Source organism: Bacillus sp. FSL R9-9492, from assembly GCF_038007365.1.
Lineage (GTDB): Bacteria > Bacillota > Bacilli > Bacillales > Bacillaceae_G > Bacillus_A > Bacillus_A mycoides.
Genome location: NZ_JBBOXC010000001.1, coordinates 655,344 through 886,029, shown reverse-complemented (window position 1 = coordinate 886,029; position 230,686 = coordinate 655,344). Strand labels below are relative to the sequence as shown.

General features: G+C 36.2%; 216 protein-coding genes, 20 tRNA genes, 3 rRNA genes, 5 pseudogenes and 4 riboswitches (2 of these 248 only partly in view). Of the genes and pseudogenes, 74 read left to right on the top strand and 170 right to left on the bottom strand.

Annotation, left to right across the window (positions count from 1 at the left end; translation table 11 throughout):
- Positions 1-165, bottom strand: the beginning of a protein-coding gene (locus MKY70_RS04440) for an Lrp/AsnC family transcriptional regulator (RefSeq protein ID WP_000446110.1). It extends 330 nt beyond the left edge of the window; the window shows 165 of its 495 coding nt (coding positions 1-165); the start codon lies at positions 163-165; the stop codon falls past the left edge of the window.
- A gap of 205 nt (positions 166-370) precedes the next feature.
- On the opposite strand from MKY70_RS04440, the gene MKY70_RS04435 reads away from it, so the two are divergent.
- Positions 371-1,282 carry a DMT family transporter gene (locus MKY70_RS04435; RefSeq protein ID WP_088035224.1) on the top strand — a complete coding sequence of 304 codons (912 nt, stop codon included), beginning with the start codon at positions 371-373 and terminating at the stop codon, positions 1,280-1,282.
- Between the two features lie 33 nt (positions 1,283-1,315).
- On the opposite strand, the gene MKY70_RS04430 is transcribed toward MKY70_RS04435, so the two are convergent.
- The 10 genes from MKY70_RS04430 to MKY70_RS04385 all read right to left on the bottom strand — a co-directional run bounded on the left by MKY70_RS04430 (position 1,316) and on the right by MKY70_RS04385 (position 9,846).
- Positions 1,316-1,798, bottom strand: coding sequence for a PRK06770 family protein (locus tag MKY70_RS04430; RefSeq protein WP_088035222.1), 483 nt, complete (start codon positions 1,796-1,798; stop codon positions 1,316-1,318).
- Between the two features lie 88 nt (positions 1,799-1,886).
- Positions 1,887-2,291 carry a nuclear transport factor 2 family protein gene (locus tag MKY70_RS04425; protein ID WP_016094712.1) on the bottom strand — a complete coding sequence of 135 codons (405 nt, stop codon included), beginning with the start codon at positions 2,289-2,291 and terminating at the stop codon, positions 1,887-1,889.
- The gene (locus MKY70_RS04420; protein ID WP_002125460.1) at positions 2,291-3,091 is read right to left on the bottom strand and encodes an MBL fold metallo-hydrolase; all 801 of its coding nucleotides are present in this window, start codon (positions 3,089-3,091) and stop codon (positions 2,291-2,293) included. Before MKY70_RS04420 ends, MKY70_RS04425 begins: the two co-directional genes overlap by 1 nt.
- A gap of 182 nt (positions 3,092-3,273) precedes the next feature.
- Positions 3,274-3,678: a DoxX family protein gene (locus MKY70_RS04415; protein WP_001077751.1), complete on the bottom strand. Its 405-nt coding sequence runs from the start codon at positions 3,676-3,678 to the stop codon at positions 3,274-3,276.
- A 168-nt stretch (positions 3,679-3,846) separates the two neighbouring features.
- Positions 3,847-4,905: a DUF871 domain-containing protein gene (locus MKY70_RS04410; RefSeq protein ID WP_341023394.1), complete on the bottom strand. Its 1,059-nt coding sequence runs from the start codon at positions 4,903-4,905 to the stop codon at positions 3,847-3,849.
- Positions 4,906-4,955: 50 nt separating this feature from the next.
- Positions 4,956-6,320, bottom strand: coding sequence for a PTS transporter subunit EIIC (locus MKY70_RS04405; RefSeq protein WP_002029962.1), 1,365 nt, complete (start codon positions 6,318-6,320; stop codon positions 4,956-4,958).
- 23 nt (positions 6,321-6,343) lie between these two features.
- Positions 6,344-7,228, bottom strand: a complete 885-nt coding sequence (murQ, locus tag MKY70_RS04400) for an N-acetylmuramic acid 6-phosphate etherase (protein ID WP_341023393.1) — start codon at positions 7,226-7,228, stop codon at positions 6,344-6,346.
- Between the two features lie 155 nt (positions 7,229-7,383).
- Positions 7,384-8,247 carry a MurR/RpiR family transcriptional regulator gene (locus MKY70_RS04395; protein WP_002029960.1) on the bottom strand — a complete coding sequence of 288 codons (864 nt, stop codon included), beginning with the start codon at positions 8,245-8,247 and terminating at the stop codon, positions 7,384-7,386.
- A 17-nt stretch (positions 8,248-8,264) separates the two neighbouring features.
- The gene (locus tag MKY70_RS04390; protein WP_000704964.1) at positions 8,265-8,594 is read right to left on the bottom strand and encodes a hypothetical protein; all 330 of its coding nucleotides are present in this window, start codon (positions 8,592-8,594) and stop codon (positions 8,265-8,267) included.
- Between the two features lie 124 nt (positions 8,595-8,718).
- Entirely contained in the window at positions 8,719-9,846 is a 1,128-nt protein-coding gene (locus MKY70_RS04385) for a cation:proton antiporter (protein ID WP_002010790.1), read from the bottom strand.
- Between the two features lie 363 nt (positions 9,847-10,209).
- Here MKY70_RS04385 and MKY70_RS04380 point away from each other — a divergent pair, with 363 nt between their 5' ends.
- The gene (locus tag MKY70_RS04380; RefSeq protein ID WP_341023391.1) at positions 10,210-11,613 is read left to right on the top strand and encodes an amino acid permease; all 1,404 of its coding nucleotides are present in this window, start codon (positions 10,210-10,212) and stop codon (positions 11,611-11,613) included.
- A 34-nt stretch (positions 11,614-11,647) separates the two neighbouring features.
- Here the strand turns inward: MKY70_RS04380 and MKY70_RS04375 are convergent, their stop codons facing one another.
- The gene (locus tag MKY70_RS04375; protein WP_341074464.1) at positions 11,648-11,776 is read right to left on the bottom strand and encodes a hypothetical protein; all 129 of its coding nucleotides are present in this window, start codon (positions 11,774-11,776) and stop codon (positions 11,648-11,650) included.
- Positions 11,746-11,949, bottom strand: a complete 204-nt coding sequence (locus MKY70_RS04370; protein ID WP_000391506.1) for a hypothetical protein — start codon at positions 11,947-11,949, stop codon at positions 11,746-11,748. Before MKY70_RS04370 ends, MKY70_RS04375 begins: the two co-directional genes overlap by 31 nt.
- 142 nt (positions 11,950-12,091) lie before the next feature.
- Between MKY70_RS04370 and MKY70_RS04365 the strand changes: the two genes are divergently transcribed.
- A protein-coding gene (locus MKY70_RS04365; RefSeq protein WP_340780769.1) for an IS3 family transposase occupies positions 12,092-13,287 on the top strand; the annotation gives its coding sequence in 2 pieces (ribosomal slippage) (positions 12,092-12,398 and positions 12,398-13,287; 1,197 coding nt in all).
- 63 nt (positions 13,288-13,350) lie between these two features.
- Here the strand turns inward: MKY70_RS04365 and MKY70_RS04360 are convergent.
- Positions 13,351-15,813 (bottom strand): FN3 and LamG domain-containing metallophosphoesterase family protein, encoded by a 2,463-nt coding sequence (locus MKY70_RS04360; RefSeq protein ID WP_341074463.1) that lies wholly within the window; start codon positions 15,811-15,813, stop codon positions 13,351-13,353.
- Between the two features lie 353 nt (positions 15,814-16,166).
- On the opposite strand from MKY70_RS04360, the gene MKY70_RS04355 reads away from it, so the two are divergent.
- The gene (locus MKY70_RS04355) at positions 16,167-16,592 is read left to right on the top strand and encodes an S-Ena type endospore appendage (RefSeq protein WP_341023388.1); all 426 of its coding nucleotides are present in this window, start codon (positions 16,167-16,169) and stop codon (positions 16,590-16,592) included.
- Positions 16,593-16,652: 60 nt separating this feature from the next.
- Here MKY70_RS04355 and MKY70_RS04350 read toward each other — a convergent pair whose 3' ends face one another.
- From MKY70_RS04350 to MKY70_RS04325, 6 genes are all read right to left on the bottom strand, one after another.
- A complete protein-coding gene (locus tag MKY70_RS04350; protein WP_000525803.1) occupies positions 16,653-16,997 on the bottom strand; it encodes a DUF3992 domain-containing protein in 345 nt (114 codons plus the stop codon).
- A 20-nt stretch (positions 16,998-17,017) separates the two neighbouring features.
- Positions 17,018-17,386, bottom strand: coding sequence for a DUF3992 domain-containing protein (locus tag MKY70_RS04345; protein ID WP_131247345.1), 369 nt, complete (start codon positions 17,384-17,386; stop codon positions 17,018-17,020).
- 110 nt (positions 17,387-17,496) lie between these two features.
- Positions 17,497-18,102 (bottom strand): DedA family protein, encoded by a 606-nt coding sequence (locus MKY70_RS04340; RefSeq protein WP_131247342.1) that lies wholly within the window; start codon positions 18,100-18,102, stop codon positions 17,497-17,499.
- Between the two features lie 11 nt (positions 18,103-18,113).
- Positions 18,114-18,395, bottom strand: coding sequence for a YkvA family protein (locus MKY70_RS04335; protein ID WP_000733844.1), 282 nt, complete (start codon positions 18,393-18,395; stop codon positions 18,114-18,116).
- A 312-nt stretch (positions 18,396-18,707) separates the two neighbouring features.
- On the bottom strand, positions 18,708-19,487 hold the full coding sequence (locus MKY70_RS04330; RefSeq protein ID WP_043331297.1) for a DUF2935 domain-containing protein: 780 nt from the start codon (positions 19,485-19,487) through the stop codon (positions 18,708-18,710).
- Positions 19,488-19,507: 20 nt separating this feature from the next.
- Positions 19,508-19,873: a VOC family protein gene (locus MKY70_RS04325; RefSeq protein ID WP_341023381.1), complete on the bottom strand. Its 366-nt coding sequence runs from the start codon at positions 19,871-19,873 to the stop codon at positions 19,508-19,510.
- Between the two features lie 109 nt (positions 19,874-19,982).
- On the opposite strand from MKY70_RS04325, the gene MKY70_RS04320 reads away from it, so the two are divergent.
- The 4 genes from MKY70_RS04320 (at position 19,983) to brnQ2 (ending at position 22,589) form a co-directional block, all read left to right on the top strand.
- Entirely contained in the window at positions 19,983-20,198 is a 216-nt protein-coding gene (locus tag MKY70_RS04320) for a spore coat associated protein CotJA (protein ID WP_002140483.1), read from the top strand.
- Between the two features lie 8 nt (positions 20,199-20,206).
- On the top strand, positions 20,207-20,470 hold the full coding sequence (locus MKY70_RS04315) for a spore coat protein CotJB (protein WP_002140482.1): 264 nt from the start codon (positions 20,207-20,209) through the stop codon (positions 20,468-20,470).
- Between the two features lie 12 nt (positions 20,471-20,482).
- Entirely contained in the window at positions 20,483-21,052 is a 570-nt protein-coding gene (gene cotJC, locus MKY70_RS04310) for a spore coat protein CotJC (RefSeq protein WP_002140479.1), read from the top strand.
- Positions 21,053-21,272: 220 nt separating this feature from the next.
- Positions 21,273-22,589 (top strand): branched-chain amino acid transport system II carrier protein BrnQ2, encoded by a 1,317-nt coding sequence (brnQ2, locus tag MKY70_RS04305; protein ID WP_060750014.1) that lies wholly within the window; start codon positions 21,273-21,275, stop codon positions 22,587-22,589.
- A 42-nt stretch (positions 22,590-22,631) separates the two neighbouring features.
- Here the strand turns inward: brnQ2 and MKY70_RS04300 are convergent, their stop codons facing one another.
- The 3 genes from MKY70_RS04300 to MKY70_RS04290 form a co-directional block, all read right to left on the bottom strand.
- On the bottom strand, positions 22,632-23,636 hold the full coding sequence (locus MKY70_RS04300) for an ABC transporter permease (protein WP_341023375.1): 1,005 nt from the start codon (positions 23,634-23,636) through the stop codon (positions 22,632-22,634).
- A gap of 1 nt (position 23,637) precedes the next feature.
- Positions 23,638-24,504 carry an ABC transporter permease subunit gene (locus MKY70_RS04295; RefSeq protein WP_341074462.1) on the bottom strand — a complete coding sequence of 289 codons (867 nt, stop codon included), beginning with the start codon at positions 24,502-24,504 and terminating at the stop codon, positions 23,638-23,640.
- An 88-nt stretch (positions 24,505-24,592) separates the two neighbouring features.
- The gene (locus tag MKY70_RS04290; protein WP_341023372.1) at positions 24,593-25,327 is read right to left on the bottom strand and encodes a YwaF family protein; all 735 of its coding nucleotides are present in this window, start codon (positions 25,325-25,327) and stop codon (positions 24,593-24,595) included.
- Positions 25,328-25,538: 211 nt separating this feature from the next.
- Here MKY70_RS04290 and MKY70_RS04285 point away from each other — a divergent pair, with 211 nt between their 5' ends.
- From MKY70_RS04285 to entC, 4 genes are all read left to right on the top strand, one after another.
- Positions 25,539-26,642 carry an efflux RND transporter periplasmic adaptor subunit gene (locus MKY70_RS04285; RefSeq protein WP_341023369.1) on the top strand — a complete coding sequence of 368 codons (1,104 nt, stop codon included), beginning with the start codon at positions 25,539-25,541 and terminating at the stop codon, positions 26,640-26,642.
- Positions 26,639-27,313 carry an ABC transporter ATP-binding protein gene (locus tag MKY70_RS04280; protein WP_002188403.1) on the top strand — a complete coding sequence of 225 codons (675 nt, stop codon included), beginning with the start codon at positions 26,639-26,641 and terminating at the stop codon, positions 27,311-27,313. The genes MKY70_RS04285 and MKY70_RS04280 overlap by 4 nt, the downstream gene beginning before the upstream one ends.
- Positions 27,314-27,339: 26 nt before the next feature.
- Positions 27,340-28,491 (top strand): ABC transporter permease, encoded by a 1,152-nt coding sequence (locus MKY70_RS04275; RefSeq protein ID WP_002029935.1) that lies wholly within the window; start codon positions 27,340-27,342, stop codon positions 28,489-28,491.
- A 717-nt stretch (positions 28,492-29,208) separates the two neighbouring features.
- A complete protein-coding gene (gene entC, locus MKY70_RS04270) occupies positions 29,209-30,681 on the top strand; it encodes a cell wall-binding protein EntC (RefSeq protein ID WP_341023364.1) in 1,473 nt (490 codons plus the stop codon).
- A 175-nt stretch (positions 30,682-30,856) separates the two neighbouring features.
- Here the strand turns inward: entC and MKY70_RS04265 are convergent, their stop codons facing one another.
- The 7 genes from MKY70_RS04265 to MKY70_RS04235 form a co-directional block, all read right to left on the bottom strand.
- Positions 30,857-31,942, bottom strand: a complete 1,086-nt coding sequence (locus MKY70_RS04265) for a DUF871 domain-containing protein (RefSeq protein WP_060750007.1) — start codon at positions 31,940-31,942, stop codon at positions 30,857-30,859.
- The gene (locus MKY70_RS04260; RefSeq protein ID WP_002087437.1) at positions 31,932-32,210 is read right to left on the bottom strand and encodes a hypothetical protein; all 279 of its coding nucleotides are present in this window, start codon (positions 32,208-32,210) and stop codon (positions 31,932-31,934) included. Before MKY70_RS04260 ends, MKY70_RS04265 begins: the two co-directional genes overlap by 11 nt.
- The gene (locus MKY70_RS04255; RefSeq protein ID WP_341023356.1) at positions 32,186-33,496 is read right to left on the bottom strand and encodes a PTS sugar transporter subunit IIC; all 1,311 of its coding nucleotides are present in this window, start codon (positions 33,494-33,496) and stop codon (positions 32,186-32,188) included. Before MKY70_RS04255 ends, MKY70_RS04260 begins: the two co-directional genes overlap by 25 nt.
- A gap of 76 nt (positions 33,497-33,572) precedes the next feature.
- Positions 33,573-33,878 carry a PTS sugar transporter subunit IIB gene (locus MKY70_RS04250; RefSeq protein ID WP_002134545.1) on the bottom strand — a complete coding sequence of 102 codons (306 nt, stop codon included), beginning with the start codon at positions 33,876-33,878 and terminating at the stop codon, positions 33,573-33,575.
- A 1-nt stretch (position 33,879) separates the two neighbouring features.
- Positions 33,880-34,200: a PTS lactose/cellobiose transporter subunit IIA gene (locus MKY70_RS04245; RefSeq protein WP_341023352.1), complete on the bottom strand. Its 321-nt coding sequence runs from the start codon at positions 34,198-34,200 to the stop codon at positions 33,880-33,882.
- A gap of 110 nt (positions 34,201-34,310) precedes the next feature.
- The gene (locus MKY70_RS04240) at positions 34,311-36,251 is read right to left on the bottom strand and encodes a BglG family transcription antiterminator (RefSeq protein ID WP_341074461.1); all 1,941 of its coding nucleotides are present in this window, start codon (positions 36,249-36,251) and stop codon (positions 34,311-34,313) included.
- 78 nt (positions 36,252-36,329) lie between these two features.
- The gene (locus tag MKY70_RS04235; protein WP_002029923.1) at positions 36,330-37,418 is read right to left on the bottom strand and encodes a DUF871 domain-containing protein; all 1,089 of its coding nucleotides are present in this window, start codon (positions 37,416-37,418) and stop codon (positions 36,330-36,332) included.
- Between the two features lie 320 nt (positions 37,419-37,738).
- Here MKY70_RS04235 and MKY70_RS04230 point away from each other — a divergent pair, with 320 nt between their 5' ends.
- The 3 genes from MKY70_RS04230 to MKY70_RS04220 all read left to right on the top strand — a co-directional run bounded on the left by MKY70_RS04230 (position 37,739) and on the right by MKY70_RS04220 (position 42,281).
- Positions 37,739-38,941 carry an MFS transporter gene (locus MKY70_RS04230; RefSeq protein ID WP_002029919.1) on the top strand — a complete coding sequence of 401 codons (1,203 nt, stop codon included), beginning with the start codon at positions 37,739-37,741 and terminating at the stop codon, positions 38,939-38,941.
- 183 nt (positions 38,942-39,124) lie between these two features.
- The gene (locus tag MKY70_RS04225; RefSeq protein ID WP_289403114.1) at positions 39,125-40,114 is read left to right on the top strand and encodes an NAD(P)-dependent alcohol dehydrogenase; all 990 of its coding nucleotides are present in this window, start codon (positions 39,125-39,127) and stop codon (positions 40,112-40,114) included.
- Positions 40,115-40,625: 511 nt separating this feature from the next.
- Positions 40,626-42,281 (top strand): Na/Pi cotransporter family protein, encoded by a 1,656-nt coding sequence (locus tag MKY70_RS04220; protein WP_002010739.1) that lies wholly within the window; start codon positions 40,626-40,628, stop codon positions 42,279-42,281.
- 34 nt (positions 42,282-42,315) lie between these two features.
- On the opposite strand, the gene MKY70_RS04215 is transcribed toward MKY70_RS04220, so the two are convergent.
- The gene (locus MKY70_RS04215) at positions 42,316-43,314 is read right to left on the bottom strand and encodes a YhdH/YhfP family quinone oxidoreductase (protein ID WP_341023343.1); all 999 of its coding nucleotides are present in this window, start codon (positions 43,312-43,314) and stop codon (positions 42,316-42,318) included.
- A gap of 314 nt (positions 43,315-43,628) precedes the next feature.
- On the opposite strand from MKY70_RS04215, the gene MKY70_RS04210 reads away from it, so the two are divergent.
- Both MKY70_RS04210 and MKY70_RS04205 read left to right on the top strand, forming a co-directional pair.
- A complete protein-coding gene (locus MKY70_RS04210) occupies positions 43,629-44,831 on the top strand; it encodes an LCP family protein (protein WP_341023338.1) in 1,203 nt (400 codons plus the stop codon).
- Positions 44,832-44,979: 148 nt separating this feature from the next.
- On the top strand, positions 44,980-45,420 hold the full coding sequence (locus MKY70_RS04205) for a hypothetical protein (RefSeq protein WP_002029912.1): 441 nt from the start codon (positions 44,980-44,982) through the stop codon (positions 45,418-45,420).
- Positions 45,421-45,453: 33 nt separating this feature from the next.
- On the opposite strand, the gene MKY70_RS04200 is transcribed toward MKY70_RS04205, so the two are convergent.
- The 9 genes from MKY70_RS04200 to MKY70_RS04160 form a co-directional block, all read right to left on the bottom strand.
- The gene (locus MKY70_RS04200; RefSeq protein ID WP_341023335.1) at positions 45,454-46,227 is read right to left on the bottom strand and encodes a sulfite exporter TauE/SafE family protein; all 774 of its coding nucleotides are present in this window, start codon (positions 46,225-46,227) and stop codon (positions 45,454-45,456) included.
- Positions 46,228-46,260: 33 nt separating this feature from the next.
- Positions 46,261-46,740: a DsrE/DsrF/DrsH-like family protein gene (locus tag MKY70_RS04195; protein ID WP_002029908.1), complete on the bottom strand. Its 480-nt coding sequence runs from the start codon at positions 46,738-46,740 to the stop codon at positions 46,261-46,263.
- An 88-nt stretch (positions 46,741-46,828) separates the two neighbouring features.
- Positions 46,829-47,188 carry a rhodanese-like domain-containing protein gene (locus tag MKY70_RS04190; RefSeq protein WP_088035178.1) on the bottom strand — a complete coding sequence of 120 codons (360 nt, stop codon included), beginning with the start codon at positions 47,186-47,188 and terminating at the stop codon, positions 46,829-46,831.
- Between the two features lie 11 nt (positions 47,189-47,199).
- On the bottom strand, positions 47,200-47,430 hold the full coding sequence (locus tag MKY70_RS04185) for a sulfurtransferase TusA family protein (protein ID WP_002125390.1): 231 nt from the start codon (positions 47,428-47,430) through the stop codon (positions 47,200-47,202).
- A 21-nt stretch (positions 47,431-47,451) separates the two neighbouring features.
- Positions 47,452-48,588 carry an MBL fold metallo-hydrolase gene (locus MKY70_RS04180; RefSeq protein WP_088035176.1) on the bottom strand — a complete coding sequence of 379 codons (1,137 nt, stop codon included), beginning with the start codon at positions 48,586-48,588 and terminating at the stop codon, positions 47,452-47,454.
- 38 nt (positions 48,589-48,626) lie between these two features.
- The gene (locus MKY70_RS04175) at positions 48,627-49,187 is read right to left on the bottom strand and encodes a sulfurtransferase TusA family protein (protein WP_088035174.1); all 561 of its coding nucleotides are present in this window, start codon (positions 49,185-49,187) and stop codon (positions 48,627-48,629) included.
- Between the two features lie 88 nt (positions 49,188-49,275).
- Positions 49,276-49,539 carry a metal-sensitive transcriptional regulator gene (locus tag MKY70_RS04170; protein ID WP_000456201.1) on the bottom strand — a complete coding sequence of 88 codons (264 nt, stop codon included), beginning with the start codon at positions 49,537-49,539 and terminating at the stop codon, positions 49,276-49,278.
- Positions 49,540-49,780: 241 nt separating this feature from the next.
- Positions 49,781-50,365: a DUF3238 domain-containing protein gene (locus MKY70_RS04165; protein WP_131247298.1), complete on the bottom strand. Its 585-nt coding sequence runs from the start codon at positions 50,363-50,365 to the stop codon at positions 49,781-49,783.
- Positions 50,366-50,501: 136 nt separating this feature from the next.
- Complete coding sequence (locus tag MKY70_RS04160) at positions 50,502-51,086, bottom strand: DUF3238 domain-containing protein (RefSeq protein WP_341023322.1); 585 nt, start codon at positions 51,084-51,086, stop codon at positions 50,502-50,504.
- A gap of 150 nt (positions 51,087-51,236) precedes the next feature.
- Here MKY70_RS04160 and MKY70_RS04155 point away from each other — a divergent pair, with 150 nt between their 5' ends.
- Entirely contained in the window at positions 51,237-51,710 is a 474-nt protein-coding gene (locus MKY70_RS04155) for a MarR family winged helix-turn-helix transcriptional regulator (RefSeq protein ID WP_012260356.1), read from the top strand.
- Positions 51,711-51,838: 128 nt separating this feature from the next.
- Here MKY70_RS04155 and MKY70_RS04150 read toward each other — a convergent pair whose 3' ends face one another.
- From MKY70_RS04150 to MKY70_RS04140, 3 genes are all read right to left on the bottom strand, one after another.
- Entirely contained in the window at positions 51,839-53,101 is a 1,263-nt protein-coding gene (locus MKY70_RS04150; RefSeq protein ID WP_341023319.1) for a neutral/alkaline non-lysosomal ceramidase N-terminal domain-containing protein, read from the bottom strand.
- A 106-nt stretch (positions 53,102-53,207) separates the two neighbouring features.
- A complete protein-coding gene (gene spoVR, locus MKY70_RS04145; protein WP_088033962.1) occupies positions 53,208-54,623 on the bottom strand; it encodes a stage V sporulation protein SpoVR in 1,416 nt (471 codons plus the stop codon).
- Between the two features lie 117 nt (positions 54,624-54,740).
- Positions 54,741-55,301: a nitroreductase family protein gene (locus tag MKY70_RS04140; protein WP_341023315.1), complete on the bottom strand. Its 561-nt coding sequence runs from the start codon at positions 55,299-55,301 to the stop codon at positions 54,741-54,743.
- A 231-nt stretch (positions 55,302-55,532) separates the two neighbouring features.
- On the opposite strand from MKY70_RS04140, the gene MKY70_RS04135 reads away from it, so the two are divergent.
- The 9 genes from MKY70_RS04135 to MKY70_RS04095 all read left to right on the top strand — a co-directional run bounded on the left by MKY70_RS04135 (position 55,533) and on the right by MKY70_RS04095 (position 62,330).
- Complete coding sequence (locus tag MKY70_RS04135; RefSeq protein ID WP_341023313.1) at positions 55,533-56,129, top strand: hypothetical protein; 597 nt, start codon at positions 55,533-55,535, stop codon at positions 56,127-56,129.
- Positions 56,130-56,363: 234 nt separating this feature from the next.
- Positions 56,364-57,869 (top strand): spore germination protein, encoded by a 1,506-nt coding sequence (locus MKY70_RS04130; protein WP_088033964.1) that lies wholly within the window; start codon positions 56,364-56,366, stop codon positions 57,867-57,869.
- Positions 57,866-58,948: a spore germination protein GerYC gene (gerYC, locus tag MKY70_RS04125; protein ID WP_088033967.1), complete on the top strand. Its 1,083-nt coding sequence runs from the start codon at positions 57,866-57,868 to the stop codon at positions 58,946-58,948. Before MKY70_RS04130 ends, gerYC begins: the two co-directional genes overlap by 4 nt.
- A 12-nt stretch (positions 58,949-58,960) precedes the next feature.
- On the top strand, positions 58,961-60,070 hold the full coding sequence (locus MKY70_RS04120) for a GerAB/ArcD/ProY family transporter (RefSeq protein WP_088033970.1): 1,110 nt from the start codon (positions 58,961-58,963) through the stop codon (positions 60,068-60,070).
- Positions 60,071-60,115: 45 nt separating this feature from the next.
- The gene (locus MKY70_RS04115; protein ID WP_131247290.1) at positions 60,116-60,625 is read left to right on the top strand and encodes a PCYCGC motif-containing (lipo)protein; all 510 of its coding nucleotides are present in this window, start codon (positions 60,116-60,118) and stop codon (positions 60,623-60,625) included.
- A 116-nt stretch (positions 60,626-60,741) separates the two neighbouring features.
- Positions 60,742-60,990, top strand: a complete 249-nt coding sequence (locus MKY70_RS04110; RefSeq protein WP_001195459.1) for a YhdB family protein — start codon at positions 60,742-60,744, stop codon at positions 60,988-60,990.
- A gap of 164 nt (positions 60,991-61,154) precedes the next feature.
- The gene (locus MKY70_RS04105) at positions 61,155-61,574 is read left to right on the top strand and encodes a disulfide formation protein C (protein WP_099684388.1); all 420 of its coding nucleotides are present in this window, start codon (positions 61,155-61,157) and stop codon (positions 61,572-61,574) included.
- Between the two features lie 12 nt (positions 61,575-61,586).
- On the top strand, positions 61,587-62,042 hold the full coding sequence (locus tag MKY70_RS04100; protein ID WP_341023300.1) for a thioredoxin family protein: 456 nt from the start codon (positions 61,587-61,589) through the stop codon (positions 62,040-62,042).
- A 72-nt stretch (positions 62,043-62,114) separates the two neighbouring features.
- Positions 62,115-62,330: a DUF1540 domain-containing protein gene (locus MKY70_RS04095; protein ID WP_097837991.1), complete on the top strand. Its 216-nt coding sequence runs from the start codon at positions 62,115-62,117 to the stop codon at positions 62,328-62,330.
- Between the two features lie 31 nt (positions 62,331-62,361).
- Here MKY70_RS04095 and MKY70_RS04090 read toward each other — a convergent pair whose 3' ends face one another.
- The 3 genes from MKY70_RS04090 to MKY70_RS04080 form a co-directional block, all read right to left on the bottom strand.
- Positions 62,362-62,613 carry a hypothetical protein gene (locus tag MKY70_RS04090; protein ID WP_002029881.1) on the bottom strand — a complete coding sequence of 84 codons (252 nt, stop codon included), beginning with the start codon at positions 62,611-62,613 and terminating at the stop codon, positions 62,362-62,364.
- A 163-nt stretch (positions 62,614-62,776) separates the two neighbouring features.
- Positions 62,777-63,538, bottom strand: coding sequence for a L,D-transpeptidase (locus MKY70_RS04085; RefSeq protein ID WP_002029880.1), 762 nt, complete (start codon positions 63,536-63,538; stop codon positions 62,777-62,779).
- Between the two features lie 221 nt (positions 63,539-63,759).
- Positions 63,760-64,626 (bottom strand): SDR family oxidoreductase, encoded by an 867-nt coding sequence (locus MKY70_RS04080; protein ID WP_044444677.1) that lies wholly within the window; start codon positions 64,624-64,626, stop codon positions 63,760-63,762.
- A 224-nt stretch (positions 64,627-64,850) separates the two neighbouring features.
- Between MKY70_RS04080 and MKY70_RS04075 the strand changes: the two genes are divergently transcribed.
- Entirely contained in the window at positions 64,851-66,152 is a 1,302-nt protein-coding gene (locus tag MKY70_RS04075) for an NCS2 family permease (RefSeq protein ID WP_002029878.1), read from the top strand.
- Positions 66,153-66,223: 71 nt separating this feature from the next.
- Here the strand turns inward: MKY70_RS04075 and MKY70_RS04070 are convergent, their stop codons facing one another.
- The 3 genes from MKY70_RS04070 to MKY70_RS04060 all read right to left on the bottom strand — a co-directional run bounded on the left by MKY70_RS04070 (position 66,224) and on the right by MKY70_RS04060 (position 67,941).
- A complete protein-coding gene (locus MKY70_RS04070) occupies positions 66,224-66,427 on the bottom strand; it encodes a hypothetical protein (protein ID WP_140152410.1) in 204 nt (67 codons plus the stop codon).
- Between the two features lie 69 nt (positions 66,428-66,496).
- Positions 66,497-67,351: a patatin-like phospholipase family protein gene (locus tag MKY70_RS04065; RefSeq protein WP_088033980.1), complete on the bottom strand. Its 855-nt coding sequence runs from the start codon at positions 67,349-67,351 to the stop codon at positions 66,497-66,499.
- A gap of 128 nt (positions 67,352-67,479) precedes the next feature.
- Complete coding sequence (locus MKY70_RS04060; protein ID WP_088033982.1) at positions 67,480-67,941, bottom strand: MarR family transcriptional regulator; 462 nt, start codon at positions 67,939-67,941, stop codon at positions 67,480-67,482.
- Between the two features lie 140 nt (positions 67,942-68,081).
- Between MKY70_RS04060 and MKY70_RS04055 the strand changes: the two genes are divergently transcribed.
- Entirely contained in the window at positions 68,082-69,263 is a 1,182-nt protein-coding gene (locus MKY70_RS04055) for an MFS transporter (protein WP_088033984.1), read from the top strand.
- 22 nt (positions 69,264-69,285) lie between these two features.
- On the opposite strand, the gene kdpDN is transcribed toward MKY70_RS04055, so the two are convergent.
- The 18 genes from kdpDN to tenA all read right to left on the bottom strand — a co-directional run bounded on the left by kdpDN (position 69,286) and on the right by tenA (position 84,262).
- Positions 69,286-70,440, bottom strand: a complete 1,155-nt coding sequence (kdpDN, locus tag MKY70_RS04050; protein ID WP_341023292.1) for a KdpD-like non-kinase potassium sensor — start codon at positions 70,438-70,440, stop codon at positions 69,286-69,288.
- A gap of 56 nt (positions 70,441-70,496) precedes the next feature.
- A complete protein-coding gene (gene kdpC / locus MKY70_RS04045; protein WP_088033989.1) occupies positions 70,497-71,078 on the bottom strand; it encodes a K(+)-transporting ATPase subunit C in 582 nt (193 codons plus the stop codon).
- Positions 71,079-71,095: 17 nt separating this feature from the next.
- Positions 71,096-73,186 carry a potassium-transporting ATPase subunit KdpB gene (gene kdpB / locus MKY70_RS04040; RefSeq protein ID WP_341023289.1) on the bottom strand — a complete coding sequence of 697 codons (2,091 nt, stop codon included), beginning with the start codon at positions 73,184-73,186 and terminating at the stop codon, positions 71,096-71,098.
- 13 nt (positions 73,187-73,199) lie between these two features.
- The gene (kdpA, locus tag MKY70_RS04035) at positions 73,200-74,867 is read right to left on the bottom strand and encodes a potassium-transporting ATPase subunit KdpA (RefSeq protein ID WP_002029869.1); all 1,668 of its coding nucleotides are present in this window, start codon (positions 74,865-74,867) and stop codon (positions 73,200-73,202) included.
- A 19-nt stretch (positions 74,868-74,886) separates the two neighbouring features.
- Entirely contained in the window at positions 74,887-74,967 is an 81-nt protein-coding gene (kdpF, locus tag MKY70_RS04030) for a K(+)-transporting ATPase subunit F (protein WP_000972378.1), read from the bottom strand.
- Positions 74,964-75,068: a SipW-dependent-type signal peptide-containing protein gene (locus MKY70_RS04025; protein ID WP_000887888.1), complete on the bottom strand. Its 105-nt coding sequence runs from the start codon at positions 75,066-75,068 to the stop codon at positions 74,964-74,966. Before MKY70_RS04025 ends, kdpF begins: the two co-directional genes overlap by 4 nt.
- Before the next feature lie 94 nt (positions 75,069-75,162).
- A riboswitch (cyclic di-AMP (ydaO/yuaA leader) is annotated at positions 75,163-75,308 on the bottom strand.
- Positions 75,309-75,570: 262 nt separating this feature from the next.
- Complete coding sequence (locus tag MKY70_RS04020; RefSeq protein WP_016101779.1) at positions 75,571-75,801, bottom strand: hypothetical protein; 231 nt, start codon at positions 75,799-75,801, stop codon at positions 75,571-75,573.
- Between the two features lie 16 nt (positions 75,802-75,817).
- Positions 75,818-76,204, bottom strand: a complete 387-nt coding sequence (locus MKY70_RS04015; protein ID WP_140152412.1) for a hypothetical protein — start codon at positions 76,202-76,204, stop codon at positions 75,818-75,820.
- 93 nt (positions 76,205-76,297) lie between these two features.
- Positions 76,298-76,445, bottom strand: a riboswitch (cyclic di-AMP (ydaO/yuaA leader).
- A gap of 85 nt (positions 76,446-76,530) precedes the next feature.
- Positions 76,531-77,343 (bottom strand): bifunctional hydroxymethylpyrimidine kinase/phosphomethylpyrimidine kinase, encoded by an 813-nt coding sequence (gene thiD / locus MKY70_RS04010; protein WP_002125335.1) that lies wholly within the window; start codon positions 77,341-77,343, stop codon positions 76,531-76,533.
- Positions 77,344-77,358: 15 nt separating this feature from the next.
- Positions 77,359-78,378, bottom strand: coding sequence for a thiazole biosynthesis adenylyltransferase ThiF (locus tag MKY70_RS04005; RefSeq protein WP_033708802.1), 1,020 nt, complete (start codon positions 78,376-78,378; stop codon positions 77,359-77,361).
- The gene (gene thiG / locus MKY70_RS04000; protein ID WP_002087526.1) at positions 78,371-79,141 is read right to left on the bottom strand and encodes a thiazole synthase; all 771 of its coding nucleotides are present in this window, start codon (positions 79,139-79,141) and stop codon (positions 78,371-78,373) included. Before thiG ends, MKY70_RS04005 begins: the two co-directional genes overlap by 8 nt.
- Positions 79,142-79,143: 2 nt before the next feature.
- Positions 79,144-79,347, bottom strand: a complete 204-nt coding sequence (gene thiS / locus MKY70_RS03995; RefSeq protein ID WP_044738334.1) for a sulfur carrier protein ThiS — start codon at positions 79,345-79,347, stop codon at positions 79,144-79,146.
- 15 nt (positions 79,348-79,362) lie between these two features.
- Positions 79,363-80,472, bottom strand: a complete 1,110-nt coding sequence (thiO, locus tag MKY70_RS03990; protein WP_341023279.1) for a glycine oxidase ThiO — start codon at positions 80,470-80,472, stop codon at positions 79,363-79,365.
- Complete coding sequence (gene tenI / locus MKY70_RS03985; protein ID WP_061675217.1) at positions 80,465-81,085, bottom strand: thiazole tautomerase TenI; 621 nt, start codon at positions 81,083-81,085, stop codon at positions 80,465-80,467. The genes thiO and tenI overlap by 8 nt, the downstream gene beginning before the upstream one ends.
- A 10-nt stretch (positions 81,086-81,095) precedes the next feature.
- Positions 81,096-82,097 carry an ABC transporter substrate-binding protein gene (locus MKY70_RS03980; RefSeq protein WP_088033998.1) on the bottom strand — a complete coding sequence of 334 codons (1,002 nt, stop codon included), beginning with the start codon at positions 82,095-82,097 and terminating at the stop codon, positions 81,096-81,098.
- Positions 82,094-82,846 carry an ABC transporter permease gene (locus MKY70_RS03975; RefSeq protein WP_002029858.1) on the bottom strand — a complete coding sequence of 251 codons (753 nt, stop codon included), beginning with the start codon at positions 82,844-82,846 and terminating at the stop codon, positions 82,094-82,096. The genes MKY70_RS03980 and MKY70_RS03975 overlap by 4 nt, the downstream gene beginning before the upstream one ends.
- A complete protein-coding gene (locus MKY70_RS03970) occupies positions 82,846-83,598 on the bottom strand; it encodes an ABC transporter ATP-binding protein (RefSeq protein WP_061689269.1) in 753 nt (250 codons plus the stop codon). Before MKY70_RS03970 ends, MKY70_RS03975 begins: the two co-directional genes overlap by 1 nt.
- The gene (gene tenA, locus MKY70_RS03965; RefSeq protein ID WP_341023275.1) at positions 83,567-84,262 is read right to left on the bottom strand and encodes a thiaminase II; all 696 of its coding nucleotides are present in this window, start codon (positions 84,260-84,262) and stop codon (positions 83,567-83,569) included. The genes MKY70_RS03970 and tenA overlap by 32 nt, the downstream gene beginning before the upstream one ends.
- A gap of 89 nt (positions 84,263-84,351) precedes the next feature.
- Positions 84,352-84,455: riboswitch (TPP riboswitch) on the bottom strand.
- Between the two features lie 60 nt (positions 84,456-84,515).
- Positions 84,516-84,628, bottom strand: a riboswitch (TPP riboswitch).
- 259 nt (positions 84,629-84,887) lie between these two features.
- On the opposite strand from tenA, the gene MKY70_RS03960 reads away from it, so the two are divergent.
- Together MKY70_RS03960 and MKY70_RS03955 are read left to right on the top strand one after the other, a co-directional pair.
- A complete protein-coding gene (locus MKY70_RS03960) occupies positions 84,888-86,048 on the top strand; it encodes an SH3 domain-containing protein (protein WP_002029853.1) in 1,161 nt (386 codons plus the stop codon).
- Positions 86,049-86,053: 5 nt separating this feature from the next.
- Entirely contained in the window at positions 86,054-86,386 is a 333-nt protein-coding gene (locus tag MKY70_RS03955) for a hypothetical protein (RefSeq protein ID WP_002010638.1), read from the top strand.
- A gap of 241 nt (positions 86,387-86,627) precedes the next feature.
- Here MKY70_RS03955 and MKY70_RS03950 read toward each other — a convergent pair whose 3' ends face one another.
- The 25 genes from MKY70_RS03950 to MKY70_RS03830 form a co-directional block, all read right to left on the bottom strand.
- A complete protein-coding gene (locus MKY70_RS03950) occupies positions 86,628-87,779 on the bottom strand; it encodes a DUF3965 domain-containing protein (RefSeq protein WP_088034001.1) in 1,152 nt (383 codons plus the stop codon).
- A gap of 423 nt (positions 87,780-88,202) precedes the next feature.
- Positions 88,203-88,622 carry a CBS domain-containing protein gene (locus MKY70_RS03945; protein ID WP_002010634.1) on the bottom strand — a complete coding sequence of 140 codons (420 nt, stop codon included), beginning with the start codon at positions 88,620-88,622 and terminating at the stop codon, positions 88,203-88,205.
- 131 nt (positions 88,623-88,753) lie between these two features.
- A tRNA-Glu gene (locus MKY70_RS03940) sits at positions 88,754-88,825 on the bottom strand.
- Position 88,826: 1 nt separating this feature from the next.
- Positions 88,827-88,901, bottom strand: a tRNA-Asn gene (locus tag MKY70_RS03935).
- A gap of 7 nt (positions 88,902-88,908) precedes the next feature.
- Positions 88,909-88,985 (bottom strand) — tRNA-Ile (locus MKY70_RS03930).
- A 10-nt stretch (positions 88,986-88,995) separates the two neighbouring features.
- Positions 88,996-89,066 (bottom strand) — tRNA-Trp (locus MKY70_RS03925).
- 3 nt (positions 89,067-89,069) lie between these two features.
- Positions 89,070-89,145: transfer RNA gene (locus MKY70_RS03920), tRNA-Thr, on the bottom strand.
- Between the two features lie 20 nt (positions 89,146-89,165).
- Positions 89,166-89,241: transfer RNA gene (locus MKY70_RS03915), tRNA-Phe, on the bottom strand.
- 9 nt (positions 89,242-89,250) lie between these two features.
- Positions 89,251-89,326: transfer RNA gene (locus MKY70_RS03910), tRNA-Asp, on the bottom strand.
- Between the two features lie 2 nt (positions 89,327-89,328).
- Positions 89,329-89,405, bottom strand: a tRNA-Met gene (locus tag MKY70_RS03905).
- Positions 89,406-89,429: 24 nt separating this feature from the next.
- Positions 89,430-89,522: transfer RNA gene (locus MKY70_RS03900), tRNA-Ser, on the bottom strand.
- A gap of 60 nt (positions 89,523-89,582) precedes the next feature.
- Positions 89,583-89,675: transfer RNA gene (locus tag MKY70_RS03895), tRNA-Ser, on the bottom strand.
- An 18-nt stretch (positions 89,676-89,693) separates the two neighbouring features.
- Positions 89,694-89,766 (bottom strand) — tRNA-Ala (locus MKY70_RS03890).
- A 15-nt stretch (positions 89,767-89,781) separates the two neighbouring features.
- A tRNA-Pro gene (locus tag MKY70_RS03885) sits at positions 89,782-89,855 on the bottom strand.
- Positions 89,856-89,865: 10 nt separating this feature from the next.
- Positions 89,866-89,939 (bottom strand) — tRNA-Arg (locus MKY70_RS03880).
- 3 nt (positions 89,940-89,942) lie between these two features.
- A tRNA-Leu gene (locus tag MKY70_RS03875) sits at positions 89,943-90,031 on the bottom strand.
- 16 nt (positions 90,032-90,047) lie between these two features.
- Positions 90,048-90,122, bottom strand: a tRNA-Gly gene (locus tag MKY70_RS03870).
- 29 nt (positions 90,123-90,151) lie between these two features.
- Positions 90,152-90,232: transfer RNA gene (locus tag MKY70_RS03865), tRNA-Leu, on the bottom strand.
- A gap of 16 nt (positions 90,233-90,248) precedes the next feature.
- Positions 90,249-90,324: transfer RNA gene (locus MKY70_RS03860), tRNA-Lys, on the bottom strand.
- A 4-nt stretch (positions 90,325-90,328) separates the two neighbouring features.
- Positions 90,329-90,403 (bottom strand) — tRNA-Gln (locus MKY70_RS03855).
- A 12-nt stretch (positions 90,404-90,415) separates the two neighbouring features.
- A tRNA-Tyr gene (locus tag MKY70_RS03850) sits at positions 90,416-90,499 on the bottom strand.
- A 7-nt stretch (positions 90,500-90,506) separates the two neighbouring features.
- Positions 90,507-90,582: transfer RNA gene (locus MKY70_RS03845), tRNA-Val, on the bottom strand.
- A gap of 5 nt (positions 90,583-90,587) precedes the next feature.
- Positions 90,588-90,703 (bottom strand): 5S ribosomal RNA (gene rrf / locus MKY70_RS03840).
- 100 nt (positions 90,704-90,803) lie between these two features.
- Positions 90,804-93,725, bottom strand: a 23S ribosomal RNA gene (locus MKY70_RS03835).
- 146 nt (positions 93,726-93,871) lie between these two features.
- A 16S ribosomal RNA gene (locus tag MKY70_RS03830) occupies positions 93,872-95,423 on the bottom strand.
- The 16S, 23S and 5S rRNA genes sit together here with 20 tRNA genes alongside, the layout of an rRNA operon.
- A 672-nt stretch (positions 95,424-96,095) precedes the next feature.
- Here MKY70_RS03830 and MKY70_RS03825 point away from each other — a divergent pair.
- Positions 96,096-99,140 (top strand): efflux RND transporter permease subunit, encoded by a 3,045-nt coding sequence (locus MKY70_RS03825; protein WP_341023271.1) that lies wholly within the window; start codon positions 96,096-96,098, stop codon positions 99,138-99,140.
- Positions 99,141-99,184: 44 nt separating this feature from the next.
- On the opposite strand, the gene MKY70_RS03820 is transcribed toward MKY70_RS03825, so the two are convergent.
- From MKY70_RS03820 to MKY70_RS03805, 4 genes are all read right to left on the bottom strand, one after another.
- Complete coding sequence (locus tag MKY70_RS03820; protein WP_088031267.1) at positions 99,185-99,709, bottom strand: AAA family ATPase; 525 nt, start codon at positions 99,707-99,709, stop codon at positions 99,185-99,187.
- A 133-nt stretch (positions 99,710-99,842) separates the two neighbouring features.
- Positions 99,843-100,763 carry a phosphate ABC transporter permease PstA gene (pstA, locus tag MKY70_RS03815; RefSeq protein ID WP_002010630.1) on the bottom strand — a complete coding sequence of 307 codons (921 nt, stop codon included), beginning with the start codon at positions 100,761-100,763 and terminating at the stop codon, positions 99,843-99,845.
- 2 nt (positions 100,764-100,765) lie between these two features.
- Positions 100,766-101,656 (bottom strand): phosphate ABC transporter permease subunit PstC, encoded by an 891-nt coding sequence (gene pstC, locus MKY70_RS03810; RefSeq protein WP_002090872.1) that lies wholly within the window; start codon positions 101,654-101,656, stop codon positions 100,766-100,768.
- A gap of 71 nt (positions 101,657-101,727) precedes the next feature.
- Positions 101,728-102,627: a phosphate ABC transporter substrate-binding protein PstS family protein gene (locus MKY70_RS03805; RefSeq protein WP_000245113.1), complete on the bottom strand. Its 900-nt coding sequence runs from the start codon at positions 102,625-102,627 to the stop codon at positions 101,728-101,730.
- Between the two features lie 500 nt (positions 102,628-103,127).
- Between MKY70_RS03805 and MKY70_RS03800 the strand changes: the two genes are divergently transcribed.
- Genes MKY70_RS03800 through MKY70_RS03790 form a run of 3 tightly spaced genes read left to right on the top strand, consistent with a single transcriptional unit; the run spans position 103,128 to position 105,482 of the window.
- Complete coding sequence (locus MKY70_RS03800) at positions 103,128-103,385, top strand: FeoA family protein (RefSeq protein WP_060750876.1); 258 nt, start codon at positions 103,128-103,130, stop codon at positions 103,383-103,385.
- Entirely contained in the window at positions 103,382-104,104 is a 723-nt protein-coding gene (locus MKY70_RS03795) for a FeoB small GTPase domain-containing protein (RefSeq protein ID WP_002090874.1), read from the top strand. The genes MKY70_RS03800 and MKY70_RS03795 overlap by 4 nt, the downstream gene beginning before the upstream one ends.
- Positions 104,082-105,482 (top strand): nucleoside recognition domain-containing protein, encoded by a 1,401-nt coding sequence (locus MKY70_RS03790; RefSeq protein ID WP_131247887.1) that lies wholly within the window; start codon positions 104,082-104,084, stop codon positions 105,480-105,482. The genes MKY70_RS03795 and MKY70_RS03790 overlap by 23 nt, the downstream gene beginning before the upstream one ends.
- A gap of 203 nt (positions 105,483-105,685) precedes the next feature.
- On the opposite strand, the gene MKY70_RS03785 is transcribed toward MKY70_RS03790, so the two are convergent.
- From MKY70_RS03785 to MKY70_RS03755, 7 genes are all read right to left on the bottom strand, one after another.
- The gene (locus MKY70_RS03785; RefSeq protein WP_283749394.1) at positions 105,686-106,852 is read right to left on the bottom strand and encodes a Ger(x)C family spore germination protein; all 1,167 of its coding nucleotides are present in this window, start codon (positions 106,850-106,852) and stop codon (positions 105,686-105,688) included.
- On the bottom strand, positions 106,836-107,960 hold the full coding sequence (gene gerLB / locus MKY70_RS03780) for a spore germination protein GerLB (RefSeq protein ID WP_341023259.1): 1,125 nt from the start codon (positions 107,958-107,960) through the stop codon (positions 106,836-106,838). Before gerLB ends, MKY70_RS03785 begins: the two co-directional genes overlap by 17 nt.
- Positions 107,961-109,439: a spore germination protein GerLA gene (gene gerLA, locus MKY70_RS03775; protein ID WP_341023257.1), complete on the bottom strand. Its 1,479-nt coding sequence runs from the start codon at positions 109,437-109,439 to the stop codon at positions 107,961-107,963.
- Positions 109,440-109,540: 101 nt separating this feature from the next.
- The gene (locus MKY70_RS03770; protein WP_341023254.1) at positions 109,541-111,013 is read right to left on the bottom strand and encodes a sodium:solute symporter family protein; all 1,473 of its coding nucleotides are present in this window, start codon (positions 111,011-111,013) and stop codon (positions 109,541-109,543) included.
- Positions 111,010-111,207, bottom strand: a complete 198-nt coding sequence (locus tag MKY70_RS03765; RefSeq protein ID WP_002029838.1) for a DUF3311 domain-containing protein — start codon at positions 111,205-111,207, stop codon at positions 111,010-111,012. Before MKY70_RS03765 ends, MKY70_RS03770 begins: the two co-directional genes overlap by 4 nt.
- A 1-nt stretch (position 111,208) precedes the next feature.
- Complete coding sequence (locus MKY70_RS03760; protein WP_341023251.1) at positions 111,209-112,384, bottom strand: amidohydrolase; 1,176 nt, start codon at positions 112,382-112,384, stop codon at positions 111,209-111,211.
- A 129-nt stretch (positions 112,385-112,513) separates the two neighbouring features.
- Positions 112,514-113,224: a C39 family peptidase gene (locus tag MKY70_RS03755; RefSeq protein ID WP_088031328.1), complete on the bottom strand. Its 711-nt coding sequence runs from the start codon at positions 113,222-113,224 to the stop codon at positions 112,514-112,516.
- Positions 113,225-113,614: 390 nt separating this feature from the next.
- Here MKY70_RS03755 and MKY70_RS03750 point away from each other — a divergent pair.
- The 8 genes and pseudogenes from MKY70_RS03750 to MKY70_RS03715 all read left to right on the top strand — a co-directional run.
- Positions 113,615-113,822, top strand: a pseudogene (locus MKY70_RS03750) (amino acid permease); the annotation flags it as partial.
- 294 nt (positions 113,823-114,116) lie between these two features.
- Positions 114,117-114,992, top strand: a complete 876-nt coding sequence (locus MKY70_RS03745; protein ID WP_002010605.1) for a cytochrome aa3 quinol oxidase subunit II — start codon at positions 114,117-114,119, stop codon at positions 114,990-114,992.
- A 33-nt stretch (positions 114,993-115,025) separates the two neighbouring features.
- Positions 115,026-116,960, top strand: coding sequence for a cytochrome aa3 quinol oxidase subunit I (gene qoxB, locus MKY70_RS03740; RefSeq protein WP_002063826.1), 1,935 nt, complete (start codon positions 115,026-115,028; stop codon positions 116,958-116,960).
- A 13-nt stretch (positions 116,961-116,973) separates the two neighbouring features.
- Positions 116,974-117,576 carry a cytochrome aa3 quinol oxidase subunit III gene (qoxC, locus tag MKY70_RS03735; RefSeq protein ID WP_002029841.1) on the top strand — a complete coding sequence of 201 codons (603 nt, stop codon included), beginning with the start codon at positions 116,974-116,976 and terminating at the stop codon, positions 117,574-117,576.
- Positions 117,577-117,888: a cytochrome aa3 quinol oxidase subunit IV gene (qoxD, locus tag MKY70_RS03730; protein ID WP_002029843.1), complete on the top strand. Its 312-nt coding sequence runs from the start codon at positions 117,577-117,579 to the stop codon at positions 117,886-117,888.
- 269 nt (positions 117,889-118,157) lie between these two features.
- Positions 118,158-119,987 carry a monovalent cation:proton antiporter family protein gene (locus tag MKY70_RS03725; protein WP_088031275.1) on the top strand — a complete coding sequence of 610 codons (1,830 nt, stop codon included), beginning with the start codon at positions 118,158-118,160 and terminating at the stop codon, positions 119,985-119,987.
- An 18-nt stretch (positions 119,988-120,005) separates the two neighbouring features.
- Positions 120,006-120,296, top strand: coding sequence for a DUF4022 family protein (locus MKY70_RS03720; RefSeq protein WP_002090894.1), 291 nt, complete (start codon positions 120,006-120,008; stop codon positions 120,294-120,296).
- A gap of 14 nt (positions 120,297-120,310) precedes the next feature.
- Entirely contained in the window at positions 120,311-120,748 is a 438-nt protein-coding gene (locus MKY70_RS03715; protein ID WP_088031276.1) for a GNAT family N-acetyltransferase, read from the top strand.
- 33 nt (positions 120,749-120,781) lie between these two features.
- Here MKY70_RS03715 and MKY70_RS03710 read toward each other — a convergent pair whose 3' ends face one another.
- From MKY70_RS03710 to MKY70_RS03700, 3 genes are all read right to left on the bottom strand, one after another.
- Positions 120,782-121,216 carry a hypothetical protein gene (locus tag MKY70_RS03710; RefSeq protein WP_061675082.1) on the bottom strand — a complete coding sequence of 145 codons (435 nt, stop codon included), beginning with the start codon at positions 121,214-121,216 and terminating at the stop codon, positions 120,782-120,784.
- 4 nt (positions 121,217-121,220) lie between these two features.
- Positions 121,221-121,421, bottom strand: coding sequence for a helix-turn-helix transcriptional regulator (locus MKY70_RS03705; RefSeq protein WP_000301182.1), 201 nt, complete (start codon positions 121,419-121,421; stop codon positions 121,221-121,223).
- Positions 121,422-121,560: 139 nt separating this feature from the next.
- Positions 121,561-122,853 carry an NCS2 family permease gene (locus tag MKY70_RS03700; RefSeq protein ID WP_341023243.1) on the bottom strand — a complete coding sequence of 431 codons (1,293 nt, stop codon included), beginning with the start codon at positions 122,851-122,853 and terminating at the stop codon, positions 121,561-121,563.
- Positions 122,854-123,118: 265 nt separating this feature from the next.
- On the opposite strand from MKY70_RS03700, the gene MKY70_RS03695 reads away from it, so the two are divergent.
- Positions 123,119-124,510 carry an amino acid permease gene (locus tag MKY70_RS03695; RefSeq protein ID WP_002090901.1) on the top strand — a complete coding sequence of 464 codons (1,392 nt, stop codon included), beginning with the start codon at positions 123,119-123,121 and terminating at the stop codon, positions 124,508-124,510.
- A gap of 181 nt (positions 124,511-124,691) precedes the next feature.
- Positions 124,692-126,239 (top strand): DNA-binding protein, encoded by a 1,548-nt coding sequence (locus MKY70_RS03690; protein WP_088031277.1) that lies wholly within the window; start codon positions 124,692-124,694, stop codon positions 126,237-126,239.
- Between the two features lie 35 nt (positions 126,240-126,274).
- Here MKY70_RS03690 and MKY70_RS03685 read toward each other — a convergent pair whose 3' ends face one another.
- Both MKY70_RS03685 and brnQ1 read right to left on the bottom strand, forming a co-directional pair.
- The gene (locus tag MKY70_RS03685; protein ID WP_341023239.1) at positions 126,275-127,996 is read right to left on the bottom strand and encodes a DUF2339 domain-containing protein; all 1,722 of its coding nucleotides are present in this window, start codon (positions 127,994-127,996) and stop codon (positions 126,275-126,277) included.
- 138 nt (positions 127,997-128,134) lie between these two features.
- On the bottom strand, positions 128,135-129,436 hold the full coding sequence (brnQ1, locus tag MKY70_RS03680) for a branched-chain amino acid transport system II carrier protein BrnQ1 (protein ID WP_430538056.1): 1,302 nt from the start codon (positions 129,434-129,436) through the stop codon (positions 128,135-128,137).
- A gap of 253 nt (positions 129,437-129,689) precedes the next feature.
- Here brnQ1 and MKY70_RS03675 point away from each other — a divergent pair, with 253 nt between their 5' ends.
- A complete protein-coding gene (locus MKY70_RS03675) occupies positions 129,690-131,075 on the top strand; it encodes a peptide MFS transporter (protein WP_002167113.1) in 1,386 nt (461 codons plus the stop codon).
- Between the two features lie 30 nt (positions 131,076-131,105).
- Here MKY70_RS03675 and MKY70_RS03670 read toward each other — a convergent pair whose 3' ends face one another.
- The 5 genes from MKY70_RS03670 to MKY70_RS03650 all read right to left on the bottom strand — a co-directional run bounded on the left by MKY70_RS03670 (position 131,106) and on the right by MKY70_RS03650 (position 135,156).
- Positions 131,106-132,209 (bottom strand): YHYH domain-containing protein, encoded by a 1,104-nt coding sequence (locus MKY70_RS03670; protein WP_283749386.1) that lies wholly within the window; start codon positions 132,207-132,209, stop codon positions 131,106-131,108.
- A 145-nt stretch (positions 132,210-132,354) separates the two neighbouring features.
- On the bottom strand, positions 132,355-132,987 hold the full coding sequence (locus MKY70_RS03665) for a class A sortase (RefSeq protein WP_002125281.1): 633 nt from the start codon (positions 132,985-132,987) through the stop codon (positions 132,355-132,357).
- Between the two features lie 115 nt (positions 132,988-133,102).
- A complete protein-coding gene (locus MKY70_RS03660) occupies positions 133,103-133,576 on the bottom strand; it encodes a hypothetical protein (protein ID WP_002125279.1) in 474 nt (157 codons plus the stop codon).
- Entirely contained in the window at positions 133,569-133,796 is a 228-nt protein-coding gene (locus tag MKY70_RS03655) for a helix-turn-helix transcriptional regulator (RefSeq protein WP_078185072.1), read from the bottom strand. Before MKY70_RS03655 ends, MKY70_RS03660 begins: the two co-directional genes overlap by 8 nt.
- A 103-nt stretch (positions 133,797-133,899) precedes the next feature.
- Positions 133,900-135,156 (bottom strand): 3D domain-containing protein, encoded by a 1,257-nt coding sequence (locus MKY70_RS03650; RefSeq protein ID WP_063225712.1) that lies wholly within the window; start codon positions 135,154-135,156, stop codon positions 133,900-133,902.
- 645 nt (positions 135,157-135,801) lie between these two features.
- On the opposite strand from MKY70_RS03650, the pseudogene MKY70_RS30755 reads away from it, so the two are divergent.
- Positions 135,802-136,320: pseudogene (locus tag MKY70_RS30755) on the top strand (methyl-accepting chemotaxis protein); the annotation flags it as partial.
- Positions 136,321-136,452: 132 nt separating this feature from the next.
- Entirely contained in the window at positions 136,453-137,265 is an 813-nt protein-coding gene (locus MKY70_RS03640) for an undecaprenyl-diphosphate phosphatase (RefSeq protein WP_063225710.1), read from the top strand.
- Positions 137,266-137,457: 192 nt separating this feature from the next.
- On the opposite strand, the gene MKY70_RS03635 is transcribed toward MKY70_RS03640, so the two are convergent.
- Positions 137,458-137,661, bottom strand: a complete 204-nt coding sequence (locus MKY70_RS03635) for a hypothetical protein (RefSeq protein ID WP_002010557.1) — start codon at positions 137,659-137,661, stop codon at positions 137,458-137,460.
- 171 nt (positions 137,662-137,832) lie between these two features.
- Between MKY70_RS03635 and MKY70_RS03630 the strand changes: the two genes are divergently transcribed.
- Positions 137,833-138,987, top strand: a complete 1,155-nt coding sequence (locus tag MKY70_RS03630) for a VanZ family protein (protein WP_341074460.1) — start codon at positions 137,833-137,835, stop codon at positions 138,985-138,987.
- 4 nt (positions 138,988-138,991) lie between these two features.
- On the opposite strand, the gene MKY70_RS03625 is transcribed toward MKY70_RS03630, so the two are convergent.
- The 6 genes from MKY70_RS03625 to bdhA form a co-directional block, all read right to left on the bottom strand.
- Positions 138,992-140,305 (bottom strand): D-arabinono-1,4-lactone oxidase, encoded by a 1,314-nt coding sequence (locus MKY70_RS03625; protein WP_341023225.1) that lies wholly within the window; start codon positions 140,303-140,305, stop codon positions 138,992-138,994.
- On the bottom strand, positions 140,293-141,465 hold the full coding sequence (locus MKY70_RS03620; protein ID WP_063225707.1) for an amino acid deaminase/aldolase: 1,173 nt from the start codon (positions 141,463-141,465) through the stop codon (positions 140,293-140,295). Before MKY70_RS03620 ends, MKY70_RS03625 begins: the two co-directional genes overlap by 13 nt.
- Positions 141,466-141,578: 113 nt before the next feature.
- Entirely contained in the window at positions 141,579-142,580 is a 1,002-nt protein-coding gene (gene sph / locus MKY70_RS03615; RefSeq protein WP_063225706.1) for a sphingomyelin phosphodiesterase, read from the bottom strand.
- Between the two features lie 76 nt (positions 142,581-142,656).
- Positions 142,657-143,508 (bottom strand): phospholipase CerA, encoded by an 852-nt coding sequence (cerA, locus tag MKY70_RS03610; RefSeq protein ID WP_002029789.1) that lies wholly within the window; start codon positions 143,506-143,508, stop codon positions 142,657-142,659.
- Between the two features lie 264 nt (positions 143,509-143,772).
- Complete coding sequence (locus MKY70_RS03605; RefSeq protein ID WP_063225705.1) at positions 143,773-144,117, bottom strand: potassium channel family protein; 345 nt, start codon at positions 144,115-144,117, stop codon at positions 143,773-143,775.
- A 118-nt stretch (positions 144,118-144,235) separates the two neighbouring features.
- Complete coding sequence (bdhA, locus tag MKY70_RS03600) at positions 144,236-145,288, bottom strand: (R,R)-butanediol dehydrogenase (RefSeq protein WP_000645834.1); 1,053 nt, start codon at positions 145,286-145,288, stop codon at positions 144,236-144,238.
- A 226-nt stretch (positions 145,289-145,514) separates the two neighbouring features.
- On the opposite strand from bdhA, the gene MKY70_RS03595 reads away from it, so the two are divergent.
- A complete protein-coding gene (locus MKY70_RS03595) occupies positions 145,515-146,669 on the top strand; it encodes an MFS transporter (RefSeq protein WP_063225704.1) in 1,155 nt (384 codons plus the stop codon).
- Between the two features lie 21 nt (positions 146,670-146,690).
- Here the strand turns inward: MKY70_RS03595 and MKY70_RS03590 are convergent.
- The 12 genes and pseudogenes from MKY70_RS03590 to MKY70_RS03535 all read right to left on the bottom strand — a co-directional run.
- Positions 146,691-147,017 (bottom strand): annotated as a pseudogene (locus MKY70_RS03590) (hypothetical protein); the annotation flags it as partial.
- Positions 147,018-147,052: 35 nt separating this feature from the next.
- Positions 147,053-147,394, bottom strand: a complete 342-nt coding sequence (locus MKY70_RS03585; protein ID WP_002029794.1) for a hypothetical protein — start codon at positions 147,392-147,394, stop codon at positions 147,053-147,055.
- A 322-nt stretch (positions 147,395-147,716) separates the two neighbouring features.
- Positions 147,717-150,107 (bottom strand): M6 family metalloprotease immune inhibitor InhA2, encoded by a 2,391-nt coding sequence (gene inhA2 / locus MKY70_RS03580; protein WP_341074459.1) that lies wholly within the window; start codon positions 150,105-150,107, stop codon positions 147,717-147,719.
- A gap of 298 nt (positions 150,108-150,405) precedes the next feature.
- Positions 150,406-151,053 (bottom strand): fructose-6-phosphate aldolase, encoded by a 648-nt coding sequence (gene fsa, locus MKY70_RS03575; RefSeq protein ID WP_000667669.1) that lies wholly within the window; start codon positions 151,051-151,053, stop codon positions 150,406-150,408.
- Positions 151,054-151,091: 38 nt separating this feature from the next.
- Positions 151,092-152,015 (bottom strand): ribose ABC transporter substrate-binding protein RbsB, encoded by a 924-nt coding sequence (gene rbsB, locus MKY70_RS03570; RefSeq protein ID WP_002090926.1) that lies wholly within the window; start codon positions 152,013-152,015, stop codon positions 151,092-151,094.
- 14 nt (positions 152,016-152,029) lie between these two features.
- The gene (locus MKY70_RS03565) at positions 152,030-152,965 is read right to left on the bottom strand and encodes an ABC transporter permease subunit (protein WP_001074640.1); all 936 of its coding nucleotides are present in this window, start codon (positions 152,963-152,965) and stop codon (positions 152,030-152,032) included.
- A 3-nt stretch (positions 152,966-152,968) separates the two neighbouring features.
- Positions 152,969-154,453 carry a ribose ABC transporter ATP-binding protein RbsA gene (rbsA, locus tag MKY70_RS03560; protein WP_341074458.1) on the bottom strand — a complete coding sequence of 495 codons (1,485 nt, stop codon included), beginning with the start codon at positions 154,451-154,453 and terminating at the stop codon, positions 152,969-152,971.
- A gap of 18 nt (positions 154,454-154,471) precedes the next feature.
- Positions 154,472-154,867, bottom strand: a complete 396-nt coding sequence (rbsD, locus tag MKY70_RS03555; RefSeq protein ID WP_002125248.1) for a D-ribose pyranase — start codon at positions 154,865-154,867, stop codon at positions 154,472-154,474.
- On the bottom strand, positions 154,864-155,760 hold the full coding sequence (gene rbsK, locus MKY70_RS03550) for a ribokinase (protein WP_002140386.1): 897 nt from the start codon (positions 155,758-155,760) through the stop codon (positions 154,864-154,866). Before rbsK ends, rbsD begins: the two co-directional genes overlap by 4 nt.
- Before the next feature lie 13 nt (positions 155,761-155,773).
- Positions 155,774-156,745 carry a ribose operon transcriptional repressor RbsR gene (gene rbsR / locus MKY70_RS03545; protein ID WP_002029805.1) on the bottom strand — a complete coding sequence of 324 codons (972 nt, stop codon included), beginning with the start codon at positions 156,743-156,745 and terminating at the stop codon, positions 155,774-155,776.
- A gap of 138 nt (positions 156,746-156,883) precedes the next feature.
- Positions 156,884-158,497 (bottom strand): MDR family MFS transporter, encoded by a 1,614-nt coding sequence (locus tag MKY70_RS03540; protein WP_044444494.1) that lies wholly within the window; start codon positions 158,495-158,497, stop codon positions 156,884-156,886.
- A gap of 19 nt (positions 158,498-158,516) precedes the next feature.
- The gene (locus MKY70_RS03535; RefSeq protein WP_061673982.1) at positions 158,517-158,975 is read right to left on the bottom strand and encodes a MarR family winged helix-turn-helix transcriptional regulator; all 459 of its coding nucleotides are present in this window, start codon (positions 158,973-158,975) and stop codon (positions 158,517-158,519) included.
- 271 nt (positions 158,976-159,246) lie between these two features.
- Here MKY70_RS03535 and glpT point away from each other — a divergent pair, with 271 nt between their 5' ends.
- The 6 genes from glpT to opp4A all read left to right on the top strand — a co-directional run bounded on the left by glpT (position 159,247) and on the right by opp4A (position 166,494).
- Complete coding sequence (glpT, locus tag MKY70_RS03530) at positions 159,247-160,596, top strand: glycerol-3-phosphate transporter (RefSeq protein ID WP_215588724.1); 1,350 nt, start codon at positions 159,247-159,249, stop codon at positions 160,594-160,596.
- Between the two features lie 274 nt (positions 160,597-160,870).
- Positions 160,871-161,890: an ABC transporter ATP-binding protein gene (locus tag MKY70_RS03525; RefSeq protein ID WP_002029810.1), complete on the top strand. Its 1,020-nt coding sequence runs from the start codon at positions 160,871-160,873 to the stop codon at positions 161,888-161,890.
- On the top strand, positions 161,877-162,803 hold the full coding sequence (locus tag MKY70_RS03520) for an ABC transporter ATP-binding protein (RefSeq protein ID WP_033708790.1): 927 nt from the start codon (positions 161,877-161,879) through the stop codon (positions 162,801-162,803). Before MKY70_RS03525 ends, MKY70_RS03520 begins: the two co-directional genes overlap by 14 nt.
- A gap of 14 nt (positions 162,804-162,817) precedes the next feature.
- Positions 162,818-163,783 (top strand): oligopeptide ABC transporter permease, encoded by a 966-nt coding sequence (opp4B, locus tag MKY70_RS03515; protein ID WP_033655978.1) that lies wholly within the window; start codon positions 162,818-162,820, stop codon positions 163,781-163,783.
- A 17-nt stretch (positions 163,784-163,800) separates the two neighbouring features.
- A complete protein-coding gene (locus MKY70_RS03510; RefSeq protein WP_078176720.1) occupies positions 163,801-164,706 on the top strand; it encodes an ABC transporter permease in 906 nt (301 codons plus the stop codon).
- 12 nt (positions 164,707-164,718) lie between these two features.
- Positions 164,719-166,494, top strand: a complete 1,776-nt coding sequence (gene opp4A, locus MKY70_RS03505; protein WP_033708792.1) for an oligopeptide ABC transporter substrate-binding protein — start codon at positions 164,719-164,721, stop codon at positions 166,492-166,494.
- 100 nt (positions 166,495-166,594) lie between these two features.
- Here the strand turns inward: opp4A and MKY70_RS03500 are convergent, their stop codons facing one another.
- The 4 genes from MKY70_RS03500 to MKY70_RS03485 all read right to left on the bottom strand — a co-directional run bounded on the left by MKY70_RS03500 (position 166,595) and on the right by MKY70_RS03485 (position 170,379).
- On the bottom strand, positions 166,595-166,720 hold the full coding sequence (locus tag MKY70_RS03500) for a DUF4027 family protein (protein WP_341023211.1): 126 nt from the start codon (positions 166,718-166,720) through the stop codon (positions 166,595-166,597).
- A gap of 316 nt (positions 166,721-167,036) precedes the next feature.
- Positions 167,037-167,459, bottom strand: coding sequence for a universal stress protein (locus MKY70_RS03495; RefSeq protein ID WP_002010593.1), 423 nt, complete (start codon positions 167,457-167,459; stop codon positions 167,037-167,039).
- A 65-nt stretch (positions 167,460-167,524) separates the two neighbouring features.
- Positions 167,525-168,976, bottom strand: a complete 1,452-nt coding sequence (locus MKY70_RS03490) for a SulP family inorganic anion transporter (protein ID WP_341023206.1) — start codon at positions 168,974-168,976, stop codon at positions 167,525-167,527.
- Between the two features lie 155 nt (positions 168,977-169,131).
- Positions 169,132-170,379, bottom strand: a complete 1,248-nt coding sequence (locus MKY70_RS03485; protein WP_044444491.1) for a cell wall-binding repeat-containing protein — start codon at positions 170,377-170,379, stop codon at positions 169,132-169,134.
- Between the two features lie 174 nt (positions 170,380-170,553).
- Between MKY70_RS03485 and MKY70_RS03480 the strand changes: the two genes are divergently transcribed.
- Together MKY70_RS03480 and MKY70_RS03475 are read left to right on the top strand one after the other, a co-directional pair.
- On the top strand, positions 170,554-171,231 hold the full coding sequence (locus tag MKY70_RS03480; RefSeq protein ID WP_131247602.1) for a response regulator transcription factor: 678 nt from the start codon (positions 170,554-170,556) through the stop codon (positions 171,229-171,231).
- An 11-nt stretch (positions 171,232-171,242) separates the two neighbouring features.
- Positions 171,243-172,613 (top strand): sensor histidine kinase, encoded by a 1,371-nt coding sequence (locus tag MKY70_RS03475; protein WP_341023199.1) that lies wholly within the window; start codon positions 171,243-171,245, stop codon positions 172,611-172,613.
- 38 nt (positions 172,614-172,651) lie between these two features.
- On the opposite strand, the gene MKY70_RS03470 is transcribed toward MKY70_RS03475, so the two are convergent.
- Positions 172,652-173,176, bottom strand: coding sequence for a dihydrofolate reductase family protein (locus MKY70_RS03470; RefSeq protein ID WP_341023196.1), 525 nt, complete (start codon positions 173,174-173,176; stop codon positions 172,652-172,654).
- A gap of 65 nt (positions 173,177-173,241) precedes the next feature.
- Here MKY70_RS03470 and MKY70_RS03465 point away from each other — a divergent pair, with 65 nt between their 5' ends.
- Complete coding sequence (locus MKY70_RS03465; RefSeq protein ID WP_341023193.1) at positions 173,242-174,237, top strand: helix-turn-helix transcriptional regulator; 996 nt, start codon at positions 173,242-173,244, stop codon at positions 174,235-174,237.
- A gap of 42 nt (positions 174,238-174,279) precedes the next feature.
- Here MKY70_RS03465 and MKY70_RS03460 read toward each other — a convergent pair whose 3' ends face one another.
- The 17 genes and pseudogenes from MKY70_RS03460 to MKY70_RS03380 all read right to left on the bottom strand — a co-directional run bounded on the left by MKY70_RS03460 (position 174,280) and on the right by MKY70_RS03380 (position 193,656).
- A complete protein-coding gene (locus MKY70_RS03460) occupies positions 174,280-175,704 on the bottom strand; it encodes an anti-sigma factor (RefSeq protein ID WP_341074457.1) in 1,425 nt (474 codons plus the stop codon).
- Complete coding sequence (locus MKY70_RS03455) at positions 175,670-176,227, bottom strand: RNA polymerase sigma factor (RefSeq protein WP_341023188.1); 558 nt, start codon at positions 176,225-176,227, stop codon at positions 175,670-175,672. Before MKY70_RS03455 ends, MKY70_RS03460 begins: the two co-directional genes overlap by 35 nt.
- Positions 176,228-176,406: 179 nt before the next feature.
- Positions 176,407-176,592 (bottom strand): annotated as a pseudogene (locus MKY70_RS03450) (HIT family protein); the annotation flags it as partial.
- Between the two features lie 153 nt (positions 176,593-176,745).
- A pseudogene (locus tag MKY70_RS03445) lies at positions 176,746-176,994 on the bottom strand (HIT family protein); the annotation flags it as partial.
- 62 nt (positions 176,995-177,056) lie between these two features.
- The gene (locus MKY70_RS03440) at positions 177,057-177,434 is read right to left on the bottom strand and encodes an OsmC family protein (RefSeq protein WP_088031297.1); all 378 of its coding nucleotides are present in this window, start codon (positions 177,432-177,434) and stop codon (positions 177,057-177,059) included.
- Positions 177,409-178,836 carry an amino acid permease gene (locus tag MKY70_RS03435; RefSeq protein ID WP_088031298.1) on the bottom strand — a complete coding sequence of 476 codons (1,428 nt, stop codon included), beginning with the start codon at positions 178,834-178,836 and terminating at the stop codon, positions 177,409-177,411. Before MKY70_RS03435 ends, MKY70_RS03440 begins: the two co-directional genes overlap by 26 nt.
- 205 nt (positions 178,837-179,041) lie before the next feature.
- A complete protein-coding gene (locus MKY70_RS03430; protein WP_341023186.1) occupies positions 179,042-179,686 on the bottom strand; it encodes an amino acid ABC transporter permease in 645 nt (214 codons plus the stop codon).
- Positions 179,687-180,343 carry an amino acid ABC transporter permease gene (locus tag MKY70_RS03425; protein ID WP_341023183.1) on the bottom strand — a complete coding sequence of 219 codons (657 nt, stop codon included), beginning with the start codon at positions 180,341-180,343 and terminating at the stop codon, positions 179,687-179,689.
- Between the two features lie 133 nt (positions 180,344-180,476).
- Positions 180,477-181,307, bottom strand: coding sequence for a glutamine ABC transporter substrate-binding protein GlnH (gene glnH / locus MKY70_RS03420; protein WP_341074456.1), 831 nt, complete (start codon positions 181,305-181,307; stop codon positions 180,477-180,479).
- A 12-nt stretch (positions 181,308-181,319) separates the two neighbouring features.
- A complete protein-coding gene (locus MKY70_RS03415) occupies positions 181,320-182,048 on the bottom strand; it encodes an amino acid ABC transporter ATP-binding protein (RefSeq protein WP_070140869.1) in 729 nt (242 codons plus the stop codon).
- Positions 182,049-182,185: 137 nt separating this feature from the next.
- Positions 182,186-183,646, bottom strand: a complete 1,461-nt coding sequence (locus MKY70_RS03410) for an alanine/glycine:cation symporter family protein (protein ID WP_193656196.1) — start codon at positions 183,644-183,646, stop codon at positions 182,186-182,188.
- Positions 183,647-183,804: 158 nt separating this feature from the next.
- Positions 183,805-184,776, bottom strand: a complete 972-nt coding sequence (locus tag MKY70_RS03405; protein ID WP_341023177.1) for a phosphotransferase enzyme family protein — start codon at positions 184,774-184,776, stop codon at positions 183,805-183,807.
- A gap of 29 nt (positions 184,777-184,805) precedes the next feature.
- Positions 184,806-185,492 carry a CPBP family intramembrane glutamic endopeptidase gene (locus MKY70_RS03400; protein WP_341023175.1) on the bottom strand — a complete coding sequence of 229 codons (687 nt, stop codon included), beginning with the start codon at positions 185,490-185,492 and terminating at the stop codon, positions 184,806-184,808.
- Positions 185,493-185,690: 198 nt separating this feature from the next.
- Positions 185,691-186,290: a TasA family protein gene (locus MKY70_RS03395; RefSeq protein WP_113734761.1), complete on the bottom strand. Its 600-nt coding sequence runs from the start codon at positions 186,288-186,290 to the stop codon at positions 185,691-185,693.
- A 258-nt stretch (positions 186,291-186,548) separates the two neighbouring features.
- Positions 186,549-190,790: a S8 family serine peptidase gene (locus tag MKY70_RS03390; RefSeq protein WP_341023168.1), complete on the bottom strand. Its 4,242-nt coding sequence runs from the start codon at positions 190,788-190,790 to the stop codon at positions 186,549-186,551.
- Between the two features lie 390 nt (positions 190,791-191,180).
- Entirely contained in the window at positions 191,181-191,822 is a 642-nt protein-coding gene (locus MKY70_RS03385) for a response regulator (RefSeq protein WP_044444480.1), read from the bottom strand.
- Between the two features lies 1 nt (position 191,823).
- Complete coding sequence (locus MKY70_RS03380) at positions 191,824-193,656, bottom strand: GAF domain-containing sensor histidine kinase (protein ID WP_107887591.1); 1,833 nt, start codon at positions 193,654-193,656, stop codon at positions 191,824-191,826.
- A 408-nt stretch (positions 193,657-194,064) separates the two neighbouring features.
- Between MKY70_RS03380 and gerKA the strand changes: the two genes are divergently transcribed.
- Genes gerKA through gerKC form a run of 3 tightly spaced genes read left to right on the top strand, consistent with a single transcriptional unit; the run spans position 194,065 to position 197,759 of the window.
- Positions 194,065-195,567, top strand: coding sequence for a spore germination protein GerKA (gerKA, locus tag MKY70_RS03375; RefSeq protein WP_341023164.1), 1,503 nt, complete (start codon positions 194,065-194,067; stop codon positions 195,565-195,567).
- On the top strand, positions 195,548-196,654 hold the full coding sequence (locus MKY70_RS03370) for a GerAB/ArcD/ProY family transporter (protein ID WP_341023161.1): 1,107 nt from the start codon (positions 195,548-195,550) through the stop codon (positions 196,652-196,654). Before gerKA ends, MKY70_RS03370 begins: the two co-directional genes overlap by 20 nt.
- Entirely contained in the window at positions 196,635-197,759 is a 1,125-nt protein-coding gene (gene gerKC, locus MKY70_RS03365) for a spore germination protein GerKC (protein WP_113770317.1), read from the top strand. Before MKY70_RS03370 ends, gerKC begins: the two co-directional genes overlap by 20 nt.
- A gap of 32 nt (positions 197,760-197,791) precedes the next feature.
- On the opposite strand, the gene treC is transcribed toward gerKC, so the two are convergent.
- The 3 genes from treC to treR form a co-directional block, all read right to left on the bottom strand.
- Positions 197,792-199,453, bottom strand: a complete 1,662-nt coding sequence (gene treC / locus MKY70_RS03360) for an alpha,alpha-phosphotrehalase (protein WP_341023158.1) — start codon at positions 199,451-199,453, stop codon at positions 197,792-197,794.
- 13 nt (positions 199,454-199,466) lie between these two features.
- The gene (treP, locus tag MKY70_RS03355) at positions 199,467-200,894 is read right to left on the bottom strand and encodes a PTS system trehalose-specific EIIBC component (RefSeq protein ID WP_341023156.1); all 1,428 of its coding nucleotides are present in this window, start codon (positions 200,892-200,894) and stop codon (positions 199,467-199,469) included.
- 139 nt (positions 200,895-201,033) lie between these two features.
- Positions 201,034-201,744: a trehalose operon repressor gene (gene treR / locus MKY70_RS03350; protein WP_088294036.1), complete on the bottom strand. Its 711-nt coding sequence runs from the start codon at positions 201,742-201,744 to the stop codon at positions 201,034-201,036.
- Between the two features lie 450 nt (positions 201,745-202,194).
- Between treR and MKY70_RS03345 the strand changes: the two genes are divergently transcribed.
- Positions 202,195-203,592: an amino acid permease gene (locus MKY70_RS03345; protein WP_341023152.1), complete on the top strand. Its 1,398-nt coding sequence runs from the start codon at positions 202,195-202,197 to the stop codon at positions 203,590-203,592.
- A gap of 31 nt (positions 203,593-203,623) precedes the next feature.
- On the opposite strand, the gene MKY70_RS03340 is transcribed toward MKY70_RS03345, so the two are convergent.
- On the bottom strand, positions 203,624-205,327 hold the full coding sequence (locus MKY70_RS03340; RefSeq protein WP_002010499.1) for a putative bifunctional diguanylate cyclase/phosphodiesterase: 1,704 nt from the start codon (positions 205,325-205,327) through the stop codon (positions 203,624-203,626).
- Positions 205,328-206,057: 730 nt separating this feature from the next.
- Positions 206,058-206,387 (bottom strand): cobalt transporter, encoded by a 330-nt coding sequence (locus MKY70_RS03335; protein ID WP_088031309.1) that lies wholly within the window; start codon positions 206,385-206,387, stop codon positions 206,058-206,060.
- 344 nt (positions 206,388-206,731) lie between these two features.
- Here MKY70_RS03335 and MKY70_RS03330 point away from each other — a divergent pair, with 344 nt between their 5' ends.
- The 3 genes from MKY70_RS03330 (at position 206,732) to MKY70_RS03320 (ending at position 211,169) form a co-directional block, all read left to right on the top strand.
- Complete coding sequence (locus MKY70_RS03330; RefSeq protein ID WP_088031310.1) at positions 206,732-208,261, top strand: cardiolipin synthase; 1,530 nt, start codon at positions 206,732-206,734, stop codon at positions 208,259-208,261.
- Between the two features lie 127 nt (positions 208,262-208,388).
- On the top strand, positions 208,389-209,282 hold the full coding sequence (locus MKY70_RS03325) for an ATP-binding protein (RefSeq protein WP_000892986.1): 894 nt from the start codon (positions 208,389-208,391) through the stop codon (positions 209,280-209,282).
- 3 nt (positions 209,283-209,285) lie between these two features.
- Positions 209,286-211,169: a vWA domain-containing protein gene (locus MKY70_RS03320; protein WP_002029726.1), complete on the top strand. Its 1,884-nt coding sequence runs from the start codon at positions 209,286-209,288 to the stop codon at positions 211,167-211,169.
- A 40-nt stretch (positions 211,170-211,209) separates the two neighbouring features.
- Here the strand turns inward: MKY70_RS03320 and MKY70_RS03315 are convergent, their stop codons facing one another.
- Genes MKY70_RS03315 through MKY70_RS03305 form a run of 3 tightly spaced genes read right to left on the bottom strand, consistent with a single transcriptional unit; the run spans position 211,210 to position 213,893 of the window.
- On the bottom strand, positions 211,210-211,632 hold the full coding sequence (locus MKY70_RS03315; RefSeq protein ID WP_113734769.1) for an NUDIX hydrolase: 423 nt from the start codon (positions 211,630-211,632) through the stop codon (positions 211,210-211,212).
- Between the two features lie 60 nt (positions 211,633-211,692).
- Positions 211,693-212,658 (bottom strand): L-threonine 3-dehydrogenase, encoded by a 966-nt coding sequence (locus MKY70_RS03310; RefSeq protein WP_002125175.1) that lies wholly within the window; start codon positions 212,656-212,658, stop codon positions 211,693-211,695.
- 44 nt (positions 212,659-212,702) lie between these two features.
- Positions 212,703-213,893, bottom strand: a complete 1,191-nt coding sequence (locus tag MKY70_RS03305) for a glycine C-acetyltransferase (protein ID WP_000095918.1) — start codon at positions 213,891-213,893, stop codon at positions 212,703-212,705.
- A 212-nt stretch (positions 213,894-214,105) separates the two neighbouring features.
- Here MKY70_RS03305 and MKY70_RS03300 point away from each other — a divergent pair, with 212 nt between their 5' ends.
- A complete protein-coding gene (locus tag MKY70_RS03300) occupies positions 214,106-214,837 on the top strand; it encodes a class I SAM-dependent methyltransferase (protein WP_341023148.1) in 732 nt (243 codons plus the stop codon).
- 184 nt (positions 214,838-215,021) lie between these two features.
- Here MKY70_RS03300 and MKY70_RS03295 read toward each other — a convergent pair whose 3' ends face one another.
- Genes MKY70_RS03295 through MKY70_RS03285 form a run of 3 tightly spaced genes read right to left on the bottom strand, consistent with a single transcriptional unit; the run spans position 215,022 to position 217,915 of the window.
- The gene (locus MKY70_RS03295; RefSeq protein ID WP_002167083.1) at positions 215,022-215,843 is read right to left on the bottom strand and encodes an ABC transporter ATP-binding protein; all 822 of its coding nucleotides are present in this window, start codon (positions 215,841-215,843) and stop codon (positions 215,022-215,024) included.
- A 12-nt stretch (positions 215,844-215,855) separates the two neighbouring features.
- Entirely contained in the window at positions 215,856-216,914 is a 1,059-nt protein-coding gene (locus MKY70_RS03290; RefSeq protein WP_113770579.1) for a FecCD family ABC transporter permease, read from the bottom strand.
- The gene (locus MKY70_RS03285) at positions 216,911-217,915 is read right to left on the bottom strand and encodes a FecCD family ABC transporter permease (protein ID WP_002010489.1); all 1,005 of its coding nucleotides are present in this window, start codon (positions 217,913-217,915) and stop codon (positions 216,911-216,913) included. Before MKY70_RS03285 ends, MKY70_RS03290 begins: the two co-directional genes overlap by 4 nt.
- Positions 217,916-218,087: 172 nt before the next feature.
- Here MKY70_RS03285 and MKY70_RS03280 point away from each other — a divergent pair, with 172 nt between their 5' ends.
- Positions 218,088-219,056 (top strand): ABC transporter substrate-binding protein, encoded by a 969-nt coding sequence (locus tag MKY70_RS03280; RefSeq protein WP_341023144.1) that lies wholly within the window; start codon positions 218,088-218,090, stop codon positions 219,054-219,056.
- Positions 219,057-219,434: 378 nt separating this feature from the next.
- Positions 219,435-220,781: a peptide MFS transporter gene (locus MKY70_RS03275; RefSeq protein WP_341074455.1), complete on the top strand. Its 1,347-nt coding sequence runs from the start codon at positions 219,435-219,437 to the stop codon at positions 220,779-220,781.
- A gap of 38 nt (positions 220,782-220,819) precedes the next feature.
- On the opposite strand, the gene MKY70_RS03270 is transcribed toward MKY70_RS03275, so the two are convergent.
- Positions 220,820-220,999: an acid-soluble spore protein H gene (locus tag MKY70_RS03270; RefSeq protein WP_002010492.1), complete on the bottom strand. Its 180-nt coding sequence runs from the start codon at positions 220,997-220,999 to the stop codon at positions 220,820-220,822.
- Between the two features lie 207 nt (positions 221,000-221,206).
- A complete protein-coding gene (locus MKY70_RS03265; RefSeq protein WP_001075217.1) occupies positions 221,207-221,494 on the bottom strand; it encodes an ArsR/SmtB family transcription factor in 288 nt (95 codons plus the stop codon).
- A 387-nt stretch (positions 221,495-221,881) separates the two neighbouring features.
- Here MKY70_RS03265 and MKY70_RS03260 point away from each other — a divergent pair, with 387 nt between their 5' ends.
- On the top strand, positions 221,882-222,421 hold the full coding sequence (locus MKY70_RS03260) for a redoxin domain-containing protein (RefSeq protein WP_320610212.1): 540 nt from the start codon (positions 221,882-221,884) through the stop codon (positions 222,419-222,421).
- A gap of 203 nt (positions 222,422-222,624) precedes the next feature.
- Positions 222,625-224,244: a lactate permease LctP family transporter gene (locus MKY70_RS03255; protein ID WP_002029741.1), complete on the top strand. Its 1,620-nt coding sequence runs from the start codon at positions 222,625-222,627 to the stop codon at positions 224,242-224,244.
- Between the two features lie 182 nt (positions 224,245-224,426).
- On the opposite strand, the gene aspA is transcribed toward MKY70_RS03255, so the two are convergent.
- From aspA to gloA2, 3 genes are all read right to left on the bottom strand, one after another.
- A complete protein-coding gene (aspA, locus tag MKY70_RS03250; RefSeq protein ID WP_131247551.1) occupies positions 224,427-225,863 on the bottom strand; it encodes an aspartate ammonia-lyase in 1,437 nt (478 codons plus the stop codon).
- Between the two features lie 181 nt (positions 225,864-226,044).
- Positions 226,045-227,343, bottom strand: coding sequence for a hemolysin family protein (locus tag MKY70_RS03245; RefSeq protein ID WP_002140341.1), 1,299 nt, complete (start codon positions 227,341-227,343; stop codon positions 226,045-226,047).
- Between the two features lie 107 nt (positions 227,344-227,450).
- Complete coding sequence (gene gloA2 / locus MKY70_RS03240) at positions 227,451-227,837, bottom strand: SMU1112c/YaeR family gloxylase I-like metalloprotein (RefSeq protein WP_001017670.1); 387 nt, start codon at positions 227,835-227,837, stop codon at positions 227,451-227,453.
- Between the two features lie 91 nt (positions 227,838-227,928).
- Between gloA2 and MKY70_RS03235 the strand changes: the two genes are divergently transcribed.
- From MKY70_RS03235 to MKY70_RS03225, 3 genes are all read left to right on the top strand, one after another.
- A complete protein-coding gene (locus MKY70_RS03235; protein WP_000668860.1) occupies positions 227,929-229,107 on the top strand; it encodes a NupC/NupG family nucleoside CNT transporter in 1,179 nt (392 codons plus the stop codon).
- Between the two features lie 186 nt (positions 229,108-229,293).
- Positions 229,294-230,310, top strand: a complete 1,017-nt coding sequence (locus tag MKY70_RS03230) for an LCP family glycopolymer transferase (protein WP_002029713.1) — start codon at positions 229,294-229,296, stop codon at positions 230,308-230,310.
- A gap of 234 nt (positions 230,311-230,544) precedes the next feature.
- On the top strand, positions 230,545-230,686 hold the 5' end (the start) of the coding sequence (locus MKY70_RS03225) for a VanW family protein (RefSeq protein ID WP_341074454.1). 1,121 nt of this gene lie beyond the right edge of the window; 142 of the gene's 1,263 nt are visible here — the first part of the coding sequence; it begins with the start codon at positions 230,545-230,547; its stop codon lies beyond the right edge, outside the window.

The window sequence follows — 230,686 nt, the reverse complement described above, 5'->3', positions numbered from 1 at the left end:
AATGAATCCTTCCCCGTCTAATCTTTTTATTCTTGCATGCATAGCAGCTGGTGATAAATTAACGCGGCGTGCTAGTTCTGCATTACTTACTTGTGACTCCTTCTGCAATATATCTAAAATTTGTACATCTAAATCATCTAACACTTTAATAACAGATGACTCCATCAAAATTCCTCCTTTTTTCTTACCGATGATTATTCGAAAAAACATCTCATAACTTATATAAAACTGAATGTTTTTCTGCAAAATAGATTTCTAACGAAACATTTTATCGAGTTTTTACCATTATACAAAAGAATATATTAGACAATAAAGAAAAATGCTAAAATTATTTACAGTTCATTCTTATTTCAACAAAGGGGTTTTTAGCATGCCTTATTTTTACGTCTTTTTACTATTATTAACAAGCTTATTATGGGGAGGAAATTTCGTCGTTGGGAAATCACTCGTCGATCATGCATCTCCGATGACACTGACAAGTTTAAGATGGCTAATTGCGATCATTTGTTTATTACCAATGGTATGGTTTAAAGAGAAGAAAATCATTCCACCACGCTCTGCAATACTTCCGTTAATACTTATGGGAATTTCAGGAGTCGTTCTTTTTAACATTTTTCAATTTTTAGCACTAGAAAAAACATCCGCAACGAATGTAGGTCTTATTTCTACATTGAACGCTATTTCAATTGCATTATTTTCTGTGCTATTTCTAAAAGAAAAAGTAAATACACTTCAAATTCTTTCTATGATTCTTTCATTTTTCGGGGTTATGCTCGTCCTTTTAAAAGGAAATTTCGCTCTTTTATTTTCACTACATTTTAATAGCGGAGATTTATGGATGATTGCGGCTGTTTGTATTTGGGGAATCTATTCTGTTTGTAGTAAATGGGCTACAAAAACAACTACACCACTCATGGCAACATTATATTCTGGTATTTTCGGCGTTATTTTATTACTACCATTTAACATAGGAAGCTTCACTGTTTCCAATATTAATTCCTCTTTCATTACATCACTTTTATATACAGGACTCATTTCAACGGTACTTTGTATGGTGTTTTGGAATATTGGTGTACAGAAATTAGGCGCTACTACATCGGGGATTTTTCTAAATTTCAATCCAATTTTCACAGCTATTTTAGCATTTATTTTCCTTGGAGAAGAACTAACATGGATTCAAATTTTCGGGACAATTATCGTCGTTACAGGGTGCTATTTATTCTCTCATTTTAAAACTGTTTCTCCTCAGACGACTAGAGCTTTAGTACGAAAGCATTCTTAATGAAAAAGCATCGCCACCAGAGTGGCGATGTTTTTATTTACCTTTCATTTCTTTCACATACTGCTTTTCTTCTTCTGGCGATAAACGTTCTGTTGCCTTTCCGGTATCACCACCTTGAATTTCCCACAAAAAGTTATGATCCTCAACCGTTTGTGAAAAGTCTCCTTTCTCCCAACGCTCCAAAGTAGAAAGTAGCTTTGCTTTATATTTAAAATTTGTACTGCTTTCTACTGCGTTCTTCGCACTACGAATTTCCTTATTTGTCATTTCGATAAATCCCCATTTATCAGATGATTTCACTTTTTGATGTACCATCCTATGCATTGTAGAAATAATTTCATCCTCACTAAATTGTGGCTTCTCTTCCGCAACTTTCTTGTCCCGTTGGCTCATCACTTTTTGTGTTTTAAGACTCTTCTCCTCCTCCTCTATATAATTAAGAAGTTTAGTAACACCGAATACAGCTCCTACCGCAATTACAATCATTGTAATTGTCCCTATTATCCATTTTTTCATATTATGTACTCCCCATTCCCCCTAATAATTACATAAACAAATGGAATCGCCTGCACATAGTCGATTCCATTTGTTTCCTTATTTTATTTTAAGCCTTCATCGCTTCTCGTACAATGTAACTGTCCACATATTGCTTAAATTTCACGATTTTTCCATTTTCAAGTTGCCATACATGAACAAATTCCGCCTCAAATGATTTTCCCGTCTCTTTATAAACTCCTGAATAAACACCTTCAGCAATAATCACATCTTTTCCGTTTACTTCATGGTACGTATTTACACTCGCTTTATAATCATCCCATTCTGATCCTAAACGACTAAATACATTTTCCATTATAGCTTCTGTACCTATATACGTTCCGCCGTACGGAAAACCTGCTGCTTCTGTCCACTCTACTTTTTCAGAGAGAGCTTCCGCTAAATGTTTTGCATTTGAAGAAGATGGTCCTTCATATGTGCTTCGAACAATTTCTAAATTTGTTTTTTGCTTCATTATTTTTTCACCCCAAACGCGTTTGCCGCTAAAACAAGTCCAATTTCTAACGCTTTAACGTGCGGGAATCGTTCCTTTATTGCCGTTTGAATTTCTTCACTTGAAGGATTTCCTGCAAGAACTTCATCAAATGCAACTAAATATTTACGAGTATGTTTAATCGCGTCTGCTGTATTTGGTACGTCATAATCACGATGACCCGCTACAACAATTTCAGGATGAAGATTTTCAAGTTCACTTAATGTTTCTAACCATTTATGACGAGCTTCAGCATCTGTTTCTAACGTCCATACGAATGTATTGTTATAAACGATATCGCCTGTAACAACGGCTTTTAATGATGGAATCCATACATAACTATTATTCGGTGTATCACCTTGCAAACCACCTTTAATGATTAAATCATTTCCCTCTAAAATCAATTTCTCTTCTGTTAATTCCTCTGGAACAATTGGTTGATGAGGAACATTATGCCCAATAGATGGTTTCCACTGTTCCACTTTCTTCTCAAATGTGTTACGAATATCTTCAACAGTATTCCGTAATGCAACAATCTTCGCTTCTGGAAATGCTTCATGTAATACATTTAATCCAAAATAGTGATCTGGATGGAAATGAGTCACATAAATATGAGTTAAATTCTTTCCTGTTTCAATAATTTGAGCTGCTAAACGGTGCGCATCACTTAATAAAAATTGTGCATCGATAAGAATTGCATCTTTTTCTCCGTATACAATTGTGGATGTAACTTGAAATGCTTGCTCAGATCCTGTAAAAACCTCTAAATGTAATTTTGACATGTTATTTCCTCCACTTTTTATTTACTCTTTTATATTCCTTTATTCTTTAAGCTTTATTCTAGTTGTAACTATTTTAGTTACAACTAGAATAAAAAAATATATGAATCATTTTATTATTAATCGACTTGATGTAATCATTATAGTTACACCAAGTCGTCAAGTCAACACTTAAAAAATGAAATTTACTTCGTTTTCATTACTTTCTCTTTTAAGAAACGATCTACATATCCTTCTGCTTTTACAACGAATAAATACGCACCCATTGATAATAATGCAAGATCTAATTCATATCCCGGATTCTTTCCATCTCCTAATAAGCCTGCTGCTCCATTTACCTTTACGATAGCTCCAGCCAAAATAAGAGCGAATAACAATCCTACATACCTCACGCCTAAACCGATAATCAATAATATACCACCAACTAATTCAACTGTTGCTACGCCGTATGCAAGACCACCTGGTAAACCGATGCTTGTAAACCATCCTGCTACGTTATCTATACCTGATTGAAACTTTGCTAAACCGTGTGCAAAAAAAGTAACTCCTAATACGATACGAATAATTAAATTCCCAATATATTGATTCATTCTGAACTCCCCTTTTTTGTTTTGTTATGGTGAACATTTATTCACAAGACAAAACAATACGGTATTTCTTTTCATTCGTCAAATACTTTTTTAAAGAAACCAAAAAACATTATCCTTTTTGCAGATAATGTTTTTTATAAAATAGTGCTAATTCAAGCTTTCGCTCTATTACTTAGAAAAAAGTTGAAAATTTTTCCCAGCACCTATATAAGACAATAAAGACACATCTTCTTCCATCACCATTCCAACAACATTCACTTTCCTATCTTCAGGTAAATCATTTATAACTATTTGCATTTCACCAGCATATCTACCGTACAATTCATTATCAATTGTAATACTGCCTCGTTTTCTTGAAATTGTATTCATCGGTTGTAATGCAACTTTATTTTCTTCGCGCGATTCTACAGAACGAATTACATCACGAGCCGGATCTAACCTATTTGTATGCACTTGCGCTACCACTTTTAATACTTCACTTGCATTTATAAATGACTCATATCGCACTGGAATAATCCCACCACTCGCACTCGAGATTTCTTGTACACTCTCTAGGCTCCCGCTTATATCTCCAATTAGCACTTTATCAACATCGTACTCTTGCACAAGCTCTAAATATGCTTCAAGCGGGCGCATATAGCGGTGCTTTTCTAAAGTTGGTAAACCCTCAAATAAAGGACCTCGTTTTTCACCATCTCCTGAAATAAATGCCATCGTTTTTATTCCGCACTCATGTAAATATTTATTTTGTTTTTGCAAGAATGATTTGGCTAGTCCTGTTTCTGGACGCGGATAAAAATTATGCCACGCTTCTACTCGATCTACTCGTATATTTTCCGCAAGTAACTCTTTCCAAAATGATTCTGTAATCGTACTCGCGTTTAACGCTACCTTCATCTTATGAGATACACGTGCGATTTCTTTTGGCGTAATACCGTAATCCATTCGTAAACCAGTAATGCCAAATTCTAATAACTCTTCCACATTTTCATACGTCATCCCTAAATGGTTTAACGATTTTGGAGAGACATCAACCATTAATTCCATTTCATTTTCGAGAGCTTGCTTCCCAAGTATTTGAATTAACTCCTTATACGTATTCGGATCATCTTCTGGAATGTGAAGAGATGTAAAAATAGATGAAAATCCGTTTTCTTTCGCTAGTTTTAACCATGCTTCTTGTTTCTCTACGCGCTCTTTTGAAAGATAAATTGAAACTCCTATCATATGAATCTCTCCTTCTATTAATATAAAAAAAGAGAAAGGAATCCCTTTCTCTATATGTTTTCTGCCATTTCTTCTTTAAAGCCGAAGAAGTACGTAAAGATGAATCCGAACGTATATGCCACTACTAATCCAAGGAAATATAATAAATATTTATTATCAGCAATTAACGGAATTAATGATAATCCTGATACACCTATTCCGAGTGAAGCCGTTTTCATAACAGCTTGGAATGCTCCACCGACAGCCGCTCCTAAACAAGCAGTAATAAACGGTTTCCCAAGTGGCAATGTAACCCCGTATAATAGCGGTTCGCCAATTCCTAAAAATCCTACTGGTAATCCACCTTTAATCACATTACGAAGGCGTTTATTTTTTGTTTTCACATAAATCGCAATTGCTGCTCCTACTTGCCCAGCGCCAGCCATTGCGAGTACTGGTAATAAAGGCGTTACGTGCGTTTGATTAATAAATTCCATATGAATCGGTGTTAAACCGTGATGTAATCCGACCATTACGAGAGGTAAAAATGTTCCGGCAAGCACAGCTCCAGCAAATGCTCCGCCAACATTTAAAATTGCATTAATACCGCTTGTAATACCATCAGATAAGAATCCTGCTACTGGCTGAATCGCTAACATCGTTACTATACTTACAGCTAATACAGTAATGAGTGGTGTTACGATAATATCAACTGCATTTGGCACAGCTTTTCGCACTCGTCTCTCAACTACAACCATAAGCCATGCTGCAAAAATAACTGCAAATAATCCGCCCCGTCCGGGTACGAGCGCTTCACCAAATAATTTTACATTCGCCATCGCTGGGTTGAAAATTAAAATACCTGCAATTGCCCCAAGAACTGGTGTCCCGCCAAATTCTTTCGCTGTATTCCAACCGACTAAAATTCCTAAGAATGTAAAGATACCGCCGCCAATAAGTAGTAGCATTTGTAGCCACGTTGCATTCGGATCAGCACCTGCGTTTTTCGCAAAGTTAGCAACCCCATTTATAATTCCTGACGCAACAAGCCCCGGAATTAGCGGAATGAAAATACTTCCTATTTTTCTTAAAAAGTTTTTCACTGGTGTATTATTTTTCTTCTTAATCTCTGACTTCATCTCTTGCCCAAGATCTTCAAGGTGGTGATCTGCCACCTCACCAATTCGCAGTCCCGTTAAACCTTCCATCTCAGCTGCTACTTTATTTACTGTCCCTGGTCCAACAACAACTTGAAGCGTTTCATCTTCAATCACTCCCATAACACCTTCAACCTTTTTTAAAAGGTCCATATTCACTTTACTTTCATCATGAAGCGTTAATCGTAACCTCGTCATACAATGAGCAATGCCACGAATATTTTTTACTCCCCCAAGCTGCTCTGAAATTTCTTTGGCCATTCTCTCTTCTTTCTTCATAATAGAATCCCCCTCCCCAAAGTTTAAAGTGCTTTCTTCACAAATCCTTTCGCACCTTTTAATTTTTCTAGTGCTTCCCCATATTCACACTGTAGTAATATCATAACGATTGCAGCTTTCACATTTCGATCTGCTTTCTCATAACACTCTGTAGCTACTTCATAACTAGCGCCTGTCGCTTCAACAATAATTCGTTTTGAGCGTTCTACCAATTTTTCATTTGTAGATTGAACATCTACCATTAAGTTTTTATATACTTTCCCTACACCAATCATAGACGCTGTAGAAATCATATTGAGTACTAACTTTTGCGCTGTGCCAGCCTTCAACCGTGTTGAGCCTGTTAATATTTCTGCGCCTGTTTCCACTTCCACATTTAGTTTTGCATATTTACTTATTTCAGCATTTTTATTACAGGAAATACTAGCTGTACTTGCTCCCACGCTACTTGCATATTTCAATCCGCCAATTACATAGGGTGTTCTACCACTTGCTGCAATTCCAATAACCGTATCTTTCTCGTTTAATCCAATACTTTTTAAATCTTCTTTTGCTAACTCTTCACGATCTTCGGCACCTTCCACCGCCTTAGTAAACGCTTTCAATCCACCTGCTATAAGTCCTTGAACCATTTTATCATCTGTTCCAAATGTCGGGGGACATTCTACTGCGTCTAAAATGCCTAAACGGCCACTCGTACCAGCCCCAATATAAATTAAACGGCCTTCTTCTTCAAAAGACTTAGTAACAATTTGTACAACCTTTTCAATTTCTTCTATTTCATTTTCAACTGCTAACGCAACAGTTCGATCTTCTTCATTCATACTTTGTAACACTTCTTTTATACTCATCTCATCTAAATTCATCGTCTTCTCATTGCGATGTTCTGTAGATAAATTTTCTAACATATTGTCACCCTCTTTGAAATTATATTTCACACTTTTATTATAACTTCAAGAAACTAAAAATCAATAACTCTTTCTTATTTTATGAAATAAAATTTCACAACATGACATATTTGTGTCAAAGATAATAAAAAAGATGAGTCTCCCCATCTTTTCTTCTACTTCAATTTCCGTAACCGTAATGCTTCTTCTCTCGTCTCCATAAATTGATCTAATACTTTATTACCAATTCGATTGAAAGTAATCACATATAAAGCATCAATCATATTCAGTTGCGTCATTCTCGAAGCAATACTCGCAATGCGATGGTCTTGCTCTACATCTGGCATACAAAGGCGAATGTCTGCCGCTTTATATAACGGAGATGATTGGTCTAGCTTCGTTATCGCAATAACTGTAGCCCCTCGCTTCTTCGCATATTGCGCCATTTCAAGTACATCTTTCGTACGACCAGAAGTTGAAATCGCAACAAATATATCTCCCTCTTTTAAATTCGTGACGAGTGGCAACATCATATGAAAATCAGATAGCATCATTGCAGTAAATCCAAGCCTTGTAAATTTATAAGCCCCGTCCATCGCCGGAGTAGCTGAACCACCTACTCCGTAAAATATAATTTTATCCGCATTTACAATACGATCTGCAGCTTTCTCAAGTTCCTTTTTATCTATCGCAGTAACGCTCGCCTCAATTGCAGCTTTATTCACATATGTAACTTTATTAAACAAGTCGTACGGTCCATCTTCCGTATTCATCACTGAAAAATCATTAATATTATAATCAGCAATCGTTAATTCACGAACGAGCGCTATCTTAAATGCTTTAAAGCTTCCGATTCCAATCGATTTACAAAAGCGAACAACACTCGCCTCACTTGCACCTGCATTCGTTGACACTTCTTTCGTCGTTAAATTCGGAACAATCTCTGCATTCTCCATTATGTACATGGCAACCTTCTTTTCAGCTGGTGAAAATTGATCCATATTACTTTCAATTTTAAATAGTAGTGTTGAAGCTTTCACTATTTAACCTCCACTTCTTACGGTTGCGTATATTCTCTAATATCATTTGTATCATATAGATAAAAACCATCATTGCCAGGTGGATGGTGAACAATTACAGTTCGATCCCCTTTTTTATATGACGTTATTTCACCTTCAGATCGCTGTTTTTCCCATCCATGTATCCAAATTGCAAAGTCAGGTACAAAAGCAGTGTACTTATAGTCTTTCGGATTTTCGTCTTCTACATAGGAAGAAAAAATAGAAACTGGAAAATTTTTTACTTTTGACTCTTTCCATGCAGTAAATGGTATACATAGTGCAATAAGTATGATTACACCTATAACTTTCCCCTTTGTAATCTTCACACTTCCCTCTCCTTGTCATATCACATACATAGATTTTATCATAATTACAATCCATTCATGCTACATGACCACTGCATTTTGCAATAAAAAAAGAGCTTACCTACATCAGATAAGCCCTTCCTCTCTATACAAAATACTTCTTCAAAAGCGGCGGCGTAATAATTGTCGTCAATATAACAACAATGACAATCGCTGTGAAATTTTCTTTCGCTAACAAATTCGCCGCAAGTCCATTTGCTGCAATGATAAGCGCTACTTCCCCGCGCGACACCATTCCCGCACCAATACTAATAGAAGATTGTAAGTTAAACCCTGTTAATCTTGCTCCTAAACCTGATCCGATTAACTTTGTGAAAATTGCGATGAGCGTCATAATGATAATGAACCAAAGTTGGCTTCCGATACCTTGAAATGTAATTTCCATTCCAATACTTACGAAGAAAACCGGTACGAATATCGCGTAAGCAATCGGTTCAATTTTATGTTCCACTTCATGCTTATACTCTGTTTGCGAAATCGCAATTCCTGCTGCAAATGCCCCAATAATACCTGCGATTCCCATCATTTCACTGTAATACGAAAAAGAGAAACAAATAATAAGTGCAGCACTAATTAACGCTTCTGTTACGCGAAGTGGTACGAGCATTTTCATAATCCACGGAACAACTTTCCAAGCGATGAAAACAATACTTACAAAAAAGATGATTTTCTTTGCAATGACTAGCGTTACATTTACATCTTGTGTGCCTAAAAAACTCATGACAAACGCTAATAAAATAACGACAATTACATCATCAAATACAGCTGCACCTAAAATCGTCGTACTTTCTCTCGTATTCATTTTCCCTAAATCTCTTAGCGTTTGAACAGAAATACTAACCGATGTGGCACAAAGTAATAACCCTAAAAAGATCGCATGCGACTGTAACATTCCAAAAGCAAGCCCTGCTAAATACCCACCAAGGAATGGGAAAATAATTCCTCCCATCGCTACTGCGAATGCAGATTTTAAATTACGATTTAACTCTTCTAAATCAGTTTCGAGTCCTGCCATAAACATAAGTAGCAAAACACCGATTTCGCTAAGCTCATCAATAAGTTCTGAACTATTAATAATACCTAGCACAGCAGGACCGATAATAATACCAACGATTAATTTACCAAGTACAGAGGGCTGGCCGAGTCTTACGCTAATATCACCAGCTAATTTCGTACAAAGTAAAATGACGACAAGTTCAAAATAAAATAACATAACATCTTCTCCTACTTTATAAAGTGAAACTTTAATCAGTGGGGAATTTCCCCATCCTCACTGATTATTAGTTAAACCAATCGGGCATTTACGGGCAGTTAATGCGGGATAAAGTGAAACTTTAATGAGTGTTTTTGTCACTCTGTTAACCCTCGTCCATTCCTGCAAGTAGTTTCCCCTATTCATTCGAATATTATTTGTCACATTTTTATTTGACAAAATATTCTGAATTATAATAAAATTAATCCAGAAATTTCAAAAAACTACATACCATAACTGTACCTTTATTCACTTACGTACTCTTTTCCAATGGATTCACACTATTCGCAGTTATGGAGATGAAAAACGGGAGGAGAGTCCAAAGTGAAGTCATTATTACGAAAAAAAGCGCTTAGTACTGAATCACCACGACAGCTAGATAGAACATTAACGGCACTCGATTTAACATTTTTAGGAATCGGCGCCGTAATTGGGACAGGGATTTTTGTATTAACAGGTATCGTAGCGGCAAAACATTCTGGCCCTGGTATTATGTTATCATTCCTTATTGCTGCATTTACTTGTGCTTGTGTAGCCTTTTGTTATGCTGAATTCGCGTCTTCTATACCAGTCTCAGGCAGTGTTTACACTTATGCATACATGACTGTCGGAGAAGTTGTCGCCTTTATCGTTGGTTGGTGTTTAATGCTCGAATATTTACTTGCCGTCGCCGCAGTAGCTGTCGGTTGGTCTGGTTATTTACAATCTTTACTACAAGGATTTAACATCCATCTGCCCGCCATAATAGCCTCGGCCCCTGGTACAGGAAAAGGTGGTCTCATTGATTTACCAGCTGTTTGTATTTTACTTCTCATTACTGGGCTTTTAAGTTTTGGTATACGCGAAAGCGCACGCATTAATAATATTATGGTCCTTATAAAATTAGCAGTTATTATCGCCTTTATCGTAGCAGGTGCAAAATATGTAAAGCCTGAAAATTGGACACCGTTCATTCCATTCGGGTACGACGGTATTATTACCGGAGCTGCCACTGTCTTCTTCGCCTTTTTAGGTTTTGATGCAATCGCAACCGCGGCAGAAGAAACGAAAAAACCGCAGCGTGATTTACCAATTGGTATTATCGGTTCCCTTCTTATTTGTACAGTTTTATACATGATCGTATCTTTCGTTTTAACAGGCATGGTTCCTTATACGCAATTAGACGTTTCTGATCCAGTTGCATTTGCACTACATTTCGTTGGTGAAGATACTATTGCGGGGCTACTTGCAGTTGGTGCGATGACAGGAATGACAACCGTTCTTTTAGTCGTTATGTATGGACAAGTTCGTGTTTCTTATGCAATGAGCCGAGACGGCTTACTCCCAAAAGCTTTATCACGCGTAAATAAAAAAGTAAAAATCCCTTTATTAAACACATGGATTACTGGAGTATTTGCAGCTTTATTAGCAGGACTTTTAGACCTACATTTACTAGCGAATTTAGTAAACATCGGTACGTTAACAGCCTTCACATTCGTTTGCTTTGCTGTACTTATTTTACGGAAAACTCATCCTGATTTAAAACGAGGCTTCCGCACACCACTCGTACCTGTACTACCGGTTGTCGCTATTCTTTGTTGTTTATATTTAATGACTAATTTGTCCAAAACGACATGGATCAGCTTTTCATTTTGGCTTATAGTCGGTTTATGCGTATACTTCTTCTACTCTAGAAAACATAGTCATCTAGCTAATGAAAAAACAAATGATGAGACGAAAGAAGCATAACAAAATAGCTCGCCGGTAAAACGGCGAGCTATTTTCATGTTCTATTATGTTTTTTCGTTAACGTTTGTAAAATGATAAATATACCGATGCAAGTGAGTACATAACCTGCAACTTTTGCATACTTATCTCCCCTTACTTCGTCTCTTTCTTTTTCTTTCTCCACGCGTTTACACTATCAAAGAAAAAGTTAATAAATAGCGTTCCTAATCCCGCTAATAAAAATGTCATTAAAAATAGAATCCATATACTTTTATCTTTTAATAAATAATATCCTACAAGGAGCACAACGGCGATCCATACATATTCAAGAATTCTTTTTAGCTTTTTCTCTTCCAAATTATTCGCTCCCTTTTTCTATACTACTTTTAGTATAACAAAAAAAAAGCCTATCATGTGATATTATCCCCTTTAGGTAGACAGTGTGAAAAAGACCATGTAAACACATGGATGTTACACTATTACTTGGAGGGGATTTTTCATGGCAAAAAAAGGCACAACATTTCATACATACTCAGAAGAAGTAAAGTTATCAGCTGTTCAAAGTTATTTAAACGGAGAAGGAAGCTACGATATGATAACGGAGAAATATCAGATTAAAAGCTCTACACAACTTAAAAATTGGGTGAAAAAATATAAAGAATGTGGTGAAATTACAGATACTCGTGGGAAAAATAGTGGAATGAAAGGTATACCAAATCCTTTAAAAGGAAAACGCGTTCATTTTAACACCGTTGAAGAGGAACGTGACTACTATAAGGCTCAGGTTGAATATTTAAAAAAGCAGTATCCAAATCTGTAAATGGGGGCGTACTAAAATATAAAGAAAGATATCATATCATTGAATCACTAAAGAGAAAATATCCCGTTATATGGCTTACTAATTTTGCGAATGTACATCGCTCAAGTTACTATAAGTGGATTCATACAAAAAGTATGAAAAACATGCGACTAGAATCCGATAAACAATTAAAAAAGGTAATTCAATCTATTCACGTAAAGCACAAAGAATATGGTTATCCACGTATGAAAATCGCCTTACAAGAGGAGGGTTATTTTATAAATCACAAAAAGGTATATCGCTTAATGAGCGAGCTTAACATTCAGTCTATTATTCGGAAGAAGCGTCGCTTCTTTAAAGGGAATTACTCCAATACTTTTCCAAATGTTTTAAACCGTGAATTCAAAGATCGCCAACAAAATGAAGCGCTTGTTACAGACATTACCTACCTACGATTTCAAGAGGGATTCCGCTATCTTTCTGTCGTACAAGATATTTATAATAACGAAGTTGTTTCTTGGAAAATTTCCAAGCGTAATGATAATGAACTTGTATTAGATACAATTGAAATGTTGGCACAAAAAAGAGATGTGCGTGGAACCATTCTCCATTCAGATCAGGGATTCCAGTACACATCTCATGCCTACAACAAACGACTTTTAGATTTAGGTATCATTGGCAGCCACTCTCGCAAAGGAAACTGCCATGATAATGCCTGTATCGAGTCATTTTTCTCCCATTTTAAATCGGAGATGTTGTATTTGAATCATTTTAAAACAGAAGAAGATTTAATACAAGCAATTGAAGAATATATTTACTTTTATAACTATAAACGGTTCCAAAAACGACTCAACCATCGAGCTCCGATAGAATATCGAATCTCGATGGCTGCTTAGTCTTTTTAATACTGTCTACTTGACAGGGATAAGACCACATGATAAGCTTCTTTTTCTTATACCTTATTTGTTGATGCTTTTTTCAACCAGTGAAATAGCGTACTCTAACGTACGATTCATCGTTTCTACCTGTGCATCTTTTACTTTCACATCTTTTAATACAGCTTCTGCAACTGTAATTTTTTGACTCAATGATCTCACTGAACCGTCCGTTACATTTGCAGCTTGTGCTTTTTTCACTACTGCTTTTGCAGATTCAATATTCACTTGTAATTTTTCTTTCGGTGTTTTTGGCTGTTCTTCTGCTACCTTTGATTGGACAAATGTTTGGTTTGCTGTTTTTAATTCATTATACGTTTGAACAATTTGTTCTCCTGTACTCGCTATATTCTCAAACACTTTCTTTGCATTGTCATAGCTTCTTTGTAATTCGTTAAAAGCTGCTTGTGAATACTGACCTGGCTTTTCACCAAATTCATAAGTACCTGCCAATACTTCTTTCACTTTTCCGATTTCTTCATATAACGTATTTACTTGCTCTAATTTTGTACGAGTAGAAAACTCGTTATATGCCGCTACTACTTCTGAAGAACTTAATGCTTTACTATATAATTTTGCTAATGCAATTTGTCCATTTAACGGAATACCGCCATTTCCGTTGCTATCAGGATCTGCACCAAGTGCGAATGGTACGTTCGGGTGATATACTTTCCCTTGAGCCGGCTGACTATTTACTTTTTTACCATCTACATAAATTGCTACTTCACTGCCGTTATATGTTCCTGTTAAATGATACGTTTTGTTCGCTTCTAATTGAACACCCACACGTTTATAGCTTCCACCAATATGAGCCCATAATTCTACATAGCCACTTCCTGTAGACTCAAAACCAATTCCACCGCTCTCTGTATTTTGCAAAATACCTTGTCCACGAATTTCATTCATTGAAAATACAGTTTCTAACGTAAATGAATTTGCTACTTTTTCTTTTTGTGCTGCTGAAAATGGAAGGTATCCAAATGTATTTGCTTTTCCGTTTAACTTCATAACATTCTTTTTCAATGCTTTATCATATTCAATAGTCACATTGCCCTTAACATCACCTTTTGTACCAAATGATGAACTGTCTTTAAATGTACCATCTGCAAAGTTTACATCAAAAACATCTGCCTTTGGTACTTTCACATTCGGGTCAATATTATCTTTTTTCGTAGTAATTTCTGCCGTTAATGGTTGTACACTTTCATTGCCGAATGAATCAATCGCAACAACTTCAAGTGTATATGTTTTCCCGCCATCTAGTCCTGCAAGTGTAAATGTCAGTTCTTTCGGCACTGGATCTCGATAAAACTCTGAGAATGCTAATAGCTTATTTTTAATCTCACCTGTTTGTTTATCCTTTGCTTGCAAGCGATAAGAATGAACAAGAAGGTTGTCCAATGCTTGCGGGAATGTTACTGTTGCCGCATTTTCCGTTACATTTGATACAGCAAGCTTTGCATCCTTCGCAAAGTATGGCTTTTCTTTATCACGATCTTCTACATGCGTAAATGTTTCTTTCTTTGATGGCAACTGAATTTTCCATGGCTCGCCTGTCCAAGAATTTGTATGGAAATCACGGCGATTAATTGTTACCTCTTTGTCATCTACCTCTACCAATAAACCTTGGCTTAATGTACTAGCTCCTGGCGGGATATTCCCTTGTACTTTACCGCCTTCAACTTCCATATAGCTTACAGAAGATGTACCAACTGATGTAAAGTCTTTTTGATGAATCGATCTTGGATCATCTAATGGATAATGTGAATGACCTGAAAACGTAATGACTTGTGGATACTCTTTTAATACTGCATTAATTTTTGCACTATCTTTCGTTCCCCATTCTTGGCTACCGTATACTGTATCTTTTATATGTTGATGTAAAAATACGAAAATTGGTTTTTCCGGATCATCCTTTTGTGCTTTTGCCATTTCTTCTTTTAACCAATTGATTTGCTTGTCCGAATAATAGCCATGCGTTGTTCCATCCTCTGGTGACATAACAAGGAAGTGATACCCTTTTACCACATTATGATAATAAATAGATTTCATTCCTGTTTTTTCTAAGAAACGCTTCTGTGCTCCCTCTACAGATAAATTGTTCCAATAATCATGATTACCGAGAGAATTCATTCGTACTGCATCTTTATTTGCATTTTCATTATATACTTGCATGAAACGATCATATTGCTTTACTGAACCCGAATCAGTAAAATCACCTACAATGACAAACGCATCTTGCTTTGGTGCAAGCGTATTAAATTGCTCAATCGCTCTTTTCCAGCGGAACGTATCATCTGTTCCACTATCTTTAATATGCACATCACTTACAACTGGGAAAACGATTTTCTTCTCACTTGGTGCCTTTTCTTGCTTTTTCTCTTCCGCTTTAACCGACGTACTCCACGGTAATGATACAAATGCCAATACAAACACCATTAATAATCCAATAAGACCTTTTACTTTTCGTAAAGCAGTTCTTTCCACGTGAATCCTCCTCATAATAATTGATTCATTACAAGGGCTATTTTATCTTAAACATATTAATATCGTTTAAATAACAAATGAATTTTATTAGATTTTTGTAAATATACAGTTAATTAGGTGTTAAGTCCAACATTACTCGTACTATTGTATACAACCACCTTTTGTCTAAAAGAGTCTGATCATTCTTTTCCCATGTCTATTCACATATAATCTTTTCTATAACATTAATGATAAGTTAAGCTGTAAGCCTATTAGACAATCTTAATTTTAAAAATTTTCTTCTTTTCTTAACACATCGGCCATGCTTCTACATTTAATAGTAGTAAAAGACAACTTAAAAAGGAGGGGTTGTATTGAAGAACAAAAAAAATATTGGCTGTTTCGCTCCTTTATCTATCATTTGTCCAGACCCTTGTCCACCGCCCCCTCCTCCAAATCCAAGTTGTGAGCGAGTAACAAATGAATTTGCAGGGAATTTCCTCATAACTAACAACACCACTCCCTCTACCAAAGATGCACTACAATCAATGATACTGTGGCAAAGTGATGGGATACTGCTTATATCAGGTACTGTCTCGGTTTACAATAGTACTAGCAGCACTGAAGCAATTACAATTCAAATCATTGGAGCAGTAACCAATATTTTCACTGTGTTTCCTGGCAATACAATATCTTACACAGGTAAAGATTTAAAATCCGTTAGTATTATTAATATACAAAATAATCCTTCACTATATTTAGAAGGCAAGTACTGTTGCCAATTTACATGTTGCTTATAGAATACCAATTTTATTACTTCCTCAATTTAAAAAAAGCATACCATTTACGGTATGCTTTTTTTATGAAATTGGATAACGTACTGTAATACAAAACTCGCCTTGATTAACAGTTGTTCCTGTCGTAGTAATTCGGACAGTAGTAAAATATCGTACAGTGAAAGTACCACTACTTTGTGGTTGTACAGTAATTGTATCAACTACTGTAGCACCGACTAAAAAATCAACTGTAATGGGATTCGCGCCTACATCATATTTCACATAACCTGAACCATATACTTCTTGTGTAATATTATTCGTATATACAATTTGAGTACCAGCACCTGTAATAGACCAGTCTGTACATACTTGATCTTGCACAAGTGTTTTATTAGAACAACAAGACAAACCGGAACTTCTCATTCCCATTTCGATCCTCTCCTATTCTACTATGAAAGTGGATAACGTGTTGTAATACAAAATTCTCCCTGATACGTTCCACCAGGTGTTGCAGGTAACACAACTTGTATACTAGCAAAGCGGCGATACGTAAAAGCGATACTCGTTCCTGGGTTTAATGTTTGTGTATCAATTGTAGCCCCAGCAGAATCAAGCACTTCTACAGTAATTGGACCTGGACCAACATCATATTTAACAAAACCAGTACCAACTACATTTTGGTTAATATTATTTGTATAAAGAACATTATCAATTGCTGTTGCAACTACAGTAGCAGACCACGGACTACACACTTTATCTTGCACATAATTTTTATCTGGACAGCAAGTTAATGCTGACCCTGAGCACTCACAAGACATAGTTGTTTCCCCTCTCTCTTTTATATTCCCTATATGTGTATGTCCCTCAGAGTCTTTTGCCTGTACTATTCATCTATTTTCAAAAAATATGCAAATTCCATTACCAATGACTAGATAGATTCCGATCTGTTTCGTTTTTTCATAAATTTATAGATTAAAATACCACCTACAATAATAAGAACGACGGCTAATATCGGTAGCATATATTGTCCAACAACACCCGCTGCTTTTTCCCAATGCGGACCTAATTTCATTCCAAAATAAATATACAAAGTCGTTAACGGGAACATTGCTACAAATGTATATATGCTAAATTTCCATATGTTCATTTTCGCCATACCACATGGAACGGAAATAAGCGTTCGAACTCCCGGGATGAAGCGTCCTAAAAATGCTACAACCGGCCCATATTTCTCAAAGAAATCATCTGCTTTTTGAATTTGTTCTTCTTTAATAAAGAAGTATTTCCCGTATTTTATTAATAGAGGACGACCACCGTAATAACCTAGTGCGTATAACGTTAATGGTCCTGTCGTTCCCCCTAGTGTTCCAGCTAATACAGCTAGCCAAAAATTCATATCCCCCTCGTATACCCAATACCCAACAAGAGGTAAAACTACCTCTGCTGGAATAAATTCAAAAGTTAAAGCTAACACAACTCCAAAATAAGAAAACTGCTTTAAATACTCAATTATATCTAAAATAATTTGCTCCATACTTTTAGCCCCTATCCTACATTTACATTATGCTTTTCTTGCAATTGTACTGGCGCCATCTTTACAATTCGGTTCAAAATGAATAAAACAATTCCAATATCATCTAAAATACCGATAAACGGTAAGAAGTCTGGAATTAAATCGAGCGGCATCGCTACATAACCAACTAAAAAAGCAATAGATAAGATTTTCTTCTTTATGGAAACCTCTTTTGAAGTAAAAAAGTCAAATAGAAATGGAACAAAACGGCGGACATGAAATACAACTCTTAATCTACTAATAAGTTTTTTCATTTTCTAGCTCCTCTCTTTGTATACAAAAAGGACCCTACCAAATATGGTAAGGGTCCTAAAAAGACAATAAGGGGCCTTTACCATTGCTGGTAAAGGTCTCACTAACAACGAAACGTTGCCAATAAAGCCGAGGGTTTCTCCCTGTAATGACGACTTTACTGTAATAAGTTACTCCCCTTTAGATACACAATTTTATACAATCACATTAAGATATTTGGAGGGGCTTGTCAATATTTTTTTCATAATGAAACCTGTTCACATACTTCTATCACTGTTACAATTTGTCTGCTTAATCTTCCCTACAATCTATTTTTAAAGCGGATTACATTTAGGTATCTCTAACCCTGAGGATTGTGCTAACTTCAATAAATAGTAACACTCCTCCCTCGCCATATGATCCGCCATCCTGGCTGATAATGAACTTAATATTTGCTCAGACAACTCTAATTCTTCTACTTCTCGAAGGAAATGCGAGAATAACTTTAGCTCTAGTGAAACGTCTTTTGTAAACTTCTTCAAAGCTGGAAAATGTTTCAGTTCTGACCGTAAATAACCTGTCATTTCAACTGCTTTTAAATAAAATTGTTCAAAATGTTTAGCAAACAAATCACTTTTCTCCTTCAATCTTTTTTCCACAACATCTAATCCGCCTGAAATAGAACCAGCATGCCCTGCTGCATCCGTTAACCACGCGAGATGATAGTGTAGTTCATGAAAAACGGGCGGGACTTCTCCCCTCCCTAAGTATTCTAATACTGTTATATATTCCTCCACTTCATTTACCATATGATTAATAAAAGTCGGAGTAAAATGAATCACAATTTTACCTTCCAATTGCTTTTGTATAATATTTAATTTAAATGCTCGAATCTCCTCTGCAGCTTGTTCTGCATCTTTTGAAAATGCAATAAAATTTACAGTATGAATTTCATTTAAAAAGTTCGTGAATTTTTCTACAAAATAGGTGGCTTTCTGTATATCTTCTTTCTCCTGTGGAGCTAAAGCATCTAGTAAAAACTGAGCATGATCCCCAAGAACTTTGAGCCAAAATTTATGTTCAAACAGTGCGCTTTCTTCATACATTCTATCCACACTATCCCCCCTATTGTTACTCATGCCTCTGATGAAATTTGAAGCTTATAGCAATCTGGATCATAAAGAGTAATTACCACCCCATCCGCATGCTGTTCTTCCGCAAAAGATATTTTGTAAAACTGTAATTTTCTCTTTACTTTTTCCATATCAGAAATTGAAAAGGTTATTAATTCACACGAAGAATTAGCAACCTTCTCTCGCTCTCGTAAATTCCGATTTACCACAAAACAAATTCTCGTTAAACCAACGTCATACCAAACACCTGTTACATGTAGTTGAGGTCTCTCCTTGCTTGGTTTAAAGCCTAAAATCCCTTCATAAAAATACAATGTTTCCTTTAAATTTTTTGATTCTAATACGATGCATGTTGTAATGCCTTCCATCCTCAACTCCCCCTGTCTCTATTAGTTTTTTATATGAGTCATAAATGACAATTATGTACGAATACAATACATAGTAATGGATATTTCATTTATAAAGGAGGCGTGTAACATGGATAAATTCATGAAATCCTTCATACCTTATCATGGTCCAAACGATCCTTGTCCTCCAATTGGAAAGAAATATTACTCAACTCCCCCGCACTTATATATGGGTTTTCAACCAACTAATTTACCCCAATTCACACCAAAAGAAGCTTTAAGAAAAGGGACTTTATGGCCTGCCTTTTATGATTATTATGAAAATCCTTACAAAAAAGGACGGTGAATAAAGACGTGACACAAACATTGCCTGATGAATATTACAAATGGATTGAAGAACTTCAAGAATTAGACTTTGTATTAGTTGAACTTACTCTCTATTTAGATACGCATCCCGACGATACTGCAGCTATAAATCAATTCAACGATTTTTCTTATAAACGAAGAGTATTAAAACAAAAAATTGAAGAAAAATACGGACCACTTCAGCAGTTTGGAAATAGTTATTCTAACGCTCCCTGGGAATGGAGCAAAGGACCGTGGCCATGGCAAATATGAAGGAGAGAAACTATGTGGATTTATGAAAAAAAATTACAGTATCCTGTTAAGGTGAGTACTTGTAATCCAGCACTCGCAAGATTATTAGTTGAACAGTACGGTGGTGCGGACGGCGAACTAGCTGCTGCTCTGCGCTACTTAAATCAGCGTTATACTATTCCTGATAAAGTCGTTGGCTTACTAACCGATATTGGTACAGAAGAGTTCGCACATTTAGAAATGATTGCTACAATGATTTATAAATTAACAAAAGATGCAACACCTGAACAAATGAAAGCTGCCGGATTAGACGCGCATTATGCGAATCATGATAGCGCCTTGTTTTACCATAATGCAGGTGGTGTTCCTTTTACTGCCACTTACATTCAAGCGAAAGGAGATCCTATCGCAGATTTATACGAGGATATTGCAGCTGAAGAAAAAGCACGAGCGACTTATCAATGGCTAATTGATTTATCAGACGATCCCGATATAAATGATAGCTTACGCTTTTTACGCGAACGAGAAATTGTCCATTCTCAACGTTTCCGAGAGGCTGTAGAAATTTTAAAAGAAGAACGTGATAGGCAAATTTATTTTTAATACACATATCCTAGCGATATGTGTTTTTTTACGTTAAAAGTGAAATTCTTCCTGCATTAACATATAAATAGTATATTTATTCAATTTTACGCATTATTTTAAAATATTTTTAAAATTCCCTCTTGCTTTCTAGTCATCAGACCTTTAAAATAATAACAGTTAATCGACAAATTATTTGAATTTTCGACAAAAAAACGCTCATTAGGAGGCTTTTCTTTATATGCGTACAACTTTAAAACCAGCGCAAATACTTTCGATTAGTTTATTACTATTCGCAGTTTTCTTCGGTGCTGGTAATATGATTTTCCCGCCTCTTCTCGGTCTTTCTTCCGGAGAAAATATGTGGGTTTCCATTACAGGATTTATTATTACAGATGTCGGTTTATCTTTACTAGCTATCGTCGCTGTTGCCCTTGCTGGTGGTAGTTTTAATACTTTAGCGAGCCGTGTTCACCCAAAATTCGCAGCAGTATTCGCTATCATTATTTATCTTTCCATCGGCCCACTATTTGTTATTCCACGAACTGGAACTGTATCTTATGAAATTGGGATTGCACCACTTTTCCCAGATCAATGGTACTCTATGTTAGTTTTTAGTGCGATTTTCTTTATAGTCGTCTACTTCTTATCGTTAAATCCATCCAAATTAGTAGATCATATCGGAAAAATATTAACGCCAATTTTGCTTGGAATTATTGCAATTATGGCAACAAAGGCGATTCTTTCACCAGTATCGTTCGCAGAACCTGTTGGTGACTATAAAGAAATCCCATTTTTCAAAGGATTTCTCGAAGGCTTTTTAACATTAGATGCAATCGGAGCTCTCGTATTATCAACAATTGTTGTAAATGCAATTCGCCAAAACGGTATACAAGATAAGAAATCCATTGCGAAATATACAATTATTTGCGGAAGCATTGCGGCTCTTTTCTTAACAATTGTTTACTTCTTACTAGGTTATATCGGCGCTTCAAACGGAAACTTAGGACAATTTGAAAATGGCGGTCAACTATTAGCAACTGTTATGTATCAATTCTTTGGGACAAGCGGTAACATTTTATTAAGCATAGCGATTATAGCTGCTTGTTTAACGACTGCAATCGGTGTTGTAAGTGCATTCGCCAACTATTTCACAACAGTATTAACAAATGTTTCATATAAGAAGCTTGTACTATACGTTTGTATTTTTAGCTTCGTTATTTCAAACTTAGGATTAAGTTTATTAATCAAAATTACATTACCCGTATTAATTATTTTATACCCAATTACAATCATTTTAATTTTCGTATCATTTATCGATAAATATACGAAACGTAAACCTTCTGTCTATATCGGAGCGATGATCGCGGCATTCCTTATTAGCTGTATTCATGCACTTGATAATGTGGGAATGATTCCAAGTTTTATCGCTAATATCGTACACACAATTCCTTTTTATAACTTAGGAATCGGCTGGATCGTTCCAGCAATAATCGGTGGTATAATCGGATACTTTATTCCGCAAACAGAAGCTGAAGGTGAAGTTTCTACAAAATAAAAAAAGAAGCAAGCATTGATTATGCTTGCTTCTTCTTTATTTTCACATCGTATGTTTAAACGTAAACAACTCTTCTTTTGACTGCACAGCAGATTGTTCTTCTTCTACAACTTCCTTCTTCCTCTCTCCCCCTAATCGAACTTTCATCATCGCCTCTTCTATACTTTTTACAATCATATTTCCCGAAAAGATAGTAAGTCCAAAAAATGTAATTGGAACGAGAGGAATCCATGGATGCACTGTTAATGATCTAAAATAGACTCCTATTAAACCTGACCATTCATGTGTGTAAGAGTCTATTTCTTCTACCGGCCCTAAAAACTTAACAGTTCCTCCAAAAAACACTTCCAGTAACCCTAAGTGCAGTAGAATAGTAAGAGTCTGCGTAAACTGTTGAAGAAATACGAGTATAAACGTCATATAGAGATGTGGAAAAAGATGTTTTATAACAATATGTCTTCTCGATCCACCTAATATGCGCGCGGCATCAATAAATTCTTCCGTTTGTAATTTACGAACTTCCTTCGCAACATACAGTGCAATAACTGGCATCACAAGCATTACGAGTAATACCACTTGAAATGAAGCTCTTTCAAAAAAAGTTGTTGTCTCCTCTCCACTTCCAAATGTATTTGCAAAGTGAAGAAAAAAATACGCAATCATAACTGTTGGAATAACTGTGAAACTATCAAAAAAAGCCTCAATCTTTGAAAAGCCTCTTTTTACATACGTTCCGATTACAACACCGAAAAAAACACCTATTACCATTCTAAGTGCCGCAATTAAAATAGATATACCAATCGTCCATTTCGCCCCTTCAATGACTAAATGTAAAAGGTCGTATCCTTTCCGGTCTGTCCCAAGTAAAAATTGTAATGAAGGTGAAAACGGTGGTACTTCTGGATTTTCATCCGCATCATATTGCAACGTAACTTGTCTAATATGTCCATCATTCCATATCGTATTTCCGATGCTCAAAAGAACTAATATGAGAAGAAACCCAATGCTTATCCAAAATCTTTTATCGCGTTTTATATACGTCCACATATTATATTCTCTCCTTCATCGCAGCTGGAATGAGGTAATGAAACAATTTAAACAAAATAAAAATCGGAATATAAATAAGTAGCACACTAACGATGAAAACCTCCACCCTAATACCCTCGTACGATTTTAAAAACATGAAAATACCACCCGTATTAAAAATCCATTCTATAATATATAAATTAGATAACATAAAAAAGATATTTGTTTTCGCAAAGAAAAGTGTACTAAGCAACACATTTCGTAAAACATGACGATTTAAAATATGAATACGATTTAGCCCTTTCGCCTTAGCAAATAGTACATAATCTTTTTCTAGTTCATTTTCAAAACGAAGCACCAACATTTTTACGAACAGAATCGTAGTCGGTATACTCAAACAAAATATCGGTAATCCTCTAATCGACTCGCCTCCAATTGACGCAATTTGAAAAGGTAAAAAACCTGTTTGTTTAAAAAACCATACAACTAAAATTTGCGATACTAAAATAAGAAGAATGTCTGGAATAGATTCTAGAAAGATGAGAAATGATTTAATACGATGTTGTATACGCGGTGAACTACTCATAATTACATAAACAATACAAAATGCTACAAATAATGAAATGAAAAAAGCAGCCAAAAAAATAACAATCGTTTCTTTATAATGGACGAACAACTGCGGAAATAAAAATTCACCTCTCACATATTGCAAATTGGAAATATCCATTAAGTTCACAAACACTTCTTTTAAACTCTGTATGTACTTTGATGCATGCAGCTCAAATCCATAAAATAATTTCGGCAGTGCTCCTATACAAATAATGCCCAAAATCGAAATAATAAATTGAATTGTCACTTCCATCCCATTCAGAAAAACTTTTTTGACCACGTTTTCCCTTCTCTCTATATATAATTTACCCTCTAATTTTATTCTTAATTTTCTGAATTGTAAATATTTATAAAGAAAAATCACTAGGTTATGACCCTAGTGATTCTTTATGCGCATGCCCTTCTCTTTTCGCAAACGGTATATACAAAATGAAACACCCAATAAGCGCTGCGATTTCTAATGAAATAATATAGTAAGGATGCGGCCCTAACATATCGAGTAATGAAGCAGTTTCTGGCTTATGAGCTAAAAACATATAATTGCCACCCGTTTTATAATTAACAAATGAAACGATTGGAATTACTATGTTTAAAAATATCATCGTACGCTTAATCGATTGCAAGGTAGGTCTATATCCTTCCACCCACGTCATAAAGAGCGGTGCCCAAATGAGTAATACATGTGCAATGAAGAATTCTATAAAGCGAAAATGCGGAAAAGCGTATTGCACGTTCGGCGTTAAAATGGCTTGCGATGCACCGATAATTCCTGTAAAAAACACAATCTCATATATTCGATAGCTTTTCGTTACAATCATAATCGATGCTAACAATAAACTAATCGTACATAACTCAAATGGTAATGAAGTGCCTAGCTCAAAAATACCGGCTTTCCATTCCCACATATGAAGTCCAATCTCACTTCCTATAAATAGAAATGCAATCGCATATCGAACCGTTATATTCCACTCACTTTGACGCAATAAATCTTGGTATTGATACAGAAAAAATATCCCCACCAACATAATAAATAATATAATGACATGTTGCCTCGAGTACGGAATAAATGGTTTTAATGGATGCGCACTAAAATAAGCTTCCATCTTCCTTCCTCCTCTCCTTCATACAATATTATTATTAGAAAGAAACAACGAGTCAATTCATTTGCTTAAACTAGGACAACCTCCACCTTACATTTACATATTTATACCTTACAAAACTGTAAGGTTATTGTAAGCTAAAACGATTTGTCAGATTCTTCATCTCTTCTATACTTAATGTAGATACTAAAACGAACGAAAAGGTGATAAATAGATGAAGAAGAAAAATAAAGTGTTAATTACTAGTATAGTAGCGATCGGAATTGCAGCTGGATCATATTTTGCTTTAGCTGGCGGTAGTTCAGAAGTAGCAATGGCATATAGCGGTTATAAAATTACGGAAAAACAAATTGAAAATGCACAAAAATTTGGCGGCGAAGTTATTCCAAATGGTATTGAAACAATTTCATTCGATCCAACAAAAGGTACGTATGAATTAGCTGTTAAAAAAGGTGATGAAGTGAAAAAAGGTCAGCTTCTATTTAAATATAATGACCCTACTGCTAAACAAGGTGTAACAGAAGCAGAAATGCAAAAGAAAATTGCACAAAAAGAAGTGACATTATATCAAAAACAAATTGATGCAGCGAAACAAAAATTACAAAAAGATAAAAATGCAGGTCTTCCTCAGGAAGCATTAAAGGCATCGGAAGTCGAAGTGCAACAATTAGAATCACAACTTGAAATGAAAAAGTTTGAAGTAGAAAAAGCTGATGAAATGATTAAAGCAGCAAAAGAGAAAGTAAACACACTTTCTGTAACGAGTCCAACCGACGGTGTAATTGATGATATCGTAAAAACTGCTGATGAAAAAACAGGTATGAGTGGCATTACACTTCGTCACGCTGGTCAATTTAAAGTAAAAGGTCAACTTTCTGAATATGAACTTGCTAGTATGAAAGTTGGGCAAGAAGTAACTGTTTCATCAAAAACTGTCGCTGGTAAGACTTGGACAGGAAAAGTAACAGAAATCGGTTCTACACCATTAAAGAGCATGGACGAAAATAAAACTGTTTCTAATTATCAATTCACTGTCACATTAGATAATAGTGAAGAATTACAAAACGGCTTCCACGTTTACGTAACAAGTAAATCTGGCGAAGCAACTGGTACGATTGTTCCGAAAAGCAGCATTGTGAAAAAAGGTGACAAAAATGTTGTCTTCGTTGTAAAAGACGGTAAAGCGAAAGAACAAGCAGTTACTGTTGAATTCGAGACAGATAGCGAAGCAAAAGTTTCTGGAGTGAAAAAAGGAGAGGAAATTATCTCTAAACCTGAAAAAGACTTAAAAGACGGTATGGAGGTTGTCACTCAATGATTAACTTAAAAGGCATCACGAAATCTTTCCAAAATGGTGCAGAGTCCGTTCAAATATTACACGGAATTGATGTAAAACTAAACCAAGGAGAATTCACTTCTATTATGGGACCATCTGGTTCTGGTAAATCAACATTAATGAACATTATCGGTTGCTTAGATAAACCAACGACAGGTGCGTACGAACTAGCTGGTCAAAACATTTCAAACATGTCTGAAACAGAACTTGCACATGTTCGTAATAAAGAGATCGGATTCATATTCCAAAACTTTATGTTATTACCGAGACTTACAGCACTTCAAAATGTAGAACTACCTCTTATTTACGCTGGAGTCGATAAAAAAGAAAGACGTGAGCGCTCATTAGCAGCTTTAACAAAAGTCAGTTTAGCTGATCGTGCTACTCACTTACCAAATGAATTGTCAGGTGGACAAAAGCAGCGTGTCGCAGTCGCACGTGCAATCGTAAATAACCCGAAATTTCTCTTAGCAGATGAACCGACGGGTGCACTTGATACGAAAACAAGTACACAAATTATGGATCTCTTTTACGAATTAAACAAACAAGGCTCAACAATCATTATGATTACCCACGATCGTGAAATTGGGGAAGCGGCAGCACGTCAAATTGTAATTCGTGACGGAAATATCGTCCAAGATTGGAGAGGTTAATTTTGAACACGAGTGAAAATATACGCATGGCCCTTTCCTCTATCTTTGCTCATAAAATGCGTTCTATATTAACAATGCTAGGTATTATTATCGGTATTAGCGCCATTATTACTATCATTTCAATGGGTGATGGTACAAATGCAAAGTTTAAAAAAGAGTTAGGCCAAGGAAAAGATACTGAAGTAACGATTTACTACAACAACCCTGATTATGGAACTGATAGTGCCAAAATCACACCTGATATGCTAAAACGTCTTCAAACTGTACCAGGCGTTAAAGATGTTTATCCAGATGTAAGTATGAAAGTAAAAGCATCTTCTGGTTCAAAAGATGTCTCTCTTGATTTAAAAGGTGGAACAGGCGCCTTTATGACAGATTCGAAAATAAAATTAGTTCACGGTCGTGAATTAAACGACAGCGAATTAAACCAAGCAATTCCTGCTGTTATATTAAATGAAGAAGCTTTCAACAAATTATTTAGTGGTTGGGAATCAAATCTATACACAGATGTAAAAGGAAAGCCGTATAAAATAGTCGGTGTATACGAAACGAAAAACGAATTTGGAATGGCTATGCCTGAAGGTTATACATCTCTTGAAAACGCGCCTGTCATTTCAGGAGTAAATGAGTATGACTCTGTAAAATTAACAATGACCTCTCCAACAGAACGTAAAAGTGTAGAAAAACAAGCTGTTTCTGTTTTAAACGACATGAAAGCTCCTAAATTCGAGCACAAATTCGAAGCACAGGACTTAGGTGAATTTACGAAGCAATTAGACGAATCCATCGGTATGATGAAAATGGTATTCGGTGGCATTGCCGCTATCTCCTTACTTGTTGGTGGTATCGGTGTAATGAACATCATGCTTGTATCTGTAACAGAACGTACACGTGAGATCGGTATTCGTAAAGCACTTGGTGCAACGCGCGGTAAAGTATTAACACAATTCTTAATTGAATCTTGTATTTTAACAGGTCTCGGTGGTTTCATCGGATTCATGCTTGGTATTTTCTTCGCTTGGATCGTCTCAATCTTTGCCGGATGGCCACTCGTTATCTCAAAAGAACTTGGACTTCTTTCAGTAGGTATCTCAATGCTAATCGGTATTGCATTCGGTTTACTACCAGCAAACAAAGCTGCTAAACTTGATCCAATTGAATGTTTACGATATGAGTAAATAAAAAACGTAGGAGTTTACACTCCTACGTTTTTTATTTTGTTGAAGGCAAATGTAATTTCATCGACGTTTTGACAAAAATAAGAACCTCTAACTTCTATTATATAAAGTGAAACTATAATCAGTGGGGGTTTTGTTCATCCCCCACTGATTATTAGCCTTCACCAATCGGGCTTTTACGGGCAGTTAATCTCCAACCTAACTTCTTTGCTTCAGCCGAATTTTGAGGTGAGGGTTTTACTGCCCACAAATAGCGGGATAATTCTACTGCAACTCACGAACCAATTCATAACGATATCATCCCTTTAATTCATGTTTCTTCTATTATATATGTTTCATGTTGCGATTATCTTTTTATCATTTAAACTTTCATTTCTCACGAAAGCTATCAAGCAATCCTATTATTGCAAAAATAATATGTAAAAGAACAAATTCAAGGCGTAATTTTTTCCATTCTACAACTTATTTTGTAACAATTATATCTCTATTTCATTAAAATCACCCCTATATATACGACTTCACACACAAGAAGATTATATTTTCATAACTACATTACGATTCAAATAGTTAAATACCCCTTTTTTGTAACGTTACAGAAACATTCGAGTAACACTACTGATACATTATTAATCTATTAGTAATTAAAAAAGTATTGATTTTATGAATCGTATGTTCTAATCCCCTAAAAAACGCAAAGAAAACGCTATCAGGATATTAATGGGATTATTACAGAATATTAATGCCTCGTTACGAATGCTTTGTAGTTTTGTGTTTTCCGCAAATAAGAAAATAATGGTTGCTATAATGAGGTCAACGAAAACAAATGCAATGGAGGCTATTATGAAAAAATTTATGGGTATAGCAACAGCAGCGGTTTTTGGTCTTGGGATTTTCACAACATCTGCTAAAGCAGAAACAATCGTAACGACTGATGTACTAAATGTACGAGAAAACCCAACTACTGAATCACAAGTTGTCGGAAAGTTATTAGATGGATATAAAGTTAACGTTTTACATACAGAAAACGGATGGTCAAAAGTTAAATTAAATAGTGGTAAAGAGGCTTTCATAAGCGCTGACTACACAAAAGATACTTACTACGTAACAGCAAACGTATTAAACGTACGTGCTGGAGCGAATACAGATTCAGCGATTCTTGGTAAATTGAAAAAAGATGATGTAATCGAAACAACACACCAAGTACAAAATGATTGGATCCAATTTGAATATAACGGTCAAACAGCTTATGTACACATTCCTTACTTAACAGGAAAAGCACCAGTTAAAGTTCAGCCAGTAGTTAAAGCTGAAAAAGTAACTAACGTTCAAGATACAGCTAAAGTTCGTGAAGCAGTTAAAGCCGGGGAAGTAGCTGAAACTCAAGCAAAAGCTAAGGCTCAAGAAGCAACTAAAGCTCGTGAAGTAGCTGAAACTCAAGCAAAAGCTAAAGCTCAAGAAGCAACTAAAGCTCGTGAAGCAGCTGAAACTCAAGCAGAAGCTAAGGCTCAAGAAGCGGCTAAAGCTCGTGAAGCAGCTAAAGCTCAAGAAGCAACTGAAGCAGCTAAAGCTCAAGCAGAAGCTAAGGCTCAAGAAGCAGCTAAAGCTCGTGAAGCGGCTAAAGCTCAGGCAGAAGCTGAAGCTCAAGCAGAAGCTAAGGCTCAAGAAGCAGCTAAGGCTCGTGAAGCGGCTAAAGCTCAAGAAGCAGCTAAGGCTCAGGAAGCAGCTGAAGCTCGTGAAGCGGCTAAAGCTCAAGAGGCAGCTGAAGCTCGTGAAGCAGCTAAGGCTCAAGAGGCAGCTAAAGCTCGTGAAGCGGCTAAAGCTCAAAAACCAGCTACACAACAACCTGTTGCGAAAGAAACTGAAACAAGTGCACCATCTTCTTCTCGTGAATTAAGAGTTGTAGCAACAGCTTACACAGCAGATCCACTTGAAAATGGTTACAAAGCAGGAGACCAAGTAAAATCAGCTATGGGTCATAACTTAACAGCTAATCCAAACATGAAACTAATTGCAGTTGATCCAAGTGTCATTCCATTAGGTTCAAAAGTATGGGTTGAAGGTTACGGAGTAGCAATCGCTGGTGATACTGGTGGAGCTATTAAAGGAAATAAAATCGATGTTTTAATGCCAGATAAAGGTACATCAAGTAACTGGGGACGTAAAACAGTTACAGTGAAAATTTTAAACTAATTACTATATAAAAAAGAGTCAGTCTCAACGTTGAGACTGACTCTTTTTTTATGATTCTTACATTCTTTCTCCTTCTCCCCCGTCCGAGTTAAATCTATCCCTTTGAATTCTATATACGATAGACTACTATTTCAACAGAAAAAAGAGTATGCTATAGCATACTCTCTTACCTTCCCTATTCCACACAAGTAAACTGTGTCCAAGCTCCTACATAATCTAGTAAGAATAACTCTTCTTCTGCAATTGTACCGACAATATTTTTCCGTTCATCTATTGGCATTTCTTTCAGAATGATTTGTAGTTCACCTTTATACTTTCCGAATAGGTTATTACCAATTACAACTTGCCCTCTTTCCTGTCGTACACTTTCGCGCACTGGGAAGTCATAGTCTTTGTACTTTTTACGTACTTCTGTAGAACGTACCATATACTCTGTTATGTCACCGCGTCTTACGTGTAATTCTTGCAGTGTCGCTCTCTTCTCTACTTCAGTCGCTTCGTCTACAAATTGTACCTTTAGCTGTAACATGTAACGATTTAAGTTTCCTAGTTTCTCTAACTCTTCTTCACTCGCATAAGCATTTCCGATAATGACATCATCAATAAGCCCTGTTGCCCATAAATGTTTCGCTTGTACTTCAATTGGTAAGTTACGATGTTGTTCTAACGTACATAATCCGTCATTAATATCCCATGGACCGATGTCAGCTGCATGCGATGTAATAAAGGCTGCACTGCGAATACCATGCTTTTTGAAGCGTTCACTACAGCGAATGAAATAATCATACGGAAGACCAGTGAATTTTTGCGGATAAAAATTGTGACAACCAATTAAAGCTGATTTATTCGCTTGATGCGAAAGGATATTTTCTAAATAGGCAATATCATTACTTACATTCAGCTCAATTTTTAAACCATATGGATTATTCGTCATTTTCGCTTCTGTTAACCCGTCAAACCCTACATCTAAACGAATTCCATCCGCGCCTAGCTCTGCAAAGAACGATAGATCACTATAACTAACACCAAGTTGATCGAATACAGCTGGAGCTACATCTAAAATAACTTCCATATTGTTATCTTTTGCATGATTAATAATTTCTTTAAATTCAGCTACAATTTCTTCTTTCGGACGATTAACAGACAGTAAACAAGTGAATATTCTTGAAAAACCGTGGCGTGCCGCTGCCGAAATGTATGCCATATCTTGTTCTTTCGTTGAATGCTCTGGATAAAGTGAAATTCCTAATTTACGCTCCATGCTTTTGCATCTCCTTCACACGTTGTATTAATGCCATGCTCGTAAATCTATATTTTGCAGATAAACATGTTGCACATAAAATCGTTGGTACGATTATAAAGTACGGTGATTCTAAACTAAATGCCACATAAGCTCCCATTGAACATCCAATAAATAATATCGACACAAGTAGTAAAACTAATAGCGATTTACTTTGTACCCACTTTGAATAATGTGCAATACACTGCCCCGCCACGAATGTAATTAAGATGATAATTGCTCCGAGCATTCTGTTTTCTCCTCTCCTGCTAATTGTTGCTTCTCATACATTTTGAAGAATGGATAGTAAATAACGAATGAGATAACAAAGTTAACAAGTACAAGTACACCGGCCATAATTGTCCAGTCCGTACTAATAATCGCTGCAATTGGCGCTAACATCGTAAATGGCAGCTTCGCCATCATGAGCGGAATCACACCTGAAACAACTGCGAAATATGATACTGTCGTTGTAACTAGCGGTGTAATAACGAATGGAATAATTAAGATCGGGTTCATTACAATTGGTGCCCCGAAAATAATTGGCTCGTTAATATTGAATAATCCTGGTACGAATGATAATCTACCTAACTCTTTTAAGAACTTAGATTTAGAGAACATAAACATAATTACTAAAGCTAACGTTGAGCCTGATCCACCGATCCATACGAACCATTGAATAAATTGCTCTGTAAATAAGTTTGGTAACTGATGTGCATTTCCTGTAGCCGTGAACACTTCCATATTTTCAAGAATTGCTGAATCCCACATCGGACGGATGATTGGTCCTAAAATCGCTGGGCCATGTATACCGAACGACCAGAAGAACACGATTAAGAATACTGTTAATAAACCGCCGATTAAATTATTTCCTACTAATACTGATTTTAATGGTGCGATTAAATATGTGATTGTTGTGTTTACATCAAATTTCAAACCGTAACGAATACCCCAGAATAAAAGAATAACTACTAGAGTTGGAATTAATGCTGCAAACGAGTTTGCAACTGCTGGTGGTACACTATCTGGTAATTTAATCGAGATATTATGCTTAATCATAAAGTGATAAATTTCTACTGCAATTAATGCTGTAACAATTGCTCCAAATAAAGAAGTTGCACTTAATGTTCCTACTGAAATATATCTACCTGCATCAATAACACCTGGTACAGCTTTTGTTATTTGAATTGGTTCAACTGATGCTAGTAAAAAGGCGAGTACAGATAATAATCCTGCACTTAATTGATTGAGCTGATAAAAGTTCGCGAGTGAGGCCCCTACCCCAAATGCTGCGTATAAAGCCATTAAGCCTACTGTAAATCGGAATGGAATATCTAAAATATGACGAAACGGTGCAATCCACTCCATATATGCATCAATTGGTAAGTTTAAAAAGATAACGAAAAATGACCCGACAATCGTTAACGGTAATGTAGAAATAACTCCATTTCGAATTGCTAATAAATGTCGTTGCCCCGCAATCTTTTGCGTTGTTGGCATAATCTTCTGTTCCATAAAACTCATAAAACCATTCATCGATAACCCTCCCTATGTTCAATCTGACAAAAGTAAAAGTTATAACATTATAATGTTTATATTTAAAAAAATATAATTACGCTAAAACTAATTGTTCAGCTTGCTTAAGTACTTTCAAACCATCACACATACCATAATCTCGCTGCTCTATAATTGCAACTGGTATATCGTATGACTTTGCAAGAAACTCTACCGCTGGAAACAAATACTTCACCTGTGGTCCAATTAAAACAACATCAGCATTTTTCATTTCCAGTTTCACAAGTTCCGAATCAACTGCTTTAATTTTATAATCCTTCCCTTGTTTCTTTGCCTCTTCTTGCATTTTTCTTACAACCATACTCGTTGACATGCCTGCTGCACAACATAATAAAATGTACATATTACACTGTCACTTTCTCTTCCACTCGTTTATGAAGAGTAATAAATTCCTCAGCAAGTTCTTTCACTGTAATGGCATTCATTAAATGATCTTGTGCATGCACTAATAATAAACTTATCTCTGCATGATTGCCTCTTGCTTCTTCTTGAATTAAATCGGTTTGAATACGATGAGCGGATGATATTTCCTCACTAGCAAGTTCCATCTTTTCACTCGCATTCTGAAAATCTCCTTGTCTTGCAAAAGCAATTGCTTCAAGTGCCGCGCTTCTCGCGTTACCACCATGTAAAATTAACGCAAATGGAGTTTCCATATCAGTCATTTTAAATTCCTCCAAGCTATGTCTTTTCTATATTTTCATCTTATTATGAAAACGCATACAATTAAACATAAAAAACTTCCGTTATGTAACGGAAGTTTTAATATACTTTTTCATAATGATAGTAAGATTTCTTGAAAATCATCAACAGCTTGAGCCTGATGCAATTTTTCTATTATAGTTTGATTAGACATAATATCATATAAAAAATCATAAAGCTTTTGTAAGTCTTCATTATTATTGCGCTTCACACTAAATAAAATAATAACTTGTACTTTTTTATCTCCCCAGTCAATCGCCTTATCGAGTGTACAAAACATCAAAAATGTCGTATCGCTTAATAATTGCATCGGATGCGGAATTGCCACTAAGTTTCCAACCTCTGTAGGAGATGTGTTCTCTCTCTCCATAACAGAAGCATAAAAGTTTGCGGGTACATAGTTTTTCTCAGCAGCTTTCTCACATAAAAACTGAATAACCTCTTCTTTCGTAGAAGCACTACGATTTAAGAAGATCAAATCTTCCTTAATATATTGCTGCATACTATCATTCACATGTGTAAATAACTGCTTACCAATTGATTTAATCTCTTTATCATCAAATATTGAGTTTACCTTTATAACCGGAACAGGCAAACCACTCGGTATATGAATCGTACTAATAATACAATCTATTTTATCTTTATAAAGATCTTCCACTTTCAATTGATAGTATCCTGTAATACCTACAATCTCTAGTTTATCTCGGAAATGTGATAGAATTTTATATTTCAGTAGTTGTGCACTCCCTTGACCAGTTGCACAAACTAATAAACATCTTTTCTTTTGATTATTTTCCTGCAAGCGGCTCATCGCCCCGCCAAAGTGAATGGCAATATAACCAATCTCACTCTCTGGAATGGATTCACCCGTATATTCACCAATTATATCTCCAACGAGAACTGCAATTTCAAAAGCATATGGATAATTTTTTTTCACTTCTGCCAAAAGAGGATTCCTCGTATTTAACTTATATCTCAAACGATTTAATAACGTTTTTAAATGAACACCAAAACCAAATAATAATTCTTCATCATAATAAAAAGTAAGATTCCGTTCTTCCGCTACTTTGAAAAGAATATGCTGCATGAATGCATATACGTCTTTCCCTAATAACTCTTCCACATTTTCATAGCGATCTCTCGCTGTAACAGCAGTACTTAATAAATGCATCGTCACATATAAAATTTCTTCTTCTGGAAATTGAAGTTTTAGCTCTTCCCCTAAATTCCCTAAAATTTGTTTCGCAATTTTATATTCTTTCTTTATTATAAGTTCAGATTCCTCTACATGCAGTGCTTGAATGTAATGATCATCCCTGCATCTCTTTAAAGCAATCGCAATATGAATTGATAAATTATCAATTTCTATATCTGATAAATATATCGTTCCTCCCTCGATATACTTTAGTATAACTGAGCGGATGAGAGAAATATGGGGTAACGATAAATATGTGTCCGTCTGCTCATAGTTCTCATGAAACCGAGTATGGTCATAACGTGGCAAACCATATTGTGATAAACAAGAACGAATATTAAATTCTTCTCCTACAATACGTATACCATAATATGGTCTTTTTTCAATTTGTAACTCATAGCGACTACAAATATCCGTAACATCTTTCATAATTAAGTTTACAGTAGATTTACTCACATAAATCTCTTCCGCTAGCTGTGAAAGCTTCACATACCCATCTGTCGTTAAAATACGGTGTAAAATATAAGCTACTCTTTCTTCATAAGAAGTTGGAATCTTTTCTGTCTGTTTTTGAAATACATTTACGCAAAAATCTTCAAACTTCTTAGTTTGTATAATTTCTAGTTCGTACCCATTCCCTCTTTGTGATTCAATTTTCGCTCCGTGTTCTTCCAATATATCATTTAATAATTTTATATCCTTTTGAATCGTCTTCGTTGATACGTGTAAACGGCTCGCTAAAAAAGCTCGATTTAACATCGATTTCTCTTCTAAAAACTCCTCTAAAATGGAAATTAATCGCTGATGCACTTTTGTCATAGCTCTTCCTCTCGCTCTTTATATAAAAGGGAAAAAGCCACTGAAATCAGTAGTTTTTTCCCTTTTATCCCGCGTTCATTATTTCTTTAGCGTAAATCCAAACTTATCCCAAGCTTGTAAATAATCTAATAAGAAGATTTCTTCCTCTATAATTCGGCCAACTACATTTGTTTTTCCTGTATTCACCATATCTTTTAAAGCAATTTGCAATTCACCTTTATATTGGCCATATTGCTCATTATCAATTAAAAGATCGCCACGCTTAATTTCACGCGTATTATGCGGTTTAAACTCTTCTTTTTTATATTTCACACGACTTTGTGTAGAACGAATCATATATTCAGATACATCCCCGCGATAAAAATGAGGTTCTTCTAATACGATAATTCTTTCTAAATCTGTTGTTGTATCGTATAGTTCTATATCAAATGTTTGTTTCTCTTTATTTAACGCACCTAGTGCTTGTAATTCTTCTTCTGAAGCATAAGCATTCGCAATAATAACATCATCAATTAATTCTGTTGCAAACAAATGCTTCGCCTGTGTTGTCATCGGTAATTCGCGATGCTGCTCTAACGTACATAACCCTTCTGTTACTGGCCAAGGTCCATATGTTGCATCGAATGATGAAATAAAAGCAGCTGTTCTCATACCGTAATCTTTAAATTGTTTCGAGCATTTAATGAAATGATCGTATGATAATCCTGAATAACGATGCGGATAGAAATTATGACAGCCAATTAAATTTTCACGATTTGGTCTATGACTCATAATGTTATCTACATACTTCGTACCGTTACTCATATTAATCTCAATTTTTAAACCGTATGGATTGTACGTCATAATCGATTCTTCTAAACCAGAGAATCCAACATCTAAACGGATACCGTACGCTCCTAACTCATGGAAGAACGATAAATCATTATATGAAATACCTAATTGTGTAAAGACAGACGGACTAATATCAACTAATACTTGGAACCCTAATGCATTTGCATGAGAGATCGTTTCTTTAAACTCTTCTATAATTTTCTCTTTTTCGCCATCTACAGATAATAAACATGTGAATACACGTGTAAATCCGTATTTACTCGCTAATGTTACATACTCTTTATCTTTCTCTACTGTCGAATGTTCTGGATAAATAGAAATACCTAATCGTCTCATATGTACACGCCTCTTTCTTCATCATATTGTAAACCTTTTCAAATATATGTAGCGAAAAAGTATGTATCCCCTTTTCTTCCACTACAATTTGAATCCGCTTTCTTTAAAGAAAAAACAATTTCTATCATTCATAACAACTACTAGTCTATACATCTATACTTTACATCTTTTTTTCATAGTTGTGTAGCTTTTACACAAATTTGTCAGTTTTTTTGCCTCGAAAATTGTTATACGTTTTCAAGGCACCTTCCTTGACTGTTACGTTGACCAATACATATACTCGAAAGAATAGAGAAAACTTTTATATAGGGGATGAATATATGGGAGAGGCAGTACTCGTAAAACGAGAACCGTTATGGACAAAAGAGTTTATTGCGCTAATTCTAGCAAACTTATGTATGTTTTTAGGATTTCAAATGTTAATTCCAACTTTACCTGTTTATGTGAAAGAAATTGGGGGCACAAGTTCAAATATCGGATTCGTTGTCGGCATGTTTACCGTTGCAGCACTTTTTATTAGGCCGCTAACTGGAAATGCCTTGCAGAAATTCAACAAAAAAATCATTTTAATGATCGGTACCGCTATTTGTTTACTCGCTATGGGCAGTTATCTTTTCGCTTCAACCGTTTTCCTATTGCTTGCCGTTCGAATTTTACACGGAGCTGGTTTTGGTATTACAACGACTACATACGGAACTGTCGTTTCAGATTTAATTCCGCAAGCTCGCCGCGGTGAAGGCATGGGGTATTTCGGTCTTTCTGGAACTATCGCCATGGCGCTCGGTCCGCTTATCGGACTTTGGCTTATGCAAGCATATAACTTCACGATTCTTTTTTTATGTGCACTTTCATGCACAATAGTTTCATTAATATTAACGAAACTACTTCAAATCAAAAAATCGCCGCAACCACCACAGCAAACATCTGGTACCTTTCTCGATGGATTTATTGAGCGTAAAGCTTTACTTCCTTCATTATTAATATTATGTATTACATTAATGTACGGGGGAATTGGGAGCTTTATCACATTATTTGCTACGGAAGTCGGGATTGCTGATATCAGTCTCTTCTTTTTATTTAACGCACTTGCAATCGCTGTAACTCGCCCGTTTTCTGGAAGATTATATGATACGAAAGGCCATACATTCGTCATCATTCCAGGAGTTATTATTACGTTTACAGGTATTATCTTGCTGTCGTATACAACTACAATTCCGAGTTTAATTATTGCCGCAGCGTGCTACGGCAGTGGTTTCGGAGCAATTCAACCGGCACTACAAGCATGGATGATTGACCGAGTAGCACCGCACCGGAGAGGAGTAGCAACAGCAACATTCTTCTCAGCATTTGATCTTGGAATTGGTGCTGGAGCGATTATTTTTGGATTCATTGCACACTTTACCAACTATGCAACTGTATATCGATATTCCTCTCTATTACTTATCGCTTTTCTTTTCATTTACATCACAAGCTTACGGAAGCAAAAACAGGGGGATAAAACAAAAGAAAAAGCCGTTGGGTAATGCTAATTGGTTCTTTTTCGAAGTACTTAGACCAAAAAATCATGTATACACATTTGTAAAAAGCAGTGGATTCCTAAAAAAATCACACTGCTTTTTGCATTGTATTGAAGAGTGAACCGCTGTTCTATTTATTCATGTTGTTCGTATGATATTAATATATAGAACGAATTGGAGGAAATATTAATGAAAGCAATAGTGTACACAAAATACGGTCTCCCCGACGTTCTTCAACTGAAAGAGATAGAAAAACCTGCTCCTAAGGACAATGAAATACTAGTAAAAATAAAAGCGACAACCGTAACAGCAGGAGATATTCGCTCACGAAGTTTTACGGTCCCCTCTTCTGTTTGGCTACCCGCTCGAATCGCACTTGGCTTTAAGCAACCAAAAAAACAAATACTTGGAATGGAATTAGCTGGTGAAGTTGAATTGGTAGGAAAAGACGTCACACGATTTAAAAAAGGAGACCAAGTTTTTGCAGCTACCCAAGTAAATTTTGGTTCTTATGCTGAGTATATTTGTCTACCTGAAGATGGAGCAGTGTGCATGAAGCCCTCCAATATATCCTATGAAGAAGCCGCAGCCATCCCAATTGGAGCACGTACAGCTTTGTTTTTCCTTAGGAAAGCTAACGTTCAAAGCGGTCAAAACATTCTTATTTACGGAGCTTCTGGAAGTGTCGGAAGTTATGCAGTACAAATTTCCAAGTATTTCGGCGCAACAGTTACAGGTGTGTGCAGTAGCTCCAATTTAGAATTGGTCAAATCTCTAGGAGCTGACGAAGTAATTGATTACACCACAAAAAATTTTTCTACTACAGACGAAACTTATGATGTTATCTTTGAAGCGGTAAACAGGAGCTCCTTTTCAGAGTGTATTAAAATGTTAAAAGAAGATGGTACCTATATAAATATCGTTGAACCGTTACCAAGTGCTCAAATGTTCTGGACTAAATTGACAAGTCGCGTGAAACTCATATTAAGTCAAAACGCACCTGAAACTTCCGAAGCATTAAATTTCCTTAAAGAACTTGTTGAGGACGGTAAAATAAAAGTGGTCATTGATAGGCAATACACTTTTGAGGAAATTATTGAAGCTCACATATATGTTGAAAAAGGACATAAGAAGGGAAATGTCGTCATCACTATGGAGCATAATGACGATTCTAAATAAAGAAAAAACACTTTGCATAATTGTTAAAATGCAAAGCACCGAAAGTTTTTAACATAAAAAGGCAGAGCAAATTCATATGCGAATTGCTCTTTTTTATTGTTGCGAGCATCTCAAAAGAAAACAGTTTAAAATAATTTAATCGTTTTTTACTTTCATTAAATAAATCCATTTCAAACCTCCCCCGTTTCCCTACATATTTTTCTAACTTTAATCAAAAAATATGCAAAGAACCATTATTATAAATAAGGTGACACTTTACTTAGCGCATCCAATTTGGATAGTTTACCTCTCCTATTTTTACTATCCGCAAATAGTGTGATGAATGTGACTTCTTTACAAACCGATCAGATATATCATCTAAAAAACCAATTAAATCCAGGTGTTTCTTTAAAGATTTGTAAACTTTTTATCCCTTTGTAAATTTAGTGTAAATTTTACTGATAAACCGTTTACAGTGCCTCAAGGTTTAGTTAATAATTACATCGTACATGAAATTTAAGGAGTGGAATGCGTGGAATACAATATTCAAGATATGATTTTCCAGTTCATTGGTGGATTAGGTATTTTCTTATTCGGGATTAAATACATGGGCGATGGACTGCAACAAGCAGCTGGAGATCGTCTTCGCGATATTCTAGATCGTTTTACAACAAACCCTCTTATGGGTGTACTAGCAGGTATGTTAGTTACAGTATTAATTCAATCAAGTTCAGGAACAACCGCTTTAACAGTCGGACTTGTAAGTGCCGGATTTATGACATTAAGACAAGCAATTGGTGTTATTATGGGTGCGAACATCGGTACGACAGTTACTGCATTCATTATCGGGATTAAAATCGGAGAATACGCTCTCCCAATTATGGCAGTTGGAGCAATCTTACTATTCTTCTTTAAAAATAAAAAAGTACATTCTGTAGGTCAAGTTGTATTCGGTTTTGGTATGTTATTCTTCGGTTTAGAATTAATGAGCGCAGGTATGAAACCTCTTCGTTCTTTAGAGTCATTCCAAGAGTTAATGGTTAGCATGAGTGATAATCCAATTTTAGGAATTGTTGTTGGTACAGTCTTCACTTTAATTGTACAAAGTTCAAGTGCGACAATCGGTATTTTGCAAGAACTATTCGGTCAAGGTGCAATCGATTTGCAAGCTGCTCTTCCTGTATTGTTCGGTGATAACATCGGTACGACAATTACAGCCGTATTAGCAGCAATCGGTACTTCAATTGCAGCAAGACGTGCAGCATTAGTTCACGTTATCTTTAATATTATCGGTACCATTATCTTTACGATTATATTAATACCATTTACAAGTTTAATTCAATATTTCCAAACGTCATTAAACTTAAATCCAGAAATGACAATTGCATTTGCACACGGGACGTTTAACGTAACGAATACAATCATTCAGTTCCCATTCATTGCAGTATTAGCCTGGATTGTAACAAAAATTATTCGTGGTGAAGATGCATCTATTAACTTCAAACCGCAACATTTAAATCCAATCTTTATTGAGCAATCTCCAGCTATCGCTTTAACAGAAGCTCAAAAAGAAATCATTCGTATGGCTGAGTTTTCATTACATGGATTAAAAGAAGCAAACCAATTTTTAAATACACAAGATAAAAAACATGCTGACATGGCTACTCAATTAGAAGGAGCTATTAACAATTTAGATAAAAAAATTATTGAGTATTTAGTTTTACTATCAGAAAAACCACTTTCACCAACAGACTCTGAGAAACATTCTGTTTTAGCAGGTGTTGTTGGAGATATTGAACGTGTCGGTGATCATGTAGAAAACCTTGTAGAACTTGTAGATTTCCAAATTTCAAACCGCGTTTCACTATCAGATGAAGCACTAGCTGAATTAAATGAAATGCTTGAATTAACAATTTCAACATTACAAGATGCAATCAATGCTTTAACAAACTTTGACACTGAACTAGCTCAAACTGTTATTGCAAAAGAACGTAAAATTGACCAAATGGAACGTGTTCTACGTAAACGTCACGTATTACGTCTGAACGAACGTAGCTGTTCAGGTGATGCAAGCATCATCTACGTTGATATGGTAAGTAACTTAGAGCGTATCGGTGATCACGCTGTAAATATCGCTGATGGTGTTTTAGGTGAACAAGGAAAAGTAAATTTAAAACAATCATTATAATAGGAAAGAGACGCTAATTTAAGCGTCTCTTTTTTCATTTCATCTTTACAACCGTTCTTCCTTTTAACTTTCCTTGCAGTATAAGTGTAAACTTCTCATCTAATTCTTTTAATGTACATTCTTCTGTATAAGATAATAGCTCTGAATTTTTCCACTCACCTGCTAGCAATGCCCACACGTCTCTTCTCACATCTACTGGACATTGAACTGAATCTATTCCTAAAAGGCTAATCCCTCGTAATATGAATGGGTATACAGTTGTATTTAATTCATGCCCTGCTACGTTACCACACGTTGTTACACAGCCTCCATACTTAACTACCTTTAAAGAACTTTCTAACATGCTTCCGCCTACGGTATCGACAACCCCAGCGTATATTCCTTTAAGCATCGGTCTTCCTGATTCATCACTCAACTCCGCGCGATGAATCATCTTTTTTGCACCTAAACGTAGCAGCATCTGTTCCTCTTCCATTTTCCCAGTCGATCCTACTACGTTATATCCTAGCTTCGCTAAAATGCTAACTGCTACACTGCCTACTCCGCCCGTAGCACCCGTTACTAAAACATCTCCCATACTAGGCATAATTCCCGCTCTAATAAGCTTATATACCGATAGGGCAGCTGTAAAACCTGCTGTCCCGTACATCATACTTTCCTTCAAAGACATTTCTTTCGGTAAAGGAACAACCCAAGATGATGGCACGCGAATATATTCTCCGAAACCACCAGAAGTATTCATACCTAAATCATATCCAGTTACAATAACTTGATCGCCTTCCTGAAAGGCGGTATTCCCACTACTAACAACCTCTCCCGCTGCATCGATGCCTGGTGTATGAGGATATGTTCTCGTTACACCTTTATTACCAGTAGCTGAAAGGGCATCTTTATAATTTAATGAAGAATAATAAACACGTATTAATACGTCTCCTTCAGGTAAACTATTGACTTCTCTCTCAACAAGCTTTCTTTCAAATTGATTATTTTCTTTTTCGTTCACGACAATTGCTCGGAATGATGTATGATTCATTATGCTCTCTCCTTCATCCGTAAAATCTTTCTTTATTATATAAGAAGTACATATACAGCTAATCACATCTTCTTGGCTATATTTCAACAAATCTTACTTCTCTATCACTTTCTCACATTACATATTTTCATTTCTACTAAAACACATTATACTTGTTCTACATCTTAAAAATAAAATATAGAAAATCTGACTTTTTATAAATAAATTGAATTTTTACGAAATGTAAATGATTTGTAATGTTTTTTTTCGCTAAATTTCATTATAATAAGTGGATATGAGTGTCGTATTTCAATTCAAATGAAGGAGTACAAGAAATGGAGCAAAACCCATCTTTGCAAGAAAATACACGCAATAAACCGAAAAAAGGTAAGAAAAAAACAAAAATTATTATAAGCGTTATTCTATTAGTTTTAATAATAGGTGGCGGTTATACATGGTTTTTAGTAAATAAAGCATCTTCTGCTGTTCGAAACGCCGCTCACGATTTAGCACGCGGTGATAAGTCTGATTTACGTGCTAAAGCTGTAAAACCTATTACAAATAACGTCTCTGTCTTAATAATGGGCGTTGATGAAAGCGATGTCCGCGGAAAAGAATATGGTGAAGCTATAAGAACGGATGCACTATTACTTGCAACGTTTAATAAAGATAGCAAAACTGTAAAACTATTAAGTATTCCACGAGACACATATACTTATATTCCAGTAGAAAAGAAAAAAGATAAAATTACACACGCTCATGCATTTGGTTCTACTAAAAACGGAAAAGATGGTGGACCACAAGCTAGTATTGATGCAGTTGAAAAATTAATGAATGTTCCCGTCGATTACTTTGTAAAATTCAACTTTAAATCATTCATGAAAATCGTTGATGATTTAGGCGGCATTGAAGTTGACGTACCAGTTGAGTTTACTGAACAAGATAGTAATGATAACGCCGAAGCAATTCACTTAAAAAAAGGTGTTCAAAAGTTAAATAGTGAAGAAGCTCTTGCTCTTGCTAGAACACGACACGTTGATAGTGATGCGATGCGTGGTCAACGTCAGCAACTCGTTATTGAAGCCATTTTAAAGAAACTAACAAGCGTTGGATCCGTAACAAAAGTTGGTAACATAATTGATGATATTAACGGACAATTCGTTACAAACTTAACATTCGATGACATGCTTTCATTCTATAAATATGGATCGGATTCGGAAATTGAGAAATTACAACTTCAAGGTGAAGATTGTTACATGGCAAAAGGTGATGATACATGTAGTAAGTCAGCTGGTGGTGGTCGAACTTACTATTACAATCCAGATAAAAAAGAATTAGCTAATGTTACAAACGAACTTCGTAGTCACCTTGGACTACCTGCCTATACAAAATCTGATTCTGATTCGAAAAAAACAACCTCAGAGAAAACAAAAGAATCTAAGTCTGAAAATACGAGTGAACGCGAATCAAGTAACGATGAAACTCAAAATAAGAATAACAGTGAAGATACAGAAACATCGTCTAATGACAATGAATAAAGTGAAGCAGTGCTCTATGGAGGTAGAGCACTGCTTCTTTTTAATGCTTTCAAAATAAAAAATCAGAACTTTCCAACTATCTTTTTTAATATTTTTAAATTATAATAAATAATAGTAATCTATTCCAATTATCAGGGGGCCCACGCATATGAAAGCTGCAGTAAAACATAACATTTCAGATTTTAAAGAGTACTTAAAATCAAACGATATATACATGGAAGAAAATATAGATGAAAATGATGGTTCGGTACATTTTTCAGTAGGATTAGAAACAGAAGCTGGCGCAAAAATTCAACTTATCGCTGCTTTCCAAAGCGAACATCCTGCTGTGGATATATACTGCTTCAATGTTGCTCTTGTACCTGATTCAACATCAACAAATGATATTTTACATGTCATCAATGAATTAAACACATCTTATCGATTTGCAAAATTCACGCTAAACAAACAAAATGCAATTGATATTTCAACATCTCTTGCATTCTCAGAACCAAACTTTAATCCCGCACTTGTCTTTGAACATACGAGAATGCTATATAAACTGGCAAACGATGAATATAAGAACTTAATGAAAGTTATTTGGGCGTAAATAAAAAGATGGTGCTACAAGAGCACCATCTTTTTATTTCGATATCATATCAACCCACATCTTTATCGCAGTTCCTACAATTAAAGTAGACAATACGTATTGCAAAACTTTTTGATTCACTCTCTTCCCTACTCTCACTCCAAGAGGAGCGGCAAATAAACTTGCTATCGCAACGATAAGAGCCGGAATAACAACTATTTGTCCAGTAATCACTTTCCCCGTCGTAATCCCTACCGAGGAAATAAACGTAATAGCGATAGATGTTTCTATTGTTGTACGTATCGGTAGTTTTAAAACAACTAGCATAATCGGTACTAAAAGAAATGCACCACCAGCCCCAATAATGCCGGAAACACTTCCTACAATAAACGCTAGCAAACTAGCGAGCCACTTATTGTACGTAATTCCTTCTGTCCCCTTACGATTGCTTCGCTTCGGTATAAACATCATAATAGCCGCAATAGTAGCTAGTAATGTGTAAACAACGTTTACAGCATGCTCATTTAATAGATTCGCACTAAAGCTACCTACAAAGCTTCCTATTAATATACTAGCTCCCATATACACAACTAAAGTTTTATCCATATCGTTACTTTTCCTGTACGCCCACGCGCCTGCAAAAGTTGCAAAGAATACTTGAATCGCTGTAATACCGCTCACTTCATGTGATGTATATCCAGCAAATCCTAGCAATACTGGAATGTATAAGATCATCGGATAATTAATAATTGCACCGCCAATACCAACCATTCCTGAAATAAACGAGCCTATAAACCCAATAATAAAAAGTAGTACTGTTAAACTCATATTGTATCCCCTGCCTTCTAAAAAGAAGGTGATTTAAATAAATAAATTCACATTCCCATCCGAAGCATCTGCTAAATATGCACCTACTCCTGCAAACTCTACCCCTTCCATAATCTCTTCCTCTTTTAACCCTAATAAATCTACTGTCATTTGACAAGCTACAAGTTTAACTCCCTGTTCTTTCGCCAAATCAATTAAATCTGGTAAAGGCATCGCATTATGTTTTTTCATAATACCTTTAATCATCTTTGGTCCCATACCGGCAAAATTCATTTTTGATAATCCCATCTTATCCGCACCACGCGGCATCATTTTTCCAAATACTTTTTCTATGAACGTTTTCTTTACCTTCACATGTTCATCTTTCCTTAAAGCATTTAATCCCCAAAAAGTATGAAAAATAGTTACCTCTTGATCATACGCCGCTGCACCATTTGCAATAATATAAGCAGCCATCGCTTTATCATAATCTCCGCTAAATAAAACAATTGTTGTTTTCTTCTGTTGTTCCATGTTGTTCTCCTCCTAATTACCTGTAGGGGTATTTTAAAAATTGTAAAAAGACTCAAATTATCTAGCTACACCTGATACTACTTTCTCCTTACAAAACGTTCATACCGCCTGAAACATTTATAATACGCTGAAATCCTAATTTCTTTAATACTTTTGCTGCGTGCTTACTTCTCATCCCGCTCTGACAAATAACGATTATTTCCTTATTTTTATCTAATTGATTTGCTCTACTAGCTAACTCATTTAGCGGGATATTCTGAAATCCCTTCATATGATTTCCTCTATATTCACCTACTGTACGAACATCGATAAACTGCTTTCCCTGTTTTCCCACTATACTCTTTAATTCTTTTCCATTTATATTTTGAACACCTTTCACCGGTAAAACACGTGAAATAACAAACCATACAGCAATTAAAATGAAAAGCGTACTTAATATTGTATTCATATAAACAACCTCTACGCCTTCTTAATCCAAAACTTCAGCACATCGTCTTCTATATTATGCTTTACTATTTCATGACCGCCTGTTTTTGACCATGCTGGAATATCTTTTACTGATCCTTTATCCGTTACATGTACTTCTAACACTTCTCCAGTTTGTAAAGCATCCATCGCTCTCTTCGTTCTTACAATCGGCATTGGACATGCTAAACCTTTCGCATCTAATACTTGTTTTACATTCATCATCTATTCCTCCAGTTTGTTATTTTATAATGAATCATGAACTGCACAACGATTTGGGCCAATCTCCATTTCACGCTCTTCTTCCACACTCGGATAAATCTTACCCATATTCGTTTGACGAATTTCTTCATATGCATTTGGCTGAGGCGGTAAATTCTCTGTCACCGTTTTACGAAACTCTACCTCATCGGCAATATTTAATCCTACATTCTCCTTGAATAGATTTTGTAGGTTCGCACGCACAATACCTTTCTCATCCATTTCACTTATTTTTGAATAATGAGCTGGTAAAACAATTAAATCTTGAGACAGTTCCTTATAAAGTTTATATAACGTATTTCGTAAATCACTCACCCAATCTTCAGCCTTTCCAGCAAGATCCGGGCGGCCAATTGAATCTACAAATAATATGTCCCCTGATAATAAATACGTCTCATCAATAATAAATGATGTACTTCCAATCGTATGCCCTGGTGAGTATAGCGCATCAATATGAATTAGGGTACCCCCCACCGTAATAACAGTACCTTCTACAAGCGGTTCGTAAGAAAAAACGACTTCCTCCGCATCTTTTGGAGGTAACCAATACGTACCGCCTACTTTTTCAGCTAACTTACGCCCACCAGAAATATGATCTGCATGTAGATGTGTATCCATTACATTAGTAATAGTAGCTCCGTGCTCTTTTGCAAAATCTTCGTATACTTCAATCGTTCTCACCGCATCAATGACTGCTGCTTCACCCTTTGAAACTACCATATAAGATAAGCATCCTTTTCCAAGACGATTAAATTGATATATACTTCCCCCGCCCTGTATATCCCCTACCTTTACCGGCTTCACATACTCACTCCAAGCTTTCATACCGCCAGCTAAATAATAAACATTATTGAAACCAGCATGTAACAATTGCTCTGCAACAAACTGCGAAGAACCTTCTTTCGCACATACGACTAAAATTTCTTTCTCCCTCGGCAATTCATCTACGACATGATCTACACCATCTAATAAGTCAAAATACGGTTTATTTATAGAAGAAACTTGTTTTCCTTCAATTTTCCAATCTTCATAGTCCGTTTCATTACGAACATCTAAAATAAACAATTCTCCGAATAAAACTTTCTCTGCGACATCTTTTGCTTGTAACGGTTTAACACTCATTCAATTACCCCCTGAGGTATATTTATATTTAAAAAATTTTATTTTTCTATATTTCCTTGCCACTCTAACATACCTGGAATGACATTTTTCACGTTTGAAAAACCTCTCTCTTTCAACACTTGGCAAGCTACATCACTACGGTTACCAGTTCGGCAAACGACATAAATTGGTTTCGCACTGTCTAACATAGCACTATCTAATTCACCTAACGGCACCGAAATTGCGGATGGAATATGACCAAAAACGAATTCCGCTTCTTCACGAACATCTAATACAGTGCACTCTTCACCACTTAATAATATATTTTGCAATTCCCCATTCGTAATTGTATGAGGATACTTCACAACTTCATTTACTTCATGTTCATGGGCTTTTCGTACATAATGCTTTAATATATCTCCCTCTTGTTTCGTTCCAATATATTGATGCCCTACTTTATTTGACCAACTTTGTATATCTAACGTCGATCCTTTATCCGTCGCCTCTATTTCAATAACTTGTCCTGATGCCAATCCTTCCATCGCCTTTTTTGTCTTCACAATTGGCATCGGACAAGCCAAGCCTTTACAGTCTAAATTCATATCAACTTTTATACTCATAATCATTTCCTCCCTAACTATTATACATATACCTGTATGGGTATAATAAAATGTTTTTGAAAATCTGTCAACACATACGTTTGACAGATTATCGGCTTTTTACAAGTAATTGAACAGCTTCTTTAATTAACTCTTCATTTGAGCCATTACCTGTCTCAAACTGCTCGCGCAAACATTGCTCTAAATTTGTTCCAACAACGAGTCCAATTGTACGATCAAGTGCAGAACGGGATGCAGTTAACTGTGTAATAACATCTCGGCAATCTTTTCCCTCTTCCATCATGCGAAGCACACCACGAACTTGACCTTCAATACGTTTCAATCTATTTTTCATATCTTGATTATATTCCACTGTAGATCACCTCCGTAATTATAACTATATTATACATTACTTTGTAACTTTGTATAATATCATATACCCTTAAGGGTATATTGTAAAGTGGTTTATTTTTTTGAAATCTCCTAGAGTATAGCAAAAATGCAAAAGCCACTGATTTTATTGGCTTCTGCATTTCTCAACTATACTGCATTGTAGTCCAACCAATTCATTTCCTTTTCTAATGAAGTAATCACTCGTTCCATTATCATACTTCCTATAATCTCTTTGCAAAACTATAATCCATTTCTCCGCCTAATGCTGCAGCTGTATCACCAGTTTCTCTAAAATCATGTGTATGGATTTGTTCAAATGAACCGAAATCTACTTGCTTATAAAATTCGAAACAAGGGAATCCATCATGTTCTCCTTGAATATCGATACTACCATCCTTGTTCACACATACAGTTAATAAATAGTCCACAGGAGGGGCATACACATTTAACGGATTACTAGCGCTTGCACTCATTTTGAATTGCACACCGTCAGAATTCCATGAAATATCCGTACACACAATATTTTCAGTACTCGCTTTTCCTGTTCTTTTATTCACAGAACCATCTGGATTTGTGACCTTCTCTGTCGTAATACCCGTGTTTGCATATGAAAACACTTCTTCTTTATAAAAGTCCACTACTACCTCTTGCTCAACTCTAGAGCGCATAGTATTTACCGCATGTGGTGTAAATTCACGTGAATCACCTTCGAACTGGATTACTTTCCCTGTTTGTGCATCCTTCCGCGGTTCTGTCCAAGACATTGGAATAAATACACTGGCTCTAATTTTAACGATATTCGTCATAAGAAACACCCCTATAATTCTAATTTTATATACTGCATACTATTGAATAAAATAGACCACAATTTCAATCCTAGAACCAATAGCTTTCTCTTTTACGTTTGCTACTTCCTTCTAAAAAATAGCGCTATATTTATATCTAGATTTTCGTTTTAAAGCTATATTCCATTTCTCCAGCTAGTGCTGCTGGGGTATCATCCGTTTTCCTGAAATCATGTGTATATATTAATTCAAATGAACCAAAGTCGATTTGTTTATAAAATTCATAGCAAGGAAAACCATCATGTAAACCTTCAACATGCACAGTACCACTTTCATTAACTCGTATAGTCAAAAAATAATCAGCTGCAGGTGCTGCCGCGTTTAAAGGATTACTTGCACTTGCTCTCATTTCAAATGAAACTTCATCTTCACTCCATACAATATTTGTACATGCAATGTTTTCTGTACTTGTTTCTCCTTTTTGATACTCAATTGAGCCATCTGGATTTGTAATTTTCACAGTAACGATACAAGCATCTGCATATGTGAAAATTTCTCTTTTATAAAAATCAACAACCACTTCTTGTTCTAATCTTGAACGCTTTGTGTTCACAGCGTATGGTGTAAATTCACGTGCATCTCCGGCATATTCAAACACTCTTCCCGTCGCAGGATCCTGAATAGGTTTCAGCAAAGCATACGGTGCAAATACACTCCCTCTAATTTTAATGATATTAACCATGTGAAACCTCCATAATTCATTGATTTTATTTAGATAAATCATTATTTGTACTATACAGGATATAGTCAATTTGATTGACTATATCCTGTATAGTACAATAGATTCTACTCATAGTCAACTTAATTGACTATGAGTAAGGAGGTTATATACATGACTCATCAAACACTTAACGAACTAGATCTTACATCACTTTTATCACTATCTTTCAGCACATTAATTACTGAACTACATGACAAATTAAGTGAATTAGGATTTGAAGATATTAGGCCAGCGCATGGTTTTATGTTCAAACGCATCCTTCCTAATGGGGCAACCGGTATAGAACTAGCTGAATCTTTAGGGGTTTCAAAACAAGCCATAAGTAAAATGGTAGATTCTCTTGAGAACAGTGGTTATGTCACGCGCCAAACGCATCCTACTGATAAAAGAGGTAAAATTATTGTTTTAACCGAGCGTGGTTTAGCAGTAATGAAAGCAAAAGAAGAAATAGTAGCTGAAATAGAACAACGATGGATTGCAAACATAGGTGCAGAACGAATGCAAATGCTTAAAGAGGATTTAACAACATTCGTTACTAAAGAAAATACAGGAAAATTATCATCGAGCATACGACCTGTTTGGTAAACAAAAACTCCATATAAAAAACGAATCCATTTTGATTATTCTTTTTCAAAATGGATTCGTTTTTTACAGCTTTATTAAAATCATTGATTCCTTTAAATTTTGTTTTAAATATATGGGATACCCATATTTTATACATTATATAATTCCGTAACTCTCTGCACGATCAGCTCTGCCGTATTCTCCTCTGGCGGCATCAACAAGTTTGTAACTGGCCCATACACAACAGGATTTAATTCCACTTCATATCCACCATATGCATACTCCTCTTTTGTCGGTAAGTAACCAATATATCCATTCGTATAGCCACCAAAGAAAGCTAGTTCATTTTGAACACTCTCTTTCATTTCTAAAGCAGTTTCTGAAAAAGGTTCCATCGGTATTCCAGAGAATATACCATCATTAATTTGAAACAATTGAATTTCTAAATCGATACTTAAGTGCCTAATGTTTTTCCTATGCTTATCTAAAACAATAGCAAGCCATTCGTCAGTATTCACACCCCACTGCTTCTCAGCTAATTGGGCCATTCTTTTTATCTCTTCAATTTCTGGAATATCCTTTAACTTCATTTGCATCATCGTCGAAATAGTTCTTAGATTTACAATTGGTCTATATGTAACTGTTGGTAATATCGTTAACACATGTCCACTGAGTACGTAAGCCATTTGTTTTAATGCTTCCTGTGAACCACGATACTTCGCATTCACGTTTCCAGCAGCACCTTGAACAATAATAACAGGACAGTTTACTATTTTCTCCAGAATCTCTCGCGTCATTCCAGGATAATCTGCTGATAATACATCGCTATCCCCTTTTAAAACATTCGGATGAGCAGTACAAAATACAATGACCCCAGCTAACTCCTTTGACTCAGCATTTCTCATTGCTAAAACACCAATTCTTTTATCTACAATACCCTCTATATTTATGCCCATCTTTGCTTTTCCATCAGGTGTCCTCTCTCTTCGGTTTACTCCAATATCACCTGTCGTAACATCCCACCCAACTTCACATGACCGCATATTATTATTCGCAGTAATAGCACCCTGCACTACATTATTTAGTAAAATCGTTTTATACGACTTTATTAAAGGATGATCACCGACTGTTTCCGGACCAGAATGAGTATGTGTATAAACGACAGTTATTTGCTGCAACGGCTCATTCAGCTCACTAGCTACTCGTTCACGAATCATCGTCGTATCTTCTACTAACATTCCGATATTATCAATACTTATGAACACAGTTTTCATTTCATCTTTTTCAAATACAAAAATTGTCCCATAAATGTGATCTTCAATATTATTAATCCCTGTATCTCTATGATATCCGATAAAATCAATACCTATAGGCGGCGTAATATCCACCTTGCACACCCCTACTTTGCTCATTTGAATCGCTCCATTTCTCTATGTAACTCCCTCTCTTCAAGAATAGCATATTTACCATTTTCAAAATAAAAAGAACGGACAAGAAATTCTATGTCCGTTCTTTTCATCACACATACTTCCGATGCACCATCTTCCCATCATAAGAAAACACAACGCCCTTACTCTCCACAATGGACTCCATATGCACCGTTCTTCCCCATAGCTGATGAAGGTACGGTAATACCTTTTCTAAGTATTTTAAATCTAGTTCAATTCCTTCATAGCTATGTTTAATGTACAATTCCCCATTCTTTAAGTAGTCTCCATCTTCTACTACTAAGTACGGGAAACCTCCATTTGTGCGCATATTTACGAGTTGATCGCGTACATGTTCCCACTCTTTATCAATTACTTTATATTCTTTTCCTTGGCGCTGGAATAAGTACATATCTTCTCTCATTACGAGTCCTTTATTTAAGTAGTTTCTTAGGAATGATACATCCCATTCAATTTCTCGTACTTCAAAGATTTTGTCACGACCAGAGCCTGGCTTCACACCACGCCTTTTCATTTCTTCTGTCGGATTGTTGTAGCGTTCTTCAATATCTTCAAACATTTTAATACCGAGGTAGTATGGATTAATACTTGTTTTTGATGGCTGTACGACACCTGCATTTAATTTCGCAAATTCAATTGCTTCACCAGATGTTAAGTCCATTTCACGAAGTATGCGTTGATGCCAGTAGGAAGCCCAGCCTTCGTTCATGATCTTCGTTTCAAGCTGCGGCCAAAAATATAACATTTCCTCACGCATCATCGTTAATATGTCACGCTGCCACTCTTCTAGCTCACGGCTGTATTCTTCAATAAAGAGGAGTAAATCTTTTTCTGGTTGCGGAGGGATTTTCTTCTTTTTATGCATATTAGGTCGTTCTCGCGTTTTGTTTCGATCGTCTAAATTCCATAAATCATCGTACTGTGATATCTTTTTCTTTTCTACATCCTCTTCTAAATCTTCAATACTCCATGCAAGTTTCGGACGCATAAGCGATGGATCAATATGTTCTTGAATGGCAAGTACGGCATCTAAAAATGTTTCTACCTCTTCTCTTCCATACTTATGTTCATACGCCTTCACACGATCTGCTGTCGCTGCCATACTCTCCACCATATCGCGTTTCGTATTAGAAAAACGAATATTATTTTTGAAGAAATCACAATGTGCTAAAACGTGCGCCACGATTAATTTATTTTGAATTAAAGAATTCGTATCTAATAAAAAGGCGTAACATGGATCAGAGTTAATAACGAGTTCATAAATTTTACTAAGTCCTAAATCGTATTGTAATTTCATTCTGAAAAATTGCTTTCCAAAACTCCAATGCGAAAACCTCGTCGGCATCCCATATGCACCAAATGTATAGATAATTTCCGCTGGACATACTTCATAGCGCATCGGATAAAAATCAAGACCAAATCCAGTCGCAATTTCCGTAATTTCAGCAATCGCATATTGTAGTGCTTTATCATCACTTGCTCTCATTATTTTCCCTCCTTACACTTTCCCTTAAGAAAGTGTATGATGAGGAACAAGCTTTCATGAGGATTGATTGCATAATAAAAAGACACCCTCTTAAAAAACGAGAATGCCTCTTTCTAATTAACCTTCAATGATCTCCATCTTCTCCGTAATCGGTGTACGAGCTTTTCCTTCTGGTGCTTTATCGAAATAGCCGATATAAAGAATTCCAATGATGCGTTGACCTCTTGTTAAACCGATTCCTTCTATAAATAGTGGATTGTAGTTTAATCCACCTGATTTCCAAACGCATCCTAAGCCGCGTTCCCAAGCAAGTAATTGGAAGTTTTGCATAAATGCACATGTTGCAGCGTAATCTTCGTCACGTTGAATTTGACGCGGATCTTCATTAATGTACACAACGATTTGTGCAGGGGTGCTTAAGAAACGGTCAGATAAAATTTTGCCGCGTTTCGCTCTTTCTTCTTCTGTGAAAGAGTTTAATACTGCGTCTACTAATTTCTGACGGCCTTCTCCAATGTATAATTTACAATTCCATGGTTCACGGTTTTTATGATTCGGCGCCCACGTTGCTTCGTTTAATAGTTCAATTAATAGCTCTTTTTCTACTGCTTTATCTGTGAATGTACGAACAGAACGTCTTTCTTTAATAACGTTTGCGATGGAAGTATATGTAGTCATATTTTTCTCTCCCTTATTTTTATCTATATGTATAAATCCGTCATTGATATTGATTTTCAATTTCGATTATAACCTAGTTTTTCACTATTAATCAATGTTTTATGTTGGAAAACCAAGAAAAACTTCTTTTTATACTGTGAATAAAAAAACTTAACTTGTTCACAAGTTTTTCACATTTTATGGAAATGATATGTGTAAGTTTTCCACATTACCCATCTAGGAGGAGTTTACATGTATAAGAAAATCGCAGCAAGTATGACTATGGCAGCATTATTATGCGGAGTGTCTGTTTTCCCTGCTTCCGCTGCCCCGCCAAAAGAAGTAACAATGCATCATCATAAACCAATCTCAGAGGAAGAAATGCATTCTCTCGAAAAACTCGGCTATAACAAACATGAAATTTGGAAAGCTGCCCACATTGCAAAAATAAGTAAAAAAGAAATTAAGGACGTTTTAGCTTACTATAAGCAAAATAAATCTTGGGAGAAAACAGCCGAACATTTCGGTGTAGACCCAAGTAAATTGAAAAAGCATCATATGAATAAAGAAACGAAAAAAGCACTACTGCAAAAATTAGCAAATATGCAAAAGTCCACACCAGATGGACTGAAACAAAAAATGAAAGAATATAACATCGGCTTACGCCAACTTACCGTGTTAACAATCATCTCTCAAAAAAGTAATACCCCTCTTGACGATGTACTAAAAATGAAAAAAGATGGGATGGATATTAAACAAATTGCGGAAAAATTAAATGTTAAAAAAGAAGATATACGGGCAGAAATGATTAAATTAGTGAAGTCTATTAAAGAAAAGAAAACAAATTAGCCTGTCAAAAAGGAAGAGATATTCAATACTCTTCCTTTTCTTTATCCCGCTATTTCTGGGTAGTAAAACTCCCACCTCAAAATTCGACTGGAGCAAAGAAGTTAGGTGGGAGTCGTGCTGCCCGTAAAATCCCGATTATTAGCCTTCACTTTATGAACTTTCAATTTTCAAGTATAAATTCCCGTCTTTCCCAAAAACTAACACAAGTAAATGATGCGTGTAAGGGGTGAGGAAATGTTCCGTGTATCATCTAAAAAGAAGAAAAAAGCACTCTGTTCTATTCCGGAGTTTATCCACACTATGAAAGAATCCAGTGATTTCGTGTCTTATAACGTAGTAGACGATGGAACATTGTGTTTGTTTTATTATAAATCTACAGCCGAATCACTCCTCATTAATCGATTCATTTTAACACCTATAAAAAGAGAATTAGATCACATTGAAAATATAAGTGATATAGCAAATATCGTAACACTCGAGGACATCATCACCAACCCTTCTATTGATGATATTCGTGAAAAATTATTAAGTGGGTATGTACTTATTCAGCTAAAAAATGATTCTCACTCAGCAGAATATGCACTTATTCGTGCTGAAAGTTCGGTTTTAGGTACACGGTTATATAACGATACAGAGAATGAATATAGTGTCATCGGTCCAAAAGTCGGCTTCGTTGAGAATATCGATACAAATATACACTTACTTCGGCGAAATATCGTAACAGAACAATTAGTTTTCAAAGAAGTTATAGTTGGTTCTATATCAAAAACAAAGGTCGTAGTTGCTTACATCGAAGGCATTACAAATGATCAGCACGTCAATACTGCAATGCAGCGCCTACAAGGCATTGACTTTGATGTTCCTTTCGATGCGACTATGATCGAACAATTTATTAGCGATAATAGTAACTCTCCCTTCCCTGTTTTACTACCTACAGAGCGCTTAGATCGTTCTGTTTATGCACTCATTAATGGTGGTGTTGTCATTTTAACAGATGGTTCACCATACGCATTAGCTGGACCGGCGACATTACTCGATTTCTTCGTATCTCCAGAAGATTATTATTTACCATGGATAGCAGGCTCATTTCTTCGAATGGTTCGCTTTTTCGGAGCAGCATTCTCTCTATTTTCATCAGCTATTTATACAGCTGTATTAACGTATCACTATCAAATGATTCCTGCGGATTTACTAGGTCCGATTATTTTTTCAAGAGCTAATGTACCCTTTCCGCCCATTTTAGAAGCACTTTTTTTAGAAATCACAATCGAATTGCTCCGTGAAGCTGGAGCACGATTACCTACAAAAGTTGGACAAACAATCGGCATCGTTGGCGGGATTGTAATTGGCCAAGCATCTGTTCAGGCTGCTTTAACGAGTACCATTTTATTAATTGCGGTTGCTTTATCAGCACTCGCTTCTTTTACAACACCAACTGTAAAAATGTCTTCTACTATCCGGATACTACGATTTCCACTTATTCTTTTAGCTGGTGCATTTGGGGGCTTAGGTCTCATTGTAGGATTCGTATTCATATTAGCTCATTTAATTCGCTTAAAATCACTTGGATCACCTTATTTATTACCTTTATATCCATTTCGCGGTTTAGGGACAGCAGAAGGTCTCCTGCGCTTACCATTTAGTCAAACTGCAGGGCGCGCCTCTTTTCTGAGACCAAAAAAGAAATGGCGCTATGATCCAAACAAAGCGAAAGAAAAACGCGATGGTGAGAAAAAATGAAAAATATTTTACTATGCTTTTCCATTATCATTTTAATTTTCCAATCCGGCTGTACACAAACGAATATAGTTGATACGCAGCGAATTATTCATGTGGGTGGATTCGATATAACGAAAGATAAAAAATTCCGTGGGACGATTTTATATCCGGATTACACAAAAGGAGTGCAATCCAAACCAGAAACTCAGTCAACTACCGCTGGTACCATTGAAACAATCTCTTCACTCCTAAACGCCAAATCGCCACATACTATCGCTGTAGGTCAAATGCGTGTTGTCCTATTTGGAAAATCATTTGGCGAACGTGGAATTGGGGATGTTATTAACAACTTGCAACGTGATCCTAACATTGGCCGAGATGTGCAGCTAGCACTTGTAGATGGTTCAACAGAAAAACTACTTAAACATGTCAAAACAAATGGATCGCTATATCTGTCTGATTTACTGGAGCAAAATATAGAAACCGAGACAATCCCTCGGACAGCTTTAAATATTTTCTTATATAACTTTTATTCATCAGGTTCCGATCCATTTCTTCCTTACATTCAAGTTGCAGAAGACAAGTCTGCTTCCATTAAAGGACTCGCTTTTTTAAAAAAGGATAAAGTAGCTATGTATACAGATAAAACAGGATCTTTTTTATTTAAATTACTCATTAATCCAACTAACAATGGACGTTACGAAGTTCCGATACGTCAAGGTAAACATAAAGGATTAATCGCAACTCAAAACTTATCTGGAAAAAGTTTTTGTTCCCTTTCCCAAAACGGTGACATTCCGAAAGTTAACATCCACTTAAAATTAAATGGACTCATAAAAAACGCTCCCGACTGGCTTGATTTATCAAAAAATAAAAACATAACTTATGTAAAAAAACATGTGGAGAACACACTTGAAAAACATTTAAATGAATTAATAAAACAATTTCAAGAAAAAGAAATCGATCCAATCGGGATACGTGAAGAAATTCGTAGCCACTCAAGAAAATGGAGTATAAAACAAATTCAAGAAATGTATCCTAGCGTAGAGGTTGCTGTTCATGTGCAAATCAATGTCGTGCAATCTGGTATCGGAGAATAGTGAGGTGCTATAATGGCTGAACAAAATAAAACAAATACTGTTTCCCCTTATTTCGCATTTCTTCTATTACACTCCCTTCAAATCGGAGTAGGTGTGTTAGGATACCAAAGAGTTATTGCGCAATATGCCGGTTATGATTCTTGGATTTCCCTTATTGTCGCTGGTATTGCAACTCATATCGTGCTCTTTTGCATGCTTAAAATGTTAGAAAAAGATAATGATTTAATGAATATTCATACGACATGTTTTGGAAAGTGGATTGGAACATTTTTTTCCGTGTGCTTTGCTGCATATCTTCTATTATTTTGCCTTACTGTTCTTCGTACATATATTGAAGTCATTCAAGTTTGGGTCTTTCCTACAATTAAACCGTGGAAATTAACGTTATTATTTTTACTCGTAACATATTACGTAATAAAAGGTGGATTCCGCTCTGTAACAGGAATCTGTTTTTGGGGCGTCATAATACCGATTTTCGTACTATTTTTCTTAGTTTTCCCGATGAAATACGCACATGTCCGTAACATTTTCCCAATTCTCACTCATTCACCTTTAGACATTCTAACTGCAACTAAAGCATCTGCATTAGAATTTCTTGGATTTGAAGCAATCCTTATTTTTTATCCATTTATAAAAGAAGGAAAATCGTTAAATAAATGGGCACATAGCGGTATTGCTTTTACAACCATTCTATACGTAATATTAGCGCTTGTTTCCCTTATGTACTATAGCCAAGGACAACTACATCATACAATTTGGCCAACATTAACGATGCTAAAAATTATTAAGATTCCCTTTATCCAAAGGTTTGAGTACATTATTATTTTCTTATGGTTTCTTATTATTTTACCTAACCTTTGTTTAACGATTTGGTCTTCTTGTTGCATTAGTAAGAAATCTTTTCACATACCATTTAAAATTACACTGCCATTTTTTATCGCAGCTATATTTATTTCATCCTTGTTTTTCACAAACCGGGAAAGTATCAATACATTAAATACGGTACTATCTCAAGCTGGCTTATATATTGTATACGCTTATATTCCAGTTTTATTTCTATTCCATTCACTACGATGGCGCTTCAAAAATAAGTCGAAAAAATCTTCTCCCGACACCCCATGATATTTGATACAATTTGATTAATACATTTGTAAAGGGGACAAGCGAATGAAAAGGTATGTATTTTCTTTACTTGTAGTACTGAGCTTAATTCTTACTGGATGCGGGAGTACTGGTACAGATGAAAAAAAATCTTCTGAATCAAAAGAAGAACATGACCACGCATCACATACTCAGCAAGCTGATATTCAAGAAAAGACAAAAGGAGTCGACACACTCCCTACCTTCCTAGACAAGCTTGATCCACAAATGAAAGACATTTACACTGTCGCTGGACAAAATGCAGAGCTATTAGATTGGATTCCATGTTACTGCGGTTGCGGTGAAAGTGTAGGACATAAAAACAATAAAAATTGCTTTATTCGTGAAATTAAGAAGAATGGTGAAGTTGTTTGGGATTCCCATGCAACAACTTGTGTAAATTGCTTAGAAATCGCGGTTGAATCTGCTTCGATGAAACAAAAAGGAAAATCAACGCTTGAAATTCGTAATTATATTGATAATAAATACAAAGAAGGATATGGGAAACCAACACCTACGCCAATGCCAAAAGCTTAAAAAACGAGGAAATACCTCGTTTTTTTCATTCACTTTTTTTCTTAACAAATTCTTTCAAGTGTATTTCTCCTTACTTATCACACACTATATATAACTCTCGGTAAGGAGGGTACACAGTGCAAACATATAACGACTATGATAAAGCTCTCTATTACACGTATTGCTGTAATTGGGATAAATTACTCGTTCTCATGGTTCAGACGAACGATCAATTATTTTCTAAGCGTATTGAGCATTTTTTACATGCTTATCAATACAGTAAAGAACTACCAGAGGTTGATAAACAATTGCAGCTCCTATTTCAATATATTGACCACGCATCTCAAAAGTCACATGTAGAAGAAGTAGAGCAAATTCAAATGTAAAATATAGCGCTATTCTCTTTATGAGAATGGCGCTTTTTAAAATGTTGATATCAATAAATGTTTCTCCTTATAAAACTTTTATTGATAAACATATTTTTTCTTTCTTTTCCCTACTACTTCATACTATAATTTAGTATGTAACTATTATAAGTGAGGTATAAAATATGGGACGAGAAAAAAAGCAAGAATATGCTTTACTTACTGCATGGGGAGCTTCATTTATTGCTACATTAGGAAGTCTATACTTTTCCGAAATCATGAAATTTGAGCCTTGTGTCCTTTGTTGGTATCAACGTATTTTTATGTATCCATTCGTTTTATGGATTGGTATCGCTGTAGTAAAGAAAGATTATCGCATTGCAAGTTATTCTTTACCAATCGCAAGTATTGGTGCTTGTATTTCTTTATATCACTATGCAATTCAAAAAATCGCAGCATTTTCAGCTGCTGGGGCAGCTTGCGGCCGCGTACCTTGTACGGGAGAATACATAAACTGGTTCGGCTTTGTGACAATCCCGTTTTTAGCACTTATCGGCTTTATCACAATCGCTGTTTGTAGCTTTATCGTAATCAAAAACAAATAAGGAGATGAAAGAATGAAAAAAATGCTTATATTTGGCGGTATTATTATCGCCTTGTTTGCAGCAATTTTCGCTGTAACACAAATGGAAGAAAAAAATGCTTCAACTAGCCAAAAAATTGATAATGCTACTGGTAGTCAAACAGATGGTTCTGACTACTACACAAATAAAATCTCTCTTTCAGATCTTCAAAAGAACTTAAAAGAGAAAAAAGAAGAAACAGTATACTTTTATCAAACATCTTGCGTTCATTGCCAAAAATTATCTCCTATCGTAGTACCGATGGCTAAAGACTTGAATGTTGATATGAAAGTTATGGATATTGAAAAATTAGATGCCCCTTGGGATGAATATAAAATTCAAGGCACTCCAACAATCATTCATTTTAAAGATGGTAAAGAAGTGAGCCGTATTAGCGGCGAACAATCGAAAGACAAATTAAAAGAATGGCTTGAGCAAACGAAGCAGTAATGAGAAAAGGAAACTCCTTCTACACATGAAATGGGCGTAAAATCCCACACTAATGTATAAGGAGGGGGTTTTATGCCAGAAGTAAGATGTTCTGTTTCCAATTGCTCATTTTGGGGACAAGGTAACTTTTGTCAAGCAAGTGCTATCATCGTTCAGCCTGATGCAGATGAAGCTGGTCAAACTGAAAATGATTCGTATACAAGCGCTGTTTTAACAAACGAGACGCTAGAAAGCTCTGTAGCAACGAGTGTAGAAACGTGTTGTCATACATTTAAACCGAAATATTAAACGTAAAAGCATACGATTGTCGTATGCTTTTTTACATTCCTCTCCAAACATCATGCATCATAAAAAAGTACAAAATAACGAGAAGGACCGTCCCGCATAAAGTAATGCGCCGATATACACTCTTCTCCCCTTCCCTCGCTTTAACAAATGCCCAAATAAATCCAACGAACAATATTAAATCAATATATGGAACATAAAAGGAGAAAACGAGTAACGCATATAAATACACGATAAATAAACAAGTCGTGATTAAGAAAATTTTAAATGCAAATTCACTTTTCATAATGTGACCGCCCCCCAGTCTGTACTGTATTATATTCAGCAAAACATAATAGTTGCTGTTTCAATTTTTTTATCTCACTATTTACAGGCGCGCGATTGGTATGAAATCATTAAAACCAACTAAACTTCATCACAAATAAGCTACCGCCTATACACGGTAGCTATTATGGAACATTATATTTCCTTTTATATATGTTACTTAAAATCGAATAAGGTAATTGCTCATAACGAATTTTTTCTCCCGTTACATCTACAATATACAAATTGTTTCCTATATAATAGGTTCCATCTTTTCGTTTTGAATACACTGTATATTTTTCATTTGGCAATACCGTTTTTACTTTCGTCAATTGTCCATTTGGTTCTTGCCAATATATATTTACACGATCTACTAACGTAAGCATTCCAATTTGTTCTTCTTCTACTTTACGACCATTCCAACTCACAACCCGATAACCAAGCTTATACGCTTCATATTCGGGACTCGTATGAAAACGAGAAATAATTACTTTCGTCTGTAATTGTACCCGGTCGTATAACCATTGTATGTCCCGATCGTGCATGCGAATACAACCATTCGACTCCCTGCTTCCAATCGTCCATTCCCGATTTGTTCCATGAATTGCATATTCCTTTTTATCTAGACCTAACCACCTCGTACCGAGAGGGTTATTCGGAGCACCCCCAGCTATTTTTTTACGATGGTATTCTTTATTTTTATATTTAGTTATAATACAAAAATTACCCTCAGGCGTCGGGGTCCTGTCTTTTCCTGTCGTTATCGGAAATGTCTTAGTATAGTTTCCATCTTCAAAAAAAGACAGCTGATTCGTCGTAAGGTTAACTAATATTAAATGATCTGTATTAGCAAAAACGCTAGCTGGCAGGCAGAAAAATAGGATTACGATAAACCATACTTTCTTCATCTAAATCCTCCCTAGCACTAACATCATAATAAAGTGAAACTTTACTCGTTGGGGGATTTTGTCCATCCCCACTGAGGATTAGCCTTCACCAATCGAGCATTTACGGACATTTATCTCCCACCTAACTTCCTTGTATTCACCGAATTGTTAGGTAGGAGTCTTACTGCCCGCAAATAGCGGGATAAATACAATTAACTTTACTTTGCTCTTATAAATGAAAACTATCCATTCACAATTACTCCACCATTTACATGCATCATCTGTCCCGTTACATATGCCGAATCACTAGACGCTAAATATACATATGCAGGCGCTAATTCATACGGCTGACCAGGCCTTTGCATAGGAACATTACTCCCAAACTGTGATACTTTTTTCTCATCAAAACTGGATGGAATAAGCGGTGTCCAAATTGGGCCTGGTGCAACACCATTTACACGAATTCCCTTTTGTACTAACGACTGAGATAGCGATCTTGTAAAAGCGACAATCGCTCCTTTCGTTGCAGAATAATCAATCAACGTTTCATTTCCTTCATACGCAACGATAGATGCCGTGTTTATAATTACATCCCCTTGCTTTAAATGAGAGAGGGCTGCTTTTGTAACATGAAAATAAGAAAAAATATTAATACGGAACGTTTTTTCTAACTGTTCCGCTGTAATATACTCTAGCCCTTGCTGCGGATATTGCTGTGCGACGTTATTCACAAGAACATTTAAACTCCCCAGCTGCCGGGCGGTCTCTTCCACAATATCTTTACAATGTTGCTCATTACTTAAATCCCCCGGCAGCAATACACAATTCACGCCTTCTTTCTCAACAAGTTGTTTCGTCTCATTCGCATCTTCGTCCTCATCTAAATAAGCAATCGCAATATTTGCTCCCTCTTTTGCAAAAGCGATGGAAACAGCTCTCCCAATCCCACTATCTCCCCCTGTAATTAATACATTCTTTCCTTTTAACTTTTCGCTTCCTTTATAATTAGGATCTTCAAACTTTGGAAGAGGATTCATTAACGATTCAATACCAGGCTGTTTATTTTGATGCTGCGCTGGCATCGTTAAAAAGTTTTTTTGCTGTGGCATAACTTCCTTCAACTCCTTTCCCCTTATAATGTGCACAATATTAAAAACTACTTACACATTAAAAAACCGCAATTTACACGCAATTTTACGGTTAACATTCGAATTTAAGACATAAAATATGAGTTGTTCTAAAGTTTTTATGCAAAACTATTGCAAAATAGATAAAAAACGAATATTATATATAACTGTTGTGGAAATTATTCGTAAAAAGAAAGGATGTTTATATGTTTAACCTTTCAAAACATAAAACTTCTATTAAAACTGAAATTATGGCAGGTATTATTACCTTTTTAACAATGGCATATATCATTGTCGTAAACCCTGTCATCCTTGGGGATGCAGGCGTTCCATTTGAACAAGCATTTACAGCTACAATTATCGCTGCTGTTGTCGGAACATTATTTATGGCAATCTTTACAAACTTACCAATCGCAATTGCACCGGGTATGGGATTAAATGCTTACTTCTCTTATTCTGTTGTAAAAGCTCATGAAGGCATGACTTTCGCGATTGCATTCTCTGCTGTATTCGTAGCAGGTATGATTTTAATTTTGTTATCATTCACATCTTTCCGTACAAAATTAATGGAAGTAATTCCTGAAAACTTAAAACATGCACTTACTGCTGGTATCGGTCTTTTTATTGCTTTTATCGGTTTGCGCTTAACGGGAATTGTTACAAAAAATGATGCAAACTTAGTTGGGCTTGGCGATCTTCACTCAGCTCCAGTTCTACTAGCATTAGCTGGCCTTGGAATTACAATTATCCTTATGTCTTTAAATATAAACGGGGCACTATTTATCGGAATGTTATTAACTGGTATTATTGCTTACTTCACAGGTCAATTAACATTCTCAAGCGGCGTTACATCAATGCCTGGATTACCAGAAGGAATTATCGTTTCAAATCCAATTACTGCTGTATCTGATGTAATTAACTACGGATTATACGGCGTTGTGTTCTCATTCTTCCTTGTTACACTATTTGATACAACTGGAACATTACTTGGTGTAGCACAACAAGGTGGATTTATGAAAGATGGAAAGCTTCCAAAAGCAGGACGAGCTCTTCTATCTGACTCATTCTCAGCAACAATTGGAGCTATGTTCGGAACAACACCATCAACAGCTTACATTGAATCATCTGCTGGTGTTGCAGCTGGTGGTCGTACTGGTTTAACAACTGTTACAGTAGCTGTTCTATTTGCATTAGCAGCATTCTTCGGACCGTTAGTGAGCGCTGTTTCTGGCGTTTCAGCTATTACAGCACCATCACTAATTATCGTTGGTAGTCTTATGATGGGCTCAGTTCGCCACATCGATTGGGATACATTCGATGAAGCATTCCCAGCATTTTTAGTAATCTTAAGCATGCCACTTACATCAAGTATCTCAACAGGTATTGCACTTGGATTTATTTCATACCCACTTATGAAAGTGGCAAAAGGACAATTCCGTGCTGTTCACCCACTTGTGTATTTATTCGGGATCTTGTTCGCTTATCAATTAGTTTTCTTACCACATTAAAATCCCTCGTAAAGAGGGATTTTTTTATAAATAAAAAAGCCCCCTCCAAATATAAAGGGAGCTTACAATTTCTAATACCTCTCATCTACCTGTAATTCTTTACTATACTTTTGAATGAAAACTGATGAAATAACCATCATCATTCCTACACTAAACCCAATAAGCTGATCCAGTAGCATTTCATCATGGATGAACCAGCGCAGCAGAAATACACCGCCCAAAATAAGCATTGCAGTAAATCCAGTATGTCTAAGCCCTTTATATACATTTTCCATATGTATCACCTCTCCACATACTTTTATCCATATTATACCATGAATAAAAAAACCTCTATATAGAGGTTTTTAACTTTGCAAAAACGTCTGCAAATCTGCAAATTGTCTCTTTGCATCTTCATAGCCTTGCTCATATAAACTTTGTAATTTAGCCGTATCCTTTTCCATACGATCTACTTGAAGCGGCACTTCTGGGCGAATAACAAATAAATTACCCGCTTGCTCTTCTTTTTCAATGTAGTGAAGTGTTTCATTATACACTTCATAACGATTCAGCATCGTATTTACAAGGTTTGGATACTTCTTATAAGCCTTTGCTGCAATCCAACCAAATTTTGATTTTTTCTTCGCGTAACCATGATTTCTCGTCAAAATAACGACTGATTTTTTAAATCCATCTTCCTGTGCTTTACGAACTGGAATCGGGTCTGAAATCCCGCCATCTAACAATTGCTTACCTCGGTAGTTTACTGCCGGTGCAATGAAAGGTAATGAACTAGATGCTTGTAATAAATTTAGTGCATCATCATTCGTTCCTTCTTTTTCAAAATAAACAGACTGTCCTGTTTCACAATCTGTTGTGCCTACAAGGAAACGCTCTGGACTATTAAAATATGTTTCAAAGTCAAACGGGACATGTTTTTCTGGAATTTCATGAAAAATGAACTCCATATCAAACAATTGGCGTTTTCTCCATAAATTTTTATACGATAAATATTGTGGGTGTGATGCATAATCAATATTTACTGTTTTATTTCTATTTCTTTGTCTGGAAAGATACGACGCTGCATGACAAGCACCAGCTGATACACCAATTACATATGGAAAATATAAATCTTGTTCCATAAAATATTCTAATATCCCGCCCGTATATACACCACGCATACCGCCGCCTTCTAATACTAATCCCGTATTTTCAAGCATGTTATTCTCTCCTCTTTATATATTGACTCTTTAATTATTCACTATGTTAAGTATCTTCCTCTATTATATATGAGTTTTTTTAGAAATTATATTCAAAAGGCTTGAAATAAAGGACTTTTTTCTTCCAATTATATTTCCAAATGTTTGGAGACATCCTTTATAAACCTTTGAATAAAATCTTGCTCTTCTTCCGTATATCCATCTAACAGTAGCAGCCACTTTTCTTCAGCTTGTTTATGCAATTTATCATGAGCTTTATATATTTCATTTCCGCTTTCCGTTAAGCGAAAGAAAATTTCTTTTTGATTATCTAACATTTGCATCTTCTCAACGAATTGCTTTTGAAACAACTTTGTACAAATTTTAGAGATTGCACCCTTTGTCATTCCCATTTCTGTCGTAATAGCAGTTACATTCATCAGAGCATTTTTTCCGATACACTCGATCACATGTAGTTCAGATAAAGACATACCACTTATACCTGTCTCACGAAGAAACTTCTCATTTTGCCCTTTCAAATGTTCTTCTTTTTTATGCAAAAGTGTACGAATGTCCGAAAGTATTTCCATTTGTTTCGTTGTACGTTCCAATCCGTTCGCCCCCTAAGTTTCCAAAGAAACAATTTAACTATATACCATTTTAAAATCATTTTTTCATATTTACAAGTGAGAAAAACATGTTAAAATAAATTTAGTTTCTGAGGAAACTAAATTACAAGGAGGTTAACATAATGAAAAAATCCAAACTACATTTTATTTTATACGTTGTCTGTATGAGTGCCTTACTCGGTTCCTTCGCTCAAAATATTTACACACCTATCTTGCCTATGATTCAAGCTTCTTTTCACACTTCTCTTTATCTAGTAAATTTAACAGTTTCACTATTCACATTCGTTCTTGCAATTATGCAGCTCATATACGGACCTTTAATTGATACAAAAGGGAGAAAATCTGTCCTTATCCCTAGTTTAATCATTAGTACAATTGGTTCAATCGGATGTGCTTTTTCGGCGAACGTTTATTTATTTCTATTTTTTAGGGCTGTTCAAGCTATAGGAATAGCAGCTATCCCTGTAGTTGCAGCAACGATTATCGGTGATTTATTTGAAGGAAAAGAGCGCGGAGAAGCGATGAGCCTGTATCAAATGTTACTTGCTCTCGCACCTGCAATTGGCCCTCTTATAGGTGGTTATCTCGGCAGTATAAATGGCCATTTATCCGTATTTTTGTTTTTATCTACACTTGGCATTCTCTTATTAATTATAAACATTTCACTACTTCCAGAAACAAAACCAACTGTAATTAAGCAACCGCAAGCAAAAAAGAGTTACTGGTTTATCTTAAAAAATAAAACTGGATTTTCTATTACTCTTATTGGCTTCATTCAATTTTGTATTTACTTTTGCTTCCTCGTTTTTTTACCAAGCATTTTAACAAATTCATTTCACTTAACTGCAAGTAAAATTGGTCTTATATTTGTACCGATGTCCCTTTCTATTATGTTAGGAAGTTATTGCTACAAGCTTTTGCAAAAACGCCTCACAACAAAGCAAGCTTTATTCATCACTAGTTTCTTCAATATTATATGTGTCACTTTATTCTCTTTCACATATAGCATCAATATCTCATTCATCATTATCGTTACATCTTTATACGGTTTTAGTATGGGACTTTCTATGCCAACTCACACTACTTTATTAACGGAGGAATTCGTACAAGAACGCGCAACTGCTATCGGTATGTACAACTTCATCCGCTATCTCGGTATGGGCACAGGGCCACTTGTAGGTGGATTTCTTGTATTTAATCAAAATTACTTTTGGATTTTCTTCCTAGGTGCAATTACATTTCTATTTATCATTTTATGCGCAATGAATATGCTACGTTTTCAGGCTGTACAAAAAGCAAAATAGAGACCTATAGATGGTCTCTATTCTAAACTCTTTGATCTGCAACGATATGAATATCAATATACTTCGTTTGCCTCATAATTTCATTTACAATTGAACCTTTTCGTATTTCTTCCCAACGTGTTCTTGCCGATTGCCCAAGTAAAACTTGTGTCACCTGTAGTCTTTTTGCAACTTCAATAATAACATCAGCGGGCTTTCTTCCCTTTGCTTCTTCTAATACAAAGCTCGCATCAAATTGATTCGTTAGCGATTTCCATTCTTCAATCGTTTGCTTTTTGCCTGCTGAAATAGAATCTATATTTTCTCTTTCAACGTTTAACACATACAATTCAGCATTTAGCCGATCAGCCATGCGCCAACCTCTCCGTATTAATTTCTCTGCTGTTGAACTGTATTGTACACAAACGAGAATTTTTTCTTTCACACCGATCGGTTCTATTACTGTTTGGCTAATTTTCTCATCCATATCATCTGCAACTTCTCGAAGTGATAACTCTCTTAATGCCCCTAAATTATTTATCGTAAAGAAGTTTTGTAAGCTTTGTTGAATTTTTTCTTCCTTATATATCTTTCCATCTATTAATCTCTTCCGGAGTACCTCAGGTGTTGCATCAACAAGCTGAATTTCATTTGCTTTTTGTAAAATAAAGTCTGGAATACGCTCTCGTACTTTGACATTCGTAATTTGAGCTACAATATCATGAACACTTTCTAAATGTTGAATATTAAATGCTGATAATACAGATATACCGGCATCTAACAATTCCTGCACATCCATGTAACGTTTCTTATTTTTCGACCCGGGAATATTACTATGCGCAAGTTCATCCACAACAACAATTTGTGGTGCCCGCTTTATAATTCCTTCCACATCAAGCTCATAAAATCCCTTTCCTTTATAATCTATTTCTTTTAAAGGGACTTTTTCTAAATCAGCAATCGCTTCTTCTGTCTCTTCCCTACCATGTGTTTCAATTAAACCAATTACAATATCAATACCGTCTTTTTTCATCTCTCTTGCATCAAATAGCATTTTATAACTTTTCCCAACTCCAGGTGCAGCCCCTACGTATAGCTTTAACTTTCCGCGATTTTGCTGACGAATATATTCTAAATACTCTTCTGGTGTTCGCCTTTGAAACGTTGGTTTATAGTCATCCGCATACAACACACTCACAACCTTTCTTTCAAAACAACACTACCTCAATCCGTTAGATTGAGGTAGCACTGTTACTATTTCAGTAGTTTCTGTAATTCTAAATTTAACTTTAAGACGTTCACGCGATCTTCTCCAAACAAGCCGAGTGCAGCACCTTCCGTTTGATCCTTAATCAATTGATCTAGCTTTTCTTTCGGAATATTCGTTAATTTCGAGATGCGATCTACCTGTACGGAAGCCGCCTTCGGACTAATGTCAGGATCAAGCCCTGAACCTGAATTCGTCACTAAATCTATCGGTACTTCTGTAACTGGAACGGCCCGGTTTTGTTTCTTCCAGTCATCAATACTTTTCTCAACTCGTTTTGCTAAATCTGGATTAGACGGTGCATAGTTATTTGAACCAGATGCTTCTGCTTTATATTCTATACTAGAGACACGTCCATGAAAATAACGTGGATCTGTGAAATTTTGACCGATTAATTTTGAACCAACTACTTCATCTTTATCATTATATATAAGACTTCCATCCGCATTATCCTTCATTACCGCTTGCGCAATACCAGTTACAATAAGCGGGTATACGAGGCCGCACAAAACTAGAAATGTAAAAGTAATACGAATAATTGGTGAAAGTATACTTTGTTTTTTCGCCATCTTTTTTCCCCTCTTCCTTATATGAACAAGCCGACAATCATATCAATTACTTTAATTCCGATGAATGGAACGATAACTCCACCAAGCCCATAAATGAGTAAGTTTCGGCTAAGCAATGCATTAGAACTCATCGGTTTATACGCAATACCTTTCATCGCTAACGGAATTAGTAGTGGAATAATAACTGCATTAAATATTAATGCTGATAAAATCGCTGAAAGTGGCGATGTTAATTTCATAATGTTCAATGCTTCCATTTGCGGAATTGCTAATGTAAACATCGCTGGAATGATTGCAAAGTATTTTGCTATATCGTTTGCAATACTAAACGTTGTTAACGCACCACGCGTCATTAACAATTGCTTACCAATTCCTACAACCTCAATGATTTTTGTTGGATTCGAATCTAGATCAATCATATTCGCTGCTTCTTTCGCAGCTGTCGTACCACTATTCATCGCTAATCCAACGTCAGCTTGCGCTAATGCCGGGGCATCATTTGTACCATCACCTGTCATCGCTACAAGTTTCCCTTTGTCTTGCTCTGCTTTAATAACCGCAATTTTATCTTCTGGTTTACACTCAGCAACGAATTCATCTACTCCTGCTTCCTTTGCAATTGTTGCTGCTGTTAATGGGTTATCCCCTGTACACATAACCGTTTTAATCCCCATTTGGCGCAATTGTTCAAAACGCTCACGCATACCAGGTTTTACTGTATCCTTTAAATAAATTAAACCGTAAATACGATCATCCACTGCAACTACAAGTGGTGTGCCGCCTTCTTTTGAAATTAAATCTGCTTTTTGATTCACATCTTTCGGAATCGTTCCGCCTTGTGATTGAACCCATTCAATCACGCTACCTACAGCACCTTTTCTCACTTTCGTTCCGTCTTTTAAATCAACACCACTCATTCTCGTTTCTGCTTTAAACGGAACAAACTCACCTTGTTCTGCAATTTCTCTATTATATGATATAGATTTCGTTTGTACATATTCTATAACAGATCGACCTTCTGGTGTTTCATCTAAAACTGAGCTAATCGCAGCCCATTTTCCTACTTGCTCAATCGTTTCATTCCCTACAGGAAGCAGTGTATGTGCCATCCGGTTCCCGAAAGTAATCGTACCTGTTTTATCTAAAATAATTGTATTAATATCACCCGCAGCTTCTACTGCTTTCCCTGACATCGCTAATACATTAAACTTTGTTACGCGGTCCATCCCAGCAATACCAATCGCTGATAATAACCCACCAATTGTCGTTGGAATTAAACAAACTAACAATGCTACAAGTACAGCTGTATCAATTTGAAACCCTAAATAGTTTGTAAAAATCGGCAACGTCACAACGACGATTAAGAAAATTAGAGTTAAACTCGTTAATACTGTATTTAAGGCAATTTCATTCGGCGTTTTTTGACGCGCAGCTCCTTCTACTAAAGAAATCATTTTATCAATAAATGATTCGCCAGGGTTACTCGTAATTACAATCGTAATCTCATCACTTACGACCATCGTACCGCCTGTTACTGAACAAAAATCACCACCCGCCTCTTTTATTACAGGAGCTGATTCCCCTGTAATTGCAGATTCATCGACAGACGCTAAACCTTTAATTACTTCACCATCATTTGGAATCATTTCTCCTTGTTTTACAATAACAACGTCACCTTTTCTCAGATCAGTTGCTGAAACTTGAACAATATCTCCATTTTCTTTTACAACATTTGCAAACACATCTTTCTTCGATTGTTTTAAAGAATCGGCTTGCGCTTTACCACGTCCTTCAGCTAAAGCTTCTGCAAAGTTAGCAAATAAAACTGTAAATAATAGAATGAGAGAAACTGTTATATTAAACCACCCTGGTACACTACTAGAACTACTTGGAAGAAAGGATAAAATTAACGTAATGATAAATCCAATTTCCACAACGAACATAATCGGATTCTTTATCATTACTTTCGGATTTAATTTCGCAAAGGATTGTTTCATCGCATGTGTCACGATATCACGATCCATCGTTTTCGCTTGTCTAACCTCATCTTCTACAGCATGTATTTGTGATTCATTTACTCTTTTTTCTTTTACTACTACCGGTCTCATCATTTACCCTCCATTACTTCAATGTAAGAAATTCTGCAATTGGGCCAAGTACTAACATCGGGAAGAATGTTAACGCACCAACAATTACAATTGTTCCGATAAAGATCCCTCCAAATAAACCATTATCCGTACGGAATGTCCCGACTGTTTCTGGTACTACCGTCTTCTCTTTCAGTGAAGCTGCAACAGCTAGCATCGTAATTAAACTGAAATAGCGTCCTAAAAACATAACTAAACCAGTTGTAATATTCCAAAACGGTGTATTGTCTGCTAAACCTTCAAATCCAGATCCGTTATTCGCAGCTGACGATGTGTACTCATATACAACTTGCGTTAAACCGTGGAAACCTGAATGAGAAATTGCATCCGTTCCTAAGCTTGTTGAAAGAGCTAATGCTGAAAACCCTAAAATAAGCAATGGATGAAATAAAATCGTTACCGCAATCAATTTCATTTCCTTACCTTCAATTTTCTTACCTAAAAACTCCGGTGTCCGTCCAACCATTAAACCAGATATAAAGACTGCAATAATTGCATACATAATAATGTTCACAAAACCTGCTCCAACACCGCCGTATACTGTATTTAACATCATATTTACGAGTGGAACTAGACCACCAATTGGTGTTAACGTATCATGCATCGTATTAACGGCCCCTGTTTCCGCAGCTGTCGTTACTGTCGCATAAAGGGAAGAAAATACTGTTCCAAATCGGACTTCTTTTCCTTCTGTACTTCCTTGTACATGTTCGATACCCATTCCATTTAACACTGAATTTCCATGTAATTCAGATGTCGTAATCGTTATAAATCCTAGTAAAAACACCATGAATAGTGACACGAAAAGGATACGACCTTGTTTTTTATTTCCTACCATTCGTCCGTACGTAAATGGAAGTGCTGTTGGCAATAACATCATAAGCATCATTTGCAAAATATTACTCATTTGCCCTGGATTTTCAAAAGGATGTGTAGAGTTTGCCCCGAAAAATCCACCGCCGTTATTTCCAAGTTCTTTAATGGAAACGAATGATGCAACTGGACCACGTAAAATACTTTGTTTTGCCCCATCAATTGTTTGTGCTGTAACTGCCCCGTCTAACGTTTGTGGTACACCAAGTGCGACAAAGATTAGCGCTGCAACAAACGCAATAGGAAGAAATACTCTCGTTAAAGCTCTCGTAAAATCAACGAAAAAGTTACCAAGTTCTTTTCCAGCGAGCCCTCTTATAAATGCCATAACGAGCGCTAACGTCGTTGCTGGTGCTGCAAACATTAAAAATGTAATCCCGATTAATTGTGATAAATAAGACAAACCATTTTCACCGCTATAATGCTGTAAATTTGTATCAGCCATAAAACTAATTGCTGTATTAAAAGCAAGCGTAGGCTCCATTCCCTCGATATGCGCTGGATTTAGCGGCAGCACACCTTGTAATCTGAAAATGAAATATACAACAACAATCATAAATCCGTTGAGTAAAACGAGTGATAATGCGTACTGTTTCCACGTTTGATTGTATTCTTTTACACCCGTAATTTTAAAAATAAGTTTTTCAAAAGGCCCGAATACTTTATCTAGCGTTTTGCTACCTTGAAAAGCTTTTTCTAAATAAATCCCCGTTGGCTTTGCTACTAGAATAAACAAGAGCATTGTAATAACGACTGCAACCCAAATCATAATGAATGATTCCCCCTAATTAAAACTTTTCTGGATTTAATAATGCGTACACTAAGTACACCGTAATCGCTGCAACAATAACCGATAAGGCAATCATCATGATTGCTTCCCTTCTTTCACAACTTTATCTGACCAACTTGCAAGACTTGCCATCGATGCGACTAACCCAACAAAAATACCGATCATTACAACATCTAACATAACTACCCCTCACTTTTGTTAAAATTTACCATCTAGTTATCAAAAAAAGAACACTAAGCTCTACTTAGTGTTCGAAACGAACAACACAAAGTAAACCTCCTCTCTAAACGCTTACGAGGTTAGCTGTCGGATTCGGGCCTAAAGAGTAGCCCTACTTTCAAAATTGAAAGATTCACCCCAAGTGACAATGCACAAAATTGGTTCCCCCGCTCCATTTCTGGAACTCAGCGATTTTAGGTTTTTTTTGGAAATTTCATGAATGATTTATGAGAGTAAATATACTCCTCTAAATTTAACTTGTAAAGGGGTAAATTACTGAAAATAAGAAAATATCCATCTATTTAAGCGTTTACATTAGTTGTTATTAATATTTTTTCATCTGTTTTCTCGTCTTTCCTTTCTTTTTCACAGAAATGATCTTTTAAATACGAAATAAAAAGAGCGAATTACATGAAGTGCATAGCTTGTTGCACTCAGCATTCGCTCTTTTTTCATTCAACCTTTATTCTCCACGCAAAAAAGCACGCAAATTTCTCCCTCGAATATAAACTTGTGATAATTCCGCATGTAACTGCTCATATTCGGTAATATCCGCCTCTAAATACAAAACATCTTTTGATGGTAATATAATATATGGACCTGGAAAAAGAGGATCGAGCACTACCAATTCGTGAACTCTCTCTACCGATATCGCCCAACGATTCGCTATATCTCCTAGTAACAACACTTTCATCTTCATTTCCCCCGCCCTATTCAAAAAATAAAAAAGAAATATTATCACAGTTCGTAAACACTACAAATTTAGCTCCAATTGTTTCATAGAGCCTGGCCGGATAGCGTTTATTCTTTGTAACAACAGTAATAGGCGCTTGAAAAGAAAAACGAATGTGTTCTGTGAAGAAACTAACTATCGGAAGCTCATCCCCTAGTAAAATCACCTTCTTAATACGCTCGCAAATACTAGTAAAATCCTTCTCCTTATTACAGCTATAAGCTGATTCAAACCCATACTCTCTAACTTCATCCGCTATCTCTTCATTGGCTGTAAAAATAATTAACTCATGCTGAAATGCTACTAGCTCTCTTAAACTCTTTACCTTGTTTTTTTCTCCAACACAAATAAGTGTTAGTTCCATGTACCTCATCCTCCTTAGCATAAAAGAACTCAAACATAGATTGATATTCTCCTATACTAATCAGACCGATGAAGTGATGTATCCATCATGGCACCGTCCTCTCTCAAGACGCTTACGAAGTTAGCTGTCGGATTCGGACTTTGAGAGTAGCCCTACTTTCAACATTGAAAGATTCACCCCTAGTGACGACGCACAAATTGGTTCCTCCGCTCCATACATTTGGACTCAGCGTATTACAAAAAATGTATTCTGGCTGATATATTACTCCTGTATTTTGAAAAAGTAAACACAAAAAAAGCCAGTTAACAAACTGGCTTCTCGTATCTTTATACATGCGTCTTATTCAATTTATATGCAAAATGATTCGTCGGCCCATGACCACTTCCAATATTCAATGGCTCTTCAATTGCTATACTAATAAATCGTTTTGCTTCTTGAACTGCCTCTTCCATCAAGTAGCCTTTAGCAAGTCCTGCTGTAACTGCAGACGCAAATGTACACCCGCTTCCGTGCGTTTGCTTCGAAGGAATTCGTTCACTTCTAAATTCAATAAACTGCTCACCATCAAAGAGTAAATCAATTACTTCATTACCTTGATATTCTGCATGTCCGCCCTTCATAAGCACATATTTAGCTCCTAATTCATGCAATACTTTTGCAGCTTCCTTACTATCTTCTACATTATGAATCTCCATTCCAGTTAACACTTCTGCTTCAGGAACATTTGGTGTTACAACAGTTGCTACTGGCAATAAATATTCTTTTAATGCTTGTACTGCTTCTTGTTGTAATAATGATGCCCCGCCTTTTGCAATCATAACAGGATCTAGCACAATATTATTCCAGCCAAATTTCTTAATATGCTCTGCCACAATTTGAATAATTTCACTACTAAATAACATTCCCAGTTTTACAGCATCTGGCGTTAAATCCGTACCAATTGAATTAAGCTGCTCCGTAATCCCTTCTAAAGAAACAGGATATACCCCTTGAACGCCAAGCGTATTTTGAGCAGTAATTGCTGTAATAGCCGTCATTCCATACACACCAAGCTCTTGGAATGTTTTTAAATCCGCCTGAATCCCAGCGCCGCCTCCGCTATCAGACCCTGCAATTGTTAAAGCTTTATTCACTTTCATCCCACTCATCCTTTTCTACCCAAAATAGCGATGATAAATTGTTTTCGCTTCACTTATATCTTTCGTTCCATGCACAAGTACACGACCATCTTTGAAGGCAACTAATCTCTTTTCTCCAACAGAAAAGGATAATAAATATGGATTTACATTCAAATCAGTCACACGATCATTCAGCAATCTTTTATATTGTTCAAAATCCATTTTCTCTTTATGAGGTGGTCTAATTTGAACTGTATTTCTCCCGCATAACACCGCTGTCTTTGAAGTATTTTCCTTATTTAAATACGGATATAGTGCTTGCTCACCACACGATAGACAATTATGTTTACGAAGCTTTTGCACATTCATACATGAATATTCATTTTTCCATACATCAAATGACACAAGCCCATCTCGAAGCGAGTCATAATCTTCTACTAACAGTTTAAGCGTTTCCGTTACTTGATGAGAAACGACGAGAGATACAGCAGGTGATATAATCCCCGCTGTGTCACATGTCGCTCCGCCAAGTGGAATCGATTGTAATAAACAAGATAAACATGGCGTTTTTCCTGGAATAATAGTATAAGAAAGACCGTAACTCCCTACACATGCCCCATAAACCCATGGAATAGAATATTTTTGCGATATATCATTCACAATGAAACGTGTTTCGAAATTGTCAGTCGCATCGATGATTACATCAACATTTGTAACGAGTTCTTCCAACTCTTCAGCCGTTACATCCTGAACGAGAGCTTCTACTCTTACTTCACTATTAACCTCTTCTAGACGTTTTTTTGCCGCTACAGCCTTCGGAAGATTATTCTCTACATCACTCTCTGCATACAATTGTTGTCTTTGCAAATTACTCCAATCGACATAATCACGGTCAACAATTGTTACTTGACCAACGCCTGCTCTTACAAACATCTCTGCATTTGCACTACCTAATGCACCTGCACCGATAATAAGTACATGCTTTTCTCCTAGCTTTTGTTGCCCTTCTTCCCCAATTGGAGAAAATAGTTCTTGGCGAGAATATCGATTATTCAACTACGCTCATTCCTTCTAAAGGACTACTTGCTGTCGCGCAGCGCTTACGTGCAATACGACCTGCTTCAAACCCTAATCGTCCTGCCTCAATACTTAATTTCATTGCGTATGCCATTTTAATAGGATCGTTCGCTCCAGATACTGCAGTATTTAATAACACACCATCTGCTCCTAATTCCATTGCAAATGCTGCATCAGCTGGACTACCAATACCAGCGTCAACGATAACTGGTACTGTCGCTTGTTCAATAATGAAACTTAAATTTAATGGATTTACAATACCAAGCCCTGAACCAATCGGTGATGCTCCTGGCATAATCGCGTGTACACCAAGTTCTTGTAGTTTGCGTGCTAATACAACATCATCAGATGTGTAAGGAAGAACGATAAATCCTTCTTCTAGTAACATTTCAGATGCCTTTAACGTTTCTACTGGATCAGGTAATAACGTTCTATCATCACCAATAACTTCTACTTTTATCATGTCACAAAGTCCAGAAGCTTTTGCTAATTTTGCAATACGAACAGCTTCTTCAGCATTTTTTGCTCCTGCTGTATTCGGTAATAACGTATATTTTTTCACATCAAGTTTCTCTAATAAATTAGGTTGCTTCGCATCAAATATATCCATACGACGTACTGCGAATGTTAAAATCTCAGCCTCAGAAACATCAATTGCCTTTTGCTGCACATCAAAATCAGGGAATTTCCCTGTTCCTAATAAAAGTCTAGAATGAAATGAAAATTGTCCAATGTTTAACATAATCAACCGCCTCCTACGAAAGTTACAATCTCAATTTGGTCCCCATCAAAAACAGATGTATCGTTATGATCATCTTTTTGTAAAATATCTTTATTACGTTCTACTACAACAATTCTGTTATCTAACTCTAAATGTGTAAGTAGCCCAGCTACTGTTTTTACACCCTCTGGTACTTCAATTTGGTTACCATTAATTTTTAAATTCAAACTTCCATCCCCTTTCTAAACCGTTTTAGAAAGCAATGAATCTAGCAAGTGATTCTCCTGCTTTCCTTCTATTAAATCAGCCATATACTGACCAGAAACAGGACTTAATAAAATGCCGTTTCGATAATGGCCCGTACAAGCATATAAACCTTTTATTTCTTCATGCTCTCCCATATAAGGAGCTTCATGATTAGACTGCGGTCTTAACCCAGCCCACGTACTTTCCCATTCTGCTTCTTTTAAAGCAGGCAATATTGTATAAGCACGCTCTAATATGGAAGTAATACTTTCTGGTTGTACAGACTTATTAAACGTATGAGGCTTCATTGTTGCCCCAATTACGTAACGGCCACCACGTTTCGGCGTGATGTAAAATCTTTCCTGGAAAATAGGAGCTTTCAAGAGAGGTTTCCTGCTTCTTACTGCAACAACTTCACCCTTAACAGGATATGTACCCCAATCACTATGGAAATAATGTAGTAATTTCGTACTCCATGAGCCTCCAGCGATAACGACTTTTTCACATGTTATTACACCTTCACTCGTAACAATTCCAGCCACTTTATTGTTTTCAATTTGAATATCAAACACTTCTGTCTGTTCATATATGTCAGCTCCAGAAAATGCCGCGGAGTGTGCGAATGCTTTCGTAAGATCTGGTGCAATAACATGACCATCTTTTGGATAATATACTGCTCCTATAATTGATTCGGATAGAAACGGCTCTTTTTCTCGCAAACGATCGCCCGTTAGAAAATATGAATCTTCACCTGTTTTCTGTTGCCAATCCATAATATGAAGAATTCTTTTCTTCTCATCTTCATTTTGAGCGATGCGATAAATGCCCTTTTCTTCATACCCAATATCGATGCCTGTTTTTTCACGTAAAACTTCTGCAAGTTGTGGAAATATAGCACGGCTTTCTCTAGCAAGCTCAAACAACGGATCATATGCATCCCATTCTGCCTGAACACCGAGCAAACCAGCAGCTGCTTTCGAAGCTTCAGATGCGATTCTTTGCTTCTCTACAATCGCTACTTTATGCCCTCTTTCTGCTAGAAAGTGTGCAACTGAACTACCAATTACACCTCCGCCAATAATCGCTACATCATACTTCTTACACATGTTTTTCCGCCCACTTTCTTATTGATTCCTTATAAGATTTCGCCTTGCTATACGGATTACTACTGCTTATAATCCCGGACATAACAGCAATGCCACTTACACCATTTGCAAGAACATCACCTGTATTTTCAGGGGTAATCCCACCAATTGCAGTTATTGGTATGGATAAACAACTTGCCATATGAGCAATTTCTTCTAATCCTCTCGCTGGCACACCTTTTTTACAATCTGTCGGAAATACATGACCATAAACGAGTGAATCTGCTCCATTTTTAAATGCTACTATCGCTTCATCTAACGAATGTACTGAATAACCGACATGCAAATAAGAAAATTTTTCTTTCACTAACCTTACATCTGCGCTTCTGTATCCTAGTTGAACACGAGGAATATTTAATAGAATGGCGATATCAATTCGATCATTTATAACAAGCTTAGATGGCGGAAAGCCTTTTTTTAAAAGACTTTCCACACCTTCATACAATTCCTTCGTACTCTTCTCACGCTCACGAATATGCAAATAATCAATCTCGCTCTCAATTTGCATCGCTACATTCACTAACTCTTCGAATGGCATATGGCCATTTGAGATTACATGGAGCTCATTTTTCATATTCATTCGCCTACTTTAAAATGTTTTCAAATAATTCATCGGCTGGTACGATTTCTTTCGTCATTCCTTTGTCTTTCAACCATTTGTTTTGTTTCTCCCATGACTCTTTTGAATCTGATAAGAATGGCTCATCTTTCGTTTCCATCTTCTCTAATAAAATTTTCATACTTTCTTTTTCAACTTCTGGTACAAGCGGGAAGTTTTCTTTTTCTTGATGATCTAATAAAATATTTAATGCTTCATCAGGGTTTTTCTTCATAAAGTCATACCCTTTTTGTGCCCCACGTAAAAAGGCTTGCAATGCTTCTTTATCTTTTTTCAACGTTTTATCACCCGTTACAAACACAAGCTCATGATAGTTTGGTACACCATAATCTGCTGGATTAAAGTATGCTGGTTCATGACCTTCATGACGCATAACAGGTACTTCATGGTTAATGTATGCCCCTGTTACCGCATCCACTTTTTTCGTAATTAATGCTGGTACTAAATCAAAGCCAACATCGACTACTTTCACTGTATCTGGATTACCACCAGCTTCTTTTACCATCGTTTTTAAATACATCTCACTTAAAGGTGTTCCAGAATATCCAACTGTTTTCCCCTCTAAATCTTTTGGCGATTGAATGCCTGCTGACTTCAGTGATACAACATGATTTAACGGTGAACGTACGACAGCTCCAATTGATTTCACTGGAATTTGTTCATTTGCTTTTGCCATGACAACATCTGGTTGATAATACAAACCAACTGTCACTTTCCCTGCTGCCGCTAGCGTTAATGGATCAGTCGGATTAGAAGGGAATTTAATATTCACCTTGACTCCTTCTTCTTTAAAGTATCCTTTTTCAATTGCCGTATAAATAAAGCTATGTACCGCATTCGGGTACCAATCAAGCATTACTGTTATTTCTTTTTCTGATTTATTCTTATCTGATGCCGAGTTACTCGAACATCCTGCAATCATTGCAACTAATAATGTAAACACAAAGATGCGTTTTAATAATTTCATGAATGTTTCCTCCAACTAATAAATTTCTTTTCTAATATCGAAACAAGTATGACGAAGAAAATAGCTAATAATGATAACAATACAATTGGTGCAAATACACCAGCTCCGTCTAACTGCGTCATCATTCTTTTACTGAAATATCCAAGCCCAGCTTGTGCACCGAGCCATTCACCAATCGCTGCCCCAATAACGCTAAGTGGTATCGCAATTTTTAACGCTGAAAAAAAATAAGGAAGAGCAGATGGCAACTTTAGCTTTAGAAAAACATCTTTTTTCGTTGCACCATATGTAACTAATAGCTCCTCCCATTCTTTTTTCGTACTGCGCAGTCCATCATACGTATTGACCGCAATTGGGAAAAACGTAATTAAAACGGTAACAACAACCTTACTCCAGATGGTATATCCAAACCATAAAACGAAGAGCGGTGCAAGCGCAGTGATCGGGATTGTTTGTGAAGCAACTAATAACGGATAAAATGCTCTTTCCATCCACGTACTCGCATTCATTAACATTGCTAGCCCTACGCCCAGTACGATAGAAATAACAACGCCTATTAAAACGACGTATAACGTTGCAGGTAAATGAACCGTAAATAATATATCTTTCAGCGCCCATATCTTCATTACAATTGCAGAAGGTGATGGCAAAATGTACATCTCATCTACAATTCTTGCTCCTACTTCCCACAGAGCAAGTAAAATTCCACTTAATATAAGGGCAGGTAATAACTCCTTCAAGCGATTCATCATACGAGTACCTGCCTTTGTAACATACTAAGGAGCTCTTCTTTAAGCGCTAACACTTCAGGCTTATATAAATCTTTTCTTGTTCGGTTACGATCAAGCGGCACAATTCGCTCAGTTAAAGTTGCTATCGGTTGATTTTCTACAACCAAAATTCGATTAGAAAGAAACAATGCTTCTTCAACATCATGAGTGATAAATAAAATTGTTTTTTCCCACTCTTTCCATTGTTCAAACAACCATTCTTGCAAAGATGCCTTCGTTAAAGCGTCCAATGCGCTAAACGGTTCATCTAACAATAATATCTCCCCTCCTGTTAATAAAGTTCGGATAAAAGATACGCGTTGCCTCATACCACCAGATAAATCTTTCGGATATTTTTTCTCGTACCCTTGTAAACCAAATTTATGTAACAGTTCTTTCGCTTTTACTTGCGCTTCTTTCTTCTGCACACCTTGGCACTCTAGCGGCAGGGCCGCATTCTCAATAATCGTCCTCCACGGCAAGAGCATATCTTTTTGGGGCATATACCCTACAGAATGACTCTTCTTTGTTTCTGTCAGCTCTATCTGTCCAGTACTTGCCTCTTCTAAGCCTGTAATAAGGCGAAATAAAGTACTTTTCCCGCATCCACTCGGTCCGATAATACTTACAAACTCTTTATCTTGTATAGAAGCATTTAATTCATTGATGATTGGTTTTTCATCATAATGAAAGGAAACATTATGAAACTGTAGTATGTTCTTGCTCCTCAAAACCCCACATCTCCTTACGATAAGCCATATCCCAGAATAAATATTCAAATCGGCTGGAATATAAGAAAATCTCCTCTAATCGGTCTAGCTCTTTCTCTGACTTTCCAACTGCCGTTTCATTTAATAAATCTATTAACCAAATACAAAGGTTACCGTATTCTTCAGAACTATATCCTTGAATCCACTCTCCAAAGAACTCATGATCTCTTGCTCCAGGAATATCATTTAAACGCTTTCCGATCTCCCAATAGCTCCACATACATGGAAGTAAAGCTGATATTAATTCTGCAAGTGTGCCATTTTGAGATACAGACATCATGTAATTTGTATAGGCTAAATTTTTAGCAGATGGTTTCGCAGATTCTATCTCCTCTACAGTAATGCCAAGTTTGTTTGCATACTGTTTATGGATCGTCATTTCTCCATTTAAAATCCCATCAATTTGCTCTGCAAATTTTGCCATAACTTGTGGATTCGTTGCCTTTACAACCCCAATTGCATATAGCTTTGCATAATCTAACAAATATAAATAATCTTGAATAATATAGTACTGGAATTTGTCTTTTTCCAACGTACCATCCCCCATACCTACTACAAACGGATGATTATGACTTTTCTCCCAAACAGGCTGCACCGTATCAAATAATCTTTCACAAAATTTCATTAATAATTCCCCTTCCTATATATCTATTTATCTCAATAAAAAAACCACTTCTGTATATAAGAAGTGGTTACAGCAAATAAAATTATAATTTATTCGTTGTTCCACTTCCCTTCGCTAGTATTATCTAGATCAGGTGTTGTAAGGGTTAAGGATTATTCCTCTCTCAGCACGAAAAGCACCCCTAGTGGTGTTAATATGAAATTTTCAAATAAAAAAGCCCCGTTTCTATACGCAAAGAAACGGGGACTCATTGTTAATGTCCGAATTGCTTCCCTACGCTAGCATAATCTAGATCAGGTAATAAAAAGGATCAAAGGCTTATGGCCCTACTCTCAGCTGGCAACACCAGCCCTCCTAGCAAACTATAAAATTATCACTGTCAGTATAACATCGCCATAAGACATCATCAACTGTTTTAATTTTCTTAATTGCAAATTAAATCTTAACGTGTTAAACAAATATAAATGCGACCTCACAAATGATATATACAATATTTATATACGAATCTCTCTTCTGACATTATTTTTATTGATTTCATATTACATTTATGTGAATACGACCAATATATTATATCTTTATACTATAATAAAATTACAACTATACAACTAGAGGAGGTCTTTATTACATGAATATGAAAGCCACAGCTTTAACAGCAACTACTATCGCAATTGCTTCTTTACTTCCTTCTATGGGAGAATCCGATATACAAACAGCGGCTGCTAAGCAACCATCTACAGTAAAAACTGGATATGTAAAAATTGACAACGTTGCACTACATCAAAATAGCCATACAGACAGTGCAATAGTTGATACCATTCGATTTAATAGCCCGGTTACTATTCTTGAAACAGTTCAAGATTGGTATAAAGTATCTGTTAACAACAAAACAGGCTATATGAAAAAAGATGCAATTCTATTCAAAAAAAATGTTCAACCAAAGTCTCAATATATCGTAAATGCAAACGCATTAAACGTTCGTTCTGAACCTAATACAGAGTCTTCTATTCTAGATATATTACCAAATGGTCAATTCATTACCATTCAAGGTGAACAAGGAGATTGGTACAAAATATTACATAACGGTCAAATTGGTTACGTACAAAAAACATTTGTATCTAATGGATCCACACCTCTAGTAAAAGGTGTAACAGTACAAGGTTCTCCTTCTTATACTGTTGCAACACCAAAATTAAATGTACGTAGCAATGCTAGCACAAGTGGCACTCTACTTGGCTCATTACAAAATGGTACACAAGTACAAGTAGTAGAAACGGTAGGTACTTGGTATAAAATTCGTTTTGGCACAGGATACGGATATGTAGCAAAACACTATGTAGTGCAAAATCAAAATCAAGCACAAGCTAAAACAGCTCAACCTGCATCAATTCCAGCAGTTTTCAAATTCCCTACTCAAGGGAAAATCAGCTCCACTTTTGATATGCGCTGGGAGCAAATGCATTATGGTATAGATATAGCAGCACAAGGAAATGTCTCTATTCAAGCTGCTGCTGCAGGTAAGGTTGTGAAATCTTATTATTCGGCTAGCTACGGCAATGTCGTGTTCATCGCCCATCAAATAAATGGGAAATTATATACAACAGTTTATGCTCATATGAAGGATCGCACTGTACAAGCTGGTGATCAAGTACAAACTGGACAATTAGTAGGTCATATGGGAAACACAGGTCATTCATACGGGCAACATCTCCATTTTGAATTACATAATGGGGAATGGAATTTTGAAAAAACAAATGCAGTAAACCCACTGCCATATTTAGTTAGGTAAATTATATGCCACGCAATATACCTCTCTTTATTGAATACCTGGCCTTTTTAGGTTTAATCTGTTGTTTAATCATTTATAATACGAACACTGTATTTTTATCTATTATTATTGCTTTTGTTGCTTTAGAAATCATTATGGAAGCATTACAAATGCGGCTAAAACAAAAAATTGCCCATATTTATAATGTAATTTTTCTTTTAAGTGCTCTTATAACAAATATAATTAGTAATGGTTTTTATTTATCTACCGTACTTCCTGTATTCTTTATAGGTGTTTTATTATTCATAGCTAGATACGTTCATGTTCCTAATAACCAAAAACATGAACAAGAAGCTTAGAAAGAGGAGACACTGTGTACCAATCTTTCAAAGATAATCCAATGAAATATATATTGAATTTATATGAAAAAATGAATACTTTTTTTGGTATACAAGGAAGTTATACTGCACAATTTCTCCTTTATGGAATGTTATTTCTTATCTTAGTTACTTTCTCCTTGCTTTACTAACAAAAAAAGGATCTCACATAAACTTGAGATCCTTTTTAATTTATATTAATTTTTAATATGTAAAATATGGTTTATCCACAAGCATATTTTTCATAAATGAAACTAAGATTATATTTTTTCTCTAAGCTCATTCTTTGTTCATCGTCGCACCAATAGAAAAGAATATCATGAATCGTTGCATAACGCTTATTTTTAAGAAATAGTTTAAAGAATGATGGTAAACAATCATGTAATTGTATAAATATATAATTGCGTAGTATTTCTTCTTTGTATTCAATTCCCTTACAAATATACAGTAATTCTTCACAATAATATGCATGCTGTGGAACTTGGATCATTTCGAAAAATGGTACATATGATAGTAGCTTTCCAATAAAATGACCATACCGATCCATTACCCCTATCGTCATATGCTCCATCATTTCTTTCATCACATATAAATAATCATCTACATGAGTTGTCTTTAAAGGGTCTAATCGATCGGAAATTTGTGAAAGTACAGCTCTTTGACAAGCTAAAACTGCTTGACTAGGTCCATAATATGATAGGAAGTCTGTACACTTACGATACTTTCGTAATAAGTCATGTGTATATAAATCATATACAAAAGTATTACAATACATTGCCAGACTCATCATATCACTATTTAATTGCTCTTTTGACAGTGTTTTAGCTCGCTTACACATATAAAAGAATGTAAATTCCAATACTTCTTTATGAGATAATAGATGTTTGCAATCTGTTATACATTTCTCACTAAATTTAACTCGCTTCCAAATTTCTACATCCTCAGCTGTTAATTCACCAATACGATATTTAATAATTAAATAGTTTAAAGCAACTGCTTTCGTCAAAAGATCCCATGTTTCATACTCCAATGAAGTTCGGACAAATTCATCTAGCCCTTGGGTTATCATAAAAGCATTTGCCTCTTCATACCAACCAATCTCTTGACATAAACGAAGAATACGTACTAGAGTTGGAATTTCATCTTTATGAAACTGCGGTAAATTCTTTACTTTATTCATGCCATATACGATAAATGCCGCTAAATTTTCTTCTTTATAAAATTCTTTTTCTTTCCATACTAATATAGTTCGCTCTTTCCTTTCACCTTTTGGATGACAAGGTACAAGCAAAGAAAATAACTCAGCGAAATTATTTGGTTCTATATATGTATCTGTAACCAAATTCCAATTTGGATCGCCCTGTACAGCCCTCATATAATTCCCCTTCCCTTTTTATCCCGCTATTTGCGGGCAGTAAGACTCCCACCTCAAAATTCTGCGAATGCGAGGAAGTTAGGTGGGAGATAAAACTGCCCATAAAAGCCCGATTGGTTCAACTAATAATTATTGGGGGATGGACACCCCCCAATAATTAAAGTTTCACTTTATCTACGTAGGAAATATTAATTCATTATTACATCATTAACAACGAATATTGTTATATTCAAAATCTATAATAACACTTATATCTCTCAGTATATCATTTTTTCTCTTATTAAAAATTAGGAATGACAAATTTTAAAAAACTGTCAAAAATATTGACTCTATACTTATTATATAATGTCTCAGATACATCACGCTAACATATTAGTTTAATCCGTATATACTAGAATAATGTATCTGATCTTTATACATAATTTATTCCATATGCTCTGAGATTTCACTTAAAGCAAACCCTGCTTGATCATCTGCTGATTTTCTTATAGCTAAATCACCTAGTGCTAGCATCCCAACAAGTTGACCGCTCTCAACAACCGGTAACCGTCTAATTTGATATTGTGCCATTAATTCTGTAGCTTTTTCAATAGAATCGTCTGGAGAAACTGAAACAATGTTTGTTGTCATTACATTTGTAATTTGATTAGATCCAGGATGTTTTTCAGCAATCCCACGAACAACTAAGTCTCGATCAGTAACAAGCCCAACAACTTGTTTATTTTCAATAACAGGAATCAATCCAACCGATTCTTCCTTCATTTTTACAGCTGCCTCATATACATTGTCTAATGGTGTACAATGTACGATATGAGTACTCATAAGTTCTCTAACTTGCGTCATTTTTCATCTCCTCCTTTTAATACATACCATAGCTTTTCCTAAATCCCTTTATTTATTTCAGGAAAATAAGGTGATAAAAAGAGGCTTATACATAATAAAAAAGAGTCAGCAATATGCTGACTCTTTTTTTATGACCCGTACGGGATTCGAACCCGTGTTACCGCCGTGAAAGGGCGGTGTCTTAACCACTTGACCAACGGGCCATGGCTCCGCAGGTAGGACTCGAACCTACGACCGATCGGTTAACAGCCGATAGCTCTACCACTGAGCTACTGCGGAATATATATGGTGGGCCTAAATGGACTCGAACCATCGACCTCACGCTTATCAGGCGTGCGCTCTAACCAGCTGAGCTATAGGCCCATATACTTTACAGGGGCAGTAGGAATTGAACCCACACTGGAGGTTTTGGAGACCTCAGTTCTACCTTTAAACTATGCCCCTAAATGGTGCCGGCTAGAGGACTTGAACCCCCAACCTACTGATTACAAGTCAGTTGCTCTACCAATTGAGCTAAGCCGGCATAAAAAAAAAACAAAAAAATGGTGGCTCGGGACGGAATCGAACCGCCGACACGAGGATTTTCAGTCCTCTGCTCTACCGACTGAGCTACCGAGCCAACATAAAATGGCGGTCCCGACCGGGGTCGAACCGGCGATCTCCTGCGTGACAGGCAGGCATGTTAACCACTACACCACGGGACCATTGGTTGCGGGGACAGGATTTGAACCTGCGACCTTCGGATTATGAGCCCGACGAGCTACCGTACTGCTCCACCCCGCGACGATATTATGTTTTAAAAATAAATGGAGGAGGTAGAGGGATTCGAACCCCCGCGCGACTCTCGCCGCCTGTCGGTTTTCAAGACCGATCCCTTCAGCCGAACTTGGGTATACCTCCATGAAGGAAAAATTAATATCTTATTCATTTTTATATGTAACTAAACCACTTTTTAAAAAATGGAGGAGGTAGAGGGATTCGAACCCCCGCGCGACTCTCGCCGCCTGTCGGTTTTCAAGACCGATCCCTTCAGCCGAACTTGGGTATACCTCCGACATATAAAAAATAAAGTGGAGCCTAGCGGGATCGAACCGCTGACCTCCTGCGTGCAAGGCAGGCGCTCTCCCAGCTGAGCTAAGGCCCCATGTTTTTGGGAAAATCGGGAAGACAGGATTTGAACCTGCGACCCCCTGGTCCCAAACCAGGTGCTCTACCAAGCTGAGCCACTTCCCGTTAATAAAAGCGCGCCCGAGAGGAGTCGAACCCCTAACCTCTTGATCCGTAGTCAAACGCTCTATCCAATTGAGCTACGGGCGCATATGGTGCCGAGGGCGGGGGTCGAACCCGCACGGTGGTCACCCACCGCAGGATTTTAAGTCCTGTGCGTCTGCCTGTTCCGCCACCCCGGCATGTCATACTGAAAATTGGAGCGGAAGACGGGATTCGAACCCGCGACCCCAACCTTGGCAAGGTTGTATTCTACCACTGAACTACTTCCGCAAGACATGTTTGAGTTATTTTATTAAAAGTGCGGGTGAAGGGAGTCGAACCCCCACGCCAAAGGCGCTAGATCCTAAGTCTAGTGCGTCTGCCAATTCCGCCACACCCGCATATTTTTTAAGAAAATGGTGAGCCATGAAGGATTCGAACCTTCGACCCTCTGATTAAAAGTCAGATGCTCTACCAACTGAGCTAATGGCTCTTAATGGCTGGGCTAGCTGGATTCGAACCAGCGCATGACGGAGTCAAAGTCCGTTGCCTTACCGCTTGGCTATAGCCCAATAATTAAGAAATGGTGGAGGGGGGCAGATTCGAACTGCCGAACCCGAAGGAGCGGATTTACAGTCCGCCGCGTTTAGCCACTTCGCTACCCCTCCGACTATATGGTGGAGGATGACGGGATCGAACCGCCGACCCCCTGCTTGTAAGGCAGGTGCTCTCCCAGCTGAGCTAATCCTCCATTTTGCCTGGCAACGTCCTACTCTCGCAGGGACAAGGTCCCAACTACCATTGGCGCTAGAGAGCTTAACTTCCGTGTTCGGTATGGGAACGGGTGTGACCTCTCTGCCATCATTACCAGACTATATTCGATTGAGACAAACATTATTATACTTGATTCACTTAGAAAGTCAATAAGTTTTTTATATTCTCTCAAAACTAGATAACGTTGCTTCATATTATATGGTTAAGTCCTCGATCTATTAGTATTCGTCAGCTCCACATGTCACCATGCTTCCACCTCGAACCTATCAACCTGATCATCTTTCAGGGATCTTACTAGCTTACGCTATGGGAAATCTCATCTTGAGGGGGGCTTCATGCTTAGATGCTTTCAGCACTTATCCCTTCCGCACATAGCTACCCAGCTATGCCCTTGGCAGAACAACTGGTACACCAGCGGTGCGTCCATCCCGGTCCTCTCGTACTAAGGACAGCTCCTCTCAAATTTCCTGCGCCCACGACGGATAGGGACCGAACTGTCTCACGACGTTCTGAACCCAGCTCGCGTACCGCTTTAATGGGCGAACAGCCCAACCCTTGGGACCGACTACAGCCCCAGGATGCGATGAGCCGACATCGAGGTGCCAAACCTCCCCGTCGATGTGGACTCTTGGGGGAGATAAGCCTGTTATCCCCGGGGTAGCTTTTATCCGTTGAGCGATGGCCCTTCCATGCGGAACCACCGGATCACTAAGCCCGACTTTCGTCCCTGCTCGACTTGTAGGTCTCGCAGTCAAGCTCCCTTATGCCTTTGCACTCTACGAATGATTTCCAACCATTCTGAGGGAACCTTTGGGCGCCTCCGTTACACTTTAGGAGGCGACCGCCCCAGTCAAACTGCCCACCTGACACTGTCTCCCGGGTCGATAAGACCCGTAGGTTAGAATTTCAATACAGTCAGGGCGGTATCCCACCAGCGCCTCCACCGAAGCTAGCGCTCCGGTTTCAATGGCTCCCGCCTATCCTGTACAAACTGTACCAAAATTCAATATCAGGCTACAGTAAAGCTCCACGGGGTCTTTCCGTCCTGTCGCGGGTAACCTGCATCTTCACAGGTACTATAATTTCACCGAGTCTCTGGTTGAGACAGTGCCCAAATCGTTACACCTTTCGTGCGGGTCGGAACTTACCCGACAAGGAATTTCGCTACCTTAGGACCGTTATAGTTACGGCCGCCGTTTACTGGGGCTTCAGTTCAGAGCTTCGCTTACGCTAACCCCTCTCCTTAACCTTCCAGCACCGGGCAGGTGTCAGCCCCTATACTTCGCCTTACGGCTTCGCAGAGACCTGTGTTTTTGCTAAACAGTCGCTTGGGCCTATTCACTGCGGCTTTCCGTTAAGAAAGCACCCCTTCTCCCGAAGTTACGGGGTCATTTTGCCGAGTTCCTTAACCAGAGTTCTCTCGCACACCTTAGGATTCTCTCCTCGCCTACCTGTGTCGGTTTGCGGTACAGGCACCTTTTATCTCGCTAGAAGCTTTTCTTGGCAGCGGGGAATCAAAGACTTCGCTCCATAAGGAGCTTCCCCATCACAGCTCAGCCTTCACGATAAGCGGATTTGCCTACTTATCAGCCTAACTGCTTGGACGTGCACAACCAATCGCACGCTTCTTCTATCCTTCTGCGTCCCTCCATTGCTCAAACGATAAAGAGGTGGTACAGGAATATCAACCTGTTGTCCATCGCCTACGCCTGTCGGCCTCGGCTTAGGTCCTGACTAACCCTGAGCGGACGAGCCTTCCTCAGGAAACCTTAGGCATTCGGTGGACGGGATTCTCACCCGTCTTTCGCTACTCATACCGGCATTCTCACTTCTAAGCGCTCCACCAGTCCTTCCGGTCTGACTTCACTGCACTTAGAACGCTCCCCTACCACTGATACCATTGGTATCAATTCGCAGCTTCGGTGGTGTATTTAGCCCCGGTACATTTTCGGCGCAGAGTCACTCGACTAGTGAGCTATTACGCACTCTTTAAATGGTGGCTGCTTCTGAGCCAACATCCTAGTTGTCTAAGCAACTCCACATCCTTTTCCACTTAATACACACTTTGGGACCTTAGCTGGCGATCTGGGCTGTTTCCCTCTTGACTACGGATCTTATCACTCGCAGTCTGACTCCTAAGGATAAGTCATTGGCATTCGGAGTTTGACTGAATTCGGTAATCCGATGAGGACCCCTAGTTCAATCAGTGCTCTACCTCCAAGACTCTTACACTTAAGGCTAGCCCTAAAGCTATTTCGGGGAGAACCAGCTATCTCCAGGTTCGATTGGAATTTCTCCGCTACCCACACCTCATCCCCGCACTTTTCAACGTGCGTGGGTTCGGGCCTCCATTCAGTGTTACCTGAACTTCACCCTGGACATGGGTAGATCACCTGGTTTCGGGTCTACGACCACGTACTAAACGCCCTATTCAGACTCGCTTTCGCTGCGGCTCCGCCTCTTCAGCTTAACCTCGCACGGGATCGTAACTCGCCGGTTCATTCTACAAAAGGCACGCCATCACCCATTAACGGGCTCTGACTATTTGTAGGCACACGGTTTCAGGATCTCTTTCACTCCCCTTCCGGGGTGCTTTTCACCTTTCCCTCACGGTACTGGTTCACTATCGATCACTAGGGAGTATTTAGCCTTGGGAGATGGTCCTCCCAGATTCCGACGGAATTTCACGTGTTCCGCCGTACTCAGGATACATTCAAGAGAGAACGAAGTTTCGACTACGGGGTTATTACCCTCTGTGACGGACCTTTCCAGGTCGCTTCGTCTACCTCGTTCCTTTGTAACTCCGTATAGAATGTCCTACAACCCCAAGAGGCAAGCCTCTTGGTTTGGGCTAGATTCCGTTTCGCTCGCCGCTACTCAGGAAATCGCATTTGCTTTCTCTTCCTCCAGGTACTTAGATGTTTCAGTTCCCTGGGTCTGTCTTCCATACCCTATGTATTCAGGTAAGGATACCATACCATTACGTATAGTGGGTTTCCCCATTCGGAAATCTTCGGATCAAAGCTTACTTACAGCTCCCCGAAGCATATCGGCGTTAGTCCCGTCCTTCATCGACTCCTAGTGTCAAGGCATCCACCGTGCGCCCTTTCTAACTTAACCAAACTAAAATTAAAAAAATATGAGCTACACTGTTATCTAGTTTTCAAAGAACATACATTTAAACTTGAGAGATAGTTCTCTCAAAACTGAACGAAACAAAACAAGTCAACGTTTATTGATGAACTGCGTTCATCAATTCTCCATAGAAAGGAGGTGATCCAGCCGCACCTTCCGATACGGCTACCTTGTTACGACTTCACCCCAATCATCTGTCCCACCTTAGGCGGCTGGCTCCATAAAGGTTACCCCACCGACTTCGGGTGTTACAAACTCTCGTGGTGTGACGGGCGGTGTGTACAAGGCCCGGGAACGTATTCACCGCGGCATGCTGATCCGCGATTACTAGCGATTCCAGCTTCATGTAGGCGAGTTGCAGCCTACAATCCGAACTGAGAACGGTTTTATGAGATTAGCTCCACCTCGCGGTCTTGCAGCTCTTTGTACCGTCCATTGTAGCACGTGTGTAGCCCAGGTCATAAGGGGCATGATGATTTGACGTCATCCCCACCTTCCTCCGGTTTGTCACCGGCAGTCACCTTAGAGTGCCCAACTTAATGATGGCAACTAAGATCAAGGGTTGCGCTCGTTGCGGGACTTAACCCAACATCTCACGACACGAGCTGACGACAACCATGCACCACCTGTCACTCTGCTCCCGAAGGAGAAGCTCTATCTCTAGAGTTTTCAGAGGATGTCAAGACCTGGTAAGGTTCTTCGCGTTGCTTCGAATTAAACCACATGCTCCACCGCTTGTGCGGGCCCCCGTCAATTCCTTTGAGTTTCAGCCTTGCGGCCGTACTCCCCAGGCGGAGTGCTTAATGCGTTAACTTCAGCACTAAAGGGCGGAAACCCTCTAACACTTAGCACTCATCGTTTACGGCGTGGACTACCAGGGTATCTAATCCTGTTTGCTCCCCACGCTTTCGCGCCTCAGTGTCAGTTACAGACCAGAAAGTCGCCTTCGCCACTGGTGTTCCTCCATATCTCTACGCATTTCACCGCTACACATGGAATTCCACTTTCCTCTTCTGCACTCAAGTCTCCCAGTTTCCAATGACCCTCCACGGTTGAGCCGTGGGCTTTCACATCAGACTTAAGAAACCACCTGCGCGCGCTTTACGCCCAATAATTCCGGATAACGCTTGCCACCTACGTATTACCGCGGCTGCTGGCACGTAGTTAGCCGTGGCTTTCTGGTTAGGTACCGTCAAGGTGCCAGCTTATTCAACTAGCACTTGTTCTTCCCTAACAACAGAGTTTTACGACCCGAAAGCCTTCATCACTCACGCGGCGTTGCTCCGTCAGACTTTCGTCCATTGCGGAAGATTCCCTACTGCTGCCTCCCGTAGGAGTCTGGGCCGTGTCTCAGTCCCAGTGTGGCCGATCACCCTCTCAGGTCGGCTACGCATCGTCGCCTTGGTGAGCCGTTACCTCACCAACTAGCTAATGCGACGCGGGTCCATCCATAAGTGACAGCCGAAGCCGCCTTTCAATTTCGAACTATGCAGTTCAAAATATTATCCGGTATTAGCCCCGGTTTCCCGGAGTTATCCCAGTCTTATGGGTAGGTTACCCACGTGTTACTCACCCGTCCGCCGCTAACTTCATAAGAGCAAGCTCTTAATCCATTCGCTCGACTTGCATGTATTAGGCACGCCGCCAGCGTTCATCCTGAGCCAGGATCAAACTCTCCAATAAAGTTAGTTTGTCTAGCATCTAAAAATAAAAATTGACGTTCACGTTGTTTGTTTCGTTCAGTTTTCAAAGAACTTGTCTGCCGCTTCAAAAGCGACTTCATCATATTAACATCTTCATTTTTCGATGTCAACTATGTTTTTGAATTTCTTTTTTGTCGTTTTCTGCGTTTCCGCATCAGCGACGTTTATTAATATACCATCATGGTTTTTAAATAACAAGTATTTTTTATAAAAAAATACAAAAAGTTATCTATCCTACTTTCTTCTATAGAAAGAATCCTTATCCTTTCTACTAAAAACATTCATTTTGATTGTATACAAGTTACTATACACTATCATCAACCAAGCAGTATTTCACAATAACTTCCTAACCTTTAGTCTTCTCCTTTTTTAATTTTATAATTACCATAGTTCTACTTAAGAAGGACACATAATCATTTAAATGTAGAGTAACAAAAAACGCGGCCACTATACTAGAGCAAAACTTTAATTCCTGATTTTTCTCTCCAATCAGGAATTTTGCTTCCACAAATAACAAACTTCCCCTCGAAATATTAAATTAAGATTATTGTTAGAATTTTTTTACATTTAATTAATGAAAGATATCCAATTTTTGTTATATAGTAAGAAAGTGCCCACAAAACTATAAATAAACTAATGGAGGAATTATTTTATGGATAGGTTAACAAAATTTTCATTAAAAAACCGAGCCGCTATTATTATCATGGTTTTTCTCATTTCCATACTCGGTGTTTATTCCGGTTCTAAATTACCTATGGAATTTTTACCAAGCATCGACAACCCTGCAATAACTGTTACGACATTATCTCAAGGGCTCGATGCTGAAACGATGACCAAGGACGTAACTGACCCCCTTGAAAAACAATTTCGTAATTTAGAACATATCGATGGCATCACTTCTTCCACACATGAGGGATTATCACGCATCGACATTGCATATACATCCAAGGCAAATATGAAAGACGCGGCACGCGAAGTCGAAAAAACAATTAATACGATTAAATTACCTAAAGATGTAACTAAACCTGTTGTTAGCCAATTAAACACTTCTATGATTCCACTCGCTCAAATTACCATCCAGAAGCAAAACGGATTTTCAAAAGCTGACGAAAAACAAATTGAGAAAGAAATCGTACCACAACTCGAAAGCATTGATGGTGTTGCCAATGTTATGTTTTTCGGAAAATCAACTTCCGAATTATCCATCGTACTTGATCCTAACCAACTAAAAGATAAAAACGTAACATCACAGCAAGTATTAACAGTTTTACAAGGAAAAGAAACTTCCACTCCAGCCGGAGCAATTACCGTTAATAAGGCAGAATACAATCTTCGTGTCATCGGGGATATAAAAAATGTAAATGACATAAAAAACATCACCGTTACACCTCAAGTAAAATTACAAGATGTTGCTCAAATTGAATTAAAACAACATTACGATACAATCTCGCACATAAACGGGGAAGAAGGAACAGGATTAATCATCATGAAAGAGCCGAGTAAAAATGCGGTTGCAATCGGAAAAGAGATTGATAAAAAGATTAAAGATATAAGCAAGCAATATAAAGATCAATTCTCTATTAAACTTTTAGCTTCAACTCATGAGCAAGTTGAAAATGCTGTTACTAGTATGGGAAAAGAAGTAATCCTTGGGGCAATTGCTGCAACTCTCATTATCTTAATCTTTTTACGCAGCTTCCGAACAACACTCATCGCTGTCGTTAGTATTCCATTATCTATTTTATTAACACTATTTTTACTCCATCAATCTAACATCACACTTAACATTCTAACTCTTGGTGGCTTAGCCGTTGCAGTTGGACGTCTCGTCGATGATAGTATCGTTGTCATCGAGAATATTTTCCGTCGTTTACAAAAAGAATCTTTCTCTAAAGATATTATTCTCGATGCAACAAAAGAGGTCGCCGTCGCAATTACCTCTTCTACTTTAACGACAGTCGCCGTTTTTTTACCTATCGGTCTCGTATCGGGAGTAATCGGAAAACTAATGTTACCTATGGTGTTAGCAGTTGTGTATTCTATACTTTCTTCCTTAATTGTGGCATTAACAGTCGTTCCACTTATGGCTTTTTTACTGCTCAAAAAAACAAAACGTCGCAATTCACATTCTTCACCGCGATATGTCGCTACATTAAAGTGGGCTCTTTCTCATAAGTTTATCATTCTACTCACTTCTTTTTTATTATTTGCAGGATCAATTGCAGCCTACATACTACTTCCGAAAGCTAACATAAAGTCTGAGGACGATACAATGCTTTCCGTTAACATGACATTTCCAGGTGATTATGATTCTGAAGCTAAAAAACAAAAAGCCTTTGATTTCGAAAAGAAACTCCTCTCTAATTCTGATGTAACAGATGTTATTTTGCGAATGGGATCTAGCGCAGAAGATGCACAATGGGGACAGACAACTCAAAACAATCTTGCAACTATATTTGTAGTCTTTAAAAAAGGATCTGACATAGACCAATATATTAAAGAATTAAAAAAGGATCATACAGCTTTCGAACCAGCTGAACTTGATTATATAAAAACGAGTTACTCTGACTCCGGAGGCGGAAACAACTTACAATTTAATGTAACAGCTACTAACGAAACAAATTTACAAAAGGCCGCTAACATCGTCGAAACAAAACTAAAAGGTATGGACGATCTCTCTAAAGTAAAAACAAATATAGAAGACTCTAAAAAAGAATGGCAAATTCATATCGATCAAACAAAAGCGGAACTACATGGTTTAACACCAGAATTAGTAGCACAACAAGTATCATTCCTTATGAAGAAATCTCCTCTTGGGGAAATCTCAATCAATAATGAAAAAACAACCATTATGATAGAACATAAAAAGGCATCCATTAACAAACAAGAAGATATTTTAAACACAAACATACTATCACCTATTAACGGACCAATTCCTTTAAAAGATATTGCAACTATTTCAGAAAAACAACTTCAAACGGAAATCTTCCATAAAGATGGGAAAGAAACGATTCAAATTACCGCAGAAGCTTCAAGTGAAGATTTAAGCAAAGTAAGCGCAGAAGTAAACAAGGCGATAGCCGACTTAGATTTACCTAACGGAGCAAAAGTAAATGTCGCAGGTGCTACTGAATCTATGCAAGAGAACTTCACAGATTTATTCAAAATTATGGGGATCGCAATCGGGATTGTATATTTAATTATGGTTATCACATTCGGGCAAGCACGTGCTCCTTTCGCGATTTTATTCTCTTTACCATTAGCTGCTGTCGGCGGTATTTTAGGATTAATCATTTCAAGAACACCTGTTGACGTAAATTCATTAATCGGCGCATTAATGTTAATCGGGATTGTCGTTACAAATGCTATTGTATTAATAGAAAGAGTGCAACAAAATCGGGAAAACGGTATGGAAACAAGAGAAGCCTTACTAGAAGCAGGATCTACTAGATTACGCCCAATTATTATGACAGCTATAACAACAATCGTCGCTATGCTACCACTCCTCTTCGGGCAATCTCAAGCAGGAAGTATGGTATCGAAAAGTCTGGCCGTCGTTGTAATCGGTGGTTTGGCAGTCTCAACCGTTCTTACATTAGTAGTCGTTCCCGTTATGTATGAACTATTAGATAAAATCGGGAGAAAAAGACGCTCCCGCAGAAAAATAAGCACTTCTACAGAAACACCTGATATTTAAACTAAAAGGCGTTATCTTCTCGAATGAAGATAACGCCTTTTTATTTATCTACCGATATAACTCATTATTTTTGGGGCATATTGCTCTAGAGGTTTACCAGAATCTACAATAAGGTATTCACTATTTGAAGGTCTTTTACTACCATTTAACCACTTTTTAAAAGCTAATTCCGACTCCACTTCTCCAATTTGACTGATCATACGCTTACGTGTTTGCAGCCTCATATCAATCTCTTCCATATCATTAAGATAACATTCAATATATTTATATTTCACACCATGTTTATTTGACCATTTAATTCCTTTTTCAACCATCCCCTCATATAAACACGGACTATCCAATATAACACTATGCCCTTGTTCTAAATAAGAATCAATCAATGCCCATTCAACATCGTACGATAACCCACCAACAGTTTTTGATTTAATCCCTTTCATTTCTAATGATTTTAGCAATGCTGATTTCAAAACATCATGATCTACAATTACAGCACCTGTCAGCTTGGCTATATATTTTGACACTGTTGATTTTCCTGATCCAGGAAAACCTGACATTTGCAGAAAAAACACATTAAAACTCCTCTCTAATCAGTATTTATTCATCTGTATAATCAATTAAAAATTCAACAATTGTTATGTCCATTCCTTCTATATAAAAACAAAAAAACTCCCTACTTATAAATAGAGAGTTCTTCTTTGCTATTTATGCCGCTTTTACCTTCTTCGTCGTTTTACGACTTTTTTTCGCTCCTGTAAAACGCTTGTGTAATACAGATGCTACGAAACGAGAAATGATATTAAAGAGTAATACCATAATAATTAATACAGCTGCAGATTTTGTTGCAATTAACTTCGCATCCGGGATAATCCCTTCAGAGTTTAATTTCCAAATATGAACAGCTAACGTTTCAGCTGGTCTAAATGGATTTAAAGGATGCGAGGGGCTCGAGAAGTCCGCTGCTGAATTTAAAATAGGTGATGTTAAACCCGCTGTATAAATTAACGCCGCAGCTTCACCGAATATACGGCCTGCCGCTAAAATAATACCTGTAATAATTTGTGGTAACGAAGACGGGATAATGATGCGGGCAATTGTTTGCCATTTCGTTGCACCTAGTCCAAGACTCGCCTCTTTTACATTATGAGGAACTTCAGAAATCGCATTTTCACAAACACGTGTTAAACCAGGCAAATTCAAAATAGTTAAAGCAAGAGCTCCACCCATTACTGTATATCCCCAGCCTGTCATTGTAACAAATACTAATAAGCCAAATAGTCCAACAACAATAGAAGGTAAAGACGCCATTGTTTCAATACATAAACGAACAAAACTTAAAAAACGACCTTGTTTTGCATACTCCGCTAAATATATTCCAGCCCCTAGTCCAAGAGGAATAGATATAATAAGTGTTATAACAAGCATGTAGAAAGAATTGAATAACTGTGGACCAATTCCCCCACCAGCTCTTGTATTGCTTGGTTCTCCGAATAAGAAACTAGGATCCCAAAATCCCCATCCCTTTTGCAGAATTTCGTACATTAAAAAAGCCAGCAAAGCTACAACTAAAGCTGCAACCCCATAAAAGATACCTGTCCAAACTTTATTTACCGTTCTTGCATTCATTATTATCGCTCACCTCTTTGACCAATCGCTCGAATTACTAAAATAAACAGGAATGAAATAACAAGTAAAATCATTGCTAACGTCCATAGCGCATTGTTCCAAGCTGTTCCGTTCAATGTATTCGTCATATCCATTGTCAGAATACCTGTTAACGTTGCTGTTGGACTATATATTCCTTCCGGTAATTTAATCGTGTTCCCGATTACCATTTGAACCGCTAACGCTTCACCAAAAGCACGCGCTAACCCTAAAACTATACCTGTTAAAATTCCTTGTTTTGCAGCAGGAACAATAACTCGGCTAATCGCTTGCCATTTCGTCGATCCTAGACCGTAAGAAGCTTCCAAGTAATCAAACGGAACAGAGCGTATTGCATCAGAGGCAATACTAGCAATAGTAGGTAAAATCATAATACTCAGGACAATAATACCCGCAATTAAACTAAATCCCACTCCACCGAACGAATCCCGTAATAGAGGAACCAAGATCGTAACCCCTAATAATCCGTATACAACTGATGGAATACCAACTAATAATTCTAAAACAGGCTTTAATACTTTATTCCCAAACTTCGGCGAAATTAAATTCATGAATATAGCAAGAGCTATAGCAATTGGTGCACTAATGACAACAGCACCTAACGACACAAGCGTCGAACCGACAATAAAGATGACAGCACCATACGTACCTTGATCAGCATTTGGATTCCATTTTGTCGAAGTTAACACCTCAGAAAACGAGATACCACTTTGCGTGAAAGATTGAATTCCTTTGCCGCAAATAAACGCAATAATAGCTAATGTAATAAAAACAATAAAGATACCGCAAAACGTAACAAGTGATCTACCTATATATTCACTCTTTACGTAATTAATTTGTTTTTTCCCCTTCATCACAGGACAGACCCCACTTCATAGATTGCATTGAACAGGACTGGCCTTGCAGCCAGCCCCATAAAATTTTATTACTTATTTAATTTAGACATTGGGATGTAACCCATATCTTCTACTTGTTTTTCGAAATCTTTACCTTTTACATAATCAATGTAAGCTTTTGTCGCTTCTTTTGCCTCACCTTTAGTTACCATGTACTCGTAAGACCAGAATGGATATTTACCAGCAGAAATATTTTCAACTTTCGGTTCAGATCCATCAATTTTAACCGTTTGTAACGCACCTTTTTTCTCACCAACCATGTAAGACATCGCTAAGTAACTAACTGAACCTGGAGTAGAGTTAATCGCTTGCTCTACAGCACCATTAGAATCTTGTGTTGTACCAGTTCCATCATTAATCTTCGCGTCTTTCATCACTGTCTTTTCAAAAGTAGCACGTGTACCAGATGAAGCTGGTCGGTTAATTACATTGATTTTTTCATCTTTTCCGCCTACTTCTTTCCAGTTCGTCACTTTTCCAGTGAAGATATCTTGCACTTGTTTTACTGTTAAGTTATCAACTTTTACATCTTTATTTACAACAAGTGCGAATGCGATACCCGCAACTTTGTTATCTACTAATTCTTTTGCTTTTTCAGCATCTTTTATTTTATCTCCAGCTGGAACATCTGAGTTACCAATTTGTACCGCACCAGATGCTACTTGGTTAATCCCAGTTCCACTACCGCCACCTTGAACTTGAATAGAAACTTTTGAATTTTTCTCCATGAATTTCTTTCCAGCTTCCTCCGCAAGAGGTTGAAGAGCTGTAGAGCCAGCCGCTGCAATCGTGCCTGATAATTCTTGTTTTGCATCGCTACCTTTAGCAGCTTCCTTATTATCCGTACTTTCTGCTTTTCCACATCCAACTAATGCACCTGCAACAACTAAAGCCGCTAAAGAAAATTTAATACCCTTTTTCATAACCATGTCTTGTACCCCCATTTGGATTATCACTTTTCGAATTCATCTTCTTTCGAACACAAATTCATTGTAGGACAACAATATTATGTGAGTGTTAAGCAATTTTTAAGTTTAAGTAAATAGAGATAACATCCCATAAAAGCTAGACATTCCAACATTTACAGTTGAAAAAGCCAACAAAACCCACACTAAACACGCAGTATTGTAAATTTATTCTTAACAATGTAAATTCAATGTAAATGATTTTCTGTATTTTTCCCTTTAGGTTAAAACTACATTTACAATTCCCCTATATTTTTAAGCTTTTACACTCTTACTTTAAGAAGAATTCCAGTAATATTTTTCGGTACAACTAAATAAATTGGAACAATTCTAAAAATATTTGAATATTTTTAAAGTACTAATTGACAGCATCATTAAATGTAGTCTACTATATTAGTATCAAAAAGTTTACCTAAGGAAACTTTTTAAACTAAAACTAAAAATATAGAGATGAGGTAACTTTTATGGTATCGGCTAATACTAAACCCCTTTCCGAATTCAGAACAGGGGAATTTGTACAAATTGAGAAGATACAATTAGAAGGAACTATGAAACGACGTTTATTAGATTTAGGCTTTTTTCCTGGAGCGACAATTAAAGTATTACAACGCAGCCCACTTGGAGACCCAGTCGCTTATCAAGTAAGCAACACAACTATTGCACTGCGCAAGGAAGAAAGCTCCCTTATTTTCGGGGTATTAATAGGAGATGATTTCAGATGAGTAACCATCGCATTGCGTTAGCTGGTAACCCGAATACTGGGAAAAGTACATTATTTAATACTTTAACAGGCTTAAAACAACATACTGGAAACTGGACGGGGAAAACTGTTTTAAAGGCTGAAGGGGAATATAAGCATGGCGGAAATATATATACAATAATAGATTTACCTGGAACTTACTCACTGTATTCAAATTCGGCAGATGAAGAAGTAGCACGAGATTATATTATATTTGAAAAACCAGAAGTAACTGTAGTTGTTATAGATGCAACTGCAATGGAGAGAAATTTAAATTTAGCACTCCAAGTGATGGAAATGACAAACGATGTGGTCATTTGTATTAACTTAATTGATGAAGCGGAGAAAAAAGGAATCATTATTGACGAAAAGAAATTAGCAAAATCACTCGGTGTGCCTGTAGTGAAGATTTCTGCTCGCAACCGAGTAGGCATTGGTCATTTGCTAAATGTCATCGCTAAAGTAGCAAATAAAAAACTCATTCCAACACCAATTAAAATTACTTATAATGAAAAAATCGAAAATATGATTCAAGAATTAGAACCACAAATTTATAAAGTGTTCGGCAATACGTATCCAGCACGTTGGATTGCGTTACGTATTTTAGATGGAGATAAAAATTTCTTAACTGCACTTCAAAAACATCATAACGAACCACTTGTAAGGGAGGTCGTAATAAATGGAATCTCACTCAGCCAGTAAAGCTCTTCCGCTGGACTATATTGTTCAACATGCACAAACACTTTCAAAAGAAGATATACGAGATGATATTGTCGGAGATATTTATCGAACCTCCGCAAGTATATGTAAAGAAGCTGTCCAATATACAAATACCGATAAATTGTATCGTTCTGAAAAACTAGATAAAATTTTCACATCTCCAATCTGGGGATTCCCAATTATGCTCGGTATTTTATCTATTGTTTTTTATCTTACAATTGCAGGCGCTAACGTACCTTCTGATATGATCGCTAAGTTCTTTGGCTGGGTAGAAGGATATTTAACATCTTGGTTCCAAGCAGCGCATGCACCTGAATGGTTACATGGCATTTTAATACTTGGTTTATTCCGCGGTACCAGTGCTGTTATAAGCGTTATGTTACCACCTATGGCAATCTTTTTCCCTATGTTCGCACTATTAGAAAACTACGGATATTTACCACGTGTCGCATTTAACATGGACCGCTTATTCAAACGATCTGGTGCACACGGCAAACAATCTTTAACAATGGCAATGGGATTCGGTTGTAATGCAGCTGCCATTATGTCAACACGTATTATTGAATCACCACGTGAACGTATGCTTGCAATCTTAACAAACAACTTCGTTCCATGTAATGGGCGCTGGCCTATGTTAATTTTAATGGCTTCACTATTTATGGCTGCTGGTTATACAGGTAGTATGCAAACACTTGTTACTGCTGGCGTTGTAGTTGGAATGGTTGTAATTGGTGTCATTATGACATTAACCGTTTCTTGGGTACTATCAAAAACAGCTTTAAAAGGTGTTCCGACTCACTACACACTTGAGTTACCACCGTACCGTAAGCCAAAAGTTTGGAATACAATTGTACGCGCAACACTCGATAAATCAATATATGTTTTAAAACGAGCTGTAGTTGTAGCTGCCCCTGCAGCTGCATTAACTTGGTTACTTGCTAATATTTTCATCGGTGACACAAGCTTACTTATGTATTTTGTAAACTTCCTAGATCCATTTGCTAAAATGTTAGGACTTGACGGGTTTATTTTAGCTGCATTCATTCTTGGACTACCAGCGAATGAAATTGTTATCCCGATTTTATTAATGTCTTATTTATCAACTGGGGCTTTAACTGAAATAGATGATTTTAACCAAATTAAAAATCTATTCTTAGAAAATGGTTGGACTTGGTTAACAGCGTTAAACACAATGTTGTTCTCACTTCTTCATTTCCCATGCGGAACAACACTAGTTAACATATATAAAGAAACAAAAAGTGCAAAATGGACATTTTTATCGTTTGCAATCCCTACTGTTATTGCCATTGTTGTGACATTCCTCTCTACACAATTGGTACATTGGTTAGGTCTTGTATAAAAAACAAAGCATACATAGAAGGTATCCCCCTTCACATATGCTTTGCACGAAAGAAACCTGAAATTATTCAGGTTTCTTTTTATCTTTCCACGGCTGAGCTCCATACGTTGTGATTTTTTTATGAATAAAATATATGGCCCCCGGAAGAACTGCCATTAATATCGTGCAACTAATTCCTAGTCCAGTAAACAACTTAAATCACCTTATTTCACTCTCTTCGGTAAAGCTGAACCTGAATGCTCAATTGTCGGATGAACATGAACAGTAACCTCAGCATTACTAAAATAATTTTCACCTTGATCCCAATTTTTATCTATCTTCTTCCATTCTTTATAATTATGCCGCTTATATACTTCTCCTAACGCTAATACATCTACCTTATATTTTGTTTGAACAAGCTTAATCGATTTTTGGATACGCTTCTCCATTTCCTCCGCAATGGTTTTCTTTAATCGCTTTTCATTCATAATTTGTTTATGATCACTAAAATGCAACTCTGCTAAGGTCCCTTCCAAAGATAAATGGATATCAAACTTCGGTTTTGTAGCATTTTCCGTAGATACTTTAATCTTTCGGCGCATCTTATGAATTTCGTATGTAACAAGCTGACCTTGTTTACGGATAGTAAAGAACCCTCCAATTTTTTTACCTATTACATAATTCATTCCGAATGTTTCTTCTCCATTCAAACTGCCTACACACTTATTATCTTTTCCACGAAACAACGCTGCCCCGTTCATTTGTACCCCCTGCTTTGTTAGTTCGAGAATAGGTAATACGAAACTTTGGTTAGCAATCATTTTTTGCTGTACCTCACCAATTCTTGCAGCTTCAATCATTTGAGCATTTTTCGGAGGATGCTCAGCTAACATATCAATATACTGCGCCGGTAAGTTCTCAGGCTTGGCACTCTGCTTTAAAATAGCTTCTGCATTTTTCTTAGAAACGAACAAACGAATATTTCTTCTCATCTCGTGATCACGAATATATACATCTAACGTATTTTGTAAAACATATGGATTCGCTAGTAAATCTTTAGAAAAAATTATCACTTGTATATGCGGAAAGAATAGTGAGCGACTAATTTTTTTAGCAATAATTCGTATTTGCTCAAAGACACTATCTGCTTTCGCACTAACATTAATATAATTTTCACTATCTCCACCGACTTGGCCACCTTGTTGCGCTAACTTACTGGGAAGTACCATCTGATACGTCCCTTTCATAATTGGATTTGATTTCTTTGCCTTCACAATATCGTAAGCTGCGCCTACTACAAATCCTCTTTCTTCTATTTCTTCTAGCTCAGAGCACCCACTTATAGATCCAGCTAAAACCATAACCATTATAATTTTAAGAAGGTGTTTCATTTCTACCATTCCTTCTTTTTATTTTATATACAATAAAAACTAACAAAGGCGCTAGCACGACAGAACCCATATCTATCCAAGCTAAATAAGTCCCATAACTTGACAAAGTATTCAAATTACTAGGTATCATATTCGCCATAAAAATAATCGGGGCACTTACAAAAATGAAAATATGTTTCTTCACTTTCGGAAACATAGCACAAAATAATAAAGATGCGACGTCATAATACATTGCTGTAGTGTTATAAATAGTAATAATCCAAGTAGTAAAAAAAATGGCATCAAATCTTTCTAAAAAACCTCCACCAATTTCAATTTCTTTACCCAATTCAATTGTTGGATACGTCAATCCACGGGTTGTCATATACGAAAAAACGCTAATACAAGTTACATAAATTAAAATGTATGACAGCACATTTACCATCACTGCTTTTGCAACTGCCATTGGCGCTTTTTTCGCTGCCTTATCGTTCAACATCACAGCATAAAACAGAGCTACCTCAAATCCGATAAATGTGAAAATAGAATTTTTAACTCCTACAGCATATTGACTTGCGTTCGTTTGAAAAGCTGGTAGTAAATTGTTTATTTCCATTAAATTCACATTCAATAAAGAAAGCAACACTATCGCAATGAACACGATAGGTAAGAATAGAACATTTAACCTTACTAAAGCCGCTCTCGATCCTGCTACTCCATAAATAACAACTAATAAGAAGAAGAAAGACAATAGCTGTATTGGTGTATCACTAAATAAATATGTTTGTGAAATAATTGCAATCATTCGCGATTCATATGCTGTCAAAGCTGCAAATGTTAATACTAAAATGCTACTAATTGTGTATGCAACAGGCTTCGTCAAATGTGCACTTGTATATTGAACAAAGTTTTGTTTTGGGAATAAAATAGCTATCCTCGTTACAAACCAACCTAAAACCGCACATATCAATCCACCCAAAAGCAAAATAATCCAACCATCCGAAAATAAAGTTTGGTCAGCAATATCTCGAGGCATAGATAATGCACCTATACCGATAATTGTTGACGATACCGCAAAACCAAGTTCCCGAGATCCAATTTCTTCATCCCCATATTCAAATGGTTTCAATTACTCTCGCTCCTTTGGACGTAGTGTAGAGTCTTTCGTTTGTAAATATTCTGGTCTCTCTTTTAACATTGATTTTGGTAGGCGAACCAATTCTTCTTCCCAATCTTTATAAAAAGCAGGAGCAATAGGTGTTGTATACGGTACCCCAACACTCTTTAAATTTGTAATATGGATCGCAAGTGCAATAAGAGCTAAAATAATCCCGTACAATCCAAAAGCAGTCGCGGCTAATACAAAAACGAAAAGTAAAATCCTAAACGTAATCGTAATACTATACACAGGCAGTGAAAATGTAGCAATTGCGGTAACCGCAATAATAATTACTAAAAACGGATTTACAATCCCCGCATTTACTGCCGCTTCTCCAATTACAAGACCGCCTACGATGCCAATTGTTTGTCCCATCGGTTTCGGAAGCCTAATCCCGGCTTCTCGTATTAATTCCATCGTTAATGCCATCATTAATGTTTCTATATAAGCAGGAAACGGTACCCCTTCTCTCGCTCCCGCAATGGAATAAGCTAGTTTAGATGGGATAAGCCCTTGATGATACGATACAAGTGCTACGTACATGGCAGGTAATAAAACAGCAGCGATACCTGATCCCATACGTAACATTCTTAATAACGTTCCAATTACCCAACGCTCATAATGATCTTCTACAGATTGAAAAATATCAACAAATACTAGTGGAGCTATAAGAGCAAATGGTGACCCATCTACTAAAATGGCCGCTTTCCCTTTCGCCAATGCAGCCACTATATTATCTGGTCTTTCTGTATTTAAAAACTGCGGAAACGGCGACAAATTATTATCTTGAATTAATTGCTCAATCGTTCCTGTCTCAAAAATGACATCTGTCACTATTGATTGAAGACGCCGATCTAGCTCGTTTACGATGTAAGGGTTAATAATATCTTCTATATATACTAGGGTTACTTCTTTCTGCGATCGCTTCCCCATAATATAAGATTGAAACCGTAACTTCGGATCACGTAAACCACGGCGAATTAACATTTTATTCACATTAATATCTTCATTTAATCCAACTCTCGGTCCACGTATTAAATCTTCTGTCACTGGAGGCTCTAGACTTCTTTTTTCCCAAGCTCTACTATTAACAACAATAGCCGTTTGAATATTATCAATTAATATGACTGTATCTCCTGCTAAAACCGCATTTATAATATCTGGAAAAGTTGTCTTCCTACCGACTTCTGCAATAGAAATAAAACGATCCAATAATGTCTGAACCACAGCTGCTTCATTTGGTATTTCTTCATATTGAAGTGTACGAACTACATATTTATAAACATTATCCTTATCTGTCAATCCACATAAAAAAACAACCGCACAACGTGTAATGCTACCAGCAAGAGCAACTTCTCTAATTGTTAAATCATTAGGTGAACCTAACTCATCTCTAATTTCCTTCATAACTTCAAACAAGTTACCTTTTAGTTCTAACAATTTCCCCACCTAACTTCCTTTTCAACAAGTTTTTAGTTAGATTCCGCTAATAGAAGAAAATATATACAAAAAAGAGCTATCTCTTTTCGAAGATAGCTCTAACACGCGTGTTACTTTTCTACTATTATATTGTCTGTCTTTATAGATACACTTTTCGTGAATCCACTAACTATAAACATCACAATAATATTAATTAACAATGCGACTATACCTACATTCAAATCTTTTATATATTGCGGGAAACCTGGAAACATTGTAGCTATAGTAGAACCAGATAAGGTGATATATGCAACAACTAACAGCCCAATCCCCATCCCCGCAATCGCTCCTTGCTTCGTAATAATTTGCCGAGGAAACAAACTACATACAAGCGCAGGGAAAAGTTGTGTCACTATACTGTATCCCATTAAAAGAAGTGCCCCTATTGTTTCTCCTCCTTTAAATGTAAACAATACTGCTACGAGCGTTACTACAGGCACAAATAATTTTGCAGCTTTAGCAACTTGTCTATCTGAAGCAGATGGGACCATCGTACGATAAATATTTTTTGCTAACAATGTAGAAGCGGCCATAACAAGCATAGATGCTGGAACTAATGCCGTTAATACCCCAGCACTACCAATAATTCCGATAAACCAAGGATCAAAAGTTTGTAAAGCAAGACGGAATAATGAAAGATCTACATCTGCTCCCTTTAATCCTGGAACTTGCAGGATAGCAGCAAAACCTGCAAAGAACACAAAAAGCAAAACTAAAGAATAGAGAGGCATAATTGCTGCATTTTTCCTAAATACTTTTTCACTTTTCGCTGAGAAAGCTGAGGCAAATGTATGAGGCCACATATAAAAACCGAGAGCCGTTAATATAATAGTAGAAACAAACCAAGAAATACTCATTCCCTTTTCAGGTAAAGATAAAAAACCTGGTTTTGCAGCTTCTACAGCTTCAAACATCGGTTGAAATCCTCCGTAATAATGATACGGTAAATATATACCTAAAAACATAACGATAAATAGTATCATAATGTCCTTCAAAGCAGCTGTCCAAGCCGATCCATGTATACCTGAAACCATTACATAAATAGTTATAACAATAGCACCAATCCATACCGCAATAACAGGTGTCACTCTTCCATAGGAAGCTTCCGAAACGATGATTCCTAATCCCTTTAATTGCAAAACAAGATACGGGATAATCGAAATAACACCAATAATTGAAACAATTACCCCAAGCGTCTTACTCCTGTATTTCTTCGCAAAGAAATCTGATTGTGAAATGAGGTTATGTTCTTTTGCATACTTCCAAATTGGAGGCAATAAGAAATACGATAAAATATAAGCTAATGCACCATACCCTAAAATATAAAATGTAGGAGCTCCTTTACTATAAGCCCAGCCACTTCCTCCTAAAAATGTGAACGTCGTATAAATTTCCCCTGCCATAAGGAGAAAAACGAAAATAGTTCCAAATCCTCTTCCTCCAACTGACCATTGTTCTAAATTCATATCTTTTCCATGTTGTGCCCGAATTCCTAAAAATAGTGCGAGAAACAAAAATATAATAATGATAAATAATGCAGTCATTTTACGTCCCCCTTATTAGCAGGATCGAATACGTACACAAGACCCATACAAAGAGACGTAATGAGCACTGATAATAGTACCCAAAATAATAAAAATGGCATCCCCCATACGTAAGGAGTGACCGAATTTGCAAATACTGGTCCAACTACTAAACAAAGAACTGGAATAAGTGCTAGCACGTGTATTTTTTTCATCTCATTCTCCTTTACTTATAAAATTCATAATAGATGATACAAAGACTTCCACTCCAATTGGTAATGCGTCTTCGTCAATTGTAAAACGAGGGTGATGATGCGGATATATAATTCCCTTCTCTTCATTTCCTGCCCCTATAAAAAAGAACGTCCCTGGTGCCTTTTGTAAAAATGCTGAAAAATCTTCTCCTGCCATCGTTGGCTGTAAACGAACAACTCTTTCTCTTCCATACAGCTGTAATGCTGTATGTTCAATAAGCTCTGTAACTTCATAATCGTTCACAACTGGGCGATATCCATATTCATAAGAAAATGTATACTTAGCACCGTAGGATTCTGTAATATGTTTTACAATCCTTTCAAGCTTCTTCTTTGTTTCTTCTCTTAATTCATGCCTTAAACTTCTCACTGTCCCTTCAATCTCCGCTTGTTCCGGGATAACATTATGAGTTGTCCCAGAATGAAATTGCGTAACAGATACTACGAGAGAATCTAACGGATTCGTGAGGCGAGATACAATTTGCTGAATTTGCGAAACTACTTGCGCACCAATGGCGATACTATCAACTGTTTCATGCGGAATTCCAGCATGCCCACCTTTTCCCTCTATCGTAATTTTAAAAACGTCCGGCGCCGCCATCGCAGGACCATAAATTACACCTACTTTTCCAACCTCTAATGACGCCCAAAGATGAGCACCAATAATGTAATCCACACCTGTCATCACTCCCGCTGCGACCATTTCCTCTGCACCGCCCGGAAAGTTTTCTTCTGCATGTTGAAATAAAAAGCGAATCTCTCCTTTAACTTTCTCTCTTTCCTCTACCAACTTATGTACTACACCAAGCAATATTGCCATGTGCCCATCGTGACCACACGCATGCATCACACCTGGATATATAGAAATAAAATCAAACTTATTTTCTTCATGAATAGGAAGAGCATCCATATCAGCACGAACCGCGATAGTTTTACCAGGCTGCCTACCAATTAACTTTGCCATTACACTATATTTAGTAGGCCTTGAGACTTCTAAATACGGGATTTCCCGAAGTATGTCGAATACAAATTGAGATGTTTTTTCCTCTTGAAAAGATAACTCTGGATACTTATGAAAATGCCTTCTCCACTCAATCAACTGATTCTTTGATAAAACAAGTTCCTTTGCGACATCCATTTCTCTTCTCCCCTTCTTTACCAAGTTAAATGTTATTATAGCGTGAATTGTTAACTTCTGAAAGAATTTTCAGAATTTTCTATAACGAATATTCAAAAAGAAAAAGCCATCTCAAGATGACTTTTCATTTTATAAAATAGTAATTGCTTGTTTCCCCATTTGCTCCCATGCCTTTTCAAATTCAGCACGAGGAACAGCTTTTCGTGGATTGTTTGCAAGAGGATCATTTACGTATACAAAGTTTTGATCATATCCAATTACTACAACACTATGCTCATAATATGTAATTTTCACTTCACCTGAACTCGTATTCCATGTTTCAAAACTACTTTCGGCTAATGGTTTAAACGTTGTATTAATAATTACCCATACTGGAGAACCAGAACTAATTACTTTATATAGATCTTGCACGTCTCTACCCGTTAAATTAATTACTTTTTCAGGAACATACTTTTCTGCTAAATTAAAAATCGGTTGATTATATACACCGTATCCCGGCTCAGCTTTCGTGTAAATATTTCCAACGAATCCCTCATACGGATTTCCATGCAAACCATCTTGTTTAAATGGAACGCGATGAATTTCACTAGCAAGTTGCATCTTATCTACTTGTACACCTTTATGTTGTAGTAGCATAGTTAAACTTGTCACTTCACAACCTCTAGGTAATTCAGGTAACTGTCTAATAAACGGAACCTCTGTAATCATTGCACTTTCTTTCATCTCAGAGAAAAGGTCTAACCGAAATTCTTGTGCCTTTTTCATAATTTTATCTTTCTCGAAAAAGAACACGACAGCAAGTATAATACCGAAAATAAAAATATATTTTAACTTTTTCATCATAAACCAAACTCCATTATATCAATTATTTTAAAGGCACAACTCCTATCATTGTACCTTTCTTCTTACTAGTTTGCTAGAAAGATTCTGTAAATTATTATTCACAAATACCTTTTTAAAATTTCGATTGTTTGAAATAGAAAGAAAAAAATATAATTTTTCACTGAAAAAACAAAATTATTAACCTAGTGAAAGAATCACGTTTCCTTCACTAGGTTAATAAACATTCTAAGGTATTTAGTCATAGTTAGTTTTTCCTTTACATACTCAGTTCACAACAAAATAAACCAAGTATGTTTTTCACCCCCACTAATGATTAAAAGCACCGAATAAAATCTAGTTAAAACATACAAAAAAATATGGGGGGAGGGACATATGGATCAACAAGCAGAATTAAAATACCGCACACCACTTTATCCAATAGTTCCAATCGTAGCTTTCTCACTCAATTTCCTTACATTTGTTAGTTTAGCTTTCATTCCAGATCAGAGAATTGCTCTTTATTGCGGGGTTCCATTTATGATCATTTGTTACATTTTGTACCGAGTTAAAGTTTCGGAAAGTTGTCACATTTGAGCAAAAAAGAAATATAACTTAGGTAACAAACTGAATATATTAAAAATTCAGTATTTTTCCTTATGATAAGATAATTTTTTTCTATTTATTGGGTATGTTGGTATAACTTTATTTATCTTAAAATTCCCACAATCACGTTTTTATCTGGAAAATAGTTTACAATGTTATCAAGTTACAAATGATATTCACCTTAAAAAGCGTGCATTTGTGTCTATTTTTTAACAATATAACAAAAACTATTGCCATCTATAAATTAATAGGTTTATATTGTTTTATTGGCATAGTTTCAATCCAAGGAGAAAGGAGATTTTCAATCGTGCAACTAAAGAAAGCATTTTGGAAGTTGGCTTCGCTTCTTCCGTTATCATTACTTCTGTTCCTCGGTGGCTGTGATAAAAAACTCGCAGTATTAAATCCGCAAGGACCTGTTGCAAAAGCACAGTATGATTTAATTGTTTGGTCATTCTTGCTTATGTCATTAATTATCGCAATTGTATTCATCTTGTTTACAGTCATCTTGATTCGTTATCGTGAAAAACCAGAGAATATGGACTATGAGCCACCTGATCAACATGGTAACACATTATTAGAAATCATTTGGACAATTATTCCTGTTATTATCGTTATCGCATTATCGATTCCAACAGTTAAAGCAACTTATGCTTCGGAAGAGGTTCCGCAAGAGTCCAAACATATTAAACCAGTTGAAATTTATGTTACATCTGCAAACTGGAAATGGTTATTTAGTTACCCGGAGGAAAAAATTGAAACCGTTAACTATTTAAACATCCCAGCTGGTGTACCAATTCAATTTAAACTGACTTCTGTAGGTCCAATGAATGCTTTCTGGGTACCAGAACTTGGTGGTATGAAGTATACAATGGATGGCATGATCATGGACTTATATTTACAAGCTGACAAACCAGGTTCTTACCTAGGTCGTAGCTCGAACTTCTCTGGTGAAGGATTTACTCACATGGAATTCGAAGTTGAAGCAAAAACTAAAGAGAAATATGATAAGTGGGTAAAAGAAGTACAAGAAACTGCCCCTAAATTATCAGAAAAGAAATATAACGAAATTATTAAACCTGGTGTAGTGGGGCGTATGACGTTCTCTAGTCACCACTTAAGTTATGTAGATCCAAAATCACTTGAATATTGTGATTACAACTACTACAAAAACAAAAAATAATAGCTATTATTCCAACAGATTGGAGTGAACACAGTGAAGCTTGATGAATTTTTTGTCACAGGTGACCCGATTATTTACGGAGCTGACGCTTCTATCGTTCTTGTGACATTAGCGATTCTTTTCGTACTAACAAAGTACAAAAAATGGAGATGGCTTTGGGATGAGTGGTTGACAACTGTTGACCATAAAAAAATAGGGACCATGTATATTATCTCTGCCGTTATAATGTTATTCCGTGGTGGTATGGATGGTTTAATGATTCGTGCCCAGTTAACATTCCCGGAAACAACTTATTTAAACGCTGAACACTATAACGGAATCTTTACAACACATGGTACGGTAATGATTCTTTTCATGGCAATGCCATTCGTTATGGGATTAATGAACCTTGTAGTACCATTACAAATTGGTGCTCGTGACGTTGCATATCCGTTCTTAAATGCTTTAAGTTTCTGGTTATTCTTTGTCGGAGCAATGTTATTCAACATCGCTTTCGTAATCGGTGGTTCTCCAGACGCTGGGTGGACTTCTTACTTCCCAATGGCAGGTACAGAGTTTACTTCTGGTGTAGGAAATAACTACTACGCAATTGCATTACAGATTTCAGGTCTCGGTACGCTAATGACCGGTATTAACTTCCTTGTTACTATCTTAAAAATGCGTACACCTGGTATGAAATTAATGAGAATGCCAATGTTTACTTGGTCAATCTTAATTACAACAATTATCATTATTTTCGCTTTCCCAGTATTAACAGTTGCTCTTGCATTAATGACATTTGACCGTCTATTCGATGCTCACTTCTTTACGATGGCGAGCGGCGGTATGCCAATGTTATGGGCCAACCTATTCTGGGTATGGGGTCACCCTGAAGTATATATTGTTATTTTACCGGCATTCGGTATTTTCTCTGAAATCATTAGTACATTCTCACGTAAACGTCTATTCGGTTACAGTGCGATGGTGTACTCGATGGTTGCAATTTCTTTACTAAGTTTCGTCGTATGGCTTCACCATTTCTTCACTATGGGTGCAGGTCCAGCGGTTAACTCATTCTTCTCGATTTCGACAATGGCGATTTCGATTCCAACCGGTGTTAAGATCTTTAACTGGTTGTTTACACTGTATAAAGGACGTATTCGTTTTACAGTTCCAATGCTTTGGTCATTGGCATTTATTCCAAACTTCGTAGTTGGTGGAGTTACAGGGGTTATGCTTGGAATGGCAGCAGCTGATTATCAATACCATAACAGCTACTTCCTAATTGCTCACTTCCACTACGTATTAATCGCAGGTACAGTATTCGCTATGCTTGCTGGATTCACATACTGGTATCCAAAAATGACAGGTCATATGTTAAATGAACGCCTAGGTAAATGGACATTCTGGATCTTTATGAGCGGATTTAACATCTGTTTCTTCCCAATGTACTTCTTAGGTTTAGACGGTATGACTCGTCGTATGTACACTTACTCTGAAAGTCTTGGATGGGGCTGGCTAAACCAAATCGCATCTGTTGGTGCTGTAATGATGGCTATTGGCTTCCTAATCCTTTGCTATAACGTAATTTGGAGTGCACGTCACGGTGAGCGTGACACAACTGGAGATCCATGGGACGGCCGTACACTTGAATGGGCAACTCAATCTCCTGTACAACATTACAACTTCGCGAAACTTCCTGAAATTAAAGAAGCTGATGCTTTCTGGTTCATGAAAAAACGTGGAGAAACAATTACACCAACAGCAGATGAATTAAAACCAATTCACATGCCAAGTAATTCTGGTGTGCCTATTATTGCGTCTTTATTCTTCGGTCTTGCAGGTTTTGCATTAGTATTTAGCTGGTTCTGGATTGCAGCAATCGGTGGTATTGGTATTTTAGGTTGCTTAATCTATCGTTCATTCGATTATGATGATGGCTACTACGTAAGCGTTGATGAAATTAAAGAAACAGAACATATAGCATGAGAGGTGAAATGACATGGCGGCTTTAGATAAAAGCTTACCTTTGGAATATCAATCCGAGCAAAGCAGATTGAATATCCTAGGATTCTGGATTTTTCTTGGGGCTGAAATTATGCTGTTCGCAACACTTTTCGCCTCTTATCTAGTCCTTGCTGGTCGTACGGCTGATGGCCCAACACCAGCGCAATTGTTTGAAGTTAAAACACTTTTAATTCAAACACTGTTACTTTTAACAAGTAGCTTTACATGTGGGATCGCAATTCACGAAATGCGTAAACACAATCAAAAAGGAATGTTAGCTTGGTTTATCCTGACTTTACTTTTAGGTGCAGGCTTCCTATTCTTTGAAATTGAAGAATTCATTTTGTACGTTGGTGAAGGTGCAACGATTCAAACAAGTGCTTTCTTATCGGCATTCTTCGTTCTTCTTGGAACGCATGGTGCCCACGTAACAGGTGGTATCATCTGGGCAACTTGTGTTATTATCCAAATTTTAAAACGAGGTTTAACACCAGTTACAGCTCGTAAAGTATTTATTATCAGCTTATACTGGCATTTCCTTGATCTTGTTTGGGTCTTTATTTACACACTAGTTTACTTGAACGGGATGGTGGCGTAAATGGGTCAAAATAACAACCAAGCAAACGGGCATGGGCATAGCGGATTCCCATGGTCACACGTTTTCGGATTTATTTTATCGCTTGCACTAACGTTTCTAGCGTTATACGTGGCACTTTACACAAACCTGCCACTTTCAACGATATTAACAACTATCATCATAATGGCAGTTGCGCAAGCGTTATTACAATTAATTATGTTCATGCACTTAAAAGAAGGAGAAGGAAGAATTCAAGTTCTTACAATGATATACAGTTTCTTCGTTGCAACTGCAACAGTTGGTCTTACTGTATGGATCTTCTTCTCAATGTAATTTGCATGAAAAAGACTGCTGGGATTCCTCAGCAGTCTTTTTTTATCCCGCATTAACGAGCAGTAAGACCCCCACTGATTAAAGTTTCACTTTATCCCCTCCCCTATTACATCCACATTACGGAATTAACAACAAAATCATGAAAAATATACTTATTATGACAAATGTTAAGAAAACTCTTTCTTTATGAAATCGAAACCATATCCGTTGCTTTTCTTCCTATTATATGGCTAAATAGTTACTATATTTATTTGAAGGGAGAGAACGCAATGGAACATCATTCTTCTGTTCTATCACTTATGGTTGTCGTCGCAATCGCGTTTTTCGTTCCCCTTTTGTTACAGCGCTTTAAATTAAACGCACTTCCTGTCGTTGTTGCAGAAATTATCGCAGGAATCTTTGTAGGTAAAAGTGGATTTAACATCATTGAGCCAGACATGTGGCTTCAAGTCTTATCAACACTAGGGTTTATCTTCCTAATGTTTTTAAGTGGTTTAGAAATTGACTTTTCGATCTTTAAACAAAAAGGGAAAAAGAATACGACAAACGAACCGAACACATTCCAAGCAGCAAGCATTATCTTCTTGTTTATTTTCATTTTATCTTATGCCCTATCATTAATATTCGTATGGCTAGGATTCGTAGACAATGCAATGTTCATGACTTTAATTATTTCAACTATTTCTTTAGGTGTTGTCGTACCAACATTGAAAGAAAATAACTTAGGAAAAACCGCAATCGGGCAAATCATTTTATTAGTCGCTGTTATTGCAGACTTAGTTACAATGATTTTACTCGCTGTATTCGTCGGATTAAATTCCGAAAGTGGCCAAAGCATGTGGCTTCTACTTCTTCTATTCGGTGCTGGTATTGTAATTTACTTTGTCGCAAGACGGTTTAAAAATATTCCATACCTAGAAAGCTTAAAAGCCGGTAGTGTACAAATTGATACACGAGCTGTTTTTGCACTCATCTTAATATTAGTTGGATTATCTGAATCTGTTGGGGCAGAAAATATTTTGGGAGCCTTTTTAGCAGGTGTACTCGTATCTTTATTATCACCAAATGAAGATATGGTTGAAAAACTTGATTCCATCGGATATGGCTTCTTCATTCCTATTTTCTTCGTAATGGTTGGTGTAAATCTAGAAGTATGGTCTATTTTTAACGAGCCTTCTAGTATGCTAATGATCCCAATTCTAATTGTGGGACTCTTTATTTCAAAACTGTTGCCATCACTCGTCTTACGAAAATGGTACCCACGCAATATCGTACTCGGAAGTGCTATTTTGTTAACATCAACACTTTCTTTAGTTATTGCGGCTGCACAAATCGGTGAAAAGCTAGGCATCATTAGCCCAAGTTTATCAGCATCTCTTATTTTAAGTGCAGTTATTACTTGTATTTTTGCACCTATATTATTTAAAAAGATGTTTCCAAAAGTGGAAACACCAAAACCGAAAGTATCTATTATTGGTGCAAGCAGAATTACCCTTCCGTTATCACTTGATTTAAAACGTGAAGATTATGACGTAACACTATATATGATACGTCAAAATAAAATAAATGATGAGGAAGCGAAATCTCATGACTTCCCTATTGTAAAATTAGATGAGATTACTATTCAATCTTTAATGGAGCAACAAGCTTTCGAAGCAGACCGTGTTGTTGTTGCGACAAGTGATGATGAACAAAACTTATTATTAGCAGAACATGCAAAAGAATTAGGTGTTGAACACGTCATCGCAAGTGTAGAAGATCCCCTTCTACAAGAAAAAGCGACTCAAGAACATATCGCTGTATTCTCGACTATTAACTCTACACGTATTTTATTACGTGCACTTATTGATAAACCGAGTCTCGTTCGCTTGATTACAACAGCAAATGAAACGGTGCGTGAGGTTGAACTACGAAGTAATAAATATAACGGCTTAGCACTTCGTCGCCTTCCGTTTCTAGGTGATGTACTTGTCATTCAAATTTACCGTGGTAATAAAGCATTAATACCACATGGTGATACGAAGTTACAGCATGGCGATACTTTACTTGTAACGGGTTCAAAAGAACATATTGATACAATGAAAAACATATTAGAATAGAAAATGCCCCTCACATAAATGAGGGGCATTTTTTCAATTTCATATGGTAAAATGTTACTATCACATATTATGGGGATGAATCACATTATGTCTATTTCAACTTTAGCTCTCTTATTATTAGCAGAAGTACTCGTCGCCATTATTCTCATCGGTATTAGCATTGAAATTTGTAGTTATGGATGGAAAAAATCGAATGGAATTAAGTACTTTTGTCTCTTAATTTCACTCCTTCTCGGAACAGCTAGCATACTAGGACTTCTCGTTGCACCCGCATATTTCTTCTTACAACTTATAGAAAAAGGCTTATAAGAAAGGGTGATATTATGATTACAGTGAAACATATTGATGCATCTGAAACATACTTATTACGTCAAAAGGTTTTGCGTCCCAATCAATCATTAGAAGATTGTAAATACGATTCAGATTACGAAACAGACGCCTTTCATTTAGGTGCATTTCTACATGATGAACTTGTTAGCATCGCCTCTTTCTCTAAAGAAATACATCCTGATTTAAAAGCTGGTAACCACTACCGTCTACGAGGAATGGCAACATTACCTAATTTCCGAAACCAGCATGCTGGCAGCTCCTTAATCCGTAAAGCTGAACAAGTCCTCCAAGAACGCGAAGCAAATATTCTATGGTGTAATGCCCGAATTACCGTAGCGGATTATTACAAACCATTAGGCTTCCATGAGCATGGTGAAATCTTCGAGATTGATCCAATAGGACTACATAAAGTAATGTATAAAGAAATATAAGAAAAGCTTTCTGCAATATGCAGAAAGCTTTTCTTATATTTCATTTTCACTTTTTATTTTTTTCATATATATGTATATAAACAAACTAGGAATTAAAAAGCAAACAAACATAATAACTCCTGTTATACCAATTTCCTTTATCGAAATATCCGGTGTTACAATGATACAAATAGCTAACAGTCCAATAACAATCCCTACTGGAATTAATAATAGTTTCATGAAATAACTACGTGATACTCCACCTGTATGCTCATACACTTCCACCGAATTTTTTAAGTTTAAAAAGTTAATAACTATTATCCCGCCCATAAATACCATTAATAAATCCGAAACACTTTCATACCCTGCCCCTTGCAAGACGTAACGGTAAAAAACAATGCCTAGTATGACGACATTTTGTAAGATGAAAGCCAATCTAATATGTTTTAATCCCTCAATCATTAAACGTTCATCTTTCACGATTTTCACCCTATCACTCCTTTTCCTCCCAAAACAAATCATTCAATGTTTTATCTACTGCATAACAAATTTTCAAACATAAATCTAAAGATGGATTGTATTTCCCCTTCTCAATTAAACTAATTGTTTGCCTTGTGACGCCTACTTTTTCTGCTAATTGTTGTTGTGTTAAATCTAACTGAACACGTGCGACTTTTATTTTACTTACAGCCATTCATGTTCCTCCTCTGCCTTTATTGTAACATATATATTCCATTAAGTAATTTATATTTTACGTAATTGATTTGTTTTTTTCACTTTATTATACACAAAAAAGGAGCCTCTCATAAGAAGCCCCCTTTCCTATCTCTATACTATAAGAATAAATGACATCCAAATAAAATTGTAAATAAATATAGTAACGGATGTACTTCCATCCCTTTCCCCTTCACAATTTTTAATACTGGATACACTAAAAATCCAATTGCAATTCCATTTGCAATACTAGACGTTAACGGAATACCAACGAAAATTAAAAATGCTGGTAATGCATCTTCAAATTCATTCCAATTAATATCACGAATGCTTTGTGCCATTAAACTACCTACAATAATTAATGAAGGAGCTGTAATAGCAGCTACACTTGATAAAGACGCGATAACAGGGCTGAAAAATGCCGTTATAATCGTTAGACCAACAACTACAATACCTGTTAATCCAGTTTTACCACCTGCAGCAATACCAGCTGACGATTCAATCGTTGCTGCTGTTGGGCTTGTTCCGAAGATAGAACCTGTCGTTCCACCAATCGCATCTGCAATAAACGCTTTGCCAAAACGTTTCTCTGTATTATCTGTAATTAAACCAGCTTGTTTAATTAAACCGAGTAATGCACCTGTCGTATCAAATAAAAGTACAAGTAAAAATGAAAATACAACACCATATAATCCATACTGAATTACATCTGAAAAAGCATTGATTGGATTTGAAACGATAATACCCTCTGGTAAATGAGGCATCGCTACAATTTTATCCTCAAACTTCAGTTGCTCCGTAAAGAAGGCGATAATTCCTGTCACAATCATACTAATAAATAATGCACCACTCACACGTAATACCATTAATACTGCCGCTAAAATTAAACCAATTAAAGTTAAAATAACGGCTGGAGAATGAAAATCACCAATCGTAACTAAGTTAGATGGATGATCCACGATAATTCCAGATAGACGTAATCCAATAAAAGCAATAAATAGTCCAATTCCACCTGCAATTGCATGTTTTAAACTGTCAGGAATTGCGATAATTAGCTTTTGCCTAAATGAAGTGAAAGATAATAAAAGAAAAATGATACCTGTTACAAATACTGCTGAAAACGCAATGACATATGTAATCCCCTCTGCCTGTTGAACAACAGAGTAAGCAAAATATGCATTCATCCCCATAGCTGGAGCAATAACAATTGGATAGTTAGCTAAAAACGCCATACATAGCGTCCCAATAACTGTCGCAATAATAGTTGCCGTAAACGCTTGATCAAATGGTACACCTGCATCAGATAATATTTTCGGATTGATGACAAGAATATACGCAAATGTAAAAAAAGTTGTGATGCCCGCTAAAAGCTCTTGCTTCACAGAAGTGTTATATTTTTGTAATTGAAACATGGCTATGTACCCTTCCTACACCTGAATTATTATCACACATTCTTTTCTTACTAGTATGTGAGAAAATATAATACTTAATCTTAACAATCAATAAAAAGAAGAGTCAATATATTCTCTAATAGTGAGAATTTTAAGTTTAAGTCTGACAAGTTCAGATGTAGTACAGTTCATTTTGATTATTTTTGTAGCATAACAGATAGAAATGTTTTATAATTTGAAATAGTTAAATATTTAGGTAGCTCATTCTACAAGGGGGATTCTTCTTATGCAGCACACAAACAAATCTGGAACTTTAAATCGAGGTTTAAAAGAACGACATATTACTTTAATGTCACTCGGTTCGGCTATTGGCGTTGGGCTATTTTTAGGATCTGCTTCTGCTATTAAACTAGCTGGTCCTTCCATCTTACTAGGTTATATGATCGCTGGACTCGTTATTTTTTTCATTATGCGAGCGCTCGGAGAAATGGCAATTGAACAACCGGTTGCCGGCTCTTTTAGTAAATATGCTAATGATTATATCGGCCCACTTGCTGGCTATATTACTGGTTGGAACTACTGGTTCTTATGGGTTGTTACTTGTATGGCTGAAATTACGGCGGCTGGAATTTACATGCAGTACTGGTTCCCAGATATCCCGCGCTGGACTTGGGCACTACTCGCTCTATTATTAATGAGCGCTTTCAACTTCTTATCAGTAAAAGTATTTGGAGAACTTGAGTTTTGGTTTGCTCTCATTAAAATTGTCACAATTATCTGTATGATAGTGATTGGCTTTGGTATTATTCTATTCGGATTTGGAAATGGCGGCGTTGCAACTGGTATTTCAAATCTTTGGGAACATGGGGGCTGGTTCCCAAATGGCTTCTCTGGATTATTGCTTTCCTTACAAATGGTATTATTCGCTTATTTAGGCGTTGAACTAATTGGTGTTACAGCTGGTGAAGCTCAAAACCCGAAGAAAACACTCGCAAAAGCTATCGATAACGTATTTTGGAGAATCCTAATCTTTTACGTCGGGGCATTATTCGTTATGATGGCAATTTATCCATGGAACGAACTTGGCGAGAAAGGAAGTCCATTCGTATTAACATTCCAACAAATCGGCATTGCAAAAGCAGCAGGTATTATTAACTTTGTTGTATTAACAGCTGCACTTTCTTCTTGTAACGGTGGTTTATTTAGTACAGGGCGTATGCTATTTACTTTGGCACAACAAAAGAAAGCTCCTGAAAGATTCGGTCGTTTAAATAAAAACGGTATTCCGAGTCAAGGAATTGTAGCAACGGCTATCGTTTTACTTGTTGGTGTTATATTAAACTACCTTGTGCCTGCAAAAGTATTTACATGGTTAACTAGTATTTCAACTTTCGGGGCAATTTGGACTTGGGGTATTATATTAGTCGCTCAAATTAAATTCCGTAAAGGATTATCAACTGAGAAAAAAGACAAGCTAACGTATAAAATGCCTTTACATCCATTAAGCTCTTACTTCTCACTTGGCTTCCTTGCACTTGTACTAGGTATTATGGCGTATTCAGAAGATACACGAATTGCATTAATCATTGGCCCAATTTGGCTTATCGGCTTAGCTATCGTGTATTACATGAAAGGGTTTCATAAGATCGATGAAACACCTAATTCAAAAATTAGTTAAACAAGCTATCCCTTCCTTATTAATTGGAAGGGATTTTTTATTGTCTATATAAATATTTCTCAACAAAATTCACTTTATTTTTACAATTTTTTAATATTTTTTACGTTTTCTGTCTTTATTTTTTCAGAAAAATAAATTACATTATTAAAGCACATATATTTATTATTAGGGGGATTCTTCTATGAAGAATAAAAAATGGATTACATTTTCTTTAGCAACAGCAATTACACTTAGTATGGGGAGTTCGTTCATACCGTCTACTTATGCCGAAAGCTCTGTAGACCCAGCTCCTGAAATTGCTGCAAAGGTTGTAAATCAAAACAATGGGAAGAAAGTATTATTTGATAATACGCACGGTCAAACTGCCGGGACAGCTGATTGGGTTATTGATGGCGGTTTTTCTGATTTCGGAAACGGCATTGCCCAGAACGGATATCATGTAAAAGAACTTCGTAAATCAACACCTATTACATACGACGACTTAAAAAATTACAACGTGTTTATCGTTCCAGAGGCAAATATTCCTTACAAAAAATCTGAACAAGACGCAATGTTACAATACGTGAAAAATGGCGGCAGCATTTTCTTCATTGCCGATCATTATAATGCAGATCGTAATAAAAACCGCTGGGACTCCTCAGAAGTGTTCAATGGATATAGACGCGGGGCATGGGATAATCCAGCAAAGGGAATGTCTAATGAAGAAACAACTTCACAAGCTATGCAAGGAGTAGAAAGCTCTGATTGGCTATCCAATAATTTCGGTATTCGCTTCCGTTACAATGCACTTGGTGATGTTTCAGCTAAAAATATTGTCTCACCTGCGCAATCATTCGGAATTACAACTGGCGTTTCATCTGTAGCAATGCATGCCGGCTCTACTCTTGCGATTACAAATCCAAAACTAGCGAAAGGCCTTGTATATCTTCCAGAAAATCCATCAAAATGGAATAACGCTGTTGATAGCGGCGTTTATAACGGTGGTGGCGTTGCAGAGGGGCCTTATGCTGCTATTTCGAAAGTTGGCCTTGGAAAAGCAGCCTTTATTGGTGATTCTTCTCCTGTTGAAGATGCTACGCCAAAATATGTTCGCGAAGATTCAGGTCAATCAAAGAAAACTTATGATGGTTATAAAGAAGAAAACGATGCTGTTCTATTAGAAAACATCGTGAATTGGTTAGCGAAGCAAGAAACATTTACAAGCTTAGATCAAGTGAGTGGTTTACAGCTTGATGCACCTACAGCTCTACAAACATTTGAACAACCAAGCTTATCAACAGAACCACAACCAGAACCTTGGAGCGCACCAAGTCAAGGTTACCAGTGGTTCAATACCAATACTTTCAAACCAGGTTCATACGGCTATAACAGCGCAGTGACAACGAGTGATTACGTAATTACTCATCCTAGCATTCTACCAAACAATGAAGTGTTCCAAATGAAGATTCAAGTAAATAACTTATTACCAAATACAACATACAATAATTATTCTTTAGGTATCTTCACAACTGGCGGAACACAGGTGGCAAAAGTTCAAAATACAAATGGCACTTGGCCGTCTTCTTTCGGATATAGCAGTACATTCTCTTTCATAACAAATAACCAAGGATCTGCTGAAAAAATTGTGAACGTACAACTTGATCCAAATACAACTGGACAGGCAACACTTCGTCTACGTCAAAACACAACAGCGAAATATAATGAAACTGTAACGATTAATAAAAAATAATGAAAAAGGCAATCCACATATGGATTGCCTTCTTCTCACTTCTCTTCTTTTGAGAAAAACATTCTTGAAATAACGATACCTATACTACCAACGATTAAGAATAACACCGCCCTGATCATCATCGACACCTCTGGTAAGTCGAGAAGGAATAACTTCCCTACTGTTACTACTAATACGACTAAGCCAGCATATAATATTTCGTTCATCTGTCTATAACGGCCAAACCAAACTGCAAATAACGCATATACCATCCATAATAACGATACAGATACGCTAATTATACTTCCATCTGTAGAAAGAACTTCACCGATTCTAGTAATTGTAATAAATACAATTACCATTAACGAGTAGAGCGCTATAGAGTACACATATTTACCAAAATTCGCTAACACTTCTTTCACTTGTCTCATGCAATAATAGAACGTTCCTATCAAAATAATATGAGCGACAAACCCTGCTGAAATGAACTCATCAAACGGGCTAAAAATCGTCTGTACCATTCCAATCGCATAAATCGTTGCACCTACATACAACTTAATATTTTGCTTTACTTTAATAGCAGTAACCATACCGAGGAAACCTTGTAACAATAATACGATCGCTGCATTCACCAAACTATACTCGTATAAAATCGCTAAACTAAATGATCCCATTGCAAAGCCAAATATTAGATTTGAAAATACAGAATGTTTATTCTTCCTATATTCAAGTACAAACATAACAGCATGCACAAATGCACTTATAACTAATCCCCACGTTGTAAATTCAGGAATTTGGGAGATAGCTAAAATAAAGAAAACTGCATTCGCACTAAATATCGCCAATCGTGCTTCTTGTATAAAACTTCTCTCCGAAAACATATGCCAAAATAATAGTAAATGAATTGCACCGTATACAACTGTTAACTGTACTTGCACATTCTCTACTAATATTGACATAACAACAAAGAAGACAAATAGGACAATTGCCGCAACAACATAAGAAATCATATACAAGTACTTATAACGGTTTCTCAATGCATACCATAATAGGCTAATTGTTAATATCGTCTCATAACTAAAGAAAATATACGTATTAGGAGTCGTACTATTTAACAAGAAAGGAACAAAAAATGCTCCCACCGCCACGAAAATAGCGAGATATTCCGATTTATATCTTTTCGCTAAATAAATCCCTAAAATAACCCATACAATATTACAGATAAACGCAATACTTGCAGGAATAAACTCATATAAATAATGTGCCGCAAACGTTGTTAAAACAATTCCCGTAATACTTCCTCCAGCTAATACTAACCCTAACGCTTGCCGCTCTCTTTTAATTTGTATATCTCCTACGTAATACAAACCGGCAGATAGTACTATACCAAACACAACCCGTATCGCTGGTGTCAATAATCCGGCATCTACCCCTGCTTTGAATAACCAAATAACGCCAAGTAGCATAATACCGACAAATATGCGTGGTAACCACGTTTGACAAAACTTTATAATATTAAATGGTTCTGGTTTAAATGCAGATATATCTACTTGTTTCACCTCTGGCTCTTGCATGGACTTCCTCGTCTTAACTACATCTTCTTGTAACTTTTCATTACTTACCGCTTCAATATATTCTTTCTTTTCCTTATTAACATTTTGTTGAACTTTATCTACTTCTATTTTTCTTTGTTTCGTTTTCAATTCATAAAGTGTCTCTTGCATCGTTTCAATTGCCGTTTCGAGTGCTTCTATTTTCTTGTTTAAATCCTCCTTCATATACTCCCCCCTCATCATCGATTTTCCAATCAACCTATATATTACCAATTACCCTTATCATACTATTAGTCTATTCATGTTCGATACCATTTTTCCAAAAAAGAAAGGTGTTTTCCGAAATAGGAAAACACCTCTTACTTATTTCTTCTTATTTATAGCAATACTAGCAATCATACCGAGGCAGGCACCTACAAATGCCGGAACAATCCAACCTACACCTTCTGTATAAAACGGAAGCATTTTTAGTAGTGGTGTCCATTTATTCATCAGTACACTTTTGTTTAAAATATCAATCGCACTAAATACCGCTACGAGTCCAATCGTTACCGAATATACGTATACATACTTTCCAATATACTTATGGAATAACCCTAAAATAATAAGCGTTAGTGCAACTGGATAAATAAATCCAAGAATCGGTACCGATACTTTTAAAATTTGCGTTAATCCTAAATTAGCTAAAACCATACTAACAAAACTTAATATAAATGCCCAAACTTTATAAGATACTTTCGGAAATACACTTGTGAAAAATTGACTACAAGACGTAACAAGTCCGATTGAAACACATAGACAAGCAACAGTAAAAATAAGACCTAATAAAACTAACCCACCCTGTCCAAATAATGTCGTCATAACTTGTGCTAACACTTTCGCACCGTTATCAAATGTACCCAATGAACCACTAATTGAACCAACATATCCAAGAATGACATAAATAATAGATAATAAAAGCCCTGCTCCAATACCAGCAATACTCATATATTTTGCTAAACCTTTATCATCCGCTACACCTTTTGCACGCAGAGCATTTGCAATAACAATCCCAAATATTAAAGCTGCTAACGCATCCATCGTTAAATATCCATCTAAAAATCCTTGGAACATAGGAGCTTGTCCATAATTTCCTGCAGGCTCTTTCACACCGCCTACTGATGTAAACATACTTTTTATAAATATAATAGCAATCATACATAATAATAAAGGCGTTAACACCTTTCCAAACAAGCCCATTAATTTAGACGGTGATAAACTTAACCAGTAAACAATACTAAAGAAAATAGCCGTGTACAATAACAAAACTACGCTACCCGCTTCTGGGAACAACTGGCCTGGCCCCATTTCAAAAGCTAAACTTCCTGCACGTGGTATACCAAGACCTGGTCCAATAAATAAGTACACAATACACGGAAAAATAATTGCAAATGAAGAATGAACCCTGCCCGCTAACGTTTGAAAACTCCCTGCTTTCGCAATAGCGATAACACCTAATATAGGAAGCCCTGTTGCTGATATAATAAAACCTAACAATGCAATCCATACATGTTCTCCTGCTTCATATCCAAGGAAAGGTGGAAATATAAGATTTCCGGCCCCAAAGAACATAGAGAATAACATAAGACTAATAAGCAAAATTTCTTTTTTCTGTAACAATTTCATTTCTTTCTCCTTCTTCAATTTCACCTTACATGAAATCAATTCCACAAATAAAAAAATGCGGTAATCCGCTTCCTTACAAAGAAAACATAGTCCATAGTCTATCACAAAAGAAACACCCATTCTATAGCTATTTCCCTTTTCAAATTTCTTCTGAAAAATCAACCTTTATTGACTTATAATAGTTAATAAGGTAAAATATTAATCATACAATACTATTAACTTTGTTTTTTGCTTGTGTCAGGAGGAAACTATTATGGAATCAGCGATACAACTAGAAAGAGAACAACAAAGAAAAAAGAAACATCCTCCAGGTTTATACTTACTCTTCTTTACAGAAATGTGGGAAAGATTTAGTTACTATGGATTACGAGGATTATTAACATTATATTTAACAACAGCTTTAGTAAGTGGTGGTCTTGGGTTTAGTCCCGCTTGGGCACTCTCTATTTACGGATTTTATACTGGTGCTTGTTATTTCACACCATTGATCGGTGGATACTTAACGGACCGTTTTCTAGGCAAACGAAAAGCCATCACAATTGGTGGTATAACAATGGCAATCGGTAACCTTACACTATTTGCCTTGCAAAACCAAGTCGGTCTATACCTCGGATTAGCGCTTATTATTATCGGTAATGGATTCTTCAAACCGAATATCTCTACACTTGTTGGAGAATTATACGAAGAAAATGATCCAAAACGTGATAGTGCATTTACAATTTTCTATATGGGTATTAACGTCGGTTCATTTTTAGCTCCACTCGTTTGCGGGTTTTTATCAGAAAATTTATTCAAAACAACAGTAGATGGCGTTGTTCATTTCGGATTCCGTTACGGTTTCTTAGCCGCTTCAATCGGAATGATCATTGGACAAATTTTATTTACAACACTATCAAATCGCTTCCTTGGTGATATCGGTAAAAAACCAACTCGCGATTTGCAAACGGATGCTGGACAACAAACAATAGGAAATACACCGTTAACAAAAAAAGAAAAACAACGTACAACAGTTATCGTCATTTTAACATGCTTTGTTGTCTTCTTCTGGGCTGGATTTGAACAAGCTGGTAGTTCGTTAACATTATATACAAACAAATTTGTAGACCGCTCTGTGTTCGGATGGGAAGTTCCAACATCTTGGTTCCAATCGGTCAATCCGTTATTTATTATTTTACTTGCACCAGCTATTTCAGCATTATGGGCGAAACTGGCAACTAGAAAAAATGGTGACATGAAAATCCCAACAAAAATGGGACTTGGTATGATCTTACTCGGTATCGGCTATATTGTTCTTGTTATCGCTACATTAAAAACAGGCAGTGACGAACATAACATTACAGAAAAAGCAAACTTACTATTTATCGTCTTTACGTATCTTTTCCATACGTTAGGTGAGCTATTCTTATCACCTGTCGGGCTATCAATGGTTAGTGCTCTCGCTCCAGTAAAACTAGCCTCTTTATTAATGGGCGTATGGTTAGCAAGCTCAGGTATTGCTAATATTTTAGGCGGACAGCTTGCAAGCTTCACAACTTCACTTGGATATGCTGAAGTATTCACAGTTATTGGCGCTGTGGCGATCGTTTTAGGTTGTGTTTTATTATCAATTTCTAAGAAATTAGTGAAATGGATGGATTAAAAAAAGATGAGGAATTTTCCTCATCTTTTTTTACGCTTTCTTTCCCTTTTCTATTGCTTGTTCATACAAGCCTTTATGTTCTTTATATTCACTTGGAACGAAACTCTTATAGAAGAACGAAAGCCAGCTGTCTCCTTTTTTATATCCTTCTTCTCGAATTTCCGCTGCCTTTTTATTTGATTTAAATCCTTCCGTAAACCATTTCTTTAATGACTCATGCTTGTCATACTTAGCAGGAACTTTTAAATCATAATTTTCAAATGCATATGTATATCCAGCTTTTTCCGCTGTCTTTTTAGCAGACTTATATCCTTTTTCATACGCGGTTTCATATACTTTCACATATGTATCCTTTTCAGTATTTCCAGGTTTCTTTTCAGCTAATTCTTTACCAGCCTTTTCACCAAGTTCCGCTTGTTCTTTTTCAATCTTTTCGGTTCTCTCTTTATTACCTACTTGGAAACCTTCTGCAAAGTTCCCCTTAAACTCAGGAGTAATTTGACTATCGTCCATTGCTTCTTGTGTTAACCCTTGCTCTTTACCTTTTTCAAAATGTGCTTTTTTCTGTCCTTCTAAAGACCATGCCGCAGCATACGCAGTTGTAAATGCTTGTTTATATGCATCTGACTTTCCAGCTACATGTCCTTCTGCATTATTCTTTCCTGCTTTAAAATCTGTCTCTCCGCTTTTTTGCCCTTCAGCTTGTCCCTTTTCAGCCTCAGCTTTACGCTGCGCTTCCTCTGCCTTACGTGCTTCTTCTGCAGCACGCTGTCTCTCTTCCTCTACTTTGCGCTGTTCTTCTGCAGCACGCTGTCTCTCTTCCTCTGCTTTACGCTGTTCTTCTGCAGCACGTTGTTTTTCTGCCTCTGCATTGCGCTGCGCTTCTGCTTTTCTTTCAGCTTCTACAGCACCATTATTATTTTGACTAGGCGCAGGGCTTGTTGTTCCACCGCTAGAAGCTGGTTTATTGTGATAATGATATTCCCCGTACTGCAATCCCCATTTTTCACAATTTGTACGACACGTATGTCCACCATTAGCATCTGTACGTCCTGGATGTGCATAAGCAGAAATTGGCGCTACCAATAACGCTACACTTGTTGTTAAAAGAAGTCTTTTTACTTGCTGTTTCACTTTTGTTCCTCCCAAAATCTAGAATCATTACTTTATTATATAAAAATAGAAAAATATTTAAATACCAACTAAAATATTCTTTTATTTCTCAACATTGGATAAAAAAAGAAGGTTCACTCTTTAAAGAGTGAACCCTCTTTTTTCTTTATTTCTTAGCCTTTGTTCCTACTAAATCACCCGTAATAACAAAACGCTTAGAATTATCCTTAACAGATACACATGTAATAAGTGTTATCTCATCTTTCCCATGATCCTCTACAACTTCCCATTTATCAGGAGTCACTTCAGATACACCGGTAACAGTATACTCATACTCATTTGCATTGTCATACAAATAAATTTTATCGTTCTTCTTTAAAGTTGATACATCACTAAATAAAACACCTTTTTTTGACATATTATGCCCTGCAAGTGCATAATTCCCTTGTCCCATTACTTGATTTTCTTTTACCGTTGCCGCACCTGACAATAAATTCTTCTCAGTTGATGCTTTTAAAACAGGAAGTTCTAATGAAATACTTGGAATGGAAATACGACCAACTACTTGTTTTTTATCTAACGATGCGTTCGCTACTTCTGCCAAGTCTGGTTGATTAATTTTTGAAGCATCTACAAATTCCGTTTCATGCTTTTCATAATCCATCTTTTGAACAGCCTGTACATTTTCAGTCTGTTTCGTTTCTGCCTTATATCCATCATAGAATGGCTTTCCGATTAATACACCACCTACAACAAATAGAAGGATTGCTACTATACTATAAATTCTTTGCTTGTTCATATACTATTCCTTTCCCTTACAAAATCTTACTCTATATAAAATGATAAAATAATATTGCTATATGTACAAGTATAAGCTAAAAGAAACCTTCTTGCTGATGCAAGAAGGTTTCTTTTTAAGCTAATTTATTTCTGTATAGTGATACGTGGAAGACTGTCATTTGAATAAAGAAAATAAAAAATAGAATATACAACGGGTATCCTGGAAGATATTCATTGATAATAGGCGAAAGAGTTAAAAATCCAACTGCACAAGGTAACACATACCATAACGAAACAAAAGTTGTTCGACAAGCTTTCTCCGTAATCGCTTTTTCACGTTCATCTTCTAACGGAAACAATAATGGATACATCCAAAAGGATAAATTTTTATATTTTTTCTTTTGGATCCTATAAAAAATTGTGACTATAATAGCTCCAATAAATAATAAAACGAATGGTACTCCATTAAACCATATTTCAAATGGGAACCTCTCATTTTTAATTATATCTGCGAGCTCTGTAACCACATTATAAAGTTCAACAAACGTCCAACATGCTAACGCAGTATAAAGCACATTTACGATATAAGAAAAACCAATTCTATTCATCCTCTTCCCCCTCCTTATTTAAAACAAATACATCTTCCATCTTTAACTCGAATACATCACAAATCGTCAATGCTAGTAATAATGAAGGAACGTAATCCCCTTTTTCAATTGCTGCAATTGTTTGTCTCGTCACTCCTACCTTTTCTGCTAATACACTTTGCGTAAAATTAAAGCGAGCTCTTAATTCCTTCACCTTATTGCAAATGGTCAAATTTACCACCTCTTACCATCATTGTATGCTTTCCTTAACAAAATGTAAATTCAACTTAACATTATTTTTATAAAAAAATCCAACTTTACGTTTTGTAAAGTTGGATTTCGTTTTAGTTTAAAATTGTAACTTTAACACTTCTTCTGCCCCAATTATTAGCTGTAGCTGAATCAGGCATTAATAAATCAATTATATGACCTTTAATCGCACTACCAGTATCTCCGGCAACCGCTGTTCCATAACCTTCTACATATACAGTAGAACCTAACGGAATTACAGCTGGATCTACAGCAATTAGTTTCATGTTTGGATTTGCAGTCAAGTTATGCCCTTGTCTAGATTTTACAATTTCACCTGGTTTATAGCCATTTTCAGCTGGATCTGCTGTATAAGCAGTTGCTGTTACATAAAATTCTTTTCCACCTTGAGCTGGTTTTGGATCTGGCTTAGGTGGTGCTGGTGTTGTATCTTTAGCTACAGGCTCTGCTGGCTTAGCTGCCTGTTCTTCTTTTTGCTTAGCTGCTGCTGCCTTCGCTTTTGCTAACTCTTCTTGCTCAGCCTTTGCAGCTGCTTCAGCTTTTGCCCGCTCTTCTGCTGCAATTCTTGCTGCTTCTTGTTCACGAGCAATTGTTTCTTGTACTGCTTTCATATTTGCTTCAACTTTTGCTTTTTCTTCTGCTGCTAAATTAATTTGGTTTGCAATCGCATTATATTTAGCTTGAACTGTTTGTAAGTTATCCTGACGCTTTTTCAAGTTATCTTGCAAATCAGCCTGTGTTTTTGCTAATTTTTGCTTATCTACTACTAAAGACTCTTCTTTTTCGTCGATTGCTTTTTTATCTTCCTCAATTTGACGAAGATCTTGCTCTTGTAGACGTAAAATTTCTTTATCTGCTTCTAGAATAGTAGTAACTGCGTTCATACGTTGTATGAAATCTGCAAAGTTTTTTGATTCTACAACAACTTCTACTACTAAACTCGTATTTGAGCTATTTTGAACAGAAACCATACGTTTGTTCATAATATCCTTACGAGCAAGGACTTTATCTTCTAAAACGATAATGTCTGCTTTTTTTTGTTCAATCTGCTTATGTGTTTCATCGATTTTATGTTGAATAGCAGCTTGATCCTCTTTATTTTTTGCAATTGTATTATTTAAATTATGTAGTTCGTTTTCGATACCTTGAATTTCTTTACTAACAGCTTGCTTCTCTTGCTCTTTCTTCTGCATATCTGCATCGTTTTGCTGCAATTGCTGTTGCATGTTGTTAAGTTTCTCGTCGTTTGACTCTGCTTTTACAGCGACTGTACTAGAAAGAACGATAATTCCTGCTAATACTAGACTACTGATTCGCTTAAAATAGTTCATAATCCGACTCCCTTCTTATACAGTTATACATGATTTATTTTACAGTTTGTTTACAGGACCATTAAATACAGTTTATTTTTCATGACAAAAAAGGGGAATTATGAATAAAATGTAATAGATTCTTAAATATTTAACAATTCCTATATTTAAAAATTATAAAAGATGCTAAAATCCAAATATAGAGAAAATATAACTTCTAAAGGCGGTTGAGATAAATACATGTTTACTCAAAAGAAAGCACTCCAACATAAAATTGATCAATTAGAAAATCGTATACAAGAGCTAGAAACAGAATTAAAACAAAAAGATATTGAAAGCCAAGAGGCTATTGCTTCTATCCACGACCGTGTACAAAGCGTTGTTCAAGAGCATCAACTTGTAAATAACCAGCACCATACACTCCAAAATTTAATTCAACATTTAAACTCATGTTTTGAAAATGTTTCAACACGTACGACACATTCCAATGAATTAAATAGTGAAATGTTACAAAAAGAACAAAGCTTAATTCAGTCTATTGAAGAAATTATCGATTGCTCTAATGAAGGAAAAGAATCTGTTCACCGTTTACTTATTGTAATTAATAAATTAGGTGAACAATCTCAGCGCACGTCTAATAGTATGAATCATTTAAGTGAACGCTCAAAAGAAATCGAGCAAATCGTAGAAGTAATTCAAAACATTGCTGCGCAAACAAATTTATTAGCGTTAAATGCAAGTATTGAAGCTGCACGTGCTGGAGAGCATGGAAAAGGATTCGCTGTTGTTGCCAATGAAGTAAGAAAACTAGCAGAAAGCACAGCGGAGAGTACAAAAAACATTGGCAATTTAACGAAAAAAATCCAAGAGGAAATTGAAAAAGCGTACGAAAATACAAAAGATAATTTACATTTAGTTGATGAAGGTGTAGAAATGAGCGCCGATACTAACGCTAGAATTGAAAATATTTTAATAATGATTCAAACATTACAAAGTGGCGCTACAAATGTTATTAAAGCTATCGAAAACCAAAAATCTTGTAATGATGATATATTACGAGAATTTGCAAATACACAGCAAATGTTCCAAAAATTAAATACTACTATTATGAATCACATTCATGATGCTGAAAAAGTCGATGTTCAATTATCAAAAAGTCTTCAAGAAACAGTAGCTTCTCATTAATAATAAAAATCCCTTATACCGGTATAAGGGATTTTTATTATATTTCGAATATTTATTTCTTCTCAATATTCATCCTCTCTTTTGCTATAATGGAAAAGTTGTTTCTTTCGACTAATAAACAAGGAGGTTATTATGGAACAATTTCACTACATTTTAAAATATTTAATTCTTGGTCTGTTCCAAGGGCTAACAGAGCCAATTCCGATTTCTTCAAGCGGTCACCTCGTTTTAGCACAGCATTTGCTAGGACTAAAAATAGAAGGGTTTAGCTTTGAGCTACTTGTTAATTCAGCTTCATTATTAGCTGTATTACTTATTTATAGAAATGACTTAATTCGTCTAACAAAGAATGGTCTATCTTATATATTCACAAGAGCAGAAGATGCAAAATCAGATTTCTTCTTTATTATTTACCTTGTTATTGCAACCATTCCAGCAGGTGTAATTGGAGTTTTATTTAAAGATTATATCGACCACTATTTAAAAGGTGTTAAAATGGTTGGGATTTCCCTTCTTATTACTGCTATCGGCCTTTGGATTATTCGAAACTTGCGTGGACGTAAAAATGATGGCGACCTTTCTATGAAAGATGCAATCATTATTGGTCTAGCACAAGCTTGCGCACTAATTCCTGGTATAAGCAGATCAGGTGCTACAATCGTGGCAGCAATGTTACTTGGTATGAAGCAAGAAACAGCTCTTCGCTTCTCATTCTTACTATACATTCCTGTTAGCTTAGGTGGTTTATTGTTAAGTATTACAGACATTGCAAACGATCCAAATTTAGATACATTATTTGTACCTTATATTGTTGCTTTCATCGCAACATTTGTCATGACATATATTTCATTAAAATGGTTTATGAACATTATGGCAAAGGGAAATTTAAAATACTTCTCTTTCTACTGTATTATCGTAGGTGTGCTAACTATCATTTTCTTATAAAATGAAACTTTAATCAGTGGGGGTTTTGTTCATCCCTCCTGATTATTAGCCCTCACCAATCGGGCTTTTACCGGCAGCAGGGCTCCCGCCTAACTTCTTTGCTCCACCTGAATTTTGAGGTGGGAGTTTTACTGCCCACAAATAGCGGGATAAAAAACCACTTACTGCCCTCATACAGTAAGTGGTTTTTCCTTATGCATAAACTTTCTTTTCCTGACAATACAAGCGAATAACATGTGTATTTTTTTGAAATAAATCATGTGTTAAGCGAATAATAATAAAATTTCGTTTTGTATTATCATCATGAACAAAAATCTGTTCCCCCTCTTGAAAACGCCATGTGCTTTCAAAAGTTGTAATATGATCCCCGCTTACCGAAAAAAGCTCATATTGCATATCATGTACCCTCTTTCAACTTGTATAATCATAATATCTTTATATTAAACTTATTATAACTTAATCTATTTTAAATTTGTAATTTTTTCTATTTCGAGCTATTTCAACTTTGTTTTACATTCTTTTAAGCGCTATAATGATAAACGAAATTTCATTGAAAGGAGCTTCATTTTGACTGCATATTTATTTCCAGTAAAAACAGCTTTTATTTTATTTCCTATTTTAGCAATGTTTCTATTAATTCCTTTTTTAATATTTAATTATCGAAAATACGGTTATGTAAATAAATGGCGCTCATTTATTTTATACTCATTATTACTTTACTTATTAAATGCCTATTTTCTTGTTATTTTGCCGTTACCACAAACGTATGATACTTGTAGCCTACAACCCGCTAATACACAGCATATGCAACTCTCACCATTTTATTTCATACAAGAGATTAGTAATCATACATCGGCAATTTTAACGAAACCTACTACTTATTTCTTGTTATTAAAAGAATATGCATTTTTACAAGTTGCTTTTAACGTTCTATTAACCGTTCCATTTGGTATTTACTTACGTTATTATTTCCGACGTAGTTTCTTCCAAACAGTGTGCATTTCTTTTTGCCTTTCACTGTTCTTTGAATTAACACAAGTAACTGGATTATATGGTATTTATAATTGTGCATATCGCTTATTCGATATCGACGATCTGTTTTTAAACACACTAGGCGGCGTAATCGGTTTTATCATTGCACCAATATTTACGTACTTCCTGCCAAAAACAAGCGAATTAGATAGTCATATTGATTTGGAAACGAAACCAGTCGGATTCGTTCGTCGTCTCCTCGCTATGCAGATTGATTGGATTTTCTTATCTATCGTTGTACCTTTCATTAAAAACAAAGGAAACTCACTATTTATTTCTAACATCCAATCTTATACAAATGTATACGAACTTCTTTTCATTACATGTTCAATCTTAATTTACTTTATTATCATCCCATATTTTACAAATGGAAGAACAATAGGGAAAGCGTTGCTTCGTATTTACATTAAAGGACAAGCAGAGCGTATTACACTAAAAGAATTATTCATTCGTTACGGTATATTCTATTTCATTTTAGGTGGAATCAATTACATTCTTTCTAGTAGCTCTATTTTAAATCATACAGAGCCCTTAGTATTACTAGTTATACTGTTATTCCAATTTGTAATTAACGGGCTATTTATTATTCATGTTTTATTACATGTATTTAGCAGTGATAAATTACTATTTTACGAGCGTATTAGTCATACAAGAAATGCAATTACACTTAAAAAAGCTGACAAATACTAATTTGTCAGCTTTTTTTCATAATCGTAAATAACTTTTCTGTATAAGGGCTTAAAAATATTCCTGTTTCATCTAGTGACTTCCTCACTTTTAGAAACGAATGCAATTCTGGATATATATTTTGCAATTTTTCGTACGTTAACGTATGCATTTTCCCCCAATGTGGGCGCCCTTCATACTTTAGAAAAATTTTCTCCACTTCACCAAAATAAGCGGCATACTTCATACCTTTATACATATGAACAGCTATATACGCTGAATCTCTTCCATATGCTGGACTGAGCCATATATCATCACCTCTCACGTAGCGGCATTCAATCGGGAAGTGCACCTTATACTTTTTCTTTTCAATAAGATTTGAAATTTCTTCTACAACAGCCCTCATATCCTTTGAAGGGACACTGTACTCCATTTCATAAAATGGAACTGTACGTGATGTAGCGAACACTTCATAGCTTGGTCCAATTATTTTCGTGTTCGGTACAGCCTTAGCTGATAATCGGCTTACTCCTTTACTTATAGAAGGAAACCATTTACACCCTTTAGATAATAAAGAGAACATCCTATTTTCAAGTAACTCCACCTTTAGTTTGTGCCATTTCAAATCACTTTCTTTACTCGCTGTTTCGTTTGTAAATTTCACTTGCACTTCATCTGAATAAGGAAAAACGAAAAATTCAAAATGACGATTCTTCCTATATTCTTCTAGTTTGTTCATTACAGTAGACAATGATTGTTTTTCACTTTCATAAACAAGCGAATACGCTGGGATAACCTTCAATTTTATCTTTACAATGATACCCAGCATTCCAAGCGACAACTGAAATGCTTTCCAATATTCGGCGTTCTCGGTTTCTGAACAAACTATACTCTCACCTGTTGATAAAACTGCCGTGATCTCTATAACTTGTGTTGATAAACTCCCAAATGTAACACCCGTCCCATGAGTCCCCGTACTAATCGCTCCTGCAATAGATTGTGAATCAATATCTCCTAAATTTTCTTGCGCATAACCTTTTTCCTGAAGTAACTTCCCTAAATCATGTAGCTTTGTTCCCGCCCATACTTCAACAGTCTCCTTCTCTGCATCAATATTTGCAATGCCCTTCAATTCATCTAAAGAAACTAAAATTTCTTCCGTTTGCACAAGAGGTGTAAAAGAATGCCCTGAACCGACAACACGAATTTTCTTTCCTTTTTTTCGTGCAAGCCCCACAACTTCTACTACATCTTGTATACTTTTTGGATACATCGTATAATGCGGTGTTCCTTCTACATTCCCTGTCCAATTTCTCCATTTTTGTCCCTTTATAGAAAGCATTGTCCATCCCCCCGATATGTTGAATACTCTCCAACGATTTCCCCTTGTTTAATGCGATACAAAACAGGAAAACGCTCACATAACTCTCCAGCTTTACTATGACGAAACAAGATAGAATCTCCTATCGCTACTCGTTCCTCACCGTCATAAAAAATTGGCGTTTGCACTTCACCAGCACCTTCTAAAGCTAATAGTTTTGCACCATGCGGCATCCAAACCTCAGGCTCTTTATCTTTACCAACTGCACCTGAGGCAATATATCCGCCACCTAGGCAAGTATAAATAAAAGGAGCCGGTTTGCGTACAACTGGTAAAGCAAATCCGGCAGCTGGCTGAAATTTTACTTCTTTATAATAGTCAAACAGTTTAGGAGAGTAAAAGGCGGATCCTACAGTAATCTCTGAAACTGAGTTATCTTGCTCAGTTGTTTTTATACTTCCTGTTCCTCCCCCATTTACAAATCTTAGTTCAATACCAAGGTTTTGTATTTCTTTTACGATACGTTCTCTTCTTTCTTTAACCTCTAACACTGATTTCTTCTTTAAATACGAAACAGCTTTACTTTTCATCCATTGATTCGGTATATGATCCCCCACCCCGGCAATTTGAGCTTCATATCCCATTACACCATCTAGTATTAAATATGATGAGCCCTTCACCTTTTCTACTATTTTCAAAGCGCTCTGCACATCTTTTACCGGGGATCTTTTTACACCAAAATGAAATTTCAAAAAACGACTACTCATATCAATATCCAAACAAACGCGAAAACACCCTTTAGACTTCTCAGCAATTTTTTCTAAATAAGTAATATGGTCTTCACAATCCACCATACAAGTTATAATGTGCCCTTGCTTTGTCAGCAAACTAATTTCATGTAAAGCTCTTTCATCATAAACAGGATATCCGAGCAATAAATCATTAAATCCTTGTTCAATTAAAAACAAAGCTTCTCTAGGAGAAAAACACATAATACCTTGAAAGCGATTATTTGCAGCCAAAATCTTTTTCATAATTGGAACAGAGCGTAATGATTTACTCGCTATACGAATCTTCTTATCTCCACTTAACTCTATAATCGATTGAATGTTCCTCTCTAAAGCCACTTCATCTAAAAATGCACACGGTAATGGAACTTCCTTAAAAATTCCTCTATCCACAGTTTTCTCTCCTCTTCTATATATGTCTTATACATATTGGAAAGAAAAAATGATTTTCCTGTTTTCAAATAAAAAAAGTTTCTTCTTTACGAAGAAACTTTTTCAAGGCTACTCTACTTCATAGAAATAGTCGCCTCTACTGGATAATGATCCGAGTAATCATTATATGTATATTCTTTGAGCCATGACGTAACAGTCCATTGTGGCGATTTCGACTGTAACACCTTATTCTCTATATACGATGGATTAGCATGGTCCTTACTTGTAATAATATAATCTAAATACTCGGCAGGGCTATCGGGGAAGTTATATTTCGCAATACTGTTTGTCGTCGCATCCCAAGTTGCAGTATGTCCAGTATAAGATGGAATAGAAGCGTGCAATGTTTTGAACATGGATGCGTACTCTGAGTCACTATTATTCTCAGCATTTATTTTATTCACATTCATATCACCACCAATTAACACATACTCGTTATTTGGTATATTTTTATTTTTAATAAACTCTTGAATTTCTTGTAGCTGTTTTGTACGTACAGCTGCTGGCGAAGTTTGTCCACACATATTATCTTCAGCTTGTAAATGTGTCCCAATTACATGAACGAAACGATCATTTTTCTTAACTTTTGTGTATACAAATCCTTTATTTGATAAGTTATCTGGCCCACATCCTTTTTCAAATACATATTGAATCTTTTCAACAATTGGCCATTTACTCACAATCGCTACACCTCCATCTTCAGGAGTCGAAGATGAATAGTTTCCTAACGTCTTATCCCACTCGCTTCCACTACTACGACCTAATACTGCCGTTTGATTTGGATATTCTTTCTTCAAATTTCCTAATAAGCGATTTGAAGCGTTATTATCAAATACTTCATTTAATATAACAACATCTTGATTTTTCATATAATCCGCTGCCCCAATTAAATCAGCACGCTCATTTTGTCCCCAGTTCGGATATAAGTTCGTTGATAGCATGTACACATTATGCGTCATCACTTTTAAAGTATTATTTTGATTTATAGACATTTCTGCTTGAGCTGAAGATCCACTATATAAAGCTCCTAAACCAATACCAAAGCTAAGTACACCTTTTAGCAATTTACCTTTCACGTTTCATACCTCCATGTACTGTGTAGTGATAAAAAGGCCAAATACTCTATTCTGAGATTTGACCTTTTTCAAATATTTAACGATTTCCGTACGTATCAAACCAAAGCTGGATGTATCCAGCAGTAACACGTTGTGCATCCATTAATCGCGTACCTGTCATTGGTGTAACTTCAGCGCGCCATTTATCTGCATATTCTTGTGATACAGCTGCTTTCACGAACCAATCTTTCGTATTATCATTTACAATGCCAGAGTAATCTTGTTTCGCAGCTACTGCCGCTCCATGAATCCAATCTTCTGGATTTGTACCTTTCCAGTTCCAATATCCATTTCCATCCGTTACTTTATAATTATCTTTTATCGTATCTACAAAGTTTTCATATTTAGAATGGAACCCTTGTGGATACGAAAGATTTGTAAAGTTTGCCGCATGCATCGGTTGATTTACATCCCCTAAATAATGAAGAGATAACCCCAAATAGAAGAATGCTTGTTTCATATCTTTATTTTTGTATGACTCTCCTGCTAATTTAAAATATTTAGCTCCAGTTTCCTTTGCCTGCTTTGCAAATGGAATATAAGTTTTTCCATTGTCAGGGTCATAGAAGTGTGAAGCAAATGTGCTATTATCATAATAAGGATTTTCATAGTCAGCAGCATAAATACCGTTCTCTAACTCCGTACGCCATTCATTTAATAGTGCAACTTGATCTTGTTTTACAAGTGTTGTATTACGAGACATAATATCCATTGCACGGTTTACAATCCATAAATGAGAGTTTACGCCTTCTTTATGCTTATCTTCAGCAGACCAGCGGTGAACTATATTTATTCTACTTCCCCCATCATTTTCATGAGCAAATGCAACACTTTGTAACGGAGCTACTAATGTAATAGCTGCTGCTAAAGCAAGAACTTTCTTTTTCATCTGAAATCCTCCATTTTATAATTGAATTATTTTTCATATTTTGTTAGGATCCTACGATGTCTTCCGGTTAACCTATGACTAGAATATCCCACCTTTCACAAAATTTCTATCAATAAATTAAAATATGCAAATGTTCATATCATTATAACTTTATACATAGTGAATATAATGAATGAATACACTTACATTGTAATAAAATATTGTTAAGCTACTGCAAATACTTGTCTAAACTAATGTAAAAAAAGAGTAAAGCGATTAACCGCTTTACTCTTTTTTTCTTTTCGATAATATACTTGGCAGTTGCACATTAACTGCCAATTTATGAATAAATCCAAACACTAATCCAATCCCGATAAATATGTATAAAATCGTAAATACCTTTCCAAAATCAGTTTGCGGACTAAAATTCCCATCACCGACAGTCGTCAACGTGACCACACTAAAATATAAAGCGTCAAGAGGACGTAATCCTTCAACTGTACTATAAAAAATCGTCCCCGATGTTAATGTTAAAAATGTTAATACGAATAATACTTGAAATTCTTTATCTTTCCATGCTCGTAAACAGGCTCTTAACATCCGTTTCAATGTCAACATAAATGAAAGCATTAGACTTCCCCTTCCAAACAAAATACCTGTAGTTAAAGGAAAGTCTATCACCTTTCTGTATAGAAAAAAAGTAGCCCTCTTCTATTTCTAGAAAAGGGCTACTTTTTACTATTCTCTATTATTTAGGTGAAACAAGAATTTTCACTTGTGTTTTATCTTTTACAAGTGCTTCAAATCCTTCTTCAACAACTTGATCCACTGTGATTTTTTTCGTAATTAATTTCTCTGCTTGAATTTGGCCAGAGCTAATTAATTTAATAACAGCTGGGAAGATATGACGGTATCCAAGAATACCGATAACTTCTTTTTCTTTTAGTACAAGGTTGTTTGGCGTAATTGTCGCATCTTTTTCCCACACACTAACAATTACAGTTTGTCCTTCAAAACTTGTACTTTCAATCGCTTGACGAAGTACTACTTCGACACCTGTTACTTCAAAGCTCACATTTACACCTAAACCATTTGTTAAGTTACGAATTTCTGCTAGTACATCTTGAGTTGCTGGATTTAATACGTAATCAGCACCTGCTAATTTAGCTAGCTCTTGACGTTCTTTAGAAAGTTCCACTGCGATAACAGGAGTTGCTCCTGCTGCTTTTGCTGCTTGGATTACAAGAAGCCCAATCGGACCACAACCAAATACCGCTACAGCTTCTCCCTCTTTTAATTTACTTTGACGTACTGCATGAACTGCTACTGCTGCTGGTTCTACAAGTGCACCTTGTTCATACGTCATTTCATCAGGAATATGGTGGACCATATCTTCTGGTACTACTGTATATTCAGAGAAACCGCCGCCTTCTCCGCCAAGACCGTGGAAAACAAGTTGTTCACAAACATTGTAATGTCCGTGTTTACAAGCTTCACATTTACCACAAGAATAAATTGGTTCTACAACGACGCGATCTCCCACTTTATGAGAAGTAACGCCTTCACCGATTTCAACTACCTCACCACTAAACTCATGACCTAAAATAACCGGTGCTTTTACGTGTGTTAATGGGTGCTCTTCTGTTGGAATAAAAATAGGTCCTGCTAAATATTCATGCAAGTCTGTTCCGCAGATACCACACCATTTAACTTTAATCTTAACTGCTCCTGGTCTTACAGTTGGTTCTGGTACTTCTTCTACTCGTACATCACGTTGATTATGCCAAAGTAGTGCTTTCATTTTATACATCCCTCTCTACGTATATACTTAACCTGGTGAAGTTTACAAATCTATTATAATACTTCCATCCATATATTTCAAAAAAACAATCTCATTTCCACTAAATTTTAACAAATAACGTTCAATATTTTGTCACTTTGTACTTTTTTCCACATCTGTTAATGCTAATTTCATTGCGGTTGAAATTAGCATTATGCCATAATAGCATAGGAGAGGTGAATATCGCTTGAAATATTTTATTTACTTTATTGTTATCGTAGCGTTTCTAGATACATTTTCACAATTACCTATTATGAGTACGTTCGCTCAAAGTCTTGGAGGATCTCCTCTTATTATTGGGCTAGTTGTCGGTATGTACTCATTCGCTAATATGATCGGTAATATTATTGCTGGCGCTGCTGTCGATAAATTTGGTGCAAAAAAAATACTTTATATAAGCATGGGACTTACGAGTTTCATAGTCTTGTTATACACCGTTGTTCAAAGTGGTGAACAACTATTAGTTGTGCGCTTTATGCACGGTTTTAGTGACGGATTTTTAATTCCTGCTGCCTTTACGTTTTTATCAAAGCAAACGAATTCAGCAAGGCAAGGTAAAGCAATGGCTCTATCTGGTGCCGCTGTTGGAACAGCTGCAATCGTAGGACCTGCTTTCAGCGGCATTATGAAAGCAACAGCTGGTATAGAGTGGGTGTTCATTACTATTTCTATTTTAATGGTCCTTGGTACAATCGTATCTCTATTCTTCTTACCAAATAACGTATCAAGAAAAGATACATCAAGAACACAAATGATGAACAAAGAAGATATGATTGAACTATTGAAATCAGAACCGTTATTACAAGCATATATTGGTGCTTTCACACTAATGTTTTCACAAGGGATTGTCACTTATATGTTACCAGTAAAAGTTGAGGCATTAGCACTTAAAGCATCTACAACAGGCATGATGTTAAGTGTATTCGGAATTACCGCTATCCTCTTCTTCTTACTGCCAACAAATCGCATTTACGATCGATTTAATCGTTCCAAACTAATGCTAATCGGGATTGCAGTAATGGCACTAGCGTTATCTTTACTCGGATTATTTGCAACAAAAGGCATGCTCTTTATCGTTATGATAATTTATGGAATTGGATTCGCTATCCTCTTCCCAGCAATTAATGCTTTACTTGTTGAAAATACAACAGATAGTAACCGAGGGAAAGCATTCGGATTGTTTTATGCATTCTTCTCGTTAGGAGTTGTTGCTGGCTCCTTTACAGTCGGAGCAATCGGGGCATCGCCTAGCGTCAGCTTCGTTATCGGAACTGCATTCTTGTTAACATTTGCTGGAATGATTTTTGTAAGAAGCAAAGTAAAAAAGACAATGATGGGTTAATTCCATCATTATCTTTTTTTTAAATGCATATTGATATAATCCGTAATATAACGGAAAAGTTGGGATAATGCCAATTAATTTAAATACAAAAGGTAATGGCTCATCTTTCTCTTCATATAATCGTAAAACAAAAACTGCAGTTAAAGTCCAAATGATGCTAAATACGAAGATGCATTGCCAAACGATCGGCGTCAATATTTGTACATCAAAAACAAATCCAAATAGTCCTATCCATGTAATAATAGACACTACAAAATCAAACTTTTGAATCGGTGTTTGAAACATCCCTCTCACTAGCGAAGTAATAGCTAATATCGCTACAATTACCAAATAAATTTTCCACAACATAATGATAATCTCCTATTCAATTCAACTTTTAACTTTTAACTTTTAACTTTCAATAAACCATATTTAATGAATAATATGGCATTATATTTTTCATAGAAATAATACAACGGATAACAAAATAAGAAGAAAATAAGTACGGTTGGTACATTGTCTATAATAGAAAAATGTTTTACTAGCAATTCTTTAATACTCTCTCCAATAATAATAAACAGTGGGATAACACAGATTGCCGCTAATATTAAACATGGTGTTATCCTCATTTCTTTCAGCTTCACCTTACAATGCGGACACCTTAATGAAAAAGGATGTGGGATGTCGATAATATGTTGTGCAGTAATATTCTCTTCACATTGTGGACATGCAATTGTTTCTTTCATTTGTCCCCCTCCTTTCTACTCATCAAAAAAGAGTTCTATTAAATAGAACTCTTTTTATTGCCTAATATATATTACTTTTGTATATAACCAAATATCAATGTAAATAAATTAAACTGTAAAGGCAATACTACATTTCTTCTTCTACAAAGAAAGTGTATAAATACCGACGATACTTCGACAATTTCCTCGGAAATATTTCCTTTACCCACATAATTTGATACACTACATATGAACAGACAATTGTATTACATAAGCTAAAATAATAACTTACTGTACAAATTAAAAAGCACACTCTTCATATGAAGAATGTGCTTTTATGTTATTAACGTTTAATCCAAACAGCACCTGCAGACTTATCATCTGCTTGTCCAACAACTTGGAATTTAAGGCCAAGGTTTGGAACTTTGCGTCCTGCGTCAGCAATTTGCTTATTACTGTATACCTTTGAATCATCAAACGTTGTAACACCTTGTAATCCAGTATAATTAAACTGTCCTCGTGTAAATGAATTTACACTCCATGAAGGTGTTTGATCAAATGAAAATGCAGCGTCTGCAATTTGCATGCCTGTATTACCATACGCTGGTTTCCCGTTTAAATTACCAACAAACGCTTCTGGATGAGAGTCTACAACACCAAGGAAGCCTTCACCTGGATGTAACCCAACCCAGTTATCTTTGAAACTATCATCTGCATACCAAACGACAAGACCAGTATTATACACCGGACCTTTTCCTGCTTTTAATCCATTATCTGATCCAGCATAGTTTCTCCACTCTAGATAATAATAATGGGGTTTCTGTTCTGTCCCATCAGAAACAACGAATCCATTTAACTTCATTTTAGACTGTCCTTCTGCGTCATCTGAAAATACTACTTGTCCATCAACTGTTACATTTACATTATCCATTGCGAAACCTTTATATGTTAAAGCTGGATCTGTAATATAGTCGAATTGTAGTTTAACTTTCTTCCCTTTAAATTGACTTAAATCGTATGATTTATCAATCCATTTTCCATCTGTTGTATCTTTATCTTCTTGGACTATGTTTTCTCCCAATCTATCAATTAATGTTTTCGTTCCAACTTCAGTTACAGCATGTACTTCGATGAAATCACACTCTGCTTCTAGTTCATAATTCGCTTTATAATCAAATTTCGCATTTGTTCCTTTTGTTAAATCAAAGAATGGTGTTTCTAATGTCGTATGCATATCATCTCCTCTTGTACTATAATATGCATGCTTTCCAAACTCCGGTTTAATTGTTTCAACACTTTTACCTGGTAAGTTAACACGTACAACGCCTGGACGATTGGATTTCGTAACACTTTGATCAATATATGTAGGAACGCCTACACCACTCTTAATTTTATCGTAATCTACTTCTAAAATTTTCGCCCAGTTTCCACCCATATTCTTTTGTAAGAAGTCTTTATTTTGTGGTGAAAAACTAGTTGGCTCTGTTCCTGCGATTTTTCCTGTCCAGCTACCTCCACTCATTAATGACCACGCTTCAACAGGTGAACCAGTTCCAGTATATTTCGTGTCATATTCATCCGGTAAGCCAAGGTCATGTCCAAATTCATGTGCAAACACACCTACTGCACCGTCTTCTGGTTCAATTGTGTAATCATGAGCCGCTACTTTTCCACCAAAGTAATCTACCTTTGATTTTGTACCTTCAATCGCTACTGGATCTGTTGCTAATTTTGAACGATGTGACCAAATCGCATCATCACCTAATTTACCGCCACCAGCTTCTTGACCAACACCAGCATGGATTACCATTAAATGATCAATTACACCGTCAGATTCATCTTGATTACCATCACCATTTGTATCATATCTGTCAAATTGATCAAATTGAGATAAATCTAATCCTTTATCCGCTGCAGCTTTTAATGCTTCTTTCACTAAATCACGCGCACCTTTTGGTCCTTTATTATCGTGACCGCTACTACCATCAGCACCATAATCAGCGGCTTTACCTGGAACAGTTAACCACTCTGTTACATATCCATCCGTCGTATAACTACCGCCAGACTGTTCTTCATAATATTGCTTAAATGTTTTTACTTTCGAACCATCAAATAATGTGTAAGGCTCATTACCAAATAACATTTTTTGATAATGTTCTCTACTAAAGTCTTTCGAATACATATAACCTGGTGTTTGCTCAATATTATTATGTTTATAATCACTAAATTCAACGAGTAACACTAACACTTTATCATTGCGGACAGGTCCACTATATGGAGCTTGTTTCGCCTTAGAAGTTGGAACTTTCCCATCTAATCGCTTTTTATTTGGCTCTGGCTTTTGCTCAGGGCTAACATTTTTTTCAGCTTTCTTTACTTTTTCCTTTTCTTCCATCTTCTTCTCTTTTACCTTTTTCACGAAATCAGATGCTTCTTGATTCGCATCGGGAAGAATTTCTTTATTCGCCTGATCCCCTTGTTTCTTTTCAATATATTGCTCTACGGCCTTTTTTGTCTCTTCTTTAGACGATGCTGGATTAATTGTTCCTCTTTCTTTCAGCGCTTCCGCTAAACGATCTTCTTGAATTAAGTTATGATCAATTGGCGTTGTAGACACACCTTCTTTTGCTGACGTTTCTGCATATGCTAACGGAGCACTCATTACAGCTGAGCATCCGATGAGTGTTGCGATCGTTAATGATGACAACACTTTAAATGGCGCTTTTTTTCTCATTTTAATCATCCCCTTGTATCAATCTTAAACTTCAGATAAAAATATGTAATCTATCCTCCCTTGTATAATAAAAGACATGATTCTATAAGAAATAAGCTTTCTGTTATAGAATCATGCCCTCCAGTTTTCTGGTCAGACCCTCTATCTTTTTATGTCGAAATGTGAAAAATAAAGAGTGATTTGTATATATTAAATAGCTTATATTAAAAATTTAAAAGACAATATGCACAATTGCATGAAAATTCTTTCAAACAAAAAAAGAACCCAAGTTAATTAAACTTGGGTTCTCCATTTCGTATTATTTCTCTTGTGTTTTTTCCCAATCAGCTAAGAATTTCTCAATTCCTTGATCTGTTAATGGGTGCTTCACTAATGAAGCGATTACGTTTGCTGGGATTGTTGCAATATGTGAACCGTTTAATGCAGCTTCTGTTACGTGAACACTGTGACGTACAGATGCTGCAATGATTTCTGTTTCAATGCCGTGAATTGCAAAGATTTCTGCGATTTGGCGAATTAAGTCCATACCATTATGACCGATATCATCTAGGCGACCTAAGAACGGTGAAACGTATGTCGCACCAGCGCGAGCTGCAAGTAATGCTTGCACTGCTGAGAATACTAATGTAACGTTTGTACGAATTCCTAAATCTGAGAATGCTTTTACTGCTTTTAAGCCTTCTGTTGTCATTGGAACTTTTACAACAACGTTTGGAGCGATTTTTGCTAACTCTTTTCCTTCTTCAATCATTTTGTCAGCTTCTAAGCTAATTACTTCTGCGCTTACAGGTCCTTCAATAAAGCTGCAAATTTCACGAATACGCTCATGGAAATCTACGCCTTCTTTTGCTACAAGTGATGGATTTGTCGTTACTCCAGCTACTACGCCTAATGCATTTGCCTCTTTAATTTCGTTAATGTTTGCTGTATCAATAAAAAATTTCATTTGTTATTCTTCCTTCCTAATTTTCATTTTATATTTATTTATTTTTTCTTAATAAGCTCTAATTCAATCGGAATAAATTTGTCCACTTTTTTACCTTGTGTTATCTCTTTTGCTGTTTCCATCGCCTTCTCTCCGATTAATTCCGGTTTTTGAGCGACTGTTGCTGCCATACGCCCATCTTTAACCGCTTTTACAGCATCATCCGTTGCATCAAATCCAACAACGACTACATCCGTTTTACCAGCAGATTTTAATGCCTCAATTGCGCCTAATGCCATTTCATCATTATGAGCAAATACCGCTTTAATATCGCTATTTGCTTGCAAAATATTTTCCATAACGGATAACCCTTTTGCACGATCGAAATCAGCTGCTTGTTTTGCTACTACTTTTAAAGACTTATCAGCTACGTTATGGAATCCTTTCCCACGCTCACGAGCAGCAGACGATCCAGGTATTCCTTCTAACTCAGCGACATTTGTTCCTTCACCAACTACTTCCCGAATGTAATCACTAGCCATTTGACCACCTTCTACATTGTTAGAAGCTATGTGAGAAACAACTTTACCTGAATTTGCAACTCTGTCTACTGTAATAACAGGAACATTGGCTGCATTGGCTGCACTTACCGCTGAAGCAACAGCATCTGAGTCGGTTGGATTAATAACAATTACATCGACACCTTTTTGAATTAAATCTTCAACATCGTTTGTTTGCTTCGCTGCATCATTTTGTGCATCAACAGCAATTAATTCAATGCCGCTATCTTTTGCTTTCTTTTCTGCACCTTTTTTCAACGTGACGAAAAATGGATTATTTAAAGTTGAAACAGAAAATCCAACTTTAATAGTTTTATTTCGACCTTTATCGCTAGAATCCTTTGCCCATTCTGGTGGTTCCATTGAACAACCAGCAGTAACTACCATGATGCATGCAACGAGTATCAGTAACCATTTTTTCATGAATTGCCCCTCCATTACGCTTCTTTTCGACGATCAATTAGTACAGCTAGTAAGATTACAAGTCCTTTTACAACTTGTTGGAAGAAAGAAGATACACCTAATAAATTTAAACCGTTATTTAGTACACCAATAATAAGCACACCGATGAATGTACCAACAATCCATCCTCTTCCACCTGAAAGACTCGTTCCTCCTAACACAACTGCAGCAATTGCATCCAATTCGTAAGAAGTACCAGCAGTCGGCTGTGCAGAATCTAACCTTGATGTTAAGACAATACCTGCAAGCGCTGCCAAAATTCCGGAAAGACCGTAAATCATTACTTTAATTCTCGTAACATTAATACCTGATAAAGCTGCCGCTTCTTCATTTCCACCAATCGCAAACGTACGGCGACCAAACGTTGTTTTCTTTAAAATAAAGTACAGTACTGCAAAAGCGATCATCATTGTAACGGCTGGCACAGGAATACCAAGGAAATAACCACGGCCAAACATTTGGAACATTAAATGATCACCAAGACCAGTGATCGGACGTCCGTCCATATAAACAAGCGTCAACCCGCGAAAAATAGTCATTGTTGCTAAAGTTGCAATAAACGGAGCTACTTTTCCCTTCGCAATAATGATACCGTTTACAATCCCCATTGCAAGACCTGCTAATAATCCAACTGCCATTGCAAGGAACGGATCCATGCCACTTGCCATCATTCCGGCAACAAGTGCACTTGATAATGCTAAAATAGAACCTACCGATAAGTCAATACCCCCTGTTAAAATAACGAAGGTCATTCCAAATGCAATGAGTGCATTAATCGATACTTGGCGCAGTATATTAAATAAATTTGGAATTTCAATAAATGCTGGATTTAAAGCTGTAATTACTACGATAATTAATACTAATCCAATTAAAGAACCAAGTTGTTGTAATACATTCCCCTTCTTAGCCATATCTTACTCTCCCCCTGTAGCTAGTGCCATAATAGACTCTTGCGATGCCTGATCTTTCTCTAAAATACCACCGATTTTCCCTTCATGAATGACGAGAACCCGATCACTCATTCCTAAAACTTCTGGAAGCTCAGACGATACCATAATAACGGCATCTCCTTGCTCGGTAAGCTTATTCATAATAGAGTAAATTTCTTTTTTAGCCCCAACATCTACACCTCTCGTTGGTTCATCTAAAATGAGTAACTGCGGATGAATACCTAACCATTTTGCAATTACAATCTTTTGCTGATTTCCACCAGAAAGAGATTTTACAGCTTGCTCTCCGTTTGCTGCTTTCACATTAAGAAGCTTCATCATATCCTCAGTAAATTGCTGTTCTAAACCTTTATTAACAACGCTTCCCTTTGAAAGACTTTCTAAATTTGGTAAAGCTAAATTTTCACGAATCGAAAAATCTAACACAAGCCCTTCAGATTTTCTATCCTCTGTAATAAAGGCAATTCGTTGTCTAATCGCATCAATTGGACTATCAATTTTTACTTCTTGTCCATTCATGAAAATTTTTCCTGAATCGAGCGGTTCATATCCAAATATTGCTTTCATAATATCCGTGCGACCAGCTCCCATCAAGCCCGCAACACCAAGGATTTCACCTTTTCTAACTTGAAACGAAACATTTTCAAATTTCCCCTTTTTCGTTCCGTTTCGCATTTCAAAAATCACTTCGCCAATTTGACTATTTCGTTCTGGATAACGTTCACCAATACTGCGCCCCACCATCATGCTAACTACTTCATCAAATGATGTTTCTGGAATTAATCTCTTCCCTACATATTCTCCATCACGCAAAATCGTAATAGCATCACATATTGAAAAAATTTCTTCCATCCGGTGTGAAATATAAACGAATGAAACGCCCTCTTTACGTAATTTATTAATAACAATAAACAGCGTTTCAATTTCGCGATCTGTTAATGCTGCTGTAGGTTCATCCATAATAATAACGCTCGCCTTTGTCATTAATGCTTTAGCAATTTCAATAATTTGCTGTTGTCCAACTGATAATTCACCTGCTAGCATAGCACCTCTCACATGTAGGCCAAGATCTGCTAATTGTTGCTGGGCAATCGCATTCATTTGACGCGTACGTAAAATGCCCGTTTTCCCATACATTAACTCTTTTCCAAGAAACATATTTTCAGCTACCGTTAAATTCGGTAATATGTTCAACTCTTGATGGATAAATGCAATACCATACTCTTCAGCTTCTTTCGCATTTTTAAAAGTTCGTTCTTTCCCATCAATCATGACTGTTCCACTGTCTTTTTTATATACACCTGTTAAAATCTTCATGAGCGTCGATTTCCCCGCTCCATTTTCCCCCATCAATGCATGAACTTCTCCTGTTTCAATCATAAACTGTGCGTTTTTTAGAACAGGATTACCACTGAACGCTATTGAAATGTTCTTCATTTCAATATGCATTCTCATCACATCCCTTTATTAAAAAATCACGCCTGCATGTAAAATAACATTCGCATAAGGCGTTGCTTCTCCTGTACGAATAATCGCCTTCGCTCTCTTTGTATGCTCTTTAAATTCCTTATGAGACACATATTCAAATGCTGGCTCTATTAATCGCATCTCAACTTCTTTATTTACCTCTGCATTATTTATAATAACTTCTTCTGCTAACATCACTTTTTCAATTGCCATATCATCAGCAACTACTTGTAATACGTCTAAAAAACTAGGTTTTCCGATTTCAACTGCTAAATCAATTCGTTTTACTCCATCAGGAATAGGTAACCCGCAATCAGCAATTACAATCGTATCTGTATGTCCAAGTGAAGCAAGGACCGCCGCAATTTCACTATTTAATACACCGTGTTTCTTCATCCGACAATCACCTGCACTTCACGTACTCTATCTCTTGTTGGCATACCGCCCTGTGCCCCAAGTTTCGTTACAGAAAGACCACCAGCAATGTTCGCAAAACGAATTGCTTTTTGAAGTATTTCTCCTTCAGAAAGTGCAACTGCTAGCGCGCCGTTAAATGTATCACCAGCTCCAGTCGTATCCACTACGTCTACAGCAATACTTGGAACTTGAACAACTTCCGTTCCGTTATGGAAACGAACACCGTTAGACCCTTCCGTCATCAATAGCTTATTTGGATATTTCGCAAGTAACTCTTCAATTGGTGATGTGAAATCATTTAATACGATGCGACATTCATGTTCATTCGGCGTAATATAAGTCGCTTTTTCTAAAATATCTTCTGATAAGATTTGTGCTGGAGCCGGATTCAACATAACTGGAATGTTATGCTCCTCACAAATAGCCAGAACGTATTTTACTGTTTCAAGCGGAATCTCTAGTTGAAGAACAACCATATCTGCTTTTACAAGAAGGTCTTTTGAACGATCTACAATCGACTCATTTACAAGAGCATTTGCTCCTTGTACGACAACAATACTGTTATCCTCTTCTGCTAAAACGATATGAGCGATTCCTGTCGTCCTATCTGTAACCGGTACCACATAGTCGATAAAAATGCGTTCGTTCTCCAAATTTTTTCTAACTACTGTTCCGTAATCATCATTTCCTACTGCACCAACCATCGCTACATTTGCTCCTAATCTAGCTGCAGCAACTGCTTGGTTGGCCCCTTTTCCTCCTGGTATCGTATGAAACGCTTCACCAATTACTGTTTCTCCTGCTTTCGGCCGTATTTTTGAAACAGCCACTAAGTCCATTGAAATGCTACCTACTACTGCAATATTTGGCATCTGTCTCATCTCCTTACTTCGTTGTATTTCGTTCTATAATTTCAATCGGTAAACGATAGTGTTTCTCTTCTAATGGATTTCCTTCCATCTGCTCTAACAACAATTCTGTTGCAATTTTCCCCATTTCATAAATTGGCTGTGCAACAGTCGTAATAGATGGATACATCATTTCAGTTAAAGAAATTCCATCGAATCCAATAATTTGTAAATCGTTTGGAATAGAAATTCCCTTTTGAAGTGCAGCCTTTACAATACCAATTGCAATTAAATCATTCCCAGCAACAATTCCATCAATATGCGGATATTCTTCTAATAATTCCACCGCTACCTGTTCACTATTAGCTGGATCGAATGTACTCTCTGCAATCATATAAGAAAGATTATTTTGCGTAATAACGTCTACAAAACCTTCAAAACGTTCATTAGCTGTGCTCACATCACGCGGTCCACGAATATGTGCAATATGTTTACACCCTTTGTCTATTAATAACTTTGTCGCCGCCTGGCTCCCTGCATAGTTATCTGCATATACAGTAGGAATGCGCTCATTAAACATACGGTCAATCGCAACAACTGGAATAGACAAATTCATGTAATTAACACTATTTTGTGGATTCGTTGCTACAATAAATCCGTCCACATTATTTTGTCTAAGCACATCAATGTATTGCTTCTCTTTTTCTAAATTTTCATCAGAGTTACAAAGTACAACTGTGTATCCTTGCTTATGTGCTACATCTTCTACAGCACGTGCAACTTCCGGAAAGAATGGATTCACGATATTTGGAACAACTAAGCCAATTAAACGAGACTTTTTATTATATAAAGAACGCGCTACTGTACTAGGCTTATAATCTAGCATTTCAATTGCTCGCTCTACTTTCTTTAATGTATCCTCATGGACATATCCATTTTTATTTAACACTCTGGAAACGGTCGCAACAGATACCCCTGCTAATTTTGCAACGTCTTTAATCGTACTCATTCTCTTTTCTCCTCATTTCATGTAACCGTTTACAGAAAATAATATAACGCATTTATAAAAATACGTCAATCATTTCTAACTAAAAAGCTTTTAAGGTTATACTCAAAAAAAGCATCGCCATAAGGCGATGCTTTTTTATTACGAATATGATACAGTTTTTTCCTTTTCTTCTACAGCAGGCTCTTCAGCATCTTTTTTACGATCAGACAGTTTAATTTTCTGTAAGAAAATCGTAAAGATAGCACCTACTACGATAAATACCAATCCTGTTAAGAATACAGTATGAAGTGAGTCCACTAAAGAGCTTTTCAAAATTGGTACGATGCTATTAGAAAATGCTTCTGGCATTTGTTTTAATGCCTCTGGACTAAATAGCATAGAATATAAACTTTGTGGATCTGTATGAATCATATCTTTAAATTTTGTTACCATTTGTCCCGCTTCTTTTGGGAATGTGTCTAATACAGGTACTAATTTATTTGTTAACGTTGTGCCTGAAGTGTTATTCATAATTGATCCTAAAATTGTAATCCCAAACGTTCCACCGATTTGACGGAAGAATTGACTTGATGATGTTACAACGCCAAGATCTTTTTTCGGGAAGCTTTCTTGTAATGCTAATGTTAATATCGGCATAACAAGACCCATTCCTAAACCGATAACCATCATATAAGAAGTAGCGGTAAGCTTAGTTGTATGCATATCCATCGTTGTTAATAACCAGAAACCACTAGCCATAATAAGCATCCCTGTAATAATTTGTGGTTTCACACCAATTTTTAATACAAGCTGACCACCGATAATACTCATAACGATCATTGTAATCATCATCGGTGTCATAATCGTTCCTGATTCAGCAGCACTTACGCCTACAATTCCTTGCATAAAGAACGGTACGAACATAATTGCTCCAAACATTCCGATACTCATAAAGAAACCGATCGCATTCAGTAGTGTAAATGTACGGTTTTTAAAGAAGTGCATCGGTAAAATTGGTTCTTCAGCCTTCGTTTCAACGATAACAAAGCTAACAATACCAATGGCAGCTAGTGCAAATAACCCGATAATTTGCCAAGAACCCCATGCATAATCTTTCCCGCCAAACGTTAACGCAAGTAATAAACTTACAACACCGAGAATCATCGTGAAGATTCCAGCGATATCAATTTTAATTGGTCCTGTTTGTTTATGTGCTTTTAATCCCATTGCAATGAAGATTGTCGCTAAAATACCAACTGGTAAGTTAATATAGAATACCCATCTCCAGTTCACTGCGTCTACAATCCAACCACCAACTTGTGGTCCAATTACAGAGGCAAGACCGTATAGAGCTCCAAAAATACCTTGCCATTTAGCACGTTCTTTTCCCGTGAACATATCTCCGATAATAATCATAGCCATTGGCATCATAATACCGCCACCAAGACCTTGAATACCACGGAAAATAATTAATTCTGTCATACCGTTTGCCATACCACATAACGCTGAACCAACCATAAAGATAATTAATCCTGCTATATATACGTTACGACGCCCAAGTAAATCCGCTAATTTACCTGCAATCGGTACAACCGTTGTTGATGTTAACATGTAAGCTGTTGTTAACCATGTCATTAAACTTAATCCACCTAGTTCACCGACGATACGCGGCATTGCTGTACCAACGATTGTTCCGTCCAATGCAGCAAATAGCATTGCGATTACTAAACCGATTAACAACAACTTTCTATTCTGATTTTCTTGTTGCTCCATGTAATCTCCTCAATTCCTCTTAGTTTTTCTCTTTTTTCTCTGGTTTCCCGCAAATAATTGTTTCTAGCTTTTCAAAGAGGCGCAACAAATCTTCCCTCTCTTGTAATTCTAAGTGTGAGAAGTATTTTGCAATATGCTCATTACGAGCCGCCATCGCTTCTTCTACTGTAGTTTTCCCCTTCTTCGTTAGCTCAATGACAACAACGCGACGATCATTATCGTCGTGATAGCGCTCTACTAACCCATGATCAATTAAACGATCAGTCATTACTGTAATCGCGCTCGGTTTCACGTACATTTTCTCCGCCAATTGTGTCGCTCTTGAAGCTCCGTAATGATCTAAAATCTTTAAAATATAAAACTGCGGTGGTGTAAGTCCTGATGCTTGCATTTGTTCTAATAGCTCTGTTTGCATTTTCTTTCCTATAGCGAATGTAAGAGCTTGAATCTTATCAATATGAGTCATATCATTTGGCATGTTATCCACCTCTTATTTAAGCAATAAAATATTTAACGTATTTAAATATTAATCCCACAAACAAAATACGTCAACAACTTTCTTTATAAAAACGTTTACATTCTTGTCACAAAGTTGTATAATTTTCGTCGAAGTTAATATTGACAGTCACGGAGAATCGGAGTATATGGCTATGAATCATAAAAAAGGGAACTTTTTTATATTTCATAGCCTTTTTGTATTCTCTCTGTCTTAAAACGCTTCCAATTAATTAGGGGAGGATTTTCATTTTATGTTTTTCACACAATTATTTAAACCTGCGCCCCACGCAGAACGCTTACCAGCTGATCGCACTGATAGCGAATACCGCAAATTGCGTTTGCAAGTATTCTTAGGCATCTTCATCGGTTATGCGGGTTACTACTTTGTTCGAAAAAACTTTTCACTCGCAATGCCATACTTAATCGAACAAGGCTTTAGTAAAGGGGAACTTGGGGTTATCCTTTCAGCAGTATCTATCGCTTACGGATTAAGTAAATTTCTTATGGGTATCGTATCCGATCGTTGTAATCCTCGCTACTTTTTAGCAGCTGGGCTATTTTTATCCGGTATCATTAATATTATTTTCGGCTCATTTTCTTTCATTACAACGAGCATTATACTTATGTTTGTACTTCAGTTTTTAAATGGATGGGTACAAGGTATGGGATGGCCTCCTTGTGGTCGTACGATGGTTCACTGGTTCTCCGTTAGTGAACGTGGTACAAAAATGTCTATTTGGAACGTCGCTCATAATGTCGGCGGCGCGCTTATGCCTTCTCTCGTTACATTAGGCTTATATTTCTTTGCAAATGACTGGAAAAGTATATTTTACTTCCCAGGTATTCTTTCAATTTTGGTGGGGATTTATGTATTAATTACGATGAGAGATACACCTCAATCTTGTGGATTACCTTCTATTGAAGAACATACTGGGGAATATCCATCAGATGAAAAAGTAGCGGACCGTGAACGCGAACTTTCGGTAAAGGAAATTTTATTTACATACATATTAAACAATAAGTTTTTATGGTACATCGCTATCGCTAACGTCTTTGTTTATTTCGTTCGTTACGGCGTTGTAGACTGGGCTCCTACTTATTTAGTAGAAGAAAAAAGCTTTACTCACAGTAGCTCACGTACAGCTTATGCTCTATACGAATGGGCTGGTATTCCAGGTACACTTCTTTGCGGATGGATGAGTGATAAACTATTTAAAGGGCGCCGCGCACCTGCTGGTATTTTATTTATGGTCGGTGTATTTATCGCAGTTCTTGTTTACTGGCTAAACCCTCCTGGTAATCCAATGGTTGATAGCATCGCACTTGTCGCAATTGGATTTTTAATTTACGGACCTGTTATGTTAATTGGCCTACACGCTCTTGACTTAGCACCAAAGAAAGCTGCTGGAACTGCCGCTGGGTTAACTGGGTTCTTCGGTTACCTAGGGGGAGCTACTTTTGCTAGCGCAGCTATGGGCTTTATTGTAGATGGATTCGGATGGGACGGCGGATTCATTTTGCTCCTTGCTTCTTGTGTGCTTGCAATGTTCTTCCTTGCTCTTACTTTAAATACAGGATCTACAAAACAAAAACAAGCTTAAACACTAATATTATACTTACAAAAAAAAGAGAGACAGTTCTTCCCAGAACGCCTCTCTTTTTTCTACATATAGTACTTTTTTATTACAAATAATTTATCAATCCAACCCATAATTGTGAGCGTTTTAAAAGGGTTTTTATCCTTATATTACTGCATCTCATCTCTATATAAAAAGATTTTTGAATATTTACTCTTGTCAAACATTGTCACTTTATATTAAAATAGCAACAACATACTAAATATTTAGTCTTTTCAGAAAAGATGGAGGGATAACCATGAAGAATCCACTTCTTCGCATTGAAAACTTACAGACTTCCTTTCGCATACAAGATCAATATCATGCAGCAGTTGATAACGTTTCGTTAACTGTCCATGAAAATGAAATTGTCGCGATAGTTGGTGAATCAGGTTGCGGAAAAAGTGCACTTGCCCTTTCTATTATGCGATTGCATAATGAAGCAAATACAAAATTACAAGGGCAGCTTAACTATAGAGATAAGGATTTACTAACTATGTCAGCCGCAGAGATGAATAAAGTACGCGGATCAAACATCGGTATGATTTTCCAGGAACCTCTTACAGCACTCGATCCTCTTATGACAGTTGGAAAACAAATCGAAGAAAACTTAGACTACCACACAAACCTTTCGAAAGCAGAAAAGAAAGAACGCACCTTAGAACTACTCCATCAAGTTGGTATTCCAAAACCAGAACTTACATATAAACAATACCCTCACGAATTATCTGGCGGAATGAGACAAAGAATTGTTATCGCGATTGCGATTGCTTGTAACCCAGCACTCATTATTGCGGATGAGCCAACAACGGCTCTTGACGTAACCATCCAAGCACAAATTTTAGACTTACTAAAATCTATTCAAGAACAAACGAAAATGGGCATCATTTTAATTACACATGATTTAAGCGTTGTTGCCGAAACAGCTGATCGTATTGTCGTTATGTATGCAGGACAAGTTGTAGAAACAGGAACAGTAGAAGAGATTTTTAATAACCCGCTTCACCCATATACTCGTTCTCTATTAAACTCCATTCCATCTGCGTATGGTGAAAAAGAAAAATTGCATGTAATTCAAGGCGTGGTTCCTTCGTTAGCGAAGCTTCCTCGCACTGGATGTCGATTCCAAGCCCGAATCCCTTGGGTTAGACCAGATCAACATGAGGAAAATCCTGTTTTACATGAAGTAAAACCAGACCATTGGGTACGTTGTACTTGCTATAAGCACTTCAACTTCCAACATAAGAAAGGAGATGACGTAACTCATGGCACTGCTTAAAGTAGAAGATTTAAAAGTACACTTTCCAATTAAAGGCGGTTTCTTCGGACGTACATTAGATTATGTACGAGCTGTCGATGGCGTAAGCTTTGAATTACAACCTGGTGAAACATATGGAATCGTTGGTGAATCAGGTAGCGGCAAATCAACAACTGGTAAAGCAATTATGCACTTAACGAAAGCTACAGGCGGTAACATTCATTTTAATAATAGAGATTTAACGAAATTAAGTCGCTCGGAGCTACGTGAACAACGAAAAGATATCCAAATGATTTTCCAAGATCCGTATTCATCATTAAATCCGAAGAAACGTGTTATCGATATTATTGCCGAACCACTTCGGAATTTTGAAAAGCTCTCACCCGATGAAGAGCGTCGAGCAGTTCAAGAATACCTTGATAAAGTTGGGTTAAATCCAGAGTCTATTTATAAATACCCACATGAATTTTCCGGTGGGCAGAGACAGCGAATTGGTATTGCACGCGCTCTTACATTAAAACCGAAGCTTATTATTGCTGATGAACCAGTATCTGCACTTGACGTGTCGGTACAAGCGCAAGTTTTAAACTTCTTACAAGATTTACAATCTGAACTTGGATTAACGTACCTATTCATAAGTCACGATTTAGGCGTAATTCGTCATATGTGTGATCGCATCGGTGTAATGTATCGAGGGCGCATTGTCGAAGAAGCAACTAGTGCAGAAATTTATAGTAATCCGCAACATATTTATACGAAGCGCCTAATATCTGCAATTCCTGATATTCGTCCTGAAAACAGAGAGAGACAGCGTAAGCTCCGTCAACAAGTAAGCTCTGAATACGAGAAATCATACGAAAATTATTTCAATGAAAACGGTCGGGCTTATGACTTAAAAGCAATCTCGCCAACGCACCGGGTGGCATTACCATAAGGGAGTGATAAAACATGTGGAAGTTTATATTACGGAGATTTTTAGTGATGATCCCGCAATTATTCGTGTTAAGTGTACTTGTCTTTCTACTAGCTAAGGCAATGCCAGGCGATGCCTTAACTGGCAAAGCAATGAATCCAAAAGCGGATCCAAAAGTGATTGAAGAACAGCGAGAAAAGCTTGGATTAAATGACCCAGTTACAACACAATATGTTCGCTGGATTAAAAATGCAGCCCAAGGTGACTTTGGTATTTCCTATGCACATAAAATGAAAGTAACCGATTTAATTGGAGAACGACTTGGAAACACAGTATCTTTAGCACTTGTCATTCTTATTCTTACTTATTTAATTGCCATACCACTCGGAGTTATAAGTGGGCGTTGGAATGATACCTGGGCTGATCGACTCATTACCCTTTACAACTATCTAGGTTTTGCTACACCACTATTTATATTTGCACTAGTTATGCTCTTCCTATTCGGATTTAAGTTTGCAATATTCCCAACCGGCGGTAGCGTAGATCCTCAAGTTGCAACAGGTACATTTGCTTACTATTTAAGCAAATTGAATCACATGCTACTACCAGCTTTATCCGGGGCATTAATCGCAACAGTTGGTACTGTTCAATATTTACGAAGCGAAATTATTGATACGAAACATAAAGATTTTGTTCGTACAGTAAGAGCAAAAGGTGTTCCAGAATCAAAAATCTATTCTAGACATATTTTACGAAATTCATTCTTACCAATTGCAGCCTTCTTAGGCTATGAAATTACAGGATTAGTTGGCGGTGCCATCTTTTTAGAAAGTATTTTTAGCTATCCAGGAATTGGACAACTATTTATACAATCTATCTCTCAACGTGATTTTAGTGTAATAACTACACTCGTTATGTTTACTGGATTTGCAACGTTACTTGGAACTCTCCTTTCAGATATTATTCTAAGCATCGTCGATCCACGTATTCGTATTGATTAAAGAAAGGAGATGACGTTATGTTAGCAAACCCTGAAAAACAAACTGAAGTTATTCATTACGAAAAAAGCCCTTCTGGTTTCTCTATTATGTGGCGAGAACTTCGTAAAGATAAATTAGCAATGTTTTCACTTATTTTCCTAGCAATCTTATTAGTAGCAGTCTACGCAACATCTTTTATTATGAAACAAGAAGATATTGTACGAGTTGATTTATTCGCTATTTATGCTCCTCCCTCTGCTGAACATTGGTTAGGAACAGATTACGGAGGACGCGACATTTTCGGCCAACTTATTATTGGTACACGTAACTCCTTTACAATTGGATTAGCAATTACTATTCTTTCTTGTTTAATTGGTCTTTCAATTGGATTAATTGCCGGGTATTTTGGAGGAGCTATTGATAATATCATTATGCGCATTATCGACTTTGTTATGGTTTTACCATTTTTAATGCTTGTAATTGTATTTATTACACTTGTTCCTACATTCAATATCTTTACTTTCATTTTAATTATGAGCGTGTTCTTATGGACAGGAAAGGCCAGATTAATTCGCTCAAAAGTATTAACTGAAAAAGAACTAGATTATGTCTCTGCATCTAAAACTTTAGGAACACCAAACTGGAAAATCATTCTTTTCCAAGTACTACCTAACTTAAGCTCAATTATCATTGTTAGTGTTACATTAAATCTTGCTGGAAACATCGGTATTGAATCTGGTCTAACTTTCTTAGGATTTGGTCTACCAGAAAGTACACCAAGCCTTGGTACACTTGTTAGTTATGCTAGAAATCCAGATGTATTACAAGAGAAATGGTGGATTTGGTTACCCGCATCAATCATGATTTTAGCATTGATGCTGTGTATAAATTTTATTGGTCAAGCGCTACGTCGTTCGGCCGACGCAAGACAAAGAAAAGGATAAGGGGTGGAAGAAATGACAAATAAGCCAAAATTTTTCAAAGTATTAAGTACACTTGCGGTTTCAACATTACTACTTTCAGCATGTGGGGGCAGTGGTGGTAGTGAAAAAACGAGCAGCACAAAAAAAGTAGATACAAATAAATTTAGTGCATCTGTTAAAAATGATAAAAAGGAAATTAAAGATGGTTCATTAACATATGGTCTTGTTTCTAACACACCATTTGAAGGACTTTTGAACTTCGCTGTATATGAAGGAGATCCTGATAACCAGGTCATTACAATTTTCGATGAATCTTTATTATCAAATGACGAAAACTGGGAATACACGAATGATGGTGCTGCTACATATGAAATTTCTAAAGATAAAAAGACAATTACACTTAAAATTAAAGATAATGTAAAATGGCATGATGGAAACCCTGTTACTGCTGAGGATTTAGAATACTCTTATCTAGTGATTGGTAACAAACAATATGCCGGTTCTCGCTATGACACTCAAATGCAAATGATTGAAGGTATGGAAGATTACCATAATGGAAAAGCCGAAAAAATTTCAGGTATAAAGGTAACGGATCCAAAAACAATTTCGATTACGTTTAAAGAACCGAATCCTTCAGTGAAAACTGGGCTTTGGACATACCCTCTTCATAAGAAATACTTAGGAGATGTACCAATCGATAAATTAGCAGAATCTGATAAAATCCGTAAAAACCCAATTGGTTTCGGACCTTTTAAAGTGAAGAAAATTACGCCAGGTGAAGCTGTTGAATTTGAACGTTTTGATGATTATTATGGCGGAAAACCAAAACTAAAAAGTATGGTTTTAAAAGTTGTTAACCCTTCCGTTGTTAACGCGTCCTTAAAAAATGGTGATATTGACATTGCTGAAGTAAGTGCAGATCAGTATCCAAATGTAAGTACATTAAAAAATGCACAATTAGTCGGTAAAACTGATTTATACTATAGCTATATCGGTTTTAAATTAGGCCATATGGATAAAGAAAAAGAAGAAGTAGTAATGGATAAGGAGAAATTTAAAGATGTTCGTGTACGTCAAGCAATGGCGTATGCTATCGATCGAAAAGAAATTGGTGAAAAATTATATCACGGCCTACGTTATCCGGCTAACTCACCAATCCCACCATCTCTACCAAAATATCATAACAATAAAGCTGGTGCCTATGATAAAGATATAGAGAAAGCTAAAAAATTATTAGATGAAGCTGGCTATAAAGATACGAACGGAGATGGATTCCGTGAAGATCCGAATGGTAAAGAATTTAAAGCTAATTTCTTATCAATGAGTGGTAGCGATGTAAGTGAACCACTTGCAAAATTCTTTATTCAATCTTGGAAAGACATCGGCCTAAAAGTAGAGCTTCTTGATGGTCGCTTACATGAATTTAACTCATTCTACGATATGATTAAAAAAGATGATCCAAAAGTTGATCTTTTCGCGGCAGCTTGGGGAACTGGATCTGACCCAGATCCTTCTGGTATTTGGGCTAAAGATGCAGCGTTCAATTACCCACGTTGGGCTACTGACAAAAACACAGAATTATTAAAACAAGGTATTTCTCCAGAAGCTGCTGATGAAAAGTACCGTAAAGATGTCTACGATAAATGGCAAAAATTAGTTCATGACGAAGTACCATTAATTCCACTTCATTATAAATTTGACTTAAAAGGTGTAAATAATCGCGTAAAAGATTATAAATATACACCAGAAGATCAATACAAGTGGGGTAAAGTTAGCGTAACAAGCGATAAAGCAGAAACAGAGAAATAAGAAAATAGCTCCTAGCACTAAGATACATGCTAGGAGCTATTTTTTATTTATAATACTTCTCTTGCTATTAATAACAACCAATTCCTTCCCTACTCTAAAATTAAAAGATTTGATGAACCATCTTTATTAAAATAGCTAACGTAACAGATGCAGCAAATCCGCCTAAACAAATTAAGCTTACCCCTTGGCTATATGATAAATTTTGCAATAATTTCATACCTTCCATCCTCCCTATCTCCCCTTTGATACTCTTATTTTACCAATGGGAAAAATTTCATAACATCGATTTTTCTGACAACAAACTTACAAATTTGTAAGTTAACGATTTCCCTTTAAACTTATATATCTAGTATGTCCGCACTCTCCCTCTTTATACGCAAAAAAAGACCCCAAATTATATCAAGGTCTTGCTTACACTACATAATATCTCACTCAACTTATTTTATCCTGCTATTCGCCGGGCAGTAAGACCCCCACCTCAAAATTCAGTGAAAGCAAAGAAGTTAGGTGGGGGATGAACAAAACCCCCACTGATTAAAGCTTCACTTTATAATCATAACCGGGCATTTCACACGCTTTGCTATTTTATGACTTACACTACCAAGCACCATCTCTTGCAGTGTATTTAGCCCTCTACTCCCAGCAATAATAAGATCTATATCTCCTGTATTTACATATTGAACAATCGTATCTCCTGGATCGCCATGTAGAATCGTAATTTTGTAGGAAATGTTCTCTTTCTTTAATAAACCCTCAATCTCTTTTAATTTATCTTTTCGACTAGCTGATATTGTTTCTAAATCCGTTTGTCCTTGTATAATATCTGACTTTGCCGTTCTATTATCTACTACGTACACAACTTCAACATGTGTTTCTTCGTTAAATTTCGCAATATATGTTGCATGCTCGGCTGCTCGAAGTGCATGTTCAGAACCATCGCATGCTAATAAAATTTGTTTGTACATATGCTGAATCCCCTTTTCGTTATCCTACCCGTATTATATAATAAAGCCCCCTAAAAAGGAGGCTTCTAACTAGCAATTCTCTTATTATAAGTAGCTAAATTCGCAACGAGCTTCGAGCTACGTTCATTTAACCCTGTGATCCTTACTTTCACACCGTTCTGTTCATATTTCATGATAACCTTATCAATTGCCGCTACTGCTGAATCATCCCATACGTGTGCGTTAGTAAAGTTCATCTCAATTTCTTTCACATTTTCATTGTATGAAAAAGCATTTATATACTCTGCCGTAGATGCGAAGAATAGTTGGCCGTGAATTTCGTATATTTTCTTATTTTCAATATACAAATGTTTCACGTGAATCTTTGCCATATTGAATGCAAATAAAACTGCACTAATTATCGTTCCGATAATTACACCTAATCCTAAATTATGTGTAATTAGGACAATCACAACTGTTACGATCATAACAAATGCGTTTCCTTTTGGTACTTTATGAATCGTCGCTACAGAGTTCCAATCAAACGTCCCAATCGAAACCATAATCATAACTGCAACTAAAGCTGCCATCGGAATATGAACAACGTAATCACCTAAAACAAATAGCAATACGATTAAAAAACCACCGGCTACAAACGTCGATAATCTCCCGCGACCACCTGATTTAATGTTAATAACAGATTGTCCAATCATTGCACATCCTGCCATTCCTCCGAAGAAACCAGCAACAACGTTCGCAATCCCTTGTCCACGTGCCTCTTTATGCTTATTACTTTCCGTATGTGTCATATCGTCTAAAACCGACGCCGTTAATAATGACTCTAGTAAACCTATAACCGCTAGCATAACTGAATACGGTAAAATAATTGCTAATGTCTCAAGTGTAAATGGAACATCAGGAATACTAAAGAACGGTAATTCTTTCGGTAAGCTTCCCATATCCCCTACTGTTTTTAACTGTAATCCGCTCATAAGTGCAATGCTTGTCACAATAATAATTGAAATAAGTGTAGACGGAACAGCCGTCGTAATACGTGGAAATAAATATATAATTGCAAGTCCTAATGCGACAAGTGCATACATTTGCCAAGTTGCATTTTTAAAATGTGGCAATTGCGCTGTAAAAACTAAAATTCCAAGTGCGTTTAAAAAACCACTCATAACAGATTTAGGAACAAACTTCATAAATGAGCTAAGTTTGAACACTCCGAAAATAATTTGAACAATACCTGTTAATATTGTCGTAGCAAATAAATATTGCAAACCATGATCCTTCACAAGAGTGACCATTAATAACGCCATCGCACCCGTTGCCGCCGAGATCATCCCTGGTCTTCCGCCGACAAACGAAATTGTAACCGCAATACAAAAAGCGGCGTATAACCCAACGGTCGGATCTACACCTGCAATAACAGAAAAAGCTATCGCTTCAGGAATTAATGCTAAAGCAACGACAATTCCTGATAGTACGTCCCCTTTCACATTAGAAAACCATTCATTTTTTATCTTTTGAAACAAGCTACCACCCTCTACTCTTTTATCATTTGATTTTCTCCGTAAGAAAATCTAGGCCGACTGCACGAAGGCTATTATATAACGAGCAAAGGATGTTGTGCTATGTAAAAGTTTCCTAAAGAAAAGACGCTACCTTAGCAGCGTCTTTTCTCATTTCATTAATGTCCACCGTGACCTTGACCACTTTCCTGAACAATTTCTAACCTCTCATCCAATATACCTTGTGTTTCAAATGAAATATCACTAGTACTCCCTAATAGGAAACCATGGTTATACGGTCCAAGTGTTGGATCATCTTTAAACTTCGGCTGAATAGTAGCAAGGAAGTCATACACTGGTTGTTTTGCTTTTCCTTCCTCAAGCAAAACAACAGGGGCATGTTTACCCATATGTGAAAACGGTGCTCCCGCAATTGCTAAGTCTGGTGTTTTGCTTGAAACAAATGACAAACCGTGACCTGGTTTTGTGAATCCCCAGCCAAATTTCGTTTTTTCATCTTTAAATTTCGCAAATGCAACCGAATTTTCTGTTGGAGTCTCCCCACTAATACGCGTTACTTTCCCGTATTTACTTAACTCTTTTTCTACTTCTTTCGAAACGATTTTTTCTGGTCCTAACACATATATATTCGCTTTATCTTTTCTCGTCTTTAATGCCTCTATTGTCGCTTCTGGCACTTTATTTTTTTCAGTATATAGAAGAGGTTCTGGCATATGAGAAATCCAATTTACAGCTGGTGTTGTATATAAACGTCCTTCTTCTTCAGACGAACCGATAATAACGCTATTTGGATAATTTCCTGTTATATCGGCATATTCTTTATCAATATCTTTAGCAAATTTAGCTGGGTCCGTTTCTTTTATTTGCTTTACTTTATATTCTTTTAATTGCTCGAGGATAGATGCACCTACATCCCCCATCACCATAATTTGTGTTCCATCTTTCGTTCCGAGCGGATTTAATCGTTTTATTTCTTTTAACGTCACTTCGGGTACCTTTTCTTTTTCTATAAATAAAATCGGCCCGTTATTCGGATGGTGAATAAGATCCGCACTCGCAATACCTAATTGCCACTCGTTTACTGGTACTAAAATAATAGCGCCTGGCTGATTCTCTTTATGCGTTGCTGGCCATATCGTTTGCGAAGTTAATACTGCCATTTGCAGAGGATCGTTTGTGTTTAATCTCGTTACATTTTTTAAGCTTGTCGTTAATAAATCATTCGATGCACCTTCGTTCATTTCTTTCGGCGCAGTTACCTCCTGATTCATTTTCATTTCCTTTTGCTCTGTTTTCTTCTCTTCTTTAGATTCATGATTTTTATGATCTGTATTCGTTTGTCCACACGCCGCAAGACCAACCGCCGCAATTATTGTTATCCCAAGAATTCGGATCATCTTTTTCACTATATCGCCTCCGTATTATTCGTTTTCGAGCCAATATTATTACCTAAAATGGAATTTCAACTTTACAATAACAAGCAATTCTGAAGAAATTATGCAGATGCATGATAATCTGCACCATTTCTTCATGATTTTGACTTACAATTTAAGTAATAACTACAAATGCGGAGGTACTCTATGATCGATATACTACTCGTAGATGATGAACCGAGAATGCTTGAATTATTAACGCTTTATCTTACTCCAATCGGATATAACTGCGTATGTGCAGCATCCGGAGAAGAAGCTATTTCACATATAGAAAATCGAAACTTCAAATTTGTTTTACTCGATATTATGATGCCAAAGATGGACGGGTGGGAAACTTGCAAAAGAATTCGATCATTTAGTAACGTTCCTATCATTATGGTAACTGCTCGTGATCAGACGGTAGATGTCGTTCAAGGGTTAAAACTTGGAGCAGATGATTACGTGACGAAACCATTCCACGAAGAGGAGCTCTTCGCAAGAATTGAAGCTGTTTTACGCCGAACCAATCAACATGCACAAATCCAATATCACGGCATTTTATGGGATGAGGCCAAGCATTTCATTTCTGTCCATAATGAAGAACTTCTTCTCACCCCAATCGAATTCTCTTTACTCGGATTATTTTTACGTCATGTGAACTACGTATTAAGCCGTGATCAGCTCATTGAACGAATTTGGGGATTAAATACAAATACAGAAGATAGAACAGTCGATTCACATATTCGTAATTTACGTGATAAATTACGAAAAGTAAATTTCCCCATTGATCACCATTTAAAAACTGTTTACGGAGTAGGATATCGATGGATTGATACCCTAGATTAAGGAGCAAAACGATGAAGCGAATTTCTATTCAACTCGGATTTTATTTTCTAATTGTTACACTTTTAATCGAAAGTGTTCTATTTGTCTTGCTCTATTATAGCCTTGTAAACAATAGAGTAAATGAAGAAATGACTGCTTTATTAAAGCGTGGAAATAGTCACCGAGATGTCCTTGAAAAATATTTTGACAGGCAAACAATCTCCCATGTTGCTTTAATGGAATCCGAAGCTGAAACAACTGTTATTATTACAAATGCAAATAAGGAAATACTAGCTAAATCCAATGAAATAAATACTACTATAAAAAAACATATTGAAGGAATGCAAACACGAACAGATCATGATGGAGCAATTATAGAGAATCATTGGAAAACATCTAATTATATATGTACAGTTAGCCCAATTGTAGTAGCAGGAAAAACGGAAGGCTATGTATATATGTTTCTCGGGACGGAATCAATCGAAGAAATGGTTAACGGGCTCACACGGCAATTCATTATCGCTGGAGTCATTACTTTCCTATTAACAGCCATCACCATTTTTCTATTATCACGTTTGTTAACAAAACCATTGTTACACATGAAACAAGCGACTGAAAAAATGAGTAAGGGCGATTTATCCGTTTCATTAACAACTACTCGAAATGACGAAATTGGTGAACTAGCACAATCTATCCAAACTCTCGCAAATGATTTACATTACATGAAAACAGAGCGAAGTGAATTTCTAGCAAGTGTTGCTCACGAATTACGAACACCTTTAACATACGTAAGAGGTTACGCGGACATTGCTTTAAAAGAAACCACATCTCCTGAACAACGTTTACGATATTTATCTATTATAAAAGATGAGTCTGATTACATTACAAACTTAGTTCAAGATTTGTTTTCACTTGCACAAATGGAACAACATAACTTTTTCATTCAAGTACAGGAAGTGCATTTACACACCTTCCTTACTCGCATCACTGAAAAAATAAATGTGATGTACGGAGAAAAACAAATTAAAGTTGTTTTCACATGTCCTTCCTCACTCTTAGTAAAGCTAGATGAGCAACGCTTTGAACAAGTTATGGCTAACATTTTAAATAACGCGTATAGACATTCAAAAGAACATTCTCATATTAATATTTCTGTTACAGAAGAACATAAACATATTTCCATCAAAATTAAGGACAAGGGAGAAGGTATTCCCCCTGAAGACCTCCCTCACATTTTCGATCGCTTTTACCGTGTTGATAAAGCGCGCTCTAGAGCTACAGGAGGCACTGGTTTAGGGCTCTCCATCGTAAAAGAAATCGTAGAACTACACGGCGGGAATATTACTGTCACAAGTGAAATTGATCACGGATCTTGCTTTACAATTTCATTGCCATCTATATAGAAACACGACTATCATCAATAGTCGTGTTTTCTTATCCTTTAGGACTTTACTTTATAATATAAATTTACGAATTGGCCAAAACGTTTCGTATCCGTTAAAGTTAAATGAATTTCCGGGTTCTTTTCTTTAAATAACGGAACTCCAGAACCTAATATGTGAGGTGTAATCGTAACAACATATTCATCAATTAAATTATTCTTAAAAAATCCTTTCAGTAGACTCCCTCCACCGACCATCCATATTTTAGATCCTTCCTGCTCTTTCAACCTTTTTGTAAACTCTAATACATCTTCATTTACAAACTCTACATGTTCGTTTGAACCTTTTTCTGAATTAGAAAAAACATAACATTTTTTATCTAGGTACGGGAATGTTTCCGTATGCTCTACCACATAATCGTACGTTCTCTTTCCCATAATTATCGTATCAATTGTTTCGTACATTTCTGTATAACCGTTGTCTCCCTCACCTTCTGTTTCCATTAACCACTCTAAATCATCATCTTCTTTCGCGATAAATCCATCTAAGCTCGCTGCAATAAATAAAACAATTTCACGTGACATATCTTTTCCTCCTTACAGCTTCTATTGATAAAATCATCTTATAAGCACTATACTAACCATAAAACATGACAACTTATGTCATGTTAAAAAAGAAAAAGGTGATATCCTTGTCAAAAGCAAAACGTTTACTAGACATTCTTATATTTGCTTCTGCAAAAAAAACATTTACAGCTCAAGAAATAGCTGATGAATTTAATATTTCCGTTCGTACGGTCCATAGATATATTTTAGATTTAAGTGATATGGGATTACCCATTTACGCTGAACAAGGTCGTAATGGAGGATATAAAGTATTAACAAGCAGCATGCTTCCCCCCATTTTATTTACCGAAGAAGAAGCGGTCTCCATCTTTTTTGCTTTCCAATCTTTAAGCTACTATCGTAACTTGCCTTTTAATACAGAAATCAATTCTGTTACTCATAAACTGTATAGCTCTCTACAAAATGATGCGAAAGCTAAAGTTGATAAAATACGTTCTTATATCGCTTTTTGGAATCCGAAAAGAACAATTGAGACAACTTTTTTAAACGAAGTATTAACAGCGGCTATTGAAAATAAAAACTTACACTTTCAATACGAGTCTAAATCGGGGATTAAAACGAAACATGTTCATCCTATCGGTGTATACGCTCATGATGGTCTATGGTACTTACCATCCTATGACTTCAGCAGAAAAAAAGTATTACTGTATCGCGTTGATCGTATTCTTTCTATATTATCAACAGAAGAAAATAAAGATACGTTCATGAATTTAGAAGAATGGTTTGCCTCTAGCTCTAACGTAGTGCATATTCCTACCCAGTTACATGTCTCATTAACAGCCGAAGGCGTGCGCCAATGTAAAAGCGTTCCTTATCTCGAAGAATTCGTGGTAATAAACGAAGACGGGACAGGATATATACATTCAACAATTGATAAAGGTGAAATTAACTTTATTACCCCTTTATTTTATAGACTTGGAAAAGATGCACGAATTTTAGAACCGAAAGAATTGATAGATGGTTTACGTATGCGTGCGAAAGAAGTTTTACATATGTATGGAAACGAAAAAAGCTGCTAAATATAAGCAGCTTTTTTTGTCTATTTGTCCCTATTCTGTTTACTATTGACGAATATCGAACCACCAACGATTTTTCTCATTCATATTCTCAGTGCCGCCAAACCCACTGTAATGGAAGGCATCGAGGAAGATTGAATCTAGTTTATCCTCATCTACAAAATAACCTAAGTTAACTTTCATCGTTTGTCCTGGTGAGATACTGCCAATATTGTAAAAGCTTTTCCCATCTCCGTGAGGTTCTAAATAATCAACTTCGCCCGTCATAATATTTTTCTCTGCAATTCCATCTTCTTTAGCGTAGTTCCATGCATTACCTTCAGATTTAAGCAGTTTTATAGATGGATGCATATAGATTTCTTCTGTCGACTTTGTACCAATATTTTTCACTGTCGTTGTCAGGTAGACAAATTTAGGATGAACTAATTTTGACTCTACTAATTTATCAATTGAATCTTTACCATTTCCAACTTTATATTTATCCCGTCTATATGGTATCAATTGTCCTGCTTGATCCAAAGCTTGATTCTCGCTTAGTCTCCCTAATCCCATTTCATTAAAGTTTTCTTGCTTAAAGTCTTTGATTGAATCAAAAACTTCAACTTTTTCTATCACATATTCAATTTGGCTGTTATCCATAGATACCGTTACTGGAACCTTTTGTCCTATATGAAATAGTCGTTTGCTATCTTTTTTCAAAGGAATAACCTTAGTTTTTTTAGGTTCATCTGCTTGGCTAAAATACTTTTTATCATAATCTGCTATATGTGATGCCTTTTCTTTTGATGTGGGCTCAAGTGAAATGTTCCCTAACACATCCATCATTTGTTGTTCGTTTATATCGTTTCCAATATAACTTTGTAGCATAATTCCCTCTTCCTCAAAATAGAGAAAAATCACTCTATTAAACATTAAATCTTTATTACCAGTTTCTCTATGGACAATTACTGCCTTCTTACCATTTATCTCTTTTTCTTCATAACTTTTCGAGTACAAAGTTGGAAAATCTGAATTCCCTCCTACTCTCCAAAGAGCGAATGAAAATCCACCCATTGCGTAGTTATCTTTAAATGAATATTTCATAGCAGAGTCATCAATTGCTTCCATATTTTCTGGTAATTTATCGATTTTCAACTTATACCACTTATTAATCTTTTTCGATTCCTTATTCGTTACTGAAACATTTACTTCGTAATTTTGTTTTTGAACAATCATATTATAGACTTTTACTGCACCAAAAACAGTTGTCGGCATACCAATCAATAAGCAGGCAGCAGCGATTAACATATGGTTTCTTTTACGCTTTGTCTGTGGTCGCTCGCCTTTCAGCTTCATTTCCTCCATGAACAATTTCTTTTTGCGCGTATATGTATGTGAAAATTCATGTTGTTCATCCAGTTTATCAAAATCATCTAAAGCAATTTTTTCAGCAAGTTCATATATTTCTTTGGAGTTCTTTGAATTCGTCATGTTGTATACCTCCTATAATATTTTGGATTCGTTTTCGAGCGCGTTCAAACTGCTTGCGGGCATTAGCCTCGGTTATTCCCATAACACTTGAAATCTCTTGATACGTTAAGTTATAGAAGACTTTATACTTAAACACCTGTCTGTTAGATTCACTTAATTCTGTTAGCAATGTATCAATTTGAACCTCAGACATTTTACGTTTTTCCCACTCTTCAATATTTTCATCTACTGCTTCTATTGATTCTCTTTCATATTCTTCTAAAAATGTTTCATGTCGTTTATTTTTCCGGTAACTATCAATCGCCTTGTTTTTCGCAATCCTCAAAATATACCGTTTAAGCTCTTCAGTGTTCAAACCATGGAGCTTTTTCAAATTCTTATAAAGTGTAATAAACGTCTCTTGAACCGCATCTTCAGCTTGCTGAATATTATTTAAAATAGAATAAGCTACATAATAAATTTTTTGCTCATACAACTCGTATAGCTCTTCCATCTTTTCGTAATCTTTGTTTGTAACTTTCATATAATTCCTCCTCTCATTCTATATAACGAATGAGCGATATACTTTGTGACACTGCAGAATTCTTTAATAGAGAAAATTGAATAATAGAATAAAGAAAAGCCCAATTTCTCTATTTTAACTGAGAAATTGGGCTTTTTAATATTAGAATTTTCCTGACTGTCCCCTTAAGAAAACCCCTCTTACGCCTTTTCGCTATGTATTATTTTCTCTATTGCTTCTTTTAATAAATTCTTTGTCTCTTCAAAGTTATGATTCTGCTGTTCTCCTGGCTGCACCGTATAAAACTCAGCAAACGAACGCTCTTTATATCTCGGCACAACATGCATGTGATAATGAGTTAACTCGTTAAAGATTCCACCATTTTGATAAAGTGAAACTTTAATCAGTGGGGGTTTTGTTCATCCCCCACTGATTATTAGTTGAACCAATCGGGCTTTTACGGGCAGTTGGATTACCAACTAACTTCTTTGTTTTCACTGAATTTTGAGGTAGGGGATCTTACTGCCCGTTAATGCGGGGCAAATTGTAACTCCGTCTGGTTTATATAATAACTTAATAGCCTTTGAAATAAGCTTAGAAGCATCCATAATCGCTTTTGCTACAACATCCTCTAATTCGTCTACTTCTACAACATGTTGCTTTGGCACAATTAAAGTATGACCTAAATAGAAAGGTTCATGATCTAAAAAACATGTTACATAGTCATCTTCATATATTTTATATATAATTTCTTCTTCGTTGGCTAATTTACATCCTAAACATTCCATCACACTTTCCCCTCTCTCTAAAACATAAAAACGTGAGAGCTATATTCTCACGCTTTTATATTTCACTTTATTAGTTCAATTGTTTCCGTAACTTTTATACTATCCTTTACCGATTGAACAATCGTGCAATTTTTCACTGCAAGTTGCAGCGCCTTGTCCAACTGCTCTTCTGTAATGTTTTGCGCTTTAATTTTATAGTGCAAATGAACACTTTCAACTGGTTTTGATAAAGCTTCACTTCTACCAATTTCAGTTTCAATTGTAAACGTATCGTATGTAATACGTTTCTTTTCTAAAATTGTTCGAAAGACAATTGCACTACATCCTGCGATAGAAGAGATTAGTAATTGTAACGGTGAATATCCGTTTTCTTTTCCAATCGCTAATTGACCGTACGATAAGTCTGCTTTTATATCATCGTGTTTGATTGTTAGTTTCATTTGTTTTTTCCATCTCCACTTTCATCGGTTTCTGCCTTTTCTTACTCATATAATAATATATATAGCAGAAAATGATAAATGGAATACCACAATATAACGCCATTCTTTGTTCTGGAATAAACGCTAAACTAATAACAACGATGCTATTTGTAATTAAAGCTAAAATTGGAACAAGCGGGTATAGTGGTGTTCTGTACTTTAAATCCTCTAATTTTCCTCCGCCTTTTAAATACTGACTTCTAAAGCGAAGTTGTGATAAAGCAATAATGATCCAACTTGAAACAGCCGATAAACCAGCTATAGATAATAAGTACATATATACTGTATCTTCTGCAAGGAAACTTGTTAATAAAGATAACGCCGCTACAGCAATCGTTACGACTAACGCTGTAATCGGAATACCACGTTTATTTACTTTCTTGAAAGAAGTTGGTGCCATTCCTTCATTTGCAAGTGACCATAGTATACGCGTTGCTGCATATAACCCTGAGTTCGCTACAGATAGAAGAGCTGTAATAATAACGAAGTTCATAATATCAGCTGCATATGGAATACCGATTTTATCAAATACAACTACGAATGGGCTTTCAATTATCCCTGCTTCTTTCCAAGAAATTAACCCTACTAAAATTGTCATTGTTAAAATGAAGAATAACATAATGCGCCATACTGTATTACGAATCGCACGTGGAATTGTTTTTTCAGGATTCTGACTCTCCCCTGCTGCAATCCCGATTAACTCTGTTCCTTGGAAGGAAAAGTTAACTGTAATCATCGTAAGAAGCACTGCAGCTAGTCCATTTGGGAATAGCCCACCATCACTTACAAAGTTAGAGAAAAGAGGCGCTGCTTCTTTTCCATCGTATGGTAAGAATCCTAGTAATGCGCTACCACCAAGTAGAATGAATGCAATAATTGTAACTACTTTAATACTAGAGAACCAAAACTCTAATTCAGCATAACTCTTCGCTGATATTGCATTTGAAGCATATAAAATAACTCCGAATACGAGACACCATACCCAAACATCAACATTCGGAAACCATCTTTTCATCATTAAACCGATCGATGTTAATTCTAATCCTACTGTTACTGCCCATCCAATCCAGTATAGCCAACCGATCATAAATCCAGTTCCTGGTCCAATAAACTTCGTCGCATACTTTTGGAAAGATCCTGAAACTGGCATTGCTACCGTTAGCTCTCCAAGACAAAGCATTGTTAAATACATAATAAATCCGCCCACTAAATATGAAAGGATGGCTCCCCCTGGTCCAGCCTGATTAATGGTGTAACCTGAACCTAGAAAAAAACCAGTTCCGATTACACCACCTAGTGCGATCATAAATAAATGTCTACTCTTCATCGTACGATGTAATTGCTCATTTGTTGTTTGCTGCATCTTAATCCTCCCCCTACAAGTACCCCTATCTCTTTTTAAAATTTTCTGATAATAAAAATATACACGAAAGCGATTACAATTTCTATATAAAATTAAAACTTTTCTGATAAAACAATATAAAAATTCAAATATTAAGAGCTTGTAATACTAATTTGAGGAAAAAAAGGATTTATAAGGAAAAAACTCTTACATTTTTTTGTAAGAGTTAACGTATTTCTAATCTTCTAGATAAAATTGATAAACCGTAGTTTACAACAAAATACATACAGGCTGCTAGTATAAATGTCGGAATCATATAATTTACATTCTGTCCGCTAATAATTTGAGCATTATGCATAAGCTCCGGCAATGATATAACAACAGCTAGTGACGTATCCTTTAATAATGAAATAAATTGGCTAACAAGCGGCGGCACCATTCTTCTCAACGCTTGCGGTAAAATAATGCTCCAAATCGTTTGGACATATGTTAATCCTGACGAGCGCGCCGCTTCAATTTGTCCTTTTTCGATAGATAATAGACCACTTCGAACAATTTCAGATATCATCGCCGCTTCAAATATCGTTAAAGCAACAATTGCAGCCGTTATAATCTCTAATTTCAACCCTGCCTCAGGAAGTGCAAAATACGTAAAAAATATAATTAAAAGAAGTGGTAAATTTCGAATGACCTCCACAATAAATCCTAGTATTGGTGAGATGATTGGTATTTTTGTATAGCGCAATATTCCTATTACACTACCAATAATAAAGCTAAGTACAATTGCTATGAGCGCTACCTCTAACGTTATGAGTAATCCTTTTAATAAAAAGAGGATATGATCACCTGTTATCGCTCCTTTAAAATCCATTTATACCGCCTCCTTTGCCAAGCGTTTTTCTAAATAACGCACTAGCATACTGAGCGGAATTGTTAATATTAAATAAAACATCCCGACAAATATATAAACATCGAACGTAACAAATGTCTTCGTTGAAATTAAGTCTCCTTGATACATTAAATCCGTTCCAGCAATAATTCCAAGTATTGATGAGTTTTTAACTAAATTGAGAAATTGATTTCCTAGAGGAGGGATTACGATTTTCATCGCTTGAGGTAAAACAATATAATACATCGCTTGTACGTATGTTAGCCCTGAAGAGCGTGCTGCTTCCATTTGACCTTTCGCGACTGATAAAATACCAGCACGAATTACTTCCGCAATAAAAGCCGCTGTATAAACTGTAAGCGCAACTGTCCCTGCTACAAAACCATTGAAAGTAATTCCTATTACAGGCAAAGCAAAATAGAAAATGAATGCAATTAATACGAGTGGAATATTTCTAACAAACTCTACAAAGGCGGATCCGATCCAATTCAAAATACGAATAGGTGCAATGCGTATCACTGCCATAATAATCCCTAAAACAAAACTTCCTATTAGCGCAATAACACTAGACATTACCGTATATTTAAATCCTTCTAAATACATATCAATGTTGTTTGTCAAAATAGAAAAATCAGGCAAATACAATCACCTCTTTCTTTATAAGAAGAGGATGAGCATCCCTCATCCTCTCATTCTTACTATTTATCCCGATTGGTGTAGACTAATAATCAGTAGGGGGATGAACCCTCCCCCTACTGATTAAAGTTTCACTTTATTTTTCTTGCTTTTGGCCGATCCATTTTTCATATAATTTATCGTATTCCCCATTCGCCTTCATATCTTTTAGCAAGCTATTAATCTCTTTCGTTAAATCATCCACACCTTTTTGAACTGCAATTCCGTACGGTTCATCCGTAAATTTTTTCCCTACAACTTCATAATTAGAATCTTGTTTTGCCATTCCATAAAGAATCGCATTATCTGTCGTTAAAACATCGCCTTTACCTGCTTTCAACGCTGTAAATGCCTCACTATAATTCTCAAACTCTAATACTGTTGCTTCTGGTGATTTTTGACGGATGTTGTTTGTAGACGTTGAGCCTTTTACAGCCAATACTTTAACTCCTTGTTTCACATCATCAATACTTTTAATATTGCTTCCTTTCTTCACAAGTAACGATTGCCCCGCTTTAAAATATACATCTGAAAAATCCACTTCTTTTTTACGCTCTTCCGTAATTGTCATTGTCGCAATAATGGCATCAATATCACCATTTTTCAGCATTGGAATACGTGTTTTAGACGTTACTTCTTTCAGCTCTAGCTTCTTTTCATCACCAAGAATTTTTTTCGCAAGCGCCTTCGCGATATCAATATCGAATCCTTCTACCTGCCCTGTTGAAGGATTTTTTAATCCAAATAAATTCGTATCATTCTTCACCCCGACTACTAATTTCCCGCGCTTCTTAATTTGTTCGACAGCCCCGCCCTGCTTCGTATTTGTTTCTTTCGCCTCGTCTTTTTTACTTCCACATCCAGCGACAACAAGCACGAATAAGCATGAAAATACAATTAAAGTAAACAGCTTTTTCATTTTAAGCATGAAATTCCTCCTTTAATGATTTAACACCCGACTTAAAAACAAACGAGCTCTTTCTTGTTCAGGATTCGCAAAGAATTGTGCTGGCGTTGTATCTTCAATAATTTGACCTTCATCCATAAATAAAATCCTATCTGCTACCTCACGTGCAAATCCCATCTCATGTGTGACAACAACCATCGTCATGCCTTCTTTGGCCAGTGCTTTCATAACATCAAGTACTTCTCCGATCATCTCTGGATCAAGAGCAGACGTTGGCTCATCAAATAACATAATTTTTGGCTGCATCGCAAGCCCTCTTGCAATTGCTACCCTTTGCTGTTGTCCTCCAGATAGTTGATGTGGATATACACTAGCCTTCTCCGGAATTCCTACTTTCTCTAAATAAAACATCGCTGTTTTCTCCGCTTCTTCTTTTGAAACTTTACTTACTTTAATTGGTGCTAGTGTAATATTTTGAAGCACCGTTTTATGTGGGTATAAATAAAAGTGTTGAAAAACCATCCCAATATTTCGGCGCAACTCATTCATATCTGTTTTCATATTGTGTACTTCCATGTCTTGTACTATTAACTCTCCATCCGTAATAGTTTCTAATTGATTTATGCATCGTAGCAGTGTGCTTTTTCCTGATCCTGAAGGACCAACGACCACCACCACTTCCCCCTTTTGAACTTGCAAATTAATATTCTTTAAAACTTGAAAGTCACCATAATATTTATTTACATTACGAAATTCAATCACCCTACTCCCCCCTTCCTCTAACAAAGCATGTACATTCTTTTTATATTCAAAAATAGGCAAAAAAATAACTTTCATCTACATTTTGTCCATAAAAAAAAAGCAAAGGGATTCCCCTTTGCTCTTTCATTCCTATTCTATTAAGATACTTCTTCTTTTTTATCTTTTCCGTATTCATGCTCCCAGAAATCTGCATTTTTAATTCCTAACGACTGCGGATCGAATACTGGATCTTTTCCTTCTTTTTTCTGCTTTTCATAATCCTTTAATGCAATCAATGCCGGTTTTTGTAATAATAAAATCGCAATAATGTTAACCCATGCCATAATTCCTACACCAATATCTCCTAAAGCCCATGCTGTTTCAGCTGTTTTTACACAACCGTAGAATACAACTCCTAAGAATACAAACTTTAGTACGATAGACATCCAAGGGCGGTCTTTATCACGGTTTAAGTAAGCTATATTCGTTTCTGCAATGTAGTAATAAGCCATAATTGTTGTGAATGCGAAGAATAGTAGAGAGATTGCGACGAAACCGTTTCCAAATCCAGGGAAAACAGATTCTACCGCTGCCTGTGTATAACCAGGACCTGGCTGTGCACCATTTAATTTATTGACGATAAAGTTTTTTCCGCTTGCATCAAATACGTTATACATGCCTGTAATAATCATCATAAATGCTGTTGCTGAACAAACAAATAATGTATCAATGTAAACGGAAAAGGCTTGTACTAACCCTTGTTTAGCTGGATGCGATACTTCAGCAGCAGCTGCTGCATGGGCCCCAGTTCCTTGCCCTGCTTCATTGGAATAAATACCACGTTTTACACCCCAAGAAATTGCTAAACCGATAATCCCACCAAAAGCAGCTTCTAATGCAAATGCACTTTTTAAAATTAACATAAAAGCATCTGGTAATTTTTCAATATTCATACCTACAATTACACAAGCTACTAAAATATAACCAAGCGCCATAAACGGTACTACAACTTGCGCTACGTTAACAATTCGCTTAACTCCACCAAAAATAATAAGTGCTAATGCCGCTACTAATACCGCTCCTGATACAGAAGTATTAATGCCAAAAGCTGTTTCTAAACTTACAGCAATACTATTCGCCTGAACACCTGGAAGCAGCATCCCCGTCGCAAGAATCGTTGCTGCGACGAACACTAATGCGTACCATTTAACACCTAGTCCTTTTTCAATGTAATAAGCAGGACCACCGCGGAATTGCCCTTGATGCTTCGTCTTATATATTTGTGCAAGTGTCGATTCTACATATGCAGAACCAGCTCCTAGAAAGGCTACTGCCCACATCCAAAATACAGCCCCTGGACCACCAAAGGCAACAGCCGTTGCAACACCGGCAATATTTCCCGTTCCAACGCGCCCTGATAACGAAAGTGCTAACGCCTGGAACGAAGAAACACCAGCATCAGATTTCTCCCCCTTAAATGTAAGCTTCACCATTTCTCCTACATGTCGTACTTGTAAAAACCTCGTTCTAATGGAAAAATATAGACCTACTCCTAAACATAAATAGACAAGTGCGGGACTCCAAACAATATTATTTATCCAACTTACGATAGCTTCCAATACTCCTCTACCTCCTTTTATAAGAATTTTCAGAATATATAAAAATTATAAATGTATACCGAATCTATGACAATATTATTTTAATAAAACAAACATATTTTTGTATAAAAAAACAAAGTATACATTTATTTTGTATACTTTGTTTTAGCACGAATGTATTATATATTCACAATTGCTTCTTTTTTTATAATTCTTTCATAGAGTTGTTCAGCTAATTCTCTGAAATGACTTGGCATTTCTTTCCCTTTAAACTTCTTTTGGAGCGTACCGTATAAACCTATATCACGTAAACGTAAAAATAACGGTAATGATTCATACCAAGTTTCCGCTAGCCTGTGCTCATATTCATACCCTTTTCTTAACACTTGTAACTGTTTACGAGCGAATGTCGTCTTCTCCTCCACTGTCCATGGTGTAAAAAGAACAGAGTAATAAAGAACCATTGCCAAATCATGAATAAAATAATTATAGGCCGCATCATCAAAATCAAAAATTGTTAGCTCTTTTCCATCATAATGAAAATTACCTGGATGAATATCACCATGCATAAGGCCGAATGTTTCTCTTTCAATTGGAAGAGCCTTTATTTCCTCCATTAATACAGCAGCAATTTCTTTCACTTTCTCATCTTCTAATTCATTAACAATACTACTTTCATCCTCTTCCCACGTATCACGGTAGTCTGTTTTAGGGTAATTCATTGTAAGGCGGTGCAATTGTCCGATCGCTTTTCCCCACGCTTCAAAGTAAGCATTTCCCCAATAAGGCGATTCTTCTCCTTTTACTTGCTCACCTTTTGCATATGTAAATAAAGACGCAAAAAAGAAAGTACCATCTTCCGCTCCGATTTCTTCTACAAGATTTTGAGATATTGAATTAAGAGGTCCCGCCACTTTCGCCCCATGCTCCGCAACATACCGTAAAAAATCTAGTTCGGCCTCTACCTCTTTTTTAGAACGATGAGAAGAATGAGTTAAGCGTAATACGTAATCTTCATTATTTTTACCCTTCGCCTTAAAAATATAATTTTCAAAATCACCAAGTGGCTTTTCTTCTACTTTCACATTAAATATCTTTGCAGCTTCTGCTAAAATCTCATGTGTAAAAACTCGTTCCACAGCTATTTCCATATTTATTCCCTCCTATATGTACCCTCTAATTAATTCGACATGAATGTGAGAAGTACTGCTATGAAATTGAATACTGCGTGGGCAATCATAGCCGATAAAATAGAATTTGTTTTCTCATATAACCACGCAAATACTACTCCGCTTAAAAAATTCACCGGTAATGTGTTATATGTCGGGATATGAACAACAGTAAATATTGTTGAACTTATAAGCATACCGCCCCATATACCATACCTATCACGAAAAAATGTATAAAAAACACCTCTATATAAAATCTCTTCATAGATTGGTGATATAACCGCCGCTCCAATTACCGCGATGCAAAACGAATATATTGATTTATCATCTTGGATCGTCTCCGTTTTACTATTTTCAAAAGAAATCCCCAGTTTCTCCATTATCATTAATACACCAATACTAACTACAATCAAAGAAATAACCGCTACAAATGTCCACAATAAATCTTTCCATGAAAGCTTCCGAATTCCAATATCTTTCCACGACAGTTTATATCTTTTTATGCAAAAAAGATAAACTACAAACGTAAATATCACTGCCATTATAAGTCCCATTAATACTCCAGCATATAATGAGTTCCCTAGTATTTTTAAAGCATAGTCATAAAAAAGAGATTCAACTGTTACTGGAACAATAATGAATACAAATCCAAATAAATATAAGATTTCTTCCCATCCCCACATATACCTCAAAGTCATCTATACCATCCCCTATATCCTATTTTCTTCAGTATAAAAGATGACGTAACGTAACTTTCAAGCTACTTTTTTCAAATAATTCAAGCGTAATTTTCTCGCAAAATAAAAAAAGGTTGATTCACTCAATCAACCTTTACACTATTAAAAATTCTATTCCTCAATTCCTCATCAATTCATTCTCATATATAACATTTATCTTTATTTCTCTTCACCTTTTGTCTGCATTGAATTGAAGGTCCAATTTAATTTTAATGAATCTCCTTGAAATACATTTTGTTCTTCATCGTTATCTACAAATGTGAACATTACGTAGAAAGTATCATCATCACCAGGAGCAAGTCCATTTCCTTCTCGGTCTACAACACCTTTTTGCACAAGATCAGGAATACTTCCATTTTGCGTAGCTACCTTTAATTCTGACAATGTAGTAGACCATATTGGAACCTCATTTTTATCCAAATTCCATAAGAAATCAACACGGATATGATCACCAAAATCAGCATTTCCATTATCTCCTTTAGCATCGATTACACTATAATCTGTAAGAAGTTTCACGTCTCCTATCGCTAAGGTTCCTTTGTTAACTAATTGAAAACCGCGCTCCATTTCATCACCTGGTTTAATATTGTCGACATTAATAACAACTTCAGGATTAACACTCAAATCTAAAGTACCCGCTGCGAACGTGTTTTGTGACACTTCTTTATCACTAAAATACGCATATGTGCCTCCACCAATTAAAGATAGACCAAGAGCTGCAGTTACAACACTCATACCAAGTTTTTTCTTAATACTCATTTCACAAGTCCCCCTATTTTTAAAGTTTAAACTACAAACCTTATTTCCATCCCACAAACAATAATAATTAAGCAACTACCTTGTCCCACAACGAAAGCGAACTAACTTTAAACTAGTTACTTCATGTACCCAAACGACTATTACTTTTAAAATAACCGGTAATGTTACCGTAAATCATTACCGGTTATTTGTTAGCCAATCTCATTTAATTTTATATTCATTGTCTTATTGCTTTATTTACTCTAGAAGTTTGTCCACTTATTTTTTTGGTTCTAAACCAATAGAGCGTAAGATTTTATCTAACGTCACTGGCCCTACATTTTCTTTCGGCTTCTGATTTTCTTTAGCATCTCGACCCTTTTTCAAGAAATTCTTCTCGATAAAACGAATATCTATTTCATTTACAACACCATCTTGATTGACATCTCCATCTTTTGCAGCCACTTTTCCTTTTTCATATGAAAGAGCTGCTATTCTAGCATCTTGAATATCCACCATTTTATCGCCGTTTACATCACCTGCAAGGTTGTCATCCATATCGGCTCTAAAGTTTTGTCCCACTAATTCTCCATCTTGCATTTTCCCTATTTTTGTAGTTAATTTACTATTTAAATGACCCGGCATTTCTACGAAAATATCATATTCTTTATCGCTTACAGGAACACTATGAATTTCAAATTGCCCATTATCATTAACCGTTCCTGTATATTTCTTTCCATCCTTGCCAACTGCGTACACTTTTGCTCCTAGTTTTGTGTAATCATTCTTACCTAAATACCCCTCTTCATTCAAGAAAGCTTCTGGACCAATATATCCTGTAACTGTTGAATGTTTCGAAACAATAGCAAAAGATTTATCTTTAAACACAGGAATCTCAGTACCTTCTGATGCACCAGCTTTTGTATAAGAGAACTTATTTGCTCCAAATGCAGTTAAATCATTAAAATATTCATCGCTCGTCATTTCGAATGTAACATCTAAAAATGGTGTATCTCCATCTAATCCTTTAAATTCTTTTCCTTCCAATGATGCGCCAACTTTCACCTTGTTTTCCCAAGTTCCTTCTGTATTTATAGCCGGATCTTCTAATGTCAAGTTTAATCCATGTTGTTTTGCATATTCCGTAAGCGCTGAATTTGGTTTCACATCTGTAAATTTAAATAGCTGCTTATCATAAGGGATTTCAAATGTACCTGCCGTAAGTTGTTTTACATTATTGAGATTTAAAGTTAACGTAATTTTTTCTCCTAATTTTATTTTATCTTTGTCATAACTTGGAACAGCGTATTCTGTCCCTTCTTTTACAAAGACATAATCTTTATATCCAGTTGCCATATTCCCTGCAGTTGCGAGGTCATATCCAAATAATTTTAAATTTAACGGTTCATTTATTTCTTCTGGAAGTACTCCAAATTTAAAGTCACCATTGGCCTGAATTGTATTCAGCCAACCTGATGGAAAGGCCGAGTTCTGATAATATACAATTTGATTAGCTTTTTGGTCATACTGCAGGCCTTTTGCCTTTAATGCATCCACTGTAGAATCATAGACATTACCATGCACCCATAATGCCCGCTGGCCATCTTCTTCTTTGAACATAGAATCATTTACTTCATGAATACCAGGTTGTACATCCTTAAATTTCATTTCAGGTATTACATTATCAATGATAATGCTGTCGCCTTTTGTATAAGCTTTTCCTTCTTTATCATATCCAACGAAGTTCAATTCGTAATCTCCATCAGGCAACATAACAGGTTTATCCCCAATTGGATGAGCTGGATCTCCCGTGAATGGAAGTACATACCCTCCCATACCAGAAAACATCATATATTCAACATTCGGTGTTAGACTACTTGCATTAAGTGTACCAACGACTCCTAATGCCTTCCCTGTCTTTCGATCCTTCACAACTGCATCAATGGTTTCAAGAGGACTATTTAATTTAAATACCAACGGCGAACTTGGTCTTTCCATAAATGGATGGAATTTAGATGCATCTGTTGCCATTGCGTCTCTCAGCAAATCTACAGATTCAATCCCTTTTTCTGTGAACTTCACTGCAAACGGCACTTGATATACTTCTTTTTCATTGTTTTTATTTGAAATATGAATATATCCCTCATATCTACCGAATTCAGCGTTTTCTGGAATGATAATTTCAGGGCTAATTTCCCCTGATGTACCAGGAGCCACTTTAATAGAATCTTGTACGTTTAGCTTCACACCATTCTTCGCTGCATCTTGCACACCTACACTTGTAGATGAAAACTCTACTTCTAAATTAAACTCTTTCCCATCTGTTTTACTGCTGTTCTTAATTAAGACTTTTCGACTATCTTTAATAGGCCCATTTTCAAGTTGATTTTTATACCCAAATGCAATAGAACCTGTTTTTTCTTCAATTTCTACTTCTTCATCATCTACAACGTTTGATGTTTTATCGATAACCTCGATAGATGTATCTGCATGAACTGCACGATATGCATCAATTCGTCCTGAGCCCACCTCAAATACAGAACGCTCTTCTTTTAAGTCAACTGCGGTATTCATAAGTGCTTCTTTTACTTCAAATGGACTATAGTTTGGATGTTCTTGCAAAATGAGTGCAGCTACCCCCGCAGTATGAGGAGTTGCCATAGATGTACCTGACATACGTCCATACGCTACCGGATAATTTTCTCCATCCTTTGGATCATTAATATATTCAGGAACAGTTGAGAAAATAGACACACCTGGTGCTACAATATCTGGCTTAATATCATCTGTTTTAGTTGCAGGACCACGGGAGCTGAAATCAGCTAAGTGATCTCCCTCTGTTTTTATATTACTAAGTTCTCCAAACGCTAAAGACACATCTCCTTGTGCAGCTTTTGCTTGTAATTTCTCACCATCTACTTTTGTTAAGCGGAACGATGGAATAGATGACGTACTTTCCCCGAGATAACTTGTAATTTCACCATCTACATTGTTGTATACAATTACCGCCTTTGCGCCTGCTTCCTTAGCATTTTTAATTTTTTCATCAAATGTAATCTCACCGCGTTGGATAAGAGCTAACTTCCCTTTAACATCTTTCCCTGTAAAATCATCTGATTTCCCAAGCCCTGCATATACAACCGATAAGGATTGACCTTTCAAATCTTCAATCTTATCAGTAAAGCTTTTTCCAATTAGCATCATCTTATCTACATGTAAATCACCTGCATTGGCGGAAAACGTTGGGATAGTCATCGCAGCATCACTTGCTCCAACTGTAATCGGAAGTGCCGCTGCACTAGGTGATCCAAGGGTACCTTCTCCCGGACCACTATTACCTGCTGCTACTACTGTAACAACACCAGCTAACATCGCATTGTTCACTGCGACAGAAGTAGGATATAAAGGATCATTGATAGACGCACCTAGTGATAAATTGATAACATCCATATCGTCTTTCACTGCTTTATCAATCGCAGCAAGAATACCGCTTGTTTGTCCACTTCCATATGGACCTAATACACGATATGAATATAAGTCTACATCTGGGGCAACGCCCTTAACTGCATAATCCACATTATTCTTTTTGTCTGCAGCAATTGTTCCAGCTACATGAGTACCATGGGATGTATAATATGCACTTCCATCATAAATCTCAGGATATCCTCCAGAGTTTTGCCAATCCTTATACGTTGTCTCCATTGGATCAGCATCATTATTAACAAAGTCCCATCCTTTTATTGAGTTCGGATCTATTTTGCTTGGATCTTCACCTTGCTTTGCACGATATCCTTTATATGCATCTTTCAAATCCGGGTGGTTGTAATCAATACCTGTGTCCAGTACACCTACCTTAATTCCTTTACCTGTTATTTTTTCATCATGCAGCTTGTCCACACCAATTTGTGGTACACTATCAGCCATTTTTGGTTCGACAGCCGTTTTAGCTGTTTCTTTCGGTAAATCAATTTTGACCTCACTATCTTCCCATATGCGCTTAACAATACCAGTGCGAACTAAGTCTTCAATCATATTCGCAGGTAACGAAATTGCTACACCATTAAAAGCATTCTTATATTCTCTTGTTATTTTGGCAGATTTAAAATTCGTCCCTTTATCTTTATTCTTTTGAAGCTGTTCAAACTCTGATTTAAATTCTTTATGAGATGCTTCTACCTTTTGTTCCGCAGTTGAAAGAGCTATTTTTTTCCCTTTAGCTGCTTGTTTTAACATCTCGATTTTGCTAGGTGCTTGCTTAAACTCTACAATCACATTCACATTATCAGGACTTGCTGTATTGATGCCTGGTGAAATAACAAAACCTTGTTTTGTATCTAACGTTTTTAAGGCATTACGTTGTTCCTTTGTAAGACCTTTCAATATAGCGTTTGCATCATCAATCCCAGTTAAAGTAGTTGTATTTACCTCTTCTGCCAATACGTTATATGGAATTCCTTGAGACATTAACATACCAACAGTTAGCGTTCCGATAAGTATTTTTCCGAATTTCCCCTTCTTCATAGCGCATCTCCTTATTATTAAAATTATTTTTTCTAAAATAAATCCTCTGAGCTCCTATTTAGCATTGGCAATTCTATCAACCTTGAATCTATTTAAAATAATCGAGAATCTCCAACACTACTACCGCCATCCCCACACTTCTAATCTTCTTTCTATAAAAGCCCCCATAAATTGTTTCCAACTACAATGATTTACAACATGAATTATTAGTAGCGTTAAGCAATAATTCTATTTTTATTATTTCACATTTTGATTTTTCTGAATATTGAACAAAAGGAGTAATTTTTTTCTAATGATTCTATGCCCAAATAGTACAAAAGAACTACCTTGCCCTTTATTCTTTGTAATATAGAATAAAGAAACACGATAGTTCTTTTAAACATCTCTTATTTAATCCAACGGAACCAATTGATTTCGAACAGCATAAATCACCGCTTGCGATCGACTTTTTACATTTAGTTTTTTAAAAATTTTATTGATGTGAATTTTAACTGTTTTATCACTAATATATAGAGCTTCAGCAATTTCTTTATTACTAAGTCCTTTTACTAATTCAAAGAGAATTTCCTTTTCACGTTCCGTCAGTTCATTTTCATTTGATTCTAATTTCATTTTTTGCTGATGATATGTAATTAATTTTTTAGTCATACGCGGATGAATAACTGAATCGCCTTGATATAACATTCGAATTGCTGCCACTACCTGCTCCGATGATGAATCCTTCAATAAATAACCATCAGCACCAGCTTGGAGTGCATCCATTAAGTACTCATCATGCTCATACATTGTAAACACAAGTACTCGGCAATTTGGATAATTTTTTTTTACTAACTCTGTGGCTTCAATCCCATTTTTCCCTGGAAGATTAATATCCATCAAAATACAATCTGGTCTGCATTCTTCTACTTTTCCCAATACTCCGTCCCCAGAGCTAGCTTCTCCAACCACTTTCATATCAGATTCATCCTCTAGTATGTTCCGAATTGCGTCTCGTAAAAAAGCATGATCATCCACTACTAATATTTTAATCATTTTACGCACCCCTTGTTTGTGAATCTGGAATTAATAGTGTAATTTCTGTCCCTTTCCCTACAGAACTATCAATCTGTAAAGTAGCCCCTAATTGTTCAGCTTGTTCATTCATATGTAATATACCATAATGTGGCTCATTCTTCGTTTTAACCATAGACTCAAATAGTGAAAAGCCAACTCCATTATCCTTAACCCTTAAAAGCACGTGCTCACTTTGATAGCTAAGTAAAACATCAGTCTTTTCTGCTTGTGCATGTTTTACAATGTTTTGCAAACTCTCTTGTAATGTATCAAAAATAACTCTTTCTTTTGAAAAGCTAAGCGCACGTGCATGACCTCTTTCATGATATGTAATATCTAGTTCATATTCTTGTTTTAAAGATTTTATTTTACTTGCTATCGCCTGCTTAAGCCCTAATTGTTGTGTCGGATATGGTTTTAAAGCATAAATAGAATAACGAACTTCTCCTAGGCTTCCTCTTAAATCTTTTATACTTTTCTCTACTATTTGCTGCATATCTATTGGTTTATCACGGTATTTTTTTTGCGCGGATTCTAGTTGGTATATCACCCCGGCCAATGTTTGTGCAATACCATCGTGAATTTCGCGTGCGATTCTATTTCTTTCTTCTAAAATCATTCTTTTTTCCTGTTCAGAAATCAATATCCTTGTTTTAACTACGTTAGCTAATTGGTTTGAAAACGTAGCTAACGACTGTACATCTTCCGGAAAAAAACCCGCAGTTCTACTTTTCCCTGCAACAAACATTCCGACTAGTTCATCATTTACAATAAGAGGAAAATATACAAGCGAGCGTATGATGCTATCAAATATTTCATCTCCAGGAGCCGTACCATTTTTCCAATCATTAAACACAAGATTTTTAGAGATTCCCTCAAACGCCTCTGATATTTCTGAATGATCAGAAATATCAAGACGAACTTTCCCATCTTTTAATAGAAGATTCCAGTTCCCATCATCTTTTGTCCATATTACATATGCTTGTATGCCAAAAAAGCCTTTAAGTGCTTGTTTAATATGTTTCAAGTTTCCTCCGGTTAGTCCACGACTAATTTCTGTCGTAATAAGAAACAGCTCATATAATCGTTCCTTCTCCATCCTTATCCGTACAGAAAAAGAACTAATAACTGAAATTGCTACAAGTGGAAAAAAGAAAAACAGTACTGTAATCTCGTTTATTTCCACACTATATGTACTAATTAATACATGCATCAGGGCCGCATAAGAGAAACCAAAAGTTTCGCAAAGAAATACCGTTACAGTTTTTTTATACCACTGATAGATTGAATATGGCTGCGGAAGAATTATCATTAACAAATCGTAAAAGCGGTTGTTGAAGAAACCAAAAAACACGCAAAATAACAACAAAGATATTAAATTTTCATATAGAACTGACATATCTATCTTGTTAATTAATAAAGACATACATTTATTTGAAAACCATTCGGCCAAGATCAAACTAAGCGCATGCTGAGTACTATTAAATAACATTCTTTGTATCGGTGAACGACGATGCAGGTGAATAATTAGCGTTACGAGTACAATAGCAATAATAGTTATATGGATTCCAAACTGCCAACTCATAGCGTAAATTATCGGAAAGGTAAGCGAGCTAGTTCCTCTCCAAAATCGTACAGGAAAATACTCTGCAATCCCCATAAATATTAATAACAATATTAGTATTGTTGGATGAGAAGGGATTTTAATTTCAAGTAAAGATATAGTTATAGTAATCAAACCAAGAAAAGAAATAAAATAAAGATAAAAACTAGCAATCTTTTCTCTCATAAAGATAGAATTTACTTCTTTCAAAACAACCCCTTCTTTCTTTATTAAACTTCATTTTCTCTATTATCCAATAAAAAACCGGCACTGGCAAAATGGAAGAACCTCCACTAGCCAATCACCGGCTGTGTACTACACCTAAAAAGGCAAGACACAATACTTGTAGTATAAATCGCTTTTCTTAAATTTCCTATTCATCGAATGATGTAATTATGCATACAGCTAGGCTTACCCTCCTATAGTACAAAAGATATATATTAATATCGCCAATCTAACTATACGCTTTCTTTCGATTCCCCTAATTTTCATTTTCTTTAAGTATAGAAGATAACGTAACAGAACTTTCAAGCTACTTTTTCAAATAATCCAAGCATAAATTCCTTATAAAAAACAAAAATTAACAGAAGGAATTTTATTCTAAAAGAGGTGGAATTTATGACACAACACGAAGAACAGCAAGAAAGCAAGAACCAAAAGCATATGTTTCCATCACTTCCGGAAAATATTAATTACATTGAAAATAAGCTCTGTCATTCAGATGATATAAAAAAATTAGATGTCCCTTTCCAAAATGGAAAAGGAACAATCTTATATATCGAATCTTTAGCAGACCCAAATTTAATTCATCAATTAGCTCTTGAGCCTCTATTAACTCGATCAGAGTTGTCTTTAGATAAAGCTTTTTCTACTTTGAATATGAAAAAAGAAACGAATTTAAATTATGGTGTGCAACTTTTATTACAAGGAAAATCATTATATTTTCATGAACAAGTCGACAGTTTTTGTATTTTCGAAACAGCTTTATCTTTAAAAAGGGATATAAAAGAGCCTGACAATGAAGGTGTTGTACGCGGACCACATTCTGGTTTTGTAGAAGATTTAGCTACTAATTTAGCTTCCGTACGGAAACTAATTAAGAGTCCAAATTTAGTCGTTAAATATTTTATCCTTGGTGAAGAGATGCACACGAAAGTAGCAATTGTTTATATGCAAAATATAGCTAATGATGATCTCGTCACAGAAGTAAAAAGAAGATTAGAAACGATTAAGACCGATGCACTAATGCCACCAGGATACATACAAGAATTTATAGAAGACACGTCTTTCTCACCATTTCCACAACAATTAAATACAGAGCGTCCCGACCGAACTGCGGCTAATTTAATGGAAGGGCGCGTTGCCATTTTATCAGATGGAGATCCAACAGTACTTATCGTTCCTGTCACTTTATTTGCTTTTTATCAATCACCAGATGATTATAATAACCGCTGGATTGTCGGATCCTTCGTACGAATGATCCGCTTAGTAAGTTTCTTAATCGCTTTTCTCTTACCAGCTATATATATTGCAACTGTCGCTTTTCATCCTGATGTGCTGCCGCTCGAACTTGTGTATACAATTAAAGCTTCATTAGAGAAAGTGCCACTTCCTCCTATTTTTGAAGCTCTCTTAATGGAGTTAATTTTCGAATTATTACGGGAAGCTGGTATTCGTCTGCCGAGCCGCGTTGGACAAACAATCGGTATTGTAGGTGGTTTAGTAATTGGTGATGCAATTGTAAAAGCCGGACTCGTTTCTTACACAATGATTATCGTTGTAGCTTTAACTGCAATCTCATCTTTTCTCGTTCCATCAAACGATATGAGTTCAGCAGTTCGAATTCTTCGTTTTCCATTAATGATTCTTGCTGCTATATTCGGGTACGTAGGAATATCATTTGGTCTAATTATAACTTTCGTTCATTTATGCCAGCTACATTCATTTCATACACCATATCTTTCTCCTATTGCACCGATGCGAATAAAAGATATGAAAGATTCTTTTGTAAGACTTCCAATTTGGTCGTTTTGGGAACGACCTCATGATCCAAAGCCGAAAAAAATGCAACGACAACATGTAACGAGAGAGGATGAGAACGGTGACAAACACGCAAAGTAAAATTTCACTTGTTCAATTTACCTTTTTCGTTATTCAATGCCAAATCGGGGTTGGTATACTTTCTCTACCAAACCGTCTTCACCCAATAGCGAAAGGTGGTGGGTGGATTTCTGCTCTCATCGCTGGGCTTGCGATTCAACTTATTATTTTACTTATGTGGCTTTTCTTAAAAGGATTTCCTGATGCTGATATGTATGAAAGTGTTTGTATGCTATTTGGTAATAAACTTGGAAAGTTATTAGGGTTTTTTTATGTTTTTTATTTTACTCTTATCGGTATGACCGTCATGTTAAATGCATGTAACGTCATTAAAGTATGGGTCTTACAAGCCACCCCTTGGTCTGCAATTCTCATACTATTTACAATAGCTTGTTGCTACGTAGCCTATAATACATTTAAAGTGATTGTACGATTTTATGTCATGGCCTCTATTCTCATTTTACCTATGTCGCTTTTAATTGCCCTAGGGCTTTCCCGAGCTGATTTTTCTTATATTTTCCCCATTACAGAAGCCGGATGGTGGAATATAATTCAAGCATCCAAGGAAACAATTACAGCCATGTATGGTTTTGAAATTATTCTTATCGCTTTTCCAAAAGTAAATGGCAGTTCTGTGGAAAAACTGAAGGCCATTTCTATCGCTAATGGATTTGTAACGCTTTTTTATACTTTTACTGTTTGGATTTGCTTTATCGTATTTAGTCCAAAACAAGTTGAACTTATTCCAGAGCCAGTTGCTTACTTATTACGCTCCTTGCATATCGGGATTATAGACCGAACTGATTTACTATTCATACCAATATGGATGATAACAGTTGTCGCTTCTATTGCTAGTTATTACTGTGCTGCCTCAATAGGAATTGGACATATATTCAACCTTGCTAATCATAAAAAGGCCGTTCCAATCGTTGGTATTATTGCTTTTAGTGTAGCCTTATTTATAGATACACCTGAAGAATTAAAAGTAATTTCAACTTTCACTGATAAGTTCACCTATATTTTCATAGTTGTTCTCCCTCTTTTATTTCTACTTTATTCAGTAATAAGAAATAAGAAAGGAGAACAGTATGTTCAAAAAAAGAGTTAAACTACTTTGTATATTATGTGCTAGTTCATTCCTTTCTGGCTGTTGGGATCAAGAACCATTAAGAGAAGCCAGATTAGCTTATAGCATTGGATCTGATATTACGGAAGAGAATAAACTCCAGCAAACAGTCGAGCTCGTAAAAAGTTCAAGCGGAGAGCAATCTTCATTCGAGAATGAAATACATTCAGCAACCGGGCATAACATAAGGGATACAAGCGATGCCCTAAAAAAAAATGTGACCGGTAATATTCGCTATTTCAAATATGGTGTTCAACTACTAGGAACCAAAATTCTAAAAAAAGGTATACTACCCTATTTAGATGTTAGCTTTCGGGATCCAACAAACCCAACTGCTTTAGTAAAACTTATTGCAGTAGATGGTGAAACATCCGAGATACTCGAAAAAAAGAAAGTAGGAAATTTACTAATTGGAGATTTTCTAAAGAAAAAAGTGAAAAGCTTAGAAGATATGAGTGTATTTCCAAAAGAAACTTTAGAAACAGCCGCTACAAAAATGTTAGATCCCGGTAAAGACTTTACCCTCCCTTCTATAAAAATAAAAGGAAAAGAAGTAATTACAAACGGGTTAGCTTTATTTAACAACGATAAATTAACTGGGCATTTACCTTTGAAACAATCTGTTCTATTCGTGTTATTAACCGGAAAAATGGGAACAAGTGCCCGTATAACCCAAAAACTTACTAGTGATGAGTCTGAGAAGACATCTGATTATTTAACAATGGAAATCAGCAATCGAAAGTTAAAACGAGACTTAAAAATAACAACTGACAAAAAAGGAAATGTTTACGCCCATCTAAAACTGAAACTGCAAGTAATCGCCCTTGAAGCTCCAAGAGATAATCTTTACAAGATGGATGAAAGAAAAAAACTAAATAAAGAACTGTCTAAACAGCTTACGAAAGAAGCTCAAAAGATAACGAAAAAGTTACAAAAAGCAAATTGTGATGCTTTAGGGATTGGCAGACATCTTATCGCTTATCATCCTGATTTATGGAAGAAAAAAAATTGGAATAAAGATTATGCAAAAGTGAAGTTCAAACCAGAAGTAGAAGTAAATATTTTATATAGCGGTGTCTTAAAATAAAAGGTTGTATGCCCCGCGGGCATACAACCTTTTTATTTTGTATATAGATATACAATTGATTCATAAGGTCTTAAGTTAAGATTTGTAATATCTCTGCTTGGATCTTTATAATTTGATACTACTACTTCTTGTTTCATACCATCCAATTGAACATGAACTGGTACAGAATACGTTATTTCTTCTCCATAGAAGTTATTTATAACAAGTAATACTTCATCATTTACAGTGCGTGTATATGCCCAAATCTTAGGATGATTTTCATCTAAAATAGCATATTCCCCTTCTGTAATTACATCACAAGTTTTTCTAAGTTCAATTAACTTTTTATAATGATAAAATACAGATTCTTTCTCTTCTAACGCTTTTTCTACATTAATCTCTGTATAACTATCCGCCACTGAAATCCAAGGTGTACTTGTTGTAAAACCACTATTCACCTCTTCATTCCACTGCATCGGAGTACGTGAATTATCACGAGATTTTTGTTTTAAAATCCCCATAATCTCTTTTTTTGATAATCCTTCTTCTAGCTTTATATCATATATATTTAACGATTCTACATCACGATATTGCTCGATGGACTCGAATTTAGGATTCGTCATACCGATTTCTTCACCTTGGTAAATGTAAGGCGTTCCTTGCAACATATGCATAGCTGTCGCTAACATTTTCGCAGATTCATTCCGGTACTTCTCATCATCACCAAACCGTGAAACGATACGAGGCTGGTCATGATTACACCAGAATAACGCATTCCATCCTCCGCCCTTTTGCATTTCAATTTGCCAATTAGACATAATTTCTTTTAATTTAATGAAATCAAAATCAGCTTTCGTCCACTTATCACCATTCGGATAATCTACTTTTAAATGATGGAAACTAAACGTCATGCTTAGTTCATTGCGCTCAGGATTCGAATATTTAATACAATTATCAATTGTCGTAGATGACATTTCTCCAACTGTAATTACATCTTTCCCTTCAAAAACATTTTGGCTCATCTCTTGTAAATATTCATGGACGCGTGGACCATCTGTGTAATATTTACGCCCATCACTTGTAGCCGTGGTGCCTTCATCACTTAAAAATCTTTGATCTTTTGAAATTAAGTTAATAACATCAAGGCGGAATCCTTTTACACCTTTCTCCAACCAAAAGCGCATCATATCGTACACTTCTTCACGAAGCTTTTCATTTTCCCAGTTTAAATCAGCTTGCGTCTCATCAAATAGATGTAAAAAATATTGCCCTGTTTTCTCATCATATTTCCAAGCAGATCCTCCAAATTTAGACTGCCAATTATTCTTTTCATCACGCCAAATATAATAATTTCGATACGGACTATTCTTATCTTCTTTTGCTTCTTTAAACCACTTATGCTCCGTTGAACTATGATTTACAACGATATCAAGCATGATTTCAATGTCACGTACTTTCGCTTCTTTTAAAAGCTCTTCAAACTCTTCCATCGTCCCGTAAGATGGATCAATGCTGTAATAATCACTTACATCGTATCCATTGTCATTTTGTGGTGATCGGTATATCGGTGTTAACCAAATATAATCCACTCCAAGTTCCTTTAAATAATCTAATTTCTCTGTAACTCCCTTTATATCACCGGTTTCTTTATTATAGTAACTATTAAAGCTCTTCGGATAAATTTGATAGACTACACTTTTATGCCAATCTTTCATGCTTAATTTCCTCCTACTTCTGTTTTACTCGTTTCGCAAATAACCATGTTAATGTAAATGGAATTACTACTGCGATTATCATCCCTACAATAAACATCGGAATCGATTTCGGAATGATAGAAATAAATGCTGGCAATCCGCCAATTCCGATTGCTGGTGCTAATACACCATTTAATGTAATAAATATCGCTGCTATAGCAGACCCAATAATCGCTGCATAGAACGGGAATTTATTTCTTAAATTCACACCGAACATCGCTGGCTCTGTAATACCGAAGTACGCTGAGATTGCTGATGTTGATGCCATACTTTTATCATTTTGATTTTTAGAAATCCAGAACATCGCTAGTGCCGCACTACCTTGTGCAATGTTAGAAAGAGCAATCATCGGCCAAATAAATGTACCGCCGTGTTGTGCAATTAATTGTAGATCAATTGCAATAAACATATGATGCATTCCTGTAATTACAAGCGGTGCATATAATGCTCCAAATAATATTGCCCCGAGTACCGGTACCGTTTCATATACTCCTACTAATCCGGCTGTTAATAAATCTCCAATATGACGTGTAACTGGACCGATAATCCCTAATGCTAATACACCTGTTACAACGATTGTTGTAATTGGTACAACTAATAATTGAATTGCATTTGGTACATGTTTCTTTAAGAAGATTTCAACTTTGCTTAATACGAATGCTGCTACTAAAACTGGTAAAATTTGTCCTTGATATCCTACTTTTTCAATTTGGAACAATCCTAAAATATCGAAGTACTCAATCTTTTGCCCCTCTAAACCAGTCGCTGCTTTTCCATAATCCCACGCGTTTAATAAGGCCGGATGCACAAGCATTAATCCCATAACAATACCTAGTATTGGGCTACCGCCAAATCGCTTCGTTGCTGACCAACCAACAAGTGCCGGTAAGAATACGAATGCTGTATTGGCCATCATATTAATTAAATCCCAAAGCCCGCCTAAGTTCGGATATACATCTAATAAATTTTTACCATCAAAAAATAAGTCCTTTGCCCCTAATAAATTGTTAATCCCCATCAGTAAACCAGCTGTTACAATCGCTGGTAATATCGGCATAAATACATCTGAAAATACTTTTACAAACTTTTGAGCTGGATTTAACTTTTGGTTTCCAGAATCTTTTACGTCAGCTACTGTCGATTCTTCCATACCTGCAAGCGTTATCAATTCAGTGTATACTCGATCGACATCACCTGGACCAATTACAATTTGAAATACCCCAGCGTTATGAAACGCTCCCTTTACTAATGAAACAGACTGCAATTTATCATTATCTATTTTACTTTCATCTTTTAAAGCGATGCGGAGCCTCGTTACACAGTGCGCAGCTTGTTCAATATTGTCTTTCCCACCAATATACTGCAACACTTCTTCTGCTGTTTTACGATAGTCTTTCCCCATATTCCCGTCCCTCTTTTCTGTTTTTGATACCGTTTACACTTACATATTAACTCGTATATATAAGTTAGTCAACACTCGTATATATGAGTTGGTGATTTTTTTATAAAAAAAAGATGAAACGTTATTTCGTTTCACCTCTTTACTTTCTTCGCGCCACATCCGAAAAGTGAAAAATATCTAAGCGGTGGCGTGATTCCGTATATTCGAACTGACTCCCATCGTATAAATGAGTAAAGTTTTTCACAACGACAACATAATCTGTGCCATTTAAATCTAAATACTTTCGGTCATCATCTGTACATGGTTGTACTTCAATTACCCTCTGTGAATAGCTAATATGTAGCCCTAATTCTTTCTCAATGTATTTATAAATTGATGCAGTTGCAATTTCTCTCGTTAATCCTGGAATATATTCCGCTACAAAATGGTTTATATCTAAAATCACTTTTTCTCCATCAATATTTCGTACACGTTTAATATGATCTATTTCTGTTTTCTCTTTCACGTTTAATAGTTTTGCTACATCTTTTGTCGCTTTTATTTTCTCCATTTCTACGACATCTGTAATACAATGACGTCCTAAACGCTCATTTTCTTCTTGAAAACTTACAATGCCACCGAAGTTAAACTCAATGTTTTTGCGCTTTAATACAAAAACACCTTTTCCATGAATTTTTTGCACATATCCACGCTCTTGCAATAAATCTACTGCTTTTCTTACAGTACCCCTGCTTGCCTCGTACTGCTTCATTAATTCTGTTTCTGATGGGATTTTGCATCCCTCTTTTAATTGCTTATTATCAATAGACTTACTGATTTCTGTATAAATTTGTTCATACTTACTCATCATCTACAATAGCCCCTTGTCACCTTCTAATTCTATATGTATTATACCATGCTACACTCTTCTGCCAATCTCTCACTTATTATCCAGTATAGGAAAAATACGGATAAATATTTAATCTCTAAAACGTATTTTTATAAAAATTTTTATATTTTTCTTTTCATTCAAAAAAACATGTAGTATACTAACTTCAAAATCAGAGGAGAAAGGGAGCAAAGAACTATGCTTACTTATACAACAATTGTAGTTACATTTGCACAAAAACATCATCATCATACGTAACCCTTGAAACCTAGCGGAAAAATTACGCGTAGGTACAAGGGTTATTCCCGTTGTACCTACGCTTTGGCAAAGAGCCATGTAGGTATTTTTTATCTACATGGCTCTTTTTTTATTGCCAAAAAGCTAGTAAAAAATGATGTTTAAGCAAATCTTACTACAAAGGAGTTAACAAAAATGGAAACGAAAAAATGGGGATTATGGGTTTTAACAGCTTTTGTTATCGGGAATATGGTTGGCGGTGGCGTATTTATGCTCCCAGCAAATTTAGCACAAGTATCAGGTCCAATGGGTTCTACACTGGCATGGAGTATTACAGGACTTGGTGTATTTATGATTGCACTCGTATTTGGAAATTTAGCAATTCGTAAACCAGAATTAAAAGCAGGACCACAAAGTTACGCCCAAGCAATGTTTACTTCTCAAAAGACAGGTAAAGTTGCAGGATATAGTATGGCTTGGGGATACTGGGCTGCTAACTGGGCTGCTACAGCATCTGTAATTATTTCCTTTGCAGGATATTTATCAACATTCTTCCCAGTTTTACAAAGTAAGCAAATTCTCTTTTCAACAAACGGATTTTCATTAGAACTTGGAAAAGCTTTAACCTTCATAGTATGTAGTATGATGCTATGGGGAATTCAATATATTCTTTCTCAAAATATTGATAGAGCCGGAAATATGAACCTTCTTGCAACAATCGCAAAAATCATCGGATTTACAATGTTTATTGTAATCACATTATTCATTTTCAATGCCTCTAATTTCGGGGACGGTCAAACATTTATGAATGAAGCTGGACAACCTATTTCGTTGGGTGGACAAATAAATTCCGCTGCTATTGCAACACTTTGGGCGTTTATCGGTATTGAGTCAGCAGTTATGCTCTCTAACCGTGCAAAATCTCAGCACGATGTTAAGAAAGCTACGATTTTCGGATTAATCATCGCTCTTCTTATTTACATGGCAATTACTCTACTAACAATGGGCGCTCTTCCACAAGACGCTTTAAAAGAGTCTCAAAAACCATTAGTAGATGCATTAAATTTAGCAATTGGTACTAAAGGTGCTTATATAATGGCCTTACTTGCACTCGTATCTTTATTCGGCTCTACTGTAGGATGGATCGTTGTTAGCTCAGAAGTACCTTACCAGGCTGCTAAAAATGGACTTTTCCCTAAGTTTTTCAGTAAAACAAATAAAAAAGGTAGTCCTTCAAAATCATTATTTATTACAAATGTGATGACGCAAATTTTCTTATTCTCAACGATTTCTGGTACTGTTTCAGAAGCATATAATTTCGCTATTGTTGTAGCGACATTAGCATATTTAATCCCGTACCTTGTTTCTACCTTGTATCAGTTAAAATTAGTTATTACGGGGGAAACGTATGATATAATGCCGGGATCTCGAATAAAAGATGGAATCATTACTGCATTAGCATTTTTATATTCCATATGGGTTATTAAAACGGGAACTGCTGATTTAAAAACATTCTTCTTAGGCATTGGTTTGTTTGTATTAGGTCTTATTCTTTATCCAGTTTTAATGAAAGATTCACAAAAAAAACAATAAAAAAGAGAAGCTTTTCGCTTCTCTTTTTTTATTAAAAATCAGTTAATAACTTTTCTTTTAGTTCCCCTATATCTAACGGTTTCGCATAATAAAAACCTTGTACAAAGTCGCAACTCATTGATTTTAATAAACTTTCTTGTTCTACCGTTTCTACCCCTTCAGCAACCACTAATAAATTTAAACTATGGGCAATTTCAATAACCGATTTTACAATCGTTCGCTCTGGTTGTGCATGATCATAATGAAACTCACGAATAAAATTACGATCAATTTTCACAATATCAAGTGGTAGTTGTTTTAAATAATATAATGAGGAATACCCTGTTCCGAAATCGTCTAAAGCGATTAAAATTCCCATACTTCTTAATTCTTGTAATGTAGCAATAATATAATCAAAATGACGTACAGCTATACTTTCTGTTATTTCTAATATTAAACGATTTGGCGGAAACCCTGTTCGCTTCAATATACTACGAACAGATAAAATAAATCGCTTTTGCATCAATTGTTGTATTGATAAATTAACAGATAACTTTAGTCCCTCTTGATAATCTGGTAAAGTTTTAAACAGTCGACATGACTTTTCTAGTACCCAGTCTCCTAGTTTTATAATAAGTCCACACTCTTCAGCTACAGGGATAAATTCACTTGGTGAAATAGGACCTTCTTCTGTCTTACAGCGTACTAAAGCCTCAATACCAGTACATTTCTTTGTTTTCAAATCAATAATGGGTTGTAATGCCACTTTTAATTCTTCGTCACGAATCGCTTTTTGCAAAGCAAATTCTATTTTCATTCTACGGTTTATTTTCGCACGTAATTCATCTGTAAAGAAGCACGCCGCATTTCTTCCTTGCTCTTTCGCACTATACATGGCTAAATCCGAATTTTTTAATAACGTTTCAACGTCTTTTCCATCTTGCGGATAGGAACAAAGTCCTAGACTAGCTGAAATATATACTTCATGACCTTCAAGCATAAATGGCGCTTGAAAGCATGACAACACGGATGTCGCTAACTGCCTCATCTCATCATGTGTATGAGTTTTTGTTAACAGCACAAATTCGTCGCCACCAAGCCTAGCCAGAACATCTTTCTCTCCTAGCACATAATGCAACCGTGAAGCAACTTCGCTTAAAAGTAAATCTCCTATCATATGACCTAACGTATCATTCACTAATTTAAAACGATCCAAATCAAAGTAAATCATGCCAAACTCTATTTTCTCTGCAATCATCTTATTTACAGTCGTAATTAACTGTAAACGGTTCGGTAAACTTGTTAACGCATCATGATAAGCAAGTTCCCTATAACGACTTTCGCTTAATCGTAATCTTTGTTCTGCTTCTTTCCTACTACTTATATCATTTCGAATTGCAATAAATTGATAAGGTTCTCCCTTTTCATTTAAAAATGGAACAATTGTTGTTTTAACCCAATAATACGTACCATCTTTTGCTTGATTTCGAATTTCCCCCGTCCAGACTTTTCCACTCAAAATACGCTTCCATAGGATTTGAAAAAATGCTTTCGGATGATATCCTGAATTTAAAATACGGTGATCTTTTCCTATTAACTCTTCTCTTTTATATTTTGAGATTTTACAAAATTTATCATTCACATATGTAATAAGACCATTTCGGTCTGTAATAGCAACAATTGAAGACTCATCTAATGCTAATTTTAAATCTTGCAATGAAGAGTCATATAATGCATGACCTCTTTGTTCTAGCATGCGCACCTCTCCTTGCTTCCTATCTGACTAAAACACAACTCGTTTCTCTTCATAGAAATAGAGATATTTCATTTTCTAACAATACGCCTTTACATAAAATGAAACTTTAATCAGTGGGGGGGTTGTCCATTCCCCACTGATTATTAGCCTTCACCAATCGGGCTTTTATCTCCCACCTAACTTCCTCACATTCACCGAATTTTGAGGTGGGAGTCTTACTGCCCGTTAATGCGGGATAAATCACAAATTTTTTCTAAATAGGCCGATTAAAATAACATAATATTATTTATAAAAAAAAGCAATATGGTGCTGTTTTAATTATAGTAGAAGCTTCTCATCTCTCTACTTATCTAAGCTTATTATACAGTATTCTCTTACATTCTTTGAATTTGTAAAGTGAAAATTTCATCACTATTAGCCTCTGCTCCCTACTAATACGACCTCACACCTAACCTCTTTTATTTCATTAAATGTTAAGATGTAAATCTAACTGCCGATACATAATGAAATAGAGATTAATATACAAAATGCAACGATTCACGAATAATAATATAAAGTGATACTTTAATCAATGGGGGTTTTACTGCCCACAAATAGCGGGATAAAGCCAAAATTTTCATTTAACACATTGAATTATAATAATAAAATATTAACATATTTTCACCTTGTTTTTGGAAATATTTTATAAATAAATTATTAAACTAAAAAAGAGGATATCCTCTTTTTTAGTTTAATACTGATATGGTATTTGCTGATAACCCGGGTATGGCATTGGATATGGTGCTGGATATGTTACTGGGTACGGTGCTGGATAGTAGCCTCCACCTGCTGCACCCGTTAATGCGCCAGCTGTAAGCCCACCTAACATGCCTCCAGCAAAACTTCCTGGGAAAAATCCTCCGCCCCACGAGCCGCCACCCCAGCCCCATCCACCACCGTGATGATGATGATGATGATGATCATAATGATTGTGCCCTCCATGGTGATTATGTCCGCCATTATGATGGTGCCCTCCATGATTATGACGATAATACAATCCGTTATTTTCTATATAATTCATTATTTTCCTCTCCTTTCTATTTCTTCACCTTAATAAGAAGAATTCGCGTAATATGGATAACCATATCCTGGGCTTCATAATGCACCTGCTACAAATCCAGGAAAGAAGCCTCATTCCCTTTCCTATATAAGAGGCAAGGTTTTTGTCCCTCCTACACTGATCATTAACCAGCAAATAGCGGGATAACAACGTAACAATATACTGTATGTAGGACAAATGCGGAAAGTATAGGACAAATGTCTATATTTTGTAAAAAAAACAAAACACTTTATAATAAGGATGTCAGATTATATCTTCTATTTAAGAAGTCTATATTTAAGAAAGATTAGAGGAATTATATAGAAATGAAGAAACCTATCGTTCAATTATTATTAATATTTACAATCGTATCTATCGTTCTTTTCCTATTAAATACATCGGTTATTTCGTTATATACGTTTGTTGGTGCTCTATGGTCCATCACAATCGTAGGAATTTCATTCGTTATTTTTATCGAAAATAGATCACCCCAAAGCACCTTAGCGTGGTTTTTAGTATTAGCACTTCTTCCTGTTGTAGGTGTACTTTTATACTCTATTTTCGGGCGTAGCCGTTGGAGAAGAAAAAAACATCTTCATCGTTCAGAAGAACAAAGAAAGTTATTCCGCGAAATATTAGAAGGAAGACGACTAGAATTATCACTCACAGTCCCATTACATGAACGTTCTATACATTTAACAGAAGTCGTACAAAAATTCGGAGGCGGGCCTGCCGCAGATAGAACGACAACAAAACTTTTAACAAACGGAGATCAAACATTCTCAGAAATTTTGAACGCAATCGAGAATGCAAAACATCACATACATATTCAATACTATATTTATAAATCTGATGAGATTGGTACAAAAGTACGAGATGCTTTAATACAAAAAGCAAAAGATGGTGTTATTGTACGCTTCCTTTATGATGGACTCGGAAGTAATACGTTAAGACGACGATTTTTACAACCTATGAAAAAAGCTGGAATTGAAATTGTCGAATTTGACCCTATTTTTTCAGCTTGGTTACTCGAGACAGTTAATTATCGTAATCACCGTAAAATCGTCATTGTAGATGGAGAAATTGGTTTTACCGGAGGGCTCAACGTCGGTGATGAATATCTTGGTCGCTCAAAAAAATTCCCTGTTTGGCGTGATAGTCATTTAAAAATAGAAGGAAAAGCATTGTATAAATTACAAGCCATCTTTCTAGAAGATTGGCTTTATGCGTCTAGTGGATTGAATACTTATTCTTGGGATCAATTTATGAATAGACACTACTTCCCAGGAAAAGAAATTCTGGATGCAGAAGGTGCGGTGCAAATTGTAGCAAGTGGGCCAAGCTCAGATGATAAAAGTATTCGTAATACATTACTAGCTGTTATGGGCTCAGCCAAAAAATCTATTTGGATCGCTACACCATACTTTATTCCGGATCAAGAAACTTTAACATTATTACGCTTAAGTGCAATATCTGGCATAGATGTACGCATTTTATATCCTGGTAAGAGTGATAGTATTATTAGCGATCAAGCATCTCAATCCTATTTCACTCCACTTTTAAAAGCTGGTGCTTCTATTTACAGTTATAAAGATGGATTTATGCACGCAAAGATTGTACTCGTTGACGATAAAATTGCAACAATCGGAACAGCAAATATGGATGTACGTAGCTTTGAATTGAATTATGAAATTATTAGCGTACTATATGAATCAGAAACCGTTCATGATATTAAACATGATTTTGAAGAAGACTTTAAACACTCCACTGAAATTAAATGGAACTCGTTCCAAAAAAGAAGTATCAAAAAAAGAATATTAGAGTCCTTTATGCGACTCATTTCTCCTTTACTATAAGCAATCAATGTGATATTGATTGCTTTTTCTTTTATATTTCCACCTTCTCCTTTTCTTTGCATACCATATTAAAACAAGTTATCATAAGATGTATTACTTTATGAAAATAATGTTAGGTGGGAAATACATGTTAGAACAATTTCATATACATTCTGATTTAAAACAGCAGCTTTCTACAATTCACGAAAAGAATAAACAAGAAGCTGGTGAAAATGCACATTTAATTGGCAAGAAAATATATAAAGCATCTGATAACAGCATTATTGAAGATGCCATTACAGCACTTTTACTTGGTAAAAACATTCTATTAAAAGGGCCAACTGGTAGTGGTAAAACCGTACTAGCAGAAACTCTTTCTTCTTTATTCCAAAAACCAATGCATAGCATTAACTGTTCTGTCGATTTAGATGTGGAAGGTATTTTAGGATACAACACATTACAAACGAAAGACGGCGCATCTGAAGTTACGTTCGTTAACGGTCCTCTTATGAAGGCAATGAAAAACGGTCATTTCCTTTATATTGATGAAATCAATATGGCAAAACCTGAAACGTTACCACTTCTTCATGGTGCGTTAGATTACCGTAAAATGATTACAAACCCATTTACACAAGAGGTTGTATACGGTGATGACGAATATCGCGTAATTGCTGCGATTAACGAAGGTTATGTTGGGACAAGTGAACTAAACGAAGCGTTAAAAAACCGTTTCGTTATTATTGAAGTTCCTTACATTCAAGGTGATACATTAAAAGAACTATTACTATCTGAATCAAAATTAAATGATGTTGCAACAATTGAAAAGTTCGTTGCATTCGCAAGCGATCTTATGCCTTTAGCTCGTGATGGGCGCGTAAGTGAAGAAGCAGCTAGTATTCGTGGCATTATCGATGCATGTGATTTAGGTGTATATATTCCTGTTATGCGTGCAATTGAACGTAGTATTATCGCAAAATTAAACGATGAAACAGAACAAATGACTGTCCGTGAATTAGCAGAAAGTTATTTCTTTGAGGGATAATTCATGAGACAAATTTTTAGTGACAAAAAAATTGATGCGTCGCTGTTTCTACAAATGGAAAACTTAATGTATGCTCTTCTAAAAGAAGACGATGCCTATCTTGAGTATGGCTATAAAGCATACTACGACGAAATTGAAAAAAAGGTTGTCATTAGTCACTTTTGGGATGATCGAAAAGAAGAGGATACAGTAATCGGATTAAAAAGCGAAGTGTTCTTAAAGGCACTTGGTAATAAACATTACTCGGACATGACTTTAATTCGTTCTTATGCGATTGAGTTACAAGAATCGCCTCTAAAAAAGTTTTTAACACAATTATTTGTTCTATTAGAAGATTTACGTGTTGAGGAAATCGTCAAAAATTTACGTCCTGGCACAAAACATATTTTTAAACGCCGAAAAGAAATGTATCGCAATTACTTTGGCTCACAAAATGAAATAAATCGTGTTCGTAACTATCACGGTGATCGTCTATTTTGTCTATGCTATCTTTCATTAACGAGTGATAAATATGAAATGTTTAATAATGAATATTTCGAGCAAATTGAATCAATTTTGCATGAAACATTCCAAGCTCGTAATACGGAAGATATTATGTATATTGTTGAGAAAATTCGCTATCGTTTAGAAGGACTTCTTGAAAGTGATATGCTTAATAATTATTTCGGACATGCACCGCTTTATTTATCTGTGATTGCAGATGAGAAAGACAGTCGCGCTGAAAAATTAGCAAATGATGATACGCAGCTCCTAGATGACGATGATAACAAAAACAAAATGGATGAAAGCTTCTCGACATGGCACCGTGAAAATAAAAACAATGAAAACGAGAACTTTTTACGCTTTGATTTAGAAAGCGGAACAAAAACAAATATGATGGGTGATACTGCTCGTGAATCAGAAGATGGTGACCAAGCACTTGGTTCTGTACAAGGTACTTCCCAAAAAAGTACACAATCTAACTTTGATGGTGCTGATACAGAGGAAGCAAGAGCGTCTCATGCTTCTAGCCAAAACGACGGTGCATACGGCAAGTATAATGTGGGAGCTTCTCATACATTTAAAGAAGCTCGCAAATCGAATCCTGATGAGAAAAAAGATTACCAAGCCATCAAATCAGTCGTTAATAAAGATGTAAAAGAATTAAAGAAAATTATCGAAAAAACAATTGAAAACAAAACGAATGCAAACAGTGATAAATATTACGGAAGGCTTCGTAAGAAATTCCTTCGTATTTATACTGAAAAACAGCCGCGTATGTTTTATAAAAAAGGACAAGAATCACAAGAGCTCGACGTTGCATTCCAACTATTAGTGGACTGCTCTGGTTCTATGTATAACAAAATGGAAGAAACGAAGAAGAGTGTGGTCCTATTCCATGAAGCTTTAAAATCTTTAAAAATTCCGCACGCTATTAGTGGATTTTGGGAAGATGCTTCTAGTGCTAAACCTGAAGATAAACCGAACGTTATCCATGAAGTTGTTACGTATAAAAACTCAACGTTACCAAACGTCGGTCCAGAAATTATGCAACTTCGCGAAGAAGAAGATAACCGCGACGGGTATATTATTCGTATCGTTTCCGAAAAGCTTGCGAAAAGACCAGAAAAACATAAATTCTTACTTGTCTTTACAGACGGTGAACCTTCTGCACTAGACTATCAACAAGACGGAATTTTAGATACGCACGAAGCAGTCAAACTTGCTCGCAAAAGTGGTATGGAAGTAATCGGCATCTTTATCGAAGAAGGCGAAGCGAAAGAAGCGACTTATCAACTAATGAAAAACATTTATAACCATCACTTCTTAGTTGCAAATCATGCTGAAGATTTACGCCTGAAGATTAAACCATTGTTGAAGAAACTATTACTGAAGACGATTGAATAGAAAAACAGGAGCCACGAGGCTCCTGTTTTTCTTCGTTAACTTACTTTGTTTCTGGTTGAAACTTGTATGGAATGGAAACTTCTAATAATAATTCGAACCCTCCATCGTAGTATGGGAATCGCTCATTCGCGATTTTTCTATCTACCCACTCGATTGCGGAAATTTCTCCTTCATCTTCTGCACGAAGTTCACCTGTTACTACATTTGCTCGGAATGTAAAAAATAATGCATGATGTCCTTTCTCTTCAAAAAACTTCTCATTTAATGCGACAAGTCCACTGAGTGCGGCAGTTAAACCTGTCTCTTCTTTCACTTCTCTTACTAGTGCTTTCTCTAATATTTCACCTTTTTCAACAGCCCCGCCTGGCAATGACCAAACGTTTTGTTCTATATTATGTACCATTAATATTTTATCTTTTTCGCTATCGTGTATTAATGCATATACAACATCAACTCTTTGCATGTTGCTTTTCTCCCTTCCTAAAATAATTAAGAGCCAATTCCTAAGAATCGGCTCTTCTTATTAATTCATTACTAACTCAGATGCGAGCTTTTTTTTTAACTTAGCCAGCATATCAGTTGTCATTCTGTCTAAATCATATTCTGCTTTAAAGCCCCACTCTTTCATTGCTGCTGTTGCATCAATAGAGTTCGGCCAGCTATCAGCGATTGTTTGACGAGCTGGATCTACTGCGTAATCCATTGTAAAGTTCGGAATGTGTTTACGGATTGATGCTGCAATTTGCTCTGGTTCAAAGCTCATTGCTGTAATGTTAAACGCATTTCTATGAACTAGTTTATTTGGATCAGCTTCCATTAATGAGATGATTGCTTGTAAAGCATCTGGCATATACATCATGTCCATGTATGTTCCTTCTGCAATGTATGAGGTGTATGTACCTTTTTTAATCGCCTCATAATAAATTTCAACTGCATAGTCAGTTGTTCCGCCTCCTGGAGGAGCTACGTAAGAAATTAAGCCTGGGAAACGTACACCGCGCGTATCAACGCCAAACTTTTGATGATAATAATCACATAGTAATTCTCCTGCTACTTTGTTTACCCCATACATCGTAGTAGGACGCTGAATTGTATCTTGTGGTGTATTATCTTTTGGCGTTGATGGACCAAATGCACCGATAGAACTTGGCGTGAAAAACTTACAGTTTAATTCACGTGCTGCTTCTAATGCATTTACAAGTCCGCCCATATTTAAATTCCAAGCAAATAACGGATTTTTTTCTGCAGTTGCTGAAAGTAAAGCCGCTAAATGAATAATTGTATCTACTTCATTACGCTTTGCAATATCATGTAATTTTTGTCCATCCGTTACATCTAACGTTTCAAATGGACCAGACGTTACTACTTCACTGTCTGTTTCACGAATATCTGTTGCAATAACATTTGATGCGCCGTATACATCACGAAGTTTCATTACTAGTTCAGAACCAATTTGCCCTAAAGAACCGGTTACTAGAATTTTTTTCATTTTTCCCACTCCCCATTTGCAAGCTATTCAAAAGATGTCGTTACTTAAATGATACCCATTTCTTTCCCTACTTTTTCATACTTACGAATTGCTTCATCTAGCATTTCTTTCGTATGAGCTGCTGTAGGCATATTACGAACGCGTCCCATTCCTTTTGCTACGGTTGGGAATACGATAGATTTTGCGTAAACGCCTTCTTCATTTAGACGTTTACTAAATTCTTGTGTTAATACTTCATCACCAATAATACAAGGTGTAATTGGTGTTTCACTTTCTCCAATGTTAAAGCCAAGTTCTTTTAACCCTTGTTTTAAATAGCGACCATTTTCCCATAAACGATCGTGTAACTCTGTGCTTTCCATTAGAATTTCAATTGATCTCATACAAGCAGCTGCATCAGCTGGTGTTAAAGCTGTTGAGAATAAGAATGGACGTGAACGCACTTTTAACCAATCGATTAAGTTTTGTTTCCCAGCTACATATCCACCAATTACCCCAATTGCTTTTGATAATGTACCGATTTGGAAATCAACTTTATCAGAAAGGCCGAAATGTTTTACAGTACCTGCACCTTTGCCAAGTACACCTGAACCGTGTGCATCATCTACATATGTCATTAAATCCAGCTCTTCTGCAATTTCAACAATCTCTGGTAATTTTGCAATATCTCCATCCATTGAGAAAACACCGTCTGTAATAACCATTAATTTATTATAAAGACCTGATTCTTTTGCCTCGATTGCTTTTTTGCGTAAATCTTCCATATCAGAATGCTTATAAACGATGATTTTCGCTCTTGATAGACGACTACCATCAATAATAGATGCATGGTTTAATTCATCTGAAAGAATCGCATCATTTTTATCCATAACAGCTGAAATCGCTGCCATATTACAGTTAAATCCTGATTGATAAGCAATTGCTGCTTCTGTATGTTTAAACTTTGCAATTGTTTCCTCTAATTTAATATGCAAATCTAAAGTACCGTTAATTGTACGAACAGCTCCTGCTCCAACGCCGTACTTATGAATTGCACCAATTGCTGCTTCTTGTAAGCGATTATCAGTCGCTAATCCAAGATAGTTGTTTGAAGATAAGTTAATATATTCTTTTCCGCCAATTGTAATAATCGGTCCATTTGGACTTTCAAGCGGATCAATTACGTTATAAAGCCCCTTTGATTTTAAATCCTCTAAATTTTCTTCTAAAAAGTTTGCAAGTGTTTTACTAGACATCGTGAAGCCTCCCATCGTTCATGTAAGCGGATTATTATCTTAATAGTTCTAATAATCCCTCTACTAGCTTAACACGTTTTCAGAATTTATTATAGAAAAATAGTTTAAAGAAACCGCTTACATTTTTAGATTATATATGATTCATTACAAGAAATCTATCATTTACTTTTCATATTTGATAGAATTAAAAAAATATTTAGGAGGCTTTTAAAATGGTATTTACTGAATCTGATGTATATAATAACGAATCGTTTTTAGAGCAATATATGCAGCGAAGATATCGAGAAAATAGTTCAAACGAATCCCTTGAAAAACCAGCATTCTTTCAGCTCATTGGCAATGTAACAGGAAAACAAATCCTCGATTTAGGTTGTGGTGATGCTAAATTCGGCGAAGAATTATTAGAACATGGATGCCACTCTTACACTGGTATTGAAGGCTCCGAGCTTATGTATGAAAAAGCTAAAAAACAACTAGAAAATAAAAATGGCACCGTTCATTTTTTAAACCTCAAAGACTACACATACCCTCCTTCTACTTTTGATTTAGTAACATCTAGACTCGCCCTACATTATATTGAACACCTTGATATCATTTTTCAAAATGTGTTTCAAACTTTAAAAACAAACGGAACCTTCACCTTTAGCGTTCAACATCCCGTTATTACCTCTTCATTTGAAAGCTTGCAAACGAGTGGTAAAAGAACTAGTTGGCTCGTCGATGATTATTTCGAAACAGGAAAACGAGTTGAGCCATGGATTGATCAAGAAGTTATTAAATATCACCGGACTACGGAAGAATATTTTACATTATTACAACAAGCCGGATTTACGATTACAAGCTTAAAAGAAGCTACACCAAATCGAAACTGTTTTCAAGATGAAGAAGAATATGAACGACGTTTACGTATTCCCCTTTTTCTATTATTTTCTTGCCGAAAATAAAGTGAAACTTTAATCAGTGGGGGAGGTTCATCCCCCACTGATTATTAGCCCGCACCAATCGGGCTTTTACGGGCAGTTGATCCCCCAACCAGCTTCTTTGCTTTCGCTGGATTTTGAGATGGGGATCTTACTGCCCACAAATAGCGGGGTAAAAAAGACGATGAATCCTCATCGTCTTTTTTCGTTATCTCATCGCCTGAACAGCCTCTTTAAGTACACGTCTTCCTCTTCCATGCGGGATACAGAGCGGTGTCCCAAATAACGGATCAGCGCTTATTTGACACTCCATACGGAATACATCCCGAACTAACTTCTGGTCAATAACTTCTTCTGGTTTACCTTGCGCATATATTTGTTTATCTTGAATAGCTACAATGTTGTCTGCATAACGACATGCCAAATTTAAATCGTGCAATACCATAACAATCGTTCTTTGCTCTGTTTCATTTAATTCGAATAATAAATCTAACACTTCAATTTGGTGCGTCATATCTAAATATGTAGTCGGCTCATCAAGCAAAATAATATCTGTATCTTGTGCAAGGGTCATTGCAATCCAAGCACGTTGACGTTGTCCACCTGAAAGGGCATGAACATCACGCTCAGCAAATTCTGTCATACCCGTTGCAGCAAGCGCTTTTTGTACCATTTCCTCATCTTTTTCGGACCATTGCTTCAGCCATGTTTGATATGGATAACGTCCTTGCTTTACAAGTTGCAATACCGTAAGTCCTTCCGGTGCTTGTGGCCCTTGCGGTAAAATCGCCATTTGACGAGCGATTTGCTTCGTTTGCATACTTTGAATTGCTTGATTATCTAACAAAATGTCACCGGTTGTTGGCTTTAATAATCTAGCTAGTGAACGTAATAAAGTTGATTTCCCACAACCGTTAGAACCGATGAAGATTGTAATTTCCCCTTTTGGAATTTCTAAATTCAGCTCATCAATAATAATCGTTTCACCATACGACAGCGTCAAGCGTTTCGTCTCCAATGCTTTTTGCATATTCATCTCCCTTTATGAATTCCGACTTTTATAAAGTAAATAAATAAAATAAGGTGCACCAATTGCTGATGTAAATACCCCTGCTGGAATTTCAAGTGGTGTGAAAACTGTACGCCCAATTAAATCTGCAGCGAGTACTAGAATTGCACCGATAATCGCCGCAACTGGGAGCAATGCACCGTAGAAAGAGCCAACTAATCTTCGCGAAATATGAGGTGCCATTAAACCAACAAATCCAATTCCTCCTGCAAAGGCAACTGCCCCGCCAATTAAAGCTGTACTAAGTAACAACATAAATACACGCGACTTCGTTAAAGGAACACCAAGTCCCACTGCTATATCATCCCCTAGCTCTTGTGCATTTAAATGTCTAGCCGCTATAAATGATATTACCGTTAAAATAAGAACCCACGGCGCAAGTATCATAACGTTTTGCCACGAAGAGCCATAAACAGTACCTGTGATCCATACATTCGCTTGACTTGCTTGATAAATTGGTGCTAACAACATAAATAAAGTTGTTGCTGCTTTCGTTAATGCCCAAAATCCAACACCAATTAAAACAAGACTAATCGGTGATAATCCATCATTTTTCCAGGCAAATAAATATACAAAAAACGCTACAATTGTTGCCCCAGCAAAAGCTGCTAGCGGCATATAATGAATGCTTACTGTTAACGCATTGTTTTTATCACTAAATATAGCTAAAAAGAGTACAACTGCAACACTTGCCCCGCCCGTAATTCCGATGATATCAGGAGAAGCAAGTGGGTTTCGAACGAGCCCTTGTAAAATACAGCCCGCTACCGCAAGCGCAATTCCTACGAGGATAGCAATTAAAATACGCGGCATACGAAATTTATTTACAACCATATTTGACATCGCATCACCATTTCCGGTAATCGCTTGCCATACGTCATAAGGAGCAATTTTCATATCCCCCATACCTGCACTCGCAAAAAATAATCCTATTAAAACAACTAGTAAACTCAATAAGACGAGACAAGCTCGTTTATACATTAAAAACGAGAGCTCGCCTTTTCCAATACGAAACGGAATATACTTCTTCATTTGCTAAGCCCTCTCTTACGTGCAATATAAATAAAGAATGGGGCCCCGATAAATGCTGTCATAACCCCTACTGGTACTTCTTGTGGCATAATGACATATCTTGCTGCTATATCAGCCAAGATTAATAGTATTGCACCTAACAATCCGCTATAGGGTACTCTCCATCTGTGATCTACCCCAACAAGAGCTCTTGCGAAATGAGGAGTAACGATGCCAATAAATCCAATTGGACCAGCAACCGCAACTGAACCACCAGACAACAGTACAATAATAAGTAACACGAATGATTTCATTAAAATCGTTCGTTGTCCGAGCCCCTTTGCGACATCTTCCCCCATCATTAATGTATTTACTTTCCCTGCCATCATAAAAGATGCAATCCAGCCTATTAATAAATACGGGAATACTGATTGTAAAATCTCTAACTTTCTTCCTTGCACAGATCCGGCAAGCCAAAATAACACTTCTTCAAATGCTTTTTCATTTAATACAAGTAACCCTTGTGTTAATGATGAAAATAAAGCGCTTATCGCTACACCTGCTAATGTTAACTTAAGAGGCGTTGTCCCTTCTTTTCCTAAAGAACTAGAGGCAAATACAAGTACTGCTGCAACTGCCGCTCCTAAAAAGGCAATCCATGTGAAAGCTGATAATGATGTCACGGAAAAGAGTACAATTGCTACAACTATAAAGAACGCAGCGCCTGAATTTAATCCAATAAAATCTGGAGAAGCAAGCGGATTCTTTGTTAAAGTTTGCATTAAACAACCCGCAATGGCTAAACTAGCACCAACACTTGCTGCAATTAACGCCCTTGGTAGACGCACATTTTGAATAATAATATGCTCATTTGAACCATTAAAATGGAAAAAAGCATCTAAAGCTAATTTCCAGCTCGTATTTGTATATCCGAAAATAATACTTCCCCAAATACAAATAACGACTGCAACGATTCCAACAAATAATCCAATCCATTTTGCTTGATTTGTTTTTAATAACATGCAGCGTTTCCCCTTCAATGTATAATGATACGTTGTAAGTGTATTTCAACTTAATTCTCATTGTCAACGATAATGAGAACTATTTTCAGTAATATATATTGACAATCAAAAGATAAAGGCTTAATATCATGCTTGCTATTGAAAAATATTCTCAACATGTAGGGGGTACATAATGAATTTCATGCAAAAGAAATCGTTTACAGTATTTGTATTTCTACTAGCTTTTTCACTTCTTTTAAGTGCTTGTGGAAAATCAAATAACAAAGAAGAATCAACAAAAGAAGATAATAAAAAAGAAATGATTACCGTTGAACACGCAATGGGTAAAACAGAAGTTCCTGCTAATCCAAAACGTGTAGTTATTTTAACGAATGAAGGAACTGAAGCTTTACTTGAATTAGGTGTGAAACCCGTTGGTGCTGTAAAGTCTTGGACTGGTGATCCGTGGTATCCACATATTAAGGATAAAATGAAAGATGTAAAAGTTGTTGGCGACGAAGGACAAGTTAACGTTGAAACGATTGCTTCTTTAAAACCAGACTTAATTATCGGTAACAAAATGCGTCACGAAAAAGTGTACGAGCAACTAAAAGCAATCGCACCTACTGTGTTCTCTGAAACATTACGCGGTGAATGGAAAGATAACTTCACATTTTATGCAAAGGCTTTAAATAAAGAAAAAGAAGGTCAAAAAGTTTTAGCTGATTACGAAAAACGTATGAAAGATTTGAAAAGCCAACTTGGCGATAAAGTAAATCAAGAAATTTCTATGGTACGTTTTATGCCTGGTGATGTTCGTATTTATCATGGCGATACATTCTCTGGTGTTATTTTAAAAGAACTTGGATTTAAACGTCCTGGAGATCAAAACAAAGATGATTTCGCAGAACGTAACGTATCTAAAGAGCGTATTTCGGCAATGGATGGCGATGTATTATTCTACTTCACATTCGATAAAGGCAATGAGAAAAAAGGTTCTGAACTAGAAAAAGAATATATAAACGACCCTCTCTTTAAAAACTTAAATGCAGTAAAGAACGGAAAAGCATACAAAGTTGACGACGTTATTTGGAATACAGCTGGCGGTGTAATGGCTGCTAACTTACTACTAGACGACATTGAAAAACGCTTTGTTAAATAATTTCATTCTAACCAGCTCCCTCTTTTATGGAGCTGGTTTTTTCATTTCACTGAAGTGTCACATTATTTCATTTTGTATTTTTATTCCCGATATGTTATATTATAAAAGTAAATATAGTTTATTTTCTCTATATCAGAATAAATATTCTAGTCTAAATTTTCTGATTTATCACTATTTTACTTTCTTTTAGAATTCAATTACTACATTTGAAAACGCTTATTATCTTGTTTTCAGGGAAAAATACAATAACGGTTGAAGAAAAATAGATTTTTTAGAAATTTTCTTGCTATTTCCATATAATTCTATTGACTTCTAAATATTTTGTGAATTAAAATAATTACATAAATATCCGTTATACAGGATTAGGGGGAAACAAACATGGATGCAGCTTTAAAATTAGACAAAGCTGGAGAGCAACAATCACCAAAAAAACATCCACCAGGATTATATTTGTTGTTCTTTACAGAGGCATGGGAAAGATTTAGTTATTACGGAATGCGTGGCTTATTAGTTCTTTATTTAACAACGAGCTTAGTAAGTGGCGGTTTAGGCTTTGATAAAGCAGTTGCTGTACAGATTTACGGTATTTTCACAATGTTAGTATACTTCACACCTATTATTGGTGGTTGGCTAACTGACCATTTCATTACGAAACGACACGCCATTACCATCGGCGGTATCATTATGGCACTTGGTAACTTCGTACTATTTTCAATGAACACGAAAACTGGACTATTTTTAGGATTAGGATTATTAGTTATCGGTAACGGATTCTTCAAACCAAATATTTCGACTTTATTAGGTCAATTATATAGCGAAAACGATTCTCGTCGTGATAGTGCCTTCACTATCTTCTATATGGGAATTAACTTAGGAGCTCTTATCGCTCCATTCATTTGCGGTTATTTCACAGATTATAGATACGGTTTCTTAACAGCTTGTATCGGTATGATCATTGGACAGATTGCATTTAACTTATTAGCACCTCGTTACTTAGGATCAGCTGGAACAACTGTTGTCGGTAAAAAATCTAAAGAACAAAATGCAAAACCTATTGAGAAAAAACCTTTAACAACACAAGAGAAAAAGCGTACAACTGCAATTTTAATTTTAACTTGTTTCGTTGTATTCTTCTGGGCAGGATTTGAACAAGCTGGTAGTTCTTTAACACTTTACACAGATAAGTTCGTGGATCGTACAATTGGTGGATTTACAATTCCAACACCTTGGTTCCAATCTGTAAACCCACTATTCATTATCTTACTAGCATTACCAGTTTCTGCATTATGGATTAAACTTTCAAAAACAAAAAATGGTGATTTAAAAATCCCTACAAAAATGGCTTTTGGTATGATTTTACTAGGAATCGGGTACTTAGTTTTAACTTTAGCTGTTCTAAAAACTGGTAGCGATGAAGGTAACATTACAATGAAAGCAAACTTACTATTCATTGTATTCACTTACATGTTCCACACAATCGGTGAATTATTCTTATCACCAATCGGATTATCTATGGTAAGTGCAATCGCACCTCTTAAATTAGCATCTTTATTAATGGGTGTATGGTTAGCTGGTACTGGCTTTGCAAACTTATTAGCAGGACAATTAGCTGCTTTCACTCAATCTTTAGGATATTTAGAAGTATTCGCAAGCATCGGTGTTATCGTAATCGTGCTAGGATTAGTACTTCTTATGTTCTCTAAGAAAATTGCACATATGATGTAATAGAAAAGACGCTTCTACAATTAGAAGCGTCTTTTCTATTACATCTCTTCTAAAGCCGTCACATCCACGTGAACGCTCTCTCCTGGGTTGGATACGTCATACACTTGAGCACTACCCTTCTGCTCATCACAGCTCTCAATCCATACGGGGACTCCCTCGTATGTAACATCAATTCTACTTGAAGAAGATAATATCTGTTTCACACGTTTTACATCCATTATATTATTCCTCCTTTGGCTTACAACACTCCTTTCTATCTTTTCATATCCCTTCAGAATATATTCCGTCAATTTAGCACTTCAACCGATAGTTTGTTTCTTTCTAACACGCTAATATATACGCTCTCAAATCTTCCTATTATTAGATCCTTTCCAAATAAAAAAAGACGTATATTTCACACGTCTTCTTTCCATAATATTCAAAAATTAAGAAAATAATGTTTTTACTACTTCACTTACTTTATCGTTATGAATTTGATAGTACACTTCTAACCCGCGTCTCTCAAAGCGTACTACTTTATTTTGTTTTAATTTCGTTAAATGCTGCGAAACAGTTGATTGCGGAATTTCTAATACCTCTTGTAATTGTGTTACATTACATGTTCCACGCTGCATCAGTTCCATTACTAAACGTAGACGAAGTGGATGAGCTAATGCTCTTAACATCTGTACGTCTTCTTCTGAAATACGACAGTCAAATTGGTTTTGGTTCATAAAATTCCCCTCATTTTCATTTTTTATTTTCTCTTTATTTATTTATATATCTGTTCTTATATTTCCTGTTACGACATAACTTTATCAACCTATAATGCTGAGAAAATTTTCCGACTTTTATCAGCACACAGTTCAAGAAAAAATCCCACCTGATTTTGAATATTATACTATATGATACAATAAAAAAGCAAAACAAAGGGCTAGCAATACTTTGCTTACAAACGTTGTTTTATCAGGCTTTTTGTTATATTTTCACCTTACTGAAATGTACAGTAATGATATTGTAAAATATCGTCCATAATTGATAACCTATCGTAAAGTAATTTGACCATATTTAACCACTTTGTTACGATAAAAAGGAAATTTAAGTAAGGAGGATGATGTAATATTAAAAAATGGTTTATTATTGCGTTAATTAGCATTGCGGTTGGCTGGACTATTATCGATCACTTCCTATTAGACAACAAAGAAGATATAGCTTCAAAATCAAACACCCCCATTGGAACTGAAGTTGGCAATGTTGCCCGCAATTTCCTTCTGGAAACAACCACTGGTCAAGAAGTTCGTCTTACAGACTATAAAGGAAAAAAAGTAATATTGAATTTTTGGGCAAGCTGGTGTGGTCCATGCAAAATAGAAATGCCTGATATGGAAAAGTTTTATCACGATACTAAAGATATGGGGATTGAAATTGTCGCTATAAATGCGACAGCTACTGAAAAAGACCCGAACAATGTAAAACAATTTCTTGAAGAAAACAAATATACCTTCCCCGTCCTATTAGATCAGAAAGGCCAGGCAAGTGCCGCATATCAAATTATCAGTATTCCAACATCTTTTGTCATCGATACAAACGGTGTCATTCAATATAAGCATGTAGGACCAATGACATATGAAAAAATGAAAGAATATGTAAATAATTTATAGAAGCGTAATCAAATCAATTTGATTACGCTTTTTGTCTACTTTATGAACAAAATGCTACTTTTAATACTATTATGGAATAATTATACTTTTTCACGTTGACAATAGTGTTGAAGGAGAATATACTAAGCATGTAAGTTGATTGTGAATAGTTTCACAAATAATGTGAATTTCTTCACATATAATAGATAGGAGTTGTCATTATTATGAGTACTTGGACACAAATTTATGACCCATTAAACAATATTTGGTTATCTGCACTAATCGCAGCACTCCCAATTTTTTGCTTCATTATTTGTTTAGTGGGATTCAAAATGAAGGGTTACATGGCTGGGCTTTATAGTGTGATCGTCGCTATTATTCTTGCTATATTTGTTTATAAAATGCCCGCAACTGTAGCTGTAGCATCTGCCGGATTCGGTGTTTTATCTGGATTTTATCCAATTTGTACTATCGTTATCGCAGCTATCTTCCTTTACAAATTAACTGTTAAAACAGAACAATTCAATGTCATTCGTGATAGCATTTCAAGTATTACAAATGATCAGCGTTTACAAGTATTATTAATCGCTTATTCTTTCGGTGCTTTCTTAGAAGGCGCAGCTGGTTTCGGTGTTCCAGTTGCTATTACAGCTGCATTACTTGTAGGTATGGGCTTTAATCCATTAAAAGCAGCAGGTATTTGCTTAGTAGCTAATATCGCTGGTGGTGCTATGGGTGCTATGGGTATTCCAGTTACAGTACCTGCACAATTAACTGGGCTAGATGCATTAACTGTCGGTCGTCAAGCTGTTTACATTTTGCCATTCATTAGCATTGTTTTACCGTTCTTACTTGTTTCAATGGTAGATGGATTTAAAGGCATTAAAGAAACTTGGCAAGGTATTCTTGTAAGTGGTGTTTCTTTCGCAATTACTCAGTTCCTTGTGACTTACTTCTTAGGCGCTGAACTTACTAATATTTTCGCAGCAGTCGTAAGTATGGTCGCTCTTACATTATTCTTACGTGTTTGGCAACCAAAATCTTCTGCTAAAGAAGAAAAACAAGAAGAAAAAGAATCTCATACATTCAATCAAATTTTATATGCTTGGTCCCCATTCGTATTCTTAACTGCATTTGTAACAATCTTTAATTTAAAACCAATTAAAGCTTTATTTGCTCCGGATGGTCCATTGGCAAACTTAGTATTTAACATTCAATTCCCTGGTCTTCATAATGCGGTTATGAAAACTGCACCAATTACAAAGGCTGATACACCTTTCGCAGCGATTTTCAAACTAGATGTATTCTCTTCTACAACTACTGCGATTGTATTAGCAATCATCGTTTCACTTATCGTCTACCGTGTAAACGGCAAAATGATTAAAGAATTAATGATCGAAACAATAAAAGAACTAAAAGTTCCAGTATATACAATTTGTAGCGTTATCGCTTTAGCTTACGTAGAAAACTACTCTGGTATGTCATCTACACTTGGACTTGCATTCTCTTCTACAGGAAATGCATTCCCAGTTCTTTCTCCAATCTTAGGATGGATTGGCGTATTCATTACAGGTTCAGTCGTATCAAGTGGTTCATTATTCGCACCACTTCAAGCAGTAACTGCCGATCAGTTAAACATCGTACCATCTACTCTCGTTTCATTAAACGTAGTTGGTGGTACAATCGCAAAAATGGTTTCACCACAATCTGTAGCAGTTGCTTGTGCAGCAGTTGGACTAGTTGGTCAAGAATCTGCTCTATTTAAAATAGTAATGAAATATAGTTTAATCTTCTTAGCTATTATTAGCTTACTTCAACTTAACTCTGTATTTAATATCTTCTAAAAAAAGCACCGATCCAAATGGATCGGTGCTTTTTACATTACATTTTTTTATCCCGCATTAACGGGCAGTAAAACTCCCACCCCAAAATTCGGCGAATGCGAGGGAGTTAGGTGGGAGATCAACTGCCCGTAAAAGCCCGATTGGTTCAACTAATAATCAGTGGGGGATTCCCCCCCCACTGATTAAAGTTTCACTTTATCCTTTAATAAAGAAGCACCAGCAATTTCAGGATGCGTCATTTCGTATGGATCCAAAATAATATCAAGCTCTTCTGCTGTAAGTACACCATGTTCTAAACATAGCTCCCTAACAGATTTTCCTGTCGTAATTGCTTCACGTGCAATGCGAGAAGCTGCTTCATAACCAATATGAGGATTCACTGCCGTAATAACTCCAACACTTTTTTCAACATATTGCTTAAGCAACTCTTCATTCGCTGTAATTCCCTTTATACAGTATTCACGGAATACACGGAAACCGTTATTCATAATACTGATGGATTGAATTAAATTAAATACTAATACCGGTTCCATTACATTTAACTCTAATTGTCCAGCTTCTGACGCTAAGCAAATTGTATGGTCATTTCCAATTACTTGGAAAGCAACTTGGTTAATCACTTCTGCCATAACTGGATTTACTTTCCCCGGCATAATAGATGAACCTGGTTGACGAGCTGGTAATTGAATTTCCGCCAACCCAACACGTGGACCAGACGCCATAATACGAAGGTCATTTGCAATTTTAGACATATTCATCATACATACTTTTAGTGCTGCAGATACTTCTGTATATGCATCTGTGTTTTGCGTCGCATCAACTAAGTGCTCTGCACCAACAAGAGGGAAACCACTAAAAGTTCGTAAATGCTTCACAACTTGTTCTATATAAGTAGGGTTTGCATTTAATCCCGTACCGACAGCTGTCGCACCCATATTAACTTCGTATAAATGTTGACGAGACTGTTTAATTCTTTTTATATCACGCTCTAGCACTCTGCTATATGCTTCAAATTCTTGCCCAAGGCGAATTGGAACTGCATCTTGCAAATGCGTACGCCCCATTTTAATAACGTGATCAAACTCTTTTGCTTTATCATGAAAAGCAGAGTGAAGTTCTTCCATTGTAACAAGAAGTTCTTCCAGCATCATAAGAGTTGCTATATGAATCCCAGTTGGAAACGCATCATTTGTTGATTGGGCCATGTTCACATGAGTGTTTGGGCTAATTTTCGCATATTCACCTTTTTCGTATCCCATACGTTCTAGCGCTCTATTTGCAATTACTTCATTAGTATTCATATTAATTGAAGTACCTGCTCCGCCTTGAATCGGGTCTACGATAAATTGATCATGGAACTTTCCATCAACAATCTCTTGTGCCGCTTCTGCAATTTCTTGTCCGATATCTTTAGCTAAGTAACCTGTATCTATATTCGCAAGCGCTGCCGCTTTTTTTACAATTGCCATTGCCGTAATGAGTGACGGATGAATGCGGTATCCTGTAATAGGAAAGTTTTCTACGGCACGTAATGTTTGTACACCATAATAAGCTACACTCGGTACTTCCTTTTCACCTAAAAAATCTTTTTCTATACGTATATCCTTCGTTGCTATCATTTTTCATCACCTATACTTTTCATTCTAAATCCTTATCTAAAGAATTCGCCCTATAAAATACGAGTATCATTAAATGAATTCTTCAGTATCCACTTTCACTATATAGCACCTTTTTTGAAAGCGCAAACATTTATTTTTCTATATATACTTTTTATTAAAGTTTATATAATAGAAAATCCATTCATTCTTCTACTTTCTTTATTTCAACTCGCTTAATTTGATGCATATCCTTTTCAAGAACTTTAAAAGAAAAGCCGTGTTTTTCAATAATATCTCCTTCAGCAACGATTTGCTTTTGTACCATAATCCAGCCACCAATTGTATCTACATCATCAGCGATTAAGTGTATGCCAAATAAATCATTTACTTCACTAATAAGCACTTTTCCCTCTACGATTTTACACCCTTCACTTATATGTTCTATAGGTGGATGCTCATCTTCATCGTATTCATCTCGGATTTCTCCAACAATTTCTTCTAAAATATCTTCTAGTGTAACGATCCCCGCTGTACCACCATATTCATCATATAATACAGCTAATGGAATTCGTTTTCTTTGCATTTGTAATAGCAAATCATGAATAGGTATATTTTCTAACACTTCAATAACTGGCCTTGTATATGGCGTAATCGAGCACCCCTCTTCTCGGTTACCATCCATATAACGAATAAATAAATCCTTTACATTAACCATCCCAATAATTTCATCTTTATCTTCACCAAATACGGGATATCTCGTGTACTTTTCTTGTGCGATTATTTTAATATGTGTTTCAAATGGTTCGTCCTCATATAAACCTACAACTTCCGTACGAGGTACCATAATTTCCTTTGCGACTCTATTATCGAATTCAAAAATATTATTTACATATTTAAATTCCCTTTGATTAATCTCTCCACTCTCATAACTCTCAGATAAGATTAATCGTAATTCTTCCTCCGAATGAGCTACTTCATGTTCAGAAGCCGGATGTAATCCGAATAACCCTGTTACAAGCCTTGCAGAACCATTTAAAGCCCAAATAAACGGATACATTACTCGGTAAAAGTAAATAATTGGCTTCGATAATAATAAGCTAACTTGCTCTGCCCTTTGTATAGCGAGCGTCTTCGGAGCAAGTTCACCAATGACAACATGTAAAAACGTAATAACTGCAAAGGCAATAATAAATGAAACTGTACTTGCAATTGCAGGAGATAGGTGTAGTTTTAAAAACAACGGCTCGAGTATATGTTTTATAGTGGGCTCTCCTAACCACCCAAGCCCTAAAGCAGTAATTGTAATACCTAACTGACATGCTGATAAATACTCATCTAAATTCGAAGTTACTTTTTTAGCTGCCAATGCTCCTCTTCGTTTTTCACTAACGAGTTGATCAATACGACTGCTACGCACCTTAATAATTGCAAACTCAACAGCCACAAAAAATGCTGTTAACGCAATAAGGATGGCTACCATCAGTAATTTTAAAATATCCACATATGTCCTTTAGCTTTCTTAGCTAAAGTTACACCTCCTTTACAAAAGAAGTTTCACTTTAGTTTCTTCATTTATTTGAAAGCAACCCTATATAAAATTCACCAATTTCAAGCCTCATACAATTCTAAAGGCAAGCCATCAGGATCTTGGAAAAAGACAAATTTTTTATCCGTAATTTCATCCATACGTATCGCTTCAGTCTCCACACCGCATTGTTTTAAATGGTTTACAGCTTCTTCTATATTTGTAACAGCAAATGCTAAATGTCTAAGTCCAGCTGCTTCTGGAAAACTTGGGCGCTCAGGTGGACTAGGAAATGAAAATAATTCAATTTGATACTCTTCCCCTACACATAAATCTAACTTATAAGAATCTCGTTCTTTTCTATATACTTCATTTATCGCTTTAAAACCTAATATCCGAGTATAAAAATCCTTTGACAGTTCATAATTCGAACAAATAATTGCAACATGGTGCACTCTACATATATTCATGCTCTCTCTATTCCTTTCTTTACCAAAGATGCATATTCTCCCTTGAAATGAAAAACATATATAGCAGAATATCTCTTTTAGGGGGCTTACTATGAAATTTATTACTTTTTTCGTGGGACTTATCGTTGTTTTCTTCCTTGCTTATATTGCTAGCAACAATAAGAAACATATTAAATTTAAACCAATTTTTATCATGCTTATTATACAATTAATTTTAACCTATTTATTATTAAATACAGAAATTGGTCTCATACTTATTACGGTAATTTCTAGCCTGTTTACGAGGCTACTTGAGTATGCTGCCAGTGGTATAAACTTTGTATTTGGCGGTCTTGCAAATAAAGGGGAAATGCCATTTTTCCTTAACGTATTATTACCGATTGTCTTTATCTCCGTCTTAATTGGTATATTACAACATTTCAAAATACTACCATTCTTTATTCGTTGGATTGGTTTCTTTCTTAGTAAAATAAACGGTCTTGGGAAATTAGAATCTTACAACGCCATCGCTTCCGCTATTGTCGGCCAATCAGAAGTTTTTATTACGGTTAAAAAACAATTAGCCCAAATTCCAAAACATCGACTATATACACTTTGCGCCTCTGCTATGTCAACAGTATCTATGTCCATTGTCGGTGCCTATATGACAATGATTGAACCAAAATATGTAGTAACCGCACTCGTTCTCAATTTATTTAGTGGTTTTATTATCGTACTCATTATTAACCCTTACGACGTTAACGATGATGAAGACATTTTGGTAATAAAAGGGGAAAAACAAAGTTTCTTTGAAATGCTTGGAGAATACATTCTTGATGGTTTTCGTGTAGCAATTGTCGTCGGTGCTATGCTCATTGGATTCGTCGCATTAATGAGTTGCATTAATGACCTATTCCTCATTATATTCGGCATTACTTTCCAACAATTAATAGGCTATGTATTCGCCCCTATTGCATTTCTTATCGGCGTACCAAGTTCTGAAATTGTCACAGCGGGTAGCATTATGGCAACAAAGCTTGTAACAAATGAATTTGTAGCAATGATGGATCTTAGTAAAATTTCCAGCACTCTCTCTATCCGTACAGTTGGTATTATTTCTGTCTTCCTCGTTTCTTTTGCCAACTTTTCTTCCATTGGAATTATTTCCGGTGCGGTAAAAGGGTTAAACGAAGAACAAGGAAATGTTGTTGCCCGCTTCGGCCTAAAATTACTATACGGCGCTACTCTTGTTAGTATTTTATCTGCGATTATTGTAAGTATTATGCTTTAATTAGGTAAAATTTTATCATTTTCTTATCCCTGTCTTTTGTATACAATAACGAATAGATGTCTTATAAATAATCAATACATCTATTTTTTATACATGTACAATACCTTTTATTTAGCGTAAAATATTTTTTATGTGTTTTAATACGCTTCTAGATGTATACACTTTGATTGTTTTAAAGGAGAAAAAATGATGAAATCCGACATTAACAACGAAACTCGAGCCAAAAAAGGACGCTCAAAGAAAAAGCGCCTACTTTGGTTCATTCTTATTCCCTTACTTATTGTAGCAATGGGAGCAGGAGGCTATTCCTTCCATATATACAGTAAAGCAAAATCCGTCTTAAGCAACGCTTATTCTGAACTCGGCCGAGGAGATAAATCCAGCAAACGTGAAAAAGCTGTTAAACCTATGACTGATAATATTTCTGTCCTGATCATGGGTGTTGATGAAAGTGATATCAGGGAAAAAGGTTACGGAAAAGCGACTCGTACAGATGCATTACTACTTGCAACAATTAATAAAAATGATAAATCTGTTAAACTAGTCAGCATTCCACGTGATTCACGCGTCTTCATTAAATCACGTGATAAATATGATAAAATTACACATGCACATGTATTTGGTGGTGTAGATAGCACAATTGATACAGTAGAAAAATTTTTAGATGTACCAGTTGATTACTATGTAAAATTTAATTTCAAATCCTTTATCAAGATTGTTGATTCTCTAGGTGGTATAACTGTCGACGTTCCAGTTGAGTTCACAGAACAAAATAGTAGCGACGAAGCAGATGCAATTCACCTAAAAAAAGGGCGTCAACATTTAAATGGAGAAGAAGCACTTGCACTAGCTAGAACGCGTCATATTGATAGTGATTATATGCGTGGTCAACGACAACAACTTGTTTTAGAGGCTATTGCTGAAAAAGCCCTATCTCTCAATTCCATTAATAAAATCGGAAGCCTATTAGATGCTGTCGATACAGACTTAAAAACAAATTTAACTTTTGATGATATGATGACTATTGCAAAAAATTCAATGGATTCAAATTTAAAAATGGATAAATTGCAAGTGGAAGGTACTGATAAATATATAGGTGGTATTTATTATTACGTTCCAAACGAAAAGAGTGTTAATGATATATCGACAACACTTCAAGAACATCTCGGTGTTACGAATAAAAATGAGCATAAAAAATTATAATAAAAAGGCTGCTAGATTTTTCTAAGCAGCCTTTTTATTATAATTTTCAACATATTTCTCATGCATATTGTGACAAAAAGAGACAATTATTACAGCAGTGTAACATTTTTTATGAAAACATTACACACGTAGTGAAAATAATAGTATACTAGGACGTACATAATGTTATTTTCATCATTTTTATACAAAAAATGTAATACATATATTTATACAAATTTTTCTGGGGGGAAATAAATGAAGCTAAGTAAAATACTGATTGGTTCCGCTATTGCTGGTGGCATATTACTTTGTGTTGGTGGTATTGGTGGATATCAATATGTATCCAAATTAAATAATCAACTAAATACAACTGCACTACCAAACACTACATTTGAAG

Coding starts and splice junctions, on each gene's coding strand:
- MKY70_RS03440 (WP_088031297.1), bottom strand. CDS start 177,434: ATGAAACTAACAATCAAACACGATGATATAAAAGCAGACTTATCGTAC.
- MKY70_RS03635 (WP_002010557.1), bottom strand. CDS start 137,661: ATGCAATATGAGCTTTTTTCGGTAAGCGGGGATCATATTACAACTTTT.
- MKY70_RS03950 (WP_088034001.1), bottom strand. CDS start 87,779: ATGAGGGCTGTACAGGGCGATCCAAATTGGAATTTGGTTACAGATACA.
- MKY70_RS04215 (WP_341023343.1), bottom strand. CDS start 43,314: ATGAATCATACATCATTCCGAGCAATTGTCGTGAACGAAAAAGAAAAT.
- MKY70_RS03295 (WP_002167083.1), bottom strand. CDS start 215,843: ATGCAAAAAGCATTGGAGACGAAACGCTTGACGCTGTCGTATGGTGAA.
- MKY70_RS03385 (WP_044444480.1), bottom strand. CDS start 191,822: ATGATTAAAATATTAGTAGTGGATGATCATGCTTTTTTACGAGACGCA.
- glnH (WP_341074456.1), bottom strand. CDS start 181,307: ATGCTTAAAATGAAAAAGCTGTTTACTTTAATTGTATTTTCATGCTTA.
- MKY70_RS03395 (WP_113734761.1), bottom strand. CDS start 186,290: ATGAGTATTAAGAAAAAACTTGGTATGAGTGTTGTAACTGCAGCTCTT.
- MKY70_RS04100 (WP_341023300.1), top strand. CDS start 61,587: ATGAAAAAAATGCTTATATTTGGCGGTATTATTATCGCCTTGTTTGCA.
- treR (WP_088294036.1), bottom strand. CDS start 201,744: ATGATGAGTAAGTATGAACAAATTTATACAGAAATCAGTAAGTCTATT.
- MKY70_RS03405 (WP_341023177.1), bottom strand. CDS start 184,776: ATGGAAATAGCTGTGGAACGAGTTTTTACACATGAGATTTTAGCAGAA.
- MKY70_RS03270 (WP_002010492.1), bottom strand. CDS start 220,999: ATGGATGTAAAACGTGTGAAACAGATATTATCTTCTTCAAGTAGAATT.
- MKY70_RS03430 (WP_341023186.1), bottom strand. CDS start 179,686: ATGGATTTTAAAGGAGCGATAACAGGTGATCATATCCTCTTTTTATTA.
- MKY70_RS04150 (WP_341023319.1), bottom strand. CDS start 53,101: ATGAGCAAAGTAGGGGTGTGCAAGGTGGATATTACGCCGCCTATAGGT.
- qoxC (WP_002029841.1), top strand. CDS start 116,974: ATGGCGGCTTTAGATAAAAGCTTACCTTTGGAATATCAATCCGAGCAA.
- MKY70_RS03825 (WP_341023271.1), top strand. CDS start 96,096: ATGGATAGGTTAACAAAATTTTCATTAAAAAACCGAGCCGCTATTATT.
- MKY70_RS04345 (WP_131247345.1), bottom strand. CDS start 17,386: ATGTCTTGTGAGTGCTCAGGGTCAGCATTAACTTGCTGTCCAGATAAA.
- cotJC (WP_002140479.1), top strand. CDS start 20,483: ATGTGGATTTATGAAAAAAAATTACAGTATCCTGTTAAGGTGAGTACT.
- MKY70_RS04420 (WP_002125460.1), bottom strand. CDS start 3,091: ATGTCAAAATTACATTTAGAGGTTTTTACAGGATCTGAGCAAGCATTT.
- treP (WP_341023156.1), bottom strand. CDS start 200,894: ATGGGGAAAGACTATCGTAAAACAGCAGAAGAAGTGTTGCAGTATATT.
- MKY70_RS03330 (WP_088031310.1), top strand. CDS start 206,732: ATGAAGAAACCTATCGTTCAATTATTATTAATATTTACAATCGTATCT.
- MKY70_RS03300 (WP_341023148.1), top strand. CDS start 214,106: ATGGTATTTACTGAATCTGATGTATATAATAACGAATCGTTTTTAGAG.
- cerA (WP_002029789.1), bottom strand. CDS start 143,508: ATGAAAAAGAAAGTTCTTGCTTTAGCAGCAGCTATTACATTAGTAGCT.
- MKY70_RS04250 (WP_002134545.1), bottom strand. CDS start 33,878: ATGTACATTTTATTATGTTGTGCAGCAGGCATGTCAACGAGTATGGTT.
- MKY70_RS04320 (WP_002140483.1), top strand. CDS start 19,983: ATGGATAAATTCATGAAATCCTTCATACCTTATCATGGTCCAAACGAT.
- MKY70_RS03945 (WP_002010634.1), bottom strand. CDS start 88,622: ATGACGCAAGTTAGAGAACTTATGAGTACTCATATCGTACATTGTACA.
- rbsB (WP_002090926.1), bottom strand. CDS start 152,015: ATGAAAAAATGGTTACTGATACTCGTTGCATGCATCATGGTAGTTACT.
- MKY70_RS04240 (WP_341074461.1), bottom strand. CDS start 36,251: ATGACAAAAGTGCATCAGCGATTAATTTCCATTTTAGAGGAGTTTTTA.
- MKY70_RS03435 (WP_088031298.1), bottom strand. CDS start 178,836: ATGCAGCAAACAACAAATGAGCAATTACATCGTACGATGAAGAGTAGA.
- MKY70_RS03585 (WP_002029794.1), bottom strand. CDS start 147,394: ATGAAAGAAACAATTGCATGTCCACAATGTGAAGAGAATATTACTGCA.
- MKY70_RS04300 (WP_341023375.1), bottom strand. CDS start 23,636: ATGTGGACGTATATAAAACGCGATAAAAGATTTTGGATAAGCATTGGG.
- kdpB (WP_341023289.1), bottom strand. CDS start 73,186: ATGAGACCGGTAGTAGTAAAAGAAAAAAGAGTAAATGAATCACAAATA.
- MKY70_RS04410 (WP_341023394.1), bottom strand. CDS start 4,905: ATGATAGGAGTTTCAATTTATCTTTCAAAAGAGCGCGTAGAGAAACAA.
- entC (WP_341023364.1), top strand. CDS start 29,209: ATGGGATTATTACAGAATATTAATGCCTCGTTACGAATGCTTTGTAGT.
- MKY70_RS04120 (WP_088033970.1), top strand. CDS start 58,961: ATGGCTGAACAAAATAAAACAAATACTGTTTCCCCTTATTTCGCATTT.
- rbsA (WP_341074458.1), bottom strand. CDS start 154,453: ATGCATATTGAAATGAAGAACATTTCAATAGCGTTCAGTGGTAATCCT.
- thiD (WP_002125335.1), bottom strand. CDS start 77,343: ATGAAAGTGAATAAAGCTTTAACAATTGCAGGGTCTGATAGCGGAGGC.
- MKY70_RS03280 (WP_341023144.1), top strand. CDS start 218,088: ATGAATTTCATGCAAAAGAAATCGTTTACAGTATTTGTATTTCTACTA.
- MKY70_RS03255 (WP_002029741.1), top strand. CDS start 222,625: ATGAGTACTTGGACACAAATTTATGACCCATTAAACAATATTTGGTTA.
- MKY70_RS03625 (WP_341023225.1), bottom strand. CDS start 140,305: ATGCTTTCTATAAAGGGACAAAAATGGAGAAATTGGACAGGGAATGTA.
- MKY70_RS04235 (WP_002029923.1), bottom strand. CDS start 37,418: ATGAGACGATTAGGTATTTCTATTTATCCAGAACATTCGACAGTAGAG.
- MKY70_RS04195 (WP_002029908.1), bottom strand. CDS start 46,740: ATGGAACAACAGAAGAAAACAACAATTGTTTTATTTAGCGGAGATTAT.
- MKY70_RS04070 (WP_140152410.1), bottom strand. CDS start 66,427: ATGGAAAATGTATATAAAGGGCTTAGACATACTGGATTTACTGCAATG.
- MKY70_RS03540 (WP_044444494.1), bottom strand. CDS start 158,497: ATGGAGCAACAAGAAAATCAGAATAGAAAGTTGTTGTTAATCGGTTTA.
- gerKC (WP_113770317.1), top strand. CDS start 196,635: ATGTTCAAAAAAAGAGTTAAACTACTTTGTATATTATGTGCTAGTTCA.
- MKY70_RS03955 (WP_002010638.1), top strand. CDS start 86,054: ATGCCACGCAATATACCTCTCTTTATTGAATACCTGGCCTTTTTAGGT.
- MKY70_RS03275 (WP_341074455.1), top strand. CDS start 219,435: ATGGATGCAGCTTTAAAATTAGACAAAGCTGGAGAGCAACAATCACCA.
- MKY70_RS03465 (WP_341023193.1), top strand. CDS start 173,242: ATGACAACTTATGTCATGTTAAAAAAGAAAAAGGTGATATCCTTGTCA.
- MKY70_RS04350 (WP_000525803.1), bottom strand. CDS start 16,997: ATGGGAATGAGAAGTTCCGGTTTGTCTTGTTGTTCTAATAAAACACTT.
- MKY70_RS03455 (WP_341023188.1), bottom strand. CDS start 176,227: ATGAAAGTTACAAACAAAGATTACGAAAAGATGGAAGAGCTATACGAG.
- kdpF (WP_000972378.1), bottom strand. CDS start 74,967: ATGATGATTGCCTTATCGGTTATTGTTGCAGCGATTACGGTGTACTTA.
- MKY70_RS04325 (WP_341023381.1), bottom strand. CDS start 19,873: ATGGAAGGCATTACAACATGCATCGTATTAGAATCAAAAAATTTAAAG.
- MKY70_RS03525 (WP_002029810.1), top strand. CDS start 160,871: ATGAAGAATCCACTTCTTCGCATTGAAAACTTACAGACTTCCTTTCGC.
- MKY70_RS04245 (WP_341023352.1), bottom strand. CDS start 34,200: ATGACTGATATGGAAACTCCATTTGCGTTAATTTTACATGGTGGTAAC.
- MKY70_RS04160 (WP_341023322.1), bottom strand. CDS start 51,086: ATGGTTAATATCATTAAAATTAGAGGGAGTGTATTTGCACCGTATGCT.
- MKY70_RS04105 (WP_099684388.1), top strand. CDS start 61,155: ATGGGACGAGAAAAAAAGCAAGAATATGCTTTACTTACTGCATGGGGA.
- bdhA (WP_000645834.1), bottom strand. CDS start 145,288: ATGAAAGCACTACTTTGGCATAATCAACGTGATGTACGAGTAGAAGAA.
- MKY70_RS04185 (WP_002125390.1), bottom strand. CDS start 47,430: ATGATGAATGTAAAACAAGTATTAGATGCGAAAGGTTTAGCATGTCCA.
- brnQ2 (WP_060750014.1), top strand. CDS start 21,273: ATGCGTACAACTTTAAAACCAGCGCAAATACTTTCGATTAGTTTATTA.
- MKY70_RS04335 (WP_000733844.1), bottom strand. CDS start 18,395: ATGAAAAAACTTATTAGTAGATTAAGAGTTGTATTTCATGTCCGCCGT.
- MKY70_RS04275 (WP_002029935.1), top strand. CDS start 27,340: ATGGCCCTTTCCTCTATCTTTGCTCATAAAATGCGTTCTATATTAACA.
- gerYC (WP_088033967.1), top strand. CDS start 57,866: ATGAAAAATATTTTACTATGCTTTTCCATTATCATTTTAATTTTCCAA.
- MKY70_RS03790 (WP_131247887.1), top strand. CDS start 104,082: ATGGAATCTCACTCAGCCAGTAAAGCTCTTCCGCTGGACTATATTGTT.
- MKY70_RS03335 (WP_088031309.1), bottom strand. CDS start 206,387: ATGAATTATATAGAAAATAACGGATTGTATTATCGTCATAATCATGGA.
- MKY70_RS03725 (WP_088031275.1), top strand. CDS start 118,158: ATGGAACATCATTCTTCTGTTCTATCACTTATGGTTGTCGTCGCAATC.
- MKY70_RS04225 (WP_289403114.1), top strand. CDS start 39,125: ATGAAAGCAATAGTGTACACAAAATACGGTCTCCCCGACGTTCTTCAA.
- MKY70_RS03340 (WP_002010499.1), bottom strand. CDS start 205,327: ATGCTAGAACAAAGAGGTCATGCATTATATGACTCTTCATTGCAAGAT.
- brnQ1 (WP_430538056.1), bottom strand. CDS start 129,436: ATGAAATTGTTACAGAAAAAAGAAATTTTGCTTATTAGTCTTATGTTA.
- MKY70_RS03460 (WP_341074457.1), bottom strand. CDS start 175,704: ATGACGAATTCAAAGAACTCCAAAGAAATATATGAACTTGCTGAAAAA.
- MKY70_RS04210 (WP_341023338.1), top strand. CDS start 43,629: ATGGAGCAAAACCCATCTTTGCAAGAAAATACACGCAATAAACCGAAA.
- MKY70_RS03980 (WP_088033998.1), bottom strand. CDS start 82,097: ATGAAATTATTAAAACGCATCTTTGTGTTTACATTATTAGTTGCAATG.
- MKY70_RS04230 (WP_002029919.1), top strand. CDS start 37,739: ATGGGAGAGGCAGTACTCGTAAAACGAGAACCGTTATGGACAAAAGAG.
- MKY70_RS04205 (WP_002029912.1), top strand. CDS start 44,980: ATGAAAGCTGCAGTAAAACATAACATTTCAGATTTTAAAGAGTACTTA.
- MKY70_RS03640 (WP_063225710.1), top strand. CDS start 136,453: ATGGAACAATTTCACTACATTTTAAAATATTTAATTCTTGGTCTGTTC.
- MKY70_RS04430 (WP_088035222.1), bottom strand. CDS start 1,798: ATGAAAAAATGGATAATAGGGACAATTACAATGATTGTAATTGCGGTA.
- MKY70_RS03720 (WP_002090894.1), top strand. CDS start 120,006: ATGAGGGGCATTTTTTCAATTTCATATGGTAAAATGTTACTATCACAT.
- MKY70_RS03320 (WP_002029726.1), top strand. CDS start 209,286: ATGAGACAAATTTTTAGTGACAAAAAAATTGATGCGTCGCTGTTTCTA.
- MKY70_RS04385 (WP_002010790.1), bottom strand. CDS start 9,846: ATGTTATTTTATTTTGAACTTGTCGTCATTTTACTTTGTACGAAATTA.
- MKY70_RS03315 (WP_113734769.1), bottom strand. CDS start 211,632: ATGCAAAGAGTTGATGTTGTATATGCATTAATACACGATAGCGAAAAA.
- MKY70_RS03535 (WP_061673982.1), bottom strand. CDS start 158,975: ATGCCAAATGATATGACTCATATTGATAAGATTCAAGCTCTTACATTC.
- MKY70_RS04140 (WP_341023315.1), bottom strand. CDS start 55,301: ATGACTACATATACTTCCATCGCAAACGTTATTAAAGAAAGACGTTCT.
- kdpC (WP_088033989.1), bottom strand. CDS start 71,078: ATGGCGAAAAAACAAAGTATACTTTCACCAATTATTCGTATTACTTTT.
- MKY70_RS03480 (WP_131247602.1), top strand. CDS start 170,554: ATGATCGATATACTACTCGTAGATGATGAACCGAGAATGCTTGAATTA.
- MKY70_RS03650 (WP_063225712.1), bottom strand. CDS start 135,156: ATGAACTATTTTAAGCGAATCAGTAGTCTAGTATTAGCAGGAATTATC.
- MKY70_RS03690 (WP_088031277.1), top strand. CDS start 124,692: ATGAAGAATAAAAAATGGATTACATTTTCTTTAGCAACAGCAATTACA.
- MKY70_RS04415 (WP_001077751.1), bottom strand. CDS start 3,678: ATGAATCAATATATTGGGAATTTAATTATTCGTATCGTATTAGGAGTT.
- MKY70_RS03310 (WP_002125175.1), bottom strand. CDS start 212,658: ATGAAAAAAATTCTAGTAACCGGTTCTTTAGGGCAAATTGGTTCTGAA.
- MKY70_RS04135 (WP_341023313.1), top strand. CDS start 55,533: ATGTATAAGAAAATCGCAGCAAGTATGACTATGGCAGCATTATTATGC.
- MKY70_RS03785 (WP_283749394.1), bottom strand. CDS start 106,852: ATGAAACACCTTCTTAAAATTATAATGGTTATGGTTTTAGCTGGATCT.
- MKY70_RS03235 (WP_000668860.1), top strand. CDS start 227,929: ATGAAATTTATTACTTTTTTCGTGGGACTTATCGTTGTTTTCTTCCTT.
- MKY70_RS04075 (WP_002029878.1), top strand. CDS start 64,851: ATGTTTAACCTTTCAAAACATAAAACTTCTATTAAAACTGAAATTATG.
- MKY70_RS03715 (WP_088031276.1), top strand. CDS start 120,311: ATGATTACAGTGAAACATATTGATGCATCTGAAACATACTTATTACGT.
- thiO (WP_341023279.1), bottom strand. CDS start 80,472: ATGTGTAAGAAGTATGATGTAGCGATTATTGGCGGAGGTGTAATTGGT.
- MKY70_RS03305 (WP_000095918.1), bottom strand. CDS start 213,893: ATGTCTAGTAAAACACTTGCAAACTTTTTAGAAGAAAATTTAGAGGAT.
- MKY70_RS03960 (WP_002029853.1), top strand. CDS start 84,888: ATGAATATGAAAGCCACAGCTTTAACAGCAACTACTATCGCAATTGCT.
- MKY70_RS04065 (WP_088033980.1), bottom strand. CDS start 67,351: ATGCTTGAAAATACGGGATTAGTATTAGAAGGCGGCGGTATGCGTGGT.
- tenI (WP_061675217.1), bottom strand. CDS start 81,085: ATGAAAAATGAGCTCCATGTAATCTCAAATGGCCATATGCCATTCGAA.
- MKY70_RS03805 (WP_000245113.1), bottom strand. CDS start 102,627: ATGGTTATGAAAAAGGGTATTAAATTTTCTTTAGCGGCTTTAGTTGTT.
- MKY70_RS04165 (WP_131247298.1), bottom strand. CDS start 50,365: ATGACGAATATCGTTAAAATTAGAGCCAGTGTATTTATTCCAATGTCT.
- aspA (WP_131247551.1), bottom strand. CDS start 225,863: ATGATAGCAACGAAGGATATACGTATAGAAAAAGATTTTTTAGGTGAA.
- MKY70_RS04340 (WP_131247342.1), bottom strand. CDS start 18,102: ATGGAGCAAATTATTTTAGATATAATTGAGTATTTAAAGCAGTTTTCT.
- gloA2 (WP_001017670.1), bottom strand. CDS start 227,837: ATGAATATATGTAGAGTGCACCATGTTGCAATTATTTGTTCGAATTAT.
- MKY70_RS03795 (WP_002090874.1), top strand. CDS start 103,382: ATGAGTAACCATCGCATTGCGTTAGCTGGTAACCCGAATACTGGGAAA.
- MKY70_RS03345 (WP_341023152.1), top strand. CDS start 202,195: ATGGAAACGAAAAAATGGGGATTATGGGTTTTAACAGCTTTTGTTATC.
- MKY70_RS04265 (WP_060750007.1), bottom strand. CDS start 31,942: ATGGAGCGTAAATTAGGAATTTCACTTTATCCAGAGCATTCAACGAAA.
- rbsR (WP_002029805.1), bottom strand. CDS start 156,745: ATGAGTACGATTAAAGACGTTGCAAAATTAGCAGGGGTATCTGTTGCG.
- spoVR (WP_088033962.1), bottom strand. CDS start 54,623: ATGAGAGCAAGTGATGATAAAGCACTACAATATGCGATTGCTGAAATT.
- MKY70_RS03565 (WP_001074640.1), bottom strand. CDS start 152,965: ATGGCTAAGAAGGGGAATGTATTACAACAACTTGGTTCTTTAATTGGA.
- MKY70_RS04025 (WP_000887888.1), bottom strand. CDS start 75,068: ATGTTAGATGTTGTAATGATCGGTATTTTTGTTGGGTTAGTCGCATCG.
- MKY70_RS04285 (WP_341023369.1), top strand. CDS start 25,539: ATGAAGAAGAAAAATAAAGTGTTAATTACTAGTATAGTAGCGATCGGA.
- gerKA (WP_341023164.1), top strand. CDS start 194,065: ATGACACAACACGAAGAACAGCAAGAAAGCAAGAACCAAAAGCATATG.
- MKY70_RS03975 (WP_002029858.1), bottom strand. CDS start 82,846: ATGAATCGCTTGAAGGAGTTATTACCTGCCCTTATATTAAGTGGAATT.
- MKY70_RS03765 (WP_002029838.1), bottom strand. CDS start 111,207: ATGAAAAAAATACACGTGCTAGCACTTATTCCAGTTCTTTGTTTAGTA.
- treC (WP_341023158.1), bottom strand. CDS start 199,453: ATGAAAGATTGGCATAAAAGTGTAGTCTATCAAATTTATCCGAAGAGC.
- MKY70_RS03665 (WP_002125281.1), bottom strand. CDS start 132,987: ATGAACAAGCAAAGAATTTATAGTATAGTAGCAATCCTTCTATTTGTT.
- MKY70_RS04280 (WP_002188403.1), top strand. CDS start 26,639: ATGATTAACTTAAAAGGCATCACGAAATCTTTCCAAAATGGTGCAGAG.
- MKY70_RS03770 (WP_341023254.1), bottom strand. CDS start 111,013: ATGACTGCATTATTTATCATTATTATATTTTTGTTTCTCGCACTATTT.
- opp4B (WP_033655978.1), top strand. CDS start 162,818: ATGTGGAAGTTTATATTACGGAGATTTTTAGTGATGATCCCGCAATTA.
- rbsK (WP_002140386.1), bottom strand. CDS start 155,760: ATGCCAAATATTGCAGTAGTAGGTAGCATTTCAATGGACTTAGTGGCT.
- glpT (WP_215588724.1), top strand. CDS start 159,247: ATGTTTTTCACACAATTATTTAAACCTGCGCCCCACGCAGAACGCTTA.
- kdpA (WP_002029869.1), bottom strand. CDS start 74,867: ATGATTTGGGTTGCAGTCGTTATTACAATGCTCTTGTTTATTCTAGTA.
- MKY70_RS03290 (WP_113770579.1), bottom strand. CDS start 216,914: ATGAAGAAGTATATTCCGTTTCGTATTGGAAAAGGCGAGCTCTCGTTT.
- MKY70_RS04190 (WP_088035178.1), bottom strand. CDS start 47,188: ATGAATACAATATTAAGTACGCTTTTCATTTTAATTGCTGTATGGTTT.
- MKY70_RS03675 (WP_002167113.1), top strand. CDS start 129,690: ATGGAATCAGCGATACAACTAGAAAGAGAACAACAAAGAAAAAAGAAA.
- MKY70_RS04115 (WP_131247290.1), top strand. CDS start 60,116: ATGAAAAGGTATGTATTTTCTTTACTTGTAGTACTGAGCTTAATTCTT.
- MKY70_RS04130 (WP_088033964.1), top strand. CDS start 56,364: ATGTTCCGTGTATCATCTAAAAAGAAGAAAAAAGCACTCTGTTCTATT.
- MKY70_RS04155 (WP_012260356.1), top strand. CDS start 51,237: ATGACTCATCAAACACTTAACGAACTAGATCTTACATCACTTTTATCA.
- MKY70_RS04435 (WP_088035224.1), top strand. CDS start 371: ATGCCTTATTTTTACGTCTTTTTACTATTATTAACAAGCTTATTATGG.
- MKY70_RS04425 (WP_016094712.1), bottom strand. CDS start 2,291: ATGAAGCAAAAAACAAATTTAGAAATTGTTCGAAGCACATATGAAGGA.
- MKY70_RS04255 (WP_341023356.1), bottom strand. CDS start 33,496: ATGAATGGTTTTATGAGTTTTATGGAACAGAAGATTATGCCAACAACG.
- MKY70_RS03285 (WP_002010489.1), bottom strand. CDS start 217,915: ATGTTATTAAAAACAAATCAAGCAAAATGGATTGGATTATTTGTTGGA.
- tenA (WP_341023275.1), bottom strand. CDS start 84,262: ATGAAATTTTGTGAAAGATTATTTGATACGGTGCAGCCTGTTTGGGAG.
- fsa (WP_000667669.1), bottom strand. CDS start 151,053: ATGAAATTTTTTATTGATACAGCAAACATTAACGAAATTAAAGAGGCA.
- qoxD (WP_002029843.1), top strand. CDS start 117,577: ATGGGTCAAAATAACAACCAAGCAAACGGGCATGGGCATAGCGGATTC.
- MKY70_RS04290 (WP_341023372.1), bottom strand. CDS start 25,327: ATGGAAGCTTATTTTAGTGCGCATCCATTAAAACCATTTATTCCGTAC.
- MKY70_RS03660 (WP_002125279.1), bottom strand. CDS start 133,576: ATGAATAGAATTGGTTTTTCTTATATCGTAAATGTGCTTTATACTGCG.
- MKY70_RS03520 (WP_033708790.1), top strand. CDS start 161,877: ATGGCACTGCTTAAAGTAGAAGATTTAAAAGTACACTTTCCAATTAAA.
- rbsD (WP_002125248.1), bottom strand. CDS start 154,867: ATGAAGAAACACGGTGTATTAAATAGTGAAATTGCGGCGGTCCTTGCT.
- MKY70_RS04405 (WP_002029962.1), bottom strand. CDS start 6,320: ATGAAGAAAGAAGAGAGAATGGCCAAAGAAATTTCAGAGCAGCTTGGG.
- opp4A (WP_033708792.1), top strand. CDS start 164,719: ATGACAAATAAGCCAAAATTTTTCAAAGTATTAAGTACACTTGCGGTT.
- MKY70_RS03390 (WP_341023168.1), bottom strand. CDS start 190,790: ATGAAGAAGGGGAAATTCGGAAAAATACTTATCGGAACGCTAACTGTT.
- MKY70_RS04090 (WP_002029881.1), bottom strand. CDS start 62,613: ATGAAAAGTGAATTTGCATTTAAAATTTTCTTAATCACGACTTGTTTA.
- MKY70_RS03510 (WP_078176720.1), top strand. CDS start 163,801: ATGTTAGCAAACCCTGAAAAACAAACTGAAGTTATTCATTACGAAAAA.
- MKY70_RS03500 (WP_341023211.1), bottom strand. CDS start 166,720: ATGGAAGGTATGAAATTATTGCAAAATTTATCATATAGCCAAGGGGTA.
- MKY70_RS03265 (WP_001075217.1), bottom strand. CDS start 221,494: ATGAACCAAAACCAATTTGACTGTCGTATTTCAGAAGAAGACGTACAG.
- murQ (WP_341023393.1), bottom strand. CDS start 7,228: ATGTTAGAAAATTTATCTACAGAACATCGCAATGAGAAGACGATGAAT.
- MKY70_RS04015 (WP_140152412.1), bottom strand. CDS start 76,204: ATGGAACTAACACTTATTTGTGTTGGAGAAAAAAACAAGGTAAAGAGT.
- MKY70_RS03800 (WP_060750876.1), top strand. CDS start 103,128: ATGGTATCGGCTAATACTAAACCCCTTTCCGAATTCAGAACAGGGGAA.
- pstC (WP_002090872.1), bottom strand. CDS start 101,656: ATGAAGGGGAAAAAACAAATTAATTACGTAAAGAGTGAATATATAGGT.
- MKY70_RS03695 (WP_002090901.1), top strand. CDS start 123,119: ATGCAGCACACAAACAAATCTGGAACTTTAAATCGAGGTTTAAAAGAA.
- MKY70_RS04020 (WP_016101779.1), bottom strand. CDS start 75,801: ATGAAAGTGTTGTTACTAGGAGATATAGCGAATCGTTGGGCGATATCG.
- MKY70_RS04085 (WP_002029880.1), bottom strand. CDS start 63,538: ATGAAGAAAGTATGGTTTATCGTAATCCTATTTTTCTGCCTGCCAGCT.
- MKY70_RS03760 (WP_341023251.1), bottom strand. CDS start 112,384: ATGGATGTCGCAAAGGAACTTGTTTTATCAAAGAATCAGTTGATTGAG.
- MKY70_RS03685 (WP_341023239.1), bottom strand. CDS start 127,996: ATGAAGGAGGATTTAAACAAGAAAATAGAAGCACTCGAAACGGCAATT.
- MKY70_RS03400 (WP_341023175.1), bottom strand. CDS start 185,492: ATGACTTTGAGGTATATGTGGGGATGGGAAGAAATCTTATATTTATTT.
- MKY70_RS03230 (WP_002029713.1), top strand. CDS start 229,294: ATGATGAAATCCGACATTAACAACGAAACTCGAGCCAAAAAAGGACGC.
- MKY70_RS03495 (WP_002010593.1), bottom strand. CDS start 167,459: ATGTACAAACAAATTTTATTAGCATGCGATGGTTCTGAACATGCACTT.
- MKY70_RS04175 (WP_088035174.1), bottom strand. CDS start 49,187: ATGAGTATAAAAGTTGATATGAATTTAGACTGTAAAGGCTTGGCTTGT.
- MKY70_RS03470 (WP_341023196.1), bottom strand. CDS start 173,176: ATGTCACGTGAAATTGTTTTATTTATTGCAGCGAGCTTAGATGGATTT.
- pstA (WP_002010630.1), bottom strand. CDS start 100,763: ATGAATGCAAGAACGGTAAATAAAGTTTGGACAGGTATCTTTTATGGG.
- MKY70_RS03475 (WP_341023199.1), top strand. CDS start 171,243: ATGAAGCGAATTTCTATTCAACTCGGATTTTATTTTCTAATTGTTACA.
- MKY70_RS04095 (WP_097837991.1), top strand. CDS start 62,115: ATGCCAGAAGTAAGATGTTCTGTTTCCAATTGCTCATTTTGGGGACAA.
- inhA2 (WP_341074459.1), bottom strand. CDS start 150,107: ATGAGAAAAAAAGCGCCATTTAAAGTGTTGTCATCATTAACGATCGCA.
- MKY70_RS04200 (WP_341023335.1), bottom strand. CDS start 46,227: ATGAGTTTAACAGTACTACTTTTTATTATTGGGTTTATAGGCTCGTTT.
- thiG (WP_002087526.1), bottom strand. CDS start 79,141: ATGTTAAACATTGGACAATTTTCATTTCATTCTAGACTTTTATTAGGA.
- MKY70_RS04260 (WP_002087437.1), bottom strand. CDS start 32,210: ATGCTCGGAGCAATTATCATCTTAATTACATTCGTGGCGGGGCAGTGT.
- MKY70_RS04180 (WP_088035176.1), bottom strand. CDS start 48,588: ATGAGTGTTAAACCGTTACAAGCAAAAGATGTCGCAGAGAAAGTTTTA.
- MKY70_RS03325 (WP_000892986.1), top strand. CDS start 208,389: ATGTTAGAACAATTTCATATACATTCTGATTTAAAACAGCAGCTTTCT.
- MKY70_RS03700 (WP_341023243.1), bottom strand. CDS start 122,853: ATGTTTCAATTACAAAAATATAACACTTCTGTGAAGCAAGAGCTTTTA.
- MKY70_RS04080 (WP_044444677.1), bottom strand. CDS start 64,626: ATGCCACAGCAAAAAAACTTTTTAACGATGCCAGCGCAGCATCAAAAT.
- MKY70_RS03755 (WP_088031328.1), bottom strand. CDS start 113,224: ATGAAAAAGTTAAAATATATTTTTATTTTCGGTATTATACTTGCTGTC.
- MKY70_RS03705 (WP_000301182.1), bottom strand. CDS start 121,421: ATGGCTGTAAGTAAAATAAAAGTCGCACGTGTTCAGTTAGATTTAACA.
- MKY70_RS03605 (WP_063225705.1), bottom strand. CDS start 144,117: ATGCTTTCATTTATGTTGACATTGAAACGGATGTTAAGAGCCTGTTTA.
- MKY70_RS04055 (WP_088033984.1), top strand. CDS start 68,082: ATGAAAAAATCCAAACTACATTTTATTTTATACGTTGTCTGTATGAGT.